Below are 229,869 nucleotides of genomic sequence, written 5' to 3'. Positions count from 1 at the left end.
CCGCGCGTCGTACGCCATCCGTTCGTTGCCGCCGTCCGGGTACGTGTGCTGCACGAGGTTGTGGTGAGCGTCGCGATACATCCACTCCTCGGCGTCATCCGGATGAACGATCCGGAATGGGTAGCCGTGCCGGTCGTAGTAATGTCGCGTCACGTTGCCGAGCGCATCGGTCACGCTCACCATCCGGAAGTCGGGGTGCCACGCGAAGCGCGTGTCGTCGCTGCCGTCATCCGCGTATTCGTGCACGCACTTCGCCTTCGGTCCGGTGCCGTTCCACTCGAGGTTCGTCCCTCGGCCGGTACGGTCCGTGTAACGCGTAATCAGGTGATGGCGATACGCATACTCGCGGCGGTTGCCATGGCCATCCGTCGCCGCGACCAGATCGTTGTCCTCGCTGTATGCGTAACGTGCAAGCAGGCCGATGCGCGTTCCATCGGCATCGTGATGCGACGCTTCAATGATGCGGTGCTTGTCGTCATGCGCAAACGCGACGATCGCGTGCGGCGCGATGAGGCGGTGCAGACGGTGTTGCGCATCGTAATCGAGCGTCACCTGATTGCCGGACCGATCCTTGATGAACGCAAGGCGGAACGCATCGCCGCGCTTCTCGTACGCTTCGAGCAACTCATGCCCGCGCGTCAATGTGATCCACGTTTCGTCGAGCCGCAACAAGGTCAAGCCTTCACCGCGGTCGTCGTGCACGCCACCGGGGGCGAGCAGCGGATAGTCGATGCTTCGGCCTGTCGCATCGTGATAGACGAGCTTTGCCGGATGGATGTCGATGCGCGTCGTGAATGACGTGATCCAGCGCGCGCCGAGTTCGCCACGGGCGTCGTTCGCGTCGAAGAACGAGCGATAGGTGCGGTGCCACACGATCGGCATCACGCCAGGCAGCACGAAATCCTGGTGACTGACGCGCTCGTCGCCCAGCGCAAAACCTACCGAACGCTTCGTCGCCGCCTTGGGTGTCGACGCCGGACAGCCGAGCTTGCAGTCGTTCGGCCCCGGATGCGCGGCTTCCTCCGTGTGTCGCACCGTCTCCTTCTGCCCTTCGCCTTCCTGCCGATGAACTTTCGTGGTGCCCTGTTCCTTGATCCCGGTCTTGTGCTCGCGCTGGCGACGCAGCACGTCGCGCTTCTTCTCGATCGCAACCTGCACCAGGTTGATCAGCCAGCCGATCTTGCCCGCATCGACACCGCCCAGCGCCAGAATCTTCTCCTTGACCACCGGCACCATCGTGCGCAGCGCCTTGGCCATCGTCAGCAGCGGTTCGCGATACTTCAGGTCCAGCACCTTCGCCGCCTGCGTGCCGGCATTGATCACGCCCTTCGCCTCGATCTTCACGAAGTCGACGATCAGGTGGCCCAGGCTCGTGAACGTCTTGCCCGCATCATGCGCGGTGAATCCCGCTGCGATCTGGCCCGCATGCTGTTCGGCCGCGCGGACATTGTGCGCGGCGCTGAGCGGCTTCTCTCCCGCGACTTCCTCGAACAGGTGTGCGAACCCGATCATGAACTTCTCGATGTACTCGGCGCAGGTCTTCAGAACGCTGTTCAGCTCCTTCTTCACCCCATCGACGAAGCTCTGGATCTTGCCGGCAAACTGCTCGCTCAGGCTATCGATCAGCGCCTGCAGCAGCGCTGTCTGCATGACCTGCAACGACGCCTCACCGATTGCCTTGCCGCTCTGCACGAGCTTCTGCCGCACCAGCTTCATGACCGGCCGCATGCCCATGCGGAACTGGGCCGTGCCGGGCGGAACCGGAACGACGCCGATCAGATCGAGGCCGAGGTTCAGGTAATCGAACAGATCGGGATTCCGGCCGCTCTGACCATGCTCGACCATGTCCTTGATATCGAGCACGAGGTCGACCGCCGCCATGATGTTGGCGACCACCGGCAACGAGCTGGCGACCATCTTGAGCCGCTCGATGGTGATGAAATCGTGGCTGATGCCGCGCAGCCAGCGGTCGCACGCCATGATGCCGGCATTGACGTCGACGGTTTCGATCTGCAACAGCGGCGCGACGTATACCTCGGTCGGCTTCGGAAGAATGACACTCGAAGAATCGGTCATGACTGTTCTTTGGTTCGAAAGTGTGGGGTCGCGTATCGCGCGAACGGATCCTCAGAGCATGCTCAGCGCGGGCACGGCGCTGCGCGCCGCTTGCGCAAGCGCGCCGACCTGCTTGGCCGCGGCGCCGAGCTGGCTCGCCTGCGCAAGCGCCGCGCTCGCGCCAGACGGCAATGTCTGGGCGAGCGCGCCTTGTGCGACGCGCATCGCCTGACCGCCCAACGCCTGCCCGATGCCGCCTTGCGCAACCTGACCGGCGACGCCGGCCAATTGCGTCACGCCCGACACCGCGCTCATCGCGCCCGATGGCAGCGCTTTGGCGAGCGCCCCCTGCGCGAGACCCATCGCCTGTCCGCCCAATGCCTGGCCGATGCCGCCTTGCGCGGCCTGTCCCGCGATCCCGGCCAGCTTCGTCGCGCCCGACAATGCGCCGGGCGGCAGCAGACCACCTAGTTGCGACATCGCCGTCGCAGCCGCGTCGCCGCCCTGCATTGGCTTCGCCGGCCACGGCGCCGTCTTGAACACGCTCGACGAATCGTATTGATTGCGCGGATCCTCGCCGAACTGAACCTGCGCGGCACCAGCCGGCAGACCGCTCACGATCGTGTGCCCCTTTGCATCGAGCGCGCCTTCGCGCAACACGCCGCCGTTCGCATCCAGCACCGTGAACTTGCCGCCCTTGAAGCCCTCACCATTCGCATACTGGTGCAGCAGCTCCAGCTGCCCCGGCTGATCCGGCCTTGGACTCGGCAACGGATACCCCATGCTCGCCGGCCCTGCGAAGGTATGCGATGCCCCCTTCACATCGATCTTCCCGGGCGCATGAACTTCGACGTTGCCGCCCTGGATCCGGATATATGCACCGCCGCTCGTCAGCAGAATCCCCTGATCGGCCGCGATCTCGATCCGGTCCGTGGCGGACATCACCTTCACCGTTTTCTGCGCGGTCACCTCGACGTTGTCCGACTGCGCCTGGATCTCGACCTTGCCCTTGGCGGCGAACAGCTTCATCCCTGCGTTCTGCACGAACAGGCTCAGCTTCTGCCCGATGCTCGCCAGCAGCGACTTGCCGGCCGCGACGTGCACGCTCTGCCCGCTCGCAATGTTCACGTGATCGTTCGCGACCACGTGCACTGACTGCTGCGTCGACATCCCGATCCCGGACGGGCTGCCGAACAGCATCACCGGTTCCTTGAACGCATTCGCGTTGCCGGTGCCGCCGCCCGCCGTACGTCCGCCCGACGCAGCGCCCGGCACGCTGTCCTGCGTCGCGTCGGTGAACGCACGCATCGTGTCGTGCGCATCCTTCAGGCTTTCCGCCTGATGCTGTTCGCTGACACCGGACATTGCCTCGACCAAGCTCTCTGCGTTCACGAGCTGCTGCTGCGTTTCCTTCACGTCGAGCGGCTGGCTGTTCGGCGCTTTCGGATGCGTCGTCACGTACAGGCCTTGGCTCGCCCGCACCGCGCCATACGCATCCGAACGCAGATCGAACCCGCTGCCGAGATACGACCCGCGCGCATTGCCGTTCTGATCGATGAGGTAGCCGAGATGCAGCAGGCTGTTCGCGCTGCTGCTCATCAGCTGCACGCGGTTCTGGCCAGTTGCGTCGTCCATCACGAGCTGGTTGTAGCCGCCGCCCGAATACTCCTTCGACCGGAACCCGGACAAGATCCCGTCGCTATGCCATTGCGGCTTGGTCGCGCCGTTGTACACGCGCCCGACCGCGAGCGGCCGATCGCAATCGCCACCGATGTAGTCGATCAGCACTTCCTCGCCGATGCGCGGAATGTGTACGCCGCCGTATCCGCCGCCCGTGTCCGACTGCACGACGCGCACCCAGCACGACGCATTCTCGTCGCCCGGGTTCACGCGGTCCCAGACGAACATCACGCGAATCCGGTTCAGCTCGTCCGTGTAGACCTCCTCGCCCCGCGGCCCGACGACGATCGCCGTCTCGAGATGCATCTCCGGCTTGTGATGCTCGAACGGACTGCGATACGGCACGCTCGCGCGCTGCGCCTCGACCTCGACAAGATAGAAACCGACCGAACCGTCACCGTGCGGCACCTGTAGTGCCGGGGCGTCCTGACGCGTTGCGCGGATCCGATCGAGCTCGGGTCCCAATCCATGCGGGAAATGCGAACCGTCGCCTGACACCGGCAGGTTGTTCTCGATCCACCACGCCACCTCGATCGCCGCGAACTCGCGCTGGTCGGCCGGATCGCGATCGTGCGCGGGATGATCCGAAAACGTGAAGCGCCGCCCCGCATCGATGCCGCGCACGCCGCCTGCGGCGTGGAAGCGCTTCGCCTGCGACTCCCATTCCTCCATCCGGACCTTCGACAGATGGTCGCCGCGCGTCTGGTCGAGATACGTGTACGCGCCGGTGTACTCGTAGACCTCGAGCTGGTCCGGCAACGCGCCCTGGCCCGACATCGTCGGCACGTTGGTGCCTTTCGGGTTGGTGGACACTGACGGATTCTTGTAGTCGAACGTCCGGGTCGACAGCGTCACGCTCTGCAGCGTGCGCGTTCCCGACCATTGCGTGAACGCGTCCGTCTCGCTCGCGGTGCCCCCGCGATAGAAGCGCACCGACTCCGGCGACAACGGTGCGAACGACTGCAGGTTGTCGGTGATCACGAGCGTATGCGACGTGCCGTCACCCGCCTGCTCCCAGCAGGCGAACAGCCCCTCGCTTTCCATCAGCCGGTGCACGAAATTCCAGTCCGTCTCGCTCTGCCGCGTATACGAGCGGCTCGGCAGCGGTGTCGACAGCGAGAAACGGAATCGGCCCCGCGCTTCGGGGTGCATGTCCAGCACGTCGGAGATGATCTCGTCGACGTGCCTGTCGATCCAGATCTTCTGGTCGCGGCGAAACCGGAGCACGTGCATCCACGTGCGCAGTTCGAGCTGGTAGGTCGTCACGCCACCGTTCGCGCCCAGCCGGCGCACGGTGTAGATGAAGCCGCTCACGGGCCGGTACGACTTGTCTGCCTGCTGAATCCAGAGCGTCGCAGGCTGGGCGATCAGCTTCTTGAGTTCGAGACCGCCATCCGTCGACATGACGTCGAGCGTGAATGAATAGTCTCGCCCGATTCGCGATCGCCCCACGGCCCGCTGGACGGCGAGTGCGTTCTCGCCGAGCGGGGTTGCGAGCTTCAGTAAACGGTCCTGCTGAATCAGGCCGCCACGAATCGCAGCGGCTATGTCCGGCATGTTCATATTACGGCCCTTTTTTATTTCAGCACCCTCGGATGGTGTCTGGTGCGCTCTCGCGCGAAATTCTACAGTTGAATCAGGGCAGTAAGGTAAAGCACTGTGTATCGGCGGCAGGATTTATCTGATGCCGTGAAAGGATGTGTCCGTGGCGTCGGCATGCCGTGTTCCCCGCTGGCGCGTCGGCCATCGGCGACCTTGATTGCGCGAGCTGCAGCATGTCCTCGAAATTATTCCAGTGTCAGGCGATCGCTGCACCCGCTGCCAGACCACAGCGTTCCGCTTCCCTTGCGCACGGATCACAGTCGCCGCCCTGTGCTTATCCAACGGTTTTGACTTGTTCTGTATATATACGTAGTGATAGTTAACAAGCCACGCGCCAAGCTGTGGATAACTGCCGAAACACCCCGAAGAATCAACGCGATGCGGAATTCATAACCGCACGCGACTCGCGTGCAAAGTTCTGTGGAGCACAGAACAACTTTTGAGCCGATTCACAGATGTCACAGATATCCTCAATCGTTCCACTGTGAATCCAGAGGCTTGCGAAGCGGTTATCCAGAAGCGCATGTGGATAACCTCGGGGCAAGGAAGCGCTACGCTGTGCATCACAGCACGTCGCGCCCCCTCGCCCGCGCACCGCGTCCCCACCTCGCCCCGCACCCCGATTCAAAAAATTTTCACCAAAACGCTTGTGCTCCGCACCGACCCTCTCTATAATTCGCGGCTTCTTAGGCTCGTAGCTCAGTTGGTTAGAGCACCACCTTGACATGGTGGGGGTCGTTGGTTCGAATCCAATCGAGCCTACCAACGAACAATCGAAGGGGTCCGGCAGCGCGCATTGCCCAAAGGCAAAGCGGCTCGCCAACAGAACTAACGCCGCGCGGCAAAACCGCGCGGCGTTTTTCTTTTCAGGCCGAACGCAGCGCATGCAGTCCCAGCGCCAGCGCGTTATACGGCATCTCCCCCGCACCCATCCCGAAGTTCACGACGTTCGGCAACCCGTGCCGCCGGCTCAGCAGTGCGGGCACGATCCGCTCGCACGCATGGCCGTCGCCGTACGGATTGCTCGCATGCGCCATCTCGCCGTACGCGCTGTCGCTGGTAATCAGGCGCGACGCTGCGTCCACGAGGCGCTCCGCGTCCATCCCGACGAGCCGCACGTTGCCGGCCTGAACCGCCTCCGGGCGCTCGCACGTGTCGCGCGTGACGAGCACCGGCTTGCCGAGCGCCGGCGCCTCTTCCTGGATCCCGCACGAGTCGGTGATGATGAAGTGCGCGCGCGACATCAGGAACACGAACGACAGATACGCCGGCGGCTCGATCACGTGCAGGTTCGCAATGCCCTCGAGCAACGCACGCATCGGCTCGTCGACGGCCGATTCGCCGTGCAGCGCATAGACGAACTGCACGTCGCGATGATGGTTCGCGAGGAGGCGCAGCGCATGTCCGAAGCACGCGCGCACGTCGCCGCTGTAGAAGCGGTGGCCGGACATCAGCACGATGCGGCCGTTGCCGGCGACAAACGGATAACGCTCGACGATCGTGCGGGCGAACGCGTCGTCGCGTTCGAGGATGCGCCGCACGCCCTGCAACGCGTCGATCAGCGTGTCGCCGCTCAGCACGACGCTGTCGGCCGGCACCCCCTCGCTGAACAGGTTGCGCCGCGCGCGCTCGGTCGGCGCGAAATGCCACGTCGATACCGCATCGGTGATGCGGCGGTTCAGCTCCTCGGGCCACGGCGACCAGATATCGCCGCTGCGCAGGCCGGCCTCGACATGCGCGACCGGCAGATACCGGTAGAACGCGGCGAGGCTGACCATCAGCGTCGTGATCGTATCGCCATAGACCACCACGGTATCCGGATGCAGACGGTCCAGCAGCCCGCCAACCGCATTCAGCAGGCCGGACGTCGCGTCCGCCTGCCCGTGGCCCGCGTCCGTCAGGTTGAGCGCGTAGTCGGGCGTGATGTCGAACAGCGTGAGCAGCGGGTCGAACGTCTCACGGCGTCGCACGGTCACGCACACCTTCGCATCGATGTTGCCGTGGGCCCTCAGCGCGCGCACGAGCGGCGCCATCCCGACCGCCTCCTGGCGCGTGCCGAACACAAACAAGAATTTCCGCATGTCGAACCTCGAATCGCTCCCTGATTCCGTTCGTCCAGGCGCGCGAGGCAGCCCCGCGCGCATGCACGGGGGATGGGCGGCGCAACACGGCCGCGAGCCGCCGGGCCGATCCGCACCGGCAGGCATTCGGCCGCACTGCGTGAAGGCCGGGGATGTTTCGTCGTGGGGGCATGCGCCGGCGAAGCGTCCTCGTACCCGCCATCTCGTTGCGAGTGGCAAGTCATGTCATCTGTCGTACCTCTTCAAACCGCTGGTCTCCCCGGCCGAATCTGTTCGTCTGCCGCTTCTGCGTGCACGCATGTCGGCATCCGGAGTGCTGCATATTTCAAACCAGCCGCGACATGTCCGGCCAGTGCGGCACATCGTGCGCGCGACGGCCCGCCAGGCCCCACCGGAATGTTTCACACGTGATACGGGATTCGGCGCGGCGAGCTCGCGTGAGGTTCGTCGGTGGCGGCATGCGGTCGGGCCGGTTTTCGCTGGATCACGAATCAAGCAGGACACGAACCGAAACGACGGGCTGCCCACCCTCGTCGGCGCATGTCGATACGGCATTCAGGCGTCGGCGTTCGACATGGCAAGCACGTTGCCGACGATTGTGTGCGCATGCGGATATTCCCGAAGCACGCGCACGCGGTGCAACCGTCGCGACCCGCTGCGCTGAAATGTTGCGTTCGTGAAACGAGCGTCCGTCGCCGTTCTTCGGGCCGCTATCGGTGAGCCGCGAGCAGGCGGAAATCGAACCGCCAGACACCTTCCCCCGCGCATACTGCACCGCGAAAGGTCGGTTCCGGGTCGCCCGCGATGCGCGTCAGGGCCGCGCCGCGCGGCGTCCGACACGCCCCGCACCACCCGCCGACGGCTGATACGTCGATGAATCAAAAAACCGCCGAACGCCCCGCCCGGCCGCCGTTCGCGACGGCCATCCACCTTGCCGGACGGGCCGCGCCGACCGGTGGCTCGACCCTTGCTTCGATCGAGGTGAACGCCGTCCGCGATGCGTGAACGACACGCCGGTAACAGCAGGACGGTGACGGCAACTGAAACGAGGCCGGGATACGGCGCGAGGGATCGGCATCGGCGGTGCCGCTGGCGGACAGCGGCGCCGCACATCGATGCACGCTCCGCCGGCTCCTTTTGCATCCTGTCTGCCTGCGACCGTCCCCCCGGGCGCAGACGCGGGGACGAACGATGACGGACTGGCGGGCGGTGTCGGACTGCGTCGAAGACGTGCTGCTGCTCGCGCTTGCCTGCGCGCTGGCCGCGTACGATGCGGCGCTGTCGCTCCGGTCATACGCCGCGGTCCCGTTCTCGCTGTGGCCGACGATGATGCCGGGCTGCACGCGTATCGGGCGCAGCCGGCCCCCTTGCCCTGTTCGGCGCGCCGATTCACGCGGCCCGTTGCCGCTTCGTCAGCCTGGGCCAGACGCCGCATCCGGCGCACTGCTCCGAGATCGACCGCCACGCACCGGCGTTCCGGCGGCCCGACGCGCCATTGCGATGCTGTCCGACCCGTCCACGCCGCGCGTGGCCGACGACCGTCAGGCAGGCGACGCGCCCTCGCCGCTTCGCCGCACCGCCGGCCCGTCGAGTTGCGCCGTCCCGCATCGCGTCGCGCCGCGTATTCCGGCCGGTTGCCGTCGCGCGCAATTGCACGCATCGCACGCGTGCGGCCGCACCCGCATCGATCGCCCGCGCGGGTCACGCGGCACGCCGAACCGGCCGGCGCCGTGCCGGGCGCTTGCGCACCTGGTATCGCAGTATCCGGCGCTGCCCCCATCGCCGTGCGCGGCGGCCGGCATCCCGGCCGGCTCGTTCACGCGCGCCGTGCGGCTGCGTCGCGCCGCCGTACGCCAGCATCACGATGGCCGCGGCCGTCATTCCGAATCGTCCCGCCCGCGCGCCGGCCGTTCCTGCGCATGGCACCGGGCATGTCACTGGAGGTAACGCGTCATGTGTGGGATCGTCGGCGCGGTCGCGCAACGGAACATCGTTCCGATCCTGATCGAAGGCTTACGCCGCCTCGAATATCGCGGCTACGACTCGTGCGGCGTCGCGACCGTCGTTGACGGCGCGGCGCGGCGTGAACGCAGCGTGTCGCGCGTCGCGGATCTCGAAGCGCACGTCGCGAGCGCCGGGCTCTCCGGCAGCACGGGCATCGCGCATACGCGCTGGGCGACGCACGGCGCGCCCGCGACCTGCAACGCGCACCCGATCTTCTCGCGCGACGAGATCGCGCTCGTGCACAACGGCATCATCGAGAATCACGAAACGTTGCGCACGCAACTGTATGACCAGCACTACGAATTCGACGGGCAGACCGATACCGAAGTCGTCGCGCACCTGATCCACAGCAAGTACCAGGGCGACCTGCTCGCGGCCGTGCGCGACGCGACCGCGCAGTTGCACGGCGCGTATGCGATCGCGGTGTTCAGCAAGTCCGAGCCGCAGCGGCTCGTCGGCGCGCGGGTCGGCTCGCCGCTCGTCGTCGGGCTGAAGGACGGCGAGTGCTTCGTCGCGTCGGATGCACTCGCGCTTGCGGGCATCACCGACCGCTTCATCTTTCTCGAGGAAGGCGACATCGTCGAGCTGACGGCCGGCCGCGCGCGGATCTTCGATCGCAGCGGCCACGAGGTCGCGCGGCCGGTGCAGACGGTCGCGGCGGGCGACGGCGTGGTCGAGCTCGGCCCGTATCGCCATTTCATGCAGAAGGAAATCTTCGAGCAGCCGCACGCGGTCGCGGCGACGATTCCCGACGCGGGGCTGTTCGATCCCGAGGTGTTCGGGCCTGACGCGCGGCATGTGTTCGACCAGATCGACAACGTGCTGATCCTCGCGTGCGGCACGAGCCATTACTCGGGGCTCACCGCGCGCCGCTGGCTGGAGACGATCGCGCGGATGCCCGCGCAAGTGGAGATCGCGAGCGAATACCGCTACAGCGACGCGCTCGCGATGCCGAACACGCTGGTCGTCGTCGTGTCGCAGTCCGGCGAGACGGCCGATACGCTCGCGGCGCTCAAGTACGCGCAATCGCTCGGCCATCCGGACACGCTCGCGATCTGCAACGTGCCGACGAGCGCGATGGTGCGGCAGTCGGGCCTGCGATTCCTCACGCGCGCGGGCCCGGAGATCGGCGTCGCGTCGACGAAGGCGTTCACGACGCAGCTCGTCGCGCTGTTCATCCTCGCGGTCACGCTCGGGCGGCTGCGCGGCTTCGTCGACGATGCGCAGCTCGCGCGCTACACGACGCAGCTGCGGCGGCTGCCGGACGCGCTCGCCGACGTGCTCGCGCTGGAGCCGCAGGTCGAGCGCTGGGCGGCCGAGTTCGCGCGCCACGAGAACGCGCTGTTCCTCGGCCGCGGGCTGCATTATCCGATCGCGCTCGAAGGGGCGCTGAAGCTGAAGGAGATCTCGTACATCCACGCGGAAGCGTATCCGGCGGGCGAGCTGAAGCACGGGCCGCTCGCGCTCGTCACGCACACGATGCCGGTCGCGACGATCGCGCCGAACGACACGCTGCTCGAGAAGCTGAAATCGAACATGCAGGAGGTGAGGGCGCGCGGCGGGCAACTGTACGTGTTCGCCGACGCCGATACGCGGATCGACAACGGCGACGGCATTTCGGTATTGAGGATGCCGGATTATTACGGGCTGCTGTCGCCGATCCTGCACGTCGTGCCGTTGCAGCTGCTCGCGTATCACGCGGCGTGCATCCGCGGCGCGGATATCGACAAGCCGAGGAATCTCGCGAAATCGGTGACGGTCGAGTAAGGGAGGGCGGGGCGCCACCCGGTCGGCATTTGCGGGGATGCGGGCCGGCCGGGTGCGCGCGTCGTCTGTCGCCCGTCGCGCATCGCGCGCTCAATGCAGATGCCGCAGCTTGTCCGGATTGCGGACGACGTAGATCGCCGCGATCTTGCCGTCCTCGATGTCGAGCGCGGTCGTCTGCAGCTCGCCGTCGGCCTCCAGCGTGACGAAGCCCGGCAGCCCGTTGACGAACCCCGCGCGCACGAGCGTCGAGCCGTTCTGCCTGAAGCGTTCGGCCAGCGTTTCGTGCACCCTCATCACGCCGTCGAAGCCGAAGATCGGCCGGTTCGCGGCCGGGCGCTTGCCGCCGCCGTCCGCATGCAGGCTCACGTCCTCGGCGAGCATCGCGCCGAGCGCGCGCATGTCGCCGGATCGCGACGCCGCGAAGAACGCCTCGGCAATCTCGATCCCGCGCTGCTTCTCGACATGAAACCGCGGCCGCGCGTCGCGCACATGCGTGCGCGCCCGCGCGGCGAGCTGGCGGCACGCGGCCGGCTCGCGCTGGATCGTCGCGGCGACTTCGTCAAATTCGAGGCCGAACACGTCGTGCAGCAGGAATGCCGCGCGCTCGAGCGGCGACAGGCGTTCGAGCGCGAGCATCAGCGGCAGCGTGACGTCGTCTTCCTCTTCCTCCTCGACGACAGGATCGGGCAGCCACGGGCCGATATAGGTCTCGCGCTGGTGCCGGGCGGACTTCAGCTGATCGAGGCACATCCGCATCACCATGCGGCGCAGGAACGCCTCGGGCACGCGCACCTCGGCGCGCTCGACGTCCATCCAGCGGATGAATGCTTCCTGCACCATGTCCTCGGCGTCCGCGACCGAACCGAGCATCCGGTACGCGACGCGGATCAGCTTGCGGCGCAGCGGGTCGAAGCTCGCCGCTGCGTCCGCTGCTCCGGCAGGTTCGGCGCCCGTCATCAGGCCGCCTTGTCCGCCATCGCCTTCGCGACAGCCGGTTCGACCCACAGCCCGAAACCGACCGCGAGACGGTTCCAGCCATTGATCACGTTAATCATCAGCGTGAGCTTCACCTGTTCCTCCTGCGTAAAGTGGTCGTTCAGCGCGGCGTAGGCGGCGGCGTCCGGATGCTCTTCGGACAGCCGCGTGAGCGCGTCGGTCCAGCCGAGCGCCGCGCGTTCTCGGTCGGTGTAGCAGGGCGCTTCGCGCCATGCGGACAGCAGGTAGAGGCGTTGCTCGGTCTCGCCGTTCGCGCGCGCTTCGGCCGTATGCATGTTAAGGCAATTGGCACACGCGTTGATCTGCGACGCGCGGATCTTGACGAGCTCGATCAGTGTCGGTTCGAGGCTCGCGGCGGCGGCCATCGACGTGCCCATCCAGCTCTTCATCAGCGACGGGGCGGCGGCAAACGGGTCGAGTCTGGCAGTCATGGTTCCATCTCCTTGTGTGGGTTCCGATGACATGACGAGCGAGCCCCCCGCGCGTGTGACATGCACGCAAAATATTTTTCTTTCATTTTTATTTCACTGCCGTTTCAATCGGATCGTCCCTCACGACGTTCACATTTCTGGTCCATACTCCTCTGCACGGGCAGACGAAGCGCCGCACGCCCGTCGCAGCATCGAAGTTCGCACGTCAGTCGCGCGCATCGAGCGCGGGCTTTCGTTTCCGGCAACGCAGCTAGTCGCGACGTGGACGGTAAATCGATGAGCCTCCTTGCATCCCAGCTTCAACGCCGCTATCGGGACGTTCGCGCGCAGAGCGTCGAGCTGACGGCGACGCTGTCCGCCGAAGACCAGGCCGTGCAGTCGATGCCCGACGCGAGTCCGGTCAAGTGGCATCTCGCGCATACGACGTGGTTCTTCGAGACGGTCGTGCTGATGCGCCGCGCCGCAGGCTACACGCCGTTCGACGACGCCTTCCAGTTCCTCTTCAACTCCTATTACGAATCGCTCGGCCCGCGCCATCCGCGGCCGCAGCGCGGGCTGCTGACGCGTCCGTCGCTCGACGAGGTGCGCGCATACCGGCATTACGTCGACGACGCGATGCTGCGCGCGCTCGCGCAAGCCGATGCGTCGCTGCTCGACACGATCGCGCCGGAGCTCGAGCTCGGGCTGCATCACGAGCAGCAGCATCAGGAGCTGATCGTCACCGACATGCTGCATGCGTTCTCGTGCAATCCGCTGCTGCCGGCATTTCAGCCGCGTGATGGCCGGGGCGAGGGCGAGGCCGGCACCCATGCGGCGGGCGGGCTGCGCTGGCTGCGCCAGCCGGGCGGGCTCGTCGAGATCGGCCACGACGGCAACGGCTTCTCGTTCGACAACGAGCGGCCGCGGCACACGGCGCTGTTGCGGCCGTACGAGATCGCGGATCGTCTGGTGACCAACGCGGAGTTCACCGCGTTCATCGCCGACGGCGGCTATGCGCGCCCGGAATTCTGGCTGTCGGACGGCTGGGCCACGGTGCAGCGCGACGGCTGGCGCGCGCCTGCGTACTGGATCGACGCCGGCGAACCGGCGGCGCCACGCGAGTCGAACGAGTCGCATGACGGGCCGCATCGCGTGTTCGGCCTGCACGGCGCGGAACCGCTCGCACCCGATGCGCCGGTGCGCCACGTGAGCTTCTACGAAGCAGCCGCGTATGCGGAATGGGCGGGTGTGCGGCTGCCCACCGAATTCGAATGGGAGGCCGCGTACGGCGCGGACGGGATCCGGCAGATGTCGGGCCACGCGTGGCAATGGACGCGCTCGTCATACGAGCCGTATCCGGGCTTCCGGCCGCTCGCGGGTGTCGCGGCCGAATACAACGGCAAGTTCATGGTCGGCCAGCAGGTCCTGCGCGGCAGCAGCATCGCGACGCCGCCCGGGCACGCGCGGCCGACGTACCGCAATTTCTTTCCGCCGGCCGCGCGCTGGCAATTCACGGGAGTGCGACTTGCGAGAGACCTCTGACCTGGCCGCGCACGGTGGCCTGCAGGCAGCACGCGATCCGCAGCCGAGCGCGTTCGAGCGCGACCTGATCGACGGGCTGTCGCGCCGCCCGCGCAGCATCCCGCCGAAGTATTTCTACGATGCGGCCGGTTCCGCGCTGTTCGACCGGATCTGCGCGCTGCCGGAGTACTACCCGACGCGCACCGAGCTCGGGATCCTGCGCACGCACGCGGCCGACATCGTACGGCGCGTCGGACCGCACGCAGACATCGTCGAATTCGGCGCAGGCTCGCTCGAGAAGATCCGCGTCCTGCTCGACGCGTTCGCGGCCGAGCAGGCGCCCGCGCGCTACGTGCCGGTCGACATCTCGGCCGACTACCTGCACGACGCGGCCGCGCGGCTGCGTGCCGCGTATCCGTGGCTCGACGTCGCGCCGCTCGCCGCCGACTACACGAAGGCCGACGAGCTCGCCGTGCTGGCGGCGTCGCCACGGCGGCGCATCGGTTTCTTTCCCGGCTCGACGATCGGCAACTTCTCGCCGGACGAAGCCGATGCATTCCTGCGCGACGCCGCGCGGCTGCTGCGGGGCGGCGGACTGCTGGTCGGCGCGGACCTCGTGAAGAACGTGGACATGTTGCATTGCGCATACAACGATGCACAAGGCGTGACCGCGCAATTCAACCTGAACCTGCTCGCGCGTGCGAACGCCGAGCTCGGCGCGGACTTCGATCTCGACGGCTTCACGCATTGCGCGTTCTACGATCCGCAGCTTCAGCGGATCGAAATGCATCTCGTCAGCGTGCGTGCGCAGACCGTTCGCGTAGGCGGCCGGACGTTCCGCTTCGAGGCCGGCGAGCGCATCCATACCGAGAACTCGTACAAGTTCACCGTCGAAGGTTTCCATGCGATCGCGCGACGCGCGGGCTTCGTGCCCGACACCGTGTGGACCGACGACGCGCAGCTGTTCAGCGTGCACTGGCTGCGCAGCCCGGGCGACATTCGCGCGTGATGCGTGCCGCCCAGGGCAGGGCGGCGCACGGGGCTGCGTGTGATTGCCGGTGTGACATTCGCGTGTGACCTTCGGCGCGACACGTGTCGCGCAGCCGCTTCATGCGTGCATGCAACCTCCTCGCAACACTTTCCTGACGCCCGCTTTCCCCGCTTTCCCTTGTCCCGCAGGGCTTTGCGGCATCCGTAAACACCCGTTACCAGTCTCGCAGACCCGTTGCACCTGTGTCAGGTGCGCCCGCCTACACTCCGAACCGTATTCACTGGACGCACATCATGTGCAGGGAGTCTGGAGATGAACAAGAAACTTCTCGGTGCAGTTCTCGGTATTGCAGTGCTCGCGGCGTCGGGCGCCGCATCGGCCCACGTCGACGTCGCGGTCGGCATCGGCGTGCCGGGCGTGTATGCGGCGCCGGCGCCCGTCTATGTCGCGCCGCCCGTTACTTATGCGCCGCCCGTCACGTACGCGCCGGTCGGCTATCGCTACGACGACTGGCGTGAGCGTGAATGGCGCGAGCACGAGTGGCGCCGTCATGAATGGCGCGAGCATGAGTGGCGTGGTCGCGACTGGCACGATCGCGGCCGCTGGGACTGAACCCGATAACCGGCGCGCATGCCGGCTCACAACGACGACAACGAGGAGGGTGATCGCATGACCACCATTCGACACTTGAGGAAATGGGCGCTCGCCACCGGCGTCGCGCTTGCAACGATCGGCAGCGCGCACGCAGCGGGTTGCATGAAGGGCGCGGTCGTGGGCGGCGTCGCCGGCCACTACGCGGGCCACCACGCGGTGGTGGGCGCGGTCGGCGGCTGCATCGTCGGCCACCACATGGCGAAGAAGCACGCCGAGGAAGTCGCCGCGCAACGCAAGGCGGCCGAGCAGGGCGTTCAACCAGCGCAGTAAAACGCGCGAGCGGGCGCACGGCCGCGGGCCGTGCCTGCCGCCACACCACACCACCGGCGGCGCCCCCGCGTCGCCGAACTTTCCCAACCCGTTTCACGTCATCGGCAGCCGCTTGGATCGCATCACCCGGTGCGGCGCCGGCCGTCTGTCCGCATTCGTCCGTGCAATCGATCAGCGCGGCACGCGTCCCGGCGCGAACGCACACATCACCAACGGCACGATCACGATCGCCCCACCCGTGAAGAACATCGCAGGCGCGCCGTAGCGCTGCCAGATCCATCCGGCAATCGCGCTCGCCAGCAGCATCGCGACCCCGCTCGCGAGATTGAACAGCCCGTACGCGGTGCCGCGCCATTCGGCCGGCGCGGTCTCGGCGACCATCGCCGCGAGTATCCCCTGCGTGAACCCCATGTGCAGCCCCCAGATGGCGACACCTGTGAGCACCGTCGCGACGTCGGCGTGCGCGCCGAGCAGCAGGTCGGCGGCGATCAGCAGCACCATGCCGATCGCGAGCAGCGCGCGGCGATCGAGCCGGTCCGACGCGATCCCGACCGGCCACGCGGACAACGTGTACGTGATGCTCATCACGACCATCACCGACGGAATCCACGCGACGTCCATCCCGGTCTGCTGCGCGCGCAGCACGAGGAACGCGCCGCTGAAGCGCGCAAGCGTGAACACCGCGCCGACCGCGACGACGAACCAGTAGCCGCCGGAAAACGCACGCAGCGCGCGGCGGTCGAACGGTGCGCGGAACGGGCGGCCTGCGTGCGCCGTCTCCGGTTCGCGCACGCCGAACAGCAGCACGGCAACCGTCGCGAGCGCCGGCAACACCGCGAACCACAGCACCGCGCGGATGTGATCCGCGAACGCGAACATCAGCGCGATCGCGAGCAGCGGGCCGCCGATCGCGCCGGCGGTATCCATCGACTGGCGCAGCCCGAAGCATGCACCGCGTATCTCGGCCGGGGCGATGTCGGCGACGAGCGCGTCGCGCGGCGCGCCGCGGATGCCCTTGCCGACACGGTCGACGAGCCGCGCGACGATCACGAGGCCGGGGCCTTGCGCGAGCGGGAACAGCGGCTTGGTGAGCGCGGCGAGCCCGTAGCCGGCGAGCAGCAGCACCTTGCGGCGGCCGAGCCAGTCGCTGATCGCGCCGGAGAAGATCCGGACGATCAGCGCGGTCGATTCGGCCGCGCCTTCGAGCACGCCGAGGGCGGCGACGCTCATCCCCATCGTCGAGACGAGGTAGATCGGCAGCAGCGCGTGCACGAGTTCCGACGACAGGTCCATCAGCAGGCTGACGAAACCCAGCGCCCACACGGTGGGCGGAATCGCGGGACGGGACGAGACGGCGGTATGCGGCTCCATCGGGCCTCCGGAGCGCCGCGCGGCACGCGTGACGGACGCGGCCATCGCCGGCGCAGGGTCGATGCCGGGATACAGCGCGAGTGTCGCGCCGGGCGCGATGCGTTTCAACTGCCGGTGTCACGGTACGGTGGCCGGCGGGCGCGCGAATACCGCACGAATTGGTCTGATCAATGGATGCGAAACGCCCGGTTACGAATATTTACAACGTGCGATGGCGGCGATTCGGCACATTCATACAATGCAATCACCTCAATGCGCTCCAAGGAGCAACAGATGAAACAACGACGCTTCCTGTCCGCGCTCGCAGCGGCACTCCTCGCGCTCGGCGCGGTCTCGGCACACGCGGCGGCAGGCGGTAACGGTGGCGGTAACGGCGGTGGCCATGGCGCGGGCGGCATGGGCGGCATGGGCGGGGCCGGCGGCATGTCCGCTGGCCACATGAGCGGCGAAGCGATGTCGAACTCGAACGGCTTCAAGTCCGGCGATCGCGACAAGGGGCTGTCGCGCGCAGCGGACCGCTCCGACACGATCTCCGATCGCGCGGGCGAGCAACCGGGCCGCGGTCACGTGCACGGCCATACCGCCCACACCACGCATACCGCGCATACGACGCACCACGCGAAGCACCACGGGCTCGAACGCACGCTGTAAGCGCCGATACGCAGTCGACACGCACCAAGGAAAAGGGCGCCCGAGGGCGCCCTTTGTCATGGCTGCGCGAAACGCTCAGCAGTTGCCTTTCTTTGCCTGTCCCGGCGGGCAGAAACCGTTGCCCGGGCCGCCTTGCGGCGCGACCACGACCGGTGCGCCCGGCACGTAGACCGCACAACCGCTCAGCACGCTCATCAATCCGGCTGCGGCCAGCAGCGCGATAACCCCTTTTTTCACTTCGTTTTCTCCGTTCTTTTCGTTCACAAAGGTGTGGGCCGCACGCGACCCTCACGGGTCAAGCCGTCAACACGCGACTCGCGTTGGTCAGAACGTGAAATTGACGTTCGTCTGGCTCGTCGTCGCATTGACGTTCGTCGCTTGCGTCGCGCCCGACGCGGCGTCCGCCTCGATCGTGTATTGGCCTGCGGAGACCGGCACCGCAGCCAGCGCGACCGGCAGCGAACCCGTAAACGTGCCGGCGATCGGCGCGGCCGTCGGCACCGACAGCGCGTAGATGCCGGTGTCCAGGTTCGCGTTCACGGACGTGATCTCGTAGGCGTTCGCACCGATCGGCTGCAGTGCGCGCACCAGCGCGTTCGCGCTCGGCGTGACCGTGCCGGTGACCGTGCTCATCGTCGACGCGGGCAGCGCGATCGGCACGTTCGACGTCGACACGGCCGTGGTCGTGTTCACGACCACCGGCACCGAGCGGACGACACCCGACGCGACGTTGTTCTGCACGATCACGACGTCGTAGTTGCCCTGCGTCGAGCTCTGGATCAGCGGCGACAGCACGAACTTGCCGCTGCTGTCGGCCACCGTGCCGCGCACCACCTGGCCGCCCTGTTCCGCGTACACGGTCGCGCCGGCTTCGGCCAGCGCAACGTAGCCGGAGATCGCGCCGCTGACGACGGTCGGCGTCGCGGTCACGACAGGCTTCAGTGCGTAAGCGCCGTTGCCGTGCTGCACGACCGACTTGCACGCGTTGAAGTCGAGCACGAGGTCGACGAGCGTGTTCGGCTGCACCGTGAACGGGCTGATGATCTTGATCCCGCTTTGCGCCGCGCTGGGCGTCGCGAGCGCCTGCTCGGTGCCGCCCGTCGGTACGACCGAGTTCGCGAGCGCGTTGCCCTGGTTTTGCGCGAGCACGAGGCGCACCTGCTGGTATTGGCCGGCCGGCAGCGCGGTCTGGCCGAGGTCGGCGAGCGCGCCGTTGGTCAGCGTCAGCAGGTCGATCTTCTGCGGCACCGGCAGCATGATCGTCGACCAGCCGGCGTCGTTGTCGCCGGCGTTCGCGTTCGCGTTGACGCGCACCTGCGACACGGTGACAAAGACGTGATCGAAGCCGCACGACGGCGCATCGGTCAGCGCGACGTGCAGCGTGCCGGTCTGCGCGCCGCTGCTGCCGCCGCCATCTCCACCGCCGCAGCCGACGAGCGCAAGTGACACGACGGACGCGCACGCGAGTGCCTTGAACAGGGTTTTCATGGAGACCCCTCCTTCGCTTATTTGTGTGGGTGCCCGGAGCATAGTGCCGGCCAATCGTTGCATCCCTTCAAATTTGCAACGAGGCGTAACCGCCCGGTCAAACAGCTTGCGGCCGCAAGCTTTCAGACATCCGACGACGTGAGCGGCACGTGTCGGAAAAGCGACGAAGTAAGGGGGGGCGCAACGTTGTTGCGATGCGTCACGACGGCCGCGATGGCGGGGCCGACGGACGCAGCCGCCGGCCCGGAGACTGGGCACGGAGCACGGCGCGAGCATCGGCCCGCGCCGCGTCCGACGTGCGTCAGCCCGCGTCGACCGCCTGCGCCGCCCGCCCGAACAGCGCATCGACGCCGCGCGCACGCACATACCGCACGCCGTCGCCGCCATTGCCACCATCCGCAAGCGCCCGGAAATGCGCTTCGCCGCACGCGAGCTTCGCGCGCGTGTGCTCGCGCAGCGGGCCGTCGTCGGCATCGCCCGGCGTATCGACGACGAAGTACAGCCGCGCGTCGCCGTCCTGCCCGGCCAGCACCGCCCAGTCCGGGTGATAGCTGCCGAGCGGCGTCGCCACCTTGAACCACGCGGGCAGCTTCGCATACAGCGTCACGTCGTCGTGCGCCTCGAGCGCGTCGGCGAATGCGCGTTCGGCGTCCGTCTCGCAGACCACCGCGTCGTGGATCGCCTTGCGCGCGTCCAGCCGCAGGTTGCGCAGGTAGCCCGTCAGCGCCTCGCTCTCGAACGATTCGAGCGCGTGCACGTGGCGGTCGCCGAGCGTGCGGTACGAGATGCCGTCGACGAGCGCGTACCGCTTGCAGCGGTTGATCGCATCGGCCGCGAGCGCAATGAACTGCTGCGGGTTGACGCGGAAGTCGTCGAGCCGGCCGCTGTCCGCGAGGATCGTCGCGAGCGAGCGGCGCGTGAGCTGCGTCCGGTCCTGCAGCTCGGTGAGCAGGTCGGGCAGCAGCAGCTCGCCTTCGTCGATCAGCACCGTGCCGGCGCCCGCGACCTCGATCGCCTCGACGCCCGACTGGCCGATGTCGATCTCGGCCTTGCGCCACTGCAGCCGCGCACGCGCGACGTCCGGCGCGTCGCGCAACGCGGCCGCGCAGTCCTGCACGAGCTTCGCGTTGTCGAACTGCACGCGGTACACGGTGCGGTGCTTGATGCGGTCCCACAGCGCGCGGAAGTCGTTGCCGAGCACGACCGCCTTGCCCGACGCGTCGCGACGCAGCGCGATCTCGCAGCGTTCGTCCGCGTTGCGCACCGCGAAGCGGCCCGACAGCTTGCGCAGCGTCGCGACGATCGCGGTGCGCAGCGTCTCGAACGCGCCCGGCAGCACGAGCGCGCTCTGCCGCAGCGCATCCTTCAGCCGGTCGAGCACCTTGCCTTGCGCGTCGATGTAGCCGCACTCGTGCAGATGCGTCCACAGCACGCGCGACAGCTCGATGCCGAGCGCATGCGCGGGCCCGTCGCCTTCCTGCACGGCAAGCGCCGCGAACTGGTGTTCGCCGACGATCCCGAAGCGGATGCCCGTGTCGGCCTCGATTTCCTTCTGCAGGTTCTCCGCGAAGCTCTCGTAGCGTTCGGTCGCGATCACGGTGAGCGTGTTGACGCCCGGATCGCGCACCCGTTCGCCGTCCTGGTCGACGGCGAGTCGCAGTCCGCGGCCGAGCGTCTGGCGGCGCTCGCGTTCGGTCTGGATGTCGCGCAGCGTGCAGATCTGGAACACGTTCGGGTTGTCCCAGCCTTCCTTCAGCGCCGAGTGCGAGAAGATGAACTTCAGCGGCGTGTCGAACGACAGCAGCGCTTCCTTCTCGCGCATGATGAGCCCGTACGCGCGCTCCGCGTTCTCGCGGCTCGCGGCGCTGCTCTCGCTCGTGTCGGTCCAGCCGCCCTTGCGGTCGATCGAGAAGTAGCCGTTGTGCGCGGCTTCCACTTCGCGCGCGATGTCGACGCCGTCGAACAGCGCACGGTACGCGGGCACGCGCGCCGCGCGCGCATATTCCTCTTCGAAGATCCGCGCGTAGTCGCCCTTCACGGGCGCGCCGTTCGCGTCGTACTTCCGATAGCGTTCGACCGAATCGACGAAGAACAGCGACAGCACCTTCACGCCGCGCTCGGACAGCCGCAGCTCCTTGTCCAGATGCTCGCGGATCGTGCGGCGGATCATCTCGCGCTGCACGGCGAGCGTGTCGATGTCGCCGTACGCTTCGCCGAGCGACAGGAACGACTCGCCTTCGGCGTTGCGCAGCTCGATGTATTCGGCGCCTTTTACCGCATGCACTTCGCCGATCCGCAGCCCCGCGTATAGCTCGCGCTTCGTCACGCGCTCGAGATCGTCGCCGTCGGTCACGGACACGATCTGCCGCTTCACGCCGGTCGCCATCGCGACGTCGAGCTCGACGCGCGCGGCGATCGCGCCGCGCCGGTTCGACACGCCGACGAGCCGCAGGTACGGCTTGTTGTGCGCATCCTCGACGATCGCCGACGCGATCTCGATCTGCTTGACGAGCTTGCGCTCGTACGCATCGACCGCGTCGAGCCGGTACACCATGTGGTGCCGGTCGACGTGCGTCGCCGAGTAGCGCAGCGTGCACAGCGGGTCCATCGCGGCGAGCGCCTCGCGGCCGCGCCCTTCGAGGCCGCCGTCGACGCTTTGCGGCTCGTCGACGATCACGATCGGCCGCGTCGCGCGGATCAGGTCGATCGGCTTCTCGCCGCCCGTCTTCTCGCTGTCCTTGTAGAGGTTGTTGATGTCCTTCTTGTTGATCGCGGCGACCGTCATCACCATGATCTGGATCGCCGCGCTCGCCGCGAAGTGGCGCACCTGGCCGAGCTTCGCCGAGTCGTACAGGAAGTAGTCGTACGGCACGCCCGCATACAGCCCGCGGAAGTGATCCTCGGTGATCAGGAGCGTCTTGTGCACGCCTTCCTTGATCGCGACCGACGGCACGACGATCACGAACTTCGTGAAGCCGTAGCGGCGGTTCAGCTCGAAGATCGTGCGCAGGTACACGTAGGTCTTGCCGGTGCCGGTCTCCATCTCGACCGTGAAGTCGCGCGACGCCGGATCGCCGGACGGCGGCAGCCCGCCGCGCAGCTGCACGTCCGCGAGGTTGCGCGCGAGCGCGTCGTCGGTGATCGACAGGTGGTTGCCGACGCCGCGTTCCGACAGCGCGAAGCCGAGCGCCGCCTGTGCGCTCGCCGACGTGCCGGGCGCCGCGTTCGCGAGCACGCTGAAGTCGCCCTGGCACGCTTCCTGGCCGCGGAACAGGTCGCAGACGGCGTCGATCGCGTCGCGCTGGTAGTCGAGGTCCGCTTCGAAATGCAGCCGCATCACAGGCTCCGTACGCGCTTCACGCCGTGCTGCTCGAGCAGCGCGGCGAGATTGAGCTTCGCGACGTCGTCGACGAAGCCGCTGTCGCGGAACAGGCACGTGACGTCGCGCGTCGCGCCGTGCGCGTCGAGCAGCGCGACGATCCCGTCGGCGAGCGGCTCGGCGTCGTCGCGCGACACGCGCGCGGCGAAGCATGCGACGATCGTCTGGCCGATCAGGTGCACCGTCTTGCCGGCGATCGCGTGATGCGTGACCGGCGTGCACAGGTCGAGGCCGAGCTTCAGCGTCAGCTCGGCGAGCAGGTCGTCGTCGGTGCGGCCCGTCTTCACGTGCTCGACCGATGCGAACAGCGCGTGGTCGAAGTCGTTGCGGCGCGGGTCCCACTCGATCACGTTGGTCGTGTCGAGCCGGTACACGCGAAAACCCAGGTCGCCATAGCTTTCCGGATAGTCGCGCGCGACCTGCTGCGCGGCGCGGCGCAGGCGCTCCTTCGTCACCTCGGCGAGCGTCGCGGGCTTCTTCAGCTTCGCGCAGAACTCGGCCGCTGCCTGCTGCGTCTTGTCATGCTTGTCGAGCGGCTCGGGGAGCTGCACGAGCACATAGCGGCGCGCGCCGCCGTCGGTCGCGTTCAGCTGCATCACCGCGTGGCCGGTCGAGCCGGAGCCCGCGAAGCAGTCGACGACGATGTCGTCGCCGCGCGTGCACCAGCCGATCACCGCCGCCGCGAAATCGACCGGCTTCGGCTGCTCGAACGGCACGCCGAGCGCCTTCAGCAGTGCGTCGTCGGAGCCGGCGAACGGCAGCACCGACGGCACGTTCTCGTACATGTTCTCGTCGAGGTAGTAGATCCGCTGCGGCTGCGTGGTTTCGTCCGCGCCGAACTCGATCAGCCCGCGCTCGAGCAGCGCCTGCATCGTCGCGGGCGGATTGCGCCAGCCGCGCTCGGGCATCGCGCACGGCTTGCCGGTGACCGGGTGGACGAGCGGCACGAAGTATTCGTCCGGCGCCTTCTTCTTGTTCGGCCATGCCATCGACACGAGGCGGTACACGCGCCCGCTCTCCGACAGCCGGTCGTACATCACTTCGCCGCCGGACAGGTTGGTCTGCGCCTTGACCCACGCGCGGTACGTCTGCGCGGCGTCGGCGGGCGTGCCGCTGCGGCGCATCGCGTCGTACGCGGCGTCGAGCATCCGCTGCGCGTTGCGCTTCGGGCGCTTCAGCGGCGTCGCTTCGTGCAGCGCCTCCGCGTTGCGCGCGAACAGCACGAGCGATTCGTGCTGGTACGCGACGCCGCGCGCGTCGCCCTTCGGATTGCGCTTGTCCCACACGGCGACGCCGAGCTCGTTCTCCTCGCCGAAGATCTCGCGCAGCATCAGCACGAGCGCATGCACTTCGTGCTCGTCGATGTGCACGGCGATCACGCCGGCGTCGGACAGCAGCGCGTGCGCGAGCTTCAGGCGCGGGTACATCATGTTCAGCCAGTCGGTGTGGAACCGGCCGTTCGCCTCGGTGTTGGTGCTGCGCTTCACGCCGCCGTCCGTCTGGCCCGTGACCGCGAGGTAATGGCGCAGGCTGTCGCTGAAGTCGTCCGGATAGACGAAATCGCTGCCGGTGTTGTACGGCGGGTCGATGTAGACCAGCTTCACCTTGCCCGCGTAGCTCTTGTGCAGCAGCTTCATCACGTCGAGGTTGTCGCCCTCGATCACGAGGTGGCGGGTGTCGTCCCACGCGACGCTGTCGGCCGGGCAGGGCCGCAGCGTGCCGGTCGACGGCGTGAGCGCGGCCTGCCGCGCACGGCACTTGCCGTGCCAGTGGAAGCCGTATCGTTCGTCGGCGTCGCCGACCGTGCGATCGCCGACCAGCGCCTTCAGCGCGTCGACGTCGACCGACGCGCCGTCAGGGCCCTCGGTCACGAGTTCGGGGAACAGCGCCTTCAGGCGCGCGACGTTGTCGGCGGTGAAATCCGTCGACATCGCCTGCGGGCTCGCCGCATCGAGTTTCTGCATCGTCCTTTTCCATCCTGGGCCCGGCCGCGCCGCGCCCGGAGGTCGGGCGCCGCGGCGGGCGAACCCGAAACGCTAGCGAGTCGGTCGGCCGAGGTCAAGCGCCGGCGTGCACCGGAAACCGGCGCATCGGCCGGATCGCCCGCCGGACGGACGGTGCGCGGGGGCGGGCCGGTTGTCGCAGCGCGCGGCGCGCCTGGCGGAAAAGGGGGAAAAAAGGCGAAAAGACGGCACAAAAAAAGGGGCACGGTCGGCGCGAAGCGCCACCGTGCCCTGCATGGAGAATTGAAAAACGGTGCCAGTCATGCGGGCGCGCGCGGCGCCCGCATGGGGTCAGAAGCGGGTCCGGATGCCGGTCGTCAGCTCGAGCTGGTTCTTCGCGCCAAACGTCGACGACACCTTGTAGCCGCCATGCAGCTTCATGTAGTCGCCAGCGAAGTAGAGTTCGGTGCGCTTGCTCAGGTGATAGAACACCGACCCGTAGAGCGTTTCCTTGAAGCCGCTGCCGACGCCGTTCGTCAGGCTGAACGCGCCGAGGTTCGCGTTCGGCGTGAAGCCGTCCGAGTTGTACGCGGCGTTCTTGATGCGCATCTGCTGATAGCCGAGCTCGTAGTCGAGCGGACCCTTCGGCGCGATCTTCATCGACACGGTCCACGAATCGTCGTGACGCTGGCCGAGCGGGCCCTGGTCGCCGTTGTAGCGGAAGTAGCCGGCATTCAGGCGCACGATGCTGAACGTGTAGTTGCCGCCGACCGAGAACGTCTGGTTCCTGAAGCCGCCGTTGTTCACGTGGCTGTAGAAGCCCGACACGTTGAACGGCCCGCCGTTGTAGCCGAGCGCGGCCTGGTACGCGGAGCCGGTCGCGAACGCCGTCGAGTTGCTGAACTGGTAGCCCGCGCTCGCGAAGATGCCGTTGCTGAACAGCTTCTTCCACGCGATGCCGTTGTTGTAGCGCGTGCCGGTCGGGCCGGCCGCGTAGAAGATCATCTGCTTGAAGTTGTTCGAGTTGGTAAAGCCGCCTTCCTCGGTCGTCAGCTGCGCGGTGCCGTACGCGTCGCCGTAGATCGCCGCCGCGTCGCGCGCGATCGTGTTCTGGAAGCCGGCCGTCAGCTTGCCGAAGCGCTGGTCTTCGACGCCGACCCACGAGTCGCGGTCGAAGATCTGGCCCGGGTCTTCCATCTGGCCGTTCGCGACCACGTATTCGCTTTCGAGGCGGAAGATGATCTTCGTGCCGCCGCCGATGTCTTCGGCGCCCTTCAGGCCCCAGCGGCTGCCGCTGAACCACGGCTCGCCTTCGTTGCCCATGCCGATCACGTGATTGCCGTTCGCGTCGGCGTGCGTCCGGTAAGTCGGGAAGCTCATGTCGATCAGGCCATAGAGCTGCACGCTCGATTGCGCGTGTGCCTGCGTGACGCCGCACAGCCCCGCTGCGATGGAAAGGGCAAGGTATTTTCGTTTCAAGATCGTCTCCTCCGAGCTGCCGCATTGAAATTCGGTTGTTGGCAGTACGTAATGTATGCCGTCTCCTGCCGGCCTTAGCGAGAGGACCGACGCGTAGCATCGTAGGTCGAACAACCCTTCGCGCCGCTTTCGCGGGCTTGCGGATCGGATCAGTGAAAACACCGAACGACAGCAGTGCACCGGAGTCCTGATGGACGCAGAGGCCCGCTAGACGGGGCAGAGCGGGATCGTCGCGCCGCGCAAGCGATTGCCGGGCGTGTGCATAAATACAACAGTGGTCGAGCCGCGATCGGGCAGGGTGGGCCCGCGATGCGCGGGCGTGCGCAAGCGCTGCCGCTGTCGCGGCAGGCCGTGGAGGCGCGCGGCGTCAGCCTTGCGCGGTCTTCGCGCGCAGGATGTAGCCGAGCCCGCGCAGCGTGATGATCTCCGCCGTGCTGCCGGCAAGATGCTTGCGCAGCCGGTGGATGTAGATGTCGATCGCGTCCGCGCTCGGTTCGTCGTCGAGCGCGAACACGCTGTCCATCAGCCGGGCCTTCGACACGGTCTTGTTCTGCTGCAGCATCAGCGTCTCGAGGATCGCGTGTTCGCGGCGGCGCAGCACGAGCGGCACGTCGTTGCAGCGGAATTCGCGCGTGCCGAACGCGTAGACGAGATCGCCGCACACGAGCTGCGTCGCGCCGACGCCCGCCTGGCGGCGGATCAGCGCGCGGATCCTGGCGACGAGCTCGCGCGACTCGAACGGCTTCACGACGTAGTCGTCGGCGCCCGCGCCGAAGCAGTCGACCTTGTCGTCGACCGAGCCGTGCGCGGTCAGCATCAGCACCGGCACGTTGTCGTTGCGGCGCCGCAGGCGCGCGAGCACTTCCTTGCCGCTGATGCCGGGCAGTCGCATGTCGAGCAGCACCGCGTCGTAGCGCTCGGTCTTCAGCACCGCGTCCGCGCCTTCGCCGTCGCCGACGCTGTCGACCGCGAAATCCTCGCCGCGCAGCAGGTTCACGATCCAGTGCGAGAGTTCGGCGTTGTCTTCGACCAGCAGGAGTTTCATGACTCTTTCTCTTCAAACATACGCAGGCAGCCGCACCGTCACGACGACCCCGCGGTTGCCGGGCCCCGGCGCGAGCGACGCCATCCCGCCGTGCGCCTGTGCGATCTCGCGCACGATCGCGAGGCCGAGCCCCGATCCTTCAGTATCGCTCGACACGCGGTAGAAGCGCTTGAACACATGCGGGCGCGCCTCCGCCGGAATGCCGGGGCCGTTGTCGATCACGTCGAGCACGACCGTGTCGCCGTCGCGGCGCGCGGCGACCGTCACGCAGCCGCCCGGCTGCGTGTAGCGCACCGCATTGTCGACGAGGTTCATCACGAGCGCGGTCAGCAGGCTGTCGCTGCCCGTCACGTCGAGATGGTCGCCCAGGTCCGCGCCGAGGTCGATATTGCGCCGTTGCGCGAGCACGATCGTCTCCTCGAACACGCTCGATACGACCGCGGCGAGGTCGACGCGATGCGTGAGCAGCGTCGACGGCGTCGCCTCCGCATGCGCGAGCAACAGCAGCTTGTCGGTCACGTCGGCCATCTTGCGGCTGCTGCGCTGCATGCTGTCGAGCATCGCGATCAACTCCGGATCGTCGCGCTCGCGCTGCTGCGCGTACTGGATCTGCGTGTCGAGCACCGCGATCGGCGTGCGCAGCTGGTGCGCGGCGTCGGCGATGAAGCGCCGCTGCGTCGCGGTATGCGTGTTCAGCCGCGCGATGCACTGGTTGATCGCGTCGACGATCGGCCGCAGTTCATGCTGCAGCCGCTCGGGGCGGATCGGCTCCAGCTCCATCGGGCCGCGGTCGGCGACGTCGTCCTTCAGCTTCATCAGCGGCCGCAGCTCGAAGGTCAGGCCGAGATACACGAGCACGACCGCCAGCATCAGCATCAGCGACAGCCGCGCGAGCTGCGGCCGCCAGATCGTGTCGACCATCGCGCCGCGCGAGCGCGTCGTCTTCGCGACGGCCACCGTCACCGTCTCGACCTGGCCCTCGTTGTACAGCTGGCGGTCGTACGCGACCGCGCGCAGCGCGATGCCGTCGAGCGCGGTGTCGTACAGCGCCGGATCGGCGCCGTGCTGCGCGGGCACCTCGAGCTCGGGATTGCCCGCGAGCAGCCGGCCGTGGCCGTCGATCACCTTGTAGAACACCGAATCGCGCGACGGCGACTCGAAAATCTCCAGCGCGGCGGGCGGCACGTCGGCCGCCAGGTAGCCGTTGCGCCACTCGACATCCTCGCCGATCGTGCGCGCGGACGCGACGAGCGCGCTGTCCTGCACGAGGTCGGCGGTGCGGCGCGCGGTGTCGTATGACATCGCGCCCGCGATCAGCACGAACACCGCGAGCGGCAGCAGCAGCCACCAGAGCAGCCGCCCACGCAGGCTGTGCGTCATCCGTTCTCGCTCCTTCTCCTCAATGCCGAACCGCGCCGGGGCCGGGAGGGCCTCAGGCGCGGTCGGGTCCATCTTTATCGTGCGGCGCGTGCGGCGCTCAGAACTGCGCCGGACGCCACTTCAGCAGCCGCTTCTCCAGCCAGGTCAGCAGGTAGTCGGCGGCAAGCGCGACCACGGCCAGCACGATCATCGCCGCGAACACGCCGCTCGCGTTGAACGCGCCCTGGGCCGTGGAGATTAGCAGGCCGATGCCCTGCTTGGAACCCAGGAATTCGCCGACGACCGCACCGACCAGCGCGAAGCCGAAGCTCACGTGCAGGCTCGCGAGAATCCAGGAGAGCGCGGACGGAATCACGACCGACGTGGTGATCTGCCGGCGCGACGCGCCGAGGATCTGCGCGTTCGCGATCAGGTAGCGGTCCGCTTCGCGCACGCCCTGGAACGCGTTGCCGAACACGACGAAGAACACCATCACGACGGCGAGCGCGATCTTCGACGCCATCCCGAGGCCGAGCGCGATCACGAAGATCGAGCCGAGCACGACGCGCGGGATTGAGTTCGCGATCTGAATATAGAGGCCGAACACGTCGGACATCAGCTTGTTGCGGCCGAGCACGATGCCGCAGAGCACGCCGGCGACCGAGCCGATCAGGAAGCCGATCGTGGTTTCCTCGAGCGTCACCCAGACCTGCGTGAGCAGCGGCCCTTGCGACGTGCCGTTGACGAACCAGTCCTGGATCTGCGCAAAGATCAGCGTCGGCTGCGAGAAAAAGAACGGATCGATCCACTTGAGTCGTGCGGCGAGTTCCCAGCCGCCCAGCACGACGACGAGCACGGCGATCCGCAGGCCGATGATCAGTTGCCGGCGGCGGCGCAGCCGGGCCTGTGCGACGCGCGACTCTTCCTCGAGCGTCGTCGTCGGAATGGCGGTGGGGGGAAGCGTCATGTCAGTCATGCTCCTGTCCTTGCTTTGTTCTTGCTTGCGTCAGCCGATCTGCACTTCTTCGCGCAGGTCGTGCCAGATGTCCTTGGAAATCTCGATGAAGTGCGGGTGATAGCGAATCTCCGACGTGACGCGCGGGCGCGGCAGGTCGATCGGGTACACGCGCTTCAGCGTCGCCGGGCGCGCGGTCAGCACGAACACGCGGTCCGCGAGCGCGATCGCCTCTTCGAGATCGTGCGTGACGAACACGACGGAACCCTTGTTCGCGGACCAGAGCTGCAGCAGCTCGTCCTGCATCAGCGTGCGGGTCTGCATGTCGAGCGCGGAGAACGGCTCGTCCATCAGCAGGATTTCCGGCTGGTTGATGAAGGTCTGCGCGAGCGCGACGCGCTTGCGCATCCCGCCCGACAGCTGGTGCGGGTAGTGCTTCGTGAACTTGTCGAGACCGACCTTGCGGATCCATTCCTCGGCCTGCGCATAGGCGACGTCCTTCGAGCGGCCGCGAAACAGCGGGCCTGCGGCGACGTTGTCGATCACGTTGCGCCACGGGAACACGGCGTCCGCCTGGAACACGAAACCGATGCGCGGGTCGATCCCGTCGACCGGGCGGCCCATCACGCGCACCTCGCCCGAGGCGGGCTTCAGCAGCCCCGTGATCAGGTTCAGCGTCGTCGATTTGCCGCAGCCGGTCGGCCCGACGATCGCGATGAATTCGCCGCGCGCGACGCTCATGCTGAAGTCGCGCAGCGCGACGGTTGCCTTGCCTTCCGGCGAAATGAAGCGGCACGACACGTTGCGAAACTCGATCGCCGGTGTGCTCGGTGAAACTGCCTGGTTCATCGCATGTTGTCCTGCGTATGGCGCGCCGCCTTGCGGGCGGCGCCGGGGCCGGTCAGCCGGGCCGGAACGGGGGACCGGGGCGGCGGGATCGTCCGCCGCCGCGGCACTTACTTCGCGCTCACGTACTCGTTGGTGTAGGTACGCGACAGGTCGATGTGCTTGCCCTTCACCGACGGGTTGAACGCCGACAGCACCTTCAGCACGGTCGCCGGGCCGTCGGCCGGCATCTTCGCGTCGGACGTGTACATCGGCAGCGACGCCTTCAGCGCGGTCACGTACATCGCCTTGTCCTTCTGGTAGTCGGCCGGCATCTTCGCGGCGATGTCCTCGGCGCTGTGCGTATGGATGAACTGCATCGTCTTCGCGAACGCATGCGCGAGCTTGGTCGCCTGCTCCTTGTGTGCATCGGCCCACGCGGACTGCACGTACAGGCTCGCGGCCGGATACGTGCCGCCGAGCGCCGCGCGCGTGCCTTCGACGGTGCGCATGTCGACCAGCACCTTCGCGTCGCCCATCTTCTCGAGCGCGGACACGGTCGGCTCGGTCGTCATCCCGGCGTCGATCCGACCCTGCTTGATCGCGGCGATGAAGCTCGCGTCGGCGCCGACCGGCAGCATCGTGAACTGGGTCGACTGCACGCCGTGCTGCAGTGCGAGGTATTGGGTGAGGAAGCTCGTCGACGAGCCGAGGCCCGTCACGCCGAGCGTCTTGCCCTTCGCGTCGGCCATCGACTTGAACGTCGGCGCGGCCTTCGTCGACACCATCTCGACTTCGCCCGGCACCTGGCCGAACACGGCGATCGCCTTCACGTCCTTGCCCTTGCTCTGCAAGTCGATCGTGTGGTCGTAGAAGCCGACGACGCCCTGCACGGCGCCCGCGAGCAGCTCGTTCTCGGCGTCGACGCCGGCCGGCTGCGACAGCAGCTCGACGTCGAGCCCTTCGTCCTTGAAGTAGCCGAGTTCCTGGGTCAGGCGCGCGGGCAGGTAGATCAGCTTCGCGATCCCGCCGACCATGATCGTGACCTTGCCGCCGTCGTCGGCGGCAAACGCGGGGTGCGCGGCGAACACGCAGGTGAGGCTGGCTGCAACGGCGAGGTGGCGCAGGATGGGTCGCATCGGGTTGTCTCCGTTCGTTATCGGTGTGGCGCGATGCGTGTTGCATCGTTGAAACGAGTATAGAGACGCGAAACCTTCTGCAACCTTTCGCGCGTTGTCCGAACCTTTAGGGGTTTTCCATAGAAACCGCGCTCGGGGCGACGGGCCCGGGGTGTCGCGGCACGGGAACGCGGCGATGCCGGACAGGAAAAGGGTTTCGCGATTGCCCGATTATTTCAATTTATCGATGACAAGCCCAATAATGGAGGCGGTTTGCTGCATCGATATATCGCTTATCCGGCAGATAACCCATTCCCGGTCGAATTGCCGTGAAATCTGTCGCTCGCGTTGCCGGGCGAATTTCTTTTTATCCAATCAACATTTCCGGTGAATGAGTCTATGAGGACGTTCTCCATTGCCGTTGCCGACGACCATCCGGTCGTCGTGGCATTGCTGAAGCAACTGCCGCAATGGGCGCCGGCCTTTCGCATTGCGCATTGCTGCCAGAGCGGCGCGGCGCTGATCGATGCGCTGGGCCGATTGCCGACCGATCTCGTGATCGTCGACTATTCGATGAGGCGGGGCGACAACCCGATTGACGGCGTGTTGCTGTTGCGCAAGCTGCGCGACGTCGCGCCCCGTGCCAAATGCGTGATGTTTACCGCGCAGAAGAATCCGAGCGTCTACGCGGCCGCGATCCGGCTGGGTGTCACGGCAATCGTCAGCAAGGAAGACGACGTCGTCGAGATCGTCCGCGCGTGCAGGCATCTGGTCGCGGGCCGCTCACCCTATTTCTCGCCGACGGTGCGGGCGATCGTCGAGCGAGCCGGCGCGCTGCTGTGCGGCAGGCAGCCGAAGCTCACTCAAAAGGAACTCGACGTCGTGCGTCTGTTCGTCTCCGGGCACTCGCTCGCGAGCATCGCGAAGCAACTCGGCCGCTCGGTCAGCACCGTGTCGACGCAGAAATACATGGCGATGCAGAAACTGCAGGCCGATACGAATATGGACCTGATCCGGTACGCGTACGAAAGCGGGCTGGTTTGACGGCGTGCGATGCTGCACCACCTGCAGACAATCTTGAAGACCGCGTCCATTCGGTGGGACTTGTCTTAATAGGGCTTTGAAATACGACCAGCCTTTCCGGAGGAGTCAGTGAATCGATTCACCCTCATTCTTGTTTCCCGAATGGTGAATGCAGCAATCTCATGCATTGCGGTGCATTTTATCAATGTCGAATTCACGATCTTGCCGGCGGGAACGGCATCTACGCTACTGACCACCGCGATCGGTGTCGCATCGAGCGAGTCCTTTTTTCATCTTTCCAGAAGAATATGACCAAAGGGACATATCACGACCACGGCAGAAACATGATGTTTGACGACCGTCGAAACGGGTCGATCCAGCCATCCGCGCGCTATTTGTAGCTGATCGTAAAGGTCGCCGTGCCATTGGCGGTGCCCGGGCTGGCACTGGACGCGGTCTGGTAATAGCGCGCCGTCAGCGGCACCGACAGGGTGCTCGACGGCGGCATGTCCGTCACCTTCCACGACTTGCCGAGCGGCACCGGCTTGCCGTCGCCCTTGAGCAGCTGGATGCCGACGCCTTTCGCCGTACTCGACGACGACAGCGACAGGATGCCGTCGGACGCGTTGTACGCGCTGCCGTCGAGCGTCAGGTGGACCGCGAAACTGCCGGCGACGTCGGCATCGCACTTCAGGCCGATCGTGAAGCTTTTCGACGACGACGTCGCACCGATGCCGGAACCCAGCCCCGACGACTTGCTGAGCTTGTGGGTGCCGAGATCCACGGCGACCTGCGTGCTCGACGGCGCGCACGTCGCCGCCTGGAACGAGATGTTCTTGAAGCCGTACGTGACGTAGCGGGCCGCTTTCGAATAGTCCTTGTTCGGGCCGCCGATCAGCGCCGTCAGCACCGACAGGACCGGAAACGGTGTCGGCCTGGACGGCGTCGCCCCGGTCTTCACCAGCTCGACGTCGATCGTCGCGGAAACGGTCGTCCACGTCAGCGACGAACTGATGGTCTTCCCCATCGGAAACGAGCCCGCGCCGGTGCCGCGGTTGCCGTTATAGGTCACGTACAGTCCGAGCCCGTTGGAAGTGAGGTCGGAATCGGCCATCCACCGATAGAGCGTCGCCTCGAAGTTGGCCGACCCGACCGTCTTCATGCAGGACGCGCTGATGTCGATCCCGGTCTTGCTCCACAGCACCGTGCCGATCGGCGCATCGGCCGCGATCCTGAACGGATCGGGCAGCGTGCCGAGTTCCGACGTGCTCGCGTTCTGGCAATTCGCGGCCGCTTGCGCGGTGCCCGTGCCAGCCGCGCAGGCCAGCAGGGCCACCGTGCAAGCCAGCCTGATGCGATCGATGGGCGTGTTCCTGTCGTTCATATGCGATTTCATCCGATGTGTCGTGGGCGCGTTCAGCGCGCCGTCATGCAGGCGGGGCCGCGTGCCGCGGCGGGTCGTCGGGGCCGGACGGCCGCGCGTCGAATTCGCATGGGGCATCGACGCGCTCGATGGCGGCTTGCCGAGTGCCGGCATCGAGCGGCGGCAGCGCCACGCGGATCGAGCATTGCCACGCGTCGGCGTGCCCCCATTTCACCGTCAGCGTGTCGTCCGGTTCCGCGACGCGCGCATAGATCTGGCCGCCCTGCGACACCACGCCGACGTTGTTGCCGCGCGCATCGAATACCGGCGCGCCGAACGGCAGTTCCCGGCCATCCGGCGTCGACGCGTGAATCAGCAGCGCCCGTCCCTTCACGGTCGGGTAGCGCAGCATCACGACGGCGCCCTGGCGCGGCGCCACCTGCAGGCTCGTCGTCTGCAGCTCGACGTCGGCGGGCAGGCCGCGCGGATCGATCTCGATCTGGTTGACCCGGTAAGGATTCAGGTACGGCACGACCGCATAGCCGCGCCGGTCGAGCGTGACGCCGCCGTATCCGGCCACCGTTGCGCCACCCGCCGCCGGCGCGGCGACGACGGCAACCGTGTCGGCCGCATAGGGTGTCGCCGTGACGCCCCCCGGATGCGCGACGATCGCGCCGCTCAGCCCGACCGAGCCCGACCCGTACCGATCGCCCTTGGCGAACGTGCCCTGGACCGTCGTATACGGCGTGCGGTACTGGCCGGACACGCTGCCCGAATACGTCGCACCCGCGTCGCGCGACGCGGAAACCGAATAGCTGCCCTGGTTCCGCGTGCCGACGAAACCGCTCGCGGTCATCGTCGACGTGACGCCGCGCAGGCTGTCGTGCGCGACGTTCGCGCTCGCGCGCGGCGCTTGCGCCGAGCGGCCGAGCGGCAGCGACACGGTCAGCATGGTCTGCGTATCGGCGCCGCCGCCGATCGCGCGCGCGCGGTTGACCGAGAGGCTATAGTCGACGACGCGGAAACGGTTGCTGTAGCCGATCTGGAATTGCGTATCGGTGCCGCGGCGCTCCCAGTAGTTCTGCGTGTACGCGCTCACGAACAACTGGCCGCCGTTGTCGCCGAACCGCTGCGACGCGGTGACCGATACCCGGTTGCGCGCGCGCCAGAGCGGCTGTGCCGCGAGGCCGGTCGCGTTGCGCCTGGCGTTGTCGACATAGGCGAGCGCGTTGTCGAGATCGAGATAGCCGGACGACGAGAAGCGATACGCGGCCACCGACAGGTTGCTGTTCGTCGCTTCCAGCGTCTTGCTGTACGTGATGCGTACGCTCGCGCCACGTGCCCGCCGGCCGTTCGACGACGTGAATGCGCCGGACACGTCGAGCGCCATCGCGCCGATCGGCGTATTGAACGCGCCGCCGACGAGCAGGTTCTGGTAGTCCTCGTTCGCGAGCACGCCGCCGTACAGCGTCAGCAGGTTGGACACACCACGCACGTAGGTCGCCTGCACGATGTGCGGCGTATACGACAGGTTCCGGTTGCGCACCACGCCCGCGACGAAACCGAACCGGTTCATGCCGGGCCGCAGCGACTGCGCGACCGATGCGTATGGCACCTTGAATGCGCGCTCGCTGCCGTCCGATTCGGTGACGGTCACGTCGAGATTGCCGCCGTAACCGGTCGGATAGAGGTCGTCGATCACGAACTGGCCGGGCGGCACCGTCGTTTCGTAGATGACCGCGCCGCTCTGGCGCACGGTCACGCGCGCATTCGAATTCGCAATGCCGCGAACGACCGGCGCATAGCCGCGACGGGAATCGGGCCACATGCGATCGTCGGTGGCGATCTGCACGCCGCGAAACGGAAACGTATCGAACAGCTCGCCGGACGTGTTCGCGTCGCCGAGCCTGACGCGCGCGTTGAGCGCCGTCAGGTCGCGTTGAACGTAGGTGTTGGCGATGCTGTAGTGCTGGCCGCCGCGATTCTGCCAGTTCAGCGCGCCGTCGTGACGGAAGTACCATCCGCCGACATTGAGGCCGGCGTTCAGTCCGACGTACGCCGAGTTGTCGCTGCGGCCGTCCACGACGTTTCCGTAGAAGTTCGCGCTGTAGCCGACGAATCCCGCGCTCACGCCGCCATCCCACATCGACGGATCGACGTAGCCGCGGGCCGTGCGGCGCAGCAGCGCCTGCGGGACATGGATGTCGAGGCGCGCCGAGCCGGCGTCGAACGACGCCGACGCGCCCGGCAGCAGCGAATCGAGCGAGTCGCACGCGGCGGGATCGGCGAGCCGCGCGAGCGCTTCCGGCGCGATCCGGCTCGTATCCGCGTTGATCCTGTCGAGCATGCGGCGGCTGAAGCACACTTGCGGGCCGTTGGCGCCCGATTCGCGCACGGTGACGTCGTCGCGGCCGAGCAGCGCGCCGTTCAGGTACACGTCGGCCCGGTATTCGCCGGGCCAGACCGGGTTGCCGTTCTCGAAACGGGACAGGTCGATTCCGCCATCCGGCGACGTCAGCACGAAGTCCGGGTTGAACTGCAGTGCCCGGGACGGCAGCGCGTCGCCCCGGCCCGGCCCGCCGATCCGGGGCTGCGGATCGGTCTCGCTCGCCGCTGCGCCGAGCGGCAGGGCCGACCACGCGAGCAGCGCTGTCGCGTACGACCGCCGCAGCACGCGCGCCGGCCGGCCGGTGCGCGGGGCGGACGCGGGATGGATGCATTTCATGGGTTTCGTTTCGGATGCTCGAATTGGACGGATCGCCGGCCTGCCTCGCCCGGCAGCGCGCGCAGGCGGCTCGAACGCGCGGGCCTAATCAAGGCGCGGCCTCGAGCACCGCCGGCCACTTCACGTCGGTGCCGAAGTCGTTGATCGTCGAGTAGTCGAGCTTCGTGCCGGCCGGGAGGCTCGGCAGCGGCAAGTTCAGCGCAAACGGATGGTCGGCAGCGGGGGCGATCATCGCGCCGTCGTCGATCGTGTACGTGCGGCCGTCGTGCACGACCTGTGCCGACAGCACGGTGACGTTGAACGGCGACGGATTGGTCGCCCGCAACACGTGGCCTTTGCTGCCGTCCGGCGCGGGCGCGAGCGACCATTTCACGCGTTTGGCCGCGTCGACCGCCCCATCCGCGTCGAGGCCGGCCGGCCGGAAGAACACCTTGATTCGCGACCGGAACGCGAGCTGCAGCATCGTCGTCGTCGACTGATCGGCGGCTTTCGGCGGAATGTCGAGTACGTTCAGCCAGAACACCGATTCGCGGTCTTGCGGCAGCGGATCGCCGGTATAGACGATGCGCAAGGTCTGTCCCTTGCCCGGATCGACACGAAAGATCGGCGGCATCAGCACGAACGGAACCTTGGCCGTGCCCGGGCGCGAGCGCGGGTCGCCGTCGTCGAGCCACGCCTGCACGAGCGCCGGAGCCGTGCCGACGTTGTCGATCTTGGCGGTGATCTCCCGGTCGCCGGCCGGATAGACGAGACGCGTGCCGGAAATGATCACGCCCGCGATGCCAGGTTGTACGGTGCAGGCCAGCACGACGCATGCGCAGATCGGCAAGCGGCGGAAGAGAAACGAGAGGAGCGAGCGCATCGTTCGATGAGGAGGAGGGGGAAGGTCATGCGACGGGACGCTTCCCCGGAATGGCGGTACCGCAGGCCGGAATGACCCGCGTCGCGCGAGTCGTCGATGCCGGCCATGCGAGACGGCCGGCATGACGCGTTACAGATAGTCGATCGAATACGTGACCGACGTGCTTACGCTGCCTGCAGTGGCCGCGCCGAGCGAGTAGTACTGCGCGCTGTAGATCATCGTGGCCGCATTGCCGACGAGGTCGACCGGACGGCCGTTGCGCTGGCTGACGTCACCGGCCATCAGCGCCTTGCGGTCCAGGTCGAGAAGCTGCACGGCGACGTTGGTCGCGGCGTTGGTCAGCGCGCGGTTGTAAAGCGTTCCGTCAACGCCGTTGACGTTCGGGCCGGCCTCGAAGAACGCGCGCACCGATTTGCCCGCGTTCGTGCAGTTGCTGAGCGCGATGGTGAAGTTCGTCGCGCCCGTTACCGCGCCCTTCGACGCCAGCGAAGCAGCACCCACGCTCGGCAGCTGGACCGTACCGTCCTTGTCGCCATTGTTGACCTTGATCGTGCAGCTCGCCCCGCTCAGCGAACCCGTGATGCTCACGGTGCCGTCGTAGGCGTGTGCCGCGAGCGGCATGAACGACATCGCTGACGCTGCCGCGGAGGCCAACAGAATTTTCTTCATCATGATCTGGTATCCCTATTGATCGCTCAAATTTCCCACCGGGCGCGCGAGCGCGCCGGGCGGGATAAAGTTATCTTGTCCGTATCAGCTCCGACTATCGCAATCCATCCAAAAACGGCGCCCGTTGGCGATGCAGGCCGCGGGGCCGGGTGGCGTGTCGAAGCGCCCGATGCAATCGGGACGCCTGTCGTATGGAGGACGAATCGTCAGGCCGAACGCGTGCCTATCGGCGCGCCGTGGCGGCGATCGCAGCAACGACCGACGCAGTCGCTGCAGCCGCGAGCGCGACGCCGGCCGCGAAGACGACCTTGCCCAGCGTCTCGACGGCGCCCGTTTGGGTGTTGTCCGAAGGAAACGGATTGACCCAGGGTTCGCGCGGCTCGGCCGGCTTGAACAGGCTGTTGATCCAGCCGACGATGCCGCTGGACGACCGTCCGCCCGAAACGGTCGCGAGTTCCATCTTGCTGATTTCACGCATGATTCACCTTCTGTCGAAATTGGATTGCCATGGCCGGCATCACGTCGCGCATGCCGGCCCGTGCCATGACGGCAGCAGGCGCCGCCGGAACGGCGCTCCCGCCTTGCGTCACTTCGGTGCCGGCAGGTTCGGGTCGAACAGGCCTTCCATCACGCGGTTGAAGACCCGGAGCGTCTGCTGTGCACCGTTGATCAAGCCGTAGATCTTGCCGCCGACCAGGCCCAGTCCGGCGCCGACGATCAGGCCGACACCGGCGCTGAGGATGCCTGCGCCCAGGATCCCGCCCGTGCTGCCGCCCGTCGCGGCGCCCTTGAAGCCGCCGGAAACCAGGCCGGCAACGCCGCCCAGCACCGCCGCCCCCAGGTTGCCGAACAGGCCGCCGCTTACTTCATTCAATTCCATCGTGGTCAACTCGCGCATTTGAAGTTCTCCTGACAGTTGCGCTTTGCCGATCGTGAAGGCCGGATCGGCATCGGCCTCCCGTCGCGCAACGCGCGACGGGCACTCCGCTTGGCGGCGCTAGGCGGCCGCCGGATCGAACGGCGCGTCGGCGCCCATTTCGCGCGCGCTGCCGTGTGCAAGCTCGACGACGCGATCCGCGCTGCGGATCGTCTCGGGCCGGTGCGCGATGATGATCCGCGTGATGTTCATCGCGCGCACCGCGTCGTTGATCAGCCGCTCGCGTTCGACGTCGAGATGGCTGGTCGCCTCGTCGAGCACGAGAATCGCGGGCTTCCGGTAGAACGCGCGTGCGAGCAGCACGCGCTGGCACTGGCCGCCCGACAGCGACGAACCCATGTCGCCGACGAGGCTCTGGTAGCCCATCGGCATCGCCGCGATGTCGTCGTGGATCTGCGCGAGCCGCGCGGCTTCCTCGATGCGCGCCTGGTCGGGCTGCGGATCGAAGAAGCCGATGTTGTCGGCGATCGAGCCCGCGAACAGGATGTCGTCCTGCATCACGCAGCCGATCAGCTCGCGGTGCTGATGCAGCCCGAGCTTGCGGATGTCGACGCCATCGACGCGCACGCTGCCGTGCTCGGGTGTCAGCAGGCCGAGCAGCACCTTGGCCATCGTGGTCTTGCCCTGGCCCGACGGCCCGACGAGCGCGACCGATTCGCCCGGCGCGATCGAGAACGAGCAGCCGTCGAGCACCCACGGTTCGGTCTCCGCGTAGCGAAAGCGCACGTCGCGCACGTCGATCGCGGGCGCCGCCGCGTGGCCGCCTGCCGCCGGCGCGCGCGCGGCCTTCGCTTCCATGTCGGATTCGGCGTCGGTGAGCACGATGTCGGCGAGCCGCTCGCCGTGCAGCCGCAGCATCCGGAAATCGATCACCGTGCCGATCAGGCCCGCGCCGCGCGCCATGAACTGATCGGCAAAGCTGACGAACGCGACCAGCATCCCCGCCGAGAACTGTCCGTCGAGCACCTGTTTCGCGGCCAGCCACACGAGCGCCACGCGGCCCGCGCCGGAGATCACGCCCTGCAGCGTCGAGAAGCCGATCGACAGCCGCTGGATCGCGACGTTCTTGTTGGTCGTCTCGACAACGGCATTCGCATAGGTCGCGACGCGCGCCTCCTGCTTGTTCGCGAGCTTGATCGCCTGCACGCCGCGGATCGACTCGAGCAGGTTCGATTCCGCGCGGGCCGCGTACACGATGTGTTCCTCGTTCGCCTGCCGGAACGGCCGGTAGGCGAGCCAGCGGATCGCGCCGTACGCGGCGAACAGCCCGAGCACGAGCCACGTGAGCGTCGGGCTGTAGACGAACAGCATCGCGAGCGTGACGATCGCCATCGCGCCGTCGAGCAGCGCGCCGATGAATTGCGTCGTAAGCGTGGACTGGATCGTGCCGATCGCGCCGAACCGCGACACGACGTCGCCGATGTGGCGCTGTTCGAAGTACGTCATCGGCAGCCTGAACAGGTGCGAGCAGACGTTCGCCGTCCATTGCACGCCGAGCAGGCTCGAGAACCACGTGACGACCCACGAGCGCAGCGCCGTGACCGCGTTCTGGAACAGCACGACGAGCAGGAACCCGATGCCGAGCAGCGTCAGCAGGTCGGCGTCGGCCGACACGAGCACCTGGTCCATCACCCACTGCATGTAGAACGGCGTGACGATGCCGAACACTTCGAGCGCGACCGACAGCAGCAGCACCTGCGCGAACGCCGCGCGGATGCCCGTGACGCCGCCGATGAGCTTCGCCATCGAGATCGATTCGCGCTCGCGCGAGCGCGTGAACGACGGCGACGGCATCAGCTCCAGCGCGACGCCCGTGAAGTGGTCGGACACCTCGGCAAGCGGCACGTCGCGCACGCCGCGCGCGGGATCGTGGATCGTGATCCCGCTGCGCGACACTGACTTCAGCACGACGAAGTGATTCATGTCCCAATGCAGGATGCACGGGCGCCGCAGCTTGCCGAGCTCGTCGAGGTCGAGCCGCAGCGCGCGCGACGCGAGGCCGAGCCGGTAGGACATCAGCATCACGTCGTTGAGCGTCGCCCCTTTCAGCGACGGGCTGAAGCGCCGGCGCAGCGCGACCAGGTCGAGCTCGCGGCCGTGATAGCTCGCGATCATGCCGACGCACGCGAGCCCACACTCGGCCGCCTGCGTCTGCAGCATCACGGGCAGGCGGCGGCGCCAGCCGAATTGCAGGGCATCCATCCATTTCATCGTTCAACGGGCTCCATGACGAATCGAACGCGCGGGGCGCTCATGCCGACGCGCGGCGGCCGAGCGCGTACAGCGGCTCGAGCACCCACTCGATCAGCCGGCGCTTGTCGATCAGCACGTCGGCCTCGAGCGCCATCCCGGGGCGCAGCGCTTCGCGCCGGCCGTACGCGGCGATGTCCTGGCGATCGAGCGCGACGACCACGCGATAGAGCTGCTCGGGCACGTTGGTCCGCCCGGTGAGGTTCGCGACCTCCTGAGGCGACAGCGCGGTGCGCGACACGTCGGTTACGCGGCCGAACTGCTGGCCGAATTTCTGGAACGGGTAGGCCTCGTAGCGCAGCACGACGCGCGCGCCCGTCCGCACGAAGCCGATCGCACGGCTCGGCACCATCAGTTGCGCCTCGAGCTGCGCGCCTTGCGGCAGCAGCGACGCGACCGACTGACCCGCGTTGACGACCTGCCCGGGCTTCGCGAGCAACGCCGCGACGACGCTCGCCTGCGGCGCGCGCAGGATCACCGCGCGGCGCGCCTCGTTTTCGGCGATCGACTGGTCGACGTCGGCGAGCTTGCGTTCGATGTCGTTCTGCTGGTTGCGCGTGTTGAGCGGCAACTCGCGCAGCTGCTGGCGGATCTGGTCGAGTTGCTGCTCGACGTCGAGCCGCTGGCGCGCGAGATCCTGCAGCCGCGCCTGCGCATCGAGCAGCGCGGCTTCCTGCTGCTCCACCTGGCTGTTCGACGCGTAACCCTCCTCGCGCATCGACTGCAGCTTGCCGAGCTGCCGCTGCGCGAGTTCCGCCTGGCGCGTGCGCTGCGTCCTTTGCAGTGCGATCTGCGCGAGCTGGTCGTTCAGCGCCGCGGCGCGCGCATGCAGCCCGCGCTTCGCCTCGCCGCTCAGTTGCGACTGGCTCGCGAGATCGGTCTCGAGGCGCGCGCGCTGAAGATCGAGCTGCTCGCGCACCCGCTCGCGCGTGCCGCCGAGCTCGGTCGCGACTTCGGCCGACACGGCCATCAGCTCGGCGCCGGCCGCAACCGTCTGCCCCTCGCGCACCCGCGTGTCGATCACCGTGCCCATCAGCGGCGGCGTGACGGCCAGCAGCCCTTTCGCGGGCAGCAACTGGCCGGCGACGCGCTCGCGCTTCGTATAGGTGCCGAGCACGAAGAACGCGACGATCGCAAGGGCCGCTGCCGTCGCGACGCCGATCGTCAGCCAGCGCCACGGCGGCGAATACAGGCTGACCGTCCCCAACAGCTTGTGCTTGGTTGCGTCGAGCGCTTCCTGACGGAACAGCGAATCAGTCATGGGTCGCTACCGGTCGAATCGAATGGAGGGAAACGGAATCACGCATGGTCAACCCGCCGGGCGGCATGCAATCGTCGCGACGTCCGCTTCGCCGAGCGTGCCGAGCGCGGCCGACAGCTGCAGCCGCGCGCGCAGAAAGCGATAGCGCGCGTCAGCGAGATCGCGGATCGCCTCGAAGTAGCGCTGCTGCGCGTTGAGTTCGTCGATCTGCGTGCGCAGCCCGACCTCGCGGCCCAGATGCGTCGACTTCACCTTGCTGTCGGCCGATGCGAGCGCACGCTCGCGCGCGCGCATCAGCGCGGCGCCGTTCGTGATGCCGAGATAGGCGGTGCGCGCGCGCTCGCGTGCCTTGCGGCGTGCGTCCTCAAGCAGGTCCCGCGACTGTTCGCGCCGGCGATACGCGTCGCGCGCCGTCGATAGCTGGCCGCCGCCCGCGAACAGCGGAATCGTGACCGTCACGCCAATCACCGACGAACGGGTCTTCGACGTCGTGCCGAACAGCGAATCGAGCCCGTTTTCGTCGGCGCCGCGGCTCCAGTTCGTGCCGTAGCTCGCCTGCAGGTTGACGACCGGCAGGTTCGCGCCGGCCGCGGCGACGATGTCGGCCTGTGCCTGCGCGGCCTGCTGCTCGGCGATGCGCACCTCGACGTTCTCGCGCGCGGCTTCGTCCATCGCGGTCGCGAGATCGACGGGCGGCGCCTGCGGCGTGCACTGCCATGCGACCGGCGCGAGCGTGTCGGCCGCGAGGCCCGTGAGCCGCCGCAGCGTGCCGCTTGCGATCTCGAGATCGTTCTGCGCGCTGACCTTGCGCGCGAGCGCGTCGTCGAGGTTCGCGCGCGCCTCGTCGACGTCGGTGCGCGTGCCGTCGCCGATCCGCAGCGCCGCCTGCGCCTGGTCGAGCTGCCGCTGGAACGCCTGCCGCGCGGATTCGGCGGCCTGCAGCACTTCGCCGCCATACAGCACGTCGAAGTACGCGTCCGACACGTCCGCGATCAGCGTCTGCCGCGCCTTCTCGAATTCGACGTCCGCCTGGTCGGCAAGCGCACTGCCGCGCCGGAAATCGGCGATTCGCGACAGGTCGAAGATCGGCTGCGTGACGCTGGCCGACACGCTGTGGCGGCGCACGGCGGCCGCGTACGACGCGGTCGGTTGATCCTGTTTCGTGTAGTTGCCGTCGATCTGCGCGCGCGGCAGCATGCCCGAGAGCCCCTGCCAGCGCTTCTCGCGGCCCGCGAGCCGCGCATTGCGCGCGGCCGCGATGCCGGCGTCGACCCGCCACGCGGCATCAACCGCGTCGAGCAGGTCCGCAGCGTGCGCCGGCCAACCGGCGCCGAGCGCCGCGAAAACGACCATCAGCCGGAACAATCGTATGGAAATCATCTGCCTGAACGCACCGCGGTCCGGCCTGGTGCGTGTCGCAACGGCCGTGTTGCCTCGAAAGCAGAAGATTGTTCAGCAACGGATAACGGCGGGATATCGCCGATCGTCCAAATTCGGCGGCGAGCGCCCGGCGTGCGCGCGACGCGAAGGGGCGGCCGCGCGGCGACACTGCGGCAGAGCGGATAAGCGCGCGGCGGTCGCGCGCGAGTGGGGCGGGCCGGGGAGCGCTAGAAAGAGCGGCGCCGCGTCAGCGCCAGCCGCTGGCGACCCGGCCCATCGCGTCGAGCCCGATGTCGAACAGCCGCCCGAAGAACGGCACCATGTTCGGCACCATCAGCTGCACGAGCAGCAGGCCGACCAGCATCGTGACCGGGAAGCCGACCTGGAAGATGCCGATCTGCGGCGCCGCGCGGTTCAGGATGCCGAGCGCGAGGTTTGCGATCAGCAGCGCCGCGACGACCGGCAGCGCGAGCAGCAGCCCCATCTGGAACACCGTCACGCCGAACGCGGCGAGCGTGCGCCAGCCGGGTGCGTGCAGCAGGTCGGCCGACACCGGCAGCGACTGGAACGACGCGGCGAGCGCGGCCAGCACCTGCAGGTGGCCGTCGAATGCGAGGAACGCGAGGATCGCGACCGCGTTCAGGAAGCGGCCCATCACCGGCGTCGCGCCGCTCGCGTGCGGATCGAAGAAGGTCGCGAAGCCGAGGCCCATCGACAGCCCGATCACGTCGCCGGCGGCCTCGACCGCGGCGAACACGACCTGCATCGCGAAACCCATCGCCGCGCCGATCAGGAACTGCGTGACGACGATCCAGATCCCCTGCGCGGAAAACACGGTGACGGCCGGCATCGCGCCGAGCGTCGGCGCGACGATCAGCGCCATGAACGCGGCGAGCCCGATCTTCACGCGGGCGGGCACCGACGCGTGGCCCGACACCGGCGCGGTCGCGACCAGCGCGAGCATCCGCACGAACGGCCACAGGAACGCCGTGAGCCATCCGTTGAGCTGCGCGTAGGTGACCGAGAACATCGCCGGAGTCGCGAAGCGCCCGCCGCTCAGCCCGCGCCGAGCGTCGCGACGTGCAGCAGGGTCTGCCGCAGGTAGTCGAGCATCGTCGTCAGCATCCACGGCCCGGCGATCACGAGCGTCGCGACGACCGCGAGCAGCTTCGGGATGAACGACAGCGTCGTTTCGTTGATCTGCGTCGCGGCCTGGAACAGGCTCACGACGAGGCCGACCGCGAGCGCGACCAGCAGCAGCGGCGCGGCGAGCAGCAGGCCGACCATCATCGCCTGGTGGGCGAGCGACATCACTTGTTCGGGGGTCATCGGATCCTCCGCGGAATCAGGTGAAGCTCTGCGCGAGCGAGCCGATCAGCAGCTGCCAGCCGTCGACGAGCACGAACAGCATCAGCTTGAACGGCAGCGACACGGTGGCCGGCGACACCATCATCATCCCCATCGACATCAGCACGCTCGCGACGACCATGTCGATGATCAGGAACGGGATGAAGATCGTGAAGCCGATCTGGAAGCCCGTCTTCAGCTCGCTCGTGACGAACGCGGGCACGAGCAGCGACAGCGGCACGTCTTCCGGGCCCTGCATCGGCGCGGCCTTCGAGATCTTCGCGAACAGCGCGAGATCGGTCTCGCGGGTCTGCTTCAGCATGAAGGTCTTGAACGGCGCGACGCCGCGCTGCACGGCCTGCTCCATCGGCACGCTGCCGTCGGAGAACGGCTTGTAGCCGTCGCTGTAGGCCTTGTCCAGCACCGGTGACATCACGAAGAAGGTGAGGAACATCGCGAGGCCGACGAGCACCTGGTTCGGCGGCGTCGACGTCGTGCCGAGCGCCTGCCGCAGCAGCGACAGCACGATGATGATGCGCGTGAAGCTCGTCATCATCAGCAGCATCGCCGGCAGGAACGACAGCATCGTGAGCAGCAGCATCGTCTGCACGCTCAGCGAGTAGGTCGTGCCGCCGTTCGGGCCGGGGGCCGCATTGAACGCGGGCAGGCCCGCCGCCTGTGCGCACGCGAGCGCGGGGACGAGGCCGAGGATCAGCGCGGGCGCGATGCGCGCCGCGTGGCGCAGGAAAACGTGTTTCATCGGAATGCGGTGAATGGAAGAGGGCGCGCCGGCCCGCGCGGGCCAACGCCGTCGCCGGTCACGGACGGTGCGAGGCAACTGGCCGCGACGCGTCCCGCAGCGGGACTTCCTTCGCGGCGAACGGGCCGACGGCGCGCCGGCATCTCAGCGGTCCTTGCCGCGCCCGAGGCGTTTCGCGGCCTCGCCCGCGAGGGCGTCGCGAAAGCGCGCCCCGAAGGAAGTGCCCGGGGGGTGCTGGCCGAACGTGCCGGGCAGCCCGCCGCCGGTGGATGGCGCGGACGCCGCGGACACGTCGCCCGGGGTGGCGGCACCGACGGCGGCGCTGCCGGCCGGCAGCGCATGCAGCAGCCGCACGTTGCCGGGCGCGACGCCGAGCACGAGCCACGTGTCGCCGATCTCGACGATCGTCGCGCTTTCCTTCGCGCCGACCGCGACGCTCGACACGACCTTCAGCGGGCCGCCGCGCCGCGCGGGCTGGAAGCCGAAACGGCGCGCGAGCCACGCGCAGCCGAACACGAGGCCGATCACGACCGCGAGCCCGACGAGCGTCTGCAGCACCGCGCCGAAGCCGAGCGACGGCGCGGCCGAGCCGACCACGACACCCGACGCGATCGCGTCCGCGTGATTCACCGCGTTCATGTCGGCGGCAACCGCCATGCCGGCGTGAAGCGACGCGGCGGCTAGTGCGGCGGCCAGCGCGACAGCCGCCGCTCGCCCCGAACGGAGCGGCCGCCGGCCCGGCATCGCGAATTTCATCGGTTCAGCTTCCGGATGCGTTCGGACGGCGTGATGATGTCCGTCAGGCGGATGCCGAACTTGTCGTTGACGACCACCACCTCGCCCTGCGCGATCAGGCAGCCGTTGACGAGCACGTCCATCGGCTCGCCGGCCATGCCGTCCAGCTCGACCACCGAGCCCTGCGCGAGCTGCAGCAGGTTGCGGATCGCGATCTTCGTGCGGCCGAGCTCCACGGTCATCTTGACCGGGATGTCGAGGATCATCTCGATGTCGTTGTGCGTCGAGTTCGCCGCGGCCTTCGACAGCGGCTGGAACACGCCGGCGCTCGTCGCGCCCGGCTGCACCGGCTGCTGGTTCTGCTCGGCGAGCGCGGCCGCCCAGTCGTCGATGCCGGGGTCGGCTTCGGCCTGCGTTGCGGCCGTTTCCGCCAACGCGGCGTCGGCAAGCGCCTGCGCGTCGAGTTCGGGCGTCGGGTTCAGCTCACTCATATCCACCTTCCTTCATCGTGTCGCCCGCGCTGATCATCTTCTGCACGCGCAACGCATATTGACCATTGAAAATCCCGTAACCGCATTCCATCACCGGCACGCCGTCGACCTTCGCGGTGATCGTGTCGCCGATCTCGAGCGGCAGCACGTCGCCCGCGCGCAGGTTGAGCAGCTTCTCGAACGTCGTCGGGACCTCGGCGAGATCCGCGGTCAGTTCGACCTCGGCCGCCTGCACCTGCTGCGACAGCACGCGCACCCAGCGGCGGTCGACTTCGAGCGCCTCGCCCTGGATCGGCGAGCTCAGCACGTCGCGGATCGGCTCGACCATCGAGTACGGCATGCAGATGTGCAGCGTGCCGCCCGTCGGCCCGAACTCGATCGAGAACTGCGTGACGATCACGATCTCGTTCGGCGTCGCGACGTTCGCGAACTGCGTGTGCATCTCCGAGCGCACGAACTCGAACTGCAGCGGCCGCACGCTCTTCCACGCGGTCGTGTAATGCTCGAACACGAGGTTCAGCAGCTTGCCGATGATGCGCTGCTCGGTCGCGGTGAAGTCGCGCCCCTCGACGCGCGTATGAAAGCGCCCGTCGCCGCCGAACAGGTTGTCGACGACGAAGAACACGAGGTTCGGGTCGAACACGAACAGCGACGTGCCGCGCAGCGGTTTCACGTGCACGAGGTTCAGGTTCGTCGGGATCGGCAGGTTGCGGGTGAACTCGCTGTACTTCTGCACCTTCACCTGGCTCACGGAGATTTCCGCCGTGCGCCGCATGAAGTTGAAGATGCCGATCCTGAGCAGGCGCGCGAAGCGGTCGTTGATGATCTCGAGGCCGGGCATCCGGCCGCGGACGATCCGCTCCTGCGTCGCGAGGTTGTAAGGGCGGACGCCCGACGTGTCGCGCTGCTCGTCGATCGCGTCGGCTTCGCCCGTGACGCCCTTGAGGAGGGCATCGACCTCCTCCTGGGACATGAATTCTTCGTGGCCCATGCGCGCTCCTTTCGCGGCCGCGTTACTGGACGACGAAGTCGGTAAACAGCACGTCGTCGACCTTCGCGCGCTGGTTGCCCGGCTGGGTCGGCTGCTCGATCAGGTCCTTCAGCTCGTTGGCGACCGCGCGTTTGCCGTCGGGCGTCGCGAGCTCCTCGGGATGCTTGTTCGACAGCGCGAGCAGGATCCGGCTGCGGATTTCCGGCATCCGCGCGGTCAGCTGCTCCTGCGCCTTCGGGTCGGTGAGCTTCAGCGACAGGCCGACGCGCAGGTAGTGCTGGACGCCGTCGTCCGACTGCAGGTTCACGGTGAGCACCTCGAGCGGGAAGAACACCGGCGCGGCGAGCGGCGCCGGCTCGCTGCTGGCGGCCGCGTGGCCGACGCCTTCCTTGCTCAGGAACACGTACATGCCGCCCGCGGCGGCAGCCGCCGCGCCGAGTGCGATGACGGCAATGAGCGCGATGCGCTTCAGCTTGCCGGACGAGGCCGGTTTGTCGGCGGGCGGATTTGCGGTCGTGGAGGCCATGTGAATGCGTGCGTGATGTCTCGTAGCATGCATTGTTCGGCATCCGGCCCGACACCGATGGGCGGAAAAGAGGGGGGATTTGCGGCTATCTCAGCCGATTGTCGGGTGGGTGGAGGCGGGATGAAGGGAACGGGGTGCGCGGGGCGGCCCGCAGGAGGCGGAATCGGGGTGGTCCGGGGAGCGGGCTGGCGTGGCCCGGGGTCTCGGCCGGCGCCGCGGCGAACGCATCGCTCCCGGGCACCGCGGCCGCGGCGAGCGTACGGTCTGCACGCCAAGCGCCCCGACGCGGACGCCAGCCGTGGCGCGCACCGTTCGCACGCGCCGGTTGCCGCTCAGATCGGCAGCAGCGTCAGCAGCGGAGCAAGCAGCACCATCGCGACGCCCGCGATCATCATCGTGAGGCTCGACACGACGCCTTCCTCGCTGCCGATCTCGCGCGCCTTCGCGGTGCCGACGCCGTGCGCGGCCGCGCCGAACAGCGCGCCCCGCGCGAGCCGCGTGCGCAGCGGCACGAGTGCAAGCACGATCTCGCCGAGCAGCATCCCGCAGATGCCGGTCGCGATCACGAACAGCGCGGTCAGGTCCTTCGGCGCGTGGATCTTGTCGGAGACCGCCAGCGCGAACGGCGTGGACACCGAACGCGTCATCAGCGAACGCTGCAGCTCCGGCGACAGGTGCAGCAGCTTCGCGAGCAGCAGAGAGCCGCAGACCCCGGCGGCAATCCCGACCGCGACGCCGACCGACAGCGACAGCCAGTGCCGGCGGATCAGGTCGCGGTAATCGTAGATCGGCACCGCGAACGCGATCGTCGCCGGGCCGAGCAGCCACATCAGCCAGCGCGTGTCGCGGAAGTACACCGAATACGGGATGCCCGTCAGCGCGACGAGCGCGACCAGCACGCCGGGCACGAACACGAGCGGCGAGAACAGCAGCGTCTTCTTGTACGCGTAGAGCCGCTTCGACGCGAAATACAGCGCGACCGTCAGCACGAAGCAGCCGACGGAGATCGCGGCATTCACCTGATCGGCAGACAGGTTCGACAGCGGGGCAAACATGACGGACTCCAGGGAGGCGGTTCCGCTCAGCCGCGCACGCGGCGGCGTTCGGCGACCACGCGCTGCACGGCGACGCGGCGCTCGAGCTTCGCGGCCAGGTCGACGGCGACGGCCACCGCGACCATCACGAACGCGGTGCCCGCGACGACGACGAGCGCGAGCCGCCAGCCGTCCTCGCGGAACAGCCCGCCGTACTGGACGGCGGCGACCGCCGCCGGCACGAAGAACAGCAGCATGTCGGACAGCAGCCAGTTCGCGCCGTCCTTCACCCACGCAGGCGCGACGCCGCCGGAAAACAGCAGCACGAGCAGCACCGCGAGGCCGATCACGCCGGACGGGATTGGCAGCCCGACCGCGCGCACGGCCCAGTCGACGGCCATCCACAGCGCGCCGAGCGCGGCGGCCTGCAGCGCGATCCGTCCGGTGTGCGCGACACCGGTCGGGACGGCAGGGACGGCGGGCCGGGCGGCGGCAACGGCGATCGACTTGTTCATGGCGGGCTCCCATACAGATATTTCTTCAATGGCGCAAGTATAGAATTCCCTCATCCATAAATAAAATGACTTGTCTCTATCCTTGTCATTCCATATCGGAATTCACTGACCGTTGCACCAATTTGGGGAGGCGTCGATGGAATTGCGCGCGCTGCGGTATTTCGTCGAGGTGGTCCGCCAGCAGAGCTTCACCGCGGCGGCCGACCGGCTGTTCGTGACCCAGCCGACCATCAGCAAGATGGTGAAGGCGCTCGAGGACGAGATCGGTTCGCCGCTGTTGCTGCGCGACGGCCGGCAGATGGTGCTGACCGACGCGGGGCGGATCGTGTTCCAGCGCGGGCAGGAGGTGCTCGCCGCGCAGGCGCAGCTGCAGTCGGAGCTGAACGACCTCGGCACGCTCGGCCGCGGCGAGCTGACGATCGGCATCCCGCCGCTCGGCGGGTCGCTGTTCACGCCGATCATCGCCGCGTACAAGCAGCGCTATCCGAACATCGAGCTGAAGCTGTTCGAGCAGGGCGCGCGGATGATCGAGGCGGCGTTGACGTCGGGCGAGCTGGAGCTCGGCGGATTGCTGGAGCCCGTCGATCCCGCCGTGTTCGACCGGCTGCCGATGGTGCGCGCGCCGCTGTGGCTCGTCGCGCCGCGCGAGTCGCGCTGGGAGGACCATACGGCCGTGCCGCTCGCGGACCTCGCGCGCGAGTCGTTCGTGTTCTACGCGGAGAGCCTCGCGCTGCACGACGCGGTGCTCGACGCATGCCGCCAGGTCGGCTTCACGCCGTCGATCGTGAGCCGCAGCGGCCACTGGGATTTCATGGCCGCGCTCGTGCACGCGGGCGTGGGCATCGCGCTGCTGCCCGAGCCGTACTGCCGGCGCCTGGACGCAGGGCAGTTCACGTGCCGGCCGATCGTCGAGCCGGAAATCACGTGGGCGATCGCGCTCGGGTGGCTGAAGAAGGGCTACCTGTCGCACGCGGCGCGCGCGTGGCTCGAGGTCGCGCGCGCGACGCTGCCGATCGCGCCCGGCGACGATCTCGCGTTCGGCGGGTTGCGGGCGAGGGAGTGACGTCGAGCGCGGCGCGCGATCAGACGTGCTGGATGGGGCCCGGATATTGGGCGACGGTACGGTCGTGTGTGACCAGCGTGACCCCTTCCGAAATCGCCTGCGCGATCAGCAGGCGATCGAACGGGTCGCGATGAACCAGCGGCAACTGCTCGACCGCGAGGACGTGTGTGCTCGTGATCGGCAGCTCCACGTAGCCGGCGTCGAGCAGATTGCGTCGAAGCACATGCGGCTCGACCTGGAAATCATCTCGATCCAGCCCACGCTTGATGACGATCTCCCAGAGACTCGCCACGCTGAAGAGCGGGGTATGGGCGGAATCCTCGATGAGCGCGCGGGCGCGGCTTGGCAGTTCCGCCGCATCGGCGGCGGCCCAGAGGATCAAATGGGTGTCGAGCAGCAGTTTCACGCGTCGCCCTCGAACAGTTTCCGGATGTCGTCCCCGCCCATCGAGTCGAAATCGTCCGGAACGCGGATCTGCCCCTTCATGAAGCCGATCCGGCTCGGCGGAGCCGGTTCCCGCGTATCGATCGGCACGACCTTGACGAGCGGCTTGCCGGCTTTAGCGATCACGAACGGTTCGCCGGCATGGACGGCTTCGTCGATCAGGCGCGACAGGTTCGTCTTCGCATCATGCATGTTGTAGGTCTGCATCGCATCCCTCCAATAAACTAAGTTTAAAAACCATTCAGACTTAGTTTAATTGAGCAATGCGAGCGGCGCAATCGTCCGAAAGACATAGGACACGCGCCGCTGCGCCATGCCGTCATCAATGCCCCATGGCCGGCCCCGCGCCCTTCCTCGGCTTGGTGATCCACACGAGCGCAGCAAGCGCGACGAACATGACCGCCGACAGGTAGAAGAAGTCGTTGGTCGCCATCATGAAGCCTTGCTGCGTGACGATCTGGTTGAGCTGCGCATTCGACATCTGGCCCGCGACACCGAGCTGCGCGAGCGCGCCCTGGTAGTCGACCGTGCTCTGCGCATAGACGCTCACCGATTCCGACAGCCGCGCATGGTGGTAGATCGCGTCGTTCTCCCAGAACGTCGAGCTGGCCGCGGTGCCGATCGCGCCGGACAGCGTGCGCAGGAAGTTCGACAGCCCGGACGCGCTCGCGAGCCGCTCGTCGGGGACGCTCGACAGCGTGATCGTCGTCATCGGCACGAAGAAGCACGCGACGCCGATCCCCTGCACGAGCCGCGGCAGGATCACGTGGTTGAACGGCACGTCGAGCGTGAACGTCGAGTTCCAGATCGACACGCCCGCGAACACGCAGAACGCGAAGCTCGCGACCATCCGCAGGTCGAGCCGGTGCATGTTGCGGCCGATCAGCGGCGACAGCACGAGCGCGAGCAGCCCGACCGGCGCGGTCGCGAGGCCGGCCTTGCCGGCCGTGTAGCCCATCACCGTCTGCAGCCACAGCGGGAAGATCACGACCGAGCCGAAGAACGCCATGAAGCCGAACGAGATGATCATCGCGCCGAGCGCGAAGTTGCGATCCCTGAAGAGCGTGAGGTCGACCACCGGCTCCTTCTCGGTCGCCTCCCACACGAGCATGAACGCGAGCGACACGACCGCGATCAGCGCGAGCGCGACGATGAAGCTCGAATTGAACCAGTCGCGGTCCTTGCCGAGGTCGAGCATCATCTGCAGGCACGACACGCCGATCACGAGCAGCGCGAGGCCGACCGCGTCGATCCGCTGCTTCGTCGTCTTCGTCTCGCGGCCGCGCAGCAGGAAGTACGCGCAGGTCGCCGAGAACACGCCGATCGGCAGGTTGATGTAGAAGATCCACGGCCACGTGTAGTTGTCGCTGATCCAGCCGCCCAGCAGCGGACCGAAGATCGGCGCGACGATCACCGTCATCGCCCATAGCCCGAGCGCGAGCCCGCGCTTCGCGGGCGGATAGCTGCGCATCAGGATCGTCTGCGACAGCGGCACCATCGGCCCCGACACGAGCCCCTGCAGCAGACGGAACGCGATCAGCGTCTCGAAGTTGGTCGCGAGGCCGCACAGCGCGGACGCGATCGTGAACGCGAGCACCGACAGCGTGAACAGGCGCACCTCGCCGACCCGCCGCGCGAGCCAGCCGGTAAGCGGCACCGCGATCGCGGAGGCGACCGAGTACGACGAGATCACCCACGTGCCTTCGCTCGTCGCGACGCCGAGACTGCCCGAAATCGTCGGCACGGCGACGTTCGCGATCGACGTGTCGAGCACTTCCATGAAGGTGCCGAGCGCGAGCCCGACGGTGAGCAGCGCGAGGGCGCCGCCGGTCAGCGGCGCCGGTTCGGCGGCGGGGGACGCGGGCGAGCCCGCGGAAGCCGTGGTGGCGGACATCGGAATCTCCTAGGTGCGGCGGCGCACACGACGCGCGCGCACGGCGTGCCGGATCGCGATGCAGCACGATCCGGCCTGGGGCAGCGGGGAACGCGGGAAGGTGGGCGTATGACGCGTCATCTTCTGCCCAGACAGATAAATAAGTGCATGTTTAACCTGAACATTGGCGGCTCGCACGGCATCAGCAGTCCGGCGCGCCGGACGACCCGCACGCGAGCGTGCCGGGGCTGTTCGCGATGAAGCGTTGCAGCAGGCCGGTGAGCATCGCGAGTTCGTCGGCCGAGAAGCCAGCGAGCTGCGCGTTCAGCGCGGTCGCGATCAGCGACGGCAGCGCGCGGGCGGCTTCGGCGCCGCGCTCGGTCAGCGACAGCTCGATCACGCGGCGGTCCTGCTCGCTGCGCGCGCGCGCGATGAAGCCCTTGCGTTCGAGACGGTCGAGCAGCCGCGTCATCGAGCCGCTGTCGTACGACATCTTGCGCGACAGCTCGAACGGCGTGCGCGCATAGCCGCGCGACAGCAGCATGATCACGCCGATCTGCTGCGCGGTCAGGTCGAGCGGCTCGAGCGCACGGTCCATCCGCTCGACGAGTGCCTGGCGTGCCTTCGTCAGGTAGTAGCCGAGACTCGTTTCCAGCTCGATGTTGTCGGGATCGTAGAGGCCGCCGTTCATTCGATTGCGCGCACAGCAACAGTGCTTTGACGGAAAAACGCGCCCAGTATCTTGAAAATTAATTGCATAGTCAATATTATTTCAGGCAACCAGTTACGACGTGCGACTTGCACTGCCGGAGACGATGTTCTGACCCGCTTTCGCCCGCGCTGCCGGGCACCCGAGGATGTTCGCGATGCTGTTCCTGAAAAATGCCGCCGGCGCCGTGCGCCGCACCCTGACCGATACCGCTCACCATGTGTTCTCCGGGCCGCACCGCGGCTGGAAGATCGCGCTGTACGTGACGATGCTGGTCGTGCCGGGCGGCTCGTTCGCGGCGCTCGGAATCGCGTGGTTCGATCAGCGGCGGCAGCGCAATGCGAAGGGCGCGCGGGGCAGCAAGCGCAGCGCAGCCGCGACGGAGCCGTCGTCATGGCGCCCGGCCGGCGCCGTCGAACCCGTGCCGGTGCGCTGCCACTGACGCACACCCGATCCTCCCCGCGCCTGAACGATACACGGCACAAGCGCCGCGCATCGGACGCATGGTTCGGACGCACGCATTGCCCCGCCGGCTGCCCGCCGCGCAACGTCATCGAGCGGCAGCGACCGCCGGTGGGCGACCATACCCGTCCTGTCTGCCGCAAGCGATCCGTAATGCCTGGTAAACCGGCGCCCCGCGCCGGTAACACATTCCCGACACCACGCACCGTACCCTAATGGGTGCGCGGCTTTCCCGCCGTCAGTTACCATTTGTCCGCCTGCGGCATCCCGGCCGCATCGCGCGCCCGTCCGCCGGACCGCGCCCAGACAGGAATCACGCCATGCCGTACGCCCCATCCCCGCGCGCCCGTCGCCCGCTCGCCGCCGCCGTCGCCTTCGCGACGGCCGTGCTGCTTGCCGGCTGCGCCGTCGGGCCCGACTATCATCGCCCGGACACGCCGATGCCCGCCGCGTTCAAGGAAGCGCCCGCCGGCTGGAAGGTCGCGCAGCCGGCCGATCATGCGGACCGCGGCGCGTGGTGGACCGTCTACGACGATCCGCAGCTGAATGCGCTGATCGACAAGCTCAACGCGTCGAACCAGACCATCGCGCAATCGGCGGCCGCGTACCGGCAGGCGCGCGCGCTCGTGACCGAGGCGCGCGCCGCGTATTTCCCGACCGTCGGCCTCACCGCGTCCGGGTCGCGCGCCCGCACGCCGCGCACGACGCTGTCGTCCGGCTCGTCGTCGAGCTTCGGCAGCGGCAGCTCCGGATCGATCAGCAACAGCTACAGCGTCGGCCTGGACGCATCGTGGGAGCCCGACCTGTGGGGCAAGGTGAGCCGCAACGTCAGCGCGCAGCGCGCGGGCCAGGCGGCGGCCGCCGCCGATCTCGCGAACGCGCGGCTGTCGCAGCAGGCGACGCTCGCGCAGACCTACTTCCAGCTCCGCGAGTCCGACGCGCTGCAAAAGCTGCTGGACGATACCGTCGCGTCGTACGTGCGCTCGCTGCAGCTCACGCAGAACCAGTATGCGCAGGGCGTCGCCGCGCGCGCGGACGTGATCCAGGCGCAGACGCAGCTGCAAAGCGCGCAGGCGGCTGCGATCGACAACGGCGTCGCGCGTGCGCAGTTCGAGCACGCGATCGCGACGCTGATCGGCGAGCCGGCGTCGACGTTTTCGCTGCCGCCGATGCCGCTCACCGCCGAACCGCCTGTCACGCCGGTCGACGTGCCGTCGACGCTGCTCGAGCGGCGGCCCGACATCGCGGCGGCCGAACGGCGCGCGGCGGCGGCCAACGAGCAGATCGGCGTCGCGATCTCGGCGTTCTTCCCGACGCTCACGCTGTCCGCGACGGGCGGCGTGGAGAGCTCGGTGTGGTCGCAGCTGTTCACGCTGCCGGCGCGCTTCTGGACGGTCGGCCCGCAGCTCGCGGCGACGCTGTTCGACGCCGGCCTGCGCGCCGCGCAGACCGATGCCGCGCGCGCGACCTACGACCAGGACGTCGCCGCGTACCGGCTCGCCGTGCTCACCGCATTCCAGGACGTCGAGGACAACCTCGCATCGCAGCGCATCCTCTCGCAGGAAATCGACGTGCAGCGGCAGGCAGTCGACAGCGCGGAGCACGCGCTCGCGATCGTCACGAACCAGTACAAGGCCGGCACGGTCGGCTACCTGAACGTGCTGGTCGCGCAGACGACTGCGTTCACCGCGCAGCAGAAGCTAGCGACGATCTCGGGGCAGCGCATGGTGTCGTCGGTCGGGCTCGTGAAGGCGCTCGGCGGCGGCTGGAACGTATCGCAGATGGCGCGCGAGACGGGCAGCGCGGCCGCGCCCGCGCCGGCGAGCGGGGCCTCGGCGGCTCCGGCCGGCGGCGCACCCGACACGGCGGCGCCGCTCGCGCAGAAGTGATGTGACGTGCAGCGCGCGTCAGCGCGCCGCGTCTCCACCGAAGATCAGCGACACCTCGCCGTTGCCGATCGGGTGACCGAGCAGGTTCAGCAGCCCGGCGAGGTTCGCCTGCTGCTCGGGCGCCGCATGCGCGGTGCCGCGGAACGATCCGCCGCCTGAGCCGAACGCGCCGTGGCCGTCGAGGAACAGCGGCCCCTTCGTCGTCGCGAGGTCGAGATCCGCGCCGGCGCCCTTCGCCTGCAACACCGCGCGGTACGAGCCGAGCGGCTTCACGCGCGACACGCGCGAACTCATTTCATCGATCGTCACCGTCAGCTGGCCGAACGCGTTGCTGCCGATCAGTCGCCAGTCGGTCCAGCCGAGCCGCACGTCGCCCTGCAGGTCGAGCGTGTTGAACGGCGTGCCGAGCCCCGCGAGCAGCGACGCGGGCACCGCCATCGCGCCCGCGGACAGCACCGCGCCGCGCCACGTCGCATCGAGCGTGACCGGCTCGGGCATCGCCTCGGTCTGCCGCATCTGCATCTGCACGCGCCCGGTCAGCAACGGCCAGAAGCGCGTCGTCCATTCGACCCGTCCCGGCAGCAGTGTCGCGGCGCTGCGATCGGCGCCCGGCGCGAGCATCAGCGTGCCCGAGCCGTGCCACACCGAGCCGTCCGGATCGACCAGATTCACATGCCCGCCCGTCGCGCGCGCGAACTGCGGCGCGATCCACGCGGCCGGCGCGAGTGCGGCCAGCGTGATCGCGCTCGCGAGCCCGCCCGCCGCGAGCCACGGCAACGCGGCGACGAACCGCTTCGACCACGGCCTCATCGACTGGCCACCGCTTGCGTCATCCGCTGCGTCATTTCTGCGTCGCCGGTTGCATCACGGCCGACAGGTCGACCTGGCCGTCTGCCTTAAGTGCGGTCACGTGCGCCTCGCCGACCTGCACCTTGAACTGCTTGCGCGCGTCGTCGAGCCATTGGGTCCACGCCGGGAACGCGACGTTCTTCATCTGGATCTGCACGCCGGTGCCGATCACCTGGGTTTGCGGCGCCGGCAGCCCGTGGTCGGACAGCGACGCCGTCAGCGCATCCTTCAGCGCCGCGCCGGTCGGCGCAACGCCTTGCGCGGCGGCTGTAAGCGAGCGCGCCTCGTTCGCCTGCGCGGTCATCTTCGCGAGTTCGCCGCGCATCGTCGGCAATGCGCGCGTGATCCGCGCGCGGCCTTCCTGCGCGGGCGACCACAGCACCGAATATGCGATCGCGACGGCCAGCACGGTGCCGCCCCAGCCGAGCAACGTCTTTTCCCGCGGCGTGCGCTCCCCCCAGAATTGCGTGAGGGTCTGGTTCAGTTCTGCCTTCATGAGCGGCTCCGGATCGTCCATTTGCCCGTGCTGCTGTCGACTTCGCCGGCGAGCCCGTTGCGTGCGAGGCGCTGCGTGAAGTCCGGATCGACCGTCACGCCGGGCTTGAAGCCGACGTCGAGCCGCCGGTCGTGATAATCGAGCGACGCGATGCCGTTCAGCGGCAATGCGCCCATCGAGCGCGACAGCCCGCTGGCGAGCGCGAGGAAATCGTTCGGCGACAGCTCGCCGGCCGCGAGCCGCAGCTGGTCGAGCTGGCGCTGCATTTGCGCGGGCGGATCGAGCACCGTCGTGGTCTTCGGGAACGCGGTCAGCAGCGTTTCGGTGATCTGCGCGGAGAGTGCATCGCGCTCGCGCGACAGCTTCCACCAGTGCAGGTTGATCCCGACCACCGCGACTACGAGCGTTGCCGCGACAAGTGCGATCGGCACGCGCAGACGCTTCAGCGTCGCACGGTCGAAGCGCCACGGCTGCGACTCGAACTCGAACTGGCACAGATCGAAGCGCTCGGCGAGCGCGCGGCGCGCGAATGCGTCGAACGGCAGCGACACCGCGCCCGGCAGCAGGGCCGCGCCCGCTGCATCGGCGTCGGTGCGCTTGACCGACGCGAGCCGCGGCTCCGCGCCCGGCTCGCCGAGCTCGTACAGTTCGACCGGTGCGCCGCCTGCGAGCGCGGCGAGCGTGCCGGACGCGCGCTGTGCGGGGGCCGCAAAGCCTTCGCCGAGCGGGCCGCGCGCCACCGCGAGTTCGAGGCGCGGCGCAACGGCCGCACCCGGTTGTGCACCGGCCTCGACGAGCACGGGCTCGACCGACGTCGCGACGCCGAGCACCGCGGCCACCGCGGTCGGGCGCGGCGGCGCTACCGGGTCGGCTGCATCGGCCGCAGCGGCTTCACCGTCGGCCCCCGGCGCGGGATCGGCCGTGGCAGACGCGAGCGGTGCAGGCAGGCAGCGCATCGCGGGCACCGCACGCAGGTGCCGGTGGCCGGCCGCAGTGAACGCGTCGCAGATCGTGCGGAACCACGCGCGATCGACGACCGCGAGCACGCGTCGCCCGTCGGGCAGCGCGGCCGGGTCGACCGCGATATGGCAGCCCTGCGGATCCTGGATCAGCTGGTCCTCGACGATGTTCGGCAGCGCCTGGCGCAGCTTCGGCCCCTTGAGCGGCGGCATGGTCGCGGCCAGCAGCAGCACGTCGCGCGCGGCGACGACCAGCAGCGTCGCGGCCGCGCGCGGCAGCAGCGTGAGCGCGGCACGTCCGGCGCGCTGCGTCTGGCCGGCCTTGTCGACGAGCATGAACGGCAGCTCGGGCCATTGCCATTCCTGCAACGGCACGGCGGGCTCGCGCGGCGGCAGTAAAACAATCAGCGTGCTCAAGGGCTCCTCTCCCGAATGGCGTCGTTATAGCTGGTCGCGGATGCGCACGACCCGCGTCGAGTGCGTGGTCGGATCACGATACACGAGCGAGGTGCGGTCGACCTCGGCGCGATCGTGCTGGATCCGGCCATGCACGATGAAATAGTTCGAATTGACGTCGATCTGGCTCGTGTCGAGCGTCACGTTCGGCGCGCCGGCGCCGCGCAGCGCGAGCGTCACGTCGCCGGTGTTGCGGAAAAATACCGTCTCGCGACGCGACACGAGCGCCTGCGCCGATGCCACGCTCATGCCCGGCACGAGTGCCGCGATCACCTCGGCGGGCGCGGTGTTCATGTTCACGGGCGTCGTCGTCGGCAGCACGGTGACGAACGGGCGCAGCCGCTCGACCATTTCCGGCGTCACGCCGTCGACGTCGAGCAGGCTGTCGACGCTCGTCATGATCAGCGGCGCGGGCCCGCGGTCGCTGTCGGCCAGGCCCGGTTCGTCGGTGAACGTCGCGCCCTGCGTGCCCGTGCCCGCTTCCGGCACGACGGGCGCGCCGCCGGCGCCGGGCAGCGTCGGCATCTGGAAGCGCGACGCCGAATGCATGAGGCCCGCGCGCACGTGCATCGCGATCCGCTTCGCGAACGCGCCGTCGTAGCCGAGCGTCGTCAGCAGGCGCTGGAACGCCTGGAGCTGCGCGGCATTCAGCTGCAGCACGCCGGGCGCGGGCGTCGACACGAGGTTGCGCAGGTTGAACTTCGCCTGCGCGTCCTCGATCGAGCCGGAGATGTAGGTGTCGTCGCCGCCGCTGCCGTCGGTGATGCCGATCTTGCCCATGAAGTCCGACAGCTTCGTCTTCGCGATCGGCACGCCCCAGATGCCGCCGAGATACGTGATGCCGGGCGCCGTGTCGCCTTCGGAACGCAGCACCATCCGCGTCCAGTCGAGCGCGCCACGCGACACCCACTGCGCCTGCGCGAGCACGCGCTGGTTCTCGATGCGGCGCACCTGCACCTGCTGGCGCCACAGCATCCCCGACACGAGGATCGCCGACAGCGCGACGACGAGCAGCGCGGTGATGATCGCGGCGCCGCGCTGGCGGCGCGTTCCGCTCCGGGCGCGCGCCGCGCGGGGAGCACCTGCGCAGACACCCGCACAGCCGGTATCCGCCGCGCGCGGGAAAGAGAGGGGCGAGGAACGGCGAAGCGCACGCATCGTCATTCCCCGACCAGGAAGATGCGCGTGACCGGCACGCGCAGCGACGTCGCGCCGATGCTGATCTGCAGCCCCGTCACCGCGCGCGGCGGCGGCGCGTTGCCGAGCTGCGGCACCTTCTGCGCGTCGTTGTTCTGCGCGAGCGCGTCGTCGGCCGCCTGCAGGTTCGTGGTCCAGCCGACGCGCGGCACGTAGACCTTCGCGTCGATCGCGCCGACCCCGCCCATCAGCGCCACCGCGCTCCAGCCGTCGACGCTGACGTTCTTCAGCGCGTCGCGCAGCAGGTTCGCATCGTCGAACGGCGGCGACGCGTAACGCACGACGCGGCCGCCCGCGATCCGGTAGCGGATCACCTGCAGCCGCGGCGCGGCGCCCGGCACGTCCAGTTCGCGGACGATCTGCAGCGTGTTGCCGGCGACACCGATCGCGGGCTGGCCCGCTTCGTCGTCGGTCGCCGCGCGGCGCGCGTCGATGCGCATCTGGTCGAACATCTGCGCGAAGATGCGCTCGTCCTCCATTGCGGACGCCACCTTGTCGCGGCCGCGCATGATCTGGTCGAGCCCGCGCCACGACAGCACGGCGACGACGGCCAGAATCGCGATCGCGATCATCAGCTCGATCAGCGTGAAGCCGCGCCCCGAAGGAAGTCCCCTTGGGGGGCGGGCCGAACGACGTCCCGCCGGATGACGCGCACGGTCGGGCGCGGCCTGCGGCCGGTTCCCGGTGCACGTGCCGTCGGCGCGACGGACGGCGTCAGAGCGAGCGATTGGTTTCATTCGCGACCACCGTGACCATCTGCGCGAGCACGCCGGAGCGCCCCGGCGAACTCACCGATACCTCGACGCGCCGGAACACCGGATTCGGCGTCGCGCTGACGCGCTGCGTGCAGACGAGCTGCACGTTGCCTTGCGAACAGTCGAAGCTTTGCTCGCCGATCTGCGGCCACGCGTGCGCGAGACGCAGTTGCGCGAGCGCATTGTCGGCGCTCCAGCCGGCCAGCAGCCGGCGATGCAGGTCCGATGCGCCGGTCGCCATCGTGCCGACTGCGCGGATCGACGCGCCGAGCGCGATCGCGATGATCGCGAGCGCCACCAGCACCTCGATCATCGTGAACGCGCGCGCAGCGCGAGAAGGGGAGAGCGGCCGGCGACGCATCGTCACTTCACCTCGTAGCGGCCGTTGCCGGTGCCGACGATCGTCGCGCTGCCGGCTGTCGAATGCAGCGTCACGCGCACCGGCGTGTCGATGCTCTCGGTGCCGAACACCACGCGCGATGCCTGCGTATCGGACCCCGGATAGTCGATGTCGGCGCCCGTGACGCCGCCGTCCCAGTCGCGCGGTCGCAGCAGGTCGTCGTGCAGCGTGCGCCAGCCGTCGGCGGTGCTCTCGTCGAAGCGGAAGCCGTGCGCGGTCGGCTGCCACGCGATCGGCCGCGCGCGCACCTGCGCTTCGTCGCCGGCGGTCTCGAACAGCAGCGCGAGCCGCTGCGCTTCTTCGCGCAGGTCGGTGCGCGGATTGCGCGTCAGCGACAGCGACGCGAGGGATACGAGCAGCCCGGCGATCACGAGCACGACGAGCATTTCGAGCAGCGTGAAGCCGGCCGCACGCGACGCCCGGAGGGGCGCAATATAACTTTGCGCCCCGGAGGAAGTGCCCTCGGGGTGCGCCCGGAGGGGCGCAATATAACTTTGCGCCCCGGAGGAAGTGCCCTCGGAGGACGCCCGACGGGCGTCCCCCGGGAACGCACCGGCGCGGCGCCCGAAGCGGAAGGTCGTGCGGCTGGCTTGCATGAACGGGCGTCGCGCGTGAGGGATCAGCGGCCGCTTACTGCCACGAACCGATGTCGGCGTCGTTGCCGTCGCCGCCTTCCTTGCCGTCCGCGCCGTAGCTGAACACGTCGATCTCGCCGTGCACGCCCGGGTTCAGGTACTTGTACGCGTTACCCCACGGATCGTTCGGCAGGCGCTCGAGATAGCCGCCGTCCTTCCAGTTGTTCGGGATCGGATCGGTGGACGGCTTCTGGATCAGCGCCTGCAGACCCTGGTCCTGCGACGGGTAGCGGCCGTTGTCGAGACGGTACAGCTTGAGCGCCTGCATGATCGTGCCGATGTCCTGCTTCGCGGCGATGCGGCGTGCCTCGTCCGGGCGGCTCATGATCTTCGGCACGATCAGCGCCGCGAGGATCCCGAGGATCGCGACCACCACCATGATCTCGATCAGCGTGAAACCGCGCTGACGGCGAACGGCCCCGTTGCGGCGAGTGATCCACGTTTGCATGACTGACTACCTCTTTCCAAAAAAAATCGTCGATTGAGTGACGCATCCGGTATCGCAGGACAACGACCTTACGGCACACTTCCGGCAGACCCGCACGCGGAGCACGCATTGTAAGGCGCGCATCGCCGAGGGCTTTCACCCAACGCAAATTTCACATACATCCGTACAATAGCCCGCATGAACGCGCTCTCGATCCGGATCCTTTCCCTCGCACTCTTCGCGGCGTTGTGCGCGACGGCCACCTACTGGGTCGTCACGCTGTCGGCCCGCGAAGCGCCGCTTCCCGCCGCCGCCGCGCGGCCGCCGATTCGCACCGAGGAGGCCGCGGCACTGTTCGGCGGCCAGCTCGAGCGCAATCCCGTGCAGGACATCCACCTGTTCGGGATCATCGCGCTCCAGCACGGCGCCGCCGCGATCGTCGGCGTCGGCGGCGAACCGCCGCGCGCGGTATCGCTCGGCGCCGAGGTCGCGCCAGGCGCGAAGCTCGCCGAAGTCCGCGACCGCTCGATCGTCGTCGACCGCAACGGCGCCCGCGCCGAAGTCCAGCTGCCGGCCAACACGCCGTCCCCCGCGATCTACGTGCGCTGAACGCGCGATTCCGGTGACGGCCGGCACGGCCGTCACTGCACCATGTTGTTCAGCTCGATGATCGGCAGCATCACCGCCAGCACGATCACGAGCACGATCCCCCCCATCGCGAGAATCAGCAGCGGCTCGAGCAGGCTCGTCAGGAACATCGTGCGGCGCTCGAGCTCGCGCGCCTCGCCGTCCGCCGCGCGGTCGAGCATCGTCGTCACGTCGCCCGTCGCCTCGCCCGAGCGGATCAGGTGCACGAGCACCGGCGGAAACGTCTTCACGTTGTTGAGCGCGCGCGACAGCGCCGAGCCTTCGCGCACGCGCACGATCGCGTCGTCGATGTTCGCGCGCATCGCGCGGTTCGACAGTGTTTCGCCGGCCGCCTGCAGCGCGCGCAGGATCGGCACGCCGGCCGCGGTGAGAATGCCGAGCGTGCTCGCGAAGCGCACCGTGTTGTAGCCGCGCACCAGCTTGCCGGCGAGCGGCGCGGTCAGCACCCAGCGGTCGAACGCGAGGCGCGGCCCGTCGCGCGACAGCGTCGCCCTGACGAACCAGACGACGAGCGCGACCGCGATCAGGATCGCCCACCACCAGTGCCGCACGAAATCCGACAGCGCCATCATCACGACCGTCAGGATCGGCAGCTGCTGTTTCGTGCTCGCGAACACGTTGACGACCTGCGGCACGACGTAGCTCAGCAGGAACGTGACGATGCCGAACGCGATCAGCGTGACGATCCCCGGATAGGTGAACGCGAGCAGGATCTTCTGCTTCAGCGCATTGCTCTGCTCGATGTAGTCGGCGAGGCGCGACAGCACGATGCCGAGCTTGCCCGTGTGCTCGCCCGCCGCGACGAGCGCGCGGTAGATCTCCGGGAAATCGCGCGGATGCTGCGCAAGCGCGTTCGCGAGCGAATGGCCGCCCAGCACCTCGGCGCGGATCGCAGCCATCAGTTCGCGGATGTAGTCGCGCTCGGCCTGCTCGGTGAGCACGCCGAGCGCCTCGTCGAGCGGCAGCCCGGCGATCAGCAGGCTCGCGAGCTGGCGCGTGAGGATCGCCTGTTCGCGCTGCGACAGCTTGCGGCCGAGCGCAAGGCGCTGGCCGCGCGCGCCGCGGGTCGCGCTGGCCGCCGGCTCGACGACGAGCGGCGTCAGCCCCTGCGTGCGCAGCTGGCCGCGCGCGGCGCGCGCGCTGTCGGCCTCGACGACGCCCTTTTGCGCATGACCCGCCGCATCGATCGCTTCGAAACGGAATGCCGGCATCGCGCTATGCGCCTCCCGTCACGCGCAACACTTCCTCGAGCGACGTTGCGCCGGCCGCGAGCCAGCGCTCCGCGTCGTCGCGCAGCGTGCGCATCCCTTGCGCGCGGCCCGCCGCGAGAATCTCCGCGTCGGCCGCGTTGCGGTGGATCAGCGTGCGGATCGGCTCGTCGACGATCAGCAGTTCGTATACGCCGCGCCGGCCCGCGTAGCCCGAATGCCCGCACCGGTCGCAGCCGACCGGATGCCAGACCGTGCGGCCTTCTTCATGCCGCTCTTCCTTGCAGACGGGGCAGAGCTGCCGCACGAGGCGCTGCGCGAGCACGCCGAGCAGCGACGACGCGAGCAGGTACGGCTCGACGCCCATGTCGGTCAGGCGCGTGACGGCCGATGCCGCGTCGTTGGTGTGCAGCGTCGCGAGCACGAGGTGGCCCGTCAGCGACGCCTGCACCGCGATCTGCGCGGTTTCGAGGTCGCGGATTTCGCCGATCATGATCACGTCCGGATCCTGGCGCAGGATCGAGCGCAGCGCGCGCGCGAACGTCATCCCGATCCGTTCGTTGACCTGCGTCTGGCCGATGCCGGACAGGTCGTATTCGATCGGATCCTCGACGGTCATGATGTTGGTCGTCGCCGTTTCCAGCCGCGACATCGACGCATACAGCGTCGTCGTCTTGCCCGAGCCGGTCGGGCCCGTCACGAGCACGATGCCGTGCGGGCGCGCGATCAGCTTGTCGAACTGGCCGAGCGTGTCGCGGCCCATCCCGAGCGCTTCGAGGTTCAACCGCTGCGCATCCTTTTCGAGCAGACGCAGCACCGCGCGCTCGCCATGCCCGGTCGGCAGCGTCGACACCCGCACGTCGACGGGCCGACCGCCGACGCGCAGCGTGATGCGGCCGTCCTGCGGCAAACGTTTCTCCGCGATGTCGAGCTGCGCCATGATCTTGATCCGCGAGATCAGCGCGCCGTGCAACGCCTTCTTCGGCCGCACGACGTCGCGCAGCGTGCCGTCGACGCGAAAGCGCACGACCGACGCGTTCTCGAACGGCTCGATGTGGATGTCCGACGCCTGTTCGCGCGCCGCTTGCGTGAGCAGCGCGTTGATCATCCGGATGATCGGCGCGTCGTCTTCCGATTCGAGCAGGTCCTCGACTTCCGGAATGTCCTGCATCAGGCGGGACAGGTCGACCTCGCCTTCGACCTCGCCGACCACCTGCGCGGCGCTGCCGTCCTGGCGCGCATACGCCTGGTTGATCGCGTGCGCGAGTTCGTCGGCCGGCACGCGGTGCACGGAGATCGAGCCGAAGTTGCGCGCGATCTCCGCGAGCGCCGCGTCGTTCGTGCGTTCGCTGATCCACACTTCGAGCGTGTCGTCGTGCTGATGCGCGATCAGGACCTGTCCGCTTTTCGCGAAACTGTACGGCAGCAGCCGCGCCGCGAGCGGCGACGGCGCCTGCCGTTCGCCCGGCGCGCCTTCGTGGGTGGACGCGAGCGCCTCGGTCACTGCGATGCTCCCGGCGTGGCCGTCAGCGGCTGCTGCGGCACCGGCTGCTGCGGGATGCTCTGCGGCTGCACGGCCGACGGTTGCGGTTGCGGCGCGGGCGGCTGCGGGGCCTGCTGCTCACGGCGCATCTTCGTGAGATCGAACAGGTTCAGCGCCGGCGAGCCGCCCTGGCTCGGACCGAGCGGCATCGGCGGCACGACCGGATCGTCCTTGTCGCGGATCACGTTGTTGTCCGACTTGTACGAGCCCGTCACGCCCTGGATGTAGTCGTAGCGGTTCGCCGAGATCGCCTGCGCGGTGTCGCGGTCATTGATGATCACGGGGCGCAGGAACACCATCAGGTTGGTCTTCTGACGCTGCTTCGATTCGGAGCGGAACAGCTGGCCGATCCACGGGATGTCGCCGAGCAGCGGCACCTTGCTGTTCGACACCTGGTAGTTGTCCTGCATCAGGCCGCCGAGCACGATGATCTCGCCGTTGTCCGCGAGCACCGTCGACTGGATCGAGCGCTTGTTGAACGTCGGGCCCGCCGGGTTCGTCGTCGTGTTCGCCGTACCGCTCACCACCGACGAATCCTCGGTGTAGAGCTGCAGCTTCAGGATCCCGCCGTCGGTGATCTGCGGCTTCACGTGCAGCGTGAGACCGACGTCGCGGCGATCGTAGGTGTTGAACGCGTTGCTCGTCGTGCCGCTCGTCAGGTTCGAATACGAGCCCGTCGCGATCGGCACGTTCTGGCCGACGACGATCTTCGCTTCCTCGTTGTCGAGCGTGATCAGGTTCGGCGTCGACAGCACGTTCGCGTCGCTGACGCCCGCGAAATACTGCAGCAGCGCGCCGAGCCCCTGCACCCCGAACATGTTGTGCAGCCAGCCGATGTTGAGGCCTTGGTTGAGCGAGCTCAGATTGGCGGCCAGCCCGCCGGTGGTGATTGTGCCGTTGGTGTTGGTCACGGGGGCCGTCAGGCTGATGATGCTGTTGCCTGCCACGCTGCCGGCCGTGGCCGCGAGGTTCGTGCCGCCGAGGAAGTTGCCGCTCGCCACCTGCCACTGGATCCCGAGGTTGCCGGAAGTCGTCGAGTTCAGTTCGACGATCAGCGCCTCGATGTAGACCTGCGCGCGCCGCGCGTCGAGCTGGTCGATCACCGCACGCAGGTTGCGATACACGGGATCCGGCGCGGTGATGATCAGCGAGTTGGTCGCCGCGTCGGCCTGGATCATGCCGCCCGGCTGGTTGTCTTCACTGCTCTTGTCCTTGTCGCCGCCGAGCAGGCCCGCGGTGCCGAGCCCGCCGCCCGACGACGAGCCGCTGCCGTAGCCTGACGAAGACGAGCCGCTCATCGACGACGGCAGCGGCGGGGTGCCCGACGTGCCGGTCGAGAAGCTGCCGCTCGACGACGAGCCGCCCTGGTTGAACGCGTTCGCGTCGTTCGACGTCGCGGACGCGCCGCTTTCGGTGCCGCCCTTGCCCATCATGCCGCGCAGCGTCTTCGCGAGCTTCACCGCATCGGCATTGCGCAGCGGCACCACGTGCATGTTGCCGGGCACCGAGCTCGGCGCGTCGAGCTGCTGCGCGAGGCGCTTCGCGGCCGCGAGACGCGACGCGTTCGACGCGCGCAGCATCAGCGAGTTGGTGCGCGGGTCGGCGGTCACCGACACCTTCAGCGTCGCGTCGCTGTTGCCGATCGCGCCGGGATCGAGCAGCTTGCCGAGCTGCGCGGCGACGTCGATCGCGTTCGCATTCCTGAGCGGCACGACCTGCACCTGCGCGCCGGCCGCGTTGTCGACGCCTGCGATGATCTGCGCGATGCGGCGCACGTTGTCCGCATAGTCGGTGACGACGATCGTGTTGTTCGCCGGATAGGCGGTGACCGTATTGTTCGGCGAGATCAGCGGCCGCAGCACCGGCAGCAGGTTGTTCGCCGATTCGTTCTTCAGTTCGAACACCTGCGTGACGACCTGGTCGCCGCGCGCCTGCGGCGTGTTGCCGACGAAGGTCGGCACGCCCTGCAGCTTCGCGTCGGCCTCGGGCACGACCTTCAGCACGCCGTGATCCTGCACGAGCGCGAAGCCCTGCATCCGCAGCGCGGACTGCAGCGTCTTCAGCGCCTGGTCTTCCGGCACCGGGCGCTCGGCGACGAGATTCAACTGCCCCTTCACGCGGGGGTCGACAATGATGGTCTTGCCGGTCGCCGCGCCAATCGCCTTCGCGACCTGATCGATATCGGCGTTGACGAAATTGAGCGTGACCTGGGCGTAGGCGGCCTGCGAAACGATGATGCCGGCGACGATCAGCGTCGTGGCGATGCGCCGCATAACGAAGCGATTTCTTGTCATGGATGAATGGGTCGATGCCGGTTCAGGTCACACCGGCGGTATTACTGGATCCAAATCCGAAAAAAGCGACATTAGCAGCTTTTCATGTCCGAAATATCACATTGATCCGAGGACTGTCTCACATGCGACAGTATTCCGGCCATCCGTATGCAAGATGTAAGATTCGGAACCGGCACCCGCGCGCGCATGTCGTCATCATTTTCAGGATGAATTGAAACGAAAATGCGGTATAACCCGGCATTCGTCACCACGCGTCACGCAATGCCGATTGCTCTCGGTATGATACGAGCGACGAGATGCGCTTCGCGTGAATTCCGGACACGGGTTTTCCCGCCCCCGGCTCACTCCGCTTCCTTGCACAATGAACAGACGGTTCGTTTCGATCGCGTGGCTGATGGCCGCCGGCGCCTGCTTCGCCGGCGGAAACGCACGCGCCGATTGTTTCGACGAAGCGGCCAAATATCAGCAGGTCAATCCGCTGATCCTGCGCGCGATCGCGTGGCAGGAGTCGCACAACCGGCCGACTGCATTGAACAAGAATGCGAACGGTTCGATCGACTACGGTCTCATGCAGATCAATTCGATTCACCTGCCGACGCTATCGCGCTACGGAATCGGCCGCGACACGCTGATGGAGCCGTGCAAGAACGTCTATATCGCCGCATGGCACCTGCGCCAGAAAATGAACAAATACGGCAATACATGGCAGGCGGTCGGCGCCTATCATTCTGAAACGCCTTCGCTGCGCGACAAGTACGCGAAGCAGATCGCCGGCATTCTGACGCAGTGGAAGCTGCTGCCGCCGCAGCCCTGATGGCGGAAGCCGCGGGCGCCGCGGCCGCGCGTGATGCGGCGCCGGCCGGCCGGCGCGCGTTTGATGCACAATGCGGGCTCACGCTGCGGTTTTGCCCGCGCCCGGCCCGCGCCGATCGCGCCCCGGCCGCGCAGCCGCGGCTGCTTTTTCCTCTTTTCCGTTGGTGCATATCGTTATGAATCCGGCAATGAACCAGCCGTTGCCCGTCACCGTGCTGTCCGGCTTTCTCGGCGCCGGCAAGACCACGCTGCTCAACCATATCCTCGCGAACCGCGCGGGCCTGAAGGTCGCCGTGATCGTCAACGATCTCGCGGCGGTCAACATCGACGCGTCGCTCGTGCGCGACGCGCAGGCGCTGTCGCACGTCGAGGAACGCCTCGTCGAGATGTCGAACGGCTGCATCTGCTGCACGCTGCGCGACGACCTGCTCGTCGAGATCCGCAAGCTCGCCGCGGACGGCCGCTTCGATGCGATCCTGATCGAGTCGACCGGCATCGCCGAGCCGATGCCGATCGCCGAAACCTTCACGTTCGTCGACGAGGACGGCACGTCGCTCGGCGAACTCGCGCGGCTCGATACGCTCGTTACCGTCGTCGACGCATTCAATTTCCTGCGCGACTACGGCTCCGACGACGCGCTCGCCGCGCGCGGCATCGCGGCCACCGAAGACGACGACCGCACGCTCGTCGAGCTGCTGATCGAACAGATCGAGTTCTGCGACGTGCTCGTGATCAACAAGGCCGACCTCGTCAGCGCGGACGAACTCGCGCGCCTGCAGCACATCCTCGCGCGGCTGAATCCGCGTGCGCACCAGGTCGTGTCGACGTTCGGCGACGTGCCGCTGCGCGACGTGCTGAACACGAGCCGCTTCGATTTCGACGAGGCGGCGAACGCGCCGGGCTGGCTTGCATCGCTCGAGCATGCGCACGAGCACGACCACGTGCATGGCGAGGCGGACGAATTCGGCATCGGCAACTTCGTTTACCGCGCGCGCCGGCCGTTCCATCCGGCACGGCTCTGGGCGCTGCTGCACCAGGAATGGCCGGGTGTGCTGCGCAGCAAGGGCTTCTTCTGGCTCGCGACGCGCAACGACATCGCCGGCTCGCTGTCGCAGGCGGGCGGCGTCTGCCGGCATGGGCCGGCGGGGCTCTGGTGGGCCGCGCAGGATCGCGCGGAATGGCCGGACGACGACGAGCTCCTCGACGAGATCCGGGCGGAATGGCAGGGCGACCTCGACGACCGTTCGGTCGGTGACCGCCGGCAGGAACTCGTGCTGATCGGCATCGGAATCGACACGGCCGCGTGGCGCGCGAAGCTCGATGCATGCCTGCTGACCGATGCGGAATTCGCGCTCGGCGAAGCAGGGTGGGCGGCATTCGACGACCCGTTCCCGGCCTGGGATGTCGACTCGCACGACGGTGAGGACGACGACGACGACGGCGACCACGGCGATGCGCAGATCCTGCATCGTTCGTAACGACCGTTAAATCTTGCAAGAGCGGCGCGATCTGTGGCGAAAAAGCCGCGCGCCGCTCGAAAAAAAACCCGCCGGAAGGCGGGCTTTTCTTTGAACAGGCGCTGGATTAACGCTTGTTGACGGCGTCCTTGAACGCCTTGCCAGCCGTGAACTTGACCGTCTTGGCTGCCGGGATCTTGATGGTTTCGCCGGTCTTCGGGTTGCGGCCCGTACGTGCTGCGCGCTTGCCCGAACCGAAGCTGCCGAAGCCGATCAGCTGAACCGCGTCACCCTTCGACACGGCCTTCTTGATGACTTCGAGCAGCGTGTCCAGCGTTTCGCCGGTTTGAGCCTTGCTGGCGCCCGTTTGGGCGGCGACGGCGTCGATCAGTTCCTGTTTGTTCATTAAGGTTCCTTTTTCAGGTTAGGTTTGACACGAACAGCGCGAACGCGCCGATTATACGTGCGCGAACCGTGCCGTCGAGAGTCGGAGTCCGACGGCACAGCGCCGAATCCTGGCCCGCGCGGCGCACCCTCCGGCATGCCAGAAGCCACCCCGCGGTACGGCGCTTGCTATGATAGCGCAGCGCAAACCCAATAACGACAAGGGTTTCAAAGATTTTCTTCGGTATTTCGCCGAATGAATCACTGGCTGCGCATTTTTTGACCCGTGCCGACCGGACAGGATACGCAGCCTCGTCAGCCCGCGCGCATGGTCGTTGGTTTTTGCCAACGGACGCGCGGGCGGGGTTCCGGAATCCCTTGCCAGGCTTGGCTGCCACGAATTTTGTTTCGCATGCCCGACCGACTCGTTCCTGCTGCGCTCGCGTTTCGCGACGACGGCACCCTCGTCTCGCCCGCATACGGCGACGTCTATCACAGCGCAGCCGGCGCGCTCGCGCAGGCGAACTACGTGTTCGTCGCGGGCAACGATCTGCCGCGGCGCTGGCAGGGCAGGCGCACGTTCACGATCGTCGAGACCGGGTTCGGCGCCGGCTGCAACTTCCTCGCGACCTGGGCCGCGTGGCGCGACGATCCCGCGCGCTGCGAGCGCCTGCATTTCGTGTCGGTCGAGAAGCACCCGTTCACGCGCGACGACCTGCGCCGCGCGCTGTCGCATATCGTTGCGAACACAACCATATCAACGGACGCCGATGCACTTGTCGACGCGTGGCCGATGCTCGTGCCCGGACTGCACCGTCTCGAGTTCGACGAAGGGCGCGTCGTGCTCACGCTCGCGTTCGGCGATGCGCTCGAGATGCTGCCGAAGCTCGTCGTGCGCGCCGACGCGTTCTATCTCGACGGCTTCTCGCCGCCGAAAAACGCGGACTTGTGGTCGGTCGACGTGTTTCGCGCGCTCGCGCGCGTCGCCGACGACGGCGCGACGTTCGCGACGTATTCGAGCTCGGGCGTCGTGAAGCACGCGCTCCGCGAAGCCGGCTTCGCGTATCGCAAGGTCGAAGGATTCGCCGGCAAGCACGTGATGCTCGTCGGCGAATTCGCGCCGCGCTGGCGGATGCGCCGGCACGAGCCGCCGCGCGCGCTGCCGGTCGCGTCACGGCGCGCGATCGTGATCGGTGCGGGCCTCGCCGGCTGCGCCGTGGTCGAACGGCTCGCCGCGCGCGGCTGGGACGTCACGCTGATCGAGCGGCGCGAACGCATTGCGACTGAAGCGTCGGGCAATCCGGCCGGCGTATTCCATCCGCTGATGACGCGCGACGACAACGTCGCAAGTCGTCTCACGCGCAGCGGTTTCATTCACGCGCTCGCCCGCTGGCGCGCGCTCGAACGCGCCGGTCACGCGTTCGGACGCAGCACGCGCGGGTTGATCCACCTCGCGGAATCCGCGGCCGACTTCGAGCGGATGCAAGCCGCGTTCGATGCGCTCGGCGTGCCGCCCGACTATGCGATGTTGCTGAATGCCGACGCGGCGCGCGCGCACCTGAAGCTGCCGGTCGCGCATGGCGGCCTGCTGTTTCCGCATGGCGGCGCGGTGCGGCCGGCCGAGTTGTCGGCCGCGCAATGTGCGGCGGCGGGCGAGCGTTTGCGGGTTCTGACCGGCACCGAAGTCGCACGTCTCGAGCGACATGGCGAATGCTGGCGGGCGCTCGACGCCGACGGCCGCACGCTCGCCGAGGCGCCGGCCGTCGTGCTGTCGAACGCCGGCGACGCGGTCCGGCTCGCCGGCTTGCGGCACGTCGCGCTGCAGCCGGTGCGCGGGCAGCTGACGCTGCTGCCTGAAGAGATGACGGGTAGCGCAGCGCCGCTCGACTGCCCGGTGATCGGCGACGGCTACGCGGTGCCGCTCGACGACGGCACGCTGCTGATCGGCGCGACCTTCGAACCCGACGACGTCGACCCGGCGCTGCGTCCGGCCGGCCACGCCGAGAACCTTGCGCGGGTCCGGCATCTGCTGCCGAACCTGATCGGCGACGTGCCCGACGTCGACGGGCTGCAAGGCCGCGTCGCATTCCGCTGGGTCGCCGGCGACCGGCTGCCGCTGATCGGGCCGCTCGCCGACGAAGCGCAAGCGGTCGCCAACGCAAAGGCGCTGAGCGGCGCGAAGGCGCGCGACCTGCCGCGCACCGAGGGCCTCTACGGCGCATTCGGCTACGGTTCGCGCGGCCTCGTCTGGGCGGCGCTCGGCGCCGAACTGATCGCGTCGCAGCTCGAAGGCGAACCGTGGCCGCTCGAGCGCGAGCTCGCCGAAGCGATCGATCCCGCCCGCTTCCTGATCCGCGCGCTGCGTGCGCGACAGGTGAGCGCAGCCGACTGACGTGCATCACCATCGACTCACAGTTCACCGATTCGGCCGCGCCGGGTTATCCACCCGCACCTGTGGATAACCGCGCGGAATCCGTGCGCGTTCCGTGTGCAATCACAGTGGACGTAAACTGGGCAACTCCACAGCACTGTGAGACGACCCGAAAGTTACTCCACTCAATCTGCTGTGCACGAACAGCCTGTACAGCGGGTTATGGTTTTGCCAACGCATTGATCCGTCGACGTAAACGGGGGTTATCCACAGAACTGTGGGCGCCTTGTTAACTTCTACTACGTATGTATACAGGTAAACCTTTGAATCGAAAGGCATGCTGGCGCACAGCGCCGCGATTGGACTGAGCAAAGGACGCCAATCGGGTTCCAGTCCCGAAAACCTGTGGCACAATCGGTTTCCTTCGCGTTCATCCGGCCAGGCGCCGGACATGCTTCAATGGAACGGTCGGCACGATTTCGAATCAGAATCTTCGAGATCGCGCAGTCCGTTCACACACCAGGCCGACAATCCAGATCGGCAGACCTGAGCGACATCTCCGCCGGACGGCGGCGCAGGCGATTCTTCCCATGTCCTGCGGTCGACCACAACAATCACATTCGGGGCGACACCTAGCTGGCGCGCATCTCTTTCCTGACGTTTGACCCTGCGTCGCTGGCGGTTGCTTCCAAAGGAGAAGTCACCACGATGAAGTCGGCGTTCTCATTCCTGCCAAATTGGCCGCTGTCGCCGGATCCCGTGTTCTGGGCCGGGCTCGCGCTGTTCGCCGCGGGCCTGTGCGGCGAGCTGTGCTATCGCGCGTGGCGGCTGCCGCGCATCACCGGCTACGCGGTGATCGGCCTGATCGCCGGGTCGTTCGGGTTCGGCGTGATCGACGCCAGCACCGACGAAACGTCGCGCCTGCTGATCGACGTCGCGCTCGGCCTGCTGCTGTTCGAACTCGGCAGTCGCCTCGACCTGCGCTGGATCCGCCGCAACCCTTGGCTGATCGCGTCGAGCCTCGCCGAAGCCACGCTCACGTTCGTGCTCGTGCTGTTCGTGCTGCTCGGGCTCGGCGTATCGGGAATGGTCGCGATCGTGCTGTCGGCGATCTCGGTCGCGACGTCGCCGTCGATGGTGATCCAGCTGAAGACCGAGCTGCGCGCGGAAGGGCAGGTGTCGCAGCGCCTGATGACGCTGACCGCGCTCAACAGCGTCTATGCGATCGTGCTGACCAAGCTCGTGACGACCTGGCTGCACCAGGAGGCGTACGGCAACGTTTTCGCGACGATCCTGCAGCCCCTCTACCTGCTCGTCGGGTCGTTCATCGTCGCGTACCTCGTCGCCCGCGCGTGCATCTACCTGTTCCGCCACATGACGGCGACGATGCGCGACGAGCATTCGTTCGTCGCGTTGTTCGGGCTCGTGATGCTCGCGATCGCGGTCGCGCAGGCGCTGAAGCTGTCGACGCTGCTCACGCTGCTGCTCGCCGGGATCATCGTGAAGAACCTCGAGGCCCGTCCGCAGCTGTGGCCCGAGCATTTCGGCACCGCCGGCTGGCTGCTGACGGTGATCCTGTTCGTGCTGACGCTCACGTCGTTCACGTGGGGCGACATCGCGCTCGGCGGCCTGTTCGCGGTTGCGCTGATCGTCACGCGGGTCGTCGCGAAACTGGCGGGCGTGATGATGTTCGCGAAGCCGAGCGGGATCGGGACAAAGCAGGGCATCGCGCTCGGCCTCGCGTTGTCGCCGATGTCCGCGCTCGCGTACCTGCTCGTCGACGACACCTACCAGCTCTACCCGAACTTCGATCCGCACTTGCGCGCGATCGTGATGTGCGCGATCGTGGTCCTGCAGCTCGTCGGGCCGTTCCTCGTTTACCGCTGCCTGTCGGCAGTCGGTGAACGCCGCGACAGCAACTGATTTACGGAAACTGCCATGGCACTCGAAACCTTCGTCAATTCCGAGCCGTTCACGTTCGGCGTCGAACTGGAAATCCAGGTCGTCAACACGCACAACTACGATCTGACGAAAGCGGCATCCGACCTGATGCGGCTGATCCAGGGTGAAACATTCCCGGGCAACATCACGCCGGAAATCACCGAGAGCATGATCGAGCTGTCGACCGGCATCTGCCATACGCACGAGCAGGCGGTCGGCGAGCTGCATGCGATCCGCGACGTGCTCGTGAAGGCGGCCGACCAGCTGAACGTCGGCCTGTGCGGCGGCGGCACGCACGCGTTCCAGCAGTGGAGCGAACGGCAGATCTACGACGCGCCGCGCTTCCAGTACATCTCCGAACTGTACGGCTATCTGGCCAAACAGTTCACCGTGTTCGGCCAGCACGTGCACATCGGCTGCCCGGACCCCGACAGCGCGCTGTTCCTGCTGCACTCGATGTCGCGCTTCATTCCGCATTTCATCGCGCTGTCCGCGTCGTCGCCGTTCGTGCAGAACGTCGACACGGGCTTCCATTCGGCGCGCCTCAATTCGGTGTTCGCGTTCCCGCTGTCCGGCCGCGCGCCGTTCGTGCTCACCTGGAACGGCTTCGAAGAGTACTTCATGAAGATGGTGAACACCGGCGTCGTCAATTCGATGAAGGACTTCTACTGGGACATCCGGCCGAAACCGGGCTACGGCACGATCGAGGTGCGCGTGATGGACACGCCGCTGTCGGTCGACCGCGCGGCGGCGATCGCGTGCTACATCCAGACGCTCGCGCGCTACCTGCTGACCGACCGTCCGCTGAAGCTGTCGGAGGACGACTATCTCGTCTACACATTCAACCGCTTCGAAGCGTGCCGCTTCGGTCTCGAAGGCACCTGCGTGAATCCTCAGACCGGAGAGCGCCGCACGATCGCCGAGGACATCCTCGACACGCTCGACCGGATCGCGCCGCATGCGGCCGCGCTCGGCTCGCGCGCGGCGCTCGACGAGATCGGCGCGCTCGCGAAGGCGCGCGTGAACGACGCATCGTGGCTGCGTACGGTTTTCAAGCAGGAAAAATCGCTGAACGAGACCGTCCGCCAGCAGTGCTTACGTTGGCGTGAATGAAAAATTGTTTTGCTGATTGCAGGCTCGACCGCGAAGCAATTCGCTGAACGGTCGTTGACGCGCGTCAATGCCGAAATCGTTCTCAAGCCCCCGGGCGCTCTGTGGATAACCCGATATTCCGCTGAAAACTCAACAGCCTGTGGAACGGATAACCCGGTGGATGATAATCTTGCGGCTGCCGATGGACCGACTGCGGAAAATGTTGGCCACTCCTTTATGGCGGCCCGGCGGCATTGCGCGCACAACCGGGATCTTGGGTTATTCAGCCGTTATCCACAGATTGGAAGGGATAACTTAGCTGTGCGATTTTCCGCTGTCGCTTAGAATGTCGGCTTTGCGGACACCGGAACGATATGTGCGCGACCGGTAGACGCGATGGCGGCCGCCGCATGTGCCTTGCGACGGCCGTGCCGGATGCACTCGGTTCGGCGCATCCATTTTGAGATAGAAATTCGATCTCCACACTACGGCCGTCCGGCCATCCGGGCGGCGGCAAAGCGAAAAGACTATGAGCGAAGGCGTTTACGGGAACCAGGCTGCAGGGCGTGTGACCCACAGTTTGCTGCGGTTGAGTACGGCCATGCGGAGCCAGGCATGGGATTGGGCGGAAGGCGCCGGCCTCACGCCGACGCAGGGCGAGATCCTGGTGCTGCTGCTGCAGCGCAAGGGCCCGATGCGGCTTGGCGAGATCGCGCGCGAGACGCAGCTCACCGCGGCGACGACGAGCGATGCGGTGAGCACGCTCGAGACCAAGGGCCTTGTCGAAAAGCGCCGTGCGCTGGACGACGGCCGCGCGCTCGCGGTGCGGCTCTCCGCCCGCGGCCGCACGGCGGCGAAGAAGGCGCTGCAGTGGCCGGAGTTCCTGACCAAGGCAGTCGGCTCGCTCGCCGCGGACGAGCAGGGCGCGCTGTACCGCGCGCTGCTGAAGACGCTGCGCGAGCTGCAGGTGGCGGGTGCAACGCCGCCGCACCGGATGTGCGTGACGTGCGCGCACTTCCAGCCGTCGAAGGCGTCGAAGAAGGCGGCCGCCACGCACTATTGCGCGGCGCTCGACCTGACGCTCGCGGACAGCGACCTGCGCCTCGATTGTTCGGTACACGAAGAAGCGGACGCGGCGACGCAAAAGAAGATCTGGAAGATTTTCGCGGCCTGACGTCCGTCGATCGACCGGGAGGCCGATGATGAACGCTGAAGTCGTGGCGATCCGCCACGTGCATTTCGAAGACCTCGGCAGTTTCGAGCAGGTGCTCGGCGAACGGGGGAGGCGGGTGCGCTACGTCGACGTCGGATCGTCGCGGGTCGAAGTGCTCGACGTGCTTCAGCCATCGCTCCTCGTCGTGCTCGGCGGGCCGGTCAGCGTGTACGACGATGCGCAGTATCCGACGACCGCGCCGCTCGCGGCGCTCGTCAAGCAGCGCATCGACGCGGGCCTGCCGATCCTCGGCATCTGCCTCGGTGCGCAGTTCATCGCGCGTGCGCTTGGCGCCCGGGTCTATCCGGCCGCGCAGAAGGAACTCGGCTGGTCGCCGCTCGCGCTCACCGACGCGGGCCGCGCGTCGCCGCTGCGTCATCTCGACGGCGCGGCGACGTCGATGCTGCACTGGCATGGCGATACCTTCGACCTGCCGGGCGGCGCGATCCATCTCGCGTCGACGCCCGCATGCCGCCACCAGGCGTTCTCATGGGGGCAGCATGTGCTGGCGCTGCAATGCCATCCGGAAATCCGTGCCGACCGCTTCGAGCCGTGGCTGATCGCGCATGCGGGCGAGATCGCCGCGACGCCGGGCGTCGACGCGCGCCAGTTGCGCGCCGACACCGCGCAGCACGGCCCCGTGCTCGAGACGGCCGCGCGGCGGATGTTCGGCGAATGGCTCGGCAGCGTCGGGCTCTGACGCAAGCGCACGGTCGCTTGACTTGACCCCCCTTCCTGCGCGCTTTTTGCGCGCGTGCTACGCTCAGCCGCTGTTCCCCCATCGAGCGAGCAGCCTCCATGACAGCGCTGTTTACCCCGTTCACGCTGCGCGGCGTGACCCTTCCGAACCGGATCGTCGTATCCCCGATGTGCCAGTACTCGGCCGAGCGCGGTGAGGCGACGGACTGGCACATGATTCACCTCGGCCATCTCGCGCTGTCCGGCGCGGGGCTACTCTGCATCGAAGCGACCGCGGTCGAGCCGGACGGGCGGATCACGCACGGCGACCTTGGCCTGTGGGACGACGTCACCGAAGCCGCGCTGAGACCGGTGCTGGCGGCGATCCGCAACCATGCGCCGATCCGCATCGCGATGCAGCTGTCGCATGCGGGGCGCAAGGCGTCGAGCCACGTGCCGTGGGATGGCGGCCAGCTCATCCCGGTCGCGGACGGCGGGTGGCTGCCGCATGCGCCGTCGGCGGTCCCGCACAAGGACGGCGAGACGCCGCCGCTCGCGCTCGATACCGCGGGGCTCAACCGGATCCGCGACGCGTTTGCGGCGGCCGCCAGGCGCGCGGCGCGGCTGGGCATCGACGCGATCGAGGTGCACGCGGCGCACGGCTATCTGCTGCACCAGTTCCTGTCGCCGCTCGCAAACCGGCGCACCGACGAATACGGCGGCTCGCGCGAGAACCGGATGCGCTTTCCGCTCGAGATCGTCGAGATCGTGCGCGCGGCGTTTCCGGAGGACCGGCCGGTCGGCGTGCGCGTATCGGCGACCGACTGGGTCGAAGGCGGCTGGGAGCTCGACGATACGATCGCGTTCGCGCACGAGCTCAAGCGCCGTGGCTGCGACTGGATCGACGTGTCGTCGGGCGGCGTGTCGCCGCTGCAGAAGATTCCGCTGTCGCCCGGCTATCAGGTGCCGTTCGCGCAGGCGGTGAAGCGTGCGGTCGGGATGCCGACGATCGCGGTCGGCCTGATCGACGAGCCCGCGCACGCGAACCGGCTCGTCGAGGCAGGGGATGCCGATCTCGTCGCGATGGCGCGCGCGATGCTGTACGACCCGCGCTGGCCGTGGCACGCGGCCGCGGCGCTCGGCGCGCAGGTGACGGCGCCGCCGCAGTACTGGCGCTCGCAGCCGCGCGAGCACAAGACGCTGTTCGGCGACATCGCGTTCGGCCAGCGCTGAGTACGGCTGAATGCGGGTGGTGCGGGGTGTGCGGTTGAACGAAGCAATCCCGAACGTGTAGGATGCGGGTGATTCGCCGCATGCCCTGACGCGGCGCCGATCGGCGCCGCGTTTTCATTTCAAGTCGTCTTCAGAAGGATTCGTTCGATGAGTTCACGCAGGATCGCGGTGCGCCGCTCGGGAGTGCACGGCAGGGGCGTGTTCGCCGTGGCGCCGATCAAGACCGGCGAACGCGTTGTGGAATACAAGGGCGAGCGAATTTCGTGGAAGGAAGCGCTGCGCCGCCATCCGCACGATCCGAACGAGCCGAACCACACGTTCTACTTCGCGCTCGAGGAGGGCGGGGTGATCGACGGCAAGGTCGACGGCAACAGCGCGCGCTGGATCAACCATTCGTGTGCGCCGAACTGCGAGGCCGAGGAAGTCGACGGGCGCGTGTACATCCACGCGCTGCGCGACATCGAGCCGGAGGAGGAGCTGTTCTACGACTACGGCCTCGTGATCGACGCGAAGCTGACGAAGAAGCTGAAGCGCGAATACGCATGCCATTGCGGCGCGGAATCGTGCCGCGGCACGCTGCTCGCGACATCCGAAGCGGATGCGAAGACGAACAAGAAGAAGAGCGAGGCCGCGTCGAAGGACGGAAAGGCCAAGGACAAGAAAAAGAAGAAGTGAGCGGCGGCGCACGCCGTGCGCCGCTTGTCCGCGATACCGTCGGTGCCCTCAGTGGGTCGACGCCGTGGCCGGCGCGGCGCTGGCCGGCACGGCCGCCTTCTGCTCGACGAGCGGCACCTTCACCACGAACCGCGAACCGCCTTCCGGCGCATCCTCGTACGACACGGTGCCGCCGTGCATCGCGATGATGTCGTGGACGATCGCGAGGCCGAGGCCCGCGCCCGTCTCGACGCCGTTGCCGCTTTGCGCATCGCCGCGGAAGAACCGCTTGAACAGGTCCGCCTGTTGGCTCGCGGGCACGCCCGGGCCGTTGTCCTCGACGACGATCTCGGCCGCCGGCGCACCCGTGTCGAGCACCGTGCGCGCGACGTTCACCGTGATCCGCGCGCCGTCCGGCCGCGCGAGCGGCACGTACTTCAGCGCGTTGTCGAGCAGGTTCGCGATCACTTCGCGCAGCAGCACGGGGTTGCCGCGCACGAGCAGCGCCGTGCCGTCGTCGGGATCATCGCTGCGCTGGAAGCCGAGGTCGACGTGCGACGCAAGCGCGCGCGGCACCCATTCGGCGCCCGTCTCGAACGCCATCGCGGCGAGGTCGACGTCGACGAAGCGCGCAGCCTGTTCGCCGGGCTCCGCCCGGGCGAGCGACAGCAGCTGGTTCGACAGCCGCACCGCGCGGTCGGCCGCCGCGCGCAATTCGCGCACCGCGGTGAGGGTCTGCTGCGGGTCACGCGCGACGGCGGCCTGTTCCGCATGCAGCTTCACCGCGGTGAGCGGCGTGCGCAGCTGGTGCGCGGCGTCGGCGATGAACTTGCGCTGCGCGTCGAGCGCGGTCTTCAGGCGCCCGAGCAGCGCGTTCATCGCGCTCGTCAGCGGCCGGATCTCGAGCGGCACGTCGGTTTCGTCGACCGGCTCGAGCGACGTGTGGGTCTGCCGGTTCAGCGAATCGGCGAGATGCGTGAGCGGGCCGAGCTGCTGGTTCACGACGCGCCACACGATGCCCCAGCCGGCGAGCAGCAGCAGCAGCAGCGGCATCATGATCGCGACGAGGAATTCGGCCGCGATCCGGTAACGGTGCCGGACCGGCTGCGCGACTTCGACGACCATCGGCTTGCCGCCGTCGACTTCGTCGACGCGCACCTGCGCGACCCGCACCGCGCGGTTGTCGTATTCGGCCTCGAACACGTACGCGTGATGCATGCGGCGCACGTTGGTGCCGCGCAGCGGCAGCTTCGGGTCGCCGGCGAGTTCCTGCTCGCCGTCGCTGATCCGGTAGATCAGCGCTTCGGCGGGATCGGAGAACATCGCCTGCGCGAGCGGCGGCACCGTGAACGGCGCGTCGGGGCCGGCGATCTGGATCTGTTTGGAGATGGCGGTGGCGAGATCCGCGAGCGAGCGGTCGATCACGTGCTGCGTGTATTGCCACGCGAGCCAGTACGCAATCAGGCCGCTCATCAGCGCGAGCATCGACAGCGGCGCGGCGAGGCGCCGCAACAGCGAGCGGCGCAGGCTGTTCACAGCCGGATCAGAAGACATTTCGGGCAGGAAATGGATAAGCGCCGCTCACGGGGAGCGGCGCGGTCGGGCAGCGGGGCGCACAGGCAGGCGCGGGACAGGCAGACACGGGCGGACGCCCGCCGAGGGTCTGCGTCCGGCCGGTCAGACGCTGGCCGTCTGGCGGATTTCCTGCAGCAGGTAGCCGAAGCCGCGAACCGTGACGATCTCGACACGGCACTGCTCGAGCTTCTTGCGCACGCGGTGCACATAGACTTCGATCGCGGTGTCGCCGAGATCGCCGCCGAAGTGCGTCAGGTGATCCTGAAGCTGCGCCTTGCTGACGACGCGGCCGTGACGCAGCAGCAGCATTTCGAGCACCGCGAATTCGCGCGGCGACAGCTCGAGCGGCTTGTCGTCGTTGAAGATGCGGCGGTCGACGCCCGACAGGCGGACCCCGCCGAGCGACACTTCCGGACGCGGCATGTCGCTGTGCGGGCCGCTGCGGCGCATCACCGCGCGGATCCGCGCTTCGAGCTCGGCCGGCTCGAATGGCTTCAGCATGTAGTCGTCGGCGCCGGAGTTCAGGCCCTGGATCCGGTCGTTCAGCTCGTCGCGCGCGGTCAGCACGATCACGGGCGTGTGCCGGTTGGTCTGGCGGAACCGGGTGAGCAGCGTCATGCCGTCGATGCCGGGCAAGCCGAGGTCGAGGATCACGAGCTCGTGACGGTTCTGCGCAAGCGCCTGCTCGGCAAAAATGCCGTCGTGCACCATGTCGACGGTGAAGCCAGCCTGTTCGAGGCTGCTCTGGATACCGCGTGCGATGGGGCGGTCGTCTTCGATCAGAAGGAGTCGCATGAATTTCGCTCAAGTACAATGGGTTGGCGGTTCAGGCACGCGGACAGCACGACGCCGTTTCCACAGGGCGCCGCCGCAAGGTCTGACGTCAAGCAGGCGGCCAGCGAACGATACAAAAACCAACCATGTCCGATATTTCGATCCACGACCTTGAAGCCGCGATCAATTTCTGGCGCGCCCGCTCGCCGTCGAGCGGCGACGAACTGAGACTCTGCGAAGAGGCTAGCGCGCTCTCCAAGCCGTATGCGCTGCTGATTGTACAGCGCCAAACCGCCGTACAACTGGAAGGTTTGGACCCCAAGGCACGGAAAGCGTGGGACGCTTACGTGCGCCTTAAGGAAGGCTTGGAAAGCTGAAGGCTTTCGCTGAGTACATCGTAGGAAACGTTCATCGAAATGAAAAGTTGACGCGCCGCGCGCCGAAAGGGCGCGCGGGCGGAAAGACATCGTCAGGCGGCGGGCTTCGCGTGCGCGCCGACCTGGTCGATGAAGAGGGCGAGTTCGATGTCGCGTTCGGTCAGGCCGTCCGCATCGTGGGTCGACAGCGTGACGTCGACGCGGTTGTAGACGTTGAACCATTCCGGATGGTGGTTCATTTCCTGCGCCTTGATCGCGACGCGCGTCATGAAGCCGAAGGCCTCGTTGAAATCAGCGAAGCGCAGGCTGCGCTGGATCGCGTCGCGGCCCGGTACGGCCGTCCAGTGCGGCAGGCGCTCGAGTCGGGTCTTGCGTTCTTCTGATGTGAGTTTGTGGATCATCGTGCACCTCGTTCGGAAACGGCGGGCTGCGCGCGACCTCCGTCGCCCGGCAGCGCCGCCGGCACCGACCATTCTTCCATAGTTGTGTGTCAGATGTCGGCACGGCGTGCCGCGCCGCATTGTCACGCGTCTGCGTCGTCCGGCCAGCCTTCGCCCGTGCCGCGATGCAGCACGCGGTCGGTATCGAGCACCGCGCCGGCCGGGTATTCGGGCAGGCCGGCGAGCCGGTCCGCGAGCGCGCGACCGTCGACGTGCGCAAGCGCGAACAGTTGCGCGAAGTCGTCGATCACGAAGTAGGTCTTCTGGAACGTGTCGATCCGGTACCGGGTGCGCATCACGCGCTCGAGGTCGAAGCCGAGCCGGTTCGGCGCCGCGCTTTCGACGCTGTACAGGCTCTCGCCCTTGCTCGACACGATGCCGGCGCCATAGATCGACAGCCCGTTGGTGCCGCGCGGGTCGCGGATCAGCCCGAACTCGACGGTGTACCAGTAAAGGCGCGCAAGCCGCGCGAGCGCGTGCGGATCGTCGGCGACCGCGAGCGCGATACGGCCATATGCCTGCATGTAGTCGGCGAATACGGGGTCGATCAGCAGCGGCACGTGGCCGAACAGGTCGTGGAAGCAGTCCGGTTCCTGCAGGTAGTCGAGCTGGTCGGGGCGGCGCATCCACCAGGTGACCGGGAAGCGCCGGTTCGCGAGATGCTCGAAGAACACGCGGTCGGGCACGAGCCCCGGCACCGCGACGATTTCCCAGCTGGTCGCCGGCTTCAGCTGGCGGTTGACGTCCGCGAACGACGGCACGCGGTCGGCGGGCAGGTCGATCTTCGCGAGCCCGGCGACGAACGCGTCGCACGCGCGGCCCTGCAGCAGCGCGGACTGGCGCGCGTAGAGCTGATGCCACACCGCGTGGTCGACCTGGCCGTAGCGTTCGAGCGGCTGGTCGATGGTGAAATCGGCGCGGGTTTCGAGGCCCGCGTCGAACTGTTCCTGCAGTTTCGCGGTGACGACGGTGGACATGTTCGGCTCTGCACTCAGCGGTTGGGATGCATGCAAGTGTAGAGCGGGACTCGCGCGGATTGGGCGCAAAGTTGGCGGTGATTCTTCTATCAATGCGATAATCGCGCATCAAATAACGGAATCACGCGGAGAATTCTCATGCTGGAACTCGATCACTTCGACCTGGCGCTGCTCGACGTGCTGCAGCGCTTCGGCCGGGCCACGCATCAGCAGCTCGGCGAGGAGGTGCCGCTGTCGCCGTCGCAGATCGGCCGGCGCCTGCAGCGGCTCGAGGCCGCCGGCGTGATCGAGGGCTACCGGGTGATGCTGCGGCCGGAGAAGCTCGGGCTCGGCGTCACCGCGTTTACGAGCCTGAAGCTCAAGCACCACGGCGATTCGATCATCGAGCAGTTCCAGCAGCAGATCGACGTGCTGCCCGAGGTGCTCGAATGCCACGCGGTGGTCGGCGACGCGGACTACCTGCTGCGGATCGTCGCGCCGGACCTGAACGCGCTGTCGCAGTTCGTGATGAAGAAACTGATGCGCGTGCCGGGTGTCGACAGCGTGCGCTCGAACATCGTGCTGACGACCTTCAAGCGCAACGGGCCGTTGCCGCTCGGGCATCTGGAGCCGGGCGCGGCGTAACGGTGGCGGGCCGGGGCCCGTTCCGTCATTGACGTGACCAGGCCCTAGGCCGCCGTTTCCGGCGCGCCGGCGTTCAGCAGGTCCACATACGCGACCGCGACCAGATCGTCGTGCGGCACGCCGAGCTTCGCGAACACGTCGTGCGCTTCCGCTTCGCCGCCCGCTTCATCGTCGTCCGGCCCGAGCACGACTTCGAGCTCGATGAAGTCGCCGAGGCCGTCGACGCGGTCGAGGTGAATGCGCGTGCGGCCCGCGAGGTACACGTGGCGCTCCTTCGTGACGATGCCGCGCGTCGTCAGCGCGGTCGCGAGCAGCGCATGCATCGCGTCCGGGTTCGTCACGGGGCTGCGCGTGTAGTACGACGCTTTCGGGCCGTCGCGGTCGTCGCGCTGGTAGAAGATCAGCTCGGCCGGCGTGCCGTCCTCGAAGCGGCGCAGCTTCAGCCGGCCGCGCGGCACGTCGTAGAAGAAATCCTGCTGGCGGTAGAAAAGCGGCGCTTCGGTGGCGAGCGCCGCCGCGCGTTCGCGCAGCCGGTCGAATTCGCGGGCGCGGGCTTTGATCTCGATGTTGCGGGCCATGCTGTCTCCTTCGGTCGGCTGGACGGGTGCGAACGCACAATCTAGCAAAAAGCCCGCGACGGCGGCGTGACGGCACGCTGACGGCGTGCAGACGTCGCGCGGGCCTGCCTGGACCGGTGCGGGCATCCGATCCGGCACGCATGCGCGAACGTCTCGCCGCACGCCATCAGCATCGCTCATATCGCCCACTGCGCGTCGATCAGGCGCAGCGCGGCCGCGATCGCCGGCTCGTCGCGCCGCGCGGCGAGCGTCACGAACGTCAGGTCGGTCGGCACCGTCACGCGCTCGACGATCGTCAACGCGTGCGCGTGCGCCTGCGCCAGCGCGGTCGAGTCGCGCGCGAGGGTGAGCCCGATCCCCGACTTGACGAGGTCCAGCATCGACTGCTCCTGGTCGACCTCGGCGACCTTCACCGGCTGCGCACCGGCATCCGCGAACCGGCGCGACAGCAGCCGGTGATGCGCGGACTGCGGCGGCGTCCAGATCCACGGCAGCGCGGCGAGCGCGCGCCAGTCCTGCGCACGCTGCACGCGCTCCTTCCAGCCGGCCGGCGCGAGCACCCGGTACTGGAAATGCGTGAGCGTCACGGTGTGGAACAGCGCCGCGTCGCGCGGGTCGTCCTCGCCGGGCTGGCCGATGTAGTAGCCGACGTCGAGCGCCTGCGCGCGCACCTGCTCGAGCACCCAGCCCGACATCCCGTGCCGCAGCGCGGTCTCGATCTGCGGATGGGTCTCGACGAGCGCGCGCAGGAACCCGCCGAGCCGCAGGAATTCCGGGTCGAGGATCGTGCCGATCCGCAGCCGGCCGCGCACCTCGTGCCGCAGCGCGGCGGCCGCGCGCTGCACGTCGGCCGCGGCGGCGAGCGCGCGTTCCGCGTGCGGCAGCAGCGTCTGGCCGTCGCGCGTCAGCGCGAGTCCGCGCGACGTGCGGGTAAACAGCACGACGCCGAGCGTCTGCTGCAGATGCTTGATCTGCAGGCTGACGGCCGGCTGCGTGACATGCAGCTGCTCGGCGGCCCGCGTCAGGTTCCCTTCGCGGGCCACCGCGGCGAATGCGCGGAGCAGGGTGAGGTCCATCGTCGTGATCGGTCGTCAGTGATATAAGCGCGGCTTATGATGCATTTGAGCATAACTCATTGGATCGGCGGCGCGCACCGGGAGTACGCTGCATCGGTCGCGTGACCCGATGCGGCCGTCCGCGCGGCAACCGGCGGGCGTACGGGACGGATCGGGAGGCGCGGGAGGCAGCCGCCGCCCGACGCGCTATGCTGGAAATGGCCGCCGCGCGCACGCGTGCGGCACACAACAAACGCGCTTTGCATGGGGCGGCGCAAGCGCCAAAGCGCTAATGCGGGTCGACCGCGAAGCATGGGACCCGCGTAAGCGCTAAAGCGCTAACGCTGGTCGACAGGGGACAGGTCGTGAACACTGAACGGACGTTCGAGGGCGAATTCGACTACGTGATCGTCGGCGCGGGCACCGCGGGCTGCGTGCTCGCGAACCGCCTGACCGAAGATCCGGATATCCGCGTGCTGCTGCTCGAAGCAGGCGGCAAGGACGACTATCACTGGATCCATATCCCGGTCGGCTATCTGTATTGCATCGGCAACCCACGCACCGATTGGCTCTACAAGACGCAGCCGGAAGCGGGGCTGAACGGCCGTGCGCTGTCGTACCCGCGCGGCCGCGTGCTCGGCGGCTCGTCGTCGATCAACGGGATGATCTACATGCGCGGCCAGCGCGAGGACTACGACAGCTGGGCGCAAGAGACGGGCGACGCGGGCTGGTCGTGGGACAGCGTGCTGCCGATCTTCAAGCGCAGCGAGGATCACCACGCGGGCGCGAGCGAAGCGCACGGCGCGGGCGGCTACTGGCGCGTCGAGAAGCAGCGGCTGCGCTGGGAGATTCTCGACTCGTTCGCGCAGGCCGCGCAGCAAACCGGCATCGCGGCCACCGACGACTTCAACGGCGGCGACAATTCGGGTGTCGGCTATTTCGAGGTGAACCAGAAACGCGGCGTGCGCTGGAGCGCGGCGAAGGCGTTCCTGCGTCCGGCGATGTCGCGGCCGAATCTCACGGTGATCACCGGCGCGCAGGCGCAGCGCGTGATCTTCGAAGGGCGGCGCGCGGCCGGCGTCGAATATCGCGGCGGCGGCACCGAGTTCGTCGCGCGCGCGCGCGACGAGGTGCTGCTGACGTCGGGCGCGGTCAATTCGCCGCAGCTGCTGGAACTGTCCGGCATCGGCGACGGCCGGCGGCTGCAGGCGCTCGGGATCGGCGTCGTGCAGGACCTGCGCGGGGTAGGGGAAAACCTGCAGGACCACCTGCAGCTGCGTATGGCGTTTAGCGTCGACGGCGTGCGCACCCTCAACACGCTCGCCGCGCACTGGTGGGGCAAGCTGATGATCGGCGCCGAATATGCGCTGTTCCAGCGCGGGCCGATGTCGATGGCGCCGTCGCAGCTCGGCGCATTCGCGAAATCCGACCCGGACGACCCGGCGCTCACGCGCCCCGACCTCGAATATCACGTGCAGCCGCTGTCGCTCGAGCGCTTCGGCGAGCCGCTGCACAGCTTCAACGCGTTCACCGCGTCGGTCTGCCATCTGCGGCCGACGTCGCGCGGCAGCATCCACATCGCGAGCGCCGACCCGGGCGCCGCGCCCGCGATCGCGCCGAACTATCTGTCGACCGACTACGATCGCCACGTCGCCGTGAACGCGCTGCGGCTCACGCGCCGGATCGCGTCCGCGCCGGCGCTCGCGCGCTACCGCCCCGACGAGATCCTGCCGGGCGCGCGCTACCGGAGCGACGCGGAGCTGGTCGAAGCGGCGGGCGCGGTCGGCACGACGATCTTCCACCCGGTCGGCACCTGCCGGATGGGCCGCGCAGACGACGAGCGCGCGGTGGTCGACAGCCGGCTGCGCGTGCGCGGCGTCGACGGGCTGCGGGTTGTCGATGCGTCGGTGATGCCGTTCATCACGTCGGGGAACACCAATTCGCCGACGCTGATGATCGCGGAGCGCGCGAGCGACATGATTCGCGCGGACCGCCGCGCGGCGCGCGATGCGACGCAGGTGCGGACCGATGCGACCGCGTCCGCCGCGTGACGGGCGCGACTTGCGCGACAGCGGGCCGACGGGCGGGCGGCGGCTAGTTCGATATGCAGATCAACATGGCGGCCCGCCGATTATTTCGGTTTAAAGAATATTGGTGGATAGGCGCGTCACAATGACGCGCCGGATTTTTGTTATGTAATTTGTTGCGAGATTTGTTGCGTAAGCGCGCGCAAATGGAATGCGATCGCGCGCTGCCGCGCGCACCGCGCTGTGGCGCGGCCGGGCGCGCATGCGCGACGCGAACGGCACGGATCGCGGAAAAAAACATTCCGTAAAACGCGGTTCCTATCCGTTCGATATGGCGGCCAGCCCTATAAGTGCAAATCCCGATGATTGCACTGCACCAACGGGGCGACAATGTTCCGCAGTGTGCAGACGCGTCGGCGCGGGAGACCACCCACGACGCGTGACATAGAGCTCGGGGGCAGCCTTACTCATCCGCTGACATGTTCGCGGCCGCTTGCGCGACTCCTCCCAGTGCTTCGCCTGACTTCGTACGGAAGGGAACATGATTCTCGGCGACACGATTCTCGAAACACGCGGACTGACGAAGGAATTCAAGGGCTTCACCGCCGTGAACGGCGTCAATCTGCGCGTGCGCCGCGGTGCGATCCACGCATTGATCGGACCGAACGGCGCGGGCAAGACGACCTGCTTCAACCTCCTGACCAAATTCCTGACGCCGACGGCCGGCCAGATCGTCTTCAACGGCGTCGACATCACCGACGAGCGGCCCGCGCAGGTCGCGCGGCGCGGCATCATCCGTTCGTTCCAGATCTCCGCGGTGTTTCCGCACCTGAGCGCATTGCAGAACGTGCGCATCGGCCTGCAGCGCGCGCTCGGCACCGAATTCCATTTCTGGCGCAGCGAGCGCACGCTGAAAGCGCTCGACGACCGCGCGATGGACCTGCTCACGCAGGTCGGCCTCACCGATTTCGCGCACGTGCCGACCGTCGAGCTCGCGTACGGCCGCAAGCGCGCGCTCGAGATCGCGACGACGCTCGCGATGGAGCCGGAACTGATGCTGCTCGACGAGCCCACGCAAGGGATGGGCCACGAGGATGTCGATCGCGTGACGGCGCTGATCAAGAAGGTCGCGAGCGGCCGCACGATCCTGATGGTCGAGCACAACATGAACGTGATTGCCGGCATCTCCGACACGATCACCGTCCTGCAGCGCGGCGAGGTGCTCGCCGAAGGCTCGTATGCGGAGGTATCGAAGAACCCGCTCGTCGTCGAGGCATACATGGGCAGTGCCGACGCGGCGCTCGCGGGGGCGCACGCATGAAGCATAGCGAACGGGAGGAACGCGAATTGAGCGGCGTCGAAAGCGGCACGCCTGCGCTGGACATCTCGGGGCTCGAAGCCTGGTACGGGGAATCCCACATATTGCACGGTGTCGACCTGACCGTGCACCGCGGCGAGGTCGTCACGCTGCTCGGCCGCAACGGCGCGGGCCGCACGACGACGCTGCGCGCGATCATGGGCCTCACCGGGCGGCGCAGCGGGTCGATCAAGGTCGCGGGCAACGAGACGATCGGCCTGTCGACGCACCGGATCGCGCATTACGGCGTCGGTTACTGCCCGGAGGAGCGCGGGATCTTCTCGAGCCTGTCGTGCGAGGAGAACCTGATGCTGCCGCCGATGATCGGGCCGCGCGAAAACGCGATGTCGCTCGACGACATCTACGCGATGTTTCCGAACCTCGCGTCGCGCCGGCAGAGCCAGGGCACGCGGCTGTCGGGCGGCGAGCAGCAGATGCTCGCGGTCGCGCGGATCCTGCGCACCGGCGCGAACCTGCTGCTGCTCGACGAGATTTCCGAGGGCCTCGCGCCCGTGATCGTGCAGACCCTCGCGAAGATGATCGTCGCGCTGAAGGCGCGCGGCTACACGATCGTGATGGTCGAACAGAACTTCCGCTTTGCCGCGCCGCTCGCCGACCGTTTCTACGTGATGGAGCACGGCCGGATCGTCGAGCATTTCGGCGCGGCCGAACTGGACAGCAAGATGCCGATCCTGCACGACCTGCTCGGCGTGTGACGCCATCCCCTGGCCGCTAGCCGTGGCGGCTCTCGAATAACCACAACGCATCAGAAGAACAGGAGACGTCAATGAAAATGAAGACCCTCGCACGCGCCTGTTTCGCGCTTGCGGCCGCCGCGTTCACCGCCGGCGCCGCGCAGGCCGCGGACACCGTGAAGATCGGTTTCATCACCGACATGTCGGGGCTTTACGCGGACATCGACGGCCAGGGCGGCCTCGAGGCGATCCGCATGGCGGTCGCCGATTTCGGCGGCAAGGTGCTCGGCAAGCCGATCGAGGTCGTGTACGCCGATCACCAGAACAAGGCGGACATCGCGGCGTCGAAGGCGCGCGAATGGATGGATCGCGGCGGGCTCGACCTGCTCGTCGGCGGCACGAATTCGGGGACGGCGCTGGCGATGAACCAGGTCGCGGCGGAGAAGAAGAAGGTCTACATCAACATCGGCGCGGGCGCGGACACGCTGACGAACGAGCAGTGCACGCCGTACACGGTTCACTACGCGTACGACACGATGGCGCTCGCGAAGGGCACCGGCTCGGCCGTGGTGAAGCAGGGCGGCAAGTCGTGGTTCTTCCTGACCGCCGACTACGCGTTCGGCAAGGCGCTCGAGAAGAATACGTCGGACGTCGTGAAGGCAAACGGCGGGCAGGTGCTCGGCTACGTGCGGCACCCGCTGTCGGCGTCGGACTTCTCGTCGTTCCTGCTGCAGGCGCAGTCGTCGAAGGCGCAGATCCTCGGCCTCGCGAATGCGGGCGGCGACACGATCAATGCGATCAAGGCCGCGAAGGAATTCGGCATCACGAAGACGATGAAGCTCGCCGCGCTGCTGATGTTCATCGACGACGTGCACAGCCTCGGCCTCGAGACGACGCAGGGCCTCGTGCTGACCGACAGCTGGTACTGGAACCGCGACCCGGCGTCGCGCCAGTGGGCGCAGCGCTACTTCGGCAAGATGAAGAAGATGCCGTCGAGCCTGCAGGCAGCCGACTATTCGTCGGTGACGACGTACCTGAAGGCCGTGCAGGCGGCCGGCACGACCGACTCCGACAAGGTGATGGCCGAGCTGAAGAAGATGAAGATCAACGATTTCTACGCGAAGGGCTACATCCGCGCGGACGGCAGCATGATCCACGACATGTATCTGATGGAGGTGAAGAAGCCGTCCGAATCGAAGGAGCCGTGGGATTACTACAAGGTGCTCGCGACGATTCCGGGCGAACAGGCATTCACGACGAAGCAGGAAACGCGCTGCGCGATGTGGAAGTAAGCGCGCTGCCGCGGCGCGCGGCCTGATGCGCGCCGCGGCAGCGGGCAGGGTGGGGCGGCCGGATTCCGGATCGCCCGCGCCGCTGCCCGTGCGCGCGCGGGCAGCACATTGGTTGCGCGCGCAACGAACCTCACTCTGACGGCAGAATCGATGGAAATCTTTGGCATTCCGTTGCCGGCGATGCTGAGCCAGCTGTTGCTCGGGCTCGTCAACGGCTCGTTCTACGCGATCCTGAGCCTCGGGCTCGCGGTGATCTTCGGGCTGCTCAACGTGATCAACTTCGCACACGGCGCGCTGTTCATGCTCGGTGCGATGCTCGCGTGGATGGGCCTGTCGTATTTCGGGCTGCCGTACTGGGCGATGCTGGTGCTCGCACCGCTCGTCGTCGGCGCGTTCGGGATCGTCATCGAGCGCTCGATGCTGCGCTGGCTGTACAAGCTCGACCACCTGTACGGGCTGTTGCTGACGTTCGGCCTCACGCTCGTCGTCGAAGGCGTGTTCCGCTCGATCTACGGCTCGTCCGGCCAGCCGTACGACGTGCCGTCGCAGCTTGCCGGCGCGACCAATCTCGGCTTCATGTTCCTGCCGAACTACCGTGCGTGGGTCGTCGTCGCGTCGCTCGCGGTGTGCCTCGTGACGTGGTTCGTGATCGAGAAGACGCGCCTCGGCGCATACCTGCGCGCGGGCACCGAGAATCCGAAGCTCGTCGAGGCGTTCGGGGTGAACGTGCCGATGATGATCACGCTCACCTACGGCTTCGGCGTCGCGCTCGCCGCATTCGCGGGCGTGCTGGCCGCGCCGGTGATCCAGGTCTCGCCGCTGATGGGCCAGCCGATGATCATCACGGTGTTCGCGGTGGTCGTGATCGGCGGCATGGGCTCGATCCTCGGTTCGATCCTGACGGGCCTGTTGCTCGGCGTGATCGAGGGCTTTACGCGGGTGTTCTATCCGGAGGCGTCGGCGACGGTCGTGTTCGTGATCATGGCGATCGTGCTGCTGATCCGTCCGGCGGGCCTCTTCGGCAAGGAAAAATGATGCAGAGAAAAGTGCTCTACGGCGTGCTGCTCGCCGCACTGCTGGCCGCGCCGTTCATCGGCGCGTACCCGCTGTTCGTGATGAAGGTGCTCGCGTTCGCGCTGTTCGCCGCCGCGTTCAACCTGCTGATCGGCTATACGGGGCTGCTGTCGTTCGGCCATGCGATGTTCCTCGCGACCGCCGGCTACCTGACCGGCTATTCGATGCAGACGCTCGGCGCGACGCCGGAGCTCGGCGTGCTCGCGGGCACCGCCGCGGCGACGCTGCTCGGGCTCGTCGTCGGCTTGTTCGCGATCCGCCGGCAGGGGATCTACTTCGCGATGATCACGCTCGCGTTCGCGCAGATGGTCTATTTCATCTACCTGCAGGCGCCGTTCACGCACGGCGAGGACGGCCTGCAGGGCGTGCCGCGCGGCCGGCTGTTCGGCGTGCTCGACCTGTCTTCCGACCTCACGCTGTACTACATCGTGCTTGCGGTGATCGTCGCCGCGTGCGCGTTCATCGTGCGGGTCGTCCATTCGCCGTTCGGCCAGGTGCTCGTCGCGATCAAGGAGAACGAGGCGCGCGCGATCTCGCTCGGCTACGACACCGACCGCTTCAAGCTGCTCGCGTTCATCCTGTCGGCGGGGCTCGCGGGGCTCGCCGGATCGCTGAAGGTGCTGGTGCTCGGCTTCGAGACGCTCTCGGACGCGTACTGGACGATGTCGGGCCTCGTCGTGCTGATGACGCTGGTCGGCGGGATGGGCACGCTGTTCGGCCCGCTGCTGGGCGCGGCGCTGATCGTCGCGCTCGAGGACCGGCTCGGCGATATCGGCGAATGGCTCGCGTCGGTGACCGGCATCGGCTGGTTCCACTCGCTCGGCGAGTCGGCGACGATCGTCACGGGGCTGATCTTCATCGCGTGCGTGCTCGCGTTCCGGCGCGGGATCGTTGGCGAAATGATCGCGCGGTACAAGCCGCTGAGGGCCTCTTGATTGATGCGCAGCACCATCGGACGATGGTTGCGGGCGCATCGACGCGCCTTCCGGCCGGCGTTGCGGAGTGTTTTGCTGCCCCATTTTCGTGCGGCAATGCACCATAGGGGTAAATGCTAAGTTGCCGCAGTGTGAAAGCTCCTTTAATCTTCGTCTCAGTTCTGATGCACCGCGAAACGATTTTTGCAGGTGGAGAACGAGGAGACAATCGAGGCACAAAGTGCCCGGACCCAAAGCGCTGTTGGACGGAATCCAACAGCGCTTTTTCATTTGTGTGCGCGTTTTCCTGCCGATGGTGCATCCGCCGGCGACGCGTTCCTTCCTGCGGTCGCCGTCCGGCGCACTGTCTCTTCCGCTTTCTCGCTTTTTCGCTTTCTCGCTTTCTCGCTTTCTCGCTTTCTCGCTTTCTCGCTTTCTCGCTTTTTCGCTTTTTCGTTTTTTCGTTTTTTCGTTTTTTCGTTTTTTCGTCTTGCGATCGCGTCACGTCGCGAACCCGTGCCTGCTTCGGGCTTACCCGGTTGGCGCGCGCAGAAGGCGTCCGTTACACTCGCCTTTCACCGACCGAGCGGTCGGGAATACGGTCGGCAGTTCTCCTACAAGCAGAATGCAGAAGAGGGAGTACGGTTGGATGAAAAGCGCAGCACGGCGGATCGGAGTCGGGGTGGCGGCAGGGGCCGCCGACGCATTGCGACGCGTGCGGACGGGCACGGTGACCGGCGCCAGGACGTCTGCGACGGTTGCTGCCTCATCGGGCTGCGTGACGGGCTCCGGAGCCCGCCTGCGCGTCCTGAAACGGTCGCTGGGGGCGACTCGCGCGATTCTGATCCATGTCGAACTGGCGGGCGCGCGACACGCATGAGCGTCCCGTTTTTCGTCGAACAATTCTGCCGCCGTGCTTCATGCACGGGCCGCCTGACGGCCCGGCGGCGCAATGGCGCTGCTCTGGGCCTGTCCCTGTCACGATCCCCGCACATTCATGCTGGCGACACGCCGTCCGCAGATCGTTGCGTACGTCCCCGACTTCTGTTTCGTGCACAACGACCGGCGAGCGGCCTGCGGTGCGCCGCGCCGGGTTGGGCTGCCCGGGCCGCGAGCGGTGCGGCGCAGGCCAGCGGCGTTTCACGGGAAAACGAGCGTAGGCGCGGTCATGCCGGATAGTTAAATTATTAACTTGTTTGGAGAGCGGGCGCCGCCCGAGCGCCCCCGAGGATTTTTCGAGCAGCGTTTGGAGACACTTGATGAAAATGAATCGATGGATGGAGGCCGTGCTCGCCGCGGGCCTCGTGTGTGCGGCGGCGAGCGCGTCGGCGCAGGTGAAGATCGGCGTGACGCTGTCAGCCACCGGGCCGGCCGCGTCGCTCGGCATCCCGGAAAAGAACACGATCGCGCTGCTGCCGAAGGAAATCGCGGGCAAGAGCGTGCAGTACATCGTGCTCGACGACGCGTCCGACACGAGCCGCGCGGTGCAGAACGTGCGCAAGCTGATCGACGAGGACCACGTCGACGCGATCATCGGTTCGTCGGTCACGCCGAACTCGCTCGCGATGCTCGACCCCGTGTCGCAGGGCAAGACGCCGGCGATTTCGCTCGCGGCGAGCGCGCAGATCATTTCGCCGATGGACGCGAAGCGCGCATGGATGTTCAAGGTGCCGCAGAACGACCGGCTGATGGCCGACGCGATTGCCGGCTATATGGCGAAGCACGGCGTGAAGACGGTGGGCTTCATCGGCTTCGCCGACGCATACGGCGACAGCTGGTTCAGCGCGTTCAGTGCGGCCGCCGCCGCAAACGGGATCAAGATCGTGTCGAACGAGCGCTTTAACCGCACCGATGCGTCGGTGATGGGGCAGGTGCTGAAGCTGATCGGCTCGAACCCCGACGCGGTGCTGATCGGCGGCTCCGGCACGCCGGCGGCGTTGCCCGCGAAGACGCTGAAGGAGCGCGGCTACAAGGGCAAGGTGTACCAGACCCACGGCGTCGCGAACAACGACTTCCTGCGCGTGTGCGGCAAGGATTGCGAAGGCGAGATCCTGCCGGCGGGCCCCGTGCTCGTGACCGACCAGTTGCCGGATTCGAACCCGGTGAAGAAGCCGTCGCAGGCGTACCGGGCGGCCTACGAGAAGGCGTACGGCGCCGGCTCGGTGTCGACGTTCGGCGGCCATGCGTGGGACGCGGGGCAACTGCTGCAGCGCGCGATTCCCGATGCGCTGAAGAAGGGGCAGCCGGGCACCGAGGCGTTCCGCGAAGCGTTGCGCGCGTCGCTCGAGAACGTGAAGGATCTGCCCGTATCGCACGGCGTGATCAACATGACGCAGACCGATCACAACGGCTTCGATACGCGCGCACGCGTGATGGTGCAGATCGTCGACGGCAAGTGGAAGCTGCAGGCCGAGTGAGTTCCACGTGAATGGGGCAGGCGCGCGCGTCGTGAAGGGCGCTGCGCGCCGTCCGCCGGTGACCGTGCGTGGCGGTCATCACGCATCCCGTGAACGGTGATTCAATCGATCGTGCGTGCGCGCACCGCGTCGTGCCGCATGGCATCCCGGCCCGCGTTCCGCCGTCCGGCGATCGCCGTTCCTCCCGCAGCCTTCTCGATACACGAAACGTATGGATCTCTCGATTGCGGCGATCCTCGCGCAAGACGGCATCACGACCGGCGCCATTTATGCATTGCTGTCGCTGGCGCTCGTACTGGTGTTTTCCGTCACGCGAGTGATCTTCATTCCCCAGGGCGAGTTCGTCGCCTACGGTGCGCTGACGCTGGCCGCGTTGCAGGCGCAGAAATTTCCCGCCACCTGCTGGCTGCTGTTCGTGATGGGCATCGCGTGCTTCGTGGTCGAAGTCGGCGGCCTGCTCCGGCATCGCGAGCGGCGCCACCAGCTCGGCCGCACGCTGACGACGCTCGGGAGCCGCTACGTGCTGTTGCCGCTTGCGGTGCTCGCGGTCACGCGCGGCGTCGCCTCGCAGCCGCTGCCGATGCTCGCGCAGATCGCGCTGACGCTCGCGATCGTCGTGCCGATGGGGCCGTTCGTGTACCGCCTCGCGTACCAGCCGATCGCCGAGGCGACGACGTTGCTGCTGCTGATCGTGTCGGTCGCCGTGCATTTCGCGATGGTCGGCCTCGGGCTCGTGATGTTCGGCGCCGAAGGGTCGCGCACCAATGCGTTCTCGGATGCGTCGCTGTCGATCGGGAGCCTGACGGTGTCGCTGCAGAGCATCCTGGTGGTCGTCACCGCGTTCGTGATGATCGCGGCGCTCTACCTGTACTTCGGCCGCACGATCGCCGGCAAGGCGCTGCGCGCGACGTCGGTGAACCGGCTCGGCGCGCGGCTCGTCGGCATCGGCACGACGGAAGCGGGGCGGCTCGCGTTCACGCTCGCGGCAGCGCTCGGTGTGCTGTCCGGCATCCTCGTCGGTCCGCTGACGACGATCTACTACGACTCGGGCTTCCTGATCGGCCTGAAGGGCTTCGTCGGCGCGATCATCGGCGGGCTCGTCAGCTATCCGCTCGCGGCGGCCGGCTCGCTGCTCGTCGGCGTGCTCGAATCGTATTCGTCGTTCTGGGCGAGCGCCTACAAGGAGGTGATCGTGTTCACGCTGATCATTCCGGTGCTGCTGTGGCGTAGTTTCGCGACGCCGCACACGGAAGAGGACGAGGAGTGACCCGATGAAGACATTGGTGCGCAACAAGACGTTCTGGCTGTTTCTCGTGGTGCTGTTCGCGCTGCCGGTGCTGCCCGGCGTACTGCGGGTGCCCGAATACTGGATCACGCTGCTGAACTACATCGGCCTCGATGCGATCGTCGCGATCGGGCTCGTGCTGCTGACGGGCGTCGGCGGGATGACGAGCTTCGGGCAGGCGGCGTTCGTCGGGATCGGCGCGTATGCGACCGCGTACCTGACGACGGCCTATGGTGTATCGCCCTGGCTCGCGCTGATCGCCGGCGTCGTGCTGACGGGGCTCGTCGCGCTCGTGCTGGGCGCGGTGACGATGCGGCTGTCGGGGCACTTCCTGCCGCTCGGCACGATCGCGTGGGGGCTCGCGCTGTTCTACCTGTTCGGCAATCTCGAGCTGCTCGGCAAGTACGACGGGATCAACGGCATTCCGGCGCTGAACCTGTTCGGCATCGTGCTCGACAGCGGACGCAGCCTGTATTTCCTGATCTGGGCCGTCGTGCTGGCGGCGATCCTGTCCGTGCAGAACCTGCTGAACAGCCGGCCGGGCCGTGCGATTCGCGCACTGCGCGGTGGCGGCGTGATGGCCGAGGCGATGGGCGTGAACACCGCGTGGATGCGGGTCGTGATCTTCGTCTACGCGGCGGTGCTCGCGGCGATTTCGGGCTTCCTGTACGCGCACCTGCAGCGTGCGGTGAACCCGACACCGTTCGGCCTGAACCACGGGATCGAATTCCTGTTCATGGCGGTGGTCGGCGGCGTCGCGCATGTGTGGGGCGCGGTGCTCGGCGCGGCGATCCTCACCGTGCTGCAGGACTATCTGCAGACGCTGCTGCCGAAGCTGCTCGGCGCCGAAGGCAACTTCGAGATCATCGTGTTCGGCGTCGTGATGGTGCTGCTGCTGCAGTACGCGCGGCAGGGCGTCTGGCCGTTCGTCGCGAGACTGTTTCCACGTGGACCGCGAGCGCACGTGCCGCATGACGCCGATCCGTTGCCGCAGCGCACCAAGCCGGCCACCGGCGAGACGCTGCTCGTCGTCGACAACGCGCGCAAGCAGTTCGGCGGGCTCGTGGCCGTCAACGACGTGAGCTTCGAGGTCAACGCAGGGCAGATCATCGGCCTGATCGGGCCGAACGGCGCCGGCAAGTCGACCACGTTCAACCTCGTGACGGGCGTGCTGAAGCCGACGGGCGGCACGATCACGTTCCGCGGCGAGCGGATCGACGGCCTGACGTCGCGCGAGATCGTGCGGCGAGGGATCGGCCGCACGTTCCAGCACGTGAAGCTGCTGCCCGGGATGACGGTGCTGGAAAACGTCGCGCTCGGCGCGCATCTGCGCGGCACGACCGGCGTCTGGCGCAGCATCGCGCGGCTCAACGCGCACGAGGAGGCGCAGTTGCTGGCCGAGGCGGCGCGCCAGATCCGTCGCGTCGGCCTCGAGAACCACATGTATGACGAAGCGGGGAGTCTCGCGCTCGGCCAGCAGCGGATTCTCGAAATTGCCCGCGCGCTGTGCTGCGATCCGACGCTGCTGCTGCTCGACGAGCCGGCCGCCGGGCTACGCTACAAGGAGAAGCAGCAACTGGCGGACCTGCTGCGGCGGCTGAAGGCGGAAGGGATGAGCGTGCTGCTTGTCGAGCACGACATGGATTTCGTGATGAATCTCACCGATCGGCTGGTGGTAATGGAGTTCGGCACGCGGATCGCGGAAGGGCTGCCACAGGACGTGCAGCAGGACCCGGCAGTACTCGAAGCCTATCTGGGCGGGGTGGAATGATGACGGACACAACGACGCCGATTCTCGACGTGCACGGGCTCGCAGTCCGGTACGGCAAGGTGGAAGCGCTGCACGGCGCGGCGATCAAGGTCGGCGCGGGCCAGATCGTCAGCGTGATCGGGCCCAATGGGGCCGGCAAATCGACGCTGCTGAACGCGATCATGGGGGCGTTGCCGGTGACCGGGCACGCGGCGGGCGCGATCGTGTATCGCGGCACCGATGTTGGCGCGCTGCCGATCGAGCAGCGCGTCGCGCGCGGCATGTGCCTCGTGCCGGAAAAGCGCGAGCTGTTCGGCACGATGTCGGTCGAGGACAACCTCGTACTCGGCGCTTATCGGCGCAAGCAGGCGGGCGTAGCGAACTTCCTCGACCAGCTCGATCACGTGTTCGCGCTGTTTCCGCGGCTGAAGGAGCGACGCAATCAGGCGGCCGGTACGCTGTCCGGCGGCGAACGCCAGATGCTGGCGGTGGGGCGGGCGCTGATGGGCAAGCCCGACCTGCTGATGCTCGACGAGCCGAGCCTGGGCCTTGCACCGCTGATCGTGAAGGAGATTTTTCATATCATCAGCGCGCTGCGGGGCACCGGCGTGGCGACGCTGCTGATCGAGCAGAACGCGCGGGCGGCACTGCAGATCTCCGACTACGGCTATGTACTCGAAACGGGGGAGTTTGCGCTGGAAGGGCCGGCGAGCGAGCTTGCGCAGAATCCGCGCGTGATCGAAACGTACCTCGGGCTGGCGAAGAAGACGGCTTGAGTGGCGTGATCGGCGGGAAACGGGCGGCGTGTTTCACGTGAAACACGCCGTTTTTGTTTTTTGGGTGGGGCGCATCGATGCAGGCCGCGGCCGGGAAGTGATGGTGGCAGGCGCTGCTGTCACGACTACACAGCGTGGGGATAAGTGCCGGACGAACGATCGGAAATCCTGTGAAAAGGGGCGGATGCGGCTCACACAGGTGCCGTTGCCGGACCTTTGTCCTGATCGGGTGTGGATAGTTGCTTGTCCACAGGGCGGCTTCCCGTGCATGCTCATTGCACAGCGCCAACGGTATCCCGTACACCCGCGGACGCGTCACTGGAGCGGGTTGGGCAGCACAGATTCGCCGATCGACCGGGAAAAATCGGCGAAATGAACTGACCCTTCCATTCGGACGACCTTCGGGCGAAAAGCGAACCCGCTATAATTCGGCCCATACATTTCTCAGATAGGTTCGTGCGCCGTCCTGCGTACGGAATCCACCATGCTTTATCCCACAGAATTTGACGTCATCGTCGTCGGCGGCGGTCACGCCGGCACCGAGGCCGCTTTGGCGTCCGCCCGCATGGGCGTGAAGACGCTGCTGCTGACTCACAACATCGAAACCCTCGGGCAGATGAGCTGCAATCCGTCGATCGGCGGCATTGGCAAGGGCCATCTGGTCAAGGAAGTCGATGCGTTGGGCGGCGCAATGGCCGCAGCGACGGATGAGGGCGGGATCCAGTTCCGGATCCTCAATTCGTCGAAGGGCCCGGCCGTGCGCGCGACGCGCGCACAGGCTGACCGCATCCTGTACAAGGCGGCGATCCGTCGCCGACTCGAGAATCAGCCGAACCTGTGGTTGTTCCAGCAAGCGGTCGACGATCTGATGGTCGAAGGGGACCGTGTGGTGGGCGCCGTCACACAGATCGGCATCCGTTTTCGCGCGCGTGCTGTGGTGTTGACCGCCGGGACCTTCCTCGACGGCAAGATCCACGTCGGCCTGAACAACTACACTGGTGGGCGAGCAGGGGATCCGGCGGCTGTGACGCTGTCCTCGCGTCTGAAGGAGCTGAAGCTGCCGCAAGGGCGGCTGAAGACCGGGACACCGCCTCGTATCGACGGCCGTTCGATCGACTTCTCGAAGCTGGAAGAGCAGCCGGGCGATCTCGATCCGGTTCCTGTGTTCTCGTTCCTGGGCCGAGCGGAGCAGCATCCGCAGCAGATGCCGTGCTGGGTCACGCATACGAACGAGCGCACGCACGACATCATCCGCGGCGGCCTCGACCGCTCGCCGATGTATACAGGCGTGATCGAAGGTGTCGGGCCGCGTTACTGCCCGTCGATCGAGGACAAGATCCACCGTTTCGCGTCCAAGGAATCGCACCAGATCTTCCTCGAGCCGGAAGGGCTGACGACCAATGAGTTCTATCCGAACGGGATCTCGACGAGCCTGCCGTTCGACGTGCAGCTCGAGCTCGTGCATTCGATGCGCGGCCTCGAACAGGCGCATATCCTGCGCCCGGGCTACGCAATCGAGTACGACTACTTCGATCCGCGGGCACTGAAGGCGTCGCTGGAGACCAAGGCGATCAACGGTCTGTTTTTTGCGGGCCAGATCAACGGGACGACGGGTTACGAAGAAGCGGCGGCGCAGGGCTTGCTGGCGGGCGTGAATGCGGGCCTGTACGTGCAGGAGAAGGACGCCTGGTGCCCGCGCCGTGACCAGGCTTATATGGGCGTGCTGGTCGACGATCTGGTGACGCGTGGCGTCGCCGAGCCGTACCGGATGTTCACGAGCCGCGCGGAGTACCGGCTGAGCCTGCGAGAAGACAACGCGGACATGCGCCTGACCGAAGTCGGCCGCGAGCTGGGTCTGGTGGACGACGTGCGCTGGGACGCATTCTGCCGGAAGCGCGACGCTGTTTCACGTGAAACCGAGCGCCTGAAGTCGACGTGGGTCACACCGAAGACGCTGCCGGCCGACGAGGCGGTCGCACTGCTCGGCAAGGCGATCGATCACGAATACAGTCTGGCTGAACTGCTGCGTCGGCCCGGCGTCAACTATGACGGCGTGTGCGGCCTGAAGGGCGGCGAGTGCGGTCCGGCGGAGTCGCTGGCCGACGATCCGGTCCTGCTTGCGCAGATCAAGGAGCAGGTCGAAATCGGCATCAAGTATCAGGGCTACATCGATCGCCAGGCGAGCGAGATCGAGCGCAACGATGCGAACGAAAACACACGTCTGCCGGACGGCATCGACTACCGCGAAGTGCGCGGGCTGTCGTTTGAGGTGAGCCAGAAGCTGAATCAGTTCCGACCGGAAACGATCGGGCAGGCGTCGCGTATTTCGGGTGTGACACCGGCGGCGATCTCGCTGCTGATGGTGCACCTGAAGCGCCGCGGCCTCGGCCGCCGCAACGGTGCCGCAGACGCGGCCGTGGAGCAGGGGGACAGCAGTGTCCCGACGCAACAATGACGGCGCGTCGCGCGCCGGCGGTTAATCGGGATGTACTGGAGCGGATGCTCGTCGACGGCGCCAACACGCTTGACGTCGCGCTGACGGATACCCAGCGAAACCAGCTGCTCGACTATGTCGCGCTGCTGGCGAAGTGGAACGCGGTCTACAACCTGACCGCGATTCGCGATCCGCAGCAGATGCTGATCCAGCACATCCTCGATTCGCTGTCGATCGTTCCTCATCTGCGCGGCCGTGCATCGGCGCGCGTGCTCGACGTCGGTTCGGGCGGCGGTTTGCCGGGCATCGTGCTGGCGATCGTCCAGCCGGACTGGCAGGTCACGCTGAACGACATCGTCCACAAGAAATCCGCTTTCCAGACGCAGACCCGGGCCGAGCTGAAGCTCGCGAACCTGTCGGTCGTCACCGGGCGCGTGGAAACGCTGCAGCCTGGCGTCGACGTGCAGAAAAAATTCGATGTAATCGTTTCGCGCGCTTTCGCGGACCTCTCCGACTTCGTTAAACTTGCTCGACATCTGGTTGCGCCGGGCGGTGCGATCTGGGCAATGAAGGGCGTGCACCCGGACGACGAGATTGCACGGCTGCCCGGCGGCAGTCACGTGAAGCAGACCATTCGGCTGGCGGTGCCGATGCTCGATGCCGAACGGCATCTGATCGAAGTCACCGTCGACGACGCGATTTGATGGCGCGCCGAGCGGCGCGCCGATTGTTTGAAGGTACGAGGAACACATCAACGATGGCAAAGATCTTCTGCGTTGCGAACCAGAAGGGGGGCGTCGGCAAGACGACGACAACGGTCAATCTCGCCGCAAGCCTGGCAGCGCATGAGCAACGCGTCCTGCTGATTGACCTCGACCCGCAGGGCAACGCGACGATGGGCAGCGGGATCGACAAGGCTGGCGTCGAGTCGACCGTGTACGAGGTGCTGGTCGACGGCTTATCGGTCGCGGACGCGCGCGTGCGCCCCGAATCGGTGACGTACGACGTACTGCCTGCGAACCGTGAGCTGTCCGGCGCGGAAATCGAACTGATCGGCATCGAGAATCGCGAGCGTCAATTGAAGGCGGCGCTCGAACGCGTTGCCGACGATTACGACTTCGTGCTGATCGACTGTCCGCCGACGCTGTCGCTGCTGACGCTGAACGGCCTGTGCGCGGCGCACGGTGTCGTGATTCCGATGCAGTGCGAATACTTCGCGCTCGAGGGTCTGTCGGATCTCGTCAACACGATCAAGCAGGTGCACGCGAACATGAACCGCGACCTGAAGATCATCGGGTTGCTGCGGGTGATGTTCGATCCGCGCATCACGCTGCAACAGCAGGTTTCCGATCAACTGAAGGCGCACTTCGGCGACAAGGTGTTCGACGCGGTGATTCCGCGTAACGTCCGTCTGGCCGAAGCGCCGAGCTACGGTCTGCCCGGTGTCGTGTTCGACCGCAGTTCGCGTGGTGCGCAAGCCTATCTCCAGTTCGGCGCCGAGATGATCGAGCGCGTGCGCACATTCGATGCGTGATCCGGACACGAGCGAAGCGAGGAAGAAAGACATGAACGCGGTGCCAAAGAAGAAAGGGTTGGGGCGTGGCCTCGAAGCGCTGCTAGGTGGCAGCGCCGACATCACCGAAGCGGTGAAGATCGAGGGCGCACCGAACACGCTCGCACTGGCGAAGCTGCAGGCCGGCAAGTATCAGCCGCGGACGCGGATGGACGAGGGCAGCCTGCAGGAGCTGGCGGCAAGCATTCGCGCACAGGGCGTGATGCAGCCGATTCTCGTGCGGCCCATTTCATCAGATAAATACGAGATCATCGCCGGTGAGCGGCGTTTCCGTGCGGCGCGACTCGCTGGTCTCGACGAAGTGCCGGTGCTGGTGAAGGATGTGTCGGATCAGGCCGCCGCTGCGATGGCGCTGATCGAGAACATCCAGCGCGAAGACCTGAATCCGCTCGAAGAGGCGCACGGCATCCAGCGCCTGCTCGACGAATTCCATTTCACGCACGAGCAGGCGGCCGAATCGGTCGGCCGCTCGCGCAGCGCGGTGTCGAACCTGCTGCGCCTGCTGAATCTCGCTGCACCGGTGCAGACGATGCTGCTCGCCGGCGATCTCGACATGGGCCATGCGCGCGCGCTGCTCGCGGTCGATGCCGCGACGCAGATCACGCTCGCGCACCAGGTCGTCAACAAGCGGATGTCGGTTCGCGAGACCGAAAAGCTCGTCACGCAGACGACGAAGGAAGCGCCGGCGGTCAAGGCGCGCGCGAAGGACGATGGCGGCCGCGACACGCGCCGTCTTGAAGAAGAGCTGTCCGACCTGCTGGCGTCGACGGTGAAAATCAAGCTTGGCCGCCGCGGGCGGGGGCAGGTGATGATCGATTTCGGCAACCTCGATGCGCTCGAGGGCATCCTTGCGCGCCTGCGCGGCAACGTGACGGCAGAAGAGTAACGAGGCGGTACCGATGGACAATTCGGGCGCACCGGCAATGCGCCGGTGGTTCGGCTGGCTCGCGCAGGAACCTGTGCTGTCCGTGCTGGCCATCGGTCTCATTCTCCTGCAATGGTTGCATCCGCAACCATTCGCAGTGCTTGTGAATCGCGTCGACTGGCAGACGGTCGCGACGCTCGCGGGCCTGCTGATGCTGACGAAGGCGCTCGAGCTTTCCGGGTGCCTGATGTGGCTTGCGCATCGCATCGTGCATCACGTGCATTCCGAGCGCGCGCTTGCGATGCTGCTCGTCGTGTTCGCCGCTGCGCTCGCGATGTGGCTCACCAATGACGTCGCGCTGTTTGTCGTCGTCCCGTTGATGGTGTCGTTGCGTGCGCTGGCGCCGCTGCCGTTCCGGCGGCTCGTGATCGTCGTCGCGCTGGCCGTCAACGCGGGGTCGGTCGCGACGCCGCTCGGCAATCCGCAGAACCTGTTCCTGTGGCAGTTGAGCGGCGTGTCGTTCGGCCGCTTCGTGCTCACGCTCGGCCCGCTGGCGATTGCGCTGATGGCGCTGCTGCTCGCGGTGACCGCCTGCGCGTTTCGCGCCAAGCCGCTCGACCTGTCCGGCGATGTCGTCGCGTTGCCCGTGCGGCGCATGCAGGCACTTGTCGCGGGCGCGCTGTTCGCCGCGTTCGTGCTGCTCGCCGACGCGCACCATGCGTTGCCGGGCCTGATCGCGGTTGCTGTCGTGCTGCTCGTCGTGCGACGCGACGCCGTGCTGAAGATCGACTGGCTGCTGCTGCTGATTTTCGTGCTGATGTTCGTCGTGCTGCGCAGCGCGGCCGCGCTGCCTGCGGTGCATGACGCGATCGCAGGCGCGCGCCTCGACTCGCCGCTACGCGTGTTCATTGCCGGCGCGGGGCTGTCGCAAGGCATCAGCAACGTGCCGGCCGCGATCCTGCTGTCGGAATTCACGCAAGACTGGCGCGCGCTGGCGTTCGGTGTGTCGGTCGGCGGGTTCGGCGTGGCGATCGGGTCGCTCGCGAACCTGATCGCCGTGCGGCTCGCAAAGGAGCCGCGGATGTGGCTGCCGTTTCACCTCGTGTCGATCCCGTTCGCGATCGTGAGCGCGGTGCTCGGTGCGTGGCTGCTCGTTCACGGTTGAGCTTCGCATCACGGTGACCTTCCGTGGCGGCGGTTCCGGTGATATGCCCGCGGCGGGTGATATATCCACAGGCGGCACATCCGCAGGCGACACCGCTGTCTGTACGGACCTACAGGCAATGCGTCCACGCGCGATTCCTCCACAGCCGGCGCATCCGCATGCCATGCATTCATCGTGACTCATGCACAGCCGAGGCATCCACAGCCGAAGCATCTGCAGCCGAAGCACCCGCAGCCGGTGCACCCACAGCCGGTGCACCCACAGCCGGTGCACCCACAGCCGGCGACAGCCTATGCGCCCAAAGGCGGTGCGTCCGCGTGTCGGGTACCCAAGATGGTGCGTTTGCGGGTGACCTGCCCACAGGGGTGAATCTGTGGCGATATGCGCTCGGCGGCATATTGGCAGTGAAGAGTCTGCGATAGGGCGGAGAGGCGCTGACCGACCTGCAGCGACACGTGCGGGAAATCCACAGCCGCAGGGTCGCAACGAAACACCCGCCTGCATTCCTTGCGCTCGCCATCATCGCTCATGAGCGAAGCCGATCTTCTTCGCGTGCGAAATACCTGTGTGGGCGGTGCGAGGGCAGTGAACTGACCTTACAACTGTCATCGTACGTCGTCGATTCACGCATTTTTCACATCATGAGCGGGCATTTCAGGCAGATTTTTGCCGCATCTAAAGCCTTGAATCACTTGCAACTATCGCTTACAATCGCCCGGATTTGTTAGCTAGGCACCCCTGAAAGCTTTCGGAAAACTTGGGGCCGGGTTCAGGATTTTGCGGAAGGCTGCGATGGCGGGTAAGGCGCCGAACGATAGGCACGGTGATCACCGCGCGCAACGCACTGATTCAGCGGCCGGCGACGGGCGCGAGCCCTCCGGTGGCGACTGGGATGCCGAGCAGCAGGACAACAACATCGTTCCGCTCACGCGGGCAGAGGCCGAGAGGCTGTTCGGGCCGAACGTGAGCAGGCCCTCGCGTGTCACCCCCTATAAGGTGGTGATTGCGCAAGTGGCCCTGTCCCTGGTTGCAACGCTGGTGTGGTGGCTGTTTTCCAAGTCGCCGGGCGCCGCCGCGCAATCCGCGTTTTTGGGTGGAGCGATTGGCTGGGTGCCGAGTGCGTTGTTCGCGGCACGACTGAAGAGCGGTGGCTCGGCCACCGTGATGGGCTGGGTGGCCGGCGAGGCCCTCAAGCTCGGCGTGACGATCGGGATGTTCACGGCAGTGGCGTACGGCTACGCCGGCGTGCAGTGGGTGCCGCTCCTCGTCACGTATCTCGTCGTGTTGAAGACGTACTGGCTCGCACTGGCCTGGCGGTAGAGAAAACAAGCAGCGCGCGGTTTGACACGAAACGGCGCCGGCCCGTTCCCGCAATAACGTATTGCGGAATCGGGCAAAAGAATTTTCGACAATTTGGGTGGCATTAACGACTATGGCAACTAGTGAAGGCACGCGTGCTCTGGATCCGTCCGAGTATATTGCGCACCACTTGCAGAACTTCTCCACTGCACATCAGACGTCGATTTTCGATATCCACGTCTGGAATCTGGACACGCTGTTTTGGTCCATCGTCTGCGGTCTCGCCACGATTCTCATCCTGTACATGGCTGCCCGCAAGGCAACGCCGGGCGTGCCGGGCCGATTCCAGTGCTTCATCGAGATGATCGTCGAGATGGTCGAAGACCAGTCGAAGGCGGTCGTGCACGGTAATCGTACCTTCATCGCGCCGCTCGCGCTGACCGTGTTCGTCTGGGTCGCGCTGATGAACTCCCTCGACTTCCTGCCCGTCGACCTGCCGGGCCGCATCATCGGCTTGCTGGGTCTGTCGGATGTCATTTCGCATCACCGCATCGTCCCGACGGCCGATCTGAACGGCACGATCGGCATCGCACTCGGCGTGTTCGTGCTGATGATCTACTACAGCATCAAGATCAAGGGCGCCGGCGGCTTCGTGCATGAACTGATCTCTGCCCCGTTCGGCGCGCATCCGCTGCTGTGGATCCCGAACCTGGGCCTGAACATCGTCGAATACGTCGCGAAGACCGTGTCGCTGGGCATGCGGTTGTTCGGCAACATGTACGCGGGCGAATTGCTGTTCCTGCTGATCGCGTTGCTCGGCAGCATGTGGGGTTTCGGCGCGGACGCCACGGTGCTCGGCTTCATCGGCCATATCCTGGCGGGTAGCATCTGGGCGATCTTCCACATCCTGATTGTTTTGCTGCAGGCGTTCATTTTCATGATGCTGACGCTGGTGTATCTCGGCCAGGCACACGAAGCGCACTAAGCAGCCGGACAATCAAGCGGGTTTGTTTTTTCTAGTTTTTTCAATTCCAGTTCCAAGTCTTTTCACAAAGGAGTGATCATGCAAGCTTTCATCGCCAACATCCAGGGTCTGACCGCTATCGGTATCGGCATCATCATCGGCCTGGGTGCAATTGGCGCCTGTATCGGTATCGGCCTGATGGGCGGCAAGTACATCGAAGCATGTGCACGTCAGCCGGAACTGATCAACCCGCTGCAAACGAAGATGTTCCTGCTGGCTGGTCTGATCGATGCGGCGTTCCTGATTGGCGTCGGTGTGGCAATGCTGTTTGCGTTCGCGAACCCGCTCCTGTCGAAGCTCGTTAGCTAACGCTTCTCGGAAGAATTGCGCCCGGCATCGCCGGCGCAGGGTGGAACGGATGACGAGCGCCAATCGAAAGCCACTTTCGACGCGCTCTCCCTCGTTTCAATTCTCCGGACTAGCAGAAAAGGAAACACCGTGAATCTCAACGCAACCCTGTTTGCGCAAATGGTCGTGTTCCTGATCCTCGCGTGGTTCACGATGAAGTTCGTGTGGCCGCCGTTGATCAACGCCCTCGACGAGCGCTCGAAGAAGATTGCCGACGGCCTCTCGGCCGCGGAAAAGGGCCAGGCGGAACTCGTCGCTGCGCACAAGCGCGTCGAACAGGAACTCGTGCAGGCCCGCAACGACGGTCAACAACGCATTGCCGATGCTGAAAAGCGCGCGCAGGCGGTTGCCGAAGAAATCAAGGCCCAAGCCCATGCCGAAGCCGCCCGCATCATCGCTCAGGCGAAAGCGGACGCGGACCAGCAAATCGTGAAGGCGCGTGAAACGCTGCGTGGCGAAGTCGCCATTCTGGCAGTCAAGGGCGCCGAGCAGATCCTGATGCGCGAAGTCGATCATACGGCACACGCCCAACTGCTGAATCAACTGAAAGCCGAGCTCTGATCATGGCCGAACTTGCAACCATCGCCCGCCCTTACGCTGAAGCGCTGTTTCGCGTGGCCGAGGCGGGTGACATCGCCGCCTGGTCCACGCTCGTGCAAGAGCTGGCTCAGGTTGCGCGTCTGCCCGATGTGTTGTCCGTCGCGTCGAGCCCGAAGGTGACACGTACGCAAGTGGCGGAGCTGCTGCTCGCCACGCAGAAGTCGCCGCTCGCGGCAAGCGCGGAAGCGAAGAATTTCGTGCGGATGCTGGTCGACAATCATCGTATCGCGCTGCTGCCGGAAATCGCCGTGCAGTTCGACGAGCTGAAAAATGCGCGTGAAGGCGCCGCCGACGCAACCATCGTCAGCGCGTTCCCGCTGAACGGGGCTGATCTCGAAGGTCTCGTTTCCGGCCTCGAGCGCAAATTCAAGCGCAAGCTGAAGCCGACGGTCGAAGTCGATTCGTCGCTGATCGGCGGCGTGCGCGTGACGGTCGGCGACGAAGTGCTCGACACCTCGGTTCGCGCGCGCCTTGCTTCGATGCAGGTTGCCTTGACCGCCTGAGCGCCACGCCGGCACGCAACAGAATTGACTATCAGGAGCGAATAATGCAACTCAATCCCTCTGAGATCAGCGAGCTGATCAAGAGCCGGATCCAGGGCCTTGAAGCGAGCGCGGACGTTCGCAACCAGGGCACCGTGATCTCCGTGACCGACGGTATCGTGCGTATCCACGGCCTGTCGGACGTGATGCAGGGCGAAATGCTCGAGTTCCCGGGCAATACGTTCGGCCTCGCGCTGAACCTCGAGCGCGACTCGGTCGGCGCCGTGATTCTCGGTGAATACGAACACATCTCGGAAGGCGACATCGTCAAGACGACGGGCCGCATTCTGGAAGTGCCGGTCGGCCCGGAACTCGTCGGTCGCGTGGTCGACGCGCTCGGCAACCCGATCGACGGCAAGGGCCCGGTCAACGCGAAGCTGACCGACGCGATCGAAAAGATCGCCCCGGGCGTGATCTGGCGTAAGTCGGTGTCGCAGCCGGTGCAGACCGGCCTGAAGTCGATCGACTCGATGGTGCCGATCGGCCGCGGCCAGCGCGAGCTGATCATCGGCGACCGTCAGTGCGGCAAGACCGCGGTGGCGCTCGACACGATCATCAACCAGAAGGGCAAGGATCTCATCTGTATCTACGTCGCGATCGGCCAGAAGGCTTCGTCGATCATGAACGTGGTGCGCAAGCTCGAAGAAACCGGCGCGCTCGAATACACGATCGTCGTCGCCGCTTCGGCGTCGGATTCTGCCGCGATGCAGTACCTCGCACCGTATGCGGGCTGCACGATGGGCGAATACTTCCGCGATCGCGGCCAGGACGCGCTGATCATCTATGACGACTTGACCAAGCAAGCCTGGGCATATCGTCAGATCTCGCTGCTGCTGCGCCGCCCGCCGGGCCGTGAAGCCTACCCGGGCGACGTGTTCTATCTGCACTCGCGTCTGCTCGAGCGCGCGGCACGCGTGTCGGAAGAGTACGTCGAGAAGTTCACGAACGGCGAAGTGAAGGGCAAGAGCGGCTCGCTGACGGCACTGCCGGTCATCGAAACGCAAGCGGGCGACGTGACCGCGTTCGTTCCGACGAACGTGATCTCGATTACCGACGGTCAGATCTTCCTGGAAACCGACCTGTTCAACGCGGGCATCCGTCCGGCAATCAACGCCGGCGTGTCGGTGTCGCGAGTCGGTGGCGCCGCGCAGACGAAGGTCGTGAAGAAGCTGTCGGGCGGTATCCGTACCGACCTCGCGCAGTACCGTGAACTCGCCGCATTCGCGCAGTTCGCATCGGACCTCGACGAAGCGACCCGCAAGCAGCTCGAGCGCGGCCGCCGCGTGACGGAACTGCTGAAGCAGCCGCAGTACCAGCCGCTGCAGGTGTGGGAACTGGCGGTTTCGCTGTACGCCGCGAACAACGGCTACTTCGACGACCTCGACGTCAAGCAAGTGCTGCCGTTCGAGAAGGGCCTGCGCGAATTCCTGAAGACCAGCCACGCTGAGCTCATCAAGCGCATCGAAGACACCAAGGACCTCTCGAAGGACGACGAAGGCGCACTGCGTGCGGCGATCGAATCCTTCAAGAAGTCGGGTGCCTATTGATCCGCGAGTGACACACTGAAGCTGCGCGGTGCATGACGTGCCCGCGCCGCTTCGGTCAAGGAGCAAGCTATGGCTGGAATGAAGGAAATTCGCGGCAAGATCAAGAGCGTGCAGAACACGCGCAAGATCACGAAGGCGATGGAGATGGTGGCCGCATCGAAGATGCGTCGCGCCCAGGAACGCATGCGCGCTGCCCGCCCGTATGCGGAGAAGGTCCGCGCCATCGCCGCGCACATGAGCCGCGCGAACCCGGAGTACCGCCACCCGTTCATGGTGGCAAACGAAGGCGCGAAGACGGCCGGCATCATCCTGGTCACGACGGACAAGGGTCTGTGCGGCGGCCTGAACACGAACGTGCTGCGCGCCACGGTGCAGAAGTTCAAGGAGCTGGACGACAAGGGCCAGAAGGTCGAAGCCACCGCAGTCGGCAGCAAGGGCCTCGGGTTCCTGAATCGTTTCGGCGCAAAGGTGATCTCGCAGGTCGTGCACCTCGGCGACACGCCGCACCTCGACAAGCTGATCGGCGCGGTAAAGACGCAGCTCGACCAGTACTCGGAAGGCAAGCTGTCGGCGGTCTACATCGCATACACGCGCTTCGTCAACACGATGAAGCAGGAAGCGGTGATCGAGCAGTTGCTGCCGCTGGCGTCCGATCGTCTCGAGAGCAGCGACGACACGCCGGCCACGGCGTGGGACTACATCTACGAGCCGGATGCACCGGCGGTGGTCGATGAGCTGCTCGTGCGTTACGTCGAGGCGCTGGTGTACCAGGCCGTCGCGGAAAACATGGCGTCCGAGCAATCGGCGCGGATGGTTGCGATGAAGGCTGCTTCGGACAACGCGAAGACCGTGATCAGCGAGTTGCAGCTCGTGTACAACAAGAGCCGTCAGGCCGCGATCACGAAGGAACTGTCGGAGATCGTCGGCGGCGCTGCTGCTGTTTAAGCGCGCGCCCCGAACGACAACTGCGCCTTTGCGCGAGTAAAGAATCAGGTATTTAAAGGAAAAGCGATGAGTACTGCTGCTTTGGTAGAAGGCAAGATCGTACAGTGCATCGGCGCCGTTATCGACGTGGAATTCCCGCGCGAAAGCATGCCGAAGATCTACGACGCGCTCATTCTGGAAGGCTCGGAACTGACGCTCGAAGTCCAGCAGCAGCTGGGCGACGGCGTGGTCCGCACCATCTGTCTGGGTGCCTCCGACGGCCTGCGCCGCGGCGTGACCGTGAAGAACACGGGCAACCCGATCTCGGTGCCGGTCGGCAAGCCGACCCTCGGCCGGATCATGGACGTGCTCGGCCGTCCGATCGACGAAGCGGGCCCGATCGAAAGCGAAAACAAGCGTTCGATCCACCAGAAGGCGCCGGCATTCGACGAACTGTCGCCGTCGACCGAACTGCTCGAAACGGGCATCAAGGTCATCGACCTGATCTGCCCGTTCGCAAAGGGCGGCAAGGTCGGTCTGTTCGGCGGTGCAGGCGTGGGCAAGACCGTCAACATGATGGAGCTCATCAACAACATCGCTAAGGAACACGGCGGTTACTCCGTGTTCGCGGGCGTGGGCGAGCGTACCCGTGAAGGGAACGACTTCTACCACGAAATGAAGGACTCGAACGTTCTCGACAAGGTCGCGCTGGTGTACGGCCAGATGAACGAGCCGCCGGGCAACCGTCTGCGCGTCGCGCTGACCGGCCTGACGATGGCCGAGCACTTCCGTGACGAAGGCCTCGACGTGCTGTTCTTCGTCGACAACATCTACCGTTTCACGCTGGCCGGTACCGAAGTGTCGGCACTGCTCGGCCGTATGCCGTCGGCAGTGGGCTATCAGCCGACGCTGGCTGAAGAAATGGGCAAGCTGCAGGAACGCATCACGTCGACCAAGAAGGGCTCGATTACGTCGGTTCAGGCCGTGTACGTCCCTGCGGATGACTTGACCGACCCGTCGCCGGCGACCACCTTCGGCCACTTGGACGCTACCGTCGTTCTGTCGCGTGACATCGCGTCGCTGGGTATCTACCCGGCGGTCGACCCGCTCGACTCGACGTCGCGCCAGATCGACCCGAACGTGATCGGTGAAGAGCACTACACGATCACCCGTCGCGTTCAGCAGACGCTGCAGCGCTACAAGGAACTGCGCGACATCATCGCGATTCTGGGCATGGACGAACTGTCGCCGGAAGACAAGCTGTCGGTCGCGCGCGCACGCAAGATCCAGCGTTTCCTGTCGCAGCCGTTCCACGTCGCGGAAGTGTTCACGGGCTCGCCGGGCAAGTACGTGCCGCTGAAGGAAACGATCCGTGGCTTCAAGATGATCGTCGACGGCGAGTGCGACCACCTGCCGGAACAGGCGTTCTACATGGTCGGCACGATCGACGAAGCCTTCGAGAAGGCCAAGAAGATCCAGTAAAGGTCGGGTGTAACGCAGCGGGCGCCCGTGCGTTCGTGAAGGATGCCGTCACGGTCTCCTTTCGCGGACGGGCGCTCACGTAATACGCTCAACCGTGCCTTGCATGGGATCGGAGTAAGCGCTGAAGCGCCAGCTCCGATCGACAGGAGTCGATATGGCAACCATCAAAGTAGACGTCGTCAGCGCGGAAGAGCAGATCTTCTCGGGCCAGGCGAAGTTCGTCGCGCTGCCGGGCGAAGCGGGTGAGCTGGGCATCCTGCCGGGCCATACGCCGCTGATCACGCGGATTCGTCCGGGTGCGGTGCGCATCGAGGCCGAGAACGGCAACGACGAATTCGTGTTCGTCGCGGGCGGCATTCTCGAAGTGCAGCCGGGCGCCGTGACGGTGCTCGCCGACACCGCGATCCGCGGCAAGGATCTCGACTCGGCGAAGGCCGAGGAAGCGCGCAAGCGCGCCGAGGAAACGCTGCAGAACGCGAAGTCGGACATCGACCTCGCGAAGGCGCAATCCGAGCTCGCGACCGCGATGGCGCAGCTCGAAGCGATCCAGCGTCTGGCGAAGATCCGCAGCCGGCACTGAGCCGCGCCGCGCATCCCGCGAAAGAAAGCAGCCTCCGGGCTGCTTTTTTTTCGCCTGCGGATTGCGCCGCGCCGCGTGCGCCGCCGTCCGGTCGTGCTATTTCATCCGGTCGCCGTGAATTAATGTCAGAGTGTCGTCAGCGGAGCACGGCATCATCCGCATGATCAGACCATAAGACTCATGGAGACACACATGGCAGCAGATCCACGTGTTGAGGCGCTGATCGCGCCGGAAAACGGACTGTCGTACGTGCGCGGCGTGACCGACGTGCCGCTGTCCGAAGCGACGATCGGCCAGTTCCTGCGGGACACCGCCGCACGTTTTCCCGACCGCCCGGCTGTCGTGTTTCGCGAGCAGGGCATCCGCTGGACCTGGCGGGAATTCGCGGCCGAAGTCGACGTGCTGGCCGCCGGCCTCGCGGCGCTCGGGATCGCCAGCGGCGATCGCGTCGGGATCTGGTCGCCGAACCGCAGCGAATGGCTGCTGACCCAGTTCGCGACCGCGCGCATCGGCGCGGTCCTCGTCAACATCAATCCCGCGTATCGGCTCGCCGAACTCGACTATGCGCTGAACAAGGTCGGCTGCAAGGCGGTGATTGCCGCCGAGCGCTTCAAGTCGTCCGGCTACGTCGAGATGCTGCAGACGATTGCGCCGGAGCTCGCGACCGCGACGCCGGGCGACCTGCATGCGGTGCGCGTGCCGAGCCTGCGCATCGTCGTGTCGATGGGCGACGTCGCGCCCGCCGGCATGTTCCGCTTTGCCGACGTGATGGAACGCGGCCGCGGCACGGTCGATACGGCCGCGCTCGACGCGCGCGGCGCGGCGCTTTCGTCGCGCGATCCGATCAACATCCAGTTCACGAGCGGCACGACCGGCAACCCGAAGGGGGCGACGCTCACGCATCGCAACGTCGTCAACAACGCGCGCTCGATCGCGATGGCGATGCGCTTTACCGAGCAGGACGCGCTGTGCATTCCGGTGCCGCTGTATCACTGCTTCGGGATGGTGCTCGCGGTGCTCGCGTGCGTATCGAAGGGCACCGCGATGGTGTTTCCCGGGGAGGCATTCGATCCCGTGGCGACGCTCGCAGCGGTATCCGAAGAACGCTGTACCGCGCTGCACGGCGTGCCGACGATGTTCATCGCGGAGCTCGATCATCCGGACTTCGCGAGGTACGACCTGTCGACGCTGCGCACCGGCATCATGGCCGGCTCGCCGTGCCCGATCGAGACGATGAAGCGCGTCGTGTCGCAGATGCACCTGTCGGAGATCACGATCGCGTACGGGATGACGGAGACGAGCCCCGTGTCGTTCCAGAGCTCGACCGACGATCCGCTCGAGAAGCGCACGACGACGGTCGGCCAGATCCAGCCGCATCTGGAAGTGAAGATCATCGATCCCAGCGGCGGCACCGTGCCGGTCGGATCGACGGGCGAGCTGTGCACGAAGGGCTACTCGGTGATGCTCGGCTACTGGGACGACGAGGAGAAGACGCGCGACGTGCTGATCGACGGCTGGATGCACACGGGCGACCTCGCGACGCTCGACGCGGACGGCTACTGCAACATCGTCGGCCGGCTGAAGGACATGCTGATCCGCGGCGGCGAGAACGTCTATCCGCGCGAAATCGAGGAATTCCTGTTTCGTCATCCGAAGATTCAGAGCGCGCAGGTGTTCGGCGTGCCCGACCCGAAATACGGCGAGGAAGTGTGCGCGTGGATCGTGCTGCGCGCGGGCGAGCAGATGACCGAGGACGACGTGCGTGCGTTCTGCCAGGGGCAGATCGCGCACTACAAGATTCCGCGCTATATCCGCTTCGTCGACGCGTTGCCGATGACGGTGACGGGCAAGGTGCAGAAGTTCGTGATGCGCCAGCGGATGATCGACGAGCTGAAGCTCGACGTGCAGAGGACCGCGTGACGGGAGAAACGGCGCGAGAGAAACGTGGCGGCCTGCGGGCCGTTACGTTTTCGATGGACGAAAAAAAGCGGGCTTATTAGCCCGCTAAAAACCACACGCTACGGGGTTAGCGCGAGGAGACCAAAGATGGAACGCGTCCGGTACAAGGACCGGAAACGACTCCAACAAGGATGCCCCTGGGTAGGGCTTCGGTACATGACCGACGGGCTCGCAGCGCTTCGCGTCCGCTCACACTTGGCACACGAGACCGCATCCGTGTTGAAACCGTTGAAAGGCATTGTGGGCGAATTGATCGGCTATCGCGGTAACAAAGTGTTTCAGGTTGTAACGCCCGCCGGATAAGGCTCCCCGGGATTTTTTGCTGTTTTTCGGGATCCTGACCAGGTCATTTTTACCAACATTTCCGAAAGTGTTTTCATCGTATGCGCGTGATGCGTTTTTCATGCGTGATAGGCTCGGCTGATTCCACAATTGCACGCAAAAAAATGCACTGCACAGAGGATTCGATGTCAGACGATTCAATCATCAGAAAGATTTTGAAACGTGATCGGATCATTGCGGTAGTCGGCCTTTCGGATAAACCCTACCGTCCGAGCCACGGCGTCGCCGAATATATGCAGCAGGCCGGTTACAGGATCGTGCCGGTCAATCCGGTACTCGACGGCCAGCGCGTGCTCGGCGAGCGCTGCCATGCGTCGCTGCCCGCGGCGGCGGCCGTGCTCGCACGCGACGGGGTCGCGATCCAGATGGTCGACGTGTTCCGCAAATCGTCGGAGGTGGCGGCCGTCGCCGACGACGCGATCGCGATCGGCGCGCAGTCGCTGTGGCTGCAGCTCGGCGTGATCGACGAGGCCGCCGCCGCACGCGCACGGGCGGCGGGGCTCGATGTGGTGATGGATCATTGCGTGCTGGTCGAACACCGGCGGCTCGGGATCGGCTGAGCGGCGTCAACCGTACTGCGGCGCCCGACGCGCGCCGGCGCGCCGGGCGCATCGCGTCACTTCAGCCATTTGTCCGAGATCGCCTGGAATTCGCCGTTCGACAGCGACAGGTGCAACCATTGGTCGACGTACTGCTGGAACACGACGTCGCCGCGCGGCACCATGTACGCCTTCTCGCCGAACTGGAATGGCCGGTCCGGATGCACCGAGCACAGGCCCGGATTCAGCTTTTGCTGCAGCAGCGTCTCGGACGCATCGGTCACCATCACGTCCGCCTTGCCCGCGAGGATCTGCTTGAAGATCGTCACGTTGTCCGGGTAGACGGTCACGTTCGCCTGCGTGAAATGCTGCTTCGCAAAACGCTCGTTGGTGCCGCCGGGGTTCACGATCACGTGCGTGTCGGGGCGGTCGATCTGCGCGACCGTCTGGTACTTGTCGACGTCCGCGCAGCGCACGATCGGCGTCTTGCCGTCGGTCATGTACGGCTGCGTGAAGAACGCGTGCTTCTGGCGCTCGAGCGTCGTCGACACGCCGCCGACTGCGATGTCGCATTTCGCGACGAAATCGGCGGTCAGGTTCGGCCAGCTCGTCTTCACGTAGTCGGCCTTCACGCCGAGCGATTTCGCGAGCGCGTCCGCCATGTCGATGTCGATGCCCTCGAACCTGCCGTCGGCGCGATAGTACGAATACGGCTTGTAGTCGCCCGTCGTGCAGATGCGCAGCGTGCCGCGTGCGAGCACGTCGTCGAGCCGCGAGCCGGCGGCGACCGGCGCACCGCTGCCCGTCTCCGCCGCATGCGCGGCTGCGGCGCAAGCCAGCGTCAGGGGCAGCATCACCGCGGCTGCCGCGGCGATCGTTGCGAGCGTCTTCATGGTCTCCTCCTTCGTTCATTTCGATATGAGCGTCCGATCATAACGGAGCCATCGCGCGCGTCATATGGCCGCCATCGGTCCCGCACACGCAGCGTGTCGGCCCTGCTCCGGTAAAATGCGCTTTTGCCTTGCGCATCGTCGAACTCAACGTGGCCCATACCCTGCTCAACGACACCTTCCTGCGTGCGCTTCTGCGCGAGCCGACCGAATACACGCCGATCTGGCTGATGCGCCAGGCGGGCCGCTACCTGCCCGAGTACAACGCGACGCGTGCACGCGCGGGCAGCTTTCTCGGCCTCGCGAAGAACCCCGACTACGCGACCGAAGTGACGCTGCAGCCGCTCGAGCGCTTCCCGCTCGACGCCGCGATCCTGTTCTCGGACATCCTGACGATTCCCGATGCGATGGGGCTCGGTCTCGACTTCCAGGTCGGCGAAGGGCCGAAGTTCGCACATCCGGTGCGCACCGAGGCGGATGTCGCGAAGCTCGCGGTGCCGGATATCGGCGCGACGCTCGGCTACGTGACCGACGCGGTGCGCGAGATCCGTCGCGCGCTCACCGACGGCCAGGGCCGCCAGCGAGTGCCGCTGATCGGTTTCTCGGGCAGCCCTTGGACGCTCGCGTGCTACATGGTCGAAGGCGGCGGCTCGGACGACTTCCGCACCGTCAAGTCGATGGCGTATTCGCGGCCCGACCTGATGCACCGGATCCTCGACATCAATGCGCAGGCGGTTGCCGCCTACCTGAACGCACAGATCGACGCGGGCGCGCAGGCCGTGATGATCTTCGACACGTGGGGCGGCGCGCTGGCGGACGGCGCGTACCAGCGCTATTCGCTCGACTACATCCGGCGCGTGGTGTCGCAGCTCAAGCGCGAGCACGACGGCGAGCGCGTGCCGGTGATCACGTTCACGAAGGGCGGCGGGCTGTGGCTCGAGGAAATCGCGTCGACGGGCGTCGATGCGGTCGGGCTCGACTGGACGGTCAATGTCGGCGCCGCGCGCGAGCGCGTGGCGGGCCGCGTCGCGCTGCAGGGCAACCTCGATCCGACGATCCTGTTTGCGCCGCCGGCCGCGATCCGCGAGCAGGCACGCGCGGTGCTCGACAGCTACGGCAACCACCCGGGCCACGTGTTCAACCTCGGGCACGGCATTTCGCAGTTCACGCCGCCCGAGCATGTCGCCGAACTGGTCGACGAAGTGCACAACCACAGCCGCGCCATTCGTAGCGGAGCCGCGCGCTGATTGCAAGCGCAGTCATGCTGCGGTGCGGCGTCGCGCCGTTGCGCGGGCTGCGCTAAACAGGGCGCAACCCCGCCCGGGTTGGCGATCCGCAGCTTGTCAAGACTTGACTTATACACATTTTCCACGTTGCAGCGCGGTAGAGCCCCGTATCGGTCAATTTGCCTCGCTATGATTCGGGAATTTGAATAGCAGCCTTATGGAATAAGGCTTCGCGGCTACCGATTGCAGACCGGAAAAGGCAGCGGAAGGCACGGCCCCGCGTGCTTTCCGCGCAGTCGATGTCGAGTTCTCAACAAAGTTATCCACAGGCTGGTCAGGGTATACGGCGATTCTTAATGCGAATCCAAAACTTAGCGCCGAATCTGAAGTTTTACTTTAAGTTCGTCGTCACGATACGGACGCAAACGTATGCGCGCTTCGCGGGCCGCATTGCCGCCGGAGTGCGCTGATGGACGGCACCTACCTGCGGGTGGCGCTCGATCACCCGCTCGCGACCCTGTTCGACTACCGCTGCGACGCGCAACCGGCGCCCGCGCCCGGCACGCTCGTGCAGGTGCCGTTCGGCAAGCGGCATGCGGTCGGGCTCGTCTGCGAAGTGGCGACTCACACCGATGTGCCGCCGTCGCGGCTGCGCGCGGTCGACGCGATCTGCGCCGACCTCCCGCCGCTGTCGGCCAACTGGCTGGCGCTCGTGTCGTTCGCAGCCGACTACTACCAGCGCGGCCGCGGCGAGGTCGCGCTGCCCGCGCTGCCGCAGGCGCTGCGTGACGCAGGGCGCTGGGGCCGGCTGCTCGCGCCGGAAGTGCGCTACCGCGTGACCGACGGCGGCCGCGTGGCGCTGCCCGACGCGTTGCCCGCGCGCGCGGCCGCGTTACGGCGGCTTGCGCAGGCGCTCGTCGACGCCGAATCGCTGGGCCTGCCCGATGCCCGCGCGCTGCACCCGAAGGCGGTGGCGACGCTCGACGACTGGGCGGCCCAGGGCTGGGTCGACGTCGACGAAATCGGCTGGGCGGACAACCCTGTGCCCAAGTCTGTGGATAACCTGTCGACAAGCGGTGGACGAACTGTGCCGCCGCCGCTGACCGACCAGCAAGCCGAGGCGCTCGACGCGATCCGCGCCGCGCAGGGCTTCGCGCCGTTCCTGCTGCACGGCGTGACGGGCAGCGGCAAGACCGAGGTCTATCTGCATGCGCTCGCGTCGCTGCTGGACGCGCGGCCCGATGCGCAGGCGCTCGTGCTCGTCCCCGAAATCAACCTGACGCCGCAGTTCGAGGCCGCGTTTCGTGCGCGCTTCGCCGGCACGCTCGCGGCGGACGCGATCGTCACGCTGCACAGCGGCCTCGCCGAAGGCGAGCGCGCGCGCAACTGGCTCGCGGCGCACACGAGCCGCGCGCGGATCGTGCTCGGTACGCGCCTCGCGGTGCTCGCGTCGCTGCCGACGCTCGCGCTGATCGTCGTCGACGAGGAGCACGAGCCCGCGTACAAGCAGCAGGAGGGCCTGCGCTATTCGGCGCGCGACCTCGCGGTGTGGCGCGCGAAGCAGCTCGGCATCCCGGTCGTGCTCGGCTCCGCGACGCCGTCGCTCGAAACCTGGTGGCAGGCCGAGCAGGGGCGCTACACGCGGCTGACGCTGTCGCGCCGCGCGGTCGCCGACGCGGTGCTGCCGAGCGTGCGGCTGGTCGATCTCGAGGAAGAGCGGCGGCGCGGGCGCGCGTCGCAGGGCGGGCTGTCGGGCCCGCTCGTCGCGGCATTGAAGTCGCGGCTCGAGCGCAGCGAGCAGAGCCTGGTATTCCTGAACCGGCGCGGCTACGCGCCGCAGCTCGCGTGCGATGCATGCGGCTGGGTCGCCGGCTGCCCGCGCTGCAGCGCGTACGTCGTGCTGCACAAGCCCGAGCACGCGCTGCGCTGCCACCACTGCGGCTGGGAGGCGCGCATTCCGCGGTCGTGTCCCGAGTGCGGCAACGTCGACATCGCGCCGCTCGGCCGCGGCACGCAACGCATCGAGGAGGCGCTTGCCGAAGCCGTCCCCGGCGCGCGAATCCTGCGGATCGATGCCGACAGCACGCGCCGCAAGGGCAGTGCGCAGGCGCTGTTCTCCGACGTGCACGCGGGCGAGGTCGACATCCTGGTCGGCACGCAGATGATCGCGAAAGGTCACGATTTCCAGCGCGTGTCGCTGGTCGGCGTGCTCAACGCCGACACCGCGCTGTTCTCGCACGATTTCCGTGCGAGCGAGCGGCTGTTCGCGCAGCTGATGCAGGTGAGCGGCCGTGCAGGGCGCGCCGGATTGCCGAGCGAAGTGCTCGTGCAGACGCGTTATCCGCGCCACGCGCTGTATCACGCGCTCGCACGCCAGGATTACGTCGGTTTCGCGAATTCCACGCTCGGCGAGCGGCGCGACGCGCATCTGCCGCCGTTCGTCTACCAGGCGCTGCTGCGCGCGGAAGGGCGCACGCTCGATGCGGCGCTCGCGTTCCTGCAGCAGGCGGCCGCCGTGCTGCCGGGGCTGCCCGGCGCGGATCGCGTGACGGTCTACGACGCGGTGCCGATGACGATCGTGAAGGTCGCGAACGTCCATCGCGCGCAACTGCTCCTCGAAAGCGCGTCGCGGGCCGCGCTGCAGCACGCGCTGCGCGCGTGGCAATACGAGCTGCGCGCGCTGAAGGGCGTGCTGCGGTGGAGTGTCGAGGTCGATCCGCTGGATGTCTGACGCGACGCGCCGGCGCACGCGTTGCGACGCGCGTGCGACCGCCCGGCGAGCGTCGCCGCCACCGCCATTCAAAGCCATCGCAACCCGGATTTCACCCTCCCGTTACACGAACGCGGTTGCCCAGACGTGTCCGCGCCCCCCGAATCAGGGAAAATCCCGATCCCCTCACTGCGGGCAACTCCTAGGTTGCAACTCCGTAAGCTGCTGATTATATTGGGTATTCTTTGGGTGCAACCGATCGGGAAATCTGGTTGCACCTTTTTATTGCGTGCCGTAGGATTTCGCGCATCCTCTCACGTCAATTGGCCGGTCTCCCGCCGGCGCACGAACCCATCATGGCAAGCACCACCCTTGGCGTCAAAGTCGACGACCTGCTCCGCTCGCGCCTGAAAGACGCCGCAGCGCGACTGGAACGGACTCCCCACTGGCTGATCAAGCAGGCGATCTTCGCGTATCTCGAGCGTATCGAGCACGGCCAGCTGCCGCCGGAACTGTCCGGCCACAGCGGCGTCACCGAGCTCGCCGACGGCCAGGGCGGCGACGGCGACGACGACAACTCCCCGCATCCGTTCCTCGAGTTCGCGCAGAACGTGCAGCCGCAGTCGGTGCTGCGCGCGGCGATCACCGCCGCGTATCGTCGCCCCGAGCCGGAATGCGTGCCGTTCCTGCTCGGCCAGGCGCGGCTGCCCGCGAACCTGCAGACGGACGTGCAGACGCTCGCCACGCAGCTCGTCGAGGCGCTCCGCGAGAAGAGCTCGGGTGGCGGCGTCGAAGGGCTGATCCACGAGTTCTCGCTGTCGAGCCAGGAAGGCGTCGCGCTGATGTGTCTCGCCGAAGCGCTGCTGCGCATTCCGGACCGCGCGACCCGCGATGCGCTGATTCGCGACAAGATCAGCAAGGGCGACTGGCGCTCGCACGTCGGCCACGCGCCGTCGCTGTTCGTCAACGCGGCGACCTGGGGGCTGATGATCACCGGCAAGCTCGTGACGACCAACAGCGAAGCGGGCCTGTCGTCGGCGCTCACGCGCCTGATCGGCAGGGGCGGCGAGCCGCTGATCCGCAAGGGCGTCGACATGGCGATGCGCCTGATGGGCGAGCAGTTCGTGACCGGCGAAACGATTTCCGAAGCGCTCGCGAACAGCCGCAAGTACGAAGCGCGCGGCTTCCGCTACTCGTACGACATGCTCGGCGAAGCGGCGACGACCGAAGAGGACGCGCAGCGCTACTACGCGTCGTACGAGCAGGCGATCCACGCGATCGGCAAGGCGGCCGGCGGCCGCGGCATCTACGAAGGCCCCGGCATCTCGATCAAGCTGTCGGCGCTGCACGCGCGCTACTCGCGCTCGCAGCAGGAACGCACGATGAACGAGCTGCTGCCGCGCGTGCGCTCGCTCGCGCTGCTCGCGCGCCGCTACGACATCGGCCTGAACATCGACGCCGAGGAAGCGGACCGTCTCGAACTGTCGCTCGACCTGCTCGAGGCGCTGTGCTTCGATCCGGAACTGGCCGGCTGGAACGGCATCGGCTTCGTCGTGCAGGGCTACCAGAAGCGCTGCCCGTTCGTGATCGACTACCTGATCGATCTCGCGCGCCGCAGCCGTCACCGCCTGATGATCCGCCTCGTGAAGGGCGCGTACTGGGATACCGAGATCAAGCGCGCGCAGGTCGACGGCCTCGAAGGCTATCCGGTGTACACGCGCAAGATCTACACGGACGTGTCGTACGTTGCGTGCGCGAAGAAGCTGCTTGCGGCGCCGGACGCCGTCTATCCGCAGTTTGCGACGCACAACGCGTACACGCTCGCCGCGATCTATCACCTCGCGGGCCAGAACTACTACCCTGGCCAGTACGAATTCCAGTGCCTGCACGGCATGGGCGAGCCGCTCTATGAAGAAGTGACGGGCCGCGACAAGCTGAACCGTCCGTGCCGCGTGTACGCGCCGGTCGGCACGCACGAGACGCTGCTCGCGTACCTCGTGCGCCGCCTGCTCGAGAACGGCGCGAACACGTCGTTCGTGAACCGCATCGCGGACAAGACCGTGGCGGTGAAGGAGCTGGTTGCCGATCCGGTCGACGAAGCGTCGAAGGTCATGCCGCTCGGCGCGCCGCACGCGAAGATCCCGCTGCCGCGCCACCTGTATGGCGACGAGCGTTCCAACTCGATGGGCCTCGACCTGTCGAACGAGCACCGCCTCGCGTCGCTGTCGTCCGCGCTGCTCGCCAGCGCGCATCATCCGTGGCGTGCCGCGCCGCTGCTCGCCGACAACGCGCTCGCCGACGCGCCGGCCCGCGACGTGCGCAACCCGGCCGACCAGCGCGATCTCGTCGGCACGGTCAGCGAAGCGACGTCCGAACACGTGAGCGCCGCGCTCGCGCACGCGGTGGCCGCCGCGCCGATCTGGCAGGCGACGCCGGTCGACGCGCGCGCCGACTGCCTCGCGCGTGCCGCCGACCTGCTCGAAGCGCAGATGCACACGCTGATGGGCCTGATCGTGCGCGAAGCCGGCAAGTCGCTGCCGAACGCGATCGCGGAAATCCGCGAAGCGGTCGACTTCCTGCGCTACTACGCCGCGCAGATCCGCGACGAATTCTCGAACGACACGCACCGTCCGCTGGGCCCGGTCGTCTGTATCAGCCCGTGGAACTTCCCGCTCGCGATCTTCATGGGCCAGGTGGCGGCCGCGCTGGCGGCCGGCAACACGGTGCTCGCGAAGCCGGCCGAACAGACGCCGCTGATTGCGGCTCAAGCAGTGCGCATCCTGCGCGAGGCCGGCGTGCCGGCCGGCGCGGTGCAGCTCCTGCCGGGCAACGGCGAGACGGTCGGCGCGGCGCTGGTCGCCGACGCGCGCACCCGCGCGGTGATGTTCACCGGCTCGACCGAAGTCGCGCGCCTGATCAACAAGACGCTGTCGGCGCGCCTCGATCCGGACGGCAAGCCGATCCCGCTGATCGCCGAGACGGGCGGCCAGAACGCGATGATCGTCGATTCGTCGGCGCTCGCGGAGCAGGTCGTCGCGGACGTGATGCAGTCGTCGTTCGACTCGGCCGGTCAACGATGTTCGGCGCTGCGCGTTCTGTGTCTGCAGGACGATGTCGCCGACCGCACGCTGACGATGCTGAAGGGCGCGATGCAGGAACTCGCGCTCGGCAACCCCGATCGCCTGTCGACGGACGTCGGCCCGGTGATCGACGGTGAAGCGAAGCAGACGATCGACATGCACGTCGCGACGATGAAGGACAAGGGCCACGCGGTCACGCAGCTGCCGGCGCCGGACGCGTGCGCGCACGGCACGTTCGTGCCGCCGACGCTGATCGAGATCGGCAGCATCGACGAGCTGAAGCGCGAGGTGTTCGGCCCCGTGCTGCACGTGGTGCGGTATCGCCGCAGCGCGCTGGACAAGCTGCTCGAGCAGATCCGCTCGACCGGCTATGGCCTGACGCTCGGCATCCACACGCGGATCGACGAGACGATCGCGCACGTGATCGAGCGCGCGCATGTCGGCAACATCTACGTGAACCGCAACGTGATCGGCGCGGTGGTCGGCGTGCAGCCGTTCGGCGGCGAAGGGCTGTCGGGCACGGGCCCGAAGGCCGGCGGCGCGCTGTACCTGCAGCGCCTGCTCGCGACGCGTCCGTCCGGCCTGCCGCGCTCGCTCGCGGACATGCTGGTCGCGGACGACGTCGCCGAAGGCGACAAGCGCGAGAACCCCGCGGCCGCGCTGACGGCGCTGCGCGACTGGCTGATCGAGCAGCGCGAGCCCGCGCTGGCGGCACGCTGCGACGGTTACCTCGCGCAGGTGCCGGCGGGTGCGACCGCGGTGCTGACGGGCCCGACGGGCGAGCGAAACACGTATACACTCGGCCCGCGCGGCACGGTGCTGTGCGTGGCGGCGACGCCGAGCGGCGCGCGTGCGCAGTTCGCGGCGGTGCTCGCGACCGGTAACCGCGCGCTGTTCGCGGGTGCGGCGGGCGAGGCGCTCGTCGCCGCACTGCCGGCGGCGCTGAAGGCGCATGCGAGCGTGCGCAAGCAGGCCGATGCGGCGTTCGACGCGGTGCTGTTCGAAGGCGACAGCGACGAGCTGCAGACGCTGGTGAAGGAAGTCGCGCAGCGGCCGGGTCCGATCGTGTCGGTGCAGGGCGTGTCGGCAGGCACGTTCGAGCACGGCGACACGGAAGACTACGCGCTCGAGCGTCTGCTGACCGAGCGCTCGGTCAGCGTGAACACCGCGGCGGCGGGCGGCAATGCGAATTTGATGACGATCGGCTGACCATCCCTGCCGTTCGGATCAATAGAAAGGAAGCGGCTAGGCGATCCCGAAGCCGCTCCATTTACCCTGGTACCAAGGAGATGCTATGCAACACACGATGAAAAAGCTGGCAGGCGCGACCTTCGTCGCAGTCATGTCGCTTGCGGGGACGGCCCATGCGGATGACGTGAAGATCGGCTACGCAGGGCCAATGACGGGTGCGCAGGCGCACTACGGCAAGGACATGCAGAACGGCATCGTGCTCGCGATCGAGGACTTCAACGCGACGAAGCCGACGATCGGCGGCAAGCCGGTCAAGTTCGTGCTCGACACGCAGGACGACCAGGCCGACCCGCGCACGGGCACGACGGTTGCGCAGAAGCTCGTCGACGACGGTATCAAGGGCATGCTCGGCCACTTCAACTCGGGCACGACGATCCCGGCCTCGCGCATCTACGCGAACGCAGGCATTCCGCAGATCGCGATGGCGACCGCGCCGGAATACACGCAGCAAGGCTACAAGACGACCTTCCGCATGATGACGTCCGACACGCAGCAGGGCTCGGTGGCGGGCACGTTCGCGTCGAAGGATCTCGGCATGAAGAAGATCGCGATCGTCGACGACCGCACGGCTTACGGCCAGGGTCTTGCCGATCAGTTCGAGAAGGCCGCGAAGGCTGGCGGCGCGACGATCGTCGACCGCGAGTTCACGAACGACAAGGCGGTGGACTTCAAGGCGATCCTGACCAAGCTGAAGGCGACGAAGCCGGACCTCGTCTACTACGGCGGCGCGGATTCGCAGGCAGCGCCGATGGTCAAGCAGATGAAGGCGCTCGGCTTCACGGTGCCGCTGATGAGCGGCGAAATGGTGAAGACGCCGACGTTCCTGAAGATCGCGGGTGACGCGGCTGACGGCACGATCGCATCGCTCGCCGGCCTGCCGCTCGACGAGATGCCTGGCGGCAAGTCGTACGCCGACAAGTACAAGAAGCGCTTCGGCGAGGACGTGCAGACCTACTCGCCGTATTCGTACGACGGCGCGATGGCGCTGTTCAACGCGATGAAGAAGGCGAACTCGACCGATCCGGCGAAGTACCTGCCGGTGCTCGCGAAGACCGACATGGCGGGCGTCACGTCGACGCACGTCGCGTACGACGCGAAGGGCGACCTGAAGAACGGCGGCATCACGATGTACAAGGTCGAAAAGGGCGAGTGGAAGCCGCTGAAGAGCATCGGCGGCAAGTAAGTACCGCGTAGGCGGGCGGCGCAGTTCGTTGCCCGGCCGATCGCTCGAAAGCCACCGGACTGCGAAGTCCGGTGGCTTTTTTCCTTGGCGTGCCCATGCGCGCCGAACGCGGCTCACGCGCGGCCGTCGCGCCCGCGCAGCAGGAACTTCTGCAGCTTGCCGGTCGGCGTGCGCGGCAACGCGTCCGCGAACACGATCTCGCGCGGCACCTTGTACGCGGCAAGCCGCGCACCGCAGAACGCGCGCAGCGCGTCTGCATCGCGCGCCGCGCCTGAGCGCACGACGACGTGCGCGACCACCGTCTCGCCCCAGTCCGGATGCGGGACACCGACGACCGCCGCCTCGACGATGTCCGGATGCGCGCTCAGCACATCCTCGACTTCCTTCGAATAGACGTTCTCGCCGCCGGTGACGATCATGTCCTTCAGCCGGTCGACGAGAAACAGGTAGCCATCCTGATCGATGCGCGCCACATCGCCGGTGCGGTACCAGCCGCCCGGCGCGAACGCGGCTTGCGTCGCGGCCGGATCGTCGAGATAGCCGAGCATCATGCTGTCGGCCTTCAGCCAGATCTCGCCGGTGTCGCCCGGCTGCGCGTCGCCGCCGTCCGTGCGCACGACGCGCAGGTCGACGCCGGGGGCGCCGCAGCGGCCGATCGAGCCCGCCTTCGCGGTCTGCTCGTCCGGATACAGCGCGGTGCCGCTCGGGCCGGTTTCGGTCATTCCGTACACCTGATAGAACGCGTCGCGGTACGCGCGCGCGAGCCGCTCGGCCTGCGCGGTGCCGATCGGCCCGCCGCCGTAGATCCACGCGCGCACGCTCGTCAGGTCGAATGCGGCAAAGCCTTCGATCGTGTCCAGCGGCAGCGTGTACGACACCGGCGCCCCGAAATACAGCGTGATGCGCTCGCGTTCCACCGTTTGCAGGAAGCGCAGCGGATGGTATTCGCGCAGCAGCACGACCGTGCCGCCGACGTACAGCGTGCCGCCGAACCAGTTGTTGAGCGGTGACGAATGCCAGATCGGCATCGCCATCAGCGTGCGCTCGTCGTGCGTGATCGACAGCGCGACCGCGGCCTGCATGGCTGCGAGCGTCACCGTGCGATGGCTGTGCACGCAGCCTTTCGGGCGGCCGGTCGTGCCGGATGTGTAGAGGATCTGCGCAACGTCGGCGTCGGCGGGTTCGATGCCGGCGATGCCGTCCAGCGTCGCGAGCATCTTGTCGAAGCACGGCAGCCCGTCGAGCGCGCCTTCGGTCGACAGGCGCCGCGCCGGATGTGCGACGCGTTCGAGCACGCTCGCCAGCGCCGCATCGAACAGGATCACCTTGCTGCGGCTGTGCTCGAGCACGTAGTCGACTTCCGGCGCCTGCAGCTTGTGGTTGACCGGCACGAACGCCGCGCCGAGCCGCCATGCGCCGAACAGCGCGTCGACGAACGCGGGCGTGTTGAAGCACATCGCGGCGACGCGGTCGCCGGCCGCGACGCCGAGCGCGCTCAGCACGGCCGCCGCGCGATGCGAACGGTCGCGCGCCTGCGCATACGTGATCGTCGCGCCGTCGTGGCGCAGGAACGGTTTGTCGGGCGTGGCGCGCGCGGCGCGGTCGAGGGCAGCGACGAGGTTCATTTGAGGCTCCGGGGCGAAGGGCGGCGGGTGACGCGGCGCCGTCAGGCCGGATACGCGCGCTGCAGCAGCGCGGCGATATCGACGCCGCGCGGATCGAAGCCGCCGGCGATGCGGCCCCACGCCGGCTCGGCGAGCCGCGTCGCGATGAACGCGTCGGCCACCGCGGCCGGCGCGTCGCGGCGCAGCAGGCACGCCTGCGCGGCGAGCACGAGGCGCTGCGCGAACAGGCGGCCGGACGCCTCGAGCATGTCGGGCGGCGCGGCGAGCATCGCGCGCAGCGTGTCGAGGGCCGCACGCAGCCGCGGCTCGCCGGCGGCCGCTTCGTTCAGTTCGCCGAGCAGCGCGGCGGCGGCGTCCGGCTCGCGCGACACCGCGCGCAGCACGTCGAGGCACATCACGTTGCCGGAGCCTTCCCAGATCGAGTTCACGGGCGCCTCGCGGAACAGCCGCGCGATCGGGCCGTCGTCGACGTAGCCGTTGCCGCCGAACACTTCCATCACTTCGCCGGTCAGCTCGACCGCGCGCTTGCAGACCCAGAATTTCGCGGCGGGCGTGACGATCCGCTTCCACGCCTGCTCGAGCGGCGTGTCGTCGCGTTCGAACGCGGTCGCGAGCCGCATCGCGAGCGCGAGCGCCGCTTCGCTTTCGAGCGCGAGATCGGCGAGCACCGTGCGCATCAGCGGCTGCTCGGCGAGCGCGCGGCCGAACGCGTGGCGCTGCCGCGTGTACGCGATCGCCTGCACGACGCCCTGGCGCAGCATCGCCGCGCTGCCGAGCACGCAGTTCAGGCGCGTGTAGGTCGCCATCTCGATGATGGTCGGAATCCCGCGGCCTTCGTCGCCGAGCATGATGCCCCACGCGTCGCCGAGTTCGATCTCGCTGCTCGAGTTGCTGCGGTTGCCGACCTTGTCCTTCAGGCGCTGGATCTCGACCGCGTTCTTCGTGCCGTCGGGCAGCCAGCGCGGCACGTAGAAGCACGACGGGCTGCCGGTGTCGGTGCGTGCGACGACGAGGTGCGCGTCGCACATCGGTGCCGAGAAGAACCATTTGTGGCCGCGCAGCAGGTATTCGCCGCCGCGGCCGCCCGCGCCGACCGGCGTCGCGAGCGTCGTGTTCGCGCGCACGTCGGAGCCGCCCTGTTTCTCGGTCATTCCCATCCCGAACCAGACCGAGCGCTTTTGCGCGATCGGCACGTCGCGCGGGTCGTAGACGTCGCTGTAGAGCTTGTCACGCAGCAGGTCCCACAGTGCGGGCTCCTTCTGCAGCACGGGGATCGCGGCCTGCGTCATCGTCGCCGGGCACAGCGTGCCGGCCTCGATCTGGCCGTGCAGGTAGAAGCCGGCCGCGGTCGCGGCCCAGCGGCCGGGCCGCGTGTCACGGAACGCGAGCGACACGAAGCCTTCCTCGCGATACATGCCGAGCAGCGTGTGCCACGCCGGGTGGAAGTCGACGCGGTCGATGCGCCGGCCGCGCCGGTCGAACGCGTTCAGTTCCGGCGGATGGCGGTTCGCGTCTTCGGCGAGTTGCGCGGTGTCGGCGCTGCCGAGCCGCGCGCCGTATGCGTCGAGCTGGGGCATTGCCCAGTCGGCGCCGACGCGCGCGAGCGCGTCGCGCAGCGCGGCGTCGGTCGCAAAGAGGTTATAGTCGACCAGTTCGTCGAACTGGTTCGCGACTGCGTGCGTCGTTCCCGTCATCGAGGTGTCTCCGTTTGTCGACCTGAGTTAGCGCTTCAGCGCTTACTCAGGTCCCATGCTTCGCGGTCGACCCGAGTTAGCGCTTCAGGGCTTACTCGGGCCCCATGCTTCGCGGCCGGCTTGAGTTGGCGCTTTGGCGTTTGATCGGGTCCCATGCTTCGCGGCCGGCTTGAGTTGGTGCTTTGGCGCTTGATCAGGTCTCATGCTTCGCGGTCGGCCTGGGTTGGCGCTTTAGCGCTTATTCAGGTCCCATGCTTCGCTATCGACCCGAGTTGGCGCTTTTGCGTTCATTTGGCGCTAGCTCCGGTCCCGTACAAATCTCGTCATGTCCTGATTTTCAGAGTAGCAAATATGCCGCCGCGACATGTTCAGGTTCCGGCGCCGCCCGGCCGGCCGGCGGCGCAACCCCGTCCCGCCTTGCGCCGCCGGCCGCGTCAGACGCGCGCGCAGGCGACGTCCGACGCGCTGCAGCAGGCGTTTGTTCAGCTTTGGCTCGAGCGCGGCTACGCGAAAGCGACGATCCGGGAGATTGCAGCGGTCGCGGGCGTGAGCGTCGGCACGTTCTATGAGTATTACGCCGACAAGCAGAGCCTCGCGGCGCTGTGCATCCACCGGCGCGTGCAGGCGCTGACCGACCGGCTGCGCGCGGCGGCGCACGCGCTGCGCGGCGCGTCGCGCGCGCAGGTCGCCGCCGCGCTCGTCGATCTGCAGGTCGATGTCGTGCAGGCGGACGTGGCGCTGTGGAGCGCGCTTTTCGCGCTCGAGCGGCAGGTGTCGCCGCTCGCTGCGTACCGGCGGCATTACGACGCTTACGTCGCGTTGTGGCGGGATGCGTTGGCCGGCGCCGCAGATCCTCCGCCGGCGGCGCGGCTCGACGGACTCGCGCGGATGGCGCATGCGGCCTGCTACGGGTGGATCTCGCAGTCGCTGCTGACGCTCGGGCCCGCGCTCGATGCGCACGCGTTGCGCGGTGAATTGCAGGCGGTGCTGCGCGCGTATCTGGCGGCGGGGCTGGTGGTATCGGGCGAGTAAGGACGAGTAAGGACGAATCAGGGCGGAACGCGCCGGCGCGCACCGGCGCACGATGCGCGCGGATTCGTCCGCCGCATGCCGTGACCGCCAGGCGCCGTGAACCGATGACTCCATCGTCGACGAGCCATGAGCTGAATGCATGGCTGCCATGACGAACTTTCGATTGTCTGTCGATATTGGATCGGGCTAAATCCTCCTCAATAGCCGGGCCGCGCGATCGCGCCCGTCAATCAGGCATCACCAAGGAGGAGTCATGCGAAGCGCTACCGCGCCCCGTTCGAAGCTGCCCGACGTCGGGACCACGATCTTTACCGTGATCGGCCAGCTCGCCGCGCAGCACGATGCGCTGAACCTGTCGCAGGGCGCGCCGAATTTCGCGCCGGATCCGGCGCTCGTCGAGGGCGTCGCGCGTGCGATGCGCGACGGGCACAACCAGTACGCGCCGATGGCCGGCGTCGCGCAGCTGCGCGACCGGCTCGCCGAGAAGGCCGAGGCGCTGTACGGCACGCGCTACGACCCGGCGACCGAGGTGACGGTGATCGCGAGCGCGAGCGAAGGCCTTTATGCGGCGATCAGTGCGCTCGTGCATCCGGGCGACGAGGTGATCTACTTCGAGCCGTCGTTCGACAGCTACGCGCCGATCGTGCGGATGCAGGGCGCGACGCCCGTCGCGATCAAGCTGTCGCCCGAGCATTTCCGCGTCGACTGGGACGAGGTCGCCGCGGCGATCACCCCGCGTACGCGGATGATCATCGTCAACACGCCGCACAACCCGACCGCGACCGTGTTCTCCGCCGACGATCTCGCACGGCTCGCGCAGCTCACGCGCGACACCGACATCGTGATCCTGTCCGACGAGGTCTACGAGCACGTCGTGTTCGACGGCGCGCAGCACCAGAGCATGGCGCGCAGCCGCGAACTCGCCGAACGCAGCGTGATCGTGTCGTCGTTCGGCAAGTCGTTCCACGTGACCGGCTGGCGGGTCGGCTACTGTCTCGCGCCGGCCGAGCTGATGGACGAGATCCGCAAGGTGCACCAGTTCATGGTGTTTTCGGCCGATACGCCGATGCAGATCGCATTCGCGGAGATCCTCGCGCAGCCCGACAGCTATCTCGGCCTGTCGGCGTTCTACCAGGCAAAGCGCGACCTGCTCGCGCGCGAGCTTGCCGATTCCCGCTTCGAGCTGCTGCCGAGCGAAGGCTCGTTCTTCATGCTCGCGCGATTCCGGCATTTCTCCGACGAGCGCGACAGCGATTTCGTGCTGCGCCTGATCCGCGACGCACGCGTCGCGACGATTCCGCTGTCGGCGTTCTACACCGACGGCACCGATGCCGGCGTGATCCGGCTCAGCTTTTCGAAGGACGACGCGACGCTGATCGAAGGCGCGCGCCGCCTGCGCACGTTCTGACCGAGACGGCGGCCGCCGGCGCGCCAAGACCCACGCTTCAAGGTTCAAGGAGATCACGATGAAACACCTGAAACTCTGGCTCGCGCTCGCCTGCGCGTTCGGTTCCGGCGCGGCGCTCGCCGACGCGCAGCAGACGCTGCGTTTCGGCCTCGAGGCGCAGTATCCGCCGTTCGAATCGAAGGCGCCGAACGGCGACCTGCAAGGCTTCGACATCGACGTCGGCAACGCGGTATGCAAGACCGCGCAGCTGTCATGCAAGTGGGTCGAGACGTCGTTCGACGGGCTGATCCCGGCGCTGCAGGGGCGCAAGTTCGACGCGATCAACTCGGCGATGAACGCGACCGAGCAGCGCCGCCAGGCGATCGATTTCACGACGATCATCTATCGCGTGCCCACGCAGCTGATCGCACGCAACGGCAGCGGCCTGCTGCCGACGCCGGAATCCCTGAAGGGCAAGCGCGTCGGCGTGCTGCAGGCGTCGATCCAGGAAACCTACGCGAAGGCGCACTGGGAGCCGGCGGGCGTCTCGATCGTCGCGTACCAGGACCAGAACCAGGCGTATGCGGATCTCGTGTCGGGACGCCTCGACGCGACGCTGGTGCTGGCGCCGGCCGGCCAGCGCGGTTTCCTGTCGCGTCCGGACGGCAAGGATTTCGCGTTCGTCGGCCAGCCGGTGCACGACGACAAGATTCTCGGCAGCGGCATCGCATTCGGGCTGCGCAAGGGCGACGATGCGCTGAAGGCGAAGCTGAACGCGGCGATCGACAAGCTGAAGGCGGACGGCACGGTGAAGTCGCTGGGCCAGAAGTATTTCGGCAACATCGACATCTCGACGAAGTAAGCGAGGCAGCGCGCGATGCATGGCCAGCACATGACCGCCGCAGGCGATGAACGGAGTGGCGTGCGGACGTCCGCCGGCGCGATCGATGCCGCGCTCGTCGCCGAACTGGGCGATGCGCTCGTCACGCTGGGGCCCGATATCGATCCGCGTTTTTTCACCGCGTACAACGAGCCGCCCGGCGTTCGGCCGCGCGCGCTGGTTCGCCCGCGCAGCGTCGACGAGGTGTCGCGGACGCTCGCGCTATGTACGCGGCTCGGGCAGCCGGTCGTGCCGCAAGGCGGGCTGACCGGCCTCGCGCGTGGCGCGGTCGCACTCGGCGGCGAAGTGGTGCTGTCGATGGAGCGCTTTGCCGGCGTCGAGTCGCTCGACGCAGCGGCGGCCACGATCACCGTGCGCGCCGGTACGCCGCTGCAGACGGTGCAGGAGGCCGCGGAGGCGGCAGGCTTCACGTTTGGCGTCGATCTCGGCGCGCGCGGATCATGCCAGATCGGCGGCGCGCTTGCGACGAATGCCGGCGGCACGCGCGCAATCCGTTACGGGATGATGCGCGAGCAGGTGCTCGGGCTCGAGGCCGTGCTCGCGGACGGCACGATCGTCACGTCGATGAACCGGATGCTGAAGAACAACGCGGGCTACGACCTGAAGCAATTGTTCGTCGGCAGCGAGGGCACGCTCGGCGTGATCACGCGCGCGGTGCTGCGGCTGCACCCGAAGGTCGCCGCGCCGGCCACAGCGCTGTGCCGGGTGAGCGACTACGACGCGGTCGTCAGGCTGTGGAACCGCGTGCGCGCGCTGCCGGAGATCGTCAGTTTCGAAGCGATGTGGCCGGCGTTCTACGCATACGTCGCCCGCCATACACCCGGGGTCGTCGCGCCGTTCGACGGCGATGGCGGTTTCGCGGTGCTGATCGAGTGCGCGACGAGCGCGCCAGGCGGCGACGCGTACCATGCGCTCGAAAACTGCCTGACGGATGGCTTCGATGCGGGGCTCGTCGACGACGCGGCGCTCGCGACGTCGGAGCGGCAGGCGGGCGACATGTGGACGCTGCGCGAAGGCCTCGCGATCGACGCGCTGCCGAATCTCGTCAACTTCGACGTCAGCCTGCCGACAGGCGAGCTCGGCGCGTTCGCCGAGCGCTGCGAAGCGGCGCTGCGCGCGCGCTGGCCGGAGATCGTGTGCCTGTTCTTCGGTCACGTCGGCGACGGCAACGTGCATATCGGCGTATCGCTTGCCGGGATGGACGCGGCGGGCGCCGAGGCGCTCGATCGGTGCGTATATGCGGTCGTACGGGAGATGGGCGGCTCGATCTCCGCAGAGCACGGCATCGGCGTGCTCAAGCGTCCGTATCTCGCGCATACGCGCAGCGAAACGGAAATCGGCCTGATGCGGCGGCTGAAGGCCGCACTCGATCCGGGCGGCATCCTGAACCCCGGCAAGGTGCTGTGACGCGCGGTGCGTGTCAGCCGTCGACCCAGCTGAGCGCGCCGATCTTCAGGTGCTCGACCACGCTGCGCACCCAGCCGAGTTCGGCATCGAGCAGCACGAGCGCGTGCTCGTTCTGCAGCAGGAACAGCCGCGACACCTGTCTCGCCTGCGCGGTGTTGCGCAGCGCTTCGAGGCGCTCGCGCTCGGACTCGAGCGCGGCGATGCGGCGCTCGAGCTGATGGCGGGCATCTTCGGCGTCGAGCAGCGGCAGGAACGCGAGCCCGGCGCCGAACGTCGGGAATTCACGGGCAGGCTCGGCAAGCAGCGCGTGCAGCCAGGCACCCCCGGCGGCGCGCCCCGCATCGGTCAGCGCGTAAAGCGTGCGTTCCGGAAATGCGCCGTCGCGCTCGGTGTCGTGCACGGCGATCAGGCCGTCGCGCAACAGCCGGTCGATCGTCTGATACAGGCTCGTGCGCTGCCGTACGTTCACGACTTCGTCGTGGCCGCGCGACTTCAATTGCTGCAGCATCCCGTATGGATGCATCGGGGCTTCGGTAAGCGTCGCGAGGATCGCGAGCGCCAGGGGCGATGGGCGGTTCATGATTATGAATAGTTAATGCATATCTAGTAATTCAATGACTAGTTTATGCGTGACTATCATATTCGACAAGGCTCTCAGCCGAGGTGCGTGCGCTTCGCGGCCGGCGCGACCGTCTCCATCGTCGCGAGTCCGTGCACGATCCCGCAATCTTCGACCGAGTGTTCGCCGACGCATTGACGGCGCAGTTCGGTCAGCTGGTCGCGCAGATGCGTGAGTTCCGCGAGGCGCGCATCGACGTGGCCGATGTGCTCGTCGAGCAGCGAGTTGATCGAATCGCAGCGGTCGCCGGGCGTATCGGTGAGCTGCAGCAGCGCGCGGATCTCGTCGTGCGCCATGTCGAGCGCGCGGCAGTTGCGGATGAAGCGCAGCCGTTCGACGTGCGTTTCCGTGTAGTTCCGGTAGTTCGCGTCGGTGCGCTCCGCATCGGGCATCAGGCCCTCTTTCTCGTAGAAACGGATCGTCTCGGGCGTGCAGCGCGCCGCTTTGGCGAGTTCGCCGATCTTCATACCTTTCTCCCGATCAAGGCTTGACCTTGTAGTGGCTTCAGGGTGTTAACTCTACACCGTCTAGCCATACAGGAGGTTGCGATGACCGACGCCCAGCGTCTCCACGACGAACGACACCGCACGGACGGCGCCGCCGATGCGTGCTGCGCCGATGCGCATGGCTCATGCGCCGTGGCTGTCGCCGACGCGGCGCCGGAGGCCGGCGGGTCCGTGTCCGGCGGGCAAGCCGCCGCGCGGGCGACGCAACCGCACGCCTGCGGTCACGACCACGCACATGAGCATCACGCCGAGGCCGAGCACGACGACGGCCGCGCGCATCGCCACAGCCATGCGCGCACGGAAGGCCACGATCATGACCGTGCTCACGCATGCAGCCATGACCACGATGGCCAAGACGACGGACGCGATCACGCGCATGGCCACGATCACGGCCATGACGACGGACGCGAACATGCGCATGGCCACGATCACGGCCATGACGACGGACGCGAACATGCGCATGACCACGATCACGGCCATGACGGCGGACGCGAACATGCGCATGGCCACGGTCACGGCCATGACGGCGGACGCGAACATGCGCATGGCCACGGTCACGGCCATGACGGCGGTCACGACCATGCGCACGGCTGCGATCACGGCCATGACCACGCCCACGCCCACGCCCACGCCCACGACCACGCCGGCGGCGACTGCTGCGCGCCCGCGGCGCTGACGCTCGCGCCGCTGCCCGTGTCGCAGGCCACTGCATCGGGCCACGTGCGCTCGGCGTTCCGGATCATGCAGATGGACTGCCCGACCGAGGAGACGCTGATCCGCAAGAAGCTCGGCGGCATGCGCGAGGTCGCGACGCTCGAATTCAACCTGATGCAGCGAATGCTGACCGTCGAGCACGCGCCGGGCGCGCAGGCGGCGATTGCCGGCGCGATCCGCGCGCTCGGCATGACGCCCGAGGCCGCATCGGCCGGCGCGCCGTCGGCGTCCGCCGCACCTGCGCCGGCGAAGCCGTGGTGGCCGCTCGCGCTGGCGGGCGCGGCCGCGCTCGCGTCGGAAGCGGCGAGCTGGCTCGGCCAGCCGGCGTGGCTCGTCGCCGCGCTCGCGCTCGCGGCGGTGCTCGCGTGCGGGATCACCACGTACAAGAAGGGCTGGATCGCGCTGCGCAACGGCAACCTGAACATCAACGCGCTGATGAGCATCGCGGTGACGGGCGCGATGGCGATCGGCCAGTGGCCCGAAGCGGCGATGGTGATGGTGCTGTTCACGATCGCCGAACTGATCGAGGCGAAGTCGCTCGACCGCGCGCGCAACGCGATCCAGGGGCTGATGCGGCTCGCGCCCGACACGGCGACCGTCCAGCAGGCCGACGGCTCATGGCGCGCGATCGAGGCGGCCCGCGTGGCGCTCGGCGCGGTCGTGCGCGTGAAGCCGGGCGAGCGGATCGGCCTCGACGGCGAAGTCGTCGCGGGCCGCTCGACCGTGAACCAGGCGCCGATCACCGGCGAAAGCCTGCCCGTCGAGAAGACGTCCGGCGACACCGTGTTCGCCGGCACGATCAACGAGTCCGGCTCGTTCGACTACCGGGTGACCGCGGTCGCGGCGAACACGACGCTCGCGCGCATCATCCACGCGGTCGAGGAGGCGCAGGGCGCGAAGGCGCCGACGCAGCGCTTCGTCGACCAGTTCGCGCGGGTCTACACGCCGATCGTGTTCGCGATCGCGCTGCTGGTCGCGGCGGTGCCGCCGATCGTCGCGGGCGGCGCGTGGCACGAATGGATCTATCGCGCGCTCGTGCTGCTGGTGATCGCGTGCCCGTGCGCGCTCGTGATCTCGACGCCGGTGACGATCGTGTCGGGGCTGGCTGCGGCCGCGCGGCGCGGGATTCTCGTGAAAGGCGGCGTGTATCTGGAAGAAGGCCGCAAGCTCGCATGGCTCGCGCTCGACAAGACCGGCACGATCACGCACGGCAAGCCGGTGCAGACCGATTTCGTGCTGCGCGTGGCCGATACCGACGCCGCGCGTGTCCGGCACCTTGCCGCGAGCCTCGCCGCGCGTTCGGATCACCCCGTGTCGCAGGCGATCGCGGCAGCAGGCCGGTCGGCGGATGCCGCGCCGTTCGCCGACGTGCAGGACTTCGAAGCATTGCTCGGGCGCGGCGTGCGCGGCACGATCGGCGGCGCGGGCTACTGGCTCGGCAACCACCGGCTCGTCGAAGAGCTCGAGCGCTGCTCGCCGGAGCTCGAAGCGCAGCTTGACGCGCTGGAGCGGCAGGGCAAGAGCGTCGTGATGCTGATCGACGACGTGCGCGTGCTCGGCGTGTTCGCGGTGGCCGACACGATCAAGGACACGAGCCGCGCGGCGATCGCCGAGCTGCATGCGCTCGGCATCCGCACCGCGATGCTGACGGGCGACAACCCGCACACCGCGCAGGCGATCGCGCAGCAGGCCGGCATCGACGACGCGCGCGGCAACCAGCTTCCCGAGGACAAGCTCGCGGCAGTCGAAGAGCTGGCTGCCGGCGCGGGGGCGGTCGGGATGGTCGGCGACGGGATCAACGACGCGCCGGCGCTCGCGCGCGCCGACATCGGCTTCGCGATGGGCGCGATGGGCACCGACACCGCGATCGAGACGGCCGACGTCGCGCTGATGGACGACGACCTGCGCAAGATCCCCGCGTTCGTGCGGCTGTCGCGCGCGACGCACCGCGTGCTGGTGCAGAACATCGGCTTCGCGCTCGGCGTGAAGCTCGTGTTCCTCGGCCTGACGGTCGCGGGGTTCGGCACGATGTGGATGGCGGTGTTTGCGGACGCGGGCGCGAGCCTGATCGTCGTCGGCAACGGGTTGCGGCTGCTGTCGTCCGCACGGGCGTTCGGCGGCGCGCAGGCGAAACGCTGAGGAGCGGGCGATGAGCTTTCTGAAACGGATCCTGGGCGGCCATGACGGTGGCCATGATGGTGGGCATGGCGGCGGGCATCGAAGCGACGGGCATCGAAGCGACGGGCATCACGGCGGGCACGGCCGCGATGGTCGCGACCGCCACGATGCGCGTGGCCGTGACCGTCACGGCTGGGGCTGGCAGGCGCCGGCCGGCGCCGGCGCGGGCAACGCGCCGCTGCGCGAGCTCGCATGCGCGGGTTGCGGCGCGCTCAACGCGGCGGACGCACGCTTCTGCACACAGTGCGGCACTGCGCAGCGTGGCAAGTCCTGCAGCCGCTGCCATTCGGCGCTGGCCGCCGACGCGCGCTTCTGCCCGGCGTGCGGCACGCAGGCCGCCTAGCGGCCATTTGCGCCGGCAACGTGCGCGCGCCCCGCTGGCGCCGGTTCATGCCGAAACCGGCGCGCCGGTGCCCCGGTCAGCGCAGCGGCAGATAGATCTCGGTGCGCAGGTCGGCCGGCGCAGCATCCATCGGCGTGTTCAGGTACAGCTCGAACGGCGGCGCGTCGGCGGCTTCGCGGCCCGAATGACGCAGCCAGTCGCCGTACAGCCACTGATAGGCCGTCTTCAGGTCCGCGTACGGCCCCGTGTGCAGCAGCACCGCATATTCGCCGCCCGGCACCGTCACACGCTCGACTGGCGGCGCCGGTTCCACGTCCGGCGCACCGTCGGCCGTCACGAAGCAGGCTTTCGCGCGCAGCTGCGCTTCGGGCGTGGTGTCCGGATCGTCGTAAAAGATTCCGATCATCTTCGTGCCGGGGCCGATGAGCCCATGCTGCCCGACCCACGCGCCGATCCGCGCGAACGCGTTGCTGACCAGCATGTACGACCCCGTGTGAGCAACCGCATAGCCGCTCAGCGCCGGCAGGCGCCGGATCTCGACTTCCTGTTTGAACATGTTTTTCGCTCCTCTCAGTAGCGGACAAGTGGGCCGGTGGACGCGCGCGAGACGGTGCGCATCACGCATCCGACAAGGCGTTTCTTCTTTCATCGGCGCATCCGGGAAGGACCGAAGCCACGTTAGCACGACGCGCTTCGATATTTTTCGCGGACTTGCGTAGTCGCCCGAGCGACCGGGCCCCAATTTAATTTTGAAATAAGGTTCCGACCTCGTCCGCCAATGTCTAAAGTTAAAGACGGTGAAATCGGAGGAAGTCGTCATTTTTCTGAGTTAAGTTGCACGAGCGGGATAGCGCGTCATTTCGAAGTACGCAGGTAGTTCGTCGATCGTCAATCGCAACGCCACGTTTTCGGGAGAGAAGAAATGGATGCATCCAGCTTCATCACAACGCTGCAGACCACGCTGGGGGGGTACCTGCCGAAGATTGCCGGCGCGATCGGCATCCTGGTGATCGGCTGGCTGATCGCCGTCGCGGTGCGGGCCGGCACGCTGCGCCTCCTCGGTGCGCTGAAGGTCGATCAGCGGATCACCGAAAGCACCGGGCAAGGCGCGTATATCGAGCGGATCATCGCCGGCGGCCTGTTCTGGCTCGTACTGCTCGTCACCGCGGTGGGCATCTTCAACGTGCTGAACCTGTATGCGGTGTCGAATCCGTTCTCGCTGCTTGTCACCCATATCGTCAACTACCTGCCGAACCTGATCGGCGGCGGGGCGCTCACGCTGATCGCGTGGCTGATCGCGTCGCTGTTGCGCAGCCTCGCGAACCGCGCGCTGAAAGCGTGCAAGGTCGACGACAAGCTGACCGAAAGCGCGGGCATGCAGCCGATGAGCGGCTATCTCGGCGACGTGCTGTTCTGGCTCGTGATCCTGATGTTCCTGCCGGCGATCCTGTCCGCGTTCGCGCTGTCCGGCCTGCTGTCGCCGGTGCAGGGGATGGTCGACAAGCTGCTCGCGATCGTGCCGAACGTGTTCGCGGCGGCGGTGATCGGCGTCGTCGGCTGGATCGTCGCGCGGGTGCTGCGCGGGCTCGTCACCAACCTGCTGATCGCGGCGGGCGCGGACAAGCTCACGGAGCGCGTCGACACCCCGACGCCGGTGCGGGTGTCGAGCTTCGTCGGCACCGTCGTCTATGTGTTCGTGTTCGTGCCGACGCTGATCTCCGCGCTCGACGCGCTGAAGATCGACGCGATCTCCGGCCCCGCGACCAACATGCTGAACCAGTTCCTGTCCGCGGTGCCGGACATCGTCGCGGCGCTCGTGATCGTGCTCGTCACGTTCTATTTCGCGCGCTTCGTCGCGTCGCTCGCGCAGAAGCTGCTGGTCGCGGCGGGCGTCGACGGCCTGCCGAAGGTGCTCGGCGTCGAGCCCGTGTTCTCGGGCATGCTGCAGCCGTCGGTGCTGGTGGCGCGGCTGATCGTGTTCTTCGCGATGCTGTTCGCGGCGGTCGAGGCCGCGAACCGGCTCGGTTTCTCGCAGGTGCGCGACGTCGTCACGCTGTTCATCGAATTCGGCGGCCACGTGCTGATGGGCGGCGTGATCCTCGTGATCGGCTTCTGGCTCGCGGGCCTTGCGCGCCGCGTGATCCAGCAGGCGGACAGCGAGCACAGCGTGCTGTTCGCGCGCATCGCGCAGTTCGCGATCCTCGGCCTCGTGTTCGCAATGGGGCTGCGCGCGATGGGCATCGCGAACGAGATCGTCCAGCTCGCATTCGGGCTCGTGCTCGGCGCGATCGCGGTGGCGGTCGCGCTGTCGTTCGGCCTCGGCGGCCGCGAGGCGGCCGGCAAGCTGCTCGACCGCTGGTTCAACCAGCGCGGCGGCGGCCAGTAAGCGGCAGGCGCCAGGCTCGTGCGCCGGGTGCGTATCGTGTCCCGGTCGCGCGCGCAGTCGCGCCGATTCCCGGTGCGGCAACGCTTCGCGCGTTGCCGCACGTCGGCTGCACGGGTCTGTTGTACGCGAGCATTTCTGTAGGCGAAATGTCAGCACGGACCTTTGCCGAATTTCGATAACACCACGTTTAATGACTCACTAGCATCGATTCTCAACCGTGCAGACCGGCCCCGGCGCACCCGCCCTCGCGGCGCGCCAGACGAGCGGGCCGTCGCGCGCCCTAAGGAGAAACCGATGAAAGCAGAGTCGAATGGCCGGCCCGCCGCCGGCGCCAAGTCGTCCGGCCAGCCCGCGCTGCAGCAGACGCTCGGGACCTGGCAACTGTGGGGCATCGCGGTCGGCCTCGTGATTTCCGGCGAGTACTTCGGCTGGAGCTACGGCTGGGCGAGTGCGGGCACGCTGGGCTTCGTGATCACCGCGCTGTTCGTCGCGGCGATGTACACGACCTTCATCTTCAGCTTCACCGAGCTGACCACGTCGATTCCGCATGCGGGCGGCCCGTTCGCATACGCGCGCCGCGCGTTCGGCCCGACGGGCGGCTATCTCGCCGGCGCGGCGACGCTCGTCGAGTTCGTGTTCGCGCCGCCCGCGATCGCGCTCGCGATCGGCGCCTACCTGCACGTGCAGTTTCCGGGACTCGAGCCGAAGCACGCGGCGATGGGCGCATATCTGGTGTTCATGGCGCTCAACATCGTCGGCGTGCAGATCGCCGCGACCTTCGAACTTGTCGTGACGCTGCTCGCGATCTTCGAGCTGCTGGTGTTCATGGGCGTCGTGTCGCCGGGCTTCGCGTGGAGCAACTTCGTGAAGGGCGGCTGGGCCGGCGCCGATCACTTCAGCGTCGGCGCGTTCCACGGGATGTTCGCGGCGATCCCGTTCGCGATCTGGTTCTTCCTCGCGATCGAAGGCGTCGCAATGGCGGCCGAGGAAGCGAAGAACCCGAAGCGCTCGATCCCGATCGCGTATGTCGCGGGCATCCTGACGCTCGTCGCGCTCGCGATCGGCGTGATGGTGTTCGCCGGCGGCGCGGGCGACTGGACCAAGCTCGCGAACATCAACGACCCGCTGCCGCAGGCGATGAAGTACATCGTCGGCGCGAACAGCGGCTGGATGCACATGCTCGTGTGGCTCGGGCTGTTCGGCCTGGTCGCGTCGTTCCACGGGATCATCCTCGGCTATTCGCGCCAGATTTTCGCGCTCGCCCGTGAAGGCTACCTGCCGGAGTGGCTCGGCAAGGTGCATCCGCGCTTCAAGACCCCGCATCGCGCGATTCTCGCGGGCGGCGTGGTCGGCATCGCGGCGATCTACAGCGACGAGCTGATCCAGTTCGGCGGCCAGACGCTGACCGCCAATATCGTGACGATGTCGGTGTTCGGCGCGATCGTGATGTATATCGTCAGCATGGCCGCGCTGTTCAAGCTGCGCCGCGCGCAGCCGAACATGGCCCGCCCGTTCCGCGCGCCGCTGTATCCGTTCTTCCCGGCGTTCGCGATCATCGCCGCGATCATCTGTCTCGGTACGATGGTGTACTTCAACGGGCTCGTCGCGATGGTGTTCGTCGTGTTCCTCGCGCTCGGCTACGCGTACTTCCTCGCGACCCGCGCGCAGCGCGAGGGCGCGCCGGGCGACGCGCTGCTCGAGGAATGAAGGCGAAGGGCCGCTGGAACGGTCATTGAAGCGGCATCCGGCGCGCCCGCTGCATGGCGCGCCGACGGTTTTTGCAAGGAGACTCGCAGAATGTCCTACACGGAGACGATCGGTCCGCGCACGTACCGCTTCGCGGACCTGAAGACGCTGCTCGCGAAGGCGAGCCCGCTGCGCTCCGGCGACCAGCTCGCCGGCGTCGCGGCGGCAAGCGAGGAGGAGCGCGTCGCCGCGAAGATCGCGCTCGCCGGCGTGCCGCTCAAGGCGTTCCTGAGCGAAGCGCTGGTTCCGTATGAAGACGACGAGGTCACGCGCCTCATCGTCGACGATCACGACGCGCAGGCCTTCGCGGAGATTTCGCACCTGACGGTCGGCGACTTCCGCAACTGGCTGCTGTCGCCCGCGGCGGATGGCGCGGCGCTCGAGCGGATCGCGCCGGGCCTCACGCCGGAGATGGTCGCGGCCGTGTCGAAGCTGATGCGCAACCAGGACCTGATCGCGGCGGCGAGAAAGCGCCGCGTCGTCACGCGCTTTCGCAACACGGTCGGGCTGCCGGGACGGATGTCGGTGCGGCTGCAGCCGAACCATCCGACCGACGACGTGAAGGGGATTGCCGCGTCGATGCTCGACGGCCTGATGTACGGCTGCGGCGACGCGATGATCGGCATCAACCCGGCGACCGACAGCCTCGCCGCGATCGTCAAGCTGCTCACGATGATCGACGGGTTCCGCGAACGCTACCGCGTGCCGACGCAGTCGTGCGTGCTCACGCACGTGACGAACACGATCGCGGCGGTCGAGAAGGGCGCGCCGGTCGACCTCGTGTTCCAGTCGATCGCAGGCACCGAGAAGGCGAACGCGAGCTTCGGGATCTCGCTCGCGCTGCTCGGCGAGGCGCGCGAGGCGGCGCTGTCGCTGAAGCGCGGCACGGTCGGCAACAACCTGATGTACTTCGAGACGGGACAGGGCAGCGCGCTGTCGGCGAACGCGCACCACGGCGTCGACCAGCAGACCTGCGAGGTGCGCGCGTACGCGGTCGCGCGCAAGTTCGAGCCGTTCCTCGTGAACACGGTGGTCGGATTCATCGGGCCCGAATACCTGTACGACGGCAAGCAGATCATCCGCGCGGGGCTCGAGGATCACTTCTGCGGGAAGCTGCTCGGCGTGCCGATGGGCTGCGACATCTGCTACACGAACCATGCGGAAGCGGACCAGGACGACATGGACACGCTGCTGACGCTGCTCGGCGCGGCGGGCATCAACTTCATCATGGGGATTCCGGGCGCCGACGACGTGATGCTGAACTACCAGAGCACGTCGTTCCACGACCAGCTGTACGTGCGCGAGGTGCTCGGCCTGCGTCGCGCGCCGGAGTTCGAGGAATGGCTGGAGACGATGGAGATCGCCGATGCGCACGGCGCGTTGCGGGCCGCGTCGGCCCGCGTGCCGCTGCTGGCCGGCGCGAACGACTGGATGGGGTTGTCAGCATGAGCGATGCCGTCGAAAAGAATCCGTGGGGCCAGCTGAAGTCGTTCACGAACGCGCGGATCGCGCTCGGCCGCGCGGGCAACAGCCTGCCGACCGCGCCGCTGCTGGCCTTCAACCTGTCGCATGCGCAGGCGCGCGACGCCGTGCATCAGCCGCTCGACGCCGATGCGTTGCGGCGCGAGATCGAGGCGGCCGGCCTGCTGCCGACGCTCGGCGTGCAGAGCGCCGCGCCGGACCGCGACCACTATCTGCGCCGGCCCGATCTCGGCCGCAAGCTGTCGGACGACAGCCGCGGGCTGCTCGCCGGCTACGGCGCGGCGCTCGACGATGCGCCCGACGTCGTGTTCGTGGTCGGCGACGGGCTGTCCGCGTTCGCGGCCGCGAAGCAGGCATTGCCGCTGCTGCAGGCGGTGCGGCCGCGGCTCGAAGCGGACGGCTGGCGGATCGGGCCGGTGGTCGTCGCGCGGCAGGCGCGCGTCGCGCTCGGCGACGAGATCGGCGAACTGCTGCGCGCGTCGCTCGTCGCGATGCTGATCGGCGAGCGGCCGGGCCTCAGCTCGCCGGACAGCCTCGGCGTCTATCTGACCTGGGCGCCGAAGGTCGGCTGCCACGACGCGCTGCGCAACTGCATCTCGAACGTGCGGCCCGAAGGGCTGCCGTACGACGCGGCCGCGCACAAGCTGCACTACCTGATGACGCATGCGCGGCGGCTGAAGCTGACGGGTGTCGGGCTCAAGGACGACAGCGACGCGCTGCTGCCGGAGGCGGAGACCGAACGGATCGGCGCTACCTGAACAGCCGCTCGCACAGAAAATCGACGAACACCCTGAGCTTCGGCGACAGCTGCCGGCTCGACGGCCACACGATCGAAAACTGGCCGGGCGCGATCCGGTAGGCGTCGAGCACCGTCACGAGCGCGCCGTGTTCGAGCGCGTCGCGCGCGAGGAAGTCGGGCATGTAGCCGATGCCGAGGCCTGCGAGCACGGCGCCGCGCAGCGCTTCCATGTTGTTGCAGGTCATCGCGGTGCGCAGCTTCAGCGGCGTGCCGTCGTCGGCCGCGAGCGCCCAGTCCTGCAGCTTGCCCGTCGTCGGGAAGCAGTAGCGCACGCAGTCGTGCGCCTCCAGGTCGCGCGGCACGCGCGGCGTGCCGGCCTGCGCGAGATACGCGGGCGTCGCGCACAGCACGAACCCGAACGGGCCGAGCCGCCGCGACATCAGGCTCGAATCCGACAGCTGCCCGCTGCGGATCGCCGCGTCGAACCCGCCTTCGACGACGTCCACCATCCGGTCGTTGAAATCGAGGTCCAGCTCGACGTCCGGATAGCGCCGCCGGAACTCGGGCAGCACCGGCAGCAGGAACCGGTAGCCGATCACGGGCAGGCTCACGCGCAGCTTGCCGCGCGGCCGTTGCGCGGACTCGGTTACCACGGCTTCCGCGTCGCGGAAATCCTCGAGGATCCGCTGGCAGCGTTCGTAGAAGTGGCGGCCCTCGTCGGTGAGCGTCACGCGGCGCGTCGTGCGGTGAAAGAGGCGCACGCCGAGCGACTGTTCGAGCTTCGCGATCGTCTTGCCGACCGCCGATGCCGAAATGCCGAGCGCGCGGCCGGCCGCGACGAAGCTCAGCGTTTCAGCAGTCCGGACGAACGCGACGATGCCGTTCAGGTTGTTCATCGATGCTCTGATCGCGGGCGATGGCGTTGAGATTCAGGAATTCTAGTCCGCTATATGCGGAATCCTGCGTGGTTTTTCGGCGATTGAATCGGATTTATCTTCTGTCGCTCTGACGGCGCTCGCGCCGGGTTTTCGAGGAGCGATGATGGATCACACGTTTTCCGCAGCGTCGACGCGCCGCCGCACGTTCGTGCTCGCCGCCGTCTGCATGGCCGCCGTCGCGCTGCCGCTCGGCTTTGCCGGCGGCGCGGTCGCGACGCCCGCGATCGGCCGTGACCTGCACGGCGGGCCGGTTGCGCTGACCTGGATCACGAACGCGTTCATGCTCGCGTTCGGCAGCTTTCTGATGGCGGCCGGCGCGTTGGCCGACCAGTACGGCCGCAAGCGCGTGTTCGCGATCGGCGTCGGCGGCTTCACGCTGCTGTCGGTCGCGCTCGCGTTCGCGCCGTCGATGCTCGCGGTCGACCTGCTGCGCGCGGCGCAAGGTCTCGCCGCTGCGGCTGCGCTCGCGGGCGGCACGGCGGCGCTCGCGCAGGAGTTCGACGGCGCGGCGAGCACGCGCGCGTTCAGCCTGCTCGGCACGACGTTCGGCATCGGTCTCGCGTTCGGGCCCGTGCTCGCCGGCTGCCTGATCGAGCGCTACGGCTGGCGTGCGATCTTCGTCACGGGTGCGGCGGCCGGCGCGCTGTCGCTTGCGTTCGGGCTGCCGCGGATGCACGAATCGCGCGATCCGCATGCGAAGGGGCTCGACTGGCCCGGCACCGCCGCGTTCACGGCCGCGCTGACGCTGTTCACGTTCGGCGTGATCGAGGCCGGCGCGCGCGGCTGGGCGAGCCCGCTCGTCGTCGCGCTGCTCGGCGGCGCGGCGTTGGGCGCACTCGCGTTCGTCGCGATCGAGACGCGCGTCGCGCGGCCGATGCTCGACCTGTCGCTGTTCCGCATTGCGCGCTTCGTCGGCGTGCAGGTGCTGCCCGTGTCGACCTGCTGCTGCTACATCGTGCTGCTCGTCGTGCTGCCGCTGCGCTTCATCGGCATCGACGGCTTCAGCGAGTTCGACACCGGCTGGCGGATGCTCGCGATCTCCGCGCCGATGCTCGTCGTGCCGCTTGTCGCGGCGACGCTCACGCGCTGGCTGTCGGCCGGCGTGATTTCGGGGCTCGGGCTCGTAGTCGCGGCTGCGGGGCTCGTGTGGCTGGACGTCGCGCTGCGCGGCGGCGCGGGGCCGGCGGCGATCGCGCCGATGCTCGCGATCGGTGTCGGGGCCGGGATGCCGTGGGGGCTGATGGACGGGCTGTCGGTCAGCGTCGTGCCGAAGGAGCGCGCGGGGATGGCGACCGGGATCTTCAGCACGACGCGGGTCGCGGGCGAGGGAATCGCGCTCGCGATCGCCGGCGCGGTGCTGGCGGCGCTCGCGCAGGCGGGGCTGCGGGCGGCGTCCGCGCCGGGCGCGACGCCCGACGCGCTGGCCGGCGCGGCCGCGCGGCTCGCGACGGGCGATCTGAGCGGCGCGCAGGCCGTGTTGCCGCATGCCGCACGCGCGGTGCTGCTCGCGACCTATTCGCATGCGTTCGACGATCTGCTGATCGGGCTCGCGGTCATCACGCTGCTGTGCGCAGCCGTCGTGTTCGTGTTCCTCGGCGGCCGGCAGGCGGCCGGCACCTGAGCGGCACCTGAGCGGCACCTGAGCGGCACCTAAGCAGGACCTAAGCAGGACCTAAGCGGGAACGAGCGCGGGCAGCGCGGCATCCGCGCGCCGATGCGCGCGATCGACCGCAACGACGACATAGCGCTGCGCGGTCGGCCACACGTGCGCCCAGCGGCGCGCGTCTTCGTCGATGATCGCGCGGCCTTGCACGAGCCACGTGGTCTTGTGCGCAAAATCGACGAACAGCAGCGCGATGCCGGGGTTCACGAGCAGGTTGCCGATCGTGTTGAACAGGTTGTTGCCCGCGAAATCGGGCAGCACGAGCGTGCCGGCGTCGAGCACGTCGACGAGCGGTTCGAATGTGCCGTCGCCGCGTGGTTGCCGCCCGCGGTACGAGCAGTCGCTGTCGCCGGCCGCATTCGCGGTCGCGACGATCAGGAACGCCTGCTCGCGCATGAACGCGATCGCGTCGGCGGAAAGGGGGCCGAGAGGATTCATGGTGTCGATGAACGCTGAGGAACGCGTAACGTTGAAACGCAAGCGACATGCCACCGGCCCCCATCGTGTCATTGCGCGATCGCGCGTTGCCGGCCCGCTGCGACTGTTGGAATTTCGAACGCCCGGCGCATCGCGGATCAATCGCGGTGTTCAGGTTTGGAGCAGTCGCCTGTTCCACGCCGGCGCGGCGCATCGCGCGCGGCCGTGCCGGCGGCATCGGCTCACGCATCGGCTTCGTTTGGCATGCATGTTGCGTAAACGGTCAAGCGCAACCAACCGGCGCTGCATTCCGACAAGCATGATGAACAGGAGACATGTGATGAACCCGTTTGACCTGAAACAACTGGGCCTCGACGTCGAATATCCGTACCGTCAGCAGTACGACAACTACATCGGCGGCAAGTGGGTGCCTCCGGTCAAGGGCGAGTACTTCGAGAACGTGTCGCCGATCAACGGCCAGCCGTTCTGCCGCGTGCCGCGCTCGAGCGCCGACGACATCGAGGTCGCGCTCGATGCGGCGCACGCCGCGCGCCGCAAGTGGGGCAAGACGTCCACGACCGAGCGGGCGAACCTGCTGCTCGCCGCGGCCGAACGCATGGAAAAGAACCTGAAGCTGCTCGCCGTCGCCGAAACGATCGACAACGGCAAGCCGCTGCGCGAGACGATGGCGGCCGATCTGCCGCTCGCCGTCGACCACTTCCGCTATTTCGCAGGCTGCATCCGCGCGCAGGAAGGCGGGATCTCCGAGATCGACGACAACACGGTCGCGTACCACTTCCACGAGCCGCTCGGCGTCGTCGGCCAGATCATCCCGTGGAACTTCCCGCTGCTGATGGCCGCATGGAAGCTGGCGCCGGCGCTCGCGGCCGGCTGCTGCATCGTGATGAAGCCGGCCGAGCAGACGCCCGCGTCGGTGCTCGTGCTGATGGAGCTGATCGGCGACCTGTTCCCGCCGGGCGTGATCAACATCGTGAACGGCTTCGGCAAGGAAGCCGGCGAAGCGCTCGCGACCAGCAAGCGTATCGCGAAGATCGCGTTCACGGGCTCGACGCCGGTCGGCCGGCACATCCTGCACGCGGCCGCCGACAACCTGATTCCGTCGACGGTCGAGCTCGGCGGCAAGAGCCCGAACATCTTCTTCGCCGACGTGCTCGACCAGGACGACGCGTTTCTCGACAAGGCGCTCGAAGGCCTCGCGATGTTCGCGCTGAACCAGGGCGAGGTGTGCACGTGCCCGTCGCGCGTGATGATCCAGGAGTCGATCTACGATCGCTTCATCGAGAAGGCCGTCGCGCGCGTCGAGCGCATCAAGGCCGGCCACCCGCTCGACCCGACGACGATGATCGGCGCGCAGGCATCGCAGCAGCAGCTCGACAAGATCCTGTCGTACATCGACATCGGCCGCGGCGAAGGCGCGCAATGCCTGACGGGCGGCGAGCGCACGGCGCCGGCCGCGGAACTCGGCACCGGCTACTACGTGAAGCCGACGATGCTGCTCGGCAACAACAAGATGCGCGTGTTCCAGGAAGAGATCTTCGGGCCGGTGGCGTCGGTGATGACGTTCAAGGACGAGCAGGAAGCGATCGAACTCGCGAACGACACGTACTACGGTCTCGGTGCGGGCGTGTGGACGCGCAACGGCACGCGCGCGTACCGGATGGGCCGCGAGATCGAGGCCGGGCGCGTGTGGACCAACTGCTACCACCTGTACCCCGCGCACGCGGCGTTCGGTGGCTACAAGCAGTCGGGCATCGGCCGCGAGACGCACAAGGTGGCGCTGTCGAACTATCAGCAGACCAAGTGCCTGCTCGTCAGCTACCAGGCCGAGGCGCTCGGGTTCTTCTGATCGTCGTTTGCTGCCGTTCGTGTTCAGGCGCGCGTGCGCCTGAACGCGGGCCGGGCCGCATGGGTGCGGGTTGCCGCTCGGCGCGCCGCCGGTGGCTGTTTCATCGGCGCCCGAGTCGACGGCAGCGCCGCTTCAGCAGTCCGGCCCTTTCGATGGGGCTGACCGACGTGCGCCGCCCGCCGCTGCTGGCGGGCGTGCCTGCTTGCTTGCCACCGGCAATCCCGGCGCCGGCCGGTCGTGGCGGGCGGCATCCCGAGCCGGCGCGACCCGCAAGGAGCCGACATGGCGGAACCGATTCGACCGACTTCCCGGCATCCGGTCTTTCACGACGGTGAGCTCGACGCGCATCGCCGGTTCGGCGTCTCGGACGAGGCCGAGCGCATGAGCGACGTCGTGACAACGCGCGTGAGCATCGGCGTGCGGCAATTCATCGAGACGCAACCCTTCATGTTCGTCGGCACCGGATGCGGCGGCCGCGCGAGCGTGACCTGCGACATCGTGCAGTCGATGCACGACGCGAACGGCGAATGGTTGCCGGTGGTCAGGGTGCTCGATACGAAGACGCTGCGGTTCGCGCTGCCCGCGGCCGGCGACGATGTCCGGATCGACGCGGCGCATTGCGACGGCAACGGGGTCGGGCTGCTGTTCGTCGATTTCCTGCGCGGCATTCGCTATCGGATCAACGGCCGGGCGGTCGTGCGCAACGATCTGTCCGACGGCGACGCGGCACCCTGGCCGGCGAGCTGTCCGATCGTCGAGCTGGCAGTCGCGCAGGCTTATGGCAATTGCGGCACGCGCGTCGTGCGGTTGCGGCCGGGAGGCGGCGCGTGATACGGCGCGTGATACGGCGCGTGATACCGCGTGCGGCGGCCAGGCGTGGCGAGGGTCGCTCGGGGGCGAGCATGCTTGTCCGGCGCGCGATCCGGCCGGGACGCGCACTAGCCCGGTGCAGCCCGCACACGCTATCCCGGTCAGCACGCATTGCGCGTGCGTGCGCGCCGTCGTTGAATGACGGGCTTCGCGCCGGATCGCAAGCGGCACGTCCGCGATTCGGCACGGGACTTGCATGCGATGCAGGGTTCCGGGCGGGTATGGGGCCAGAGGGTGAAGCATGGGGCCGGAGCAGATGCTGAAGAAGGGCAACCCCGGTCGACCTCCGAGCATGGGATCCGGTCATGCGCTGACGCGCCGGCTCAGGCCGACAGGAGAAACATGATGAGTGAACGAGTGGCGCACACCGGCGAACCGACGGCCGAGGACACGCGGCGCAACGCGCACGGCGACGACGCGTCGGCCGGGCAGGCCGTGGTCAGCGTTGCGCACGACGCCGACGAACAGGCGCGCAACCTGATCGGCTGGCGGCAGACCTACGACCAGCTCGCGGCGGGCCGCTTCGTCGGCACGCTGACCGAGCTGCCGCTCGACACGATGAAGCTGTTCCGCGAATCGACGAGCCACCTGCTGCGCCAGGCGTGCGAGGTGCGCGGCGACGCGTACTGGTTCGGCATCCCGCTCGTGCGCGACGGCACGGCGCGCGTCGACGCGTGCCGGATCGTGGCCGGCGCGCTTGCGTTCCGGCCCGGCAACGTCGAATTCGAATTGCTGACGCCCGCGCAGTTCTCGATCTACGGCGTCGTCGTGCGCGGCGACGTGCTGCGCCGCTATGCGGAGCAGGTCGAGCGGTGCGGGCTCGACGAGCGCCTGCCGGCGCAGACGGTGATGCAGGTCGGCGAGGCGCGGCTCACGCGGCTGTGCGCGCTGCTCGGGCACCGGCTCGACGACGCGGCCGCTGCTGCGGCGCCGCTGGCCGACCCGCTGCGCAACGACCTGCAGGCCGAGGTGCTCGCCGCGCTGTTCGACGTGTGCGCGCTGCCTGCCGACGGCGCGTCCGGCACTGCGCTGGCGAAGCGCCGCTGGATCGTCGAGCAGGCGCGCGACTACGTGCTCGCGCATCGCACGCGTCCGGTCGGCGTGCCCGAGCTGTGCGAGCAGCTGCACGTGAGCCGCCGCACGTTGCAGTACTGCTTCCAGGACGTGCTCGGGATGGCGCCGGCGACCTATCTGCGCACGCTGCGGCTGAATGGCGCGCGGCGCGACCTGTGCGGCCGCGCGGTCGGGTCCGTGCAGGACGTCGCCGAGGCGTGGGGCTTCTGGCACCTGAGCCAGTTCGCGACCGACTACCGGCGGATGTTCGGCAAGCGGCCGTCCGAGACGCTGCGCGACAGCGTGACGATGGTCGCGATGGGGTGATGCTCGGGTGGCGCAATGGGCAGCGGCGGCACCGACTGCTCATGCATCGTCGGGTCGACGGGCGACCGAGTGCCGGGCGCGGAGCGCGAGGGCGTTCGATGCGGACCCGATGTCCAGGCCGTGAGCCTGACGATGGCGCTCAGGCTAATTGCGGAGCGCCCGGGAATCCGGCGCGGCGAACTGTCACCCCGGCGTGCCTGCGGGATCGCGCACCGCCGGCCAAGCCAGTGCATCCCAGTCGACCGCCCGGTACGCGGCCTCGACCGCCGCCAGGTCGTCCGGCGATTCGCTGCGATGCAATCCGCGCAACGCTTCCGGCACGTCGAGCGCGACTGGCACGCAATGCGGATAGTCGCGCACCCGCAACTCGGGCGCGATCGTCGTGAAGCATGCGAGCGTCGGCACGTCGAGACCGTCGGCGATGTGGACTGCGGCCGTGTCCGACGCGAACAGCAGGCTTGCCCCCTGGATCCACGCGATGAACGCCGTAGTGTCGTGCGCGTATTCGCTGATGTCGACATAGGCCGGATGTGCGAGCCGCCCGAAGCCGACGACCGGCAACTGGTAGCGCCGCACGAGCGCATCGACGAACCCGGCGCGCAACGCGGGCGGCACGCTGCGCACCGCGGTGCTCGCGCTCGGGCAGAACAGCACGTACGGCCGCCGCCATGCGGGCGGCAGCGCGGGCAGCGGCAGCCGCGCGAGCCAGCGGTTGCGTTTCGCGGACGCCGGCAGCGCCGCCGGATCCGCGCCGAGCGCGTCGAGAAAGAAATCGATCATCGGCAGCCGCGCGAACGCGGGCCAGTACAGGTGATTGCCGAGATCGATGCATCGCGCATCGGCGGGCAACGCTCCGATTCGCCACGGCAGCGTGCGCGACGGCGCGACGACGTCGGCGGCGAGTGCATAAAGCGCTTCGACGTATCGCGGCGCACGGGCAGGGCGGTACAGCGTGAAGCGCAGGCCCGGATGCGCATCGCGCAGCGCCGCAAGCGCGGTCAGGCCGATCACCGAATCGCCGAGTGCGACGCCCATCCCGTTGATCACGTGCACGTGCATCCGGTCGTCGTAGTCGAGCCGGAACGGTCGGGTCGCGGCGTGCAGCAGACCGAGCGCGGGCGCGGCCGGCACGTAGCCGACCGCCGGGTTTTCGCCGTGCTCGACGTCATATGGCGCGACGAGCGTGCCGTCCGGTGCGAGCAGCGTGCCGGGCCAGACGAGCGCATCGTCGCGCGACAGCGCCGCGCCGGCCGGGACGGCGCGGGTGTTCATCGTCATTCGCGGCGCGCGCGGCGTCCCTGTTCCCGGATCTGCGCGAGCGTCGCCGCCGGCGTGCTCGCGTCCTGCGGCACGCGGATCTCGATCAGCGCGGGCAGTCCGCAGGTCAGCGCACGCTCGAGCGCGGGTGCGAAATCGACGGTGCGCTCGACCGTCTCGCCGTGTGCGCCAAACGCGCGCGCATACGCGGCGAAATCGGGGTTCGTGAGCCCCGTGCCATGCACGCGCCCGGGGTAGTTGCGCTCCTGATGCATGCGGATTGTGCCGAAATGACCGTTGTTGACGACGATCACGACGATGTTGAGCCCGTACTGCATCGCGGTGGCGAGCTCGCTGCCGGCCATCATGAAGCAGCCGTCGCCGGCAAGCGCGACGACGGTGCGCGCCGGATACAGCGACTTCGCGGCGAGCGCGGCCGGAATCCCGTAGCCCATCGCGCCGCTCGTCGGCGCGAGCTGCGAGCGGAAATGCCGGTACGCGAAATGCCGGTGCAGCCAGATTGCGTAGTTGCCGGCGCCGTTGGTCAGGATCGCGTCGTGCGGCAGGCGCTCGCGCAGTTGCACCATCACGTCGCCGAGCTGGACGTCGCCGGGCATCGGCAGCGGTGCGTGCCATTCGAGATAGGCGCGATGCGCGTCGGCCGCGCTGCCGGCCCACGCGGGCGCGGCCGGCGGTTCGAGCGCGGCGACGAGCGCCGCGATTTCCGGCATCCCCGACACGATCGGCAGGTCCGCTGCATAGACGCGGCCAAGCTCGTCCGCGCCCTGGTGGACGTGGATCAGCGTCTGGCGGGTCTTCGGGATGTCGAGCAGCGTGTAGCCGCCGGTCGTCGCTTCACCGAGGCGCGGGCCCAGCGCGAACAGCAGGTCGGCGTCGCGGATGCGCTTCGCGAGTGCGGGATTGATGCCGAGCCCGACGTCGCCCGCGTAGTTCGGGTGCGCGTTGTCGAACGTGTCCTGGTAGCGGAACGCGCACGCGACGGGCAACTGCCAGCGTTCGACGAAGGTGCGCAGGTTCGCGCACGCGTCGGGCGTCCAGCCGCTGCCGCCGACGACGAGGAACGGCCGCTCCGCGCGGGAAATCCGCTCGCGCAATTCGTCGATCTGCGCGGCGGACGGCGCGGCCGCGACGCGCTTCGCGGGCGGCGCGACCGGCTGCGGCGCGCACGGCTCGGACAGCACGTCTTCCGGCAGCGCGAGCACGACCGGTCCGGGCCGGCCGGCGGTCGCGACGTGGAATGCGTGGCTCAGGTATTCGGGAAGGCGGCGCGGGTCGTCGATCTGCGCGACCCATTTCGCCATCTGGCCGAACATCCGGCGGTAGTCGATTTCCTGGAACGCTTCGCGGTCGAGATGCTCGCGCGCGCACTGGCCGATGAACAGGATCATCGGCGTCGAGTCCTGGAACGCGGTGTGCACGCCGATCGACGCGTGCGTCGCGCCGGGCCCGCGCGTGACGAACGCGATGCCGGGGCGGCCGGTCAGCTTGCCGACCGCCTCCGCCATGTTCGCGGCGGCCGCCTCGTGGCGGCACACGACCGTCTGGATGCGCGCGGTGTCGTCCGCGAGCGCATCGAGCACGGCGAGGAAGCTCTCGCCCGGCACGCAGAACACGCGTTCGACATGATTGGCGAGCAACGCGTCGACGAGCAGGCGCGCGCCGTTGACGCCGCGCTGCTCGAGATCCGTGGAATGCGACATGGGATGCCGTCTCCCTGGGTAGCGGGACGTACAGCTTACGCCCGATCGGGTGACGGTGAAAAGTGTCGGAACATGGCTGGCCGGAAGGCCAGCTTGTGCGTGGTCGCCAACCGGTGAAAAGTACCGCAACGGGTGCCAGTTCGAATGCCTGTCCCGATCACCGAAATTGTGCTTCCTCAATTCTACGTGCTTGTTCATCGCATCCGGCAAGCCGAACGCGTCGCCGAGGTGCTGCGCGTGCTGCATGTGCGACGGCAGTGGCCGTAGCAAAAGAGGAGTTGGCCTGGGTGACGCCAACTGGCGCCGCCGAAGCGTGGCCGAGGAAAGCGATGGGGCCACGAAGCCGGTGCAATCATGATTGCGCACCCCCAGCCGTCAGGGATGCATGTTCCGCGTCTGGTCGCTGATCGAGGCGATGTACACACATGGATTTACATTCTGCCTGAAGTGGACTAATGTACATCCATCGTACATCCGCATTGGGAGATGACTATGCATACCACCCGAGTGTTCAGGAACGGCAACTCCCAAGCCGTGCGCATTCCTGCGGACCTGGCTTTCGAGCGCAGCGACATCGAACTCGAAATCGAGCGAGTGGGCGATGAAATTCGCATTCGACCGGTGCGGCGGCCATTGGTCGGTGTGATGGAGAAGTTCGCGAAATTCGGGTCGGATTTCATGTCTGACGGACGCGGTGAGCATGAGCAGGCTGAGCGCGAGGGTCTGTGATGCCGCGCTACATGCTCGATACCAACATGTGCATCTACCTGATGAAGAACCAACCGGAGCAGGTCGCGAAGCGCTTTGCGCGGTGTTACGTCGGAGACGTGGTGATGTCGGCGATCACTTATGCCGAGCTCGAATATGGCGTCGCGGTCTGTGCGAATCCCGATCGCGAGCGCCGGAATCTCGCGGCGTTGATCGAGGACATTCCCGTCGCTCCGTTCGATGTGGTGGCGGCGCAGGCCTACGGGCCGGTCCGACAGGCGACACGGGAACGCAAGAAAGACCATCTGGACAAGCTGATCGCCGCACATGCGATTTCGCTCGACGCTGTACTCGTGACCAACAACGAGCGTGATTTTGCGAGCTACCCCGCTGTAAGGCTGGAGAACTGGCTGAACGACTAGGACGCGTTTCCACCCAAGGTGGAAACGCGTCCTACAAAGCGATGCGGAGGGCTGCCTGCCGGAGAAAGTTGACGCTCCCGGAGCCGGCTTTTTCACTGCACCATCAACACTCGACGATATTCACCGCCAGCCCGCCGCGCGACGTTTCCTTGTACTTCGTCTTCATGTCGGCGCCGGTTTCGCGCATCGTCTTGATCACCGAATCGAGCGACACGTAGTGCGTGCCGTCGCCGCGCAGCGCCATGCGCGCCGCGTTGACGGCCTTCACCGACGCCATCGCGTTGCGCTCGATGCACGGAATCTGCACCATCCCGCCGACCGGGTCGCAGGTGAGGCCGAGGTTGTGCTCCATGCCGATCTCGGCCGCGTTCTCGACCTGGCGCGGCGTGCCGCCGAGCACCGCGGCGAGCGCGCCCGCCGCCATCGAGCATGCGACCCCGACTTCGCCCTGGCAGCCGACTTCCGCGCCGGAAATCGACGCGTTGAGCTTGTACAGCACGCCAATCGCGGCGGCCGTCAGCAGGAAATCGATCACCCCTTGCTCGTTCGCACCCGGCGTGAAGCGCGTGTAGTAATGCAGCACCGCCGGGATGATGCCGGCCGCGCCGTTGGTCGGCGCGGTCACGACGCGCCCGCCGGCCGCATTTTCCTCGTTGACCGCGATCGCGTACAGGTTGATCCAGTCGATCATCGACAGCGGATCCTGCAGCGCGCGTTCCGGGCTGCCCGTCAGCGCGCGGTACAGCTGCGGCGCGCGGCGCTTGACCTGGAACGGGCCGGGCAGATGGCCGTCCGCGTCCGGGTTGTCGACGCCGCAGCCGCGCGACACGCACGACTGCATCACGCCCCAGATCTTCAGCAGGCCGTCGCGCGTTTCTTCCTCGGTGTGCCACGCGCGCTCGTTTTCCCACATCAGCTGCGCGATCGACTTGCCGGTCTTTTCGGTGAGCGCGAGCAGCTCCGCCGCGGTGCGGAACGGATGCGTCATCTGCTCGGCCGCGCTCAGCACCTTCGTGTTCGGTGCGCCGGCCGTCACGACGAAGCCGCCGCCGACCGACAGGTAAGTGCGCTCGACGAGCACCGCGCCGCTCGCGTCGGTCGCGCGCAGCTTCATGCCGTTCGGGTGCTCGGGCAGCGCCTGACGGTAGAACGCGATGTGCTCCTTCAGCACGAACGGGATCGGATGCTTGCCGAGCAGCGCGAGCGTCTTCGACGTGCGCACGGCTTCGAGGCGCTCGGCGATCGTGCCGGGATCGACGGTGTCCGGCGCGTCGCCGAGCAGGCCGAGCATCACGCCGCGGTCCGTGCCGTGGCCCTTGCCGGTCGCGCCGAGCGACCCGTACAGCTCGACCTTCACGTTCGCGGTCGCGTCGAGCTGGCCGTCGCGCTCGAGGCCCTGGACGAACATCAGCGCGGCGCGCATCGGGCCGACCGTGTGCGAACTGGACGGGCCGATGCCGATCTTGAAGAGGTCAAACACGCTGACTGCCATTTTCTTTCCTGTATTGCTGAGTGTTGCTGTAAAAATTCTAGCGCGCCTGCAGCGGCAAGCACGCGGCTAGCCATGCGGGCGGCGTCGGGGAAAGCTGCTGCGCGACCGGCGCGTAGCGCCCGTCGAGCCGCGCAGCCAGATAAAAGAGCTCGGTGGCGTTTTTCGGGTCCCACTGCCCCGTGTAGCCCGGAATCCCGGCCTCGCGGCGCTTCGCGTCGAACGCCACCGGCGAGTGCACGAATTCCTCGTGCGTCTTCTCGCCGCGCGCATACGGCACGAGCCAGTCGAGCGCGGCGGCGAGCGTCGCGCCGTTCGTGCCCCGTTCGCGCAGCCAGTTGCGGTTGAAGCGGCGCGCGGCCAGCGCCGCGGTCGCGAGCGGCTGCAGGTCGTACACCGCATAGTGCAGTGCGTCGCGCTCCTCGAAGTCGAACGTCGTGCCGTCTGGTCCGATGTTGTCGGCGAGATGCTCGACGAACAGGCGCTGCGCGGCGTTCATCATCTTGCGGTCGCCGAGCGTGAACGCGGACAGCGCGATCAGCTTGATCCGGTGGCTCTGCCAGTTGTTGCGCCAGGTGCCCGTGAGCGGGCGCTTCTGCGCATCGATCTGCGCGACGTAGCCGGTGCCGAGTTTCGCGATGAACGACGCCGCCGCGTTGCGCGTCTTCACCGGCAGCGCGCTCGCCGTCATGTCGTACGCGAGGATCAGGCTGTCGAAACGCGTCTCGTCGATCGGGTTGAAGCCCGGCTGGTAGGTCGTGGCCCACGCGTACAGGAACCGGTCGACGAGCTGCAGGTAGCGCGGCGCGTTCGTCACGCGCCACGCGAGCGCCGCGTCGCGCATCAGCTCCATGTCCTTCAACGCGTCGGCGCTCTGGTCGTAGATGCCTTCATGCGGCAGCGTGCCTTCGGTATGCACGCGGGGCATCGCCTTCGGCTGGGTGCCGATGCGCGCATCGACGCCGCGGATCAGCGCTTGCACGCCCGGCTCGGCCTGCGTCGTCTCGCTCGACTGCAGCGCGGGCGCCGCGCAGAAATTCATCGCGGCGCGCGCGCTGCCCGCGGCGCCAAGACCGGCAGCGGCGATCGACAGCGACGCGACGAGCGTCGGCACGACCGCGCCGGCGCGCATGCGCCGCCGCATGTGCCGTGATTCGCGGCCCGGAAACATCGAACGCACCATGCGGAACTCCTTCATTGGCTGGATCGCGTGTGATGTTAGCCGGATTGGGGGACGAACGTCAGGCGGATTGGCGTCCCATGCAGAAACCGCACGCAACCGGCGGGTTGCGTGCGGCGCGGCATCGGGCGAACCGCGCACGACGCGCGGGCTACGCGGGTTACGCGTATTCCGACATCGGCACGCACGAGCAGAACAGGTTGCGGTCGCCATACACGTTGTCCGCGCGGCCGACCGGCGGCCAGTACTTGTTCGTGCCGAGCGACGCGACCGGGTACGCGGCCTGCTCGCGCGAGTACGCGTGCGGCCATTCGTTCGCGGTGACGACGGCTGCCGTGTGCGGCGCGTGACGCAGCGGGTTGTCCTCGCGGTCGGCGCGGCCTTCCTCGACCGCACAGATTTCGTCGCGGATCGCGATCATCGCGGCGATGAAGCGGTCGAGTTCTTCCTGCGATTCCGACTCGGTCGGCTCGACCATCAGCGTGCCCGGCACCGGGAAGCTCATCGTCGGCGCGTGGAAGCCGTAGTCCATCAGGCGCTTCGCGACGTCGTCGACGCTGATGCCGCTCGAATCCTTGATCGGACGCAGGTCGAGAATGCACTCGTGCGCGACGAGCCCGCCCGGGCCCGAATACAGCACCGGGTAGTGCGGCGCGAGACGCTTCGCGATGTAGTTCGCGTTGAGGATCGCGGTTTCCGTCGCGGCGGTCAGGTTCTTCGCGCCCATCATCGCGATGTACATCCACGAGATCGGCAGGATCGACGCCGAGCCGTACGGCGCGGCCGACACCGCACCGATGCCGTTTTCGTCGCGCGAGTAGCCGGTCGAACGCTGGTTCGGCAGGAACTTCGCGAGGTGCGCGCCGACCGCGACCGGGCCGACGCCCGGGCCGCCGCCGCCGTGCGGGATGCAGAAGGTCTTGTGCAGGTTCAGGTGCGACACGTCGCCGCCGAACTGGCCCGGCGCGGTCAGGCCGACCATCGCGTTCATGTTCGCGCCGTCGACGTACACCTGGCCGCCGTGCGCGTGCACGATCTCGCAGATCTCGCGGACGTTCTGCTCGAACACGCCGTGCGTCGACGGGTACGTGATCATGATCGCCGCGAGGTCGTTCGCATGCGCGTCGGCCTTCGCCTTCAGGTCCTCGATGTCGACGTTGCCCTGCGCGTCGCACGCGACGACCACGACCTTCATGCCTGCCATGTGCGCGGACGCCGGGTTCGTGCCGTGCGCGGACGCCGGGATCAGGCAGACGTCGCGGTGGCTCTCGCCGCGCGATGCGTGATACGCGTGGATGATCAGCAGGCCCGCGTACTCGCCCTGCGAGCCCGCGTTCGGCTGCAGCGACACGGCCGCGTAGCCGGTCGCCGCGACGAGCATCTGCTCGAGCTGGTCGATCATCTCGCGGTAGCCGACCGTCTGCTCGGCCGGTGCGAACGGATGGATCTGGCCGAATTCGGGCCACGTGACGGGCAGCATTTCCGACGTCGCGTTCAGCTTCATCGTGCACGAGCCGAGCGGGATCATCGAGCGGTCGAGCGCGAGATCCTTGTCCGACAGGCTGCGCAGATAGCGCAGCATTTCCGTTTCCGAATGGTGACGGTTGAACACGTGGTGCGTCAGGTATGCGCTCGTGCGTTCGAGGCCGGCCGGCAGCGCGGCCGTGCCGCCGAAGCCCGCGTCGAGCGCGTCGACGTCGGGCGCGGTGCCGCCCGCGGCTTGCGCGAAGATCGCGAGCAGGTCGGCGAGATCGGCGCGGGTCGTCGTCTCGTCGATCGAGATGCCGACCTGCGTGTCGCTGACGCGGCGCAGGTTCACGCGCTTCGCGTTCGCGAGTGCATGGACTTGTGCGGTGCGCGCGCCGGTGTCGATCGTCAGCGTGTCGAAGAACGTGTCGTTGACGGGCGTGAAGCCGAGCTGCTTCACGCCGGCGGCGAACAGCGCCGCGATGCGGTTCACGCGCAGCGCGATCGTCTTCAGGCCGTGCGGGCCGTGGTAGACCGCGTACATGCTCGCCATGATCGCGAGCAGCGCCTGCGCGGTACACACGTTCGAGGTCGCCTTCTCGCGGCGGATGTGCTGTTCGCGCGTCTGCAGCGCGAGACGCAGCGCGGGCTTGCCCTGCGCGTCGACGGTCACGCCGACGAGACGGCCCGGCATCTGGCGCTTGAATTCGTCGCGCACCGCGAGGTACGCGGCGTGCGGGCCGCCGAAGCCCATCGGCACGCCGAAGCGCTGGGTGTTGCCGACCGCGACGTCCGCGCCCCATTCGCCGGGCGGCGTCAGCAGCGTCAGCGCGAGGATGTCGGCCGCGACGACCACGTGGCCGCCGGCCGCGTGGATCGCGTCGGTGAGCGCGCGGTAGTCGCGCACGTCGCCGTTGACGCCCGGGTATTGCAGCAGCACGCCGAACGCGTCCGACTGCGCGGCGTCGGCGGCGGGGCCCGTCTTGACCTCGACGCCGATCGGCAGCGCGCGGGTGCGGATCACTTCCAGCGTTTGCGGCAGCACGTCGTCGGCGACGTAGAAGATGTTCGACTTCGGCTTGCCGACGCGCTGCAGCAGCGTCATCGCTTCGGCCGCCGCGGTCGCTTCGTCGAGCAGCGACGCGTTCGAGATCGCCAGGCCCGTCAGGTCGGCGACCATCTGCTGGAAGTTCAGGAGCGCCTCGAGGCGGCCCTGGGAAATTTCAGGCTGGTACGGCGTGTAGGCCGTGTACCACGCCGGGTTTTCGAGCACGTTGCGCAGGATCACCGCCGGGGTGTGCGTGTCGTAGTAGCCCTGGCCGATGTACGAGCGGAACACCTGGTTCTTGTCCGCGAGCTCGCGCAGTGCGGCGAGCGCTTCCCGTTCGCTCTTCGGCTGCGAGAACGGGCCGAGCGGCAGCGTTTCCGCGCGGCGGATCGATGCGGGAATCACGGCGTCGATCAGGGCGGCGCGCGACGCGAAGCCGAGCGTGTCGAGCATCGACTGCTGGCTGGCGGCGTCGGGGCCGATATGGCGTTCGGCGAATGCGTCGTGCGTTTCGAGCGCGGCGAGCGAGAGGGGCGTGCGGTTCATCAGGCGGTCCGGGTGTTCGAGCTTCATGGCGTTCCAGTGTCGACCCGAGTTGGCGCTTCAGCGCTTACTCGGGTCTCGCGCGGGGCGCGGCCCGTGCTGCCGGGCCGGCGCGCCGCGCAATGCTTGAGTGGTTGGGTCAGTCGACCAGTTTCGCGTAGGCGGCTGCGTCGAGCAGGCCGTCGGTCGATGCGTCGGCGGCGAGCTTGATCTTGAACAGCCACGTGACGTACGCGTCGCTGTTCACCTCTTCCGGCGTGTCGACGGCGTCCGCGTTGATCGCGATCACCTCGCCCGACACGGGCGAATAGATGTCCGACGCCGCTTTCACCGATTCGACGACGCCGATCGCGTCGCCTGCCTTCACCTGCTTGCCGACCGGCGGCAGTTCGAGGAAGACGATGTCGCCGAGCGTGTTCTGTGCGTGATCGGTGATGCCGATCGTCAGCGTGCCGTCGGCTTCGGTGCGGATCCACTCGTGTTCGTCGGTGTACTTGAGTTCGGCCGGAACGTTGCTCATCGGATGCTCCTGAATAGAAAGGGTGTGATTCTTCGTTCTGACGCACCGTGACGGTGCGCCGGGTGTGGTTCGCCGGGCGCCATGCCGCCCGGCCTCCGGGTCGTTACGCAGCGAGGACCTTGCCGTTGCGCACGAACGGCAGTTTTACCACGCGCGCGGGAAGATGCTTGTCGCGAATCTGCACCTGCACGGTGTCGCCGATCTGCACGGCCGTCGGCACGCGCGCGAACGCGATCGATTCCTGCATCGACGGGGAGAACGTGCCGCTCGTGATCTCGCCTTCGCCGTGCGGCGTGACGACCTTCTGGTGGGCGCGCAGCACGCCGCCCGCCTTGCCGTTTTCCTTCTGCAGGATCAGGCCGACGAACGCGGCGCGCGAGCCGTCGCGCTCGAGCACGTCGCGGCCGACGAACGCGCGCGGCGCCGTCAGGTCGACCGTCCAGGCGAGCCCCGCGTCGAGCGGCGACACGGTGTCGTCCATGTCCTGGCCGTAAAGGTTCATGCCGGCCTCGAGGCGCAGCGTGTCGCGCGCGCCGAGCCCGCACGGACGCACGCCGTTTTGCTGCAGTGCGTTCCACAGCGCTTCGACGTGAGCTGCCGGGACGATCACCTCGAAACCGTCTTCGCCGGTGTAGCCGGTGCGCGCGACGGTGAGGTCGCCGAACGGCGTGCCCGCGACCTGCGCGGCGTTGAACGGCTTCAGCTCGCTCGTCGCGGCGCGCGCGGCGGGAATCGTGGTCCAGGCTTTTTCACGGGCGTTCGGGCCCTGCACGGCGACGATCGCGAAATCGCGGCGCGGCGCGATCGTGAGGCCGTAGCCGCCTGCCTCGTTGAGCTGGTTGAACCACGCGATGTCCTTCTCCGCGGTACCGGCGTTGACGACGACGCGGAAGAAGTCCTCGGTGAAGTAATAGACGATCAGGTCGTCGATGACGCCGCCCTGCGGGTTGAGCAGGCACGAGTAGAGCGCCTTGCCGGGCGTCTTGAGCTTGCCGACGTTGTTCGCGATCGCGTGCTCGAAGAACGCGCGCGCGCGGCTGCCGGTGAAATCGACGACGCACATGTGCGACACGTCGAACATGCCGGCGTCGGTGCGCACGGCCTGGTGCTCTTCGATTTGCGAGCCGTAGTTGACGGGCATGTCCCAGCCGCCGAAATCGACCATGCGGGCGTTGAGCGCGCGGTGCGCGGCGTTGAGCGGGGTGTGTTTGAGTGCGGTCATCGAGGCCTCAGGCAAGCGCTTGCGCGCGGGACAATACGGCGATGTGTCGACCGCCGCGGCCTTGAGCCTGCGGACGATCCTGTACATGCCCCTCTGTCCTCGATACCTGAGAGATTGCGCTGCGGGACCAGCCCGGCGAACGCGCGCCCCTTCGGTGGGCAGCCTGCCCGCGCTGACGATGCGCAACGGGCTACTGCCGCTCTCCAGAGTGCGAAGAACGTGGCCTGCGACATGCGCAGGCGGGATTCTTCGACGCGGCCGGTCCTTTTGCCTGAGAGTTTGCGGGTGTGCCCCTTCGGCGGCGCGACCGGCGTTGCTGCAACGCCGTCACGCGCTCTCCCGACGCGTGCGGGCGACTGTACGCGAGCCCGGAAGCCTTGTCAATTTGGGCAAATCGATGTCGCTTGGGGACAAGCGGCAGCAGGGCGCCGCCGCGTTTTCGAGGCCGACGGGCGCCGGCGTTACTCGCCGATCGCGCGCGCCGCGGTGTCGAGTTCCTGGTTCAGCACGCGCTGCTCGTCGGCCGACAGGCCGCCGCCGTGCTGCGCCGACATGTCGTTCGATTCCTGGCGGATCACGTCGAGGCGGTGATGGAGCTGCGCGCCGTATGGCGGCGGATAGTAGCCGCCGTTCACGCGCGCGTCGATCCGGCGATGCAGGTTGTCGATCCGGCCCTGGATCTGCTGCATGCGCTCGTAGCCGACGACCTGCGGATTCACTTGCGGCGCGGGCGCGGGGCGCGGCGCCGGCGCCGGGCGAGGTTGCTGTGGCGGCGTGACGATGCACGCCGCGAGCGAGGAAACCAGGGCGCAGCAAGCTGCCGCGCGAATCAACCGTTGCATCACATTCTCCAGGCGGTTTGGTGTCGGATCGACTTTTTTGAGAAACGCGTCAGACACGGGTACCGCTGACTTTCGTTCCCGCGCCATTTGTAACCGATTGTTCTGACTTGATCGAGCAGGACGGGGCGGCAGCTCGGGGCCGATCGCGTCACACCACCTTGCGCACGAACGGCACGCGCCTGCCTTCGTGCTCGCTTTGCGCGGCGAGCTCGATGATCGTCATCACGTCGACCGCGTCCTGCGGCGTGACGGGGAACGGTGCGCCGTCGCGGATCGACGCGGCGAGCGCGCGGTAGAACTCCGCGTACTGGCCGTCGAGCGTCGGCACGGGCCGCTCGGTTTCGACGTCGCCGTCGAGCACGCGCAGCAGGCCGGGCGGGTTGCCGCCACCGAATTCGACGTGATCGGGCGTGAGGCCCGCCTTCAGCTGGTCTTCCTGCGTGTCGAGTCCGAACTTCTGGTAGCTGCCGCGCGTGCCGTGCAGCGTGAAGCGCGCCGGCTCGATCGCCGACAGCGCGCTCGCGTGCAGTGCGACGTCCTTGTCCGGATAGCCGAGCTGCAGATGCACGAAATCAGGCGCCGACCCGTTGTCGCGGCGCACCTTGACCGTCGCGCTGACGGTCTCGGGCAGGCCGAACAGCGCGAGTGCCTGGTCGATCAGGTGCGGGCCGAGATCGAGCAGCAGGCCGCCGCCGCGCGCGGCTTCCTCGCGCCAGCGGGTGCGCAGTTGCGGCCGGAAGCGGTCGAAGTGCGACGCGACGTACGTGATGCGGCCGAGCTCGCCGGAGTCGACGACGCGGCGCACGGTCAGGAAATCGCCGTCCCAGCGGCGGTTGTGGAACGGCGCGAACACGCGGCTGCGCGCGTTCGCGAGCCGCGCGAGCGCGAGCGCCTCGCCGGACGTCAGCGTCACGGGCTTGTCGACGACGACGTGGCGGCCCGCTTCGAGCACCTGGCGTGCGAGCGGGAAGTGCGTGTCGTTCGGCGTGGCGATCACCACGCATTCGATGTCGTCGAGACTCAGCAGCGTGTCGAGATCGGCCACGACGCGGGCATCCGGATACGCGGCCTTCGCGCGATCCGGCTGGCCGGTGGCGATCGCGGCGACCTGCGTGCGGCCGCTCGCCGCGATCACCGGCGCGTGAAACGTCGTGCCGGCGAAACCGAAACCCATCAAACCAATCTTGAGCAATGACGACATGGCACTCCTTGGCAACAAGGGAAACGAAAGGATCAGGCGCCTTGTGGCGGCGCCGACGACCGGATATTTTGGCACGGGGCCGGTGTGAGGATTCGCGCATTTTGTCAGACGCATTGCGCGCGATCGAGTCACCCGATTGTCGTGCAACGCAGCTCTCGCGAAGCGGAATTGGCCGAACGGAAAAGGGGCGCAAGCATGCATCCGCCCGCCCGGCCCCGCCCGGCGGGGCTCCGGAAATCGCCGCCGCCGGCGTGTTAACATGCGCGTCCTGCCCGTGCGTCCGCAGGCCGACCCGGCACCCCGCGCGCGGCATCCTCCCGGCGTCCAGCCGTCAACCGCAACACCATCCGCAACCATGTCCGCAGGCCTCAATCCCGCTCAGAACGAAGCGGTGCGCTATCTCGACGGTCCCTGCCTCGTGCTCGCCGGCGCGGGCAGCGGCAAGACGCGCGTGATCACGCAGAAGATCGCGCACCTGATCGAAGCGAAAGGCTTCGAGCCGCGCCACATTGCCGCCGTCACGTTCACGAACAAGGCGGCCGCCGAAATGCGCGAGCGCGTGTCGAAGCTGCTCGAAGGCAAGACGCTCACCACGCCCGGCAAGGAAGGCCGCAAGGTGCCCGTCAACCAGCTCACCGTCTGCACCTTCCACTCGCTCGGCGTGCAGATCCTGCGCCAGGAGGCCGAGCACGTCGGCCTGAAGCCGCAGTTCTCGATCATGGATTCGGACGACTGCTTCGGGATGATCCAGGAGCAGATCGGCACGACCGACAAGGGCCTGATCCGCAAGATCCAGAACATCATCTCGCTGTGGAAGAACGGCCTCGTCACGCCCGAGCAGGCGCTGACGATCGCGGCGAACGAGGACGAGCACCAGGCCGCGCTGGTCTACCGCAACTACGTCGCGACGCTGCACGCGTACCAGGCTGTCGACTTCGACGACCTGATCCGCCTGCCGACCGAACTGTTCGCGAAGAACGAGCAGGTGCGCGACCGCTGGCAGAACAAGCTGCGCTACCTGCTGATCGACGAGTACCAGGACACCAACGCGTGCCAGTACGCGCTGCTGAAGCTGCTCGCGGGCCCGCGCGCCGCGTTCACGGCGGTCGGCGACGACGACCAGGCGATCTACGGCTGGCGCGGCGCGACGCTCGAGAACCTCGCGCAGCTCGGCAAGGACTTCCCGAAGCTGCACCTGGTCAAGCTCGAGCAGAACTACCGGTCGACAGTGCGCATCCTCACCGCCGCGAACAACGTGATCGCGAACAACCCGAAGCTGTTCGAGAAGAAGCTGTGGTCCGAGCACGGGATGGGCGATTCGATCACCGTCACGCCGTGCAACGACGAGGAGCACGAGGCTGAATCGGTCGTGTTCCGGCTGTCCGCGCACAAGTTCGAGCGCCGCACGCAGTTCCGCGACTACGCGATCCTGTATCGCGGCAACTTCCAGGCGCGGATCTTCGAGCAGGTGCTGCGACGCGAGCGGATCCCGTACGTGCTGTCGGGCGGCCAGTCGTTCTTCGACAAGGCCGAGATCAAGGACCTGTGCGCGTACCTGCGCCTGATCGCGAACGCCGACGACGATCCCGCGTTCATCCGCGCGGTCACGACGCCGCGCCGCGGGATCGGCAACACGACCCTCGAGGCGCTCGGCTCGTTCGCCGGACAGGCGAAGGTGTCGCTGTTCGAGGCGGTCTACATGGGCGGCATCGAGGCGCGGCTGTCCGCGCGCCAGGTGGAGCCGCTGCGGATGTTCTGCGACTTCATCCAGCGACTGACCGACCGCGCGGACAAGGAGCCCGCGACCGTCGTGCTCGACGACATGATGGAGGCGATCCACTACGAGGCCTACCTGTACGACGCGTTCGACGAGCGGCAGGCGCAGTCGAAGTGGCAGAACGTGCTCGAATTTCTCGAATGGCTGAAGCGCAAGGGCACGAAGCCCGAGGCGGCGGAGGCCGTCGACGGCGAGGCCGAAGGCTTCCACAACGCGGACGGGCTCGCCGACACCGGCAAGAACCTGCTCGGCCTGATCCAGACCGTCGCGCTGATGTCGATGCTCGAAGGCAAGGACGAGGACCCGGACGCCGTGCGGCTGTCGACCGTCCATGCGTCGAAGGGGCTCGAGTATCCGCACGTGTTCCTGGTCGGCGTCGAGGAAGGGATCATGCCGCATCGCGGCGGCAGCGAGGACGACGGCCCGATCGACAGCGAACGGATCGAGGAGGAGCGCCGGCTGATGTACGTCGCGATCACGCGCGCGCAGCGCAGCCTGCATCTGAACTGGTGCAAGAAGCGCAAGCGGGCGCGCGAGACGGTAGTCTGCGAGCCGTCCCGCTTCATCCCGGAGATGGGCCTCGACGATGCGCCGCCGCCCACGCCCGAAGAGGCGCCGATGACGCCGAAGGACCGGCTCGCGAGCCTGAAGGCGCTGCTGCAGAAATGACCGTGCGGCGGGCGGCGGGCGGCACGGCCCCGGCCCGTCGACAAGCTTCGCGCCGCACGCCTCGCCCGGCCATCGTGCCGGCGGGCGTTCGGTGGGATCTGGCGCAGTCGAGTCCGGCGCGACGCGTCACCCTGCGGCCCGACGTGGCAGTCCCGTCAAAATGAAACCCCCGCGATGCTTGCGCAACGCGGGGGTTCTTTTATCGAGCGGCGGTGGTGTTGCCGTTACTTCGCGGCGTTGACCATGTAGTCGACGGCGGCCTTCACGTCGGCGTCCGACGCGTTCGACCCGCCCTTCGGCGGCATCGCGCCCTTGCCGTGCAGCGCGTAGTTGTAGACGGTGTCCATCGAGTCCTTCAGGCGCGGCGCCCAGTCTTCCTTGCTGCCGAACTTCGGCGCATTGAGCACGCCCGCCGCGTGACAGGCCTGGCAGACCTGCGTGTACAGCGCCTTGCCGGCGGATGCGGCGTCAGCGCTCGTCGGCGCGGCCGCGGGTGCTTCGCCTGCCTTCGGGATCGCGGCGATCGCGGCCTGCGCGGCGGCGATCTGCGCGCTCGCGGCATCGGCGGCGCCGGACGCGGGGGCGGCGCCTGCGGCCGCTGCCGCCGGTGCGGCATTGGCGGCCGGCGCGGCCGGTTCGGGGAAATTCGCGCCGTCGTTGTTCGCCATGTAGACGATCGCGCGGGCGATCTCGTAGTCGCTGTAGTCGTCGGGGCTCGTGCCGCCGCGCGGGGGCATCGCACCCTTGCCGGCGAGCGCGGTCTTCAGCAGCGTGTCGAAGCCTTGCGAAATGCGCGGCGCCCAGTCGTCCTTGTTGCCGAACTTCGGCGCGCCCGCGGCGCCGGTGCCGTGGCAGGCCACGCAGACGGCCTTGTAGACTTCCTCGCCGGTCTTGTAGGTGCGCGGCGCGTTGGCGTCCTTCACGTCGACCATTGCGAGCGGCGCAATGCGCTTCGCGACCTGTTCGTCGGACAGCGCGTCGGTGCCGGCGCCCGAGCGGTATGCATGGTTCGCGTAGGTGGCGAACATGATGATGACGGCAATGGGGACGACGAACGACGCGATGATGACAGCAATCAGCTGCCCGGGGGTTTTGACGGGAGATTCGTGGGATGCTTCGCTCATGCTTGCCTCGTCTCCGTGAATAGGAATTGTGAGCGGTGCAACGGCAAAATGGCTGTTAATAGAAGCACGGACGATTATAGACGGAACGTTTACATCACCGCGAGCGGCGCGGTGACGCGTGTTTACCCGCACGGAAGCGGGCCCGGCGGCTGATTCGGCGCGTGTGGTGGACGCGTCATGTGAAACCGGGTATCCTTGCCGTCTTGCCAATCGTGGACGGCCAAAGTATTTGGGGTCGCTTCACTGTCACAGGCGCCCGTAGCTCAATGGATAGAGTACTGCCCTCCGAAGGCAGGGGTTGCTGGTTCGATCCCAGCCGGGCGCGCCAATTGCCGTAAGGCCTTCAGCGGTTTCCATTTCCCGTCGCAGTCTCACTGCAACCCTCGTCGGCGTCGATGTAGCCGTCGCTATTCCCACGATCGTTTCAGCGTGGCTTTGACGACGGAGCCGGCTCCGACGACTCGTCCGACGTCATCGCCGCCGCCATCTTGCCGACCGCATGGGCGATCCGTTCCGACAGCGCCGGATCCGGCACCGCGCGCGCCAGCGTGACCCCGCCCGACAGCAGCGCGAGCAGCGCGATTGCCTTGTCGTCCCGCTCGTTGCCCGAGCCCTCGGGCAAGCCTGCCGAGACCGCGTCGAACAGCTTGCGCAGCTCCGCCTCGTAGGCGTCGCGGGTTTCGTCGTCGGCGCGCACCATCTCCGGCGAGAAGCTCGGCAGCGCACAGCTTTCGCCGATGTCGCAGGTGCGCTTGGGGCCCAGGTAAAACGCGATGAACGTGTCGAGCCAGCGCGCGCCCAGGTTCGTCCTCAGTTCTCCGATCTTGAGTCGCAACGCTTCGAGGCCCGACAGCACCACCGTGCGGAACGCGTCGCTCTTCGATTTGAAATGTCCGTAGAACGCGCCGTTCGTGACGCCGGCTGCCTTCGTCAGGCCGTCGATGCCCGAGCCGCCGTAACCGTTCCTGCGGAAAAGCTGGCCGGCCGCGTCGAGGATCCGGTTGCGGGTTTCGGTCTTGTGTTCGGCTGAGTAACGCATGTCGATGACTCGCTTTGAGAGTGACCGCTCTTTTTTCTTGTATAGAGAGCAGCCGGTGTCTATGCTTAGAGAGCAGTCATTATTTATACCACTCCCCCCGCCGTTGTTCACGCCAGAGGAACTGCCATGCCGATTACGCTCACCGTGCCAGAAGGACTGCTTTCACCCGAAGCCGAGGCCCGCGCTTTTTCCGAATTGACGGATGCGCTCCTGAAGGTCAATCAGCTCGACGGCAACCCGTTCATGGAGCCGAACGTGATCGGGACGCTCAACGTGTTGCCTAAGCAGCATGTTTTCTCGGGCGGCGAGCCGGCCGCGGCCGCCTTCATCGAACTCAAATTGCCGGCGATCGCGCTCGCGACGCAGGCGGCCAGACAGGCCTTTACCGAAGAGGCTGCGGCGATTCTGGAGCGAGCCGCGGACGGGCGCCTCAGGCGCGACCACATCTGGACGAACGTCGTTTATGCGGCAGATGGCGCATGGGGAATAGCCGGTCGCGCTTATAGCAATGCCGAACTTGTCGACGCCATTCAACAAGCCGCGCCTCGTTGAGTCGCTGGGCCTCGCATGTGTCCCGGGCCGCTTTTGCCGGCGGCTCGAGTCGGCTGCCCGAACCCGCGAAAGAGACGGCCGCCCGGCCGTCTCGACTGATTCCCCGAACAGCGCCGCGGAATGTGCTCAGTTCGATGCATCGCGGTTGCGCGCGGTTCGGTAATCTGCCATTCGAACCTGTCCGTGCCGAAATGGCTGCCCGAGCCGCGCACCGCGCACCGTGCGTGTCGCGACGCCGCCGTACCGGCTCGACGTGACAAACCACCCGCCGCGCCTCCCAGCCTTCCATGACGACGCCTGTTCTCGACGATCCCGCCCGCGTTCAACAAGCCGCCGAGCTGTGCCAGAAAGGACGCCATGCCGATGCACTGTCGCTCGTCGCGCCGCTGCTCGACGCGCCGGCATCGCCGGTTCTGGCGCTGCATGTCGCGGCAGTCTGCGCGCTTGGCCTGAACCGGCTGGCGGATGCGGAAGCATGGTGGCGGCACGCGCTCGACGTCGCGCCGGATTTCGACCCGCCGTACGAAGGCCTCGGCGCGCTGCTCGTCGCGCTTGGGCGGCTGGCCGAAGCCGAGGCGGTATGCCGCCGGCAGCTCGCGGCCGTGCGTCCCGTGCGGGCGCCGCACCATCACCGGCTCGGCAAGGTCCTCGAGGCGCTCGGCCGGCTCGACGAGGCCGAGCACGCGTTCGGGCACGCGTTGCTGATCGAACCGCGCTACCCGGACGCGCTGACCGATCTCGGCAATGTGCTCCGGGCGCTCGGCCGGCCGGCCGAGGCGGAGCTCGCATACCGCCTCGCGATCGCGGTCAGCGCGGACCACGCGCTCGCGCACGCGAATCTCGGCGCGGTCCTCGTCGACCTGCAGCGGCTGCCCGAAGCGGAAGCGGCCAGCCGGCAGGCGGTCGCGCTCTGTCCGGACCATCCGGAGGCGCACTACAACCTCGGGATCGCGCTGCAGAACCAGGATCGCCTGCCCGAGGCGGAGCTTGCCTATCGCGACGCGATCCGTTGCCGTCCCGGCCTCGCGCACGCACACAACAACCTCGGCTGCGTCGTCCGCGCGCTGGGCCGCCACGACGAAGCGATGGCCGCGTTCGCGCAGGCGCTCGCGCTTGCACCGCAACTGGCCGAAGTGCACTACAACTTCGGCGCCTTGCTCGCGCATGTCGGTCGGCATGACGATGCGGAGCGTGCGTACCGGCGGGCGCTCGAATTGCGCGCCGATTATGGCGACGCGCGTTTCGGGCTGGCGACGCTGCTGCTCGGCCTCGGCCGCTTTGAAGAGGGCTGGCGGCTCTACGAGTCGCGCTACGAGCAGCCCGGATTCGTCCATCGCAAGACGCGCGAGGTGCTGCGCTGCGCGCAGTGGCAGGGCGAGCCGCTCGCCGGCAAGACGCTGCTCGTCTGGCAGGAGGACGGCCTCGGCGACATGCTGCAGTTCAGCCGCTATTTCGCCGGCTTCCGCGCGCAACGCGCGGCACGCGTGGTGTTCGCGTGCCAGCCTGCGCTGCACCGGCTGATGGAAACCGTCGACGGCGTCGACGAGGTGCTCGACCACGATGCGGCAGCCGCGCGCGTCGCGGAATTCGATTGCTGGACGAGTCTCCTGAGCGCGCCGCTGCATTTCGGCACGACGCTCGACACGATTCCGCCGCCGGTACGGCTTACGCCGGATCCTGCCCGGGTCGAGCGCTGGCGCGCGCGGCTGGCGGCACTGCCGGCCGGACCGCGGATCGGCCTCGTGTGGAAGGGCAATCCGAAACACCACAACGACGCGCACCGCTCGCTGCCGTCGCTCGCGGTGCTCACGCCGCTGTGGAGCGTGCCGGGCGTCAGCTTCGTCAGTCTGCAGAAGGGGCAGGGGGAGGACGACGCGCGCCATCCGCCCGGCGGCTTTCCGCTGCTGCCGCTCGGCTCGGAGATCGACGACTTCGCGGACACCGCCGCGATCGTCGCGCAGCTCGATCTCGTGATCTGCGTCGACACGTCGACCGCGCATCTGGCGGCATCGCTCGGCAAGCCGTGCTGGGTGCTGCTGCCTAACCAGGACGTGGACTGGCGCTGGATGCATGACCGGGAGGATTCGCCGTGGTATCCCTGCACGCTGCGCATGTTCCGGCGCGGGCTCGGCGACACCTGGATCATGGTGGTCGAGCGGGTGCGGCAGGCGTGCGAGGCACGATTCGCGTCACAGTTCGCGGCGCACGACGCGTCGGTGGCCGAAGCCGGCGACATGCGCTGAGCGTCTGCGGCGCGGCGCTGCCTGTCGCCAGGTCCGATCCGCCCGTCGCCTCGGCTCCGGTGTGCCGTAGAGGGGGGATACCGCTTTGCCCGAGCGGGAAATCCCGCCATGACGGCGCGGCGCGCGCAGGTCATCCGCAGCCGGCAGGCACTCATCGCGCTGCCACACCGTTGTGCGAGAATCGCCAGCAACGATAACTCCAGGCGTCGGTCGCGGCGGCCGCCCGCGCATCGCGCCAACCTGCGATGGCTCCATTCCAGCCTTCCCCAGCCGCAACGGGTGCGTGCGCGCTGACCGAACCGCAGCAGGCGCTGCTCGCGCGGCTGCACGCGTATTCGCCTGACAACCCCGCTGCGCCGATGCCGTACAGCCGCCGCCTCGCGGAGGCGGAAGGCTGGTCGCACGAGCACGCGCTCGCCGTCATCGACGAATACAAGCGCTACGCGTTCCTCGCGCAAGTGGCGGGGCATCCGGTCACGCCGTCGCTCGCGGTCGACGCCGCATGGCATCTGCACCTGCAGTACACGCTCGAATACTGGGACGTGTTCTGCGCCGACGTGCTGCGCGCGCCGCTGCACCACATGCCCGGTACCGGCGAACCCGATGAACGCGCGGTGTACGCTCGGCACTACCGGCAGACCCTCGACAGCTACCGCCGCTGGTTCGGCTGCGAGCCGCCCGAATCGATCTGGCCGCGTCCCGCCGTCGAGCGTCCCGACGACACCCGGACGCCGCGCGCCGGGCCGCGCGCAAACGTGCCGCCCGGGCCGACGCCGCCGTCCCGATCCGACGGCAGGCCGTCGTGGTGGCGACGTTCGATCAAGCTCGCGTGGCCTGCGGCGCTGGCCGGTGTGGCGGCGACCTGCGCGTCCGCGAGCGATTTCAACGTGCTGGACTACACGGGGCCGCAGTTTCTCGCGTTCTACATCCCGGTCGGCATCGCTGCGTTGTTGCTGATCGCGGGCCTGCAACGGATCGAATATTTGCGCCGGACCTGGGGGACGCGCGAGCGCGAATCGTCGCCCGACCTGAGTGCCGAAGAGGCGGCGTATCTCGCGGGCGGCGCGTCGCGGATGGCGCAGGTCGCGACGCTGTCGCTCGTGGATTCGGGCGCGATCGCGCTCTGGACGTCGCAGCGCCGCGGCGCCCGGGTGTGCGCGGCCTACCCGGATCGTGCGGGCGACTATGCGGACGACTGGGAATGGCTGAACGCGCAGCCCGATCAAGAGGCGAGCTATCACGCATTTCGGCTGCGTCTCGCGCGGCGCGAGCCGGAGACCGTCGCCGCGCTGCGCAAGAACGGCTGGCTGTGGGCGGCGGGCGACATGCAGGCGGCGCGGATGGCCGCGCGCACGATCGCGCTGCTCGTGCTCGGCACGGGCGCAGCGAAACTCGCGGTCGGGCTGAGCCGCGGCCGGCCGGTGCTGCTGCTCGTGATCAGCATGGTGGTGTTCGCATTTGCGTATCGCATCGTGACCCGGCGCCTGACCGGATTCGGGCGCAGCGGCGCGACGTACGGCGGGCAGGCAAGGCTCGATGTGTACCGGGATGAGCGTCAGCGCGACCGCGAGTCGCCGGACGACCTGCTGTGGGCGGCGGCGCTGTTCGGCGCGGGCGCGCTGGCCGGCACCGCTTGGGCGTTGCGTTCGAGCGCGCTGATGGCGCCGCCGGGGGCTTCGTTCGGTGCCGCGGCACGCACCGGCGGCGGTTCGGGCGGTTTGGGCAGCAGTTGCTCGAGTGACTCCGGGTCGAGCTGCGGGTCGTCGGGTTCGTGCAGTTCCAGTTCGTGCAGTTCGAGCAGTTGCGGGGGGTGTTCGAGTTCGAGTAGCTGAGCGTGGTTCGAGGGCCCATCGGATAGCGCAATATGAAAAGTGCTATCCGGGCAACCCGGCAGCGGACAGCGATCGAGTCCGGCACCCGAGCATCGACTGGAATTGATCCAGCATCCATTGTCCAATCCAAGGATCGCGAGCCCGGACATGGCGTACGGCTATTCGCCAGTCTCGGGCGCGCGATTCATTCACATTGGGCGAACATCAACGCTTGATGACGAGGCCTTGACCGGTCGGCAGCGGGAATACTCGATAGTTCCGTGCCGAAAGCCACTGGTCTTCGCCTTTCTTTTGCGGTCGATAGACGCCGGACCACTCGTAGTCGTCCAGAATGATCATTCCGCCGCTGACGACTCGGTCGAACAGGGCCTCCAGGACCGCGATTTCGCCTTCGACATTATTGAGATCCAGATGCAGGTAGGCGACCTTCTCGGGCATGCCCTGGGAAAAGGCTTCCGGCAGCAGCCCTTTGACAAGGTTGACCTGCGTATAGCCGGCGAAGCGTCCCTGGACCTTTTCGAAAAAGCCTGCTTGCTGGCCGTCGAATTGATGGCCCTGAACCGGGTTGTAGTCGAACGTGTCGTAGCCCCAGAATGTCTTCGGGAAACGGGTGCCGCCCAGATAGTCCATGACGGTCTTGATGCCGGTGCCCTGGTAGACACCGCATTCGACAAAGTCCCCTTCGAGTTGGACGCATTGGTATGCGGAGCAGGCAAGAATGTAGCGACGCCACGCGATGGTCCTGTCTGCACCGTTCCTGATGTTCGATTCCCACGCCGTCCGAAACGCGGCATCCTCGAACAGCGAGTTGTTGCGGCCCCATGTGAACAGGTTGTCGCCGAAGTAATAGCCCGGCGTGACCAGGGTCCTGGCTTCAGCCATAAGCTCGTTGAAACGGGCGGGATTCGATATGCCCCACGACAAGTCGTCCGAGAACGTGACGATCCTGTCCATCGGCAGCTCGCCCAGTTGGGGAAGGACGATCGCATGTTCACGCGCCGGTTTCGTGACCGCTCGTTCCGCCGCTTGCGGCGTCGCGTTCGCATTCGGCAGGGATCGCTCGCTCGCCGAGGTCGGCGTTGCTCGTTGGGCGAGCGGTGGACGCTTGTCGATCCAGCGGCATACGTCGCGCAGTTCGGTGTCGCCAGGCAGCAATGCGCTGGCAGTTTCCAGCGTCTGCCGAGCGTCGATGAAGCGGCCTTGCCCGATCAGCGCGATTGCGAGCGCTTTCCATCCGAACGCGTGTCGAGGCAAGACCTGCGTCATCTGCAGGGCGACTGCCGACATGTCGTCGTAGAGGCCACCCTGCTCCAGTGCCTCCAAAGTCGGCACGAATTCGTCGGCGAGCGCATCGAGGTTTTCTGGCGCTTGCATGGCCTGCCGTTTCGCATCGACGTCGATGCCGTGCAAAGCCAGGCCGAGTTTCCTGCCCAGTTTCAGCGCACGCTCGGCCGCGTCGAACTCGCTGTTGAGCAACAGCGCCTCGATATAGACCGCCCAGAAATCCTCTCGTTTCGGCTTGGCCTCGACAGCGGTCTTCAGGAAAGGCAGGCTTTGTTTCGGATGACCGGTCTGAATCGCCAGTATGCCGAGATTTTCGTTCGCATCGGCATGGTTTGGCTGCAATTCGAGCACGGATTGATAAAGACGCACGGCCTCATCAAATCGTTCGTTGCATTGGCATTCGATGGCCGCCTCCATCTGTGCGGCAATGTACGCTTCGGGGTCTGCCTGCGCCTCGCTGCAATGCTTTTGCCACATTTGCTCGAAAGCGTCTTCCAGCTTGCGCGCAAAACGTGGCGCATCGCAAAGCGGCGAAGCAGTCAGTTCTGCCCGGAGCCCCGAACGGATTTCAGCCAGGCGCGCCGGGTCGCTGACGAGTTCGAGCGCCTTGGCGATATACGCTTCATCGTCGTCGGCGATCCATTCGGGGTGGCCGACGTGGTGGAGGATGCCTTCGCTCATGTGCGCCGAGAACCGGTCGCCGTGCCGCGCGACCACGGGTACGCCCATCCACAGCGCTTCGACCGTGGTCGTGCCGCCGTTGTACGGGAACGGGTCCAGCGCGACATCGATCTTGTTGTACTGCGCGAAGTAATCCGCGCGGGAGGACTGCCCTTGCAGGATCAATCGCTCGGGTTCGATGCCGTGATCGGCGAATTGCCGGATGGTTGCGTCACGGGCCGTGTCCGTATTCAGTTCGTGGCTCTTCAGCATCAGGCGTGCAGTTGGAGCGGCGCGCAACAGTTTCGCCCATACCGCCACGACATCGTCATTCATTTTCGACAGCTTGTTGAAGCAGCCGAATGTGACGAACCCGTTCGCCAGCATGGGCAGTGCTTCGACTGCCACGTCATCGGTCGGCGTCGTGAAGCAAAGGTAGCCGTCGGGCAAGCGCCACGGCTTTTCCACGAAATGGTCTTCCTCGTCGGCCGGCAGCACGTATTGGTCGCCAATGATGTAGTCCATGGTCGGCACGCCTGTCGTCGCGAAAAAGCCGAGCCATGTGGCCTGGACCGGAGCCGGCTTCCACGCAAAGGTGGGCAGGCCGGTCTTGGCGGTATGACCGGAAAGATCGATGAGGATATCGATCTTGTCGTCATGGATGAGCTCGGCGCTTTCGCGCGGTGTCCGATCGAGCAGGCTTTTCCAGTCGGTGAATGACGGTTTGAGGCGCGCGGTGACGGCATCTTCGCCGGACGACAGCGAATAAGCGACCGGTTCGATACGTGTGCGGTCCAGATTGGCCAGCACGCTTTCAATAAAGATGCCGACGGGGTGCTGTCGGAGATCGCCCGATACGAAGCCAACCCGCAAAGGTCGCCGCGTAGTAGAACCCGCAGCGTGAACGAACGGCTGTACGTTGGCCATGACCGCCTGGCCGTAGCGTTTGGCAATCTGGAAATTGTCCTGAATCGATCGCGTCTGATTGTAATTCAACACGAACAGCACGGAATCGTACGTATGGAACAGATCAGCCTTGCGGTCGATCGCCTGAAGGTAGCTGTCGACCGCTGCGTCATATTTCTTCAGTGCGAGCAGGGTGGCGCCCAGGTTGTTGTACGCGGTCGGATCGTCCGGGACTATTTCGATGGCCTTTCGATAGGCATCGACAGCCTCTTCGTGTCGATCGAGCTTGAACAGCACATTGCCGAGCGCCACATGTGCCGGATGATAATCGGCACGCAATTCGACGGCCTTGGTGGCGGCGTCCAGCGCCTCGTCGCATTTGCCCAGTTCCAGCAGGGAATTGGCGATGTTGGTGTATGCGGCCGGACTATCGGGCTTGACTTCGAGCAGGCGCCGGTATGTGTCGAGCGCCTCGTCGTACCGTCTGGCCGACGAGAGGGACACGCCAAGGTTATGAAGGGCAGTCGGACTGTCCGGGAAAACCTGCACGAGTTGCCGGTAGTTCTCGACGGCGGCTTCAAAATCCTCCTCGGCAAGCAAGGCGGTGCCGAGGCGTTCATACGCTTCCACAAACGTCGGGCGCAGCGCGATAGCGGTTCGATAGTGCGGGACCGCGGCAACGCGTTCGCGTCTGGCCGCCAGCACATCTGCGAGATTCACGTGGATTTGCGGGGACGATGGATCGAGGTTCAGTGCCCGGTCGAGAAGCTCGACTGCCGCGTTGTATTGCTTCGCACTGTGGGCCAGCACGCCCAGCGAACGGAGTGCATCCACATGGTTTGGGTCCATTTCCAGGACGTGGCGGTAGAGTACTTCGGCTTCAGCCAGCAACCCGGCTTCATGAAGCTGCCACGCCTGTTTCAGCAATTGTGCAACATCGAACGTGGCGGCTGCCGGGGTCCCGTGCACGCTGGGTGCCCGCATTTCGGCGCGATTGCCGGACGAATTGACGGTATGAGGATCAGACATGGTCATGGCAAGCGAGTGAATGGGTTGACGCGGCGTGACTGCCTTGGCATGGCGCCTGTTCCGAGCGGCCGACTTTCCCGCGAGGCTTGCTCCCGCATGGTCGTGTGACGAGACGCGACCGCGCGGGAGCCTGAACCGAATCGATTCCAAGTCTAAGCGAGCCGGCAAGCGCGCTAGCGGTCGAGAAAGCCCATTTTCTGACCGCAATTCGAGCGATCTGGACGACTGGGGCGTGCGACGGACGAACGATGCAAAATGCCCGCAACGAGCGGGCATTCGCTGGCCGCGTCTGGCGAGTTCAACGCATGACGCGGCGGTGGAGGGTGGGGATCTGGCGCAGCGGGTGGCGCCTTGGCCTTATAGCATGGCGACGCGATGGTACTGGTTTGCTGCGGATACTTGCCGGGTCATTTCGCGATACTCGCATTCCAGTTCGTGTCTGGCCGCAGTCGCGTCTCCCATCAAGGTCGCATCGATTGCCTGGATGCGGCGAATGACGTCGAGATTCGCGGGCGTCTGTTCCGTGCTGAGCATGCTCAGCAGCGGGGAGCGCTGCTCGGCGAGTTGCGCGGCGCGTTGCCAGTCGGCGAGCATCGACGCATCGCGGATTGCCTCGGTCAAGTCGAGCAGGCACTGCAGCAGTGCGGCCTGGTCGACGCCGGCGTCTCGATGTTCGGTCATCTTGTGTCCCTTTCAAGTGGCTGCATTCGAGCGATGCGCGGCGCGGTTTGCAGCATCAGCCCTTGTTGGTGGAGAGGGCGCCAGCACTGTTGGTGCCGCCGAACAGCTGCGTCAGGTATTGCGAGTTGTTGTTCATCGTCGCCATCAACGTATTGAGCGCCGTGAACTGCGCCTGATATTGACTCGTCAGCAGTGCCATATAGCTGCTGAGCGACGACTGTTGCTTGGCGACACTCTGGAGGTCGTTGTTGAGCGCGGTGGTACGGGTATCGATGAGGCCGCCGGTTTGCAGGTACGACGTGATGTCCGTATTCATCTGCGCGGCGACGCCGTTCGTCGAGTTGAACAACGATGCGACTGTCGCCGGATTGCTCTGCAGTGCGGTATTGAGCGCATTGCTGTCCGTCTGCAGCGTGCCGTCTGCCTGTAGCGTAATGCCGATCGATGCCAGCGTCGAGATCGACGAGCCGTTCTTGACGCCGCCGCTGACGACGGTCGCGAGCGTGTTCTGGATGGTGTTCAGCATCGAGTCGCCGAGCATCGGACCGGAGCTCCCCGATTGGCTGTATTGGGTCAGCGTCCCCATCGTGGTGACGAGCGTGTTGTACAGGCTCACGAAGTTGTTGATCGCCGTCGCTTGGGACGTGGTATCCGACGCGATCGTCAACGTCTGCGGCGTGCCTGCCGGGGAGCCGATTGCCGCGGCCGTCAGGTTGAGCGTCACGCCCGCGAGCGCTGAGGTCACCGAATTGCTGGAGCTGGTCGCGGCGGTTCCGTCGATGGTGAACTTCGCGTCCTGGCCGGCGGTCGTCTGCGTCCATGCGGTCGCGCCCGAAGCGGTCGTCAGGACGATATTCCCGGACGCATTCGTGGAGCTGGTGTCGCCCGTTGCGCTGATCGTCGATGCGCCGCTCGAACCCGTTCCCGCCGTCGACGTGACCGCAAGGTTCGACAGGGCGGTGGTGGTCGTCTGACTGACCGAGATATTGATCAGATTCGACGCGCCGGTAGCGGACGAGCGCAACACGAGGTGGGCGCCGTCCGTGCCGGTGACGACGGTCGCGGTTACGCCGGGGTTGCTGCTTGATGCATTGATCGCGGACGCAATGCCGCTCACCGTATCGTTCGTCGAATCGATCGTGAGGTTCATCGAGCTGCCCCCCAGCGACAGTGTCAGCGTGCCGGCGCCGAGATGTGTCGTGGACGGGTTGAACGCACCCGATGTGAGCGTCTGCGAAGCGGCGACCTGCGTGACGCCGACGGAATAGGAGCCTGCAACCGCGCCGATGCCGGCGGTTGCCGTCAACCCGGAGCCGCTCGGGGTGGCGGTGTACTGTGACAGGGTCGTGCCGTTGGACAGGGAGGTCAGGCTGGCCTGCAGTGCCGACAGCGCTGACTTCAGCGTGCCGATCGCCGAGAGTTGCGTGTTGTCGTAGGTTTGTTGCGTGGTCAATGCCGCCGCCTGGCCGGCAGTCTTCGAATTGACGAGCGCCGTGACCAATGACGAAACATCCATCGACGAATTCCCCGTCGAGCCGCTGATGATGGACTGCGCGGCTTGTTGGAGCGCAGCGTTCGTGCTTGCCGTGGTGCTTGCGGCCGTATTGACGGTGGTTGCGGAGGACGTCGAGGAGATCGTTGACATGGAGAGGCTCCGTGCATCGGTGGATCAGGCGCAATGGCGCGCCGTTCAAACGCAGCAAGGGAGGCAAGCCTCCCGTCGCTGACTGCTCGGCATACGCGCCGAACGAAAGGCGCGTATGCCGCTACTGCACGAAGTCGTTACTGCAGGAGCTTCAGCACTTGCTGCGGCAGCGAGTTCGCTTGTGCCAGCACCGAGATGCCGGCCTGTTGCAACACCTGCGCCTTGCTCAGGTTCGCCGTTTCCTGTGCGAAGTTGGCGTCCGTGATCTGCGATTGCGCGTTCGACAGGTCGGTCGACTGGGCTTGCTGCGTCGTGGAGAGGGCGGTGAAGCGGTTTTGCGCCGCGCCCAGGTTCGCCTGGATGGTGTTCACCGTCGCGAGCGCGTTGTCGATTGCTTCCATCCCTGCGCTAGCGCCGTTTGCCGTGCTGATGTTGATGTTTGCGACCAGCGGCGGTGCGTTGTCGGCGGTAACGGTGGCGAACTGCGAATTCGCGGTGGCGATATCGCTTGCTGCCATTGTGGACAGGGCGCCGGCAGTCGCGAGCGACAGCGCGCTGACGTTGGCGCTTGACACCTCCATGACGCCGCTCGCGTTGCTGGCGGCCGTGACGCCACCGAACACCTGTGTAAGAACACCGCTGGCCCCGGAGGCGATCGCGTTGTTGTTCTGATCCGTAAACGTAAAGCCGCCGGTGCCGTCGGCGACCACATTGAGCGACGTGATCGTGCTGCCGCCGTTGGTCGCCCCAAGGCCGCTCAGATTCGTGATTGTGCCGAGAACCGTGCCCACCGCCGCGTTGCCGCCACCCATCCCGGTGGAGGCCGCCGACAGGTTGTGCGACATGTCGAGCGTCAGCGTCTGGCCGACGTTTGCGCCGATCTGGAAGTTGATCTTGCCTGCGGAACCGTCCAGCACGTTCTTGCCGTTATAGGTCGTTTGCGACGCAACGCGGTTGACTTCCGCGATCTGCTGCGAGACTTCGGTCTGCAGTGCCGAACGGTCGCTCGACGACAGCGCGCCGCTCGATGCCTGCACGGCCAGTTGGCGGATACGTTGCAGGCTCGACGTGATTTGCGAGAGGCCGCTCGATGCCGTCTGGATCATCGAAACTGCGTCGTTTGCGTTCGACACGCCTTGGTTCAGGCCGTTGATCTGCGTTTGCAGGCCCGTCGAAATCGCGAGACCGGCCGCGTCGTCCGCTGCGCTGTTGATGCGCTTGCCCGACGACAGGCGGGTGATGGCTTGCGACAGGGCGCTCTGCGAGCCAGTGAGGTTCTGCTGCGCGACCAGCGAGTTGATGTTGCTATTGATTCCGAGCATGGAAAAATCTCCTGAGTAGGTAGGCAGGACGCCCTTGACCCTTAAATGCCATATCGGCGTCGGCGGAAGCACTCGTTCATTGCTGGCCGCCTCAGAGCAGGATTTCGGCGGTCCACAACAAAACTTGAGGGCGTATCGGAGATTCGGCCCGATTTTTCTGCTTCAGGGCCAAATCGGCGCAGTACCAGGCCAGCCGGGGCTGACAGCCCGCTCGACGCGCGATTGCGACGGAAAAGTGGTAAACCGGTAGGCGAACCGATGTTTACCTGATATGATGGTGGGCTGAATTGAGATTTCTGTCACGCCCTTGCCGTTCTCGGCATGTCTGCTGGCAGTCAAACGCGGCGCTGCACGCGGCTTGTGAAGCGTAATCGCGGTGCTTTCCGCCTCTCTTTTCCGGCCTCCGAGGCCGCATTTCCGCTCGTTTCGCCTGTTGTGGGGACGCCCGGATGGCCGGTGCGTGGCGCTTGGCCGCTACGTTTTTGACCGTTTAAGCAATTTAGGAACGACATGACGACGATTCTTCTGAAAGAAAACGAGCCGTTCGAAGTGGCGATTCGCCGCTTTCGTCGCGCTATCGAAAAAAATGGCCTGATCGCTGAGCTGCGTGAGCGCCAGTCGTACGAAAAGCCGACCGCTGTTCGCAAGCGCAAGAAGGCAGCTGCTGTGAAGCGCCTGCACAAGCGTCTGCGCAGCCAGATGCTGCCGAAGAAGCTCCACTAAGCTTCCCCGGTTCGCCGCGAAACGGCGGAGCGTGCTTCGAAAGAAGCCGCTCCGCCGTTTTGCTTTTGGGGACGGGATTTTGGAGGGGGCGGGAAATTAACCCGCGTTGTGCGCCCGCGCCGCTTGCTTGCCGCCCAGCGCCGCGCACTTCGCGTGGCACGGACAGCCGACTTCGTGGTCGTTCACCATGCCGGTCGCCTGCATCAGCGCATAGCAGATCGTCGAGCCGACGAACTTGCAGCCGTACGCCTTCAGCGCCTTGCTGAGCGCGTCGGACTGCTCGGTCGACGCGGGCGCGTCGCGATACGACTGCCAAGCGTTCTGGACCGGCACGTGCGCGACGAACGACCACAGGAACTGCGCGAGCGAGCCGTGTTCGTCGCGAATTTTCTGCACGGCGCGCGCGTTGGTCACCGCGGCCTCCACTTTCGCGCGGTTGCGCACGATGCCGGGATCCGCCAGCAGCTTCTCGATGCGCTTCGGCGTGAAGCGCGCGACCGCGTCGACGTCGAAATCGGCGAACGCCGCGCGGTAGCCGGCCCGCTTGTTCAGGATCGTCGACCACGACAGCCCGGCCTGCGCGCCTTCGAGGATCAGCATCTCGAACAGGTGGCGATCGTCGTGCGACGGCACGCCCCATTCCGTATCGTGATAGTGCGCGTCCGCTTCCGTCTTCACCCAGTTGCACCGCTGCGACATCGTTCGCCTCGCTTCCCGTTTCGGTTCGATCGCGCCAGCATAGCGGAAGCCCCCGGGGCGGCAAAGCCGGCCGAACGGCAGATGGGCGCGCGGCGCCGATCCGGTTAAGCTTGGCGCCTGTTCGAATCGGCAGGATCAACGCATGACGGAAATACTTTTTGCGATCGGCATCGACGGCGGCGGCACGGGCACCCGCGCGGTGCTGGCGGATCGGCAGGGCCGCGAGCTTGCGCTGGGGCGCGGCGGCCCGTCGGGGCTCGGGCTCGGCATCGAGCGCGCGTGGGCCTCGATCGGCGTGGCATGCGCGGACGCATTTACGCAAGCGGGGCTCGCGCTCGACTGGACGCATTGCGCGCTCGCGTGCGGGCTCGCGGGCGTCAACAACGCGGGGTGGCTCGCTGAATTCCGCGCGCAGGCGCCGCTTGCGGCGCTGACGGTCGAAAGCGATGCGTATACGACGGTGGTCGGCGCGCACGGCGGCGCGCCGGGGCTCATCGTCGCGCTCGGCACCGGCAGCATCGCGGCGGCGCTGGACGCGGCAGGCGTGTGCCGGATCGCGGGCGGTTTCGGTTTTCCGTCGGGCGACGAAGCGAGCGGCGCGTGGCTCGGCATGCGCGCGCTCGCGTATGCGCAGCAGGCGCTCGACGGGCGTGCGCCGCGCGACGCGTTTGCCGGCGCGCTGCTCGCCGAGATCGGCGCGGACGATCGAGACGCGCTCGTCGAATGGTCATGCAACGCGAACCAGACCGCCTATGCGCGCCTCGCGCCGCTCGTCTTCGCGCATCGCGCGCATCCGTACGCGGCGGCGCTGATCGCGCAGGCAGGCGACGAGATCGGCAAGATGATCGATGCGCTCGATCCGCAGCGCGTGCTGCCGGTCGCGCTGTGCGGCGGGCTCGCCGATGCGCTGGCGCCGGTCGTGCCCGCGCGTCACGCCGCGCGGCTGCGCGCGCCGCTCGAGGATTCCGCACACGGTGCGCTCAGGCTGGCGCTGGAGGCGGCCCGGCGCGGTTGATTGGCGAGGTGCGGCGCGGGTGTGGCGCGGGTGTGACGCAGGTACGACGCGGGTACGACGCAGGTATGGCCTGGAACCTGACAACTGGCCGACGCGCACCGGAACGCGACGCTAGAATATCGGTTCCGCAGAGCCACCCGCGCCTATCCCGTCCCATGTACAAAGTCATCGCCACCGATCTCGACGGCACGCTGCTGAACAGCGATCACCAGCTCGACCCGTTCACGATCGAGACCGTCCGCCGTCTCGACCGCGACGGCCTGCAGTTCGTCATCGCGACGGGGCGCCACTACGCGGACGTCGCGGGCATCCGCGACGTGCTCGGCATCCGCCCGTACCTGATCACGTCGAACGGTGCGCGCGTGCATGCGCCCGACGACACGACGATCCATGCGCAGGACATCGATCCCGCGATCGTCCGCCGTCTCGTGCAACCGGAAGTCGCGGGCACGCACGGCCGCGTGATCGTGAACCTGTTTGCCGACCGGCACTGGCTGATCGACCGCGACGCGCCGCACCTGCTCGAGTTTCACCAGGATTCGGGCTTCCGCTACGACGTGATCGACATGGTCGCGCACACCGGAGCCGACATCGCGAAGGTGCTGTACATCGGCGATCCGGCGGACCTGGCGGGGGTCTCCGAACGGTTGCATGCGCAATTTGGCGACCAGCTGTATGTCACGTACTCGCTGCCCGACTGCCTCGAGGTGATGGCCGCGAACGTGTCGAAGGGCCGGGCGTTGCGCGCGGTGCTCGGGCGGCTCGGCGTCGTGACCGGCCACTGCATCGCGTTCGGCGACAACATGAACGACATCGACCTGCTCGAGACTGCCGGCCACGCGTTCATGATGAACAACGCGAATCCGGACCTGATTGCCCGCCTGCCGCACATCCCGCGGATCGGCAACAACTTCGACGCGGGCGTCGCACGGCACCTGCGTACGCTGTTCGCGCTCGACGGCGCCGCCGCCGCGCACTGAATGAAAAACGGGCGCCGACGGCGCCCGTTGAAACTGCCTGCCTCGCTTTTGTTCGACAGCGTGAGGCTCGCTGCTCCTGCTCGCTTGACCCCGTAACGTTTTATTCGCTTGTGCGAGCGGATACCGACGGCGGCAGGTCGAGAGCGTTGTCGCGCCCTGCGACCAGCGGATAGATGACCCCGGCGATCGCCGCGCCGATGATCGGCGCGACCCAGAACAGCCAGAGCTGCCCGATCGCCTCGCCGCCGACGAACAGTGCCGGGCCGGTCGAGCGGGCCGGGTTCACCGACGTGTTGGTGACCGGGATCGAAATCAGGTGGATCAGCGTCAGGCACAGGCCGATCGCGATCGGCGCGAAGCCGGCCGGCGCGCGCTTGTCGGTCGCGCCGAGGATCACGAACAGGAAGAACGCGGTCATCACGACTTCGCAGATGAACGCCGCGCCGAGCGCGTAGTGGCCGGGCGAGCGCTCGCCGAAGCCGTTCGTCGCGAAGCCGCTGCCGACGACGTCGAAACCGGGCTTGCCGGTCGCGATCAGGTACAGCACGAACGCGCCGATCGTCGCACCGACGACTTGCGCGACGATATACGGCACGAGGTCGCGCGCCGGGAAGCGGCCGGCGACCGTCAGGCCGACGCTCACCGCCGGATTCAGATGACACCCCGAAATATGACCGATCGCAAATGCCATCGTCAGCACGGTCAGGCCGAACGCGAGCGCCACGCCGGCAAAGCCGATGCCGAGGCCCGGAAAGGCCGCTGCCAGCACGGCGCTGCCGCATCCGCCGAGCACCAGCCAGAACGTGCCGAATACCTCGGCCGCAAGCCGCTGAGAAAGGTTCATGAAGCAATCCCGCAGGAAGTGGAGTGGGGGAACGACGGACGGCTCATGATTTAGACCGCCCCCGAATTGGTCTGGATTATAGGAAATGAATCGGGGGCGAGAGAGTCAACGATTGTTAAATTTCAATGGCGGCCGAACGGCTTTTATTAGAATAAGTCCGCATTCACGATATAGCCGTTTCGGTTAAAAATACGATCATTAATTTCAACAGGTACGGTGGCAGTGCGGATTGCGTAACGGATGCTTTGTGTCTAGGCTGGAATTGCCGGGGCCGCATCATGAAACAGGGAGCCGAAAATGTCTCAATACGCGAAACTCAAGGCGCAGATCGCCGATTTGCAGGCCCAGGCTGAAGACGTGCGTCGTCAGGAAGTCGAAGCCGTGATCGCGGATGTCCAGCGGATGATTGCCGAATACGGGCTGACTGCCCAGGATCTGGGATTCGCCGAGCGCGCCCGGCGGGGCCGCCCGCCGAAAAAGGCGCCGCTGCCGGCGAAATACCGCGACCCGAAGTCGGGCGCCACGTGGAGTGGCCGCGGCAAGCCGCCGAATTGGATCGTCGGCAAAAACCGCGACCGTTTTCTGATCGAATAAGCGTTTGGCCAAATGCGAAAGAGCCGCATTGACGATGCGGCTCTTTCGTATTGCGCGCCGATTTCGGCGGGCAATTTGCGGCCCGATTTCGGGCGAATTTCCGGCGTCAGCCGGCCGCGACCCGGCGCAATGCCGGCTGTTTCGTCGCCGCGCAAAGGTTTGCGTAGGTTTCGACATAGCGCTGCGCCATCGCCGTCGCGCTGAAACGGGTATCGAACCGCGCGCGGATCGCGTCGCGCGACAGGCTGTCGATCCGGTGCAGCGCGCCGACCGCGCCCTGCACGTCCTCGACGATGAAGCCCGTCACGCCGTCCTCGATCACTTCCGGCACCGAGCCGCGGTTGAACGCGACGACCGGCGTGCCGCACGCCATCGCCTCGATCATCACGAGGCCGAACGGCTCCGGCCAGTCGATCGGGAACAGCAGCGCCTTCGCGCCGGACAGGAACGCGGGCTTCTGCGCCTCGTTGATCTCGCCGATGAATTCGACGTGCGCCTCGCCGAGCAGCGGCTCGATCTCTTCCTTGAAATAGTCGGCGTCGGCCTTGTCGACCTTCGCGGCGATCTTGAGCGGCAGCCCGCTTTGCGCGGCGATCCGGATCGCGGTGTCGACGCGCTTTTCCGGGCAGATCCGGCCGAGGAATGCGAGGTACTCGGGTTTCACGCCCGGTTGCGGCGTGAGCAGCGTGCCAGGCAGCCCGTGATACACGGTGCCGGCCCACGCGGCCTGCGGCAGCGGCTTGCGCTGCGAATTGGAGATCGACACGACGGGCGCGTCGGGGAACGCGTTGAACACCGGCTGCAGCTCGGGCAGGTCGAGCCGCCCGTGCAGCGTCGTCACGAATGGCGTGTCGAGGCGCGACATCAGCGGGAACGGCAGGTAGTCGAGGTGGAAGTGCAGCACGTCGTATTCATGCGCGACGCGCGCGACCTGTTCGAGCAGGCGCATATGGGGCGCCATCGCATCGCGAATCGACGGATCGAGCCGCAGCGCGCGCGGCCAGGCCGCCTCGAGGCGGGCGGACGTGACCGAGTCGCCGCTGGCGAACAGCGTGACGTCGTGGCCGAGCTCGACCAGCGCTTCGGTGAGGTAGGACACGACACGCTCGGTGCCACCGTAGAGTTTCGGCGGGACGGCTTCGTAAAGCGGCGCGATCTGGGCAATTCGCATCGGGCGATCTCCTTTGCTTGAGTGGCGGAACTCGCCGAGGCACGCGTGTGGCGGTGCGTGGCCGGGAGCCGGGCGGGGGTGCCCGGCACCGGACGGCAAGCTGCGGGGCGGCCGACACGCGTCGCGCCGTCGCCCATTGGAGTCCATTATCGGGATCGGTCTGCGGGGTTCGAGTGTTTTTTCAAACACTTAAGGCTTGTTACACGATGAAATACGCGAAAACCCCGACAAAAGGGGTGTGGACACAAAATATTGGTTAACCACGACTATTGTTGCGCGCACGTGAAAAACCTCTATAATTTTTACCGATTCGCGCGCCGGCGGCCCCGCCTGTCGGCCTTCTGCGACATCCGGTCACTTCCCTTCCTCTGCCTGCCTTTCAAATTGCCTTGTCGGAAAAATTCCTACACGGTTTACAGACAAATCCTGCATGGCGCGCGCCATTTCGCTGATACCGGCGTTTAACCCGTTTGGCCAAAATCCTGCCGTAAGACTATAAACGTGCCGATTTCGCGCCACGAGCCGTCGGATCGAGCAAACGTTTTCATAACATGAATGGCCAAAGCTCTTAACGGGGTAATCATGAGCGCTACAAGCGAAATGCTCAGTGAGATCAAAGAGGTGAACCTGTCGTACCTCCTGCTCGCCCAGCGGCTGCTGCGCGAGGACAAAGCGATGGGCATGTTCCGCATGGGGATTTCCGAGGAACTGGCCGATGTGCTCGGCAACCTGACGCTCGCGCAGACCGTGAAGCTCGCCGCGTCGAACCAGATGCTGTGCCGCTTCCGTTTCGATGATCACGCGCTGCTGTCGTCGCTCGCCGACAAGGGCCGCAGCACCGTCGTCGCGCACGCCCATTCGGCGATCCTGATGGCCGGCCAGCCGGTCGAAAGCGTCCGCTGACAGTCCCGCCCTGCGTTTTTCCCGGCGCGCATGCGCCGGGCGACGCGCGCGCGGGCGACTCCCATACGAAGCAACGAGAAGCGAACGGCTATCACTATGGCAAGCAAAAGCGTCGTGGTCGAGGTGAAGGAAATCACGCTCGCCATCGAACTGATCGAACTGGGCGCCCGGCTGCAGCTGCTGGAGGCGGAGACGAGCCTGTCGCGGGACCGTCTGATCAAGCTGTACAAGGAACTGAAGGGCGTATCGCCGCCGAAGGGGATGTTGCCGTTCTCGACCGACTGGTTCATGACGTGGCAGCCGAACATCCACTCGTCGCTGTTCTACAACATCTACCGGTTCATGCAGGGCCACGGCCGCTGCGAGCCGATCCAGGCGATCGTGAAGGCGTACCGGCTCTACCTGGAGCACGTGAACCTGTCCGGCGACGAGGCGGCGCTGAGCCTCACGCGTGCGTGGACGCTCGTGCGCTTCTTCGATTCGGGGATGCTGCAGCTGACGTCGTGCACGCGCTGCGGCGGCCATTTCGTCGCGCATGCGCATGATCCGCATCAAGGTTTCGTCTGCGGGCTGTGCCAGCCGCCGTCGCGCGCCGGCAAGACGCGCAAGGCCGCCGCTGCGCAGGCCGAACGGGTGGCGCTCGCCGTCTGAGCCCCGCCGGACGGGGTCCGGAAGGCTGGAAACCGGCGCCGCCGGGCGCGCACCGCCCGCCGCGGATTGCTGGTAAACACGGCCCGCACGCCGCCGCGCGGCAGCCAAAGTTTTTCTGCCGACTGCCGTAAACCACTTAACGGCGGTCTCCCCGCCGGTCACTCGTGAGGGACAGGCAGTGCTGATTTTCGTGGGAACACTCGTGACGCTGTTGTCGGTCTTCGGCGGCTATGCGCTGGCGGGCGGACATCTGGGCGCATTGATCCAGCCGGTCGAGATCCTGATGATCGCGGGGGCCGGGATGGGCGCGTTCATCCTCGGCAACGGCATCAAGACCATCAAGGCGACGCTGCGGGTCCTGCCGACGCTCTTCAAGGGTTCGAAATACACGAAGGACGTCTACATGGAGCTGATGGGGCTCCTGTACGTGCTGCTCGCGAAGGCCCGCAAGGAAGGCACGCTGACGCTCGAGGCCGACATCGACGATCCGGACAAGAGCCCGATCTTCACGCAGTACCCGAAGATCCTCGCAGACCGCCACATCGTCGAATTCCTGACCGATTACCTCCGCCTGATGGTCGGCGGCAACATGAACGCGTTCGAGATCGAAAGCCTGATGGACGAGGAGATCGAGACGCACCACGCGGAAGGCGAGGGCCCCGCGAACGCGCTGATGCGGGTCGGCGATGCGATGCCGGCGTTCGGCATCGTTGCGGCCGTGATGGGCGTCGTGCACACGATGGCGTCCGCCGACAAGCCGCCCGCGGTGCTCGGCGCGATGATCGCGCAGGCGCTCGTCGGCACGTTCCTCGGCATCCTGCTGTCGTACGGGCTGATCGGGCCGCTCGCGAGCCTCGCGGAGCAGCGCGTCGCCGAGTCGACGAAGATGTTCCAGTGCATCAAGGTGACGATCCTCGCGAGCCTGAACGGCTACGCGCCCGCGATCGCGGTCGAGTTCGGCCGCAAGGTGCTGTACTCGACCGAGCGTCCGTCGTTCTCGGAACTCGAAGAGCACGTGCGCCGCGTGAAGGCCAAGTGACGCGGAGCGCCCGATGAGCAAGAGCAAGGATCGCGCGATCGTCGTCAAACGGGTTGCCCCGCAGAAGAAGGGGCACCACGGCGGCGCATGGAAGCTCGCGTACGCGGACTTCATGACCGCGATGATGGCGTTCTTCCTGCTGATGTGGCTGCTGAGCGCCGTGACGCCCGTGCAGCTGAAGGGGATCGCCGAATACTTCAACACGCCGCTGAAGGCGGCGCTGTTCGGCAGCGGCGACCGCAGCGCGCAGGACTCGAGCATCATCAACGGCGGCGGGCGCGACATCTCGAGCATCGACGCCGGCACGACGCGCCGCACCGACGGGCAGACGAGCCTCGCGGACCGCATCGCGAAGAAGAACGACGAGGACGCGCAGGCACAGGCGCAAGGCGCGATCGAGCGCCGCGAGCAGGCGCGCCTGCACGACCTGCAGATCAAGCTGATGGCCGCGATCGAGGCGAACCCGACGCTGCGCCAGTTCAAGCAGCAGATCCGCATCGATTCGACGCTGACGGGGCTGCGCATCGAGATCGTCGATACGCAGAAGCGGCCGATGTTCGCGATGTCGAGCGACCACGTCGAGCCATACATGCGCGACATCCTGCGCGAGATCGGCAAGACGCTCAACGACGTGCCGAACCGGATCATCGTGCAGGGCCACACCGACGCGGTGCCATACGCGGGCGGCGAAGGCGGCTACAGCAACTGGGAGCTGTCGGCCGACCGCGCGAACGCGTCGCGCCGCGAGCTGATCGCGGGCGGCATGGACGAGGCGAAAGTGCTGCGGGTGCTCGGCCTCGCGTCGACGCAGAACCTGAACAAGGCCGACCCGCTCGATCCGGAGAACCGCCGGATCAGCGTGATCGTGCTGAACCGCAAATCCGAAGAGGCGCTGATGCGCGACGACGCGACGACCACCACGCTGTCGGCCGATGCCGCGGGCTCGAAGCAGCTCGCGCAGCAGATCGCCGGCGGCGCGGCGCCCGCGGTGCGCGCGGCGCCGGCGGCGTCCGCTGCGCCCACGCCGGTGTCCGCGACGGTGTCCGTGCCGGCTTCGGCGCCCCGACCCTGACGTTTCCGAGACAGACATGATCCGAACCATTCTCGCCATCGACGATTCCGCGACCATGCGCGCGCTGCTGCAGGCGACGCTCGCGCAGGCCGGCTACGACGTGACGGTGGCGCCGGACGGCGAAGCCGGCTTCGACATGGCGGCCACCGCGCCGTACGACCTCGTGCTGACCGACCACCACATGCCGAAGAAGAGCGGGCTCGAGGTGATCGCCGCGCTGCGCGCGCTGTCCGCGTATGCGGACACGCCGATCCTCGTGCTGACGACCGAGGGCAGCGACGCATTCAAGGCCGCCGCGCGCGATGCGGGCGCGACCGGCTGGATCGAGAAGCCGATCGACCCGGCGGTGCTGGTCGAACTGGTCGCGACGCTGTCCGCGTCGGCCGAATCCTGACATGAAACAGCCCCCACGCTCACTTCGTACGCTGCCCCCCGTGGGGGCGCGCCAGTACGCCTGGGGCGGCCCGGCACGTACTGACAACGCGACGACCTTATCCGGTGACCCGGCATGACCCTCGACATCACTCAGTTCTACCAGACGTTTTTTGACGAGGCGGACGAGCTGCTCGCGCAGATGGAGCAGCTGCTGCTGAATTTGGACGTCGACGCGCCCGATCCCGAGGATCTGGCCGCGATCTTCCGCGCCGCGCATTCGATCAAGGGCGGCGCCGCGACGTTCGGCTTCTCGGCGCTCACCGATACGACCCACATCCTCGAATCGCTGCTCGACCGCGCGCGCAACCACGAGCTGACGCTGACGAAGGAGATGGTCGACGCGTTCCTGGAAACCAAGGACGTGCTGTCCGACCAGCTCGCGGACTATCGCGCGAGCGCGGAGCCCGACGCGGCGGCCGCCGCGGCGATCTGCGCGAAGCTCGAGCGGCTGAAGGCCGCGAGCGGCGAGCCGGCCGCCATTGCGACGGCAGCGGCGGCACCCGCTGCACCGGCCGCAGCGGCCGCAAGCACGCCGGCGATCGTCCCGGCTGCCGCACCCGCCGTCGCTGCGGCCGATCCGTTCGTGCCCGATCACGTCGTCGAGCAGGCGGTCGAGGCCGCGCATCCGGCCGCCGCGCCGTCCGGCGCCGCCGGCGGCCCGCACCTGAAGATCACGCTGACCGGCGTCGACGCGAAGGACCAGGCGCTGCTCACCGAAGAGCTCGGCAACCTCGGCCGCATCGTCGGCCGCGAGGACACGGGCGGCGCGCTGACGCTGTGGCTCGAATCCGACGTGCCGTCCGACGACATCGTCGCGGTGTGCTGCTTCGTGATCGACGAAAGCCAGATCGCGATCGGCCACGGCACCGCGCCGGCCGCGCCCGCCGCGCAGGCGGACGCCGACACGGCCCGGGTGGCCGGGGTGGCCGACTCCGCGCCATCCGCAGCCGCGCAGCCGGCCGCCCGGCCGGCCCCGTCCGCGGCGCCGCAGCCCGCCGAGCCTGCGTCGGCTGCGCAAGCGGCTGCGCCGCAGCCAGCCTTCGCCGCGGCGAACCTTTCCCCGGCCGCCGCAGCGGAGCAGCCCGCATCCGCTGCACATGAACATCCTGCGCCTGCCGCCCAGGCGCACCACGACGACAAGCGCGCGCGCCCGGCGGCGGCCGCATCGGGCGGCGAGGGCAGCTCGATCCGCGTCGGCGTCGAGAAGGTCGACCAGCTGATCAACCTCGTCGGCGAGCTCGTGATCACGCAGGCGATGCTCGCGGAGACCGCGAGCGCGTTCGATCCGGCGCTGCACGATCGCCTGTTCAACGGCATGGCGCAGCTCGAACGCAACGCGCGCGACCTGCAGGAAGCGGTGATGTCGATCCGGATGATGCCGATGGACTACGTGTTCAGCCGCTTCCCGCGCCTCGTGCGCGATCTGGCCGGCAAGCTCGGCAAGCAGGTCGAGCTCGTCACGTTCGGCCAGGCGACCGAACTCGACAAGAGCCTGATCGAGCGGATCATCGATCCGCTCACGCACCTCGTGCGCAACAGCCTCGACCACGGGATCGAGACCGTCGACAAGCGGCTCGCGGCCGGCAAGGACGCAGTCGGCCAGCTCGTGCTGTCGGCCGCGCATCACGGCGGCAACATCGTGATCGAGGTCAGCGACGACGGCGGCGGCCTGAACCGCGAGCGGATTCTCGCGAAGGCCGCCAAGCAGGGGATGCAGATTCCCGACACCATCAGCGACGACGAAGTGTGGCAGCTGATCTTCGCGCCGGGCTTCTCGACCGCCGAGACGGTGACCGACGTGTCGGGCCGCGGCGTCGGGATGGACGTCGTGAAGCGCAACATCCAGTCGATGGGCGGCCACGTCGAGATCTCGTCGCTGGCCGGCCGCGGCACCACGACGCGCATCGTGCTGCCGCTCACGCTCGCGATCCTCGACGGGATGTCGGTGAAGGTCGGCGGCGAGATCTTCATCCTGCCGCTGAACTTCGTGATGGAGTCGCTGCAGCCGTCGGCCGACGACATCTACACGGTCGGCAACGGCGAGCGCGTCGTGCGCGTGCGCGGCGAATATCTGCCGCTCGTCGCGCTGCACGAGGTGTTCTCGGTGGTCGACGCGCGCACCGATCCGACCCAGGGGATCGTCACGATCATGGAAACCGAGGGCCGCCGCTTCGCGATGCTGATCGACGAGCTGGTCGGCCAGCAGCAGGTGGTCGTGAAGAATCTCGAAACCAACTACCGCAAGGTCCATGGCATCTCGGCGGCGACGATTCTCGGCGACGGCAGCGTCGCATTGATCGTCGACGTCGCGGCGCTGAACCGCGAAACCCGTGCGACGCACGGCGCCCATGCGGGCGCCGCGCTCGCGATGTTCTGACTCTCGCCATCAACCGATTGGGGGCAAACGTGTCTGCTGAAGTCCAAATGATCAATCCGGCCGCGGCGAACGCGGCCACGAGCCGCCGCGACGCAGAGCACGGCGATGCGACGGGTCAGGAATTCCTCGTGTTCACGCTCGGCGACGAGGAATACGGGATCGACATCCTGAAGGTGCAGGAAATCCGCGGCTACGACAGCGTCACGCGCATCGCGAACGCGCCCGACTTCATCAAGGGCGTGATCAACCTGCGCGGGATCATCGTGCCGATCGTCGACATGCGGATCAAGTTCCACCTCGGCCGCGTCGAGTACGACCACCAGACCGTCGTGATCATCCTGAACGTGTCGAACCGCGTGGTCGGGATGGTGGTCGACGGCGTGTCGGACGTGCTGACGCTGTCGACCGACCAGATCATGCCCGCACCGGAGTTCGGCGCGACGCTGACGACCGAGTACCTGACGGGCCTCGGCACGGTCGACGGCCGGATGCTGATCCTGATGGACATCGAGAAGCTGATGTCGAGCCGGGAAATGGCGCTGATCGAGACGCTCGGCGCGTAAGCGCGCGCGCCTGGACATTCGGGAGAACCTGCGATGCTGCAAAACTGGTCGATCCGCACGACGCTCACGGCGGTCGGACTCATTCTCGTGTTTCTCGCCGCCGCGGTCGGCGGGCTCGGCCTCTTCGCGCTCAATCACGCGAGCCGCTCGCTCGACGAGATCGCGCACGTCGACCTGCCGGCGATCCATGCGCTCGACGACACGTCGGCGTACCTGCTGCGCGCCCGCGTGTCGCTCGACCGCTTCCGTTCGCTGAGCGAGGCCGGCAACGCGGACGAGGCGGCCAAGGTGCTCGCGCGCACGCAGGAACTGTTCGCGAAGTCGGGCCAGAACTGGCAGGCGTTCCAGGCGACGCCGAAGTCCGGCATCGACCAGGCGCTCGTCGACGAGCTCACCGCGCGCTACACGACGATCGTGAAGGAAGGCGTCGAGCCGGAGATCGCGGCCGCGCACGCGGGCGACATGGCCGCGTACCACGCGATCGCGGACACGAAGATCAGCCCGATGTTCGTCGCGTACGACCAGTCGGCCGCGGCCGTCGTCGGCGCGCTGCAGAAGCGCGCGGAGCTGCGCCAGGACGCGTCGCAGTCGCAGATCTCGCTGATGATCGCGCTGATCGCGGCCGGCATCGCGCTCGCGTTCGTCGTCGTGGTCATGATCCGCTTCGCGCTGCGCGGGCTGATCGTGCAGCCGCTCGAGGACGCGGTCGCGCACTTCGAGCGGATCGCCGACGGCGACCTGACGACGCCCGTGCACGTGTTCAGCCGCAACGAGATCGGCCGCCTGTTCGGCGGCATCAAGCGGATGCAGGAAGCGGTCACGACGATGGTGCAGGCGATGCATCGCGGCACCGAGTCGATCGACGTCGGCGCGCGCGAGATCGCGACCGGCAACACCGACCTGTCGCAACGCACCGAGGAGCAGGCCGCGTCGCTGCAGGAAACCGCGTCGAGCATGGAGCAGCTGACGGGCACCGTGCGGCAGAACGCCGAGAACGCGCGGCAGGCGAGCCAGCTCGCGGTCAATGCGTCGGACATCGCGACCCAGGGCGGCGACGTGGTCGGCGAGGTGGTCGCGACGATGCAGGACATCGCGACGAGCTCGGGCAAGGTCGTCGACATCATCGGCACGATCGAGGGCATCGCGTTCCAGACCAACATCCTCGCGCTGAACGCGGCCGTCGAGGCGGCGCGCGCGGGCGAGCAGGGCCGCGGCTTCGCGGTGGTCGCGGGCGAGGTGCGTTCGCTCGCGCAGCGCAGCGCGGCGGCGGCCAAGGAAATCAAGCAGCTGATCGGCGATTCGGCCGACAAGGTACAGAGCGGGTCGGCGCTCGTCGCGCGCGCGGGCACGACGATGGACGAGATCGTGCAGGCCGTGCGCCGCGTGACCGACATCATGGGCGAGATCAGCGCCGCGTCGGACGAGCAGTCGACGGGCATCGAGCAGGTCAATCGCGCGGTCGGCCAGATGGACGCGGTCACGCAGCAGAACGCGGCGCTCGTCGAACAGGCGGCGGCCGCGGCTGCGTCGCTCGAGGAGCAGACCCGTCAGATGAAGGCGATCGTGTCCGGCTGGCGCGTGGCCGGCGGCATCGCGCACGCGGCCGCGCCGGCAAGGCTCGCGCAGGGCGCCGGCCGTGCAGCGCCGAAGCCGGAAGCGTTGCCGACGCCGGCGAAGCGTTCGGCAGCCGTGGGCGGAGAATCGAAGGGGACGGCCGAACGTGCGTCCCGCGCGCCGGCCGACCGCCAGCCGCGCGCACCGAAGGACGCGGGCCACGCGGCGCCGGCCGCGGCCGGCTACGCGCCGCGCCTTGCGAAGCCGGCCACACCGGCCGCGCCTGCGGCCAAGCCCGCGCTCGTGCGGCCTGCGCTCGCCGGCGACAAGCCGGTGCCTGCCGCGGCCGGCGCGTCCGACGACGACTGGGAGACCTTCTGAGCCATGCTGTCCGCGCGCGCCCCGCTTCATGACGAAACACCGGAAATCCCGCAGCGCTCGGGCGAGCCGGGGCGCGACTTCGCGTTCACGGCGGCCGACTTCGCACGCATCCGCACGCTGATCCACCGCCGCGCGGGGATCTCGCTGTCCGAGCACAAGCGCGACATGGCATACAGCCGGCTCGCGCGCCGGCTGCGCGCGCGCGGGCTCGACGCGTTTCGCGACTACCTCGACCTGCTCGAGCGCGAAGACGATCCGGCTGAGTGGGAAGCGTTCACCAATGCGCTGACGACGAACCTCACCGCGTTCTTTCGCGAGTCGCACCATTTCCCGATCCTCGCGGACTTCGTGAAGGGCCGCGCCGCGCCGGTGTCGGTATGGTGTTCGGCCGCGTCGACCGGCGAGGAGCCGTATTCGATCGCGATCACGCTGATCGAGGCGCTCGGCGAATCGGCGGCGCGCGGCGCGACGATCCTCGCGACCGACCTCGACACGCAGGTGCTCGCGAAGGCCGAGGCCGGCATCTACAGCTACGACCAGGTCAAGCACATGTCGCCGGAGCGGCTGAAGCGCTTCTTCCTGAAAGGGACGGGCGCGCAGGCCGGCCGCGTGAAGGTGCGCCCCGAACTGCGCGCGATGATCCGCTTCGAGCAGCTCAACCTGACCGACGCCGACTACGGGATCGCGAAGCCGTTCGACGCGATCTTCTGTCGCAACGTGATGATCTACTTCGACAAGCCGACGCAGGGCCAGGTGCTCGGGCGCTTCGAGCCGCTCGTGAAGCCGGGCGGCCTGCTGTTCGCCGGCCACTCGGAGAACTTCACGTACGTGACGCAGGCGTTCCGGCTGCGCGGGCAGACGGTCTACGAACTGTCGAGCGATGCGGCGCGTGCCGCGCCGCCGCGCAACCGCATGCGCGCCGCGGACGCGCCGCCCGCCGCCGGGGAACGCCGATGAGCGCGCTGCCGATCGCGACCAATCGTTACTTCGACAACCACTTCGGCCGCCCGGGCGTGAAGCTGCTGCCGAACGAGTTCTACACGACCGCCGACGACATGGTGCTGATGACCGTGCTCGGCTCGTGCGTCGCCGCGTGCCTGCACGATCCGTTCGCGGGCATCGGCGGGATGAACCACTTCATGCTGCCCGACGACGGCACGGACCCGGACGCGACTGCGTCGGATTCGATGCGCTACGGCGCGTACGCGATGGAAATGCTGATCAACGAACTGATCAAGGCGGGCGGACGCCGCGAGCGCTTCGAGGCGAAGGTGTTCGGCGGCGCGGCGGTGCTCGCGGGCATGACGACGATCAACATCGGCGACCGCAACGCGGATTTCGTGCGCCGCTACCTTGCGCTCGAGCGCATCCGCATCACCGCGGAAGACCTGCAGGGCGTGCATCCGCGCAAGGTCGCGTTCATGCCGCACACGGGTCGCGCGATGGTGAAGAAGCTGCGGCTGCAGGTGCCGGGCGTCACCGAGCGCGAAGCCGCGCTCGCGCACGAGGCCGACCGCGCCGCGCGCTCGCGTGCGCATGTCGAGCTGTTCGCCGCGCCGGCGCAGCGGCCGGCCGCGCGTCCGGCACGGCCGCGCATCGAGCTGTTCGGCGCGCGCGGCGCGCCCGCCGCCCGGCCGTCCGCCGGCAGTCCGTACGCGGGGAGCCCGTACGCCCAGACGGTATCGAAAAAGCAGGAGGCTTGAACGCAGTGCAGAAGATCAAAGTGTTGTGCGTCGACGATTCGGCGCTGATCCGCAGCCTGATGACGGAGATCATCAACAGCCAGCCCGACATGGAGGTGTGCGCGACCGCGCCCGATCCGCTCGTCGCGCGCGAACTCATCAAGCAGCACAACCCCGACGTGCTCACGCTCGACGTCGAAATGCCGCGCATGGACGGGCTCGACTTCCTCGAGAAGCTGATGCGCCTGCGGCCGATGCCGGTCGTGATGGTGTCGTCGCTGACCGAGCGCGGCTCGGAGATCACGCTGCGCGCGCTCGAGCTCGGCGCGGTCGACTTCGTGACGAAGCCGCGCGTCGGGATCCGCGACGGGATGCTCGAGTACGCGGAGAAGCTCGCCGACAAGATCCGCGCGGCGTCGCGCGCCCGCGTGCGGCAGGCGCCGCAGCCGCATGCCGCCGCCGCGCGTGCGGCGGGCGCAGCGGGCGGACAGGCGGCCGCGCCGCTCGTCAACAACCCGCTCGTCAGTACCGAGAAGCTGATCATCATCGGTGCGTCGACGGGCGGCACCGAGGCGATCCGCGAGGTGCTGACGCCGCTGCCGCCCGATGCGCCCGCCGTGCTGATCGCGCAGCACATGCCGCCCGGCTTCACGAAGTCGTTCGCGCAGCGCCTGAACGGGCTGTGCCGGATCGCGGTGAAGGAGGCCGAGCATGGCGAGCGCGTGCTGCCCGGCCACGCGTACATCGCGCCGGGCCACGCGCACCTGTTGCTCGCGAGAAGCGGCGCGAACTACATCGCGCAGCTGTCGGACGAGCCGCCGGTCAACCGGCACCGGCCGTCGGTCGACGTGCTGTTCCGCTCGGCGGCGACGCACGCGGGCAAGAACGCGATCGGCGTGATCCTGACCGGCATGGGGCGCGACGGTGCGGCAGGCCTGCTGGAGATGAAGCGCGCGGGCGCCCACACGTTCGCGCAGGACGAGGCGAGCTGCATCGTGTTCGGGATGCCGCGCGAGGCGATCGCGCTCGGCGGCGCCGACGAGATCGCGCCGCTCGCCGAAATGAGCCGCCGCGTGATGGGGCGGCTCGCGGCAATGGGCGACCGCGTGCAGCGCGTATGAAGCATGACCGATGCGGGCGCTTGCGCTCGCGTCCCGACGGAAACGAATCTGGAAAGGAACGAAGATGGACAAGAGCATGAAAATCCTGGTGGTGGACGACTTCCCGACGATGCGCCGGATCGTCCGCAACCTGCTCAAGGAACTGGGCTATTCGAACGTCGACGAAGCGGAAGACGGCGCGGCGGGCCTCGCACGGCTGCGCAGCGGCAGCTACGAGTTCGTGATCTCCGACTGGAACATGCCGAACCTCGACGGTCTCGCGATGCTCAAGGAGATCCGCGCGGACGCGACGCTCACGCACCTGCCGGTGCTGATGGTGACGGCCGAGTCGAAGAAGGAGAACATCATCGCGGCCGCGCAGGCCGGCGCGAGCGGCTATGTCGTGAAGCCGTTCACGGCCGCGACGCTCGACGAGAAGCTGAACAAGATCCTCGACAAGATGGCGAAGACCGGGAGCTGACGTGAACGAGCCGATCCATGCGGCGCTGGCCGGTGCGGGGTTTGCCGCCGACTGCCACGCCGAAGGCGCCGACGCGAGCGACCGGATCCTCGCGCGCATCGGCCAGCTGACGCGCACGCTGCGCGACTCGATGCGCGAGCTCGGGCTCGACAAGCACGTCGAGCAGGCGGCGGAAGCCGTACCGGACGCGCGCGAAAGGCTGCGCTATGTCGTGGCGATGACCGAGCAGGCGGCCGAGCGCGTGCTGACCGCGATCGAGATCGCGAAGCCCGTGCAGGAGCGCGTGCAGAACCAGGCCGAGGCGCTCGACGCGCGCTGGGCGCAATGGTACGCGGCGCCGATCGAGCGCGCGGAAGTGCGCGAGCTGATGGACGACACGCGCGCGTTCCTGCGCGCGCTGCCGGACGCGACGTCGGCAACCAGCGCGCAGCTCCTCGAGATCATGCTCGCGCAGGATTTCCAGGACCTGACCGGACAGGTGATCAAGAAGATCATGGACATGGTCTACCTGATCGAGCAGCAGCTGCTCACCGTGCTGGTCGAGAACATTGCGCCCGAGCGGCGCGAGCAGTTCGCGGCGACCGCGGCCGCGCTCGCGGCCGAGCAGACGACGAGCAGCACCGGCAGCCCCGACGCGCTGCTGAACGGGCCGCAGATCAATCCGGAAGGCAAGACCGACGTCGTGCAGGACCAGGCGCAGGTCGACGACCTGCTCGCGAGCCTCGGGTTCTGACGGGGCCGCCTAGGTGGGGCCGCCTGGGTGGGGCCCCCGAGTCGGGACTGCTTGAGTGGGCCCGCCTGAGTGAGGCCGCCCGAGTGGAGTCGCCCGAGTGGCTCCTCCACGAAAGTGCCGCAGGGCGGGTTCTCCCACCGTCTCGCGTCGTCGGAACCCGGCGCCGTCTCCGCAGACGCGCGCCGGCCAGCCCCGAGGCCCGTGCGGCGGCGCATCCAGCCGGTCGGCGCCGGGCCTGGAATGTGCTGAATTGACACTTGGACACACTCAGCAGGCATACTACGCGTCAGTGACATCCGATCAGCGGCATCAGAACATCGTTCTTTTGTCTGTCTTGAGGCTGGGCTGCGGTGCCGGCGACGCTGTCGGCGCCGCCTACAACGAGGCGAGTCCCTGGGGGGGAACGTGAAGCTGAAACGTCTGGGCTGTGCTGCCGCGTCCGCGGCGGCGTTGATGAGCGTGCTGTGGAGCGTCCACGCGCACGCGGAACTGGGCGGCGCGCCGATGTCGCCGCCGGCCGACGACCACGCCGCCTCCGTGCGCGCGCTGCAGCGCGCGATGCGCTCGGCCGACGGTTCGTCGGCGAGCACGGCGACCTACACCGTTCGCGAGATCACGCTCGGCTCGGGCACCGTGATCCGCGAATACACGTCCGCCGCCGGCACCGTGTTCGGCGTCGCGTGGCAAGGGCCGACGATGCCGGATCTCGCATCGATTTTCGGCAGCTATTTCCCGCAATACACCGCTGGCGTCGAGGCGGCGCACAAGGCGCGCGGCTGGCGCGCGCCCGTGTCCGTCGATACGAGCGGCCTCGTGATCCGGACGGGCGGCCACATGGGCGCCTTCTCCGGTGAGGCGTGGCTGCCGCAGGCGCTGCCCGCCGGTTTCACCGGCAACGACATCCAGTGACAGCGGGAGACCGATCTTGCGTATTCCTCGTAACTTCATTCGCTGGCTCGGCGCGCTGAGCGTCGCAGCCGCGACGGCCGTGCTCGTCACCGCGTGCGGCGGCGGCGACGGCGGTTCCTCGGGCGGCAGCAACGGCGGTAACGGCGGTAACGGCGGCTCGACCGGCGCCGCGAATACCGCAGTCATCACCGTGGCCCAGGGCGTCGCCAACGTGATCAACATTCCGACCGTCAGCGTGACGGTCTGCGCACCCGGCACGTCGAATTGCCAGGTCGTCAACAACGTGCTCGTCGATACTGCGTCATACGGTCTGCGGCTCGTCAGCAGCGCGGTGTCCGGCGTGATCGGCAGCCTGCCCACGACGACCACGAGCGGCGGCGCGCCGATCGCCGAATGCGGCAAGTTCGTGTCGAGCTACACGTGGGGCTCGGTGCGCACCATCGACCTGAAGGTGAGCGGCGAGACCGCGAGCTCGCTGCCGGTGCAGATCATCGGCGACCTCGGCACGACAAACGTACCGACCTCGTGCACGAACGGCGGCGCGTCGGCGAACTCCGCGAGCGCGCTCGGCGCGAACGGGATCCTCGGCATCGGGCCGGCGCCGTACGACTGCGGGACGACCTGCACGACGTCGACGTCGGCGGTGAACAACAACTACTACGCTTGCCCGAACGGCAATTCGAGCTGCGCGGTGACGCTCGTATCGCTGTCGCAGCAGGTGGCCAATCCGGTCCAGCGTTTCGCGAGCGACAACAATGGCGTGATCGTGCAGATGCCGCAGATCTCGAGCAACGGCCAGGGCAGCGCGACGGGGACACTGACGTTCGGGATCGGCACGCAGTCGAACAACCAGCTCGGGGCCACGACCAAGCTGACGTCGACGACGACAGGCGACCTGCAGAACTCGTCGTTCCTCGGCCGCACGGTGACCGCGTTCTTCGACACGGGCTCGAACGCGTACTTCTTCAACGATTCGGCGCAGACCGTGTGCTCGCGCAATACGCAGTTCTATTGCCCGGCGTCGACGGCCACCTACACGGCGACGCTCGTGGGCCTGAACGGCACGGCGAGCAACGTGTCGATGTCGGTACAGAACGCGGACTCGCTGTTCTCGAACGCGTCGACGTTCGCATTCAACGACATCGCCGGACCGTTCGGCTCGTCGGCGTGGCTCGATATCGGCCTGCCGCACTTCTACGGCAAGACGATCTACTTCGGGATGGACCTCACCTCGAACGGCGGCGCGGCGCCTTACGTCGCGTACTGACCCGCGGCAGCGCAGCGGCATCACGAGGGGGCGAATGTTCGCCCCCTTTTTTTTCATTCTGGCGGCGCAGGCCAGCGCCGCTGCGAAGGACGCCACCGCACGGGCGGCGATAATCGCCGGATTATCCCGGCGGCCTGTTCCCGCATTCCGATTCCGTTATCCGGCCGGCCGGTCGGCCTTTGCATGGCCGAAGCGAACGATTATGGCGGCGATATTCATTCGCCCGCCAATATCCGCTCTTTCATTTTCGGTGACTGTCGGTTCTGTCAGGTTCTTGCAAATCTTCAAAAATGACGCGGTGTGAATTGACAATGTGGGGGGCGTTATCCCGGCCGATATGACGCCGGCGTCGCCGCTGGCGCGTTGGGCCGGCCGCGCCGCGCACCGGGCTTCAATCCCGTTATCGGACGCCGGATGAAAAGCGATTGAACGTCATCGGATTCCACCTATAATGCACGCGTTGTTTCCGGGGTTGTCGATAATTTCAAAAAACATGAGGGCTAAAAAAATGAATTTCCCTGAAGCCATTCGTTCGGTATTCAACCAATATGCGAAGTTCGATGGCCGCGCGCGCCGTGCGGAATACTGGTACTTCGCGTTGCTCACGTTCATCGTGTCGCTCGGTTGCCAGGTAATCGCGGTGGTGGCCCGTGAGGCATCCACGGTCGCGCTGCTCCTGTCGATCGTCGCGTTGCTGGTGTCGCTCGCGCTCATCTTGCCGAGTCTCGCGGTGACGGTCCGCCGGCTCCACGATATCGGCCGTTCGGGCTGGTTCCTGCTGATCGCCTTCATTCCGATCGTCGGCGGGATCATCCTGTTCATCTGGATGTGCTCGCGCGGCAACCAAGGCCCGAATCGCTTCGGCGCCGACCCGATCGCCGCGGCCTGAGCGCCGTCCCAGCGAGACGCCGTGCTGCTGCGCGGCGTCTCGTCGCGATGCGCGGGCGGCCGCCGCCGTGTATCCCGGCCGGGCCGCTTTCGCCGGTCGGGCCCAGGATTGTGATTCCTGTTGTCGCCGGTTCCGGTTTGCATCCCGCCCTGCGCCCCCCGGCACTCCGCCAGTACGGCCAGCACCGCCAGCACCGCATCCCCGCCCGCCGACTCCATCTGACCTGATACGCCGCGCATTCCGCGCCCGCGCACCGCGTGCGCCGTCCGCCGCACACGCGCGAACCTGCCCGCGGCCCCGCCCGGCGAAGCCTCGTCGCCGCGCCATTCGCGCTTGCGCCCGCCCGCGCCCGATTCCCCGAAATACCCCCCTTTCCCGGCTTTGCTCGACCGATCGGCGTTTGACGCCTCCATGAATAATCGGTGTCACTGGAAAGCGGCATTCCGCCGTATCCGTCTGGAGGCCCCGTGGCAGACGAGAGCGATCTCGACAAGACCGAAGCCGCCACTCCGAGGCGCCGCGAGAAGGCGCGCGAGGAGGGGCAGGTCGCGCGTTCGCGCGAACTGGCTTCGTTCGCGCTGCTCGCGGCGGGCTTCTACGGCGCGTGGCTGCTCGCGGGACCGATCGGCATGCACCTGCAGACGATGATGCGCGGCGCGTTCGCATTCGACCGCGCGACCGCGTTCGATTCGCACCGGATGCTGTCGGCGGCCGGCAGCGCGGGCCTCGAAGGGCTCACCGCGCTCGCGCCGCTGCTCGCGCTGACGGGGCTTGCCGCGCTGTTCGCGCCGATGGCGCTCGGCGGCTGGCTGATCTCGTCGAAGACGTTCGAACTGAAATTCGACCGGCTGAATCCGCTGACGGGTCTCGGCCGGATGTTCTCGATCCAGGGGCCGATCCAGCTCGGGATGTCGCTCGCGAAGACGCTCGTCGTCGGCGGGATCGGTGGCGTCGCGATCTGGCGCGCGAAGGACGAGCTGCTCGGCCTCGCGACCCAGCCGCTCGATGCGGCGCTCACCGATGCGCTCCACCTCGTCGCCGTGTGCTGCGGCACGACGGTCGCCGGCATGCTGGTGGTCGCGGCGCTCGACGTGCCGTATCAAATCTGGCAGTACAACAAGAAGCTGCGCATGACGAAGGAAGAAGTGAAGCGCGAACATCGCGAGAACGAAGGCGATCCGCACGTGAAGGGCCGGATCCGCCAGCAGCAGCGCGCGATCGCCCGTCGCCGGATGATGGCGGCCGTGCCGAAGGCCGACGTGGTCGTCACGAACCCGACGCACTTCGCCGTCGCGCTGCAGTACACCGACGGCGAGATGCGCGCGCCGAAGGTCGTCGCGAAGGGCGTGAACCTCGTCGCCGCGCGGATCCGCGAGCTGGCGGCCGAGCACAACGTGCCGCTGCTCGAAGCGCCGCCGCTCGCGCGGGCGCTGTATCACAACGTCGAACTCGAGCGCGAGATTCCCGGCTCGCTGTATGCGGCGGTCGCCGAAGTGCTCGCGTGGGTGTACCAGCTCAAGCGCTTCCGCGTGGAAGGCGGCGCGTTCCCGGCGGTGCCGGTCGATCTCGACGTGCCGGCCGACCTCGACAAGGGCGCGTCGGTGTCCGCTGACGACGAGCGCGACGAAGCCGACGACGTGCTGGGCACGAACGCCCGCACGCAAGGAGGCACGGCATGAGCACGCCCGCCAACCTGTTCGCGAAGCGCCCGAACCTGCTCGCGGGGACCAACCTGCGCGCGCTCGCGGGCCCGATCCTCATCTGCATGATCCTGGGGATGATGATCCTGCCGCTGCCGCCGCTGCTGCTGGATCTGCTGTTCACGTTCAACATCGCGCTGTCCGTGATGGTGCTGCTCGTCAGCATGTACACGATGAAGCCGCTCGACTTCGCGGCGTTCCCGAGCGTGCTGCTGTTCTCGACGCTGCTCAGGCTGTCGCTGAACGTCGCGTCGACGCGCGTCGTGCTGCTCGAGGGCCACACGGGCCCGGACGCGGCCGGCCAGGTGATCGAGGCGTTCGGCCACTTCCTCGTCGGCGGCAACTTCGCGGTCGGCATCGTCGTGTTCGTGATCCTGATGATCATCAACTTCATGGTGATCACGAAGGGCGCGGGGCGGATCGCCGAAGTGTCCGCGCGCTTCACGCTCGACGCGATGCCCGGCAAGCAGATGGCGATCGACGCCGATCTGAACGCGGGCCTCATCAACGAGGAGCAGGCGAGGAAGCGCCGCCAGGCGGTCGCGCAGGAAGCCGAGTTCTACGGCTCGATGGACGGCGCGTCGAAGTTCGTGCGCGGCGACGCGATCGCCGGCCTGATCATCATGGCGATCAACGTGATCGGCGGGCTGATCGTCGGGATGGTCCAGCACGACATGAGCTTCGCGGCGGCCGGCACGAACTACACGCTGCTGACGATCGGCGACGGCCTCGTCGCGCAGATCCCGTCGCTCGTGATCTCGACCGCGGCCGGCGTGATCGTATCGCGCGTCGCGACCGACGAGGACATCGGCACGCAGATCACCGGCCAGCTGTTCACGAACCCGCGCGTGCTGACGATCACCGGCGCGATCATCGTGCTGATGGGGCTGATCCCCGGGATGCCGCACTTCGCGTTCCTGCTGCTCGGCGGCGGCGCGATCTGGCTCGCGCGCACGCAGACGAAGCGCGCGGCGGCCCGCAAGGCGGCCGGCGACATCACCGACATCGCGCCGCCCGCGGCGCTCCCCGCCGACAGCCACGAGGCGAGCTGGGACGACGTGCAGCTGATCGATCCGCTCGGCCTCGAAGTCGGCTACCGGCTGATCCCGCTCGTCGACAAGAACAGCGACGGCGAACTGCTCAAGCGCATCAAGAGTATCCGCAAGAAGTTCGCGCAGGAAATCGGCTTCCTGCCGCCCGTGATCCATATCCGCGACAACCTCGAGCTGAGGCCGAACGCGTACCGGATCGCGCTGAAGGGCGTCGAGATCGGCGTGGGCGAGGTGTTCCCGGGCCAGTGGCTCGCGATCAACCCGGGCCAGGTGACGGCCGCGCTGCCCGGCGCGCCGACCCACGATCCGGCGTTCGGCCTGCCGGCCGTGTGGATCGACATCGCGCTGCGCGAGCAGGCGCAGGTGTACGGCTACACGGTCGTCGACGCGAGCACCGTCGTCGCGACGCACCTGAACCATCTCGTCGTCCAGCACGCGGCCGAGCTGCTCGGCCGCCAGGAAGTGCAGGCGCTGATCGAGCGCACCGGCAAGGACGCGCCGTCGCTCGTCGAGGACCTCGTGCCGAAGACGATCTCGCTGACGACGCTGCAGAAGGTGCTGCAGAACCTGCTCGAGGAAGGCGTGCCGATCCGCGACATGCGCACGATCATCGAGGCCGTGTCCGAACAGGCTGGCCGCGTCACCGACGCGTACGACATCACGGCCGCGGTGCGGCTGTCGCTCGGCCGCGCGATCACGCAGCAGTGGTATCCGGGCGCGGGCGAGATGCAGGTGATGGGGCTCGACGCGAATCTCGAGCGCGTGCTGTCGCAGGCGCTCGCCACCGGCGCGAATCCGGGCCTCGAGCCCGGTCTCGCGCACAACCTTCTGACCGGCACGCAGCAAGCGCTGCTGCGTCAACAGAATCTCGGGCTGCCGCCCGTGCTGCTCGTGCAGCACGCGCTGCGCGCGATGCTCGCGCGCTTCCTGCGCCGCAGCCTGCCGCAATTGAAAGTGCTGTCGTACGCCGAAGTGCCGGACACACGCACGATCAAGGTCGTTAACGTCATCGGGGGTTCCGCTTGAACATTCGCAAATTCACCGGCGCAACGAGCCGCGACGCGCTTCGGCTCGTGCGCGAGGCGCTCGGCGCCGACGCCGTCGTGCTGTCGAACCGCACGCTCGATGACGGCAGCGTCGAGATCACCGCGCTCGCCGACGCCGAGCTGGCTGCGATCGCGCCGCCCGTCGCGGCGCCGGGACTTGCCCAGGTCGCCGCGCAGCCGGGCGCGGCGCTGGCGGGCTTTGCGCCACGCGCGCGCGCAGCCGCCAATCCGTATGCGATGGGCGACGGCGGGCTGCCGGACGTGTTCTCGTCGGTGTTCGGCGCGAGCGCCGAAGCGGCCGATGCGCCGGCGGCCGATGAGCCGGTTGCCGCAGCGTCTGCCGCGGGATCGCCCGCAGCAGGATTGCCCGCCGCAGGATCGCCCGCCGCAGGATCGCCTGCCGCAGGATCGCCTGCCGCAGGATCGCCTGCCGCAGGATCGCCTGCCGCACCTTCCGAACCCGCGCCGTGGCTCGTCGAGCATGCGAAGCGCCTCACGCAGCAGCGCGAGGCGCTCGCCGCCCGCAGCCAGCCCGCGCCGGCGGCGGACGGCGGCCACCGCGCCCCGGTCGACACCGCCCGCGCGCCGCGCGCCGGCGACGTGCTGCCGCCCGAATGGGCGCGCGACATCGTACGCGACGCCGCACGCCGGATCCCGGTCGATGCGGGCGCGCCGCGCCGCGCGGCCGACGCACCGGCGCCGAAGGCAGCCGAGCGCACGCGCATCCCGACCGATACGGCCGCGGCCGTTGCCGATGCGGTCAAGGCGCGCATCGAGCGGATCGTCAACGACACGGTGATGCACGAGCTCGGCGCGCTGCGCGGGATGATGGAAGAGCAGTTCGACAGCCTGATGTGGCACGAACGCCAGCGCCGCAGTCCCGTGCACGGCGCGCTGACGAAACACCTGTTCGCGGCCGGCTTCTCCGCACAGCTCGTGCGGATGATGGTCGACAACCTGCCGCAGGGCGAAGGCTCGGACACGCTCGAGCAGGCGACCGAGTGGGCGCAGACGGTGCTCGCGGCGAACCTGCCGGTGCTCGAAAGCGAGGATGCGCTGATGGAGCGCGGCGGCGTGTTCGCGTTGATGGGGCCGACGGGCGTCGGCAAGACGACGACGACCGCGAAGCTTGCCGCGCGCTGCGTGATGCGCTTCGGCGCGAGCAAGGTCGCGCTGCTCACGACCGACAGCTACCGGATCGGCGGGCACGAGCAGCTGCGGATCTTCGGCCGGATCCTCGGCGTGCCCGTGCATGCGGTGAAGGACGCGGGCGATCTCGAGCTCGCGCTGTCCGAGCTGCGCAACAAGCACATCGTGCTGATCGACACGATCGGCATGAGCCAGCGCGACCGCGCGCTGTCCGACCAGATCGCGATGCTGCACGGCGCGAACACGCCGGTGCAGCGCCTGCTGCTGCTTAACGCGACGAGCCACGGCGACACGCTCAACGAGGTCGTGCAGGCGTACCGCAGCGCGGGCGACCATCCGGATCTCGCCGGCTGCATCCTCACGAAGCTCGACGAGGCGACCCATCTCGGCGGCGTGCTCGACACGGTGATCCGCTACAAGCTGCCCGTGCACTACGTGTCGACCGGCCAGAAGGTGCCGGAGAACCTGTACGTCGCGACGAAGAAATTCCTGTTGAAGAGTGCGTTCTGTGTGCCGCGTGACGGCTCGCCCTTCGTGCCGCACGACGATGACATGCCCACGCTGCTTTCCGCGCTGACCGCACGTTCCACCGCCGAGCTGCACGAGGTTCGCTTTGGATAAACGCATGATCGATCAGGCTGAAGGATTGCGGCGCCTGCTGGCCGGGCGCGCCTCGAGAATCGTCGCGGTGACGGGCGGCCCGGCGGGCGTCGGCTGCACGTCGACCGTCGTGAACCTCGCCGCCGCGCTGACGGCGCTCGGCAAGGACGTGCTCGTCGTCGACGAGCGCGCCGACGTGCACTCGGCTGCCGCGACGCTCGCCGGTGCGTGGCTGCGCGACGGCGCGCGCGCGCGGGTCGCCGGCGGCTTCGCGGTGTGCGCGGCGGCGCGGCTCGCGCGCGCCGGCTACAGCGACGCGCAGCTGAGCGATTTCATCGACGGGGCGGCCGACATCGTGCTCGTCGATGCGCAGCTCGGCACGGACGGCGCATTCTCGGCGCTCGCGCGCGAAGCGCATGACGTGCTGATCGTCACGCGCGTTGCCGCGCAGGCGATCACCGAGGCGTACGCGTGCATGAAGCGGCTGCATTTCGCGCACGCGATCGCGCAGTTTCGCGTGTTGACCAACCACGTCGGCAGCCAGGCCGATGCGAAGACCGCGTACGACAACCTCGCGGGCGTCGCGAGCCGCTACCTGGCGGTGTCGATCGGCGACGCCGGCTGCGTGAGCGCCGATCCGCTCGTCGAGCACGCGCGCGAGCTCGTGCGCACGGCGGTCGACGCGTTCCCGACGTCGCCGGCCGCGCGCGACTACCGGCAGATTGCCGCCGACCTGCTGTACTGGCCGCTGCGCCCGAGGCCGGGCGCGGGCCCGGTCCGCGCGGGCGGCAGCACGTCGTTCGAGGCAGGTGCGGCGCACGCCGCGTGAGCGCCACCGGAAGGAGAGAGCCATGATGTACAACGCTCAAGGAAAGATTTCCCAGGCCGACGTGCTTGCGCAATACGCGCCGCTCGTGCGCCGCCTGGGCCTGCAGCTCGTCGCGAAGATGCCGGCGAGCGTCGACCTCGACGACCTGATCCAGGCGGGGATGATCGGCCTGATGGACGCGGCCGGCCGCTACAAGGAAGACCAGGGCGCGCAGTTCGAGACCTATGCGACGCAGCGCATCCGCGGCGCGATGCTCGACGAGCTGCGCAGCAACGACTGGCTGCCGCGCAGCCTGCGCAAGACGTCGCGCGAGGTCGAGCATGCGGTGCACCGGGTCGAGCAGCAGCTCGGGCGGGCGGCGAGCGAGGCGGAGATCGCGCAGCACCTGAACATGCCGCTCGACGAATACCAGGGCATGTTGCAGGACCTGCACGGCAGCCAGCTCATCTACTACGAGGATTTCGACCGCGCGGCGGACGACGAGCCGTTCCTCGACCGCTATCGCGTCGATCATGCCGATCCGCTGTCGGCGCTGCTCGACGAGCACCTGCGCGAGGCGCTCGTCGAAGCGATCGAGCGGCTGCCGGAGCGCGAGAAGCTGCTGATGTCGCTGTACTACGAACGGGGTCTGAATCTGCGCGAGATCGGCGCGGTGCTCGAGGTCAGCGAATCGCGCGTGTGCCAGCTGCACAGCCAGGCGGTCGCGCGGCTGCGCGCGCGCCTGCGCGAGCAGGCGTGGGTCGGCGCGGAATCCTGACCCTTTCAAATGCATGCGCGGCGGGTACGCAATCTTCCCGCCGATTTGCTACAATCCCTCCCGTTTTCCGAGGAGCGTTGCGACGGACGATCATGCGTTCGCCAGGCTCGGAAGGCTTCACCAAGCGGGCAGGGCCGCGGCGCATCGCGCCGGCCGCCGCTTCCTGAACGGCGCTCACGTCACCATTTTCTAGAACTTTTTTAGAAAGGAGGGCGTGATGAGCGCCATCATCGATTCCCAAGCTACCCACGATTACCTCGTCGCCGACATGTCGCTCGCCGGCTGGGGCCGCAAGGAACTGAACATCGCCGAGACCGAAATGCCGGGCCTCGTGCAGATCCGCGACGAATACAAGGCGCAGCAGCCGCTGAAGGGCGCGCGCATTGCAGGCTCGCTGCACATGACGATCCAGACGGGCGTGCTGATCGAGACGCTGAAGGCACTCGGCGCGGACGTGCGCTGGGCCTCGTGCAACATCTTCTCGACGCAGGACCACGCAGCGGCCGCGATCGTCGAAGCCGGCACGCCTGTGTTCGCGTTCAAGGGCGAATCGCTCGACGAATACTGGGAGTTCTCGCACCGCATCTTCGAATGGCCGAACGGCGAGTTCGCGAACATGATCCTCGACGACGGCGGCGATGCGACGCTGCTGCTGATCCTCGGCTCGAAGGCCGAGAAGGATCGCTCGGTGATCGCCAAGCCGACCAACGAGGAAGAAGTCGCGCTGTTCAAGTCGATCGCGCGCCACCTCGACATCGACGCGAACTGGTACTCGACGCGCCTCGCGCACATCAAGGGCGTGACCGAAGAAACCACGACCGGCGTGCACCGCCTGTACCAGATGGAAAAGGACGGCCGCCTGCCGTTCCCGGCGTTCAACGTGAACGACTCGGTCACGAAGTCGAAGTTCGACAACCTGTACGGCTGCCGCGAGTCGCTCGTCGACGGCATCAAGCGCGCGACCGACGTGATGATCGCGGGCAAGGTCGCGGTCGTCGCGGGCTACGGCGACGTGGGCAAGGGCTGCGCGCAGTCGCTGCGCGGCCTCGGCGCGACCGTGTGGGTCACCGAAATCGATCCGATCTGCGCGCTGCAGGCGGCGATGGAAGGCTACCGCGTCGTGACGATGGAATACGCGGCGGACAAGGCCGACATCTTCGTGACGGCGACCGGCAACTACCACGTGATCAACCACGATCACATGAAAGCGATGCGCCACAACGCGATCGTCTGCAACATCGGCCACTTCGACTCGGAAATCGACGTCGCGTCGACCCGCCAGTACCAGTGGGAAAACATCAAGCCGCAGGTCGACCACATCATCTTCCCGGACGGCAAGCGCGTGATCCTGCTGGCGGAAGGCCGCCTCGTGAACCTCGGCTGCGCGACCGGCCACCCGTCGTTCGTGATGTCGAACTCGTTCGCGAACCAGACCCTCGCGCAGATCGAGCTGTTCACGCGCGGCGGCGAGTACGCGAACAAGGTGTACGTGCTGCCGAAGCACCTCGACGAGAAGGTCGCGCGCCTGCACCTCGCGCGCATCGGCGCGAACCTGTCGGTGCTGTCGGACGAACAGGCGTCGTACATCGGCGTGTCGAAGGAAGGTCCGTTCAAGCCGAACCACTACCGTTACTGATGACGCGTTGCCGCCGCCCGGCCGGGCGGCGGCGTGCAGGCAGGGCGGCCGCGTGCAGCACGGCGCGGCCGCCGTTCCGTCATCCGGGCAGCCGCGATCATCAACCGAACCGGAGCATTACATGAGCGTCATCCTCACCTGGATCATCAATGCCCTCGCGCTGCTGATCATCACGTACCTCGTGCCGTCGATCCACATCAAGAGCTTCGGCACCGCGCTGATCGTCGCGGTCGTGCTCGGCCTCATCAATGCCGTGATCCGTCCGGTGCTGATCCTGCTGACGCTGCCCGTCACGATCGTCACGCTCGGGCTGTTCATCCTCGTCGTGAACGCGCTGTGCTTCTGGTTCGCGTCGTCGCTGCTGAAGGGCTTCGAGGTATCCGGGTTCTGGTCCGCGTTCTTCGGTTCGATCCTGTACAGCATCGTGTCGTGGCTGCTGTCCGCCCTGATCTTCGGCCAGCGCAACATCGGCTGAGCGGGTTGAAACTCCCATCATGAAACCGATCGAACTCTCGTTTGAATTCTTCCCGCCGAAGACGGCGGAAGGCGTCGAGAAGCTGCGCGCGACCCGTGCGCAACTGCTGCCGCTGAAGCCGAAATTCGTCTCCGTGACGTTCGGCGCCGGCGGCTCGACGCAGCAGGGCACGCTCGATACCGTGCTCGACATGCAGAAGGACGGCCTCGAGGCCGCGCCGCACCTGTCGTGCATCGGCTCGTCGAAGGACAGCCTGCGCGCGATCCTCGACCAGTACCGCTCGCACGGCATCCGCCATATCGTCGCGCTGCGCGGCGACCTGCCGTCCGGCATGGGCGAGGTCGGCGAGCTGCGCTATGCGTCCGAGCTCGTCAGCTTCATCCGTGCCGAGCACGGCGACTGGTTCCGCATCGAAGTCGCCGCGTATCCGGAATACCATCCGCAGGCGCGCTCGCCGAAGGCCGATCTCGAGAACTTCGCGCGCAAGGTGAAGGCCGGCGCGAATTCCGCGATCACGCAGTACTTCTTCAACGCGGACGCGTATTTCCGCTTTGTCGACGACGTGCGCAAGCTCGGCGTCGACGTGCCGATCGTGCCGGGCATCATGCCGATCACGAACTTCTCGCAGCTGATGCGCTTCTCCGAAATGTGCGGCGCCGAAGTGCCGCGCTGGGTCGCGCGCCGGCTCGAGAGCTTCGGCGACGACCGCGATTCGATCCGCGCGTTCGGCGCGGACGTCGTCACGGGCCTGTGCCAGCGCCTGCTCGACGCGGGCGTGCCGGGGCTGCATTTCTATACGCTGAACGGCGCGGCTGCGACGAAGACGATCTGCGAACGGCTCGGCGAGTAAGCCAAGCCGTGCGCAGCATCGGGAAACCCCGCCGGCGTTGCCGGCGGGGTTTTTCTTTATTGGCGCGTCAGCGCTGCGCCTGCATCAGCGGCGGGCGGCGGTCGAACCACGGCCGCGCCTGTTCGAGCTGCCGCGCGAGCTTCAGCAGCAGCGCGTCGTCGCCGTGGCGTGCGGCGAACTGCACGCCGATCGGCAGGCCACGCGCGTTCCAGTAGAGCGGCACCGACATCGCCGGCTGGCCGGTCAGGTTGAACAGCTCGGTGCAGCCGGCCCACGCGAACGCCTTCTGCGATGCCTTCGCGAGCATTTCCTTCAGGATCGGCCGGATCGGCAGCGCCGCGAGCAGCCTCATCTGCGCGTGCTCGAACGGCGTCGGCTGCAGCTCGCCGATCTTGACGGGCGGCCCCGCGAGCGACGCGCACAGGATCACGTCGTAGCGCGCGGCGAGGCCCGTAACCTGCACGGTGATCTGGCGCTGCCACTCGAGCACGTCCGGCAGCCGCGTGCGCGCGAGCCGCCGGCCGACGACGGCCATCGCCCAGGTCGCCGCCTCGAATTCGCTGCGCTGTGGCGTGCGGCCCGTCAGTTGTCGTGCGCCGAGCACCATTTCCTCGGCGATCACCGCATACAGCGTGAGGAAGGTTTCGGCCACGCGCGCGAAGTCGATGTTGAGCGTCGCCGGCTCGACGTGATGGCCGAGCGACGCGACGAGCGCGGCCGCATCGTCCAGCGCCGCACGCGTGTCGTCGGCCAGCGCGGGCGCGAGCATCGGATCGGTGACGAGGCCGATCCGCAGCGCACCGGGCGGCGTGTCGAGCGCGCCGAGGAAGGTGCCGGGCGCGCCGGGCGGCAGTGTCTGGCCGGTCGTCACGTCGAGCAGCAGTGCGCTGTCGCGCACGCTGCGCGCGATCGCGTGCTCGACGACGAGGTCGCCCGTCACCGGGGCATCGACAAGCGCCGGGTTGCGGCTCGGCTTCAGCCCGAACAGTGCGCAGCACGACGCAGGGATGCGGATCGACCCGCCGCCGTCGGAGCCATGCGCGAGCGGCACGATCCCGGCCGCGACGGCCGCGGCCGCGCCGCCGCTCGAGCCGCCGGGCGTGTGATCGAGGTTCCACGGGTTGCGGCACGCGCCGAACAGTTCCGGCTCCGTGTACGGCATCTGGCCGATCTCGGACGTGTTGGTCTTGCCGAACACGTTGAGTCCCGCCGCACGGCTTCGCGCGATCAGCGGCGAATCGGCGGCCGGCGCGAAATACCGGTAATGACGGCTGCCCATCGACAGCGGCAGCCCCGCGACCGCCGCGCCGAGATCCTTGACGAGATAGGGCACGCCGGCGAACGGGCCGTGGGTGTCGCGCGCCGCGGCGGCGCGCTCGCGGGCGGCTTCGTAATCCTGCAGCACGATCGCGTTGATCGCGGGATTGACCGCTTCGGCCTGCCCGATCGCGGCGTCGAGCAGTTCGCGCGCGCTCACCTTGCGCTGCCGGACGAGATCGGCGAGGCCGATCGCGTCATGGGCGAGATAGTCTGAATGCACCGCTGTCACCCCTGTTGTGACGTGTGGCGATCAATGGGGCGGGCCCGCTTCCCGCGCGCGGGACGGGCCCGCCGGCGGCCGCGTTACAGATGCTCGGCGAGGAACGTCAGTGTGCGGCCGTGCGCGAGCGCCGCCGCGCGCTGGTTGTACGACGCGCGCTCGGTGCAGTTGAAGCCGTGCTCGGCGCCCGGATACAGGTGGAAGCCGGCATTGTCGCGGCCGGCGAACGCGGCCTTGACCTGCTCGACCGCGGCGAGCGGAATGCCGTGGTCGTTCTCCGCGTAGTGGAACAGGATCGGCTGCGTGACCTGGCCCGCGATGTCGAGCGCGTTCTGGATGCCGCCGCCGTAATAGGCGACCGCCGCATCGACCTTGCCGGTCGCGGCCACGCGGTACGCGAGCTGGCCGCCGAAGCAGTAGCCGATCGCCGCGACCTTGCCGCCGACTTCGGGCCGCGCGCGCAGCACGTCGGCCGCCGCGGCGATGTCCGCGACCGCGAGCTTCACGTCGGTCTTCTGCAGCAGCTCGATGCCTTTCTCGCGGTCCGCGCCTTCGTAGGCCAGCTCGACGCGCGGCTGGGTGCGCCAGAACACGTCCGGTGCGAGCGCGACGAAGCCATCGGCTGCGTACTGGTCCGCGACCGAGCGGATGTGCGCGTTCACGCCAAAGATCTCCTGGATGATGAGGACGGCCGGGCCCTTGCCGCGCCTGGGCAGCGCGAGATAGCCGCCGAAACTGTCGTTACCGGTCGGGATGTCGATCCATTGGGCAGTCACGTTGAACTCCTGACGAGCGAGGCGGCGTCGTACGCGCCTCGGCAGTGAAAAAAGGGGGCGGCCTAGTGTGCCACCAATCACCGCGCGCTGCAGGATGCTTGCCGCTTGCCGCTTGCCGCTTGCCGCTTGCCCTCGCCACTAGCCGCGCGCTTCTCGTTTCTCGCGCAGCGATCGTTCCGTTCACGATTATTCATTGTTCGGCGCTGCCGCGCTTCGGTACAGTCAAACGCATCGGCCGTTTACAAAGCGCTTTCGCGCGTCACCGAAGGATCCTCACCATGTCAGTCCGCTCCCTGTCCACGCCGTTCGCCGAACGCTTCGGCCTGCGCGTGCCGCTCGTGCAGGCGCCGATGGTCGGCGCCACCACGTCCGCCATGGTCGCCGCCGCGTCGAATGCCGGCGCGCTCGGCAGCCTCGGCGCCGGCGCGTTCGCGCCCGAGCGCCTCGCCGAGGAAGTCGCGCAGATCCGCGCGGCCACCGACCGGCCGTTCGCGGTCAATCTGTTCGTGCTGCCGGACGCCGCGCCGGACGCGGCGACGGTTGCGCGCGCACTGGCGGCGATCGATCCGCTCAACGCGGCGCTCGGCTTGCCGCCCGGCGCCGCGCCCGCGCGTTTCGCGCCCGACTTCCGCGCGCAGCTCGACATGCTGGTGTCGCTGCGCGTGCCGGTGGCGAGCTTCACGTTCGGCGTGCTCGACGCGGCGGACGTCGCGCGGCTGAAGGCGGCCGGCACTTGCGTGATCGGCACCGCGACGCACGTCGCCGAAGGGCTCGCGTGGCAGGCGGCGGGCGCCGACGCGCTGTCCGCGCAGGGCGCCGAGGCGGGCGGCCATCGCGGCACGTTCATCGGTGCGGCGGAAGACGCATTGATCGGCACGATGGCGCTCGTGCCGCAGCTCGTCGACGCGACGGGCCTGCCCGTGCTTGCGGCGGGCGGCATCATGGACGGCCGCGGGATCGCGGCGGCGCTCGCGCTCGGCGCGCAGGCCGCGCAGCTCGGCACCGCGTTCCTGACATGCGCGGAAAGCGCGATCGCGCCGGACTGGAAGGCACGCCTGTTCGCGAGCGCCGATACGTCGACGCAGGTCACGCGCGCGATCACCGGCCGCCACGCGCGCGGCTTGCGCAATACGCTGATGGCGCGGCTCGGCGAACGCCTGGCCGATGTCGCGCCGTATCCGGTGCAGAACGCACTCACGCAGCCGCTGCGCCAGGCTGCCGCGCGCGCGAACGACGGCGACTACCTGTCGCTGTGGGCCGGGCAGGGCGCGCCGCTCGCGCGGCGGCGCGGCGATGCGCTGACGACCGCGCAACTGGTCGATGCGCTCGACGCCGAATGGCGCGTGGCGGCGGGCTGATTGCAGCCCTTGACGCTGCCTTTGCGCGACGCGAAGCGCGCGCTGTCACGCGCGTTTCATTCAACGATTCGGCGCACAGAATACCTATTCGAAATGTCGCTGGATGGCTTTAAAGCAACGTTTCATCAAGTCGTAAGAAACTAGCGGAAACCCTTATTCGGCGGGCTTTACAGCGATATCAGAAAGGCGTCTGATATGTACTTGCATCGGTAGTGTTACTACTACCCCCAAAAAGTCCCACAAATTAATTTGATCACCTACACTTGCGCGCAAGTACGGGCGGGCGGCGGCTAAAAGCGGCTGTTTCACGTGCTTGAGGCCAAGTGCATGAACGATGCAACCGGCGAATCGTCCAGTGATTGCAAACACAGGGATGGCAGCGGGGCACCGGGCGATGGCGTTTTTTGGGACCGAAACTGGAGACTTACATGAATATCAAGATGCAAAAGCTGTTGCCGATCACCGCAGCAGCGATGCTGTGCGCTGCAGCTGCAAGCAACGCGGCCGCCGATCAAGTCGTCAAGATCGGCCACGTTGCGCCGTTGACGGGCGGCATTGCACACCTCGGCAAGGACAATGAAAACGGCGCGCGTCTCGCAGTCGAAGAGATCAACGCGAAGGGTCTCACGATCGGTGGCCAGAAGATCACGCTGCAACTCGACGCGCAGGACGACGCAGCCGACCCGCGGCAGGCGACGCAGGTCGCGCAGAAGCTGGTCGACGACAAGGTCGTCGCGGTGGTCGGCCACCTGAACTCGGGCACGTCGATCCCGGCCTCGAAGATCTACAGCGATGCAGGCATCGTGCAGATCTCGCCGTCGGCGACCAACCCGGCCTACACGCAGCAAGGCTTCAAGACGACGTACCGCGTCGTCGCGACCGATGCTCAGCAGGGCCCGGCACTCGCGAACTACGCGCATTCGAAGGGCATCAAGAGCGTCGCGGTGGTCGACGATTCGACCGCTTACGGCCAGGGTCTCGCGAACGAGTTCGAGAAGAAGGCGAAGTCGCTCGGCCTGAACGTGATGTCGCACGATGCGACGAACGACAAGGCGGTCGATTTCCGCGCGATTCTGACCAAGATCAAGGGCGAGAATCCGGACGCGATCATGTACGGCGGCATGGACGCGACGGGCGGCCCGTTCGCGAAACAGGCGAAGCAGCTCGGCCTGCGCGCGAAGATCCTCGCGGGCGACGGCGTGTGCACGGAAAAGCTGTCCGACCTGGCTGGCGACGCGACCGACAACATCGTGTGCTCGGAAGCAGGTGCTTCGCTCGAGAAGATGCCGGGCGGCGGCGCGTTCAAGGCGAAGTACGAGAAGCGCTTCGGCCAGCCGATCCAGATCTACGCGCCGTTCACGTATGACGCGGTGTACATCATCGTCGACGCGATGAAGCGTGCGAACTCGACGGATCCGGCGAAGCTGCTCGCGGCGATGCCGGCGACGAACTACACGGGCGTGATCGGCACGACGTCGTTCGATTCGAAGGGCGACCTGAAGCACGGCGTGATCTCGCTGTACAACTACAAGAGCGGCAAGAAGACGTTCCTCGATGAAGTGAAGATGTAATCGAGCGGTCAACAGCAGGGGCAGAAGCGCGCATGCGGCAACGCATGCGCGCTTCGTTTTTCGGGAGCCGCAAGTGCTGCAAGGTGCGGCGGCGCGTGCGTCAGATCTTCAGGTGCGCGAGCACCTTCGGCGCGACGGCTGCGACGAGCGCCGCGCACAGCGCGACGACCGTGAGCCCGATCTTCAGGTTCGCGGCCTGCGCGACCGCGCCGATCACGACCGGACCGAACAGCAGTCCGAAATACGCGAGGCCGGCGACGTGCGCGAGGCCCTCGGCCGCGTGGATGCCCTTCACGCGCGCGGCGGCGGCGAACAGCACCGGCATCATGTTCGCGAGGCCGAGCCCCATCAGCGTGAAGCCCGTCAGCACGACGGCCGGGTACGGCAGCAGCAGTGCGCCGACCATCCCCGCGCACGCGAGCGATGCGCTCGCGAACACGAGTTGCGGCGCGCCGAAGCGGGCGCGCACCGCGTCGCCCGCGAAGCGCGCGGCCGCCATCCCGCCGCAGAACGCCGCGTATGCGGCACTCGCGAGCGCGGGACTCGACGCGACGACGTCGCGCATGTAGACCGTCGCCCAGTCGTACATCGCGCCTTCGGCGACGAGCGCGACGAGCGCGATGCCGCCGAGCATCCATAGCGCGGCCGAGCGCCAGCGATTGCCGCCGCCGTGCGCGTGCTCGTGATGCGGCACGTGCGGCAGGACCGCCGGGCACGACGCGACGAGCACCGCGGCGCTGACCGCCGCGGCGAGCGCGAGATGCGCGGCGGGAGCCATGCCGGCCGACAGCAGCGCGCCGCCGGCCGCGGCGCCGGCCATCCCGCCGACGCTGAACATCCCGTGCAGCGCCGACATGATCGGCTTGCCGAGCGCGATTTCGACCGCGCTCGCCTCGGCGTTCATCGCGACGTCGAGCGTTGCCATCGAGAAGCCGAACAGCGCGAGCACGACGAGCAGCATCCAGTAATCGGGCACGACGAGGATCAGCGCCGCGCACGCGGACATCACGACGCCGCCCGCGAGGCACGCGGTGCGCGAGCCGACGCGCGTGATCCAGCGCGCGACCGTCATCATTGCGGCGATCGAGCCGCCCGCGACCGCGAACAGCGCGACGGACAGGAGTGCGGGGCTCAGCGCGAACCTGTCGCGCACGGTCGGCACGTGCACGCCCCATGACGCGTACATCATCCCGGCGACGAAGAACAGCGCCATCGTGGCGGTGCGTGCGCGCTGGCGGACCGGGAGCGGCAGGACGCGATGCGCGGCGGGCGGCGCGGCGAGGTCGGGTGAGGAATCGGACACGGAAGGCTCGTCAGAAGGAAAATGACCGGCATATCGGATGCCGTTTGGAATTCGTCCGATTCTATCGAACCGCTTACGGTTTTGCAGGCGGGTGCCGAGCGTCAGGAATTCGGCGCGCCGAGTGCCGGGTTCGATGCCCGAAACGCGGCGGCCCGCATTCGATCATCGACACATCACACGATTCGCCGCACCATTCGCCGTACGTAACATCGATCCGCCGCCTTTCGATTGCAGGAGTTTTCGTGAACATCGACCCCGCCCTTCCGCTGCACCTGCTGCACCGCTGTGCGCTCGGCACGCTCGCGACTCACGCGCGCGAGCCGCAAGGCTTTCCGTATCCGACGGTCGTGCCGTTCGCGCCGGATGCGCGTCATCGGCCGGTGATTCTCGTGAGCGGCCTCGCCGAGCACACGCGCAACCTGGCCGCCGATCCGCGCGCCGGGTTCCTCGTCGTCGACGCGCCGGACGGCGACGTGCTTGACGCCGAGCGCGCGACGCTGCTCGGCCGCTTCGCGCCCGTCGATGCCGATCCGCATCTCGTCGCGCGCTATCTGCGCTACGCACCGGACGCCGAGCGTTATCTCGCGCTCGGCGATTTTACGTTTTGGGCGCTCGACGTCGAGCGGCTGCGCTATATCGGCGGATTCGGCCGGATGGGCTGGGTCGACGGCGCCGCGCTCGATACGCGTGCCCCGCTGGGATTCGACGAGGAACAGGCATTGTGGGCGGCCTATGACGCCGCCGACGTGCGCCGGGCCGGCCTGGACCTGCTCGGCGTCGACCGCTACGGCGCCGACTGGCGGCGCGACGGCCTGCGGATTCGAACGGCATTCGATGCGCCGCAGCCCGATGCCGACGAATTGCGCGCGCAGCTGATCGAATGCGCACGGCGTGTGACGTGACGTCGCGGCTCGCCGAATGCTAATTCAACTTGACGATACAAGTTGAAATTTCCGATCCTGTCGTCAGATGAAAGCTTTGATTTTTCCGATGCAGGGTAATTGCGTATGTTGAAAGTCTTAATGCATCGCGACTTATGTCCTAATCTGCGTGTAAGGACGTAAGAATATCGAGATATGGCCGCGACCGGTCAAATTGACCCGCACGAATTACTATTCGAACTCGGGATTTTCAATGAGTGTTGCTTCAGGCAATTCTTTTTTGTGCTAATCTCTGCCTTCAAAATCCGAGGCGCAAATATTTCGTGAATGGTGAGCCGGCTGCAGACCGGTGCCATCGATCAATTGGAAAGGAAAACTATGTCTTCTTACAAGGACCTGCTGGCCCAGCGGGAGAAGCTGGAGAAGCAAATCGAAGAAGCCAAGTCGCGTGAATACGCGGAAGTGCTCAATGATGTGAAGCAGAAAATCTCCGATTACGGGTTTTCGCTGGCCGAGCTCGGCCTGAACCGCGCGAAAGTCGGCAAGGTCGGCCGTCCGCGCGCCGGCGTCGCGGCGAAATACCGCGATCCCGAGTCGGGTGCGACGTGGTCGGGCCGCGGCAAGCCGCCGCGCTGGATCGCCGGCAAGAACCGCGAGCAATTCGCAATTTAAGCGTTTGTTTAAGTTGTGTGGCCGAAAGGCCGCGTGTCCGTTTAGCGGACCGCGGCCTTTTTGCATTGTGCGCGCCGGGCGTGAGTGCGCCGTCACGAAAATGTCACGGCCGAGTGTGAATGAAAATGCGAGCCGTTCGCATAAGCGGTTGATTTAAATGAAAAATTTAGGGTTATCGGATTGGGGTGCGGGCCGGGTTTGATAGAATTCCACATCCACTTCGATATCTCATATTTCATGTCCACCTTTTCCGGCGACGCACAGAGCGCAGATAAGCACGCGGTCGCGCGCAAGAGCACGCTCGTCAGTATCGTGCTGAATGTCGTGCTGGCGACCTTTCAGATCGTTGTCGGCGTGATCGCCCATTCGCAGGCATTGATTGCTGACGGTGTGCATTCGATTTCCGATTTGGTGTCGGATTTTGTCGTGCTGGTTGCGAATCGCCATAGTGGTGCATTGCCGGATGCCGATCACAATTACGGGCACAGCCGCTACGAGACGGTTGCGTCGCTGTTTCTCGGCGCGATTCTGATCGCGGTCGGGGTCGGCATGCTGTGGCGGGCCGGCGATCGCCTCGTGCATCTCGAAGATATCCCGCCCGTGCATTTCTCCGCGCTGATCGTCGCGGTGACCGTGCTGGTGTCGAAGGAAGCGCTGTTCCGCTACATGCTGCGCGAAGCGCGGCGCGTGCGCTCGGCGATGCTCGTCGCGAATGCGTGGCATGCGCGTTCGGACGCCGCATCGTCGCTCGTCGTCGCGATCGGCATCATCGGCAGCCTCGCGGGCTTCCGGCTGCTCGACCCGATCGCGGCCGCGATCGTCGGCTTCATGGTCGCGCGGATGGGCTGGACGTTCGGCTACGACGCGCTGCAGGACCTGTCGGATCGCGCGCTCGACGAGACCGACACGGCCGAGATTCGCGCGCTGCTCGCGGCGACGCCCGGCGTGCGCGACGTGCACGACCTGCGCACGCGCAAGATGGGCGATTCGGCGCTCGTCGATGCGCACATCCTCGTCGATCCGATGATTTCCGTTTCCGAAGGGCACTACATTGCCGAGACTGCGCGGGCGCGCGTGCTGACGGACCAGCGCGTGCTCGACGCGCTGATCCACGTCGATCCGGAGAACGACGCGGCGCGCCGTCCGGCGCTGGCGCTGCCGCCGCGCGGCGAGATCGCGGCGCGGCTCGAGGCCGAGCTCGCGCGGCGCGGCCTGCGCGCGAGCGCGGTCAACCTTCATTACCTGAGCACGGGCCTCGAGATCGACGTGACGCTTGCCGCCGATCCGCACGCGGGCGGCGACGGCGACGCGGCGCTCGCCGCGCAGCTCGACGTCGACATGCTGGCGCGGCAGTTCGGCGCGCGCCGCATCAGCTTCACGCGGGCGGTGCCGGCGCGTCCGTGACGCGGTTGCGCGGCAGGCGGGTGCAGCGGCCGTGCGCCCGTCCGCAATGGCCCGTGGCCGACACCTGAAGTCGGTCCGTAGCGGACCCGCCGCCGGCCCGTGCGGGCATTACAGCGGGAGCTGCGTGTCGAACTTGATTTCGCGCAGCACGACGCTCGTGCGCACCTGCGACACGGCCGGGATCTTGAAGATGCGTTCGTGCAGGAACACGTCGTAGGCCTTGATGTCCGGCGCGACGATCTTGAGGATGTAATCGGCTTCGCCGGTCGTGCTGTAGCACTCGGTGACTTCCGGACAGGTCGCGATCTCGCGCTCGAACTGCTCGACGCCGCCCTCGTTGTGGCGCGTGAGGTGCACGTGAGCGAGCGCGCACACGTGCAGGCCGAGCTTCTCGCGATCGAGCAGCGCCGTGTAGCGCTGGATCACGCCGGACTGTTCCATGTCCTTGATGCGGCGCCAGCACGGCGTGCTGGACAGGCCGACCTGGTCGGAGATTTCCTGGACCGAGCGGCGCGCGTCGAGCTGCAGCAGGCGAAGGATTTTTTGCGAAAAGGAATCGAGCGTCACCTGCGCCTCCATGCGGCAGATACAACACTCAGAATGTTAGAGGCGCGAGGAAGGAAAGGCAATCCGACGCGCCGTCACTGAGCGAGATTCGCTAATTTGCGCGCGGATCCGTGGGATTTTGTGCTGCCGCCCCGTTGTCGGCCGCGAGGCAGCCGGAGGCCGCCTGCGCGGCGAGCGCGGCCTGCTGCGCGCGCAGGTCGGCGAGCATGTTGCAGAAGAGGGCGCCTTGCTCGATCGCGTCGTCGAGTGCGACGTGCGTATGCGGATGATCGTCGAACCAGTGCTTCGGGAAGCGCGGCTTGATCGCCTTGCGGTACGGCAGGCCCGTCATCGCGAACGCGAGCGTCTTGATGTCGAGCGCCGACCACGAGAACGGGCAGCGGCCGGCGAAGCGCATCATGTACCAGAACATGAACGTGAAGTCGAAGCCGGCCGGCATCGCGACGAACACCGGCTTGCCGGGCAGCGCCTCGACCCAGTCGACGTAAGCGACGAGCGCCGCTTCCGGCGCCTGCAGGTCGCGCCGGCACGCGGCCCACGCTTCGGGCTGGGTCTTCCACCACGCGTCCTGCACCGGATGCGGCTGCGCGCCCGGCAAGGTCTCGAGGTTCGCGGAAAACGTCGCGATCAGCTGCTTGTCCTCGGTGTATGCAGCCGACGCGAAGCTCAGCATCGAGTGCGGGCCGGGGATCGGGCCGTCGGCCTCGACGTCGGTGCTGACATAGATTTCCGGAATGGCCGTCTGGGTCATCCGAACACCTTGTCCGACACGAACGGATTCGTGCGGCGCTCGTCGCCGAACGTCGACACGGGGCCGTGGCCCGGCACGAACGTGACGTCGTCGCCGAGCGGCCAGAGCTTCTCCTTGATCGACCGCACGAGGTCGGCATGGTTGCCGCGCGGGAAATCGGTGCGGCCGATCGAGCCGGCGAACAGCACGTCGCCGACGATCGCGAGCCGGTGCGCGCGGCTGAAGAACACGACGTGGCCGGGCGTGTGACCCGGGCAGTGGTAGACGTCGAGCGTCTCGTCGCCGAACTGCACGGTGTCGCCGTCGTTCAGCCAGCGATCGGGTTCGAATGCATCGGCGGCCGGAAAGCCGAAGCGCTCGCTCTGCATCGGCAGCTTCTCGATCCAGAAGCGCTCCTCTTCCTGCGGCCCCTCGATCTGCACGCCATAGTGCGTCGCGAGCGTCTTCGCGCCTGCGCAATGGTCGATGTGCCCGTGCGTGAGCAGCACCTTGTCGATCTGCACGTTCTGCCGCGCGACTTCCTGCTGGATCCGTTCGAGATCGCCGCCCGGATCGACGACGGCGGCGCGGCCGGTCTTCTCGCAGACGAGCAGCGAGCAGTTCTGCTGGAACGGCGTGACCGGAATGAGCGTGACTTTCATGGAAGCACCGGCGGCTAAAAGGCTCGATTGTACCGGGCGCGAGGACTGCCTGCCGCGCGTGTGGCGCACGATCCGCCGCGCATGGGCGGGCAATCCCGGAGCATCCCGATTGTTACGACCATAGCGAGAATCAATGGCGCGGACGGGCCGATTTCAGGGGCGACGTTTTGATTTATGTATAATGCGCCCCATCACGCGTGAAAATCACGCGTTCCGCTGGTGTTCGAGCCCCGTTTTACGGGGGCCATGAGCACCGTCAAAGCATCTGCCGCCGGGGAGTCCGGCGGCGAATCCAGCACCGAGCGTTCGGTGCTCACGTCTTGTCCGGCCGGGTGCTGCGCGCCCGCTGCGGCCTTGCTGCCGCGACGCCGGATGAGGCCTGTGCCGCCGTTCCTGTGCGTTGGCTGTTGCAACGCGCGCGAACGTGAAAGCCATGTTCGATGGCGGCATGTGGGGTCTGGTCAGGCTGCCGGGGACAGGTTGCGCCAGACGTGAAAACTAATCAGGACGGTTGCGGCGAGTACGAAAGCCGCGCCCATGCTAGCCGCCTGCTCGCATTCGAGCGGGGCGTGCACGCATTTGCCGTCCGGGCCGCGTATCAACGTTGAGAAGGAGCGGCCCGAACCAGAAGGCGACACGTCGATGAATTTTCGATTTCCGAGCCGATTCGGGACAGTGGCAGTATTTCTCGCGCTAACGGGCTGTGCGGTGCCGCCCAGCCAGACGACCAGCAGCGCGAACCAGAAGAACGCGGTCAAGACGACCGGCGCCGCGAACGCGGACAACAAGACGCAACTGAATTTCGATTCGGCGCTGGCATCGATGCCGGCCGCCGACAGCAAGGACGCGAAGAGCACGTCGCTGGCAGACGGGCAGCCGATCGACGGCGCCGACGTGTCCGACTTCCGTCAGAACGGCCGGGCATCGTGGTACGGCAAGGGCTTCCACGGCCGCCGCACCGCGAACGGCGAGCGCTTCAACATGAACGCGCTCACCGCCGCGCACCGCACGCTGCCGCTGTCGTCCTACATCAAGGTGACGAACCCGACGAACGGCAAGTGGGTCGTCGTGAAGGTCAACGATCGCGGGCCGTACAAGCGCGGCCGGGTGCTCGACCTGTCGTACGCGGCCGCCAAGGTGATCGGCCTCATCCACGCCGGCACCGGGCGCGTGAAGATCGAGGGGCTGTCGCCGCAGGAAGCGCGCGAGGCACGCGACGAGATGCTCGCGTCGAACTCGCTGAAGTAATACCGCGAAGTAATACCGCGAACGCGGCGCGAATCATCCGCACATGCATAAGGGCTGCCTTCGGGCAGCCCTTCGTCATTGTGCGCCCAGCATGGGCGCACTCCTGCGGGTGAAAGTCCCGCCGTAAGTAGGTCACATCGAACGAAGTGAAGCGCAACTGCACGAGGGCGACCGAGTGTGGGAAGGAAGCGTGGAACGTAAATCGCGAGCCGATGGACAAGAACTGCATAGAAGGCGCTGCCGAGCAGGGCGAGTGGGCAATGCACCGCGAAGCTCTTGTGACCAAGGTGAGGCGGCGTAAATGCGGCGGTTGTGCGATGAAGGAGTGCGTTCTTACCTGGGGAGATCTCGCCTTGTGCCTGAAAGGGCGACGGCGGCAAGCCGGAGCGAGAAGTCAGCAGAGGCCATAGTAGCCGCCGGTTTGGGGCGAAGGGTCGAACGAGTAGGAGGGCCGAAGGCCGTGTCGCTCGGACGTGCAGGGCATCAGAAGGCTGCGCAGGCAGCGCGCAACGCGGGAT

Annotated in this window: 196 protein-coding genes, 2 tRNA genes, 2 pseudogenes and 3 riboswitches (1 of these 203 only partly in view); of the genes and pseudogenes, 111 read left to right on the top strand and 89 right to left on the bottom strand. The window is 67.4% G+C overall.

The window, feature by feature from the left end; genetic code table 11:
* A protein-coding gene (locus ACV229_RS05620; RefSeq protein WP_448082126.1) for an RHS repeat-associated core domain-containing protein crosses the window boundary here: on the bottom strand, window positions 1-2,076 show its 5' end (the start). The gene continues 2,622 nt to the left of window position 1, outside the view; the window shows 2,076 of its 4,698 coding nt (coding positions 1-2,076); it begins with the start codon at window positions 2,074-2,076; its stop codon lies off the left edge, out of view.
* A gap of 51 nt (window positions 2,077-2,127) precedes the next feature.
* A complete protein-coding gene (tssI, locus tag ACV229_RS05615; RefSeq protein WP_448082125.1) occupies window positions 2,128-5,298 on the bottom strand; it encodes a type VI secretion system tip protein TssI/VgrG in 3,171 nt (1,056 codons plus the stop codon).
* A 727-nt stretch (window positions 5,299-6,025) separates the two neighbouring features.
* Here tssI and ACV229_RS05610 point away from each other — a divergent pair.
* A tRNA-Val gene (locus tag ACV229_RS05610) sits at window positions 6,026-6,102 on the top strand.
* 101 nt (window positions 6,103-6,203) lie between these two features.
* Here the strand turns inward: ACV229_RS05610 and wecB are convergent.
* Complete coding sequence (wecB, locus tag ACV229_RS05605; RefSeq protein ID WP_448082124.1) at window positions 6,204-7,418, bottom strand: non-hydrolyzing UDP-N-acetylglucosamine 2-epimerase; 1,215 nt, start codon at window positions 7,416-7,418, stop codon at window positions 6,204-6,206.
* An 873-nt stretch (window positions 7,419-8,291) separates the two neighbouring features.
* On the opposite strand from wecB, the gene ACV229_RS05600 reads away from it, so the two are divergent.
* From ACV229_RS05600 to glmS, 3 genes are all read left to right on the top strand, one after another.
* A complete protein-coding gene (locus ACV229_RS05600) occupies window positions 8,292-8,423 on the top strand; it encodes a hypothetical protein (protein WP_448082123.1) in 132 nt (43 codons plus the stop codon).
* A gap of 186 nt (window positions 8,424-8,609) precedes the next feature.
* Window positions 8,610-9,365, top strand: a complete 756-nt coding sequence (locus tag ACV229_RS05595; protein ID WP_448082122.1) for a hypothetical protein — start codon at window positions 8,610-8,612, stop codon at window positions 9,363-9,365.
* Window positions 9,366-9,371: 6 nt separating this feature from the next.
* Window positions 9,372-11,189 (top strand): glutamine--fructose-6-phosphate transaminase (isomerizing), encoded by a 1,818-nt coding sequence (gene glmS / locus ACV229_RS05590; RefSeq protein ID WP_448082121.1) that lies wholly within the window; start codon window positions 9,372-9,374, stop codon window positions 11,187-11,189.
* 90 nt (window positions 11,190-11,279) lie between these two features.
* Here glmS and ACV229_RS05585 read toward each other — a convergent pair whose 3' ends face one another.
* Window positions 11,280-12,146: a sigma-70 family RNA polymerase sigma factor gene (locus ACV229_RS05585; protein WP_448082120.1), complete on the bottom strand. Its 867-nt coding sequence runs from the start codon at window positions 12,144-12,146 to the stop codon at window positions 11,280-11,282.
* Entirely contained in the window at window positions 12,146-12,616 is a 471-nt protein-coding gene (locus ACV229_RS05580; RefSeq protein WP_448082119.1) for a carboxymuconolactone decarboxylase family protein, read from the bottom strand. Before ACV229_RS05580 ends, ACV229_RS05585 begins: the two co-directional genes overlap by 1 nt.
* A 276-nt stretch (window positions 12,617-12,892) precedes the next feature.
* On the opposite strand from ACV229_RS05580, the gene egtB reads away from it, so the two are divergent.
* From egtB to ACV229_RS05560, 4 genes are all read left to right on the top strand, one after another.
* Window positions 12,893-14,137: an ergothioneine biosynthesis protein EgtB gene (gene egtB, locus ACV229_RS05575; RefSeq protein ID WP_448082118.1), complete on the top strand. Its 1,245-nt coding sequence runs from the start codon at window positions 12,893-12,895 to the stop codon at window positions 14,135-14,137.
* The gene (gene egtD, locus ACV229_RS05570) at window positions 14,121-15,125 is read left to right on the top strand and encodes an L-histidine N(alpha)-methyltransferase (protein WP_448082117.1); all 1,005 of its coding nucleotides are present in this window, start codon (window positions 14,121-14,123) and stop codon (window positions 15,123-15,125) included. The genes egtB and egtD overlap by 17 nt, the downstream gene beginning before the upstream one ends.
* Before the next feature lie 294 nt (window positions 15,126-15,419).
* Entirely contained in the window at window positions 15,420-15,719 is a 300-nt protein-coding gene (locus ACV229_RS05565) for a hypothetical protein (protein WP_448082116.1), read from the top strand.
* A 57-nt stretch (window positions 15,720-15,776) separates the two neighbouring features.
* Window positions 15,777-16,031 carry a hypothetical protein gene (locus ACV229_RS05560; RefSeq protein ID WP_448082115.1) on the top strand — a complete coding sequence of 85 codons (255 nt, stop codon included), beginning with the start codon at window positions 15,777-15,779 and terminating at the stop codon, window positions 16,029-16,031.
* A gap of 171 nt (window positions 16,032-16,202) precedes the next feature.
* On the opposite strand, the gene ACV229_RS05555 is transcribed toward ACV229_RS05560, so the two are convergent.
* Window positions 16,203-17,402 carry an MFS transporter gene (locus ACV229_RS05555; protein ID WP_448082315.1) on the bottom strand — a complete coding sequence of 400 codons (1,200 nt, stop codon included), beginning with the start codon at window positions 17,400-17,402 and terminating at the stop codon, window positions 16,203-16,205.
* Window positions 17,403-17,675: 273 nt separating this feature from the next.
* Here ACV229_RS05555 and ACV229_RS05550 point away from each other — a divergent pair, with 273 nt between their 5' ends.
* On the top strand, window positions 17,676-18,053 hold the full coding sequence (locus ACV229_RS05550) for a hypothetical protein (RefSeq protein ID WP_448082114.1): 378 nt from the start codon (window positions 17,676-17,678) through the stop codon (window positions 18,051-18,053).
* 75 nt (window positions 18,054-18,128) lie between these two features.
* Here ACV229_RS05550 and ACV229_RS05545 read toward each other — a convergent pair whose 3' ends face one another.
* From ACV229_RS05545 to ACV229_RS05495, 11 genes are all read right to left on the bottom strand, one after another.
* Entirely contained in the window at window positions 18,129-18,317 is a 189-nt protein-coding gene (locus ACV229_RS05545) for a hypothetical protein (RefSeq protein ID WP_448082317.1), read from the bottom strand.
* A 60-nt stretch (window positions 18,318-18,377) separates the two neighbouring features.
* Window positions 18,378-19,541 carry a DUF4382 domain-containing protein gene (locus ACV229_RS05540; protein ID WP_448082113.1) on the bottom strand — a complete coding sequence of 388 codons (1,164 nt, stop codon included), beginning with the start codon at window positions 19,539-19,541 and terminating at the stop codon, window positions 18,378-18,380.
* A gap of 301 nt (window positions 19,542-19,842) precedes the next feature.
* On the bottom strand, window positions 19,843-22,878 hold the full coding sequence (locus tag ACV229_RS05535; protein WP_448082112.1) for a type III restriction-modification system endonuclease: 3,036 nt from the start codon (window positions 22,876-22,878) through the stop codon (window positions 19,843-19,845).
* Window positions 22,878-24,884 (bottom strand): site-specific DNA-methyltransferase, encoded by a 2,007-nt coding sequence (locus ACV229_RS05530; protein ID WP_448082111.1) that lies wholly within the window; start codon window positions 24,882-24,884, stop codon window positions 22,878-22,880. Before ACV229_RS05530 ends, ACV229_RS05535 begins: the two co-directional genes overlap by 1 nt.
* 330 nt (window positions 24,885-25,214) lie before the next feature.
* On the bottom strand, window positions 25,215-26,342 hold the full coding sequence (locus ACV229_RS05525; protein ID WP_448082110.1) for a porin: 1,128 nt from the start codon (window positions 26,340-26,342) through the stop codon (window positions 25,215-25,217).
* A gap of 367 nt (window positions 26,343-26,709) precedes the next feature.
* A complete protein-coding gene (locus ACV229_RS05520) occupies window positions 26,710-27,387 on the bottom strand; it encodes a response regulator (RefSeq protein WP_448082109.1) in 678 nt (225 codons plus the stop codon).
* A gap of 12 nt (window positions 27,388-27,399) precedes the next feature.
* A complete protein-coding gene (locus tag ACV229_RS05515; RefSeq protein WP_448082108.1) occupies window positions 27,400-28,767 on the bottom strand; it encodes a sensor histidine kinase in 1,368 nt (455 codons plus the stop codon).
* Between the two features lie 97 nt (window positions 28,768-28,864).
* Window positions 28,865-29,722, bottom strand: coding sequence for an ABC transporter permease (locus tag ACV229_RS05510; RefSeq protein WP_448079597.1), 858 nt, complete (start codon window positions 29,720-29,722; stop codon window positions 28,865-28,867).
* A 30-nt stretch (window positions 29,723-29,752) separates the two neighbouring features.
* The gene (locus ACV229_RS05505; protein ID WP_010090260.1) at window positions 29,753-30,550 is read right to left on the bottom strand and encodes an ABC transporter ATP-binding protein; all 798 of its coding nucleotides are present in this window, start codon (window positions 30,548-30,550) and stop codon (window positions 29,753-29,755) included.
* A gap of 107 nt (window positions 30,551-30,657) precedes the next feature.
* The gene (locus tag ACV229_RS05500; protein WP_448082107.1) at window positions 30,658-31,665 is read right to left on the bottom strand and encodes an ABC transporter substrate-binding protein; all 1,008 of its coding nucleotides are present in this window, start codon (window positions 31,663-31,665) and stop codon (window positions 30,658-30,660) included.
* Window positions 31,666-31,875: 210 nt separating this feature from the next.
* Window positions 31,876-32,019 (bottom strand): hypothetical protein, encoded by a 144-nt coding sequence (locus ACV229_RS05495; RefSeq protein WP_448082106.1) that lies wholly within the window; start codon window positions 32,017-32,019, stop codon window positions 31,876-31,878.
* Between the two features lie 24 nt (window positions 32,020-32,043).
* Here ACV229_RS05495 and ACV229_RS05490 point away from each other — a divergent pair, with 24 nt between their 5' ends.
* Window positions 32,044-32,688, top strand: coding sequence for a response regulator (locus ACV229_RS05490; protein ID WP_448082105.1), 645 nt, complete (start codon window positions 32,044-32,046; stop codon window positions 32,686-32,688).
* A gap of 370 nt (window positions 32,689-33,058) precedes the next feature.
* Here ACV229_RS05490 and ACV229_RS05485 read toward each other — a convergent pair whose 3' ends face one another.
* From ACV229_RS05485 to ACV229_RS05400, 18 genes are all read right to left on the bottom strand, one after another.
* Window positions 33,059-34,051 carry a fimbrial protein gene (locus ACV229_RS05485; protein ID WP_448082104.1) on the bottom strand — a complete coding sequence of 331 codons (993 nt, stop codon included), beginning with the start codon at window positions 34,049-34,051 and terminating at the stop codon, window positions 33,059-33,061.
* A 43-nt stretch (window positions 34,052-34,094) separates the two neighbouring features.
* Window positions 34,095-36,755, bottom strand: a complete 2,661-nt coding sequence (locus ACV229_RS05480; RefSeq protein WP_448082103.1) for a fimbria/pilus outer membrane usher protein — start codon at window positions 36,753-36,755, stop codon at window positions 34,095-34,097.
* An 88-nt stretch (window positions 36,756-36,843) separates the two neighbouring features.
* Window positions 36,844-37,617 carry a fimbrial biogenesis chaperone gene (locus ACV229_RS05475; RefSeq protein WP_448082102.1) on the bottom strand — a complete coding sequence of 258 codons (774 nt, stop codon included), beginning with the start codon at window positions 37,615-37,617 and terminating at the stop codon, window positions 36,844-36,846.
* Window positions 37,618-37,746: 129 nt separating this feature from the next.
* On the bottom strand, window positions 37,747-38,289 hold the full coding sequence (locus ACV229_RS05470) for a fimbrial protein (RefSeq protein WP_448082101.1): 543 nt from the start codon (window positions 38,287-38,289) through the stop codon (window positions 37,747-37,749).
* A 220-nt stretch (window positions 38,290-38,509) separates the two neighbouring features.
* The gene (locus tag ACV229_RS05465) at window positions 38,510-38,746 is read right to left on the bottom strand and encodes a hypothetical protein (protein ID WP_448082100.1); all 237 of its coding nucleotides are present in this window, start codon (window positions 38,744-38,746) and stop codon (window positions 38,510-38,512) included.
* Between the two features lie 126 nt (window positions 38,747-38,872).
* Window positions 38,873-39,184 carry a hypothetical protein gene (locus ACV229_RS05460; RefSeq protein WP_448082099.1) on the bottom strand — a complete coding sequence of 104 codons (312 nt, stop codon included), beginning with the start codon at window positions 39,182-39,184 and terminating at the stop codon, window positions 38,873-38,875.
* Window positions 39,185-39,283: 99 nt separating this feature from the next.
* Entirely contained in the window at window positions 39,284-41,425 is a 2,142-nt protein-coding gene (locus ACV229_RS05455) for a peptidase domain-containing ABC transporter (protein WP_448082098.1), read from the bottom strand.
* A gap of 49 nt (window positions 41,426-41,474) precedes the next feature.
* Complete coding sequence (locus ACV229_RS05450; RefSeq protein WP_448082097.1) at window positions 41,475-42,734, bottom strand: HlyD family secretion protein; 1,260 nt, start codon at window positions 42,732-42,734, stop codon at window positions 41,475-41,477.
* 48 nt (window positions 42,735-42,782) lie between these two features.
* Window positions 42,783-44,114, bottom strand: a complete 1,332-nt coding sequence (locus tag ACV229_RS05445; protein ID WP_448082096.1) for a TolC family outer membrane protein — start codon at window positions 44,112-44,114, stop codon at window positions 42,783-42,785.
* A 247-nt stretch (window positions 44,115-44,361) separates the two neighbouring features.
* A complete protein-coding gene (gene fliR, locus ACV229_RS05440; protein ID WP_448082095.1) occupies window positions 44,362-45,144 on the bottom strand; it encodes a flagellar biosynthetic protein FliR in 783 nt (260 codons plus the stop codon).
* 26 nt (window positions 45,145-45,170) lie between these two features.
* Window positions 45,171-45,443: a flagellar biosynthesis protein FliQ gene (gene fliQ / locus ACV229_RS05435; RefSeq protein ID WP_448079602.1), complete on the bottom strand. Its 273-nt coding sequence runs from the start codon at window positions 45,441-45,443 to the stop codon at window positions 45,171-45,173.
* Between the two features lie 16 nt (window positions 45,444-45,459).
* Window positions 45,460-46,221, bottom strand: coding sequence for a flagellar type III secretion system pore protein FliP (gene fliP / locus ACV229_RS05430; protein WP_448082094.1), 762 nt, complete (start codon window positions 46,219-46,221; stop codon window positions 45,460-45,462).
* Window positions 46,222-46,365: 144 nt separating this feature from the next.
* The gene (gene fliO / locus ACV229_RS05425) at window positions 46,366-46,977 is read right to left on the bottom strand and encodes a flagellar biosynthetic protein FliO (protein ID WP_448082093.1); all 612 of its coding nucleotides are present in this window, start codon (window positions 46,975-46,977) and stop codon (window positions 46,366-46,368) included.
* Entirely contained in the window at window positions 46,974-47,447 is a 474-nt protein-coding gene (gene fliN, locus ACV229_RS05420) for a flagellar motor switch protein FliN (RefSeq protein ID WP_448082092.1), read from the bottom strand. The genes fliO and fliN overlap by 4 nt, the downstream gene beginning before the upstream one ends.
* On the bottom strand, window positions 47,440-48,438 hold the full coding sequence (fliM, locus tag ACV229_RS05415) for a flagellar motor switch protein FliM (RefSeq protein WP_448082091.1): 999 nt from the start codon (window positions 48,436-48,438) through the stop codon (window positions 47,440-47,442). The genes fliN and fliM overlap by 8 nt, the downstream gene beginning before the upstream one ends.
* Before the next feature lie 22 nt (window positions 48,439-48,460).
* The gene (gene fliL / locus ACV229_RS05410; protein ID WP_448082090.1) at window positions 48,461-48,997 is read right to left on the bottom strand and encodes a flagellar basal body-associated protein FliL; all 537 of its coding nucleotides are present in this window, start codon (window positions 48,995-48,997) and stop codon (window positions 48,461-48,463) included.
* A 299-nt stretch (window positions 48,998-49,296) separates the two neighbouring features.
* Window positions 49,297-50,019, bottom strand: a complete 723-nt coding sequence (locus ACV229_RS05405; RefSeq protein ID WP_448082089.1) for an LrgB family protein — start codon at window positions 50,017-50,019, stop codon at window positions 49,297-49,299.
* A gap of 26 nt (window positions 50,020-50,045) precedes the next feature.
* A complete protein-coding gene (locus tag ACV229_RS05400) occupies window positions 50,046-50,513 on the bottom strand; it encodes a CidA/LrgA family protein (RefSeq protein WP_448082088.1) in 468 nt (155 codons plus the stop codon).
* Window positions 50,514-50,649: 136 nt separating this feature from the next.
* Between ACV229_RS05400 and ACV229_RS05395 the strand changes: the two genes are divergently transcribed.
* A complete protein-coding gene (locus ACV229_RS05395; protein WP_448082087.1) occupies window positions 50,650-51,576 on the top strand; it encodes a LysR substrate-binding domain-containing protein in 927 nt (308 codons plus the stop codon).
* 19 nt (window positions 51,577-51,595) lie between these two features.
* Here ACV229_RS05395 and ACV229_RS05390 read toward each other — a convergent pair whose 3' ends face one another.
* The 4 genes from ACV229_RS05390 to ACV229_RS05375 all read right to left on the bottom strand — a co-directional run bounded on the left by ACV229_RS05390 (window position 51,596) and on the right by ACV229_RS05375 (window position 54,584).
* Entirely contained in the window at window positions 51,596-51,982 is a 387-nt protein-coding gene (locus tag ACV229_RS05390) for a type II toxin-antitoxin system VapC family toxin (RefSeq protein ID WP_448082086.1), read from the bottom strand.
* Window positions 51,979-52,227: a type II toxin-antitoxin system Phd/YefM family antitoxin gene (locus ACV229_RS05385; RefSeq protein WP_060364783.1), complete on the bottom strand. Its 249-nt coding sequence runs from the start codon at window positions 52,225-52,227 to the stop codon at window positions 51,979-51,981. Before ACV229_RS05385 ends, ACV229_RS05390 begins: the two co-directional genes overlap by 4 nt.
* 115 nt (window positions 52,228-52,342) lie before the next feature.
* Entirely contained in the window at window positions 52,343-53,914 is a 1,572-nt protein-coding gene (locus ACV229_RS05380) for a DHA2 family efflux MFS transporter permease subunit (RefSeq protein ID WP_448082085.1), read from the bottom strand.
* A gap of 181 nt (window positions 53,915-54,095) precedes the next feature.
* Entirely contained in the window at window positions 54,096-54,584 is a 489-nt protein-coding gene (locus ACV229_RS05375) for a MarR family winged helix-turn-helix transcriptional regulator (RefSeq protein WP_448082084.1), read from the bottom strand.
* Window positions 54,585-54,759: 175 nt separating this feature from the next.
* Here ACV229_RS05375 and ACV229_RS05370 point away from each other — a divergent pair, with 175 nt between their 5' ends.
* Together ACV229_RS05370 and ACV229_RS05365 are read left to right on the top strand one after the other, a co-directional pair.
* Complete coding sequence (locus ACV229_RS05370) at window positions 54,760-55,044, top strand: multidrug ABC transporter ATPase (RefSeq protein ID WP_448082083.1); 285 nt, start codon at window positions 54,760-54,762, stop codon at window positions 55,042-55,044.
* A 340-nt stretch (window positions 55,045-55,384) separates the two neighbouring features.
* On the top strand, window positions 55,385-56,953 hold the full coding sequence (locus tag ACV229_RS05365) for an efflux transporter outer membrane subunit (protein ID WP_448082082.1): 1,569 nt from the start codon (window positions 55,385-55,387) through the stop codon (window positions 56,951-56,953).
* An 18-nt stretch (window positions 56,954-56,971) separates the two neighbouring features.
* Here the strand turns inward: ACV229_RS05365 and gspN are convergent, their stop codons facing one another.
* Genes gspN through gspG form a run of 8 tightly spaced genes read right to left on the bottom strand, consistent with a single transcriptional unit; the run spans window position 56,972 to window position 63,148 of the window.
* Window positions 56,972-57,763 carry a type II secretion system protein N gene (gene gspN / locus ACV229_RS05360; protein WP_448082081.1) on the bottom strand — a complete coding sequence of 264 codons (792 nt, stop codon included), beginning with the start codon at window positions 57,761-57,763 and terminating at the stop codon, window positions 56,972-56,974.
* 31 nt (window positions 57,764-57,794) lie between these two features.
* The gene (gspM, locus tag ACV229_RS05355) at window positions 57,795-58,298 is read right to left on the bottom strand and encodes a type II secretion system protein GspM (RefSeq protein ID WP_448082080.1); all 504 of its coding nucleotides are present in this window, start codon (window positions 58,296-58,298) and stop codon (window positions 57,795-57,797) included.
* Window positions 58,295-59,674 carry a type II secretion system protein GspL gene (gene gspL / locus ACV229_RS05350; protein ID WP_448082079.1) on the bottom strand — a complete coding sequence of 460 codons (1,380 nt, stop codon included), beginning with the start codon at window positions 59,672-59,674 and terminating at the stop codon, window positions 58,295-58,297. Before gspL ends, gspM begins: the two co-directional genes overlap by 4 nt.
* Window positions 59,675-59,698: 24 nt before the next feature.
* Window positions 59,699-60,877: a type II secretion system minor pseudopilin GspK gene (gspK, locus tag ACV229_RS05345; protein ID WP_448082078.1), complete on the bottom strand. Its 1,179-nt coding sequence runs from the start codon at window positions 60,875-60,877 to the stop codon at window positions 59,699-59,701.
* On the bottom strand, window positions 60,874-61,647 hold the full coding sequence (locus ACV229_RS05340) for a PulJ/GspJ family protein (protein ID WP_448082077.1): 774 nt from the start codon (window positions 61,645-61,647) through the stop codon (window positions 60,874-60,876). The genes gspK and ACV229_RS05340 overlap by 4 nt, the downstream gene beginning before the upstream one ends.
* Window positions 61,625-62,026 (bottom strand): type II secretion system minor pseudopilin GspI, encoded by a 402-nt coding sequence (gene gspI, locus ACV229_RS05335; protein ID WP_448082314.1) that lies wholly within the window; start codon window positions 62,024-62,026, stop codon window positions 61,625-61,627. Before gspI ends, ACV229_RS05340 begins: the two co-directional genes overlap by 23 nt.
* Before the next feature lie 2 nt (window positions 62,027-62,028).
* Window positions 62,029-62,661 (bottom strand): GspH/FimT family pseudopilin, encoded by a 633-nt coding sequence (locus ACV229_RS05330; RefSeq protein WP_448082076.1) that lies wholly within the window; start codon window positions 62,659-62,661, stop codon window positions 62,029-62,031.
* A gap of 34 nt (window positions 62,662-62,695) precedes the next feature.
* Window positions 62,696-63,148: a type II secretion system major pseudopilin GspG gene (gene gspG / locus ACV229_RS05325; RefSeq protein ID WP_448082075.1), complete on the bottom strand. Its 453-nt coding sequence runs from the start codon at window positions 63,146-63,148 to the stop codon at window positions 62,696-62,698.
* Window positions 63,149-63,325: 177 nt separating this feature from the next.
* Between gspG and ACV229_RS05320 the strand changes: the two genes are divergently transcribed.
* Window positions 63,326-63,736: a hypothetical protein gene (locus ACV229_RS05320; RefSeq protein ID WP_448082074.1), complete on the top strand. Its 411-nt coding sequence runs from the start codon at window positions 63,326-63,328 to the stop codon at window positions 63,734-63,736.
* A 32-nt stretch (window positions 63,737-63,768) separates the two neighbouring features.
* On the opposite strand, the gene gspF is transcribed toward ACV229_RS05320, so the two are convergent.
* From gspF to gspD, 3 genes are read right to left on the bottom strand one after another with little or no spacing between them, the layout of a single operon-like run.
* A complete protein-coding gene (gene gspF, locus ACV229_RS05315) occupies window positions 63,769-64,986 on the bottom strand; it encodes a type II secretion system inner membrane protein GspF (RefSeq protein WP_448082073.1) in 1,218 nt (405 codons plus the stop codon).
* Between the two features lie 4 nt (window positions 64,987-64,990).
* Window positions 64,991-66,487 carry a type II secretion system ATPase GspE gene (gene gspE / locus ACV229_RS05310; protein WP_448082072.1) on the bottom strand — a complete coding sequence of 499 codons (1,497 nt, stop codon included), beginning with the start codon at window positions 66,485-66,487 and terminating at the stop codon, window positions 64,991-64,993.
* Window positions 66,484-68,820 carry a type II secretion system secretin GspD gene (gene gspD, locus ACV229_RS05305; protein ID WP_448082071.1) on the bottom strand — a complete coding sequence of 779 codons (2,337 nt, stop codon included), beginning with the start codon at window positions 68,818-68,820 and terminating at the stop codon, window positions 66,484-66,486. Before gspD ends, gspE begins: the two co-directional genes overlap by 4 nt.
* A 361-nt stretch (window positions 68,821-69,181) precedes the next feature.
* Between gspD and ACV229_RS05300 the strand changes: the two genes are divergently transcribed.
* Both ACV229_RS05300 and ACV229_RS05295 read left to right on the top strand, forming a co-directional pair.
* Window positions 69,182-69,634 carry a lytic transglycosylase domain-containing protein gene (locus ACV229_RS05300; protein WP_448082070.1) on the top strand — a complete coding sequence of 151 codons (453 nt, stop codon included), beginning with the start codon at window positions 69,182-69,184 and terminating at the stop codon, window positions 69,632-69,634.
* 175 nt (window positions 69,635-69,809) lie between these two features.
* Window positions 69,810-71,111 carry a GTP-binding protein gene (locus ACV229_RS05295; RefSeq protein ID WP_448082069.1) on the top strand — a complete coding sequence of 434 codons (1,302 nt, stop codon included), beginning with the start codon at window positions 69,810-69,812 and terminating at the stop codon, window positions 71,109-71,111.
* A 106-nt stretch (window positions 71,112-71,217) separates the two neighbouring features.
* Here ACV229_RS05295 and ACV229_RS05290 read toward each other — a convergent pair whose 3' ends face one another.
* Window positions 71,218-71,496 (bottom strand): HU family DNA-binding protein, encoded by a 279-nt coding sequence (locus ACV229_RS05290; protein WP_006401505.1) that lies wholly within the window; start codon window positions 71,494-71,496, stop codon window positions 71,218-71,220.
* Between the two features lie 390 nt (window positions 71,497-71,886).
* On the opposite strand from ACV229_RS05290, the gene mnmC reads away from it, so the two are divergent.
* The 7 genes from mnmC to ACV229_RS05255 all read left to right on the top strand — a co-directional run bounded on the left by mnmC (window position 71,887) and on the right by ACV229_RS05255 (window position 80,677).
* Window positions 71,887-73,866 (top strand): bifunctional tRNA (5-methylaminomethyl-2-thiouridine)(34)-methyltransferase MnmD/FAD-dependent 5-carboxymethylaminomethyl-2-thiouridine(34) oxidoreductase MnmC, encoded by a 1,980-nt coding sequence (mnmC, locus tag ACV229_RS05285; protein WP_448082068.1) that lies wholly within the window; start codon window positions 71,887-71,889, stop codon window positions 73,864-73,866.
* A 687-nt stretch (window positions 73,867-74,553) separates the two neighbouring features.
* Complete coding sequence (locus ACV229_RS05280; RefSeq protein WP_448082067.1) at window positions 74,554-75,768, top strand: cation:proton antiporter; 1,215 nt, start codon at window positions 74,554-74,556, stop codon at window positions 75,766-75,768.
* A gap of 15 nt (window positions 75,769-75,783) precedes the next feature.
* A complete protein-coding gene (locus tag ACV229_RS05275) occupies window positions 75,784-76,899 on the top strand; it encodes a YbdK family carboxylate-amine ligase (RefSeq protein WP_448082066.1) in 1,116 nt (371 codons plus the stop codon).
* Between the two features lie 508 nt (window positions 76,900-77,407).
* Window positions 77,408-78,052, top strand: a complete 645-nt coding sequence (locus ACV229_RS05270; RefSeq protein WP_448082065.1) for a MarR family winged helix-turn-helix transcriptional regulator — start codon at window positions 77,408-77,410, stop codon at window positions 78,050-78,052.
* Window positions 78,053-78,080: 28 nt separating this feature from the next.
* Complete coding sequence (locus tag ACV229_RS05265; RefSeq protein ID WP_448082313.1) at window positions 78,081-78,791, top strand: glutamine amidotransferase; 711 nt, start codon at window positions 78,081-78,083, stop codon at window positions 78,789-78,791.
* 98 nt (window positions 78,792-78,889) lie between these two features.
* Window positions 78,890-80,002 carry an NADH:flavin oxidoreductase/NADH oxidase gene (locus ACV229_RS05260; RefSeq protein ID WP_448082064.1) on the top strand — a complete coding sequence of 371 codons (1,113 nt, stop codon included), beginning with the start codon at window positions 78,890-78,892 and terminating at the stop codon, window positions 80,000-80,002.
* Window positions 80,003-80,149: 147 nt separating this feature from the next.
* Window positions 80,150-80,677: an SET domain-containing protein gene (locus ACV229_RS05255; RefSeq protein ID WP_448082063.1), complete on the top strand. Its 528-nt coding sequence runs from the start codon at window positions 80,150-80,152 to the stop codon at window positions 80,675-80,677.
* A 48-nt stretch (window positions 80,678-80,725) separates the two neighbouring features.
* Here ACV229_RS05255 and ACV229_RS05250 read toward each other — a convergent pair whose 3' ends face one another.
* Window positions 80,726-82,210, bottom strand: coding sequence for a sensor histidine kinase (locus tag ACV229_RS05250; RefSeq protein ID WP_448082062.1), 1,485 nt, complete (start codon window positions 82,208-82,210; stop codon window positions 80,726-80,728).
* 123 nt (window positions 82,211-82,333) lie between these two features.
* Complete coding sequence (locus ACV229_RS05245; protein ID WP_006401494.1) at window positions 82,334-83,026, bottom strand: response regulator; 693 nt, start codon at window positions 83,024-83,026, stop codon at window positions 82,334-82,336.
* Window positions 83,027-83,151: 125 nt separating this feature from the next.
* Here ACV229_RS05245 and ACV229_RS05240 point away from each other — a divergent pair, with 125 nt between their 5' ends.
* Entirely contained in the window at window positions 83,152-83,382 is a 231-nt protein-coding gene (locus ACV229_RS05240) for a DUF3717 domain-containing protein (protein ID WP_448082061.1), read from the top strand.
* 92 nt (window positions 83,383-83,474) lie between these two features.
* On the opposite strand, the pseudogene ACV229_RS05235 reads toward ACV229_RS05240, so the two are convergent.
* Both ACV229_RS05235 and phhA read right to left on the bottom strand, forming a co-directional pair.
* Window positions 83,475-83,792, bottom strand: a pseudogene (locus ACV229_RS05235) (4a-hydroxytetrahydrobiopterin dehydratase); the annotation flags it as partial.
* A gap of 113 nt (window positions 83,793-83,905) precedes the next feature.
* Complete coding sequence (phhA, locus tag ACV229_RS05230) at window positions 83,906-84,799, bottom strand: phenylalanine 4-monooxygenase (protein WP_448082060.1); 894 nt, start codon at window positions 84,797-84,799, stop codon at window positions 83,906-83,908.
* Window positions 84,800-84,937: 138 nt separating this feature from the next.
* Between phhA and ACV229_RS05225 the strand changes: the two genes are divergently transcribed.
* Entirely contained in the window at window positions 84,938-85,423 is a 486-nt protein-coding gene (locus ACV229_RS05225; RefSeq protein WP_448082059.1) for an Lrp/AsnC family transcriptional regulator, read from the top strand.
* 44 nt (window positions 85,424-85,467) lie between these two features.
* On the opposite strand, the gene ACV229_RS05220 is transcribed toward ACV229_RS05225, so the two are convergent.
* Window positions 85,468-86,001, bottom strand: a complete 534-nt coding sequence (locus ACV229_RS05220; RefSeq protein ID WP_448082058.1) for a class IV adenylate cyclase — start codon at window positions 85,999-86,001, stop codon at window positions 85,468-85,470.
* 176 nt (window positions 86,002-86,177) lie between these two features.
* On the bottom strand, window positions 86,178-87,077 hold the full coding sequence (locus ACV229_RS05215; protein ID WP_448082057.1) for a LysR family transcriptional regulator: 900 nt from the start codon (window positions 87,075-87,077) through the stop codon (window positions 86,178-86,180).
* 344 nt (window positions 87,078-87,421) lie between these two features.
* On the opposite strand from ACV229_RS05215, the gene ACV229_RS05210 reads away from it, so the two are divergent.
* The 26 genes from ACV229_RS05210 (at window position 87,422) to ACV229_RS05085 (ending at window position 117,887) form a co-directional block, all read left to right on the top strand.
* Window positions 87,422-89,107, top strand: a complete 1,686-nt coding sequence (locus tag ACV229_RS05210) for a GMC family oxidoreductase (RefSeq protein ID WP_448082056.1) — start codon at window positions 87,422-87,424, stop codon at window positions 89,105-89,107.
* Between the two features lie 517 nt (window positions 89,108-89,624).
* Entirely contained in the window at window positions 89,625-90,404 is a 780-nt protein-coding gene (locus ACV229_RS05205; protein WP_448082055.1) for an ABC transporter ATP-binding protein, read from the top strand.
* Window positions 90,401-91,156, top strand: a complete 756-nt coding sequence (locus ACV229_RS05200; protein ID WP_448082054.1) for an ABC transporter ATP-binding protein — start codon at window positions 90,401-90,403, stop codon at window positions 91,154-91,156. Before ACV229_RS05205 ends, ACV229_RS05200 begins: the two co-directional genes overlap by 4 nt.
* A gap of 71 nt (window positions 91,157-91,227) precedes the next feature.
* Window positions 91,228-92,427, top strand: coding sequence for an ABC transporter substrate-binding protein (locus ACV229_RS05195; protein ID WP_448082053.1), 1,200 nt, complete (start codon window positions 91,228-91,230; stop codon window positions 92,425-92,427).
* 150 nt (window positions 92,428-92,577) lie between these two features.
* Window positions 92,578-93,462, top strand: a complete 885-nt coding sequence (locus tag ACV229_RS05190) for a branched-chain amino acid ABC transporter permease (protein ID WP_448082052.1) — start codon at window positions 92,578-92,580, stop codon at window positions 93,460-93,462.
* Complete coding sequence (locus tag ACV229_RS05185; RefSeq protein WP_448082051.1) at window positions 93,462-94,436, top strand: branched-chain amino acid ABC transporter permease; 975 nt, start codon at window positions 93,462-93,464, stop codon at window positions 94,434-94,436. Before ACV229_RS05190 ends, ACV229_RS05185 begins: the two co-directional genes overlap by 1 nt.
* Window positions 94,437-95,674: 1,238 nt before the next feature.
* Window positions 95,675-96,832, top strand: a complete 1,158-nt coding sequence (locus tag ACV229_RS05180) for an ABC transporter substrate-binding protein (RefSeq protein ID WP_448082050.1) — start codon at window positions 95,675-95,677, stop codon at window positions 96,830-96,832.
* A gap of 211 nt (window positions 96,833-97,043) precedes the next feature.
* Window positions 97,044-98,099, top strand: coding sequence for a branched-chain amino acid ABC transporter permease (locus ACV229_RS05175; RefSeq protein WP_448082049.1), 1,056 nt, complete (start codon window positions 97,044-97,046; stop codon window positions 98,097-98,099).
* A gap of 4 nt (window positions 98,100-98,103) precedes the next feature.
* Window positions 98,104-99,888 carry a branched-chain amino acid ABC transporter ATP-binding protein/permease gene (locus ACV229_RS05170; RefSeq protein WP_448082048.1) on the top strand — a complete coding sequence of 595 codons (1,785 nt, stop codon included), beginning with the start codon at window positions 98,104-98,106 and terminating at the stop codon, window positions 99,886-99,888.
* Window positions 99,888-100,643 (top strand): ABC transporter ATP-binding protein, encoded by a 756-nt coding sequence (locus ACV229_RS05165; RefSeq protein WP_448082312.1) that lies wholly within the window; start codon window positions 99,888-99,890, stop codon window positions 100,641-100,643. Before ACV229_RS05170 ends, ACV229_RS05165 begins: the two co-directional genes overlap by 1 nt.
* A gap of 484 nt (window positions 100,644-101,127) precedes the next feature.
* Complete coding sequence (gene mnmG / locus ACV229_RS05160) at window positions 101,128-103,098, top strand: tRNA uridine-5-carboxymethylaminomethyl(34) synthesis enzyme MnmG (RefSeq protein WP_448082047.1); 1,971 nt, start codon at window positions 101,128-101,130, stop codon at window positions 103,096-103,098.
* On the top strand, window positions 103,095-103,781 hold the full coding sequence (gene rsmG, locus ACV229_RS05155) for a 16S rRNA (guanine(527)-N(7))-methyltransferase RsmG (RefSeq protein ID WP_448082046.1): 687 nt from the start codon (window positions 103,095-103,097) through the stop codon (window positions 103,779-103,781). The genes mnmG and rsmG overlap by 4 nt, the downstream gene beginning before the upstream one ends.
* A gap of 53 nt (window positions 103,782-103,834) precedes the next feature.
* A complete protein-coding gene (locus ACV229_RS05150; protein WP_448079652.1) occupies window positions 103,835-104,611 on the top strand; it encodes a ParA family protein in 777 nt (258 codons plus the stop codon).
* A gap of 31 nt (window positions 104,612-104,642) precedes the next feature.
* Window positions 104,643-105,536: a ParB/RepB/Spo0J family partition protein gene (locus tag ACV229_RS05145; RefSeq protein ID WP_448082045.1), complete on the top strand. Its 894-nt coding sequence runs from the start codon at window positions 104,643-104,645 to the stop codon at window positions 105,534-105,536.
* Window positions 105,537-105,549: 13 nt separating this feature from the next.
* Window positions 105,550-106,680 carry an SLC13 family permease gene (locus ACV229_RS05140; protein ID WP_448082044.1) on the top strand — a complete coding sequence of 377 codons (1,131 nt, stop codon included), beginning with the start codon at window positions 105,550-105,552 and terminating at the stop codon, window positions 106,678-106,680.
* A gap of 792 nt (window positions 106,681-107,472) precedes the next feature.
* Complete coding sequence (locus tag ACV229_RS05135; protein ID WP_448082043.1) at window positions 107,473-108,000, top strand: ATP synthase subunit I; 528 nt, start codon at window positions 107,473-107,475, stop codon at window positions 107,998-108,000.
* Window positions 108,001-108,112: 112 nt separating this feature from the next.
* On the top strand, window positions 108,113-108,964 hold the full coding sequence (gene atpB, locus ACV229_RS05130) for a F0F1 ATP synthase subunit A (protein ID WP_448082311.1): 852 nt from the start codon (window positions 108,113-108,115) through the stop codon (window positions 108,962-108,964).
* Window positions 108,965-109,042: 78 nt separating this feature from the next.
* On the top strand, window positions 109,043-109,312 hold the full coding sequence (gene atpE, locus ACV229_RS05125) for a F0F1 ATP synthase subunit C (RefSeq protein WP_448082042.1): 270 nt from the start codon (window positions 109,043-109,045) through the stop codon (window positions 109,310-109,312).
* Between the two features lie 129 nt (window positions 109,313-109,441).
* Window positions 109,442-109,912, top strand: a complete 471-nt coding sequence (locus ACV229_RS05120; protein WP_448082041.1) for a F0F1 ATP synthase subunit B — start codon at window positions 109,442-109,444, stop codon at window positions 109,910-109,912.
* 2 nt (window positions 109,913-109,914) lie between these two features.
* Entirely contained in the window at window positions 109,915-110,454 is a 540-nt protein-coding gene (locus tag ACV229_RS05115; RefSeq protein ID WP_448082040.1) for a F0F1 ATP synthase subunit delta, read from the top strand.
* Between the two features lie 44 nt (window positions 110,455-110,498).
* On the top strand, window positions 110,499-112,040 hold the full coding sequence (gene atpA, locus ACV229_RS05110; RefSeq protein WP_448082039.1) for a F0F1 ATP synthase subunit alpha: 1,542 nt from the start codon (window positions 110,499-110,501) through the stop codon (window positions 112,038-112,040).
* Window positions 112,041-112,109: 69 nt separating this feature from the next.
* Window positions 112,110-112,985, top strand: a complete 876-nt coding sequence (gene atpG / locus ACV229_RS05105; protein WP_448082038.1) for a F0F1 ATP synthase subunit gamma — start codon at window positions 112,110-112,112, stop codon at window positions 112,983-112,985.
* Window positions 112,986-113,051: 66 nt separating this feature from the next.
* Entirely contained in the window at window positions 113,052-114,446 is a 1,395-nt protein-coding gene (gene atpD / locus ACV229_RS05100) for a F0F1 ATP synthase subunit beta (RefSeq protein WP_448082037.1), read from the top strand.
* 154 nt (window positions 114,447-114,600) lie between these two features.
* Complete coding sequence (locus ACV229_RS05095; protein WP_448082036.1) at window positions 114,601-115,026, top strand: F0F1 ATP synthase subunit epsilon; 426 nt, start codon at window positions 114,601-114,603, stop codon at window positions 115,024-115,026.
* A gap of 192 nt (window positions 115,027-115,218) precedes the next feature.
* Window positions 115,219-116,946, top strand: coding sequence for an AMP-binding protein (locus ACV229_RS05090; RefSeq protein ID WP_448082035.1), 1,728 nt, complete (start codon window positions 115,219-115,221; stop codon window positions 116,944-116,946).
* A 422-nt stretch (window positions 116,947-117,368) separates the two neighbouring features.
* A complete protein-coding gene (locus ACV229_RS05085) occupies window positions 117,369-117,887 on the top strand; it encodes a CoA-binding protein (RefSeq protein WP_448082034.1) in 519 nt (172 codons plus the stop codon).
* Between the two features lie 56 nt (window positions 117,888-117,943).
* Here ACV229_RS05085 and ACV229_RS05080 read toward each other — a convergent pair whose 3' ends face one another.
* Entirely contained in the window at window positions 117,944-118,759 is an 816-nt protein-coding gene (locus ACV229_RS05080; protein ID WP_448082033.1) for a transporter substrate-binding domain-containing protein, read from the bottom strand.
* A 149-nt stretch (window positions 118,760-118,908) separates the two neighbouring features.
* Here ACV229_RS05080 and hemE point away from each other — a divergent pair, with 149 nt between their 5' ends.
* The 4 genes from hemE to ACV229_RS05060 all read left to right on the top strand — a co-directional run bounded on the left by hemE (window position 118,909) and on the right by ACV229_RS05060 (window position 128,206).
* Complete coding sequence (hemE, locus tag ACV229_RS05075) at window positions 118,909-120,003, top strand: uroporphyrinogen decarboxylase (RefSeq protein ID WP_448082032.1); 1,095 nt, start codon at window positions 118,909-118,911, stop codon at window positions 120,001-120,003.
* A 448-nt stretch (window positions 120,004-120,451) separates the two neighbouring features.
* Complete coding sequence (locus ACV229_RS05070; RefSeq protein WP_448082031.1) at window positions 120,452-122,713, top strand: primosomal protein N'; 2,262 nt, start codon at window positions 120,452-120,454, stop codon at window positions 122,711-122,713.
* A 335-nt stretch (window positions 122,714-123,048) separates the two neighbouring features.
* Window positions 123,049-126,981: a trifunctional transcriptional regulator/proline dehydrogenase/L-glutamate gamma-semialdehyde dehydrogenase gene (gene putA, locus ACV229_RS05065; protein ID WP_448082030.1), complete on the top strand. Its 3,933-nt coding sequence runs from the start codon at window positions 123,049-123,051 to the stop codon at window positions 126,979-126,981.
* Window positions 126,982-127,066: 85 nt separating this feature from the next.
* A complete protein-coding gene (locus tag ACV229_RS05060; RefSeq protein WP_448082029.1) occupies window positions 127,067-128,206 on the top strand; it encodes a branched-chain amino acid ABC transporter substrate-binding protein in 1,140 nt (379 codons plus the stop codon).
* A gap of 113 nt (window positions 128,207-128,319) precedes the next feature.
* Here the strand turns inward: ACV229_RS05060 and ACV229_RS05055 are convergent, their stop codons facing one another.
* Window positions 128,320-129,831, bottom strand: coding sequence for a class I adenylate-forming enzyme family protein (locus ACV229_RS05055; RefSeq protein WP_448082028.1), 1,512 nt, complete (start codon window positions 129,829-129,831; stop codon window positions 128,320-128,322).
* A 41-nt stretch (window positions 129,832-129,872) separates the two neighbouring features.
* Window positions 129,873-131,525, bottom strand: coding sequence for an acyl-CoA dehydrogenase family protein (locus ACV229_RS05050; protein ID WP_448082027.1), 1,653 nt, complete (start codon window positions 131,523-131,525; stop codon window positions 129,873-129,875).
* Between the two features lie 351 nt (window positions 131,526-131,876).
* Here ACV229_RS05050 and ACV229_RS05045 point away from each other — a divergent pair, with 351 nt between their 5' ends.
* The 4 genes from ACV229_RS05045 (at window position 131,877) to ACV229_RS05030 (ending at window position 136,252) form a co-directional block, all read left to right on the top strand.
* A complete protein-coding gene (locus ACV229_RS05045; protein ID WP_448082026.1) occupies window positions 131,877-132,557 on the top strand; it encodes a TetR/AcrR family transcriptional regulator in 681 nt (226 codons plus the stop codon).
* A 253-nt stretch (window positions 132,558-132,810) separates the two neighbouring features.
* Window positions 132,811-133,965, top strand: coding sequence for a methionine aminotransferase (locus ACV229_RS05040; protein WP_448082025.1), 1,155 nt, complete (start codon window positions 132,811-132,813; stop codon window positions 133,963-133,965).
* Between the two features lie 58 nt (window positions 133,966-134,023).
* A complete protein-coding gene (locus ACV229_RS05035; protein ID WP_448082024.1) occupies window positions 134,024-134,806 on the top strand; it encodes an ABC transporter substrate-binding protein in 783 nt (260 codons plus the stop codon).
* A gap of 30 nt (window positions 134,807-134,836) precedes the next feature.
* On the top strand, window positions 134,837-136,252 hold the full coding sequence (locus ACV229_RS05030; protein WP_448082023.1) for an FAD-binding oxidoreductase: 1,416 nt from the start codon (window positions 134,837-134,839) through the stop codon (window positions 136,250-136,252).
* A 13-nt stretch (window positions 136,253-136,265) separates the two neighbouring features.
* Here the strand turns inward: ACV229_RS05030 and ACV229_RS05025 are convergent, their stop codons facing one another.
* Together ACV229_RS05025 and cadR are read right to left on the bottom strand one after the other, a co-directional pair.
* Entirely contained in the window at window positions 136,266-136,838 is a 573-nt protein-coding gene (locus ACV229_RS05025; protein WP_448082310.1) for a helix-turn-helix transcriptional regulator, read from the bottom strand.
* A 68-nt stretch (window positions 136,839-136,906) separates the two neighbouring features.
* Window positions 136,907-137,338, bottom strand: a complete 432-nt coding sequence (gene cadR, locus ACV229_RS05020; protein ID WP_448082022.1) for a Cd(II)/Pb(II)-responsive transcriptional regulator — start codon at window positions 137,336-137,338, stop codon at window positions 136,907-136,909.
* Between the two features lie 81 nt (window positions 137,339-137,419).
* Between cadR and ACV229_RS05015 the strand changes: the two genes are divergently transcribed.
* Both ACV229_RS05015 and ACV229_RS05010 read left to right on the top strand, forming a co-directional pair.
* On the top strand, window positions 137,420-140,230 hold the full coding sequence (locus ACV229_RS05015) for a heavy metal translocating P-type ATPase (RefSeq protein ID WP_448082021.1): 2,811 nt from the start codon (window positions 137,420-137,422) through the stop codon (window positions 140,228-140,230).
* A 10-nt stretch (window positions 140,231-140,240) separates the two neighbouring features.
* Window positions 140,241-140,612 (top strand): zinc ribbon domain-containing protein, encoded by a 372-nt coding sequence (locus ACV229_RS05010; RefSeq protein WP_448082020.1) that lies wholly within the window; start codon window positions 140,241-140,243, stop codon window positions 140,610-140,612.
* A 76-nt stretch (window positions 140,613-140,688) separates the two neighbouring features.
* Here the strand turns inward: ACV229_RS05010 and ACV229_RS05005 are convergent.
* Window positions 140,689-141,225 (bottom strand): annotated as a pseudogene (locus tag ACV229_RS05005) (AraC family transcriptional regulator); the annotation flags it as partial.
* Between the two features lie 309 nt (window positions 141,226-141,534).
* Here ACV229_RS05005 and ACV229_RS05000 point away from each other — a divergent pair.
* The 4 genes from ACV229_RS05000 to eutC all read left to right on the top strand — a co-directional run bounded on the left by ACV229_RS05000 (window position 141,535) and on the right by eutC (window position 146,984).
* On the top strand, window positions 141,535-142,998 hold the full coding sequence (locus tag ACV229_RS05000; RefSeq protein ID WP_448082019.1) for a mechanosensitive ion channel: 1,464 nt from the start codon (window positions 141,535-141,537) through the stop codon (window positions 142,996-142,998).
* 294 nt (window positions 142,999-143,292) lie between these two features.
* Entirely contained in the window at window positions 143,293-144,705 is a 1,413-nt protein-coding gene (gene eat / locus ACV229_RS04995; protein ID WP_448082018.1) for an ethanolamine permease, read from the top strand.
* Between the two features lie 90 nt (window positions 144,706-144,795).
* Window positions 144,796-146,193, top strand: a complete 1,398-nt coding sequence (locus ACV229_RS04990; protein WP_448082017.1) for an ethanolamine ammonia-lyase subunit EutB — start codon at window positions 144,796-144,798, stop codon at window positions 146,191-146,193.
* The gene (eutC, locus tag ACV229_RS04985; protein ID WP_448082016.1) at window positions 146,190-146,984 is read left to right on the top strand and encodes an ethanolamine ammonia-lyase subunit EutC; all 795 of its coding nucleotides are present in this window, start codon (window positions 146,190-146,192) and stop codon (window positions 146,982-146,984) included. Before ACV229_RS04990 ends, eutC begins: the two co-directional genes overlap by 4 nt.
* Here eutC and ACV229_RS04980 read toward each other — a convergent pair.
* A complete protein-coding gene (locus tag ACV229_RS04980) occupies window positions 146,977-147,861 on the bottom strand; it encodes a LysR family transcriptional regulator (RefSeq protein WP_448082015.1) in 885 nt (294 codons plus the stop codon). The genes eutC and ACV229_RS04980 overlap by 8 nt on opposite strands.
* A gap of 145 nt (window positions 147,862-148,006) precedes the next feature.
* On the opposite strand from ACV229_RS04980, the gene ACV229_RS04975 reads away from it, so the two are divergent.
* Window positions 148,007-149,524, top strand: a complete 1,518-nt coding sequence (locus tag ACV229_RS04975) for an MFS transporter (RefSeq protein ID WP_448082014.1) — start codon at window positions 148,007-148,009, stop codon at window positions 149,522-149,524.
* Between the two features lie 51 nt (window positions 149,525-149,575).
* On the opposite strand, the gene ACV229_RS04970 is transcribed toward ACV229_RS04975, so the two are convergent.
* A complete protein-coding gene (locus tag ACV229_RS04970) occupies window positions 149,576-150,004 on the bottom strand; it encodes a pyridoxamine 5'-phosphate oxidase family protein (protein WP_448082013.1) in 429 nt (142 codons plus the stop codon).
* A 319-nt stretch (window positions 150,005-150,323) separates the two neighbouring features.
* Here ACV229_RS04970 and exaC point away from each other — a divergent pair, with 319 nt between their 5' ends.
* The 3 genes from exaC to ACV229_RS04955 all read left to right on the top strand — a co-directional run bounded on the left by exaC (window position 150,324) and on the right by ACV229_RS04955 (window position 154,100).
* Entirely contained in the window at window positions 150,324-151,850 is a 1,527-nt protein-coding gene (gene exaC, locus ACV229_RS04965) for an acetaldehyde dehydrogenase ExaC (protein WP_448082012.1), read from the top strand.
* 282 nt (window positions 151,851-152,132) lie between these two features.
* Window positions 152,133-152,681, top strand: a complete 549-nt coding sequence (locus tag ACV229_RS04960; protein ID WP_448082011.1) for a hypothetical protein — start codon at window positions 152,133-152,135, stop codon at window positions 152,679-152,681.
* 384 nt (window positions 152,682-153,065) lie between these two features.
* Entirely contained in the window at window positions 153,066-154,100 is a 1,035-nt protein-coding gene (locus tag ACV229_RS04955) for a helix-turn-helix domain-containing protein (RefSeq protein ID WP_448082010.1), read from the top strand.
* A gap of 183 nt (window positions 154,101-154,283) precedes the next feature.
* Here the strand turns inward: ACV229_RS04955 and ACV229_RS04950 are convergent, their stop codons facing one another.
* Window positions 154,284-155,378: a glycosyltransferase family 9 protein gene (locus ACV229_RS04950; RefSeq protein WP_448082009.1), complete on the bottom strand. Its 1,095-nt coding sequence runs from the start codon at window positions 155,376-155,378 to the stop codon at window positions 154,284-154,286.
* Window positions 155,375-157,078: a thiamine pyrophosphate-binding protein gene (locus ACV229_RS04945; protein WP_448082008.1), complete on the bottom strand. Its 1,704-nt coding sequence runs from the start codon at window positions 157,076-157,078 to the stop codon at window positions 155,375-155,377. The genes ACV229_RS04950 and ACV229_RS04945 overlap by 4 nt, the downstream gene beginning before the upstream one ends.
* Before the next feature lie 492 nt (window positions 157,079-157,570).
* Between ACV229_RS04945 and vapB the strand changes: the two genes are divergently transcribed.
* The gene (vapB, locus tag ACV229_RS04940; protein WP_448082007.1) at window positions 157,571-157,807 is read left to right on the top strand and encodes a type II toxin-antitoxin system VapB family antitoxin; all 237 of its coding nucleotides are present in this window, start codon (window positions 157,571-157,573) and stop codon (window positions 157,805-157,807) included.
* A complete protein-coding gene (locus tag ACV229_RS04935) occupies window positions 157,807-158,208 on the top strand; it encodes a PIN domain-containing protein (protein ID WP_448082006.1) in 402 nt (133 codons plus the stop codon). Before vapB ends, ACV229_RS04935 begins: the two co-directional genes overlap by 1 nt.
* Window positions 158,209-158,311: 103 nt before the next feature.
* Here the strand turns inward: ACV229_RS04935 and ACV229_RS04930 are convergent, their stop codons facing one another.
* The 7 genes from ACV229_RS04930 to ACV229_RS04900 form a co-directional block, all read right to left on the bottom strand.
* On the bottom strand, window positions 158,312-159,700 hold the full coding sequence (locus ACV229_RS04930; protein WP_448082005.1) for an L-serine ammonia-lyase: 1,389 nt from the start codon (window positions 159,698-159,700) through the stop codon (window positions 158,312-158,314).
* Window positions 159,701-159,737: 37 nt separating this feature from the next.
* Window positions 159,738-160,880: an alginate lyase family protein gene (locus tag ACV229_RS04925; protein WP_448082004.1), complete on the bottom strand. Its 1,143-nt coding sequence runs from the start codon at window positions 160,878-160,880 to the stop codon at window positions 159,738-159,740.
* A gap of 157 nt (window positions 160,881-161,037) precedes the next feature.
* On the bottom strand, window positions 161,038-163,965 hold the full coding sequence (gene gcvP / locus ACV229_RS04920) for an aminomethyl-transferring glycine dehydrogenase (RefSeq protein ID WP_448082003.1): 2,928 nt from the start codon (window positions 163,963-163,965) through the stop codon (window positions 161,038-161,040).
* A gap of 109 nt (window positions 163,966-164,074) precedes the next feature.
* Entirely contained in the window at window positions 164,075-164,455 is a 381-nt protein-coding gene (gene gcvH, locus ACV229_RS04915) for a glycine cleavage system protein GcvH (RefSeq protein ID WP_448082002.1), read from the bottom strand.
* Between the two features lie 103 nt (window positions 164,456-164,558).
* The gene (gene gcvT, locus ACV229_RS04910) at window positions 164,559-165,677 is read right to left on the bottom strand and encodes a glycine cleavage system aminomethyltransferase GcvT (RefSeq protein ID WP_448082001.1); all 1,119 of its coding nucleotides are present in this window, start codon (window positions 165,675-165,677) and stop codon (window positions 164,559-164,561) included.
* A gap of 83 nt (window positions 165,678-165,760) precedes the next feature.
* A riboswitch (glycine riboswitch) is annotated at window positions 165,761-165,894 on the bottom strand.
* 31 nt (window positions 165,895-165,925) lie between these two features.
* A riboswitch (glycine riboswitch) is annotated at window positions 165,926-166,029 on the bottom strand.
* Window positions 166,030-166,138: 109 nt separating this feature from the next.
* Entirely contained in the window at window positions 166,139-166,519 is a 381-nt protein-coding gene (locus ACV229_RS04905) for a hypothetical protein (RefSeq protein ID WP_448082000.1), read from the bottom strand.
* A gap of 148 nt (window positions 166,520-166,667) precedes the next feature.
* Window positions 166,668-167,720: an oxidoreductase gene (locus ACV229_RS04900; RefSeq protein WP_448081999.1), complete on the bottom strand. Its 1,053-nt coding sequence runs from the start codon at window positions 167,718-167,720 to the stop codon at window positions 166,668-166,670.
* 355 nt (window positions 167,721-168,075) lie between these two features.
* Here ACV229_RS04900 and ACV229_RS04895 point away from each other — a divergent pair, with 355 nt between their 5' ends.
* Window positions 168,076-170,166, top strand: coding sequence for a UvrD-helicase domain-containing protein (locus ACV229_RS04895; RefSeq protein WP_448081998.1), 2,091 nt, complete (start codon window positions 168,076-168,078; stop codon window positions 170,164-170,166).
* A gap of 224 nt (window positions 170,167-170,390) precedes the next feature.
* Here ACV229_RS04895 and ACV229_RS04890 read toward each other — a convergent pair whose 3' ends face one another.
* Window positions 170,391-171,290 carry a c-type cytochrome gene (locus ACV229_RS04890; RefSeq protein WP_448081997.1) on the bottom strand — a complete coding sequence of 300 codons (900 nt, stop codon included), beginning with the start codon at window positions 171,288-171,290 and terminating at the stop codon, window positions 170,391-170,393.
* A gap of 252 nt (window positions 171,291-171,542) precedes the next feature.
* Between ACV229_RS04890 and ACV229_RS04885 the strand changes: the two genes are divergently transcribed.
* Window positions 171,543-171,618 (top strand) — tRNA-Arg (locus tag ACV229_RS04885).
* A gap of 96 nt (window positions 171,619-171,714) precedes the next feature.
* On the opposite strand, the gene ACV229_RS04880 is transcribed toward ACV229_RS04885, so the two are convergent.
* Complete coding sequence (locus ACV229_RS04880) at window positions 171,715-172,329, bottom strand: TetR/AcrR family transcriptional regulator (RefSeq protein WP_448081996.1); 615 nt, start codon at window positions 172,327-172,329, stop codon at window positions 171,715-171,717.
* A 126-nt stretch (window positions 172,330-172,455) separates the two neighbouring features.
* Between ACV229_RS04880 and ACV229_RS04875 the strand changes: the two genes are divergently transcribed.
* From ACV229_RS04875 to ACV229_RS04865, 3 genes are all read left to right on the top strand, one after another.
* Complete coding sequence (locus ACV229_RS04875; RefSeq protein ID WP_448081995.1) at window positions 172,456-172,881, top strand: Tautomerase enzyme; 426 nt, start codon at window positions 172,456-172,458, stop codon at window positions 172,879-172,881.
* Between the two features lie 287 nt (window positions 172,882-173,168).
* Window positions 173,169-175,124 carry a tetratricopeptide repeat protein gene (locus tag ACV229_RS04870; protein ID WP_448081994.1) on the top strand — a complete coding sequence of 652 codons (1,956 nt, stop codon included), beginning with the start codon at window positions 173,169-173,171 and terminating at the stop codon, window positions 175,122-175,124.
* Between the two features lie 245 nt (window positions 175,125-175,369).
* Window positions 175,370-176,956 (top strand): TIGR04222 domain-containing membrane protein, encoded by a 1,587-nt coding sequence (locus ACV229_RS04865; RefSeq protein ID WP_448081993.1) that lies wholly within the window; start codon window positions 175,370-175,372, stop codon window positions 176,954-176,956.
* Between the two features lie 204 nt (window positions 176,957-177,160).
* On the opposite strand, the gene ACV229_RS04860 is transcribed toward ACV229_RS04865, so the two are convergent.
* From ACV229_RS04860 to ACV229_RS04845, 4 genes are all read right to left on the bottom strand, one after another.
* On the bottom strand, window positions 177,161-180,835 hold the full coding sequence (locus tag ACV229_RS04860; protein WP_448081992.1) for a tetratricopeptide repeat protein: 3,675 nt from the start codon (window positions 180,833-180,835) through the stop codon (window positions 177,161-177,163).
* A gap of 357 nt (window positions 180,836-181,192) precedes the next feature.
* A complete protein-coding gene (locus ACV229_RS04855) occupies window positions 181,193-181,516 on the bottom strand; it encodes a flagellar protein FliT (RefSeq protein WP_448081991.1) in 324 nt (107 codons plus the stop codon).
* 55 nt (window positions 181,517-181,571) lie between these two features.
* The gene (gene fliD, locus ACV229_RS04850) at window positions 181,572-183,161 is read right to left on the bottom strand and encodes a flagellar filament capping protein FliD (RefSeq protein ID WP_448081990.1); all 1,590 of its coding nucleotides are present in this window, start codon (window positions 183,159-183,161) and stop codon (window positions 181,572-181,574) included.
* 137 nt (window positions 183,162-183,298) lie between these two features.
* Complete coding sequence (locus tag ACV229_RS04845) at window positions 183,299-184,483, bottom strand: flagellin (RefSeq protein ID WP_448082309.1); 1,185 nt, start codon at window positions 184,481-184,483, stop codon at window positions 183,299-183,301.
* 510 nt (window positions 184,484-184,993) lie between these two features.
* Here ACV229_RS04845 and rpsU point away from each other — a divergent pair.
* The gene (gene rpsU, locus ACV229_RS04840; protein WP_006401410.1) at window positions 184,994-185,206 is read left to right on the top strand and encodes a 30S ribosomal protein S21; all 213 of its coding nucleotides are present in this window, start codon (window positions 184,994-184,996) and stop codon (window positions 185,204-185,206) included.
* A gap of 96 nt (window positions 185,207-185,302) precedes the next feature.
* Here the strand turns inward: rpsU and ACV229_RS04835 are convergent, their stop codons facing one another.
* Window positions 185,303-185,905, bottom strand: a complete 603-nt coding sequence (locus ACV229_RS04835) for a DNA-3-methyladenine glycosylase I (RefSeq protein ID WP_448081989.1) — start codon at window positions 185,903-185,905, stop codon at window positions 185,303-185,305.
* Window positions 185,906-186,047: 142 nt separating this feature from the next.
* Here ACV229_RS04835 and ACV229_RS04830 point away from each other — a divergent pair, with 142 nt between their 5' ends.
* Together ACV229_RS04830 and ACV229_RS04825 are read left to right on the top strand one after the other, a co-directional pair.
* A complete protein-coding gene (locus ACV229_RS04830) occupies window positions 186,048-186,920 on the top strand; it encodes a BadF/BadG/BcrA/BcrD ATPase family protein (RefSeq protein WP_448081988.1) in 873 nt (290 codons plus the stop codon).
* 155 nt (window positions 186,921-187,075) lie between these two features.
* Window positions 187,076-187,900 carry a Cof-type HAD-IIB family hydrolase gene (locus ACV229_RS04825; RefSeq protein WP_448081987.1) on the top strand — a complete coding sequence of 275 codons (825 nt, stop codon included), beginning with the start codon at window positions 187,076-187,078 and terminating at the stop codon, window positions 187,898-187,900.
* Between the two features lie 100 nt (window positions 187,901-188,000).
* Here the strand turns inward: ACV229_RS04825 and aqpZ are convergent, their stop codons facing one another.
* A complete protein-coding gene (gene aqpZ / locus ACV229_RS04820; protein ID WP_448081986.1) occupies window positions 188,001-188,744 on the bottom strand; it encodes an aquaporin Z in 744 nt (247 codons plus the stop codon).
* Between the two features lie 297 nt (window positions 188,745-189,041).
* Here aqpZ and ACV229_RS04815 point away from each other — a divergent pair, with 297 nt between their 5' ends.
* Window positions 189,042-189,338, top strand: a complete 297-nt coding sequence (locus tag ACV229_RS04815; protein WP_448081985.1) for an H-NS histone family protein — start codon at window positions 189,042-189,044, stop codon at window positions 189,336-189,338.
* Window positions 189,339-189,444: 106 nt separating this feature from the next.
* Here ACV229_RS04815 and ACV229_RS04810 read toward each other — a convergent pair whose 3' ends face one another.
* A complete protein-coding gene (locus tag ACV229_RS04810; protein WP_448081984.1) occupies window positions 189,445-190,509 on the bottom strand; it encodes a glycosyltransferase family 4 protein in 1,065 nt (354 codons plus the stop codon).
* A 582-nt stretch (window positions 190,510-191,091) separates the two neighbouring features.
* Between ACV229_RS04810 and flhD the strand changes: the two genes are divergently transcribed.
* From flhD to metF, 25 genes are all read left to right on the top strand, one after another.
* Window positions 191,092-191,412 carry a flagellar transcriptional regulator FlhD gene (gene flhD, locus ACV229_RS04805; RefSeq protein WP_448081983.1) on the top strand — a complete coding sequence of 107 codons (321 nt, stop codon included), beginning with the start codon at window positions 191,092-191,094 and terminating at the stop codon, window positions 191,410-191,412.
* Between the two features lie 96 nt (window positions 191,413-191,508).
* Window positions 191,509-192,063, top strand: coding sequence for a flagellar transcriptional regulator FlhC (flhC, locus tag ACV229_RS04800; RefSeq protein WP_448081982.1), 555 nt, complete (start codon window positions 191,509-191,511; stop codon window positions 192,061-192,063).
* A gap of 178 nt (window positions 192,064-192,241) precedes the next feature.
* Window positions 192,242-193,102 carry a flagellar motor stator protein MotA gene (motA, locus tag ACV229_RS04795; RefSeq protein WP_448081981.1) on the top strand — a complete coding sequence of 287 codons (861 nt, stop codon included), beginning with the start codon at window positions 192,242-192,244 and terminating at the stop codon, window positions 193,100-193,102.
* Window positions 193,103-193,115: 13 nt separating this feature from the next.
* The gene (motB, locus tag ACV229_RS04790; RefSeq protein WP_448081980.1) at window positions 193,116-194,174 is read left to right on the top strand and encodes a flagellar motor protein MotB; all 1,059 of its coding nucleotides are present in this window, start codon (window positions 193,116-193,118) and stop codon (window positions 194,172-194,174) included.
* 16 nt (window positions 194,175-194,190) lie between these two features.
* Window positions 194,191-194,568, top strand: a complete 378-nt coding sequence (locus tag ACV229_RS04785) for a response regulator (RefSeq protein ID WP_448081979.1) — start codon at window positions 194,191-194,193, stop codon at window positions 194,566-194,568.
* Window positions 194,569-194,682: 114 nt separating this feature from the next.
* Entirely contained in the window at window positions 194,683-196,986 is a 2,304-nt protein-coding gene (cheA, locus tag ACV229_RS04780; protein WP_448081978.1) for a chemotaxis protein CheA, read from the top strand.
* A gap of 47 nt (window positions 196,987-197,033) precedes the next feature.
* Window positions 197,034-197,549 (top strand): chemotaxis protein CheW, encoded by a 516-nt coding sequence (cheW, locus tag ACV229_RS04775; RefSeq protein ID WP_448081977.1) that lies wholly within the window; start codon window positions 197,034-197,036, stop codon window positions 197,547-197,549.
* A gap of 33 nt (window positions 197,550-197,582) precedes the next feature.
* Window positions 197,583-199,484 carry a methyl-accepting chemotaxis protein gene (locus ACV229_RS04770; RefSeq protein WP_448081976.1) on the top strand — a complete coding sequence of 634 codons (1,902 nt, stop codon included), beginning with the start codon at window positions 197,583-197,585 and terminating at the stop codon, window positions 199,482-199,484.
* A 3-nt stretch (window positions 199,485-199,487) separates the two neighbouring features.
* Window positions 199,488-200,441, top strand: a complete 954-nt coding sequence (locus tag ACV229_RS04765) for a CheR family methyltransferase (protein WP_448081975.1) — start codon at window positions 199,488-199,490, stop codon at window positions 200,439-200,441.
* Window positions 200,438-201,187, top strand: coding sequence for a chemoreceptor glutamine deamidase CheD (gene cheD, locus ACV229_RS04760; RefSeq protein WP_448081974.1), 750 nt, complete (start codon window positions 200,438-200,440; stop codon window positions 201,185-201,187). Before ACV229_RS04765 ends, cheD begins: the two co-directional genes overlap by 4 nt.
* A complete protein-coding gene (locus ACV229_RS04755) occupies window positions 201,184-202,287 on the top strand; it encodes a protein-glutamate methylesterase/protein-glutamine glutaminase (RefSeq protein WP_448081973.1) in 1,104 nt (367 codons plus the stop codon). The genes cheD and ACV229_RS04755 overlap by 4 nt, the downstream gene beginning before the upstream one ends.
* Before the next feature lie 64 nt (window positions 202,288-202,351).
* Window positions 202,352-202,747, top strand: coding sequence for a chemotaxis response regulator CheY (gene cheY, locus ACV229_RS04750; protein ID WP_448081972.1), 396 nt, complete (start codon window positions 202,352-202,354; stop codon window positions 202,745-202,747).
* Window position 202,748: 1 nt separating this feature from the next.
* Window positions 202,749-203,480 carry a protein phosphatase CheZ gene (gene cheZ, locus ACV229_RS04745; RefSeq protein ID WP_448081971.1) on the top strand — a complete coding sequence of 244 codons (732 nt, stop codon included), beginning with the start codon at window positions 202,749-202,751 and terminating at the stop codon, window positions 203,478-203,480.
* Between the two features lie 405 nt (window positions 203,481-203,885).
* On the top strand, window positions 203,886-204,389 hold the full coding sequence (locus ACV229_RS04740) for a DUF2844 domain-containing protein (RefSeq protein WP_448081970.1): 504 nt from the start codon (window positions 203,886-203,888) through the stop codon (window positions 204,387-204,389).
* A 16-nt stretch (window positions 204,390-204,405) separates the two neighbouring features.
* On the top strand, window positions 204,406-205,656 hold the full coding sequence (locus ACV229_RS04735) for a DUF3443 domain-containing protein (RefSeq protein ID WP_448081969.1): 1,251 nt from the start codon (window positions 204,406-204,408) through the stop codon (window positions 205,654-205,656).
* A gap of 34 nt (window positions 205,657-205,690) precedes the next feature.
* On the top strand, window positions 205,691-205,960 hold the full coding sequence (locus ACV229_RS04730; RefSeq protein ID WP_448081968.1) for a hypothetical protein: 270 nt from the start codon (window positions 205,691-205,693) through the stop codon (window positions 205,958-205,960).
* A gap of 204 nt (window positions 205,961-206,164) precedes the next feature.
* Window positions 206,165-206,545 carry a DUF805 domain-containing protein gene (locus ACV229_RS04725; RefSeq protein ID WP_448082308.1) on the top strand — a complete coding sequence of 127 codons (381 nt, stop codon included), beginning with the start codon at window positions 206,165-206,167 and terminating at the stop codon, window positions 206,543-206,545.
* Window positions 206,546-207,012: 467 nt separating this feature from the next.
* Window positions 207,013-208,224, top strand: coding sequence for a flagellar biosynthesis protein FlhB (flhB, locus tag ACV229_RS04720; RefSeq protein ID WP_448081967.1), 1,212 nt, complete (start codon window positions 207,013-207,015; stop codon window positions 208,222-208,224).
* Complete coding sequence (gene flhA / locus ACV229_RS04715) at window positions 208,221-210,323, top strand: flagellar biosynthesis protein FlhA (RefSeq protein ID WP_448081966.1); 2,103 nt, start codon at window positions 208,221-208,223, stop codon at window positions 210,321-210,323. The genes flhB and flhA overlap by 4 nt, the downstream gene beginning before the upstream one ends.
* Window positions 210,320-212,113 carry a flagellar biosynthesis protein FlhF gene (gene flhF / locus ACV229_RS04710; RefSeq protein ID WP_448081965.1) on the top strand — a complete coding sequence of 598 codons (1,794 nt, stop codon included), beginning with the start codon at window positions 210,320-210,322 and terminating at the stop codon, window positions 212,111-212,113. The genes flhA and flhF overlap by 4 nt, the downstream gene beginning before the upstream one ends.
* A complete protein-coding gene (locus ACV229_RS04705) occupies window positions 212,106-212,921 on the top strand; it encodes a nucleotide-binding protein (RefSeq protein WP_448081964.1) in 816 nt (271 codons plus the stop codon). The genes flhF and ACV229_RS04705 overlap by 8 nt, the downstream gene beginning before the upstream one ends.
* A 22-nt stretch (window positions 212,922-212,943) precedes the next feature.
* Window positions 212,944-213,678 (top strand): RNA polymerase sigma factor FliA, encoded by a 735-nt coding sequence (locus ACV229_RS04700; protein ID WP_448081963.1) that lies wholly within the window; start codon window positions 212,944-212,946, stop codon window positions 213,676-213,678.
* Window positions 213,679-213,741: 63 nt separating this feature from the next.
* A riboswitch (S-adenosyl-L-homocysteine riboswitch) is annotated at window positions 213,742-213,861 on the top strand.
* A gap of 31 nt (window positions 213,862-213,892) precedes the next feature.
* Window positions 213,893-215,314, top strand: coding sequence for an adenosylhomocysteinase (gene ahcY / locus ACV229_RS04695; RefSeq protein WP_448081962.1), 1,422 nt, complete (start codon window positions 213,893-213,895; stop codon window positions 215,312-215,314).
* Between the two features lie 121 nt (window positions 215,315-215,435).
* The gene (locus tag ACV229_RS04690) at window positions 215,436-215,789 is read left to right on the top strand and encodes a phage holin family protein (RefSeq protein ID WP_448080089.1); all 354 of its coding nucleotides are present in this window, start codon (window positions 215,436-215,438) and stop codon (window positions 215,787-215,789) included.
* Between the two features lie 19 nt (window positions 215,790-215,808).
* A complete protein-coding gene (gene metF, locus ACV229_RS04685) occupies window positions 215,809-216,639 on the top strand; it encodes a methylenetetrahydrofolate reductase [NAD(P)H] (protein WP_448081961.1) in 831 nt (276 codons plus the stop codon).
* Window positions 216,640-216,706: 67 nt separating this feature from the next.
* Here metF and ACV229_RS04680 read toward each other — a convergent pair whose 3' ends face one another.
* Together ACV229_RS04680 and ACV229_RS04675 are read right to left on the bottom strand one after the other, a co-directional pair.
* Window positions 216,707-218,179 carry an amidase gene (locus tag ACV229_RS04680; RefSeq protein WP_448081960.1) on the bottom strand — a complete coding sequence of 491 codons (1,473 nt, stop codon included), beginning with the start codon at window positions 218,177-218,179 and terminating at the stop codon, window positions 216,707-216,709.
* Window positions 218,180-218,262: 83 nt separating this feature from the next.
* Complete coding sequence (locus ACV229_RS04675) at window positions 218,263-218,955, bottom strand: dienelactone hydrolase family protein (protein ID WP_448081959.1); 693 nt, start codon at window positions 218,953-218,955, stop codon at window positions 218,263-218,265.
* Between the two features lie 278 nt (window positions 218,956-219,233).
* Here ACV229_RS04675 and ACV229_RS04670 point away from each other — a divergent pair, with 278 nt between their 5' ends.
* Both ACV229_RS04670 and ACV229_RS04665 read left to right on the top strand, forming a co-directional pair.
* Window positions 219,234-220,313 (top strand): NAD(P)H-dependent flavin oxidoreductase, encoded by a 1,080-nt coding sequence (locus ACV229_RS04670; RefSeq protein ID WP_448081958.1) that lies wholly within the window; start codon window positions 219,234-219,236, stop codon window positions 220,311-220,313.
* Between the two features lie 428 nt (window positions 220,314-220,741).
* A complete protein-coding gene (locus tag ACV229_RS04665) occupies window positions 220,742-221,884 on the top strand; it encodes a branched-chain amino acid ABC transporter substrate-binding protein (protein WP_448081957.1) in 1,143 nt (380 codons plus the stop codon).
* A 100-nt stretch (window positions 221,885-221,984) separates the two neighbouring features.
* On the opposite strand, the gene ACV229_RS04660 is transcribed toward ACV229_RS04665, so the two are convergent.
* Window positions 221,985-223,187 carry an MFS transporter gene (locus ACV229_RS04660; RefSeq protein ID WP_448081956.1) on the bottom strand — a complete coding sequence of 401 codons (1,203 nt, stop codon included), beginning with the start codon at window positions 223,185-223,187 and terminating at the stop codon, window positions 221,985-221,987.
* Between the two features lie 242 nt (window positions 223,188-223,429).
* Between ACV229_RS04660 and ACV229_RS04655 the strand changes: the two genes are divergently transcribed.
* The 3 genes from ACV229_RS04655 (at window position 223,430) to ACV229_RS04645 (ending at window position 226,144) form a co-directional block, all read left to right on the top strand.
* Window positions 223,430-224,089 (top strand): HugZ family pyridoxamine 5'-phosphate oxidase, encoded by a 660-nt coding sequence (locus ACV229_RS04655; RefSeq protein WP_448081955.1) that lies wholly within the window; start codon window positions 223,430-223,432, stop codon window positions 224,087-224,089.
* A gap of 357 nt (window positions 224,090-224,446) precedes the next feature.
* On the top strand, window positions 224,447-224,740 hold the full coding sequence (locus ACV229_RS04650; protein WP_448082307.1) for an H-NS histone family protein: 294 nt from the start codon (window positions 224,447-224,449) through the stop codon (window positions 224,738-224,740).
* 237 nt (window positions 224,741-224,977) lie between these two features.
* A complete protein-coding gene (locus tag ACV229_RS04645; protein WP_448081954.1) occupies window positions 224,978-226,144 on the top strand; it encodes a cation diffusion facilitator family transporter in 1,167 nt (388 codons plus the stop codon).
* 108 nt (window positions 226,145-226,252) lie between these two features.
* Here the strand turns inward: ACV229_RS04645 and ACV229_RS04640 are convergent, their stop codons facing one another.
* From ACV229_RS04640 to ACV229_RS04630, 3 genes are all read right to left on the bottom strand, one after another.
* A complete protein-coding gene (locus tag ACV229_RS04640; RefSeq protein ID WP_006477376.1) occupies window positions 226,253-226,723 on the bottom strand; it encodes an Lrp/AsnC family transcriptional regulator in 471 nt (156 codons plus the stop codon).
* A gap of 79 nt (window positions 226,724-226,802) precedes the next feature.
* The gene (locus ACV229_RS04635) at window positions 226,803-227,462 is read right to left on the bottom strand and encodes an exonuclease (protein WP_448081953.1); all 660 of its coding nucleotides are present in this window, start codon (window positions 227,460-227,462) and stop codon (window positions 226,803-226,805) included.
* Window positions 227,459-228,103, bottom strand: a complete 645-nt coding sequence (locus tag ACV229_RS04630; RefSeq protein ID WP_448081952.1) for an MBL fold metallo-hydrolase — start codon at window positions 228,101-228,103, stop codon at window positions 227,459-227,461. Before ACV229_RS04630 ends, ACV229_RS04635 begins: the two co-directional genes overlap by 4 nt.
* A 642-nt stretch (window positions 228,104-228,745) precedes the next feature.
* Between ACV229_RS04630 and ACV229_RS04625 the strand changes: the two genes are divergently transcribed.
* The gene (locus ACV229_RS04625) at window positions 228,746-229,351 is read left to right on the top strand and encodes a septal ring lytic transglycosylase RlpA family protein (protein WP_448081951.1); all 606 of its coding nucleotides are present in this window, start codon (window positions 228,746-228,748) and stop codon (window positions 229,349-229,351) included.
* Window positions 229,352-229,869: the final 518 nt, after the last annotated feature.

It is taken from the genome of Burkholderia sp. MR1-5-21 (assembly GCF_053427715.1).
This window is presented reverse-complemented; position numbering and strand designations above follow the sequence as displayed.

What these genes read in the sequence shown, in the direction of transcription:
- tssI (WP_448082125.1), bottom strand. Translation starts at nt 5,298, where the DNA reads ATGAACATGCCGGACATAGCCGCTGCGATTCGTGGCGGCCTGATTCAG.
- wecB (WP_448082124.1), bottom strand. Translation starts at nt 7,418, where the DNA reads ATGCGGAAATTCTTGTTTGTGTTCGGCACGCGCCAGGAGGCGGTCGGG.
- ACV229_RS05600 (WP_448082123.1), top strand. Translation starts at nt 8,292, where the DNA reads ATGAATCAAAAAACCGCCGAACGCCCCGCCCGGCCGCCGTTCGCGACG.
- ACV229_RS05595 (WP_448082122.1), top strand. Translation starts at nt 8,610, where the DNA reads ATGACGGACTGGCGGGCGGTGTCGGACTGCGTCGAAGACGTGCTGCTG.
- glmS (WP_448082121.1), top strand. Translation starts at nt 9,372, where the DNA reads ATGTGTGGGATCGTCGGCGCGGTCGCGCAACGGAACATCGTTCCGATC.
- ACV229_RS05585 (WP_448082120.1), bottom strand. Translation starts at nt 12,146, where the DNA reads ATGACGGGCGCCGAACCTGCCGGAGCAGCGGACGCAGCGGCGAGCTTC.
- ACV229_RS05580 (WP_448082119.1), bottom strand. Translation starts at nt 12,616, where the DNA reads ATGACTGCCAGACTCGACCCGTTTGCCGCCGCCCCGTCGCTGATGAAG.
- egtB (WP_448082118.1), top strand. Translation starts at nt 12,893, where the DNA reads ATGAGCCTCCTTGCATCCCAGCTTCAACGCCGCTATCGGGACGTTCGC.
- ACV229_RS05565 (WP_448082116.1), top strand. Translation starts at nt 15,420, where the DNA reads ATGAACAAGAAACTTCTCGGTGCAGTTCTCGGTATTGCAGTGCTCGCG.
- ACV229_RS05560 (WP_448082115.1), top strand. Translation starts at nt 15,777, where the DNA reads ATGACCACCATTCGACACTTGAGGAAATGGGCGCTCGCCACCGGCGTC.
- ACV229_RS05555 (WP_448082315.1), bottom strand. Translation starts at nt 17,402, where the DNA reads ATGGAGCCGCATACCGCCGTCTCGTCCCGTCCCGCGATTCCGCCCACC.
- ACV229_RS05550 (WP_448082114.1), top strand. Translation starts at nt 17,676, where the DNA reads ATGAAACAACGACGCTTCCTGTCCGCGCTCGCAGCGGCACTCCTCGCG.
- ACV229_RS05540 (WP_448082113.1), bottom strand. Translation starts at nt 19,541, where the DNA reads ATGAAAACCCTGTTCAAGGCACTCGCGTGCGCGTCCGTCGTGTCACTT.
- ACV229_RS05535 (WP_448082112.1), bottom strand. Translation starts at nt 22,878, where the DNA reads ATGCGGCTGCATTTCGAAGCGGACCTCGACTACCAGCGCGACGCGATC.
- ACV229_RS05530 (WP_448082111.1), bottom strand. Translation starts at nt 24,884, where the DNA reads ATGCAGAAACTCGATGCGGCGAGCCCGCAGGCGATGTCGACGGATTTC.
- ACV229_RS05520 (WP_448082109.1), bottom strand. Translation starts at nt 27,387, where the DNA reads ATGAAACTCCTGCTGGTCGAAGACAACGCCGAACTCTCGCACTGGATC.
- ACV229_RS05515 (WP_448082108.1), bottom strand. Translation starts at nt 28,767, where the DNA reads ATGACGCACAGCCTGCGTGGGCGGCTGCTCTGGTGGCTGCTGCTGCCG.
- ACV229_RS05510 (WP_448079597.1), bottom strand. Translation starts at nt 29,722, where the DNA reads ATGACTGACATGACGCTTCCCCCCACCGCCATTCCGACGACGACGCTC.
- ACV229_RS05505 (WP_010090260.1), bottom strand. Translation starts at nt 30,550, where the DNA reads ATGAACCAGGCAGTTTCACCGAGCACACCGGCGATCGAGTTTCGCAAC.
- ACV229_RS05500 (WP_448082107.1), bottom strand. Translation starts at nt 31,665, where the DNA reads ATGCGACCCATCCTGCGCCACCTCGCCGTTGCAGCCAGCCTCACCTGC.
- ACV229_RS05490 (WP_448082105.1), top strand. Translation starts at nt 32,044, where the DNA reads ATGAGGACGTTCTCCATTGCCGTTGCCGACGACCATCCGGTCGTCGTG.
- ACV229_RS05485 (WP_448082104.1), bottom strand. Translation starts at nt 34,051, where the DNA reads ATGAACGACAGGAACACGCCCATCGATCGCATCAGGCTGGCTTGCACG.
- ACV229_RS05480 (WP_448082103.1), bottom strand. Translation starts at nt 36,755, where the DNA reads ATGAAATGCATCCATCCCGCGTCCGCCCCGCGCACCGGCCGGCCGGCG.
- ACV229_RS05475 (WP_448082102.1), bottom strand. Translation starts at nt 37,617, where the DNA reads ATGCGCTCGCTCCTCTCGTTTCTCTTCCGCCGCTTGCCGATCTGCGCA.
- ACV229_RS05470 (WP_448082101.1), bottom strand. Translation starts at nt 38,289, where the DNA reads ATGATGAAGAAAATTCTGTTGGCCTCCGCGGCAGCGTCAGCGATGTCG.
- ACV229_RS05465 (WP_448082100.1), bottom strand. Translation starts at nt 38,746, where the DNA reads ATGGAACTCGCGACCGTTTCGGGCGGACGGTCGTCCAGCGGCATCGTC.
- ACV229_RS05460 (WP_448082099.1), bottom strand. Translation starts at nt 39,184, where the DNA reads ATGCGCGAGTTGACCACGATGGAATTGAATGAAGTAAGCGGCGGCCTG.
- ACV229_RS05455 (WP_448082098.1), bottom strand. Translation starts at nt 41,425, where the DNA reads ATGGATGCCCTGCAATTCGGCTGGCGCCGCCGCCTGCCCGTGATGCTG.
- ACV229_RS05450 (WP_448082097.1), bottom strand. Translation starts at nt 42,734, where the DNA reads ATGACTGATTCGCTGTTCCGTCAGGAAGCGCTCGACGCAACCAAGCAC.
- ACV229_RS05445 (WP_448082096.1), bottom strand. Translation starts at nt 44,114, where the DNA reads ATGATTTCCATACGATTGTTCCGGCTGATGGTCGTTTTCGCGGCGCTC.
- fliR (WP_448082095.1), bottom strand. Translation starts at nt 45,144, where the DNA reads ATGTTCTCGGTCACCTACGCGCAGCTCAACGGATGGCTCACGGCGTTC.
- fliQ (WP_448079602.1), bottom strand. Translation starts at nt 45,443, where the DNA reads ATGACCCCCGAACAAGTGATGTCGCTCGCCCACCAGGCGATGATGGTC.
- fliP (WP_448082094.1), bottom strand. Translation starts at nt 46,221, where the DNA reads ATGAAACACGTTTTCCTGCGCCACGCGGCGCGCATCGCGCCCGCGCTG.
- fliO (WP_448082093.1), bottom strand. Translation starts at nt 46,977, where the DNA reads ATGAAATTCGCGATGCCGGGCCGGCGGCCGCTCCGTTCGGGGCGAGCG.
- fliN (WP_448082092.1), bottom strand. Translation starts at nt 47,447, where the DNA reads ATGAGTGAGCTGAACCCGACGCCCGAACTCGACGCGCAGGCGCTTGCC.
- fliM (WP_448082091.1), bottom strand. Translation starts at nt 48,438, where the DNA reads ATGGGCCACGAAGAATTCATGTCCCAGGAGGAGGTCGATGCCCTCCTC.
- fliL (WP_448082090.1), bottom strand. Translation starts at nt 48,997, where the DNA reads ATGCATGCTACGAGACATCACGCACGCATTCACATGGCCTCCACGACC.
- ACV229_RS05405 (WP_448082089.1), bottom strand. Translation starts at nt 50,019, where the DNA reads ATGTTTGCCCCGCTGTCGAACCTGTCTGCCGATCAGGTGAATGCCGCG.
- ACV229_RS05400 (WP_448082088.1), bottom strand. Translation starts at nt 50,513, where the DNA reads ATGAACAAGTCGATCGCCGTTGCCGCCGCCCGGCCCGCCGTCCCTGCC.
- ACV229_RS05395 (WP_448082087.1), top strand. Translation starts at nt 50,650, where the DNA reads ATGGAATTGCGCGCGCTGCGGTATTTCGTCGAGGTGGTCCGCCAGCAG.
- ACV229_RS05385 (WP_060364783.1), bottom strand. Translation starts at nt 52,227, where the DNA reads ATGCAGACCTACAACATGCATGATGCGAAGACGAACCTGTCGCGCCTG.
- ACV229_RS05380 (WP_448082085.1), bottom strand. Translation starts at nt 53,914, where the DNA reads ATGTCCGCCACCACGGCTTCCGCGGGCTCGCCCGCGTCCCCCGCCGCC.
- ACV229_RS05375 (WP_448082084.1), bottom strand. Translation starts at nt 54,584, where the DNA reads ATGAACGGCGGCCTCTACGATCCCGACAACATCGAGCTGGAAACGAGT.
- ACV229_RS05370 (WP_448082083.1), top strand. Translation starts at nt 54,760, where the DNA reads ATGCTGTTCCTGAAAAATGCCGCCGGCGCCGTGCGCCGCACCCTGACC.
- ACV229_RS05365 (WP_448082082.1), top strand. Translation starts at nt 55,385, where the DNA reads ATGCCGTACGCCCCATCCCCGCGCGCCCGTCGCCCGCTCGCCGCCGCC.
- gspN (WP_448082081.1), bottom strand. Translation starts at nt 57,763, where the DNA reads ATGAGGCCGTGGTCGAAGCGGTTCGTCGCCGCGTTGCCGTGGCTCGCG.
- gspM (WP_448082080.1), bottom strand. Translation starts at nt 58,298, where the DNA reads ATGAAGGCAGAACTGAACCAGACCCTCACGCAATTCTGGGGGGAGCGC.
- gspK (WP_448082078.1), bottom strand. Translation starts at nt 60,877, where the DNA reads ATGACGATGCGTGCGCTTCGCCGTTCCTCGCCCCTCTCTTTCCCGCGC.
- ACV229_RS05340 (WP_448082077.1), bottom strand. Translation starts at nt 61,647, where the DNA reads ATGAAACCAATCGCTCGCTCTGACGCCGTCCGTCGCGCCGACGGCACG.
- gspI (WP_448082314.1), bottom strand. Translation starts at nt 62,026, where the DNA reads ATGCGTCGCCGGCCGCTCTCCCCTTCTCGCGCTGCGCGCGCGTTCACG.
- ACV229_RS05330 (WP_448082076.1), bottom strand. Translation starts at nt 62,661, where the DNA reads ATGCAAGCCAGCCGCACGACCTTCCGCTTCGGGCGCCGCGCCGGTGCG.
- gspG (WP_448082075.1), bottom strand. Translation starts at nt 63,148, where the DNA reads ATGCAAACGTGGATCACTCGCCGCAACGGGGCCGTTCGCCGTCAGCGC.
- ACV229_RS05320 (WP_448082074.1), top strand. Translation starts at nt 63,326, where the DNA reads ATGAACGCGCTCTCGATCCGGATCCTTTCCCTCGCACTCTTCGCGGCG.
- gspF (WP_448082073.1), bottom strand. Translation starts at nt 64,986, where the DNA reads ATGCCGGCATTCCGTTTCGAAGCGATCGATGCGGCGGGTCATGCGCAA.
- gspD (WP_448082071.1), bottom strand. Translation starts at nt 68,820, where the DNA reads ATGACAAGAAATCGCTTCGTTATGCGGCGCATCGCCACGACGCTGATC.
- ACV229_RS05300 (WP_448082070.1), top strand. Translation starts at nt 69,182, where the DNA reads ATGAACAGACGGTTCGTTTCGATCGCGTGGCTGATGGCCGCCGGCGCC.
- ACV229_RS05295 (WP_448082069.1), top strand. Translation starts at nt 69,810, where the DNA reads ATGAATCCGGCAATGAACCAGCCGTTGCCCGTCACCGTGCTGTCCGGC.
- ACV229_RS05290 (WP_006401505.1), bottom strand. Translation starts at nt 71,496, where the DNA reads ATGAACAAACAGGAACTGATCGACGCCGTCGCCGCCCAAACGGGCGCC.
- mnmC (WP_448082068.1), top strand. Translation starts at nt 71,887, where the DNA reads ATGCCCGACCGACTCGTTCCTGCTGCGCTCGCGTTTCGCGACGACGGC.
- ACV229_RS05280 (WP_448082067.1), top strand. Translation starts at nt 74,554, where the DNA reads ATGAAGTCGGCGTTCTCATTCCTGCCAAATTGGCCGCTGTCGCCGGAT.
- ACV229_RS05275 (WP_448082066.1), top strand. Translation starts at nt 75,784, where the DNA reads ATGGCACTCGAAACCTTCGTCAATTCCGAGCCGTTCACGTTCGGCGTC.
- ACV229_RS05270 (WP_448082065.1), top strand. Translation starts at nt 77,408, where the DNA reads ATGAGCGAAGGCGTTTACGGGAACCAGGCTGCAGGGCGTGTGACCCAC.
- ACV229_RS05265 (WP_448082313.1), top strand. Translation starts at nt 78,081, where the DNA reads ATGAACGCTGAAGTCGTGGCGATCCGCCACGTGCATTTCGAAGACCTC.
- ACV229_RS05260 (WP_448082064.1), top strand. Translation starts at nt 78,890, where the DNA reads ATGACAGCGCTGTTTACCCCGTTCACGCTGCGCGGCGTGACCCTTCCG.
- ACV229_RS05255 (WP_448082063.1), top strand. Translation starts at nt 80,150, where the DNA reads ATGAGTTCACGCAGGATCGCGGTGCGCCGCTCGGGAGTGCACGGCAGG.
- ACV229_RS05250 (WP_448082062.1), bottom strand. Translation starts at nt 82,210, where the DNA reads ATGTCTTCTGATCCGGCTGTGAACAGCCTGCGCCGCTCGCTGTTGCGG.
- ACV229_RS05245 (WP_006401494.1), bottom strand. Translation starts at nt 83,026, where the DNA reads ATGCGACTCCTTCTGATCGAAGACGACCGCCCCATCGCACGCGGTATC.
- ACV229_RS05240 (WP_448082061.1), top strand. Translation starts at nt 83,152, where the DNA reads ATGTCCGATATTTCGATCCACGACCTTGAAGCCGCGATCAATTTCTGG.
- phhA (WP_448082060.1), bottom strand. Translation starts at nt 84,799, where the DNA reads ATGTCCACCGTCGTCACCGCGAAACTGCAGGAACAGTTCGACGCGGGC.
- ACV229_RS05225 (WP_448082059.1), top strand. Translation starts at nt 84,938, where the DNA reads ATGCTGGAACTCGATCACTTCGACCTGGCGCTGCTCGACGTGCTGCAG.
- ACV229_RS05220 (WP_448082058.1), bottom strand. Translation starts at nt 86,001, where the DNA reads ATGGCCCGCAACATCGAGATCAAAGCCCGCGCCCGCGAATTCGACCGG.
- ACV229_RS05215 (WP_448082057.1), bottom strand. Translation starts at nt 87,077, where the DNA reads ATGGACCTCACCCTGCTCCGCGCATTCGCCGCGGTGGCCCGCGAAGGG.
- ACV229_RS05205 (WP_448082055.1), top strand. Translation starts at nt 89,625, where the DNA reads ATGATTCTCGGCGACACGATTCTCGAAACACGCGGACTGACGAAGGAA.
- ACV229_RS05200 (WP_448082054.1), top strand. Translation starts at nt 90,401, where the DNA reads ATGAAGCATAGCGAACGGGAGGAACGCGAATTGAGCGGCGTCGAAAGC.
- ACV229_RS05195 (WP_448082053.1), top strand. Translation starts at nt 91,228, where the DNA reads ATGAAAATGAAGACCCTCGCACGCGCCTGTTTCGCGCTTGCGGCCGCC.
- ACV229_RS05190 (WP_448082052.1), top strand. Translation starts at nt 92,578, where the DNA reads ATGGAAATCTTTGGCATTCCGTTGCCGGCGATGCTGAGCCAGCTGTTG.
- ACV229_RS05185 (WP_448082051.1), top strand. Translation starts at nt 93,462, where the DNA reads ATGCAGAGAAAAGTGCTCTACGGCGTGCTGCTCGCCGCACTGCTGGCC.
- ACV229_RS05180 (WP_448082050.1), top strand. Translation starts at nt 95,675, where the DNA reads ATGAAAATGAATCGATGGATGGAGGCCGTGCTCGCCGCGGGCCTCGTG.
- ACV229_RS05175 (WP_448082049.1), top strand. Translation starts at nt 97,044, where the DNA reads ATGGATCTCTCGATTGCGGCGATCCTCGCGCAAGACGGCATCACGACC.
- ACV229_RS05170 (WP_448082048.1), top strand. Translation starts at nt 98,104, where the DNA reads ATGAAGACATTGGTGCGCAACAAGACGTTCTGGCTGTTTCTCGTGGTG.
- ACV229_RS05165 (WP_448082312.1), top strand. Translation starts at nt 99,888, where the DNA reads ATGACGGACACAACGACGCCGATTCTCGACGTGCACGGGCTCGCAGTC.
- mnmG (WP_448082047.1), top strand. Translation starts at nt 101,128, where the DNA reads ATGCTTTATCCCACAGAATTTGACGTCATCGTCGTCGGCGGCGGTCAC.
- rsmG (WP_448082046.1), top strand. Translation starts at nt 103,095, where the DNA reads ATGACGGCGCGTCGCGCGCCGGCGGTTAATCGGGATGTACTGGAGCGG.
- ACV229_RS05150 (WP_448079652.1), top strand. Translation starts at nt 103,835, where the DNA reads ATGGCAAAGATCTTCTGCGTTGCGAACCAGAAGGGGGGCGTCGGCAAG.
- ACV229_RS05145 (WP_448082045.1), top strand. Translation starts at nt 104,643, where the DNA reads ATGAACGCGGTGCCAAAGAAGAAAGGGTTGGGGCGTGGCCTCGAAGCG.
- ACV229_RS05140 (WP_448082044.1), top strand. Translation starts at nt 105,550, where the DNA reads ATGGACAATTCGGGCGCACCGGCAATGCGCCGGTGGTTCGGCTGGCTC.
- ACV229_RS05135 (WP_448082043.1), top strand. Translation starts at nt 107,473, where the DNA reads ATGGCGGGTAAGGCGCCGAACGATAGGCACGGTGATCACCGCGCGCAA.
- atpB (WP_448082311.1), top strand. Translation starts at nt 108,113, where the DNA reads ATGGCAACTAGTGAAGGCACGCGTGCTCTGGATCCGTCCGAGTATATT.
- atpE (WP_448082042.1), top strand. Translation starts at nt 109,043, where the DNA reads ATGCAAGCTTTCATCGCCAACATCCAGGGTCTGACCGCTATCGGTATC.
- ACV229_RS05115 (WP_448082040.1), top strand. Translation starts at nt 109,915, where the DNA reads ATGGCCGAACTTGCAACCATCGCCCGCCCTTACGCTGAAGCGCTGTTT.
- atpA (WP_448082039.1), top strand. Translation starts at nt 110,499, where the DNA reads ATGCAACTCAATCCCTCTGAGATCAGCGAGCTGATCAAGAGCCGGATC.
- atpG (WP_448082038.1), top strand. Translation starts at nt 112,110, where the DNA reads ATGGCTGGAATGAAGGAAATTCGCGGCAAGATCAAGAGCGTGCAGAAC.
- atpD (WP_448082037.1), top strand. Translation starts at nt 113,052, where the DNA reads ATGAGTACTGCTGCTTTGGTAGAAGGCAAGATCGTACAGTGCATCGGC.
- ACV229_RS05095 (WP_448082036.1), top strand. Translation starts at nt 114,601, where the DNA reads ATGGCAACCATCAAAGTAGACGTCGTCAGCGCGGAAGAGCAGATCTTC.
- ACV229_RS05090 (WP_448082035.1), top strand. Translation starts at nt 115,219, where the DNA reads ATGGCAGCAGATCCACGTGTTGAGGCGCTGATCGCGCCGGAAAACGGA.
- ACV229_RS05085 (WP_448082034.1), top strand. Translation starts at nt 117,369, where the DNA reads ATGCGCGTGATGCGTTTTTCATGCGTGATAGGCTCGGCTGATTCCACA.
- ACV229_RS05080 (WP_448082033.1), bottom strand. Translation starts at nt 118,759, where the DNA reads ATGAAGACGCTCGCAACGATCGCCGCGGCAGCCGCGGTGATGCTGCCC.
- ACV229_RS05070 (WP_448082031.1), top strand. Translation starts at nt 120,452, where the DNA reads ATGGACGGCACCTACCTGCGGGTGGCGCTCGATCACCCGCTCGCGACC.
- putA (WP_448082030.1), top strand. Translation starts at nt 123,049, where the DNA reads ATGGCAAGCACCACCCTTGGCGTCAAAGTCGACGACCTGCTCCGCTCG.
- ACV229_RS05060 (WP_448082029.1), top strand. Translation starts at nt 127,067, where the DNA reads ATGCAACACACGATGAAAAAGCTGGCAGGCGCGACCTTCGTCGCAGTC.
- ACV229_RS05055 (WP_448082028.1), bottom strand. Translation starts at nt 129,831, where the DNA reads ATGAACCTCGTCGCTGCCCTCGACCGCGCCGCGCGCGCCACGCCCGAC.
- ACV229_RS05050 (WP_448082027.1), bottom strand. Translation starts at nt 131,525, where the DNA reads ATGACGGGAACGACGCACGCAGTCGCGAACCAGTTCGACGAACTGGTC.
- ACV229_RS05045 (WP_448082026.1), top strand. Translation starts at nt 131,877, where the DNA reads ATGCCGCCGCGACATGTTCAGGTTCCGGCGCCGCCCGGCCGGCCGGCG.
- ACV229_RS05040 (WP_448082025.1), top strand. Translation starts at nt 132,811, where the DNA reads ATGCGAAGCGCTACCGCGCCCCGTTCGAAGCTGCCCGACGTCGGGACC.
- ACV229_RS05035 (WP_448082024.1), top strand. Translation starts at nt 134,024, where the DNA reads ATGAAACACCTGAAACTCTGGCTCGCGCTCGCCTGCGCGTTCGGTTCC.
- ACV229_RS05030 (WP_448082023.1), top strand. Translation starts at nt 134,837, where the DNA reads ATGACCGCCGCAGGCGATGAACGGAGTGGCGTGCGGACGTCCGCCGGC.
- cadR (WP_448082022.1), bottom strand. Translation starts at nt 137,338, where the DNA reads ATGAAGATCGGCGAACTCGCCAAAGCGGCGCGCTGCACGCCCGAGACG.
- ACV229_RS05015 (WP_448082021.1), top strand. Translation starts at nt 137,420, where the DNA reads ATGACCGACGCCCAGCGTCTCCACGACGAACGACACCGCACGGACGGC.
- ACV229_RS05010 (WP_448082020.1), top strand. Translation starts at nt 140,241, where the DNA reads ATGAGCTTTCTGAAACGGATCCTGGGCGGCCATGACGGTGGCCATGAT.
- ACV229_RS05000 (WP_448082019.1), top strand. Translation starts at nt 141,535, where the DNA reads ATGGATGCATCCAGCTTCATCACAACGCTGCAGACCACGCTGGGGGGG.
- eat (WP_448082018.1), top strand. Translation starts at nt 143,293, where the DNA reads ATGAAAGCAGAGTCGAATGGCCGGCCCGCCGCCGGCGCCAAGTCGTCC.
- ACV229_RS04990 (WP_448082017.1), top strand. Translation starts at nt 144,796, where the DNA reads ATGTCCTACACGGAGACGATCGGTCCGCGCACGTACCGCTTCGCGGAC.
- eutC (WP_448082016.1), top strand. Translation starts at nt 146,190, where the DNA reads ATGAGCGATGCCGTCGAAAAGAATCCGTGGGGCCAGCTGAAGTCGTTC.
- ACV229_RS04980 (WP_448082015.1), bottom strand. Translation starts at nt 147,861, where the DNA reads ATGAACAACCTGAACGGCATCGTCGCGTTCGTCCGGACTGCTGAAACG.
- ACV229_RS04975 (WP_448082014.1), top strand. Translation starts at nt 148,007, where the DNA reads ATGGATCACACGTTTTCCGCAGCGTCGACGCGCCGCCGCACGTTCGTG.
- ACV229_RS04970 (WP_448082013.1), bottom strand. Translation starts at nt 150,004, where the DNA reads ATGAATCCTCTCGGCCCCCTTTCCGCCGACGCGATCGCGTTCATGCGC.
- exaC (WP_448082012.1), top strand. Translation starts at nt 150,324, where the DNA reads ATGAACCCGTTTGACCTGAAACAACTGGGCCTCGACGTCGAATATCCG.
- ACV229_RS04960 (WP_448082011.1), top strand. Translation starts at nt 152,133, where the DNA reads ATGGCGGAACCGATTCGACCGACTTCCCGGCATCCGGTCTTTCACGAC.
- ACV229_RS04955 (WP_448082010.1), top strand. Translation starts at nt 153,066, where the DNA reads ATGAGTGAACGAGTGGCGCACACCGGCGAACCGACGGCCGAGGACACG.
- ACV229_RS04950 (WP_448082009.1), bottom strand. Translation starts at nt 155,378, where the DNA reads ATGACGATGAACACCCGCGCCGTCCCGGCCGGCGCGGCGCTGTCGCGC.
- ACV229_RS04945 (WP_448082008.1), bottom strand. Translation starts at nt 157,078, where the DNA reads ATGTCGCATTCCACGGATCTCGAGCAGCGCGGCGTCAACGGCGCGCGC.
- vapB (WP_448082007.1), top strand. Translation starts at nt 157,571, where the DNA reads ATGCATACCACCCGAGTGTTCAGGAACGGCAACTCCCAAGCCGTGCGC.
- ACV229_RS04935 (WP_448082006.1), top strand. Translation starts at nt 157,807, where the DNA reads ATGCCGCGCTACATGCTCGATACCAACATGTGCATCTACCTGATGAAG.
- ACV229_RS04930 (WP_448082005.1), bottom strand. Translation starts at nt 159,700, where the DNA reads ATGGCAGTCAGCGTGTTTGACCTCTTCAAGATCGGCATCGGCCCGTCC.
- ACV229_RS04925 (WP_448082004.1), bottom strand. Translation starts at nt 160,880, where the DNA reads ATGGTGCGTTCGATGTTTCCGGGCCGCGAATCACGGCACATGCGGCGG.
- gcvP (WP_448082003.1), bottom strand. Translation starts at nt 163,965, where the DNA reads ATGAAGCTCGAACACCCGGACCGCCTGATGAACCGCACGCCCCTCTCG.
- gcvH (WP_448082002.1), bottom strand. Translation starts at nt 164,455, where the DNA reads ATGAGCAACGTTCCGGCCGAACTCAAGTACACCGACGAACACGAGTGG.
- gcvT (WP_448082001.1), bottom strand. Translation starts at nt 165,677, where the DNA reads ATGACCGCACTCAAACACACCCCGCTCAACGCCGCGCACCGCGCGCTC.
- ACV229_RS04905 (WP_448082000.1), bottom strand. Translation starts at nt 166,519, where the DNA reads ATGCAACGGTTGATTCGCGCGGCAGCTTGCTGCGCCCTGGTTTCCTCG.
- ACV229_RS04900 (WP_448081999.1), bottom strand. Translation starts at nt 167,720, where the DNA reads ATGTCGTCATTGCTCAAGATTGGTTTGATGGGTTTCGGTTTCGCCGGC.
- ACV229_RS04895 (WP_448081998.1), top strand. Translation starts at nt 168,076, where the DNA reads ATGTCCGCAGGCCTCAATCCCGCTCAGAACGAAGCGGTGCGCTATCTC.
- ACV229_RS04890 (WP_448081997.1), bottom strand. Translation starts at nt 171,290, where the DNA reads ATGAGCGAAGCATCCCACGAATCTCCCGTCAAAACCCCCGGGCAGCTG.
- ACV229_RS04880 (WP_448081996.1), bottom strand. Translation starts at nt 172,329, where the DNA reads ATGCGTTACTCAGCCGAACACAAGACCGAAACCCGCAACCGGATCCTC.
- ACV229_RS04875 (WP_448081995.1), top strand. Translation starts at nt 172,456, where the DNA reads ATGCCGATTACGCTCACCGTGCCAGAAGGACTGCTTTCACCCGAAGCC.
- ACV229_RS04870 (WP_448081994.1), top strand. Translation starts at nt 173,169, where the DNA reads ATGACGACGCCTGTTCTCGACGATCCCGCCCGCGTTCAACAAGCCGCC.
- ACV229_RS04865 (WP_448081993.1), top strand. Translation starts at nt 175,370, where the DNA reads ATGGCTCCATTCCAGCCTTCCCCAGCCGCAACGGGTGCGTGCGCGCTG.
- ACV229_RS04860 (WP_448081992.1), bottom strand. Translation starts at nt 180,835, where the DNA reads ATGTCTGATCCTCATACCGTCAATTCGTCCGGCAATCGCGCCGAAATG.
- ACV229_RS04855 (WP_448081991.1), bottom strand. Translation starts at nt 181,516, where the DNA reads ATGACCGAACATCGAGACGCCGGCGTCGACCAGGCCGCACTGCTGCAG.
- fliD (WP_448081990.1), bottom strand. Translation starts at nt 183,161, where the DNA reads ATGTCAACGATCTCCTCGACGTCCTCCGCAACCACCGTCAATACGGCC.
- ACV229_RS04845 (WP_448082309.1), bottom strand. Translation starts at nt 184,483, where the DNA reads ATGCTCGGAATCAATAGCAACATCAACTCGCTGGTCGCGCAGCAGAAC.
- rpsU (WP_006401410.1), top strand. Translation starts at nt 184,994, where the DNA reads ATGACGACGATTCTTCTGAAAGAAAACGAGCCGTTCGAAGTGGCGATT.
- ACV229_RS04835 (WP_448081989.1), bottom strand. Translation starts at nt 185,905, where the DNA reads ATGTCGCAGCGGTGCAACTGGGTGAAGACGGAAGCGGACGCGCACTAT.
- ACV229_RS04830 (WP_448081988.1), top strand. Translation starts at nt 186,048, where the DNA reads ATGACGGAAATACTTTTTGCGATCGGCATCGACGGCGGCGGCACGGGC.
- ACV229_RS04825 (WP_448081987.1), top strand. Translation starts at nt 187,076, where the DNA reads ATGTACAAAGTCATCGCCACCGATCTCGACGGCACGCTGCTGAACAGC.
- aqpZ (WP_448081986.1), bottom strand. Translation starts at nt 188,744, where the DNA reads ATGAACCTTTCTCAGCGGCTTGCGGCCGAGGTATTCGGCACGTTCTGG.
- ACV229_RS04815 (WP_448081985.1), top strand. Translation starts at nt 189,042, where the DNA reads ATGTCTCAATACGCGAAACTCAAGGCGCAGATCGCCGATTTGCAGGCC.
- ACV229_RS04810 (WP_448081984.1), bottom strand. Translation starts at nt 190,509, where the DNA reads ATGCGAATTGCCCAGATCGCGCCGCTTTACGAAGCCGTCCCGCCGAAA.
- flhD (WP_448081983.1), top strand. Translation starts at nt 191,092, where the DNA reads ATGAGCGCTACAAGCGAAATGCTCAGTGAGATCAAAGAGGTGAACCTG.
- flhC (WP_448081982.1), top strand. Translation starts at nt 191,509, where the DNA reads ATGGCAAGCAAAAGCGTCGTGGTCGAGGTGAAGGAAATCACGCTCGCC.
- motB (WP_448081980.1), top strand. Translation starts at nt 193,116, where the DNA reads ATGAGCAAGAGCAAGGATCGCGCGATCGTCGTCAAACGGGTTGCCCCG.
- ACV229_RS04785 (WP_448081979.1), top strand. Translation starts at nt 194,191, where the DNA reads ATGATCCGAACCATTCTCGCCATCGACGATTCCGCGACCATGCGCGCG.
- cheA (WP_448081978.1), top strand. Translation starts at nt 194,683, where the DNA reads ATGACCCTCGACATCACTCAGTTCTACCAGACGTTTTTTGACGAGGCG.
- cheW (WP_448081977.1), top strand. Translation starts at nt 197,034, where the DNA reads ATGATCAATCCGGCCGCGGCGAACGCGGCCACGAGCCGCCGCGACGCA.
- ACV229_RS04770 (WP_448081976.1), top strand. Translation starts at nt 197,583, where the DNA reads ATGCTGCAAAACTGGTCGATCCGCACGACGCTCACGGCGGTCGGACTC.
- ACV229_RS04765 (WP_448081975.1), top strand. Translation starts at nt 199,488, where the DNA reads ATGCTGTCCGCGCGCGCCCCGCTTCATGACGAAACACCGGAAATCCCG.
- cheD (WP_448081974.1), top strand. Translation starts at nt 200,438, where the DNA reads ATGAGCGCGCTGCCGATCGCGACCAATCGTTACTTCGACAACCACTTC.
- cheY (WP_448081972.1), top strand. Translation starts at nt 202,352, where the DNA reads ATGGACAAGAGCATGAAAATCCTGGTGGTGGACGACTTCCCGACGATG.
- ACV229_RS04730 (WP_448081968.1), top strand. Translation starts at nt 205,691, where the DNA reads ATGTTCGCCCCCTTTTTTTTCATTCTGGCGGCGCAGGCCAGCGCCGCT.
- ACV229_RS04725 (WP_448082308.1), top strand. Translation starts at nt 206,165, where the DNA reads ATGAATTTCCCTGAAGCCATTCGTTCGGTATTCAACCAATATGCGAAG.
- flhA (WP_448081966.1), top strand. Translation starts at nt 208,221, where the DNA reads ATGAGCACGCCCGCCAACCTGTTCGCGAAGCGCCCGAACCTGCTCGCG.
- ACV229_RS04700 (WP_448081963.1), top strand. Translation starts at nt 212,944, where the DNA reads ATGATGTACAACGCTCAAGGAAAGATTTCCCAGGCCGACGTGCTTGCG.
- ACV229_RS04690 (WP_448080089.1), top strand. Translation starts at nt 215,436, where the DNA reads ATGAGCGTCATCCTCACCTGGATCATCAATGCCCTCGCGCTGCTGATC.
- metF (WP_448081961.1), top strand. Translation starts at nt 215,809, where the DNA reads ATGAAACCGATCGAACTCTCGTTTGAATTCTTCCCGCCGAAGACGGCG.
- ACV229_RS04670 (WP_448081958.1), top strand. Translation starts at nt 219,234, where the DNA reads ATGTCAGTCCGCTCCCTGTCCACGCCGTTCGCCGAACGCTTCGGCCTG.
- ACV229_RS04665 (WP_448081957.1), top strand. Translation starts at nt 220,742, where the DNA reads ATGAATATCAAGATGCAAAAGCTGTTGCCGATCACCGCAGCAGCGATG.
- ACV229_RS04650 (WP_448082307.1), top strand. Translation starts at nt 224,447, where the DNA reads ATGTCTTCTTACAAGGACCTGCTGGCCCAGCGGGAGAAGCTGGAGAAG.
- ACV229_RS04645 (WP_448081954.1), top strand. Translation starts at nt 224,978, where the DNA reads ATGTCCACCTTTTCCGGCGACGCACAGAGCGCAGATAAGCACGCGGTC.
- ACV229_RS04640 (WP_006477376.1), bottom strand. Translation starts at nt 226,723, where the DNA reads ATGGAGGCGCAGGTGACGCTCGATTCCTTTTCGCAAAAAATCCTTCGC.
- ACV229_RS04635 (WP_448081953.1), bottom strand. Translation starts at nt 227,462, where the DNA reads ATGACCCAGACGGCCATTCCGGAAATCTATGTCAGCACCGACGTCGAG.
- ACV229_RS04630 (WP_448081952.1), bottom strand. Translation starts at nt 228,103, where the DNA reads ATGAAAGTCACGCTCATTCCGGTCACGCCGTTCCAGCAGAACTGCTCG.
- ACV229_RS04625 (WP_448081951.1), top strand. Translation starts at nt 228,746, where the DNA reads ATGAATTTTCGATTTCCGAGCCGATTCGGGACAGTGGCAGTATTTCTC.